This window comes from Caballeronia sp. INML1 (assembly GCF_023631085.1).
Taxonomy (GTDB): domain Bacteria; phylum Pseudomonadota; class Gammaproteobacteria; order Burkholderiales; family Burkholderiaceae; genus Caballeronia; species Caballeronia turbans.
In genome coordinates, this window is record NZ_JALQDT010000051.1 from 1 (window position 1) to 224,575 (window position 224,575).

Below are 224,575 nucleotides of genomic sequence, written 5' to 3' on the forward strand. Positions count from 1 at the left end.
GAGGTGGTCGGCAAGCATCGCACCGGAAAGTTAACAGCCCGGCGCTCCGTTTACAACCACTTCTCACCCCATAAACAAAAATGCCGTTCAGCGCTAACTGAACGGCATTAGAGCCGTAGGGCGGTCTTTGCAGGGTAGCGGGATTCATGCGGGCATTCGGTTGCATTCTGGGGATGCGGCGCGTCCGCTGACGATGCGGCCTCGACGCTCTGCATATGCGCGGCGCCACGCGCTAGTGTGCCATTGGTCGCGCCCCGGATCGCGATCGTAATGCGCAAACCAGGAGTGAAACAATCGCCACCGGCACCTCGGTTCGTGCAAATATGGCTGTCATTTTGTCGGCGTATCATCGCGCCACGCAAGAGGGGCGCTCGCGCGGCGCCTCGCATCGAGTCGGCCGCGCGCGCGGGCTCGCGTGCCCACCTGAGGAGAAGGCAGTGGAAGACCGTGACGATCTGGACGGAGCAACGCAAACCACGGCGGGCGGGCTCGTCCGGCTCGCGTCGTTGATTGCGGGGCTCGCGCGCGAGGGCGTGATCGATACCCGCTTCGGCGCCAAGCTTCTGAAGCGCCTCGACAAGGAAGCGCAGCGAGTAGCCGGACCGGGCGCAGCGCCGCTCGACGAAGCGGAGCAGGCGGCGCTTTTCGGCGCGCTCGGCGAAGTCGATCTCGCGTTGCGTCAGTGCGACGCCGCATCGCTCGTCGAGGCGAATGCCCGGCTGCGCGAGTCAGAAGCGACGACGTCGGGAAAGCGTCGCAAAAGCAAAAAGGAGAGCGACGCGTGAGCTTTGCGGCGGGCGGGCGCGAAACCTGCGTCAGAGCCAGCATGTCGCTTTCGTGCCATGCCCATGCCCGTCTCCCTGCATTCCCCTCATTGCTCTCTGTGGACGGACCGTAGTGTCGACGTAGACCGCGATCCGTGGCGCATTCTCGTCGTCGACGACAACGCCTACAGCGCCGAAGCCCTTTCCGCCGCGCTGGAATCGGACGGCTTCGACACCCGCTTCGCACTCTCTGGCGTCGACGCGCTGCACGCGGTCAACGGCTGGGTGCCGCACGTCGTCATTCTCGATATCACGATGCCCGAGCACGACGGCTACGCGACCGCGCGCGTGCTGCGCCGGATCGCCGGTACGCGCGACGCGGTGATCATCGCGTTTACGGCACTGGGCGAGGAATTGGTGCGGCCCGAGGGCGTCCACTCGGGCTTCGACGGGTACTGCCAGAAGGGCAATCCGCCGGCCGAACTGGTTCGTCTGATCGGGCGGCTCGTCCACTGAAATCAAGCCGTTTATCGAACGCTAGTTCGATAATTAAATTGTTTCGTCCCTTGCAAACGACGCGCGATACCAACCTACGGCGCAAGGTCTTCGCTCCCATGTCCCACGGGCATCTGCGCGAGATTCGCACGCTCGTGCGGCCACGCATTGTTGGCCAAGAGCGAAAACTGTATTGAAATTTATGGGGATAAAAAAGCGATAGTAGGGGTATACACTGCATTCCATCGACGTAGCAGACAGTTTCTCGCAAGACCGCTGCGGCGCTTTCTGATTGAACGTCAACCGTCTTTGGAGCACACCATGAAACGCAACCTCATCGCTACCCTCCTGATCGCCGCTTCCGCCACGCTCGCCGCACCCGCTTTCGCAAGCGGCTATGGCCCGGCTCCGTTCTACCGTCCGGCCGTCGGCGCGCCGACGTCGCAACAAGGCCCGAGCGCACAAGCGATCGCCGCTGAAGAAAACGCCAACGGCGTGAACACTACCGCTTTCGGCGGCTCGCGTGACACGCTGGCGCAATCGGGCAACCGTGCGGCGCAATCGAGCAACAACCCGCAATCGGTCTTCTTCGGTCACTAATCGAATCGGCCGGCCCGGCTTATCCGCCGGGCGTATCGGCTGAAGGACTGCTTCGGCGCCCGCCGACGCGGACTCAAAAGGTCCGTGTTGCGCGGGCGCCGATCGTTTTTCAGGCGGCGTGCGCGAGCGCGCCGCGCATCACGTTGGCGAGTTCCGACGCCTCGAACTTCGACACATACGCGTTTGCGCCGACCTTGCGCACATGCTGCTCGTTCGCCGATCCCGACAGCGACGAGTGAATCACCACCGGAATGTGCATCAGCCCCGTTTCCGCCTTGATGCGGCGCGTGAGCGTGAAGCCGTCCATCTCGGGCATCTCCAGATCCGTGAGCACGAGCGCGATGTGATCCGCGACCTCGGTGCCTTCCTTCTGCGCTTTTCTGAGCGCGGCTTCCAGCACGTTCCACGCTTCCTGTCCCGTCTTGGTCATCACGAAGGGCACGCCCATCGCGGTGAGGCTTTGCTCGATGAGCGCCCGCGCGACGCCCGAATCGTCCGCCGCTAGCACGCGCGCGCCCGGTCTGAGCGTGAGCCGCCCGGTATTTTCCTCGGTGATATCGGTTTCCTTCGACGGCAGCACGTCGCGCACGATGCGCTCGACGTCGAGCACCTGCGCGAGCCGCGAGCCGTCGACGTTGCCATCCAGCCGGGCGAAGCTCGTCACGGTCTTGCCGCCCGAGTGCGATTCGGCAGACAGCACCTGATTCCATTCGAGCCGCACGATATCGTCGACTTCCTCGACTGCGAAGCCTTGCGTCGTGCGTGCGAACTCGGTGACGAGCAGGATCTTCAGCCCGTTCTTCGGCCGGCAGCCGGTGATGCGCGCGAGATCGATCACAGGAATGATCTGTCCGCGAATATCCGCGACGCCGAGAATGTCCCCGCTCGATCCGGCCACGGCCGTGATCGTCGGCATCGCGAGAATCTCGCGCACCTTGAACACGTTGATGCCGTAAAGCTCGCGCTGTTCCGAGCCCGGCGCCTCACCGAGCCTGAACAGAAGCAATTCGAACATGTTGCTGCCCGCGAGCCGCACGCGCTGCTCGATATCCTGCTGTGAACTGCTCACCTCGTTCTCCCTCTAAGCGGTGCATCGCGCCGCGTTGCCGTCGTGTATGTGATTAGCGGCATTTGGCGACGAAACTGAAGCGGAAACAGAAGTCGAATCAGGCGGCACGCAGACTGATTCGCGCGGCACGCCGCACCTTCCACGTCGCGTCGTTGATCTATACTTTTTCGAATGGTCGGGTTAATGCCTATGAAGGCATGGCGCGCGAGGCTTTACGCTCACAAAGGCGCAAGACAACCCGTCGCCCAGGCGCAACAACGTTCCCCGCTCATAACGGAGGCGCTCGATGGCAACAGTCGCACAGGTTCTGAATTCGAAACCCGACCAGACGGTCTATACGATTGCCGCAACGGCATCGGTCTTCGATGCGATCAAGATGATGGCCGACAAGCATATCGGCGCGGTGATCGTCACAGAGGGCGATGAAATCGTCGGCATCATGACCGAGCGCGACTATGCGCGCAAAGTCGTCCTGATGGACCGCGCGTCGAAGCAGACGCCCGTGCGCGACATCATGACCTCGCAGGTGCGCTACGTGCGCCCCGATCAGACCACCGACGACTGCATGGCGCTCATGACCGACAAGCGCATGCGCCACTTGCCGGTGATCGATAACGGCAAGCTCGTCGGCATGATCTCCATCGGGGATCTGGTGAAGAACATCATTTCGGAGCAGCAGTTCACCATTCAGCAGCTCGAGTTCTACATTCGCGGCGAGCACACGTAAGCGCGGGCGGTCCGGCTGTAAGCCTTTCGTTATAATCGGCAGGCTCTGCGCGCACGCACGGAGCTTGTTTTGCCGTGCACGTCTCGCGCGGATAACGAAGGAGCGCCGCCCATGACTCCCACCGCCGCATCCGCCGAAAGAGAAAAGACGCTCGCCGCCGACGCGCCGTTCTTCATCGTGATGAACGCGGGCTCGGGCCGCCACCAGGCCGACGCCACACGCACCGTGCTCGAGCGCGAACTCGGCGCGGCGGGGCGGCGCTTCGAATTGCGCGTCGTCGACGATCCGCGCCGCCTCGCGAGCATCGCGCGCGAAGCCGCCGCGGCGGCGTGCGAGCAGGACGGCGTGCTCGTCGGCGCGGGCGGCGACGGCACGCTCTGCACGGTCGCGCACGCGGCGCACGACGCCGGTTGTCCGTTCGCCGTGCTGCCGCGCGGCACGTTCAACTACTTCAGCCGCGACCACGGCATTCCCGCCGACCTCGAACAATCGACGCAACTTCTGCTCGATGCGCGCGCTTATCCGGTGCAGGTCGGCTTTGTCAACGGACGCATGTTTCTCGTCAACGCGAGTCTCGGGCTCTATCCGCGGCTGCTCGAGGATCGCGAAATCTACAAGCGGCAATTCGGCCGAAGCCGACTGGTCGCGCTGTGGTCGGCGCTCCTGACGATGCTGAAGCCGCATCGGCATTTGCGTTTGAATATCGATCACGAAGGCAAGACCACCGAAATTCGCTCGTCGACGCTCTTCGTCGGCAACAACCGGCTGCAGATGGAGCAGATCGGCATGCCGGACGCAGCGCGCGCGCTGGAACAGGGCTTGCTCGTCGCGATTGCGCCGCGCCCAGTGGGACGGCTCATGCATCTGTGGCTGTCGCTGCATGGCGCGGCGGGGCGTCTGTCCGATTCGGATCATGTCGTGAGCTTGACGTTCGAGCGCATCACGGTGACGCATCCGTCGAAGCGGCGCCGGCCGATCAAGATCGCGATGGACGGCGAGATTGCGAAGCTGCAGATGCCGCTGGAGTTCCGCGTCTCCGACAAGCCTCTTTTTCTGCTCAAGCCCGAACCGACGGTGGCCGAAGCGAATCGCTCATGACCTTGCTGTTGCAGATTTCCGATACGCATTTCGGCACCGAGCGGCCTCAGGTCGTCACGGCGCTGCTGCGTCTCGCCGATGCGCTGTCGCCCGATCTGGTCGTGCTGTCGGGCGACATCACGCAGCGCGCCCGCAGGCACCAGTTCGATGCGGCGCGCGCGTTCGTCGATACGCTCGGCGCGACGCCGACGCTCGTCGTCCCCGGCAATCACGACATTCCGCTCTTCGATCCGCTCGCGCGGCTCTGTTATCCGTATGCGAATCATCAGCGCGTGTTCGGCGCCGATCTCGAGCCGAGCTTTCAATCGCCCGAACTGCTCGTGCTCGGCGTGAACACGACGCGCGCCTACCGTCACAAGGACGGCGAGGTGTCGATGCAGCAGATCAGGCGCGTCGCCGCACGTCTCGAGACGGCGAGCGCGGCGCAGTTGCGCATCGTGGTCACGCATCAGCCGGTGGCCGTCACGCGCGCGCAGGACGAAAAAAACCTGCTGCACGGACGCGAGCGCGCGGTGCAGCGCTGGGCGCGCGCGGGCGCGGACCTGATTCTCGGCGGGCATATCCATCTGCCTTACGTGCTGCCGCTGCACGATACCTTCGCGGGTCTTTCGCGCCGCATGTGGGCGGTGCAGGCGGGCACGGCGCTGTCGTGGCGCACGCGCGGCACGATCGACAATTCCGTGAACGTGATTCGCCACGACGCGCGAGCGGGCGACGGCGGCGCGCGCCAAACCACGGTCGAGCGCTGGGATTATTCGGAGACGAGCGAAGCATTCGAGATGATTGCGCGCCACGATCTCGCGCTCGACGGCGCGAAACCCGCGGTCGCTGTCACGCTGCCCGGATGACGAGCTCCGCGAAGCCCGTCGCGGCGTCGTGCTCGCGCGTGTAACGTTCGCCCGGCAGGTTCGCGACGACGATCTCCGCCGTCGTGCGCACGATGCAGCCCGGCGTGACGTGGCCGCCGCACACGCGGCCGTCGGCGTCGGACACGCTCATGTGCAGGTGCGGACCTTGCGCCGATAAAGTCCCGGCGAGCGACAGGATTTCGAAATCGCCATGCAGTTCTGCGGCTTCGTCGCGGCCCGCATAGCGTAAGCGGGCGACGCTCAGGCTGCCGATTCCCTGAAGCACGAAAGCCGCCGAGAGCGCGCGGGTGCGGAATGCGTGGTCGAGCGCGGCGCGCAGGTCGTCGCCGGGGGACAGACGAAGGGTCATCGCGTGCATGAATGAAAGACTCCGGCCGGATCGCACTCAAGACTACACGCTTGCGGATCGTGATGGCATCATGGGCGCGACCCGTCCCGGCTATTTCTCATTCGTGGAGACGCCATGAGTTTCGAACTGAAGATGCTGGCCTGGACGCTCGTGCTCGCGCTGGTGCAGGTATTGCTCCCGGCCGTGGTGCGCAATCGCGAAGTCGGCATCAAATATCAGACTGGCCCGCGCGATGCCGCCACGCCGCCGCCCGGCCGGCTTTCCGGCCGGCTGATGCGCGCACAGTCGAACTTGTTCGAAACGCTGCCGATTTTTGCGGTCGCGGTGCTGATCGTGCACGTGACGGGGCGCGAGAACGCGCTCACGCATTACGGCGCGCTCGCGTACTTCGTCGCGCGCCTCGTCTACGTTCCGCTTTACGCGGCGGGCGTGCCGTTCGTGCGTTCGCTGGTGTGGCTGGTGTCGGTCGTCGGCATCGTGCAGATTCTCGTTCCCATCATCTGACGAGAGGAGTGAAGGGCAATGACCGATCAACCTTCGACCATCGAGATCGAAACCGCGCCGAATCCCGCATTCGCCGTCATCCTGATGCACGGCCTCGGCGCCGACGCCAATGATTTCGTGCCGCTCGTGCCCGAACTGCGTCTGGCCGATGCGCCCGCTGTCCGCTTCGTGTTTCCGAACGCGCCGGAGATCGCCGTCACCGCCAACAACGGCTACGTGATGCGCGCGTGGTATGACATCCTCTCGTTCGAGGGCATCAACCGGCGCGTGGACGAGGCGGGCATCGTGCAATCGGTGGCGCGCGTGCGGGCGCTCATCGAAGAGCAGAACGCGCGGGGCATTCCGAGCGAGCGCATTTTCATCGCGGGCTTCTCGCAGGGCGGCGCGATGACTTATCACGCGGGCCTGACACACCCGGAGAAGCTCGCGGGGCTGATCGTGCTGTCGGGCTACATTGCGTCGGAAGGGCTGATCGATGAATCGCTCTCCGAGGCGAATCGCTCGATTTCCATTTTCGCCGCGCACGGCAGTTTCGACGATGTGCTCAATGTGAGCCTCGGCGAGCAGGCGTGCGAATTTGCGCGCGCGCAGGGTTGCGATGTTGAATGGCATGCTTATCCGATGCCGCATTCTGTTTGCATGGAGGAGGTTGAGGCGCTGCGGGGGTGGTTTGGGGCGCGGTTGGCGGTTTAGGCTTTCGCCGGATCCCGTTTTCGTATTGGTTTATTAGCACTGCCCCTGTGCGGGGCGGCAGTCACTTTCTTTGCTGCTGCAAAGAAAGTAACCAAAGAAAGCAGCTTGCTAGGCCCGCGGTCACACGCAGTTTGGCCATGCTTGCCAGCCCATCGTGGGCTCAGTAGCGAGTGCCCTCATAGGCCCCATCGGGCGTGGATCGCGCACGGTCTGTCGCCTCGCACCGCTTCACTCACTGGCTCAGCACCAAATGGCTCCGGCCCGCTTCGCGGCCGTTGGGTCGATCGGGTCCGCCCGTACGTCCTTGCTTTCATCTCACCGCATGGGTCATTCGCTGGTTTCCCTTGCGGACCCGACGGCAACGCGTAGCGCTGTGCCGGAGCTGTTTCGTGCTGAACCTGTGTCCTTGTAGCACGGAGCGACTGCCGCCCCCGCACGGGGCAATGCTAATCAACCGGCACGAGCATTCTGTACCTCGTCATGCCGTCTCGTTGCAAACGCCACCGATCAACGCGAGCATCCCGCGCCGCAATTCCGCCGGACTGACCGGCTTCGAAAGCACATCCTGCTCACAGGCAAGCGGCACGATACTCGCCGCCGGTTCACCGGTCACGACAAGACACGGACACGGCCGCCCGAGCCGCGCCGCCCCGAGCATCGCCACTTCGCGGGCGGTCTTGGCATCGCGCAGCCGGAAGTCGGTGATGATGAGATCGGGGAACCGCTCGACGTCGCCGAGTATCGACTCGAACTCCTCGAAGCTCCCGGCGGAGTCGTAAAGCACGCCCCATTGCGACAGAAGCGCTTCGGTGGAGGCGCGCACGAGACCATCGTCTTCGACCAGCAACACGTAGCGGCCGTTGAGCTGCGCCGTTTCGTCCGCTTCGGAGCGCGCCGGCGCGCGCGCCGATGGCTTGTCGGGCGACGGCCCGCACAGCGGCATTTCGAGGGAAAAGCGCGAGCCGCGCCCTTCGGTGGACTTCAGTTCGATACGATGCTGGTCGAGCATCGACATCACCGCATTGACGATCGACAGCCCGAGGCCCAGCCCCTTGTCGCGGTCCTGTTCGGGATTATCGACCTGGAAGAACGGCTGGAAGATCGCGTCGAAATAATCCGCCGGAATGCCGATGCCGTTATCCAGCACGTCGATGCGCGCGCGCGTCGCGGAGCGCACCACGCCGACGATCACCGTCGGCTTCGACGATTTGTTCTGGTCCGCATACTTGATGCCGTTCGACACGAGATTCGCGACCGCGCGCCCGAGCCAGTGCGCGTCGCTGCGCACGCAGACCACGTCTTCCTTCGGCAGCCGCAACCTCAGTTCGACGCCCCGGCTCATCGCGAACGGGCGCAACTGCTCGGCGGCCTCCTCGACCGTCTGCCGCACGTCGAACACGTGATAGCGCGGCACGACGCGGCCCGATTCCAGCCGCGACAGATCGAGCACCGCGTTCAGGAGCCGCGCGAGGATCACGGACGAGCGCCCGCATTCGTTGATGAGCCGCTCGGCCTGATCGAATTCCCCATTGCGGATGGCTTCGGCGGCCGCTTGCAGAAACAGATTGAGCGCGTGCATCGGCTGACGCAGGTCGTGCGTCGCGGCGGCGAGGAAGTTGGACTTTTCGCGGCTCGCCGTCTGCGCGGCGATCATCTGCTGCTCGCGCAGCGCGAGCAGCGCGTTGGTCTTGTTCTCCTGATCCTTCTTCGAGACTTCGAGCTCGCGGTTCTTGCGCCCGAGCGACACGTTGGCCGTGCGCAATTCGTCATTGAGCGACGCGAGCGCGCGCTCCGAGCTGTAACGCTCGCGCGACACGCGTTCGGCGTGCGTGCAGACGCCATGCCCCACGACCACGACGTTGAACATATAGAACAGCCCGGCGAAGAAATCCTCGGGGTTGAGCAGATGAATGGTGATCTGCAGGACGACGATCGACGCGAGCGTGATGATGCCGGCCGTCAGCGCGACGCGTGAGCGCAGATAGAAAAAGCTGAACTGGAAGAACAGCGCGAGACACAGCCCGATGAAGTGCTGCGTGTAGTTGTAGGGCGCGGGCGTGATCGCCACCATCGCGAGGATCAGGCACAGCAGGCCGTAGATGCCCGTGAGAATGATGCGCTGCGAGCTCGCGTGCGAGCGGAACGACGGCCGCAGCACCAGCACGCCGACGAAGAACAGCAGCGCGATGCCCGCGAAGCGCAGCGCGAGGATATCGGCGAGGCGCGAATCGAGCGCCTGGTTGCCGCGGGCGAAGCTGAAGTCCCACCAGAGAAAGCATGTCCAGATGGCGAGCGCGAGCAGGGTCGACGCACGCCGGAACGCGCAGAAGCGCTGGCTGTGGTCTTCCAGAAACTGCGCCTCCAGCACGGGGTCGGTAAACGGCGCCGGAATCGAAAGATTGCGTACCAGGCTCGCGCCGGCCTCACGGGCTGCCGCGAGAAGAATTCCTGGATTGCGCACGCCGGCGGCGCGTTGGGGGACGGCCATCTTCATGCTCGCTCACGGAATCGGGATATCTACTTTAGGCCAATGCGGTCATACAAATACGCCTTTTTTTAGCAATCAGCCGATAAAGCCGGAAAATATTGCGTCTTTTTGAGGCGTGTTCTGGCGAAGGGGGAGGAGGAGGAGAGATGGGCAGCGTCGGTCTCGAGAGCCGATCGGCGAGCGTCCGATTCTCGCCCGCCGATTCGAAGGACAGCCACATCAAATGCCCCCCGCACGATGACGAGGGCGGGACTTCGGATAGCCGCTCAGCTTTTTGGCTTGGCCTTGGTCGTGCGCTTCGTGACCTGCATTTCCTTCGTGCCTGCGGCCTTCGCGGGCGATGCCTTGCTGCCGGCCGTTTTCTTGCGGCTCGACATTTCAGTTTCAGCGGGTTGGCTCGCTTGAGCCTTGCGTGGGGATGGCATGCTGACCTCCTTCAGTGTGTGTCCATATCGACACATTGATAACCATAGGATGCGGTCAGCCGGTATTCAAGACCCGGCGGGGCTTGCGCGTGACGTACCGGCCAAAAAAAGCTTCTGAGGACGAAGCATTTCGATGCGATGCGCGGCGCGTCCCGTGCTCAACGGATGAGCTTCAACCCCGCGGGCAACGTTTCGCCGAAGACGCGCCCTTCGTCCGCGCGATCGAGTTCGACGGTCTCGCGGACCATCGAGACCCACGCCTGCGCCGCGCCCATCGCTTCGAGGCGTTGCACGACGGCCGCGCGCGCTTCGTCTGGCAGGTCGCGCGAGCGGTCGCCGGTCATGCGGGCGATCTGCACGGCGGCGAACGCGGCGGGGTCGATCTTCTTCCAGTCGAGCGCGAGGATGGCGTCGAGCCAGGCGACGGCGACATCCGGCGGCACGACGCCGTGCGCGCTGCCATAGAAGGGCGCGCGCGCACCGATGCGGCCGACCGCCCACCAGCTCTGCACGTTCTCCGAAGGCTTTTTCAGGCGCGTGAGCAGCCACTCGCCGACCTCGATCTTGCGCTCGACGGGCACGCGTTCGAGCGATGCCGCGAGCCGCACCATGTCTTCGTAGCCCGCGCGCGCCGCACCCGCAGCCTTGCGATAACGGCTCGTGCCGGGCGGCTGAAGCACGAAGGCCATGTCGTCCAGAAGCCTCAACTGCGCCGCTTCGGGAAGTCCGCCGGCGGTGCGGCGCCAGAGCGTCCACCATTCGGACCAGATCTGGCTTTCGTTGCTGTACTGGATGCCCTGATCGAAGAGCGTCCACAGTTGCTCGACGCGCCACTCGTCGAGCGGGTGCCCGAAGCCCGGACGCATGCAGTAGCCCGTGAGATTGAGCCACAGGCGCTCGTGATCGGCGCTGCGGCGGCGCTTCTTCGCGCGCTCGAACAAAGCGCCGAAGAGCTCGCGCAGGAGCGCGATGTCCCAGGTGTCGCGCGCGCCGAGCGTCTGTTCGAGTTGCGCGCGCAGGCGCTTGACTTCCTTCGGGCCGACGTCGTGCGACTTCGCGCCGAACGTGCGGTCGATCAGCTCGATGGCCTTCGGCAGCGCCGGATGGGGTTCGCTCGCGGCGTCATCGGTCTGCGGCGCTTCGCGGCGCAGCTGAAATTCGAGCAGCCAGCGTTTCGCGGGATCGTCGACGGCGGTGCAGTGCATCTCCAGCGTGCCGACTTCCGTGAGCGATGTCGTCAGCTGGACCGGCGTTTCGCGCGCCCGGCCGTCGTTCGCGGCGCGCGGGTCGACGACCGTCGCGATCGGCGGCAGGCGCACGAAATCGCCCGATGCGGCCGCGAGGTCCGCGAGTTCACCCGCCGTGTACGCCGTCTCCGCCACCGACGACGCCAGGTGAAAGCGCACCGGCGCGCCGAGCGTGAGCGCGAAGGTCCGGCCGGCGAGATGGATCGGCTGGCCTTCTTCCGTGCCGCGCGGCAGGACGCAGACGCCGCGCATCGCGTTGGCGTCGTCTTCGAGCAGCAGGAAGAAACTGCGCGCCGAGCCGCCGCCGATCTTCGGCGCATGACCCCCGCGCGCGAGCGCATAAGCGACCGCGCCACGCGCGACCGCGACATCGGGATCGTGGTTCGCGAGCACGTTGACCGGTTCGCCGCGCCAGCCGGAAAGCGTATCGGCGATGCGGCGCGCGAGCGGACCGGCCCGAAACACGCCTCCGTTCAGCAGCAAGGTATCGGGAACGGCGAGCGTTTCGGCGGGGACGCCGAGCGCCTTGCGCGCCTCGCCCGCGTGCTGGCCGAGAAAGGCCGCGATATGCCGCGTGATGGCCGGATCGCTCGCATACGGCAACCCGAACTCGACGATGCCGCCGCGTGAGCGGCCGGGACGATCGTCCACGGACACCTTCGGAAAAAAGCCTTCGACGATGATCTGCTCGATCTCGTCGCGCGTGATATCCGTCGAACGCGCGCCGCCGATGAGTTTCGCGCCCGCGCCGAGCAGCGTGATCGACGCGGAATCAGGCGCTTCGTCGCCGAGCAACTGCTCCTTCGCGGCGCGGCAGCGTTCGACGAGTTGCGAGAGACGCGCGGCGGACAGGCGCGCGTCGCTGCCCGCGAGACGCCGCTCGGCGAGATGCGCGAGGGCGAGATCCATGTTGTCGCCGCCGAGCATCAGATGGTTGCCCACGCCGATGCGCGTGAGCACCGGCTCGCCGTTTTCCATCGCGACCTGAATGAGCGTGAGGTCGGTCGTGCCGCCGCCGACATCCACGATCATCACGAGCCGCGTGGCGGCGAGTTCGCCGGCGAGCGTCTCGCGATGATGAAACAGCCAGTCGTAGAACGCCGCCTGCGGCTCTTCCAGCAGCCGCAGCGTCTCCAATCCCGCCATGCGCGCCGCTTCGAGCGTGAGGGCGCGCGCGCCTTCATCGAACGAGGCGGGCACCGTCAGCACGACGTCTTGCGCGTCGAGCGGCGCATCCGGAAAGCGCTCGTTCCACGCCGCATGCACGTGCGCCAGATAGCTCGCGCTTGCAATGACGGGCGAGATTTTTTCGACGTCGTCGCCCGCGCCCCACGGGAGAATCGGCGCGAGGCGGTCGACCGCTGCGTGGGACAACCAGCTCTTCGCGCTCGACACGAGCCGTCCGGGCACCTGCGCGCCGAGCGTCCTCGCGAATCTGCCGATCACGGCGGGCGCTTCCATCTCGCCCCACGGCAGTTGCAGATCCTCGGACTTGAGCTCGCCCGGCGCATAGTGATAGCGCAATGACGGCAGAAGCGGTTGCGCGGCCACTTCGCCGGGACCGACGAGCTGCTCGATCTCGAACACGCGGATATCGTTCGATCCGGCCGGCGCATAGGCGACGACGGTATTGCTCGTGCCCAGATCGATGCCGACGCTGTACCGCGCGCCCGAGGCCTTTTTCTTGCGCGGGGACACTTACAGGCCCATGCCCTGATCCGCGCGCATGTCGCCACTCAGGCCGCCGCGCACATCGAACTCGACCTTCCAGCGCTCGGACGAACCGCGCGGAATCGCTTCGAGTTCGAGCGTGCCCGCTTCGGTCACGCGCGCATGCAGCTTGACCGGCACGACTTCGCCGGGCGTGCGGCCTTCGGGCGGCAACGACGCCTCGATCTCCTCGAGCTCCTGCAACTCGTCCGGTTGCCAGTATTCGAGCAGCGTGCCGACCTGATCCTGCCGGCGGACCGACGAGCCGAAAAAGCGGAAATGCACCGGCTCTCCGACGACGAGCCCGAACTCCTGCGCGGGCAACTCGGCGTCGGTGCCTTCCTCCATGCCGAACGGCGCGACACACAGCGCCTGCACGGGCGGCTCCAGCCCGGGCACGGCCGGCATCGCCGATTCGACCGCGACGTAGTACGCGCGCGCCGTGCCGCCACGGATGCGCACGCCCTTGCCGCGCCGCACGTAGCCGTAATAGGCCGCGCCGCGCGCGACCGCGAGATCGAGGTCCGCGCCTTCGAGCAGACGCGCGGGCGGCGCGCTTTCGGCGGCGAGCCAGGCATTGAGCGTCGTCATCACGCGCTCGACGAGCAGCGGCGACTTGAACACGCCGCCGTTGAAGAGCACGACGCTCGGATGCAGCAGCGTCGCGCCTTGCGGTGCCTGATGCCGGAGGCCTTCGACTTCGGCCAGCGCGTTGACCTGACGGCCGAGGAACGCGGCGAGATGGCGCGTGACGGCGGCGTCCTGCGCGTAAGGCAGACCGAGTTGCGTGAGACCGACGCGCGCGCGCGACACGGGCCGCGCGGATGCGTCGACTTGCGGGAAAAAGCCTTCGAGCAGGATCTGCGTGAGTTCCGCGCGCGTGAGTTCGGTGCGCAGCGATCCGCCGATCAGCTTCGAGCCGCGGCTCGGCACGACGAGCGGCACAGCTTCGACCGTCGGATCGGAAAGCAGCGTTTCCTTCGCCGAGCGGCATGCGTAGGTGAGGGCGCGCAACTGCCACGGATCGGGCTGCGTGCCGAGCGCTGCGAGCTTGCGCGCGACCGTGTGCGCGAGCGCGAGGTCCATGTTGTCGCCGCCGAGCAGGATATGTTCGCCGACCGCGACGCGATGCAGTTCGAGATTCCCTTCGCGCTCGACGACTGCGATCAGCGAGAGGTCGGTCGTGCCGCCGCCGACATCGACGACGAGAATCACATCGCCCACCTTGACCTGCTTGCGCCAGCCGCCGGCCGACTTCTGGATCCAGCTATAGAGCGCGGCTTGCGGCTCTTCGAGCAGCGTCATGCGCGAATAGCCGGCGGCCGCGGCGGCTTCGGCGGTGAGTTCGCGGGCGGCGGGATCGAAGGACGCGGGAATTGTCACGGTGACGTCCTGCCGGTCGAACGGCGCGTCCGGATGCGCGTGATTCCACGCCTCGCGCAAGTGCGTCAGATAGCGCACCGAGCTTTCCATCGGCGATACGCGCTCGACTTCCTCGGGTGCATCGGACGGCAGGATAGCCGCGCGGCGATCGACGCCCGGATGGCACAGCCAGCTTTTCGCGCTGGAGACGAGGCGGATCGGCGTGCCCGCGCCGCGGCTCCTCGCCAGTTCGCCGACGATGAACGTGCGCTCCTGCGTCCACGGCAGCGTGAGATCGCCGGGCGCGAGCTCGTTTTCGTGCGGCAGATAGAGGAAAGAGGGCAGCAGATCGCGCTCTTCGGCGGCGCCGGGCGCGGTCAGTTGCGAGATCGGCAGCACGCCCTGCGCGGTTTTCTCGCCGTCGCTCGCGCTCATGTCTACATAGGAGAGCGCGCAATGCGTCGTGCCGAGATCGACGCCGATCGAATAGCGCGCCTGATTCTCGTTGCTGTCGATATCGCTCACAGTTCCACCTCCGCCGGCGCGACGATGCTTGCATCATGGGAGGGCGCGAGCTTCGGCAGGCGCGTGTCTTCGACCTTCCAGCCGCGATGGCTCACCTGGCCGTTGAATGGCGCCTTGCCGACGACATTGCCGGTCAGACGCACCGCGGCCGCATCGAACCCTTCCTGCAGCGTGACGCGGCTGCCTTCGGCTTCGGTGCGCACGGGCTTGATCGTGAAGTGCTCGCGCAGCACCGCGCGGCAGCCGTCGTGCACGAGGCGGGCGGCCGCGCCGATATCGGCGTCGCTGTAATTGACGATGTCCTCTTCGACGAAATCGATGAAACGCGCATCGCGTTGCAAAAGGCCGAGCAACTGAAGCGCGGCGACCGGGCTTGCTTCCTTCAGCACGGACGGCGCGGGCTGCGCGGGTGCGGGCGCCGGCGCGGCGGCCACGGGCGCGGCGGCGGGCCTGGGCGCTTCGGCTGCGAAATCGGGCGCTTCGGGCGCTTCGGGCGCTTCGCGCAGGCGCTGCACGCGGCCCGCGAACGCTGCATTGCCCAGAATGCCGAAGAAGGCGCCGAAGGCAATGCCTATCCTGCCGAAAAAGCCTGGATTCATGTCGGTCATGTGATGCTCCTGTAGGCCGCGCGAGGACGACCCTATCCTCGGGCGGCGCGGGTGGCCGGTGTTCGGTGCCGTATCGGCGGGGGTGATGCCGGGATGCTGCCGGTGCGCGCGGCCCTCGGGCCGCGTCGTCCGCGAAAGCGCGGCAAAGCATGAAAAGCGCTTCGGCGTTTATACCGTATCCCGGTATTTTCCATGATGTCGCGCGTCGGCCGGAAAAAAGCGCGGGCGAGGCGCGCGGCGGCGGGCCTCATTCTCGCGATTTGCGCGGTCAAGTCAAGGCGCGGCGCGGGTTTCCGGCGTTTCGGGCGTTTCGGGCGCGATTCAGGCCTTGTAGCCGATCTTGCGCAGCAGGTCCTTGCGCCACTGGACGTCTTCGGCCGTCTCGACGCCGAGGGGCGGCAGCCCATCCACGACGCCGACGATTCCGCGTCCCTGATCCGTCTGAGCGACGAGCACCTGCGTCGGATTGGCGGTCGCGCAGAAGATGCGGCAGACCTCCGGCACGGTCTTCACCGTATTGAGCACGTTGACGGGAAAGAAGCCGTCGCCGAGCACGATGATGAAGCTGTGTCCCGCGCCGATGGTCTGTGCATTGCGCGCGGCCAGCTCGACGAGCTTTTCGTCCGTACCCGACGTGCGCACGAGCCGCTTGCCCGACGCCTCGCAGAACGCGAGCCCGAAGCGAATGCCCGGCACCGCGCCGACGAGCGCCTCGTGCAGATCCTCGACCGTCTTGATGAAATGAGACTGGCCGAGGATGAAGTTGGTGTCCTCGGGCTTGTCGATGGCAATGGCGAGCAGTTCCATGGCGGATCTCCGTTGCGCGCTGGAAATTCCATGGTAGGCGCTTTTCACGCGCGCATTTCGAACCCCGCGAGATACCCCGCCGCGTCGCCGCCGTCCCAAACCCGGCGATCGCAGAGGGTGGCCGCGCGCCGCTCCTCGGGCAGCGCAATCCCCGACGCCCGCGCCGCGTCGCGATAAAGCGCGGTCTGATTGACGCTCGCCGCGACGGCTGCGTCGTCGATATCGGCATCGAGCATGCCCCAGCGCCGATACTGCGTGATGAACCACAGCCCGTCCGATACGCGCGGATAGTTGACCGCGCCGCCATCGAAGAATCGCACCGGCAGCGCGCGCGCATCGCCGCCGTCCGTGGCGACGAGGCGCGGCTCGATCAGCGCGCGCGGCACGCCGAGCAGTTCAGCCGACGCCAGCGCCTGCGCGATCTCCTTACGATGGTCGCTCGAATCGAGCCATGCGCAGGCGTCGAGCATCGTGCGCACGAGCGCGCGCGCCGTCGCCGGGTAGAGCGCCGCGAAATCGCGCCGGCAGGCGAGCACCTTCTCCGGATGATCCGGCCAGATCTCGCTCGTGTACGCGACCGTTTTGCCCGCATTGCGCGCCTCGGCCACCGCGTGCCACGGCTCACCCGCACAGAAGCCGTCGAGCGCGCCTTCGACGAGCGCATCGGCCATGCGCGGCGGCGGAATCACGACGCTCTGGACATCGCGCAAGGGATGCACGCCGTGCGCCGCGAGCCAGTAGTAAAGCCACATCGCGTGCGTGCCGGTCGGAAACGTCTGCGCGATGACGGGCCGCCGCCCGAGCGAGGCCAGCGCGTCCTTCACGCTCGCGCCGTGCTCGATCGCATCGGCGAGCGGACGCGACAGCGTGATCGCCTGGCCGTTGCGGTTGAGGACCATCAGCACCGCCATGTCCGCCCGCGGCCCGCCGATGCCCAGTTGCACGCCGTACACGAGTCCATAGAGCGCATGTGCGGCGTCGATTTCGCCGGATAGCAGCTTGTCGCGCACGGCGGCCCACGAAGGCTGACGGCACAACTCGATCTTGATGCCGTGCCGCGCGCCGAGTTCGCGCAATGCCGCGACGGCGAGCGGCGCGGCATCGGAAAGGGCGACGAAGCCGAGCCGCAGATGCGTGCGTTCGGGCGCGGGAGAAGTCGTGTCGGGGGAGTTCATAGGTGTCGGTGGCGCTAGAACAGGTCGGACAGCGCGAGCAGTTGACGCGCGATCTCCGCGACCTTCACGCCCTGATCCATCGCGCGCTTGCGAAGTGCCGCATAGGCATCGTGTTCGGACATGCCGCGCTTGTCCATCAACAGACGTTTCGCGCGGTCGATGACCTTGCGCTGCTCCAGTTCATCCTCGACTTTGGCGAGACGCTGGCGCAATTGCGCTTCATGCGCGAAGCGCGCGAGTGCGACGTCGATGATCGGTGCGAGCCGCGCGGGCGCGAGCCCTTCGACGGAATACGCGGTGACGCCCGCGCCGACCGCCGCACGAATGAATTGCTGGTCCGCGTCGTTGCTGAACATCAGCACGGGGCGCGGCGCGGCCTTGTTCATCACGGCGAGCTGTTCGAGCGTATCGCGCGAGGGCGATTCGGTGTCGATGATGACGACATCGGGCTTCTGACTCTCGACGGCCTTGTGCAAGGCCGACGGCGCGGCGACTTCGGCGAGCATGTCATAGCCCATGCGGGCGAGTTGCTCGCGCAAATCGCCGATGGGCTTGTCGGTGTCGGTGACGAGAAGAACGCGAAGCATGCGGGACGCGGAGGAGGTCATGCGAAGAACGGCAAAAGCGGCTCATATGACTTTAGCGCGCCGCCTGCCGTTTGAGAACCCGCTTCAGGCTGCATGGGCCAGGCCGTTCGCGCTCGCGGCGTGCGTCGTGAATTCAGCCGCTTCTCCAATCGCACCGCCGATGAGGATCACCGCGGGACTGCCGAGACCGGCCGCCGAGGCTTCTTCTGCGAGACGGCCGAGCGTCGTGACGAGACGCCTTTCCTTCGACGATCCCGCGTTCTGCACGACGGCCGCGGGCGTATTCGAAGGAAGCGCTTCCATCAACGATGCCGTGATGCTCGCGATGCGGCTCATGCCCATATAGATCGCGAGTGTGGTGCCGGTGGCGGCGAGGGCGGCCCAATCCGGCTGACTGTGATCCTGCATGTGCGCGGTGACGAAGGTCACGCCCTGGCAATGATCGCGATGCGTGAGCGAGATGCCGAGTCCCGCCGCCGCCGCGAAGCCCGACGACACACCGTTGACGATATCGACCGGAATATGCGCTTCACGCAGCGCCGCGATCTCCTCGCCGGCGCGGCCGAAGAGCAAAGCGTCGCCGCCCTTCACGCGCACCACATGCAATCCCTTCCTCGCATAGCGCTGCATGAGGCGCTGAATGAACGCTTGCGGCGTCGACTTGCAGCCGCCGCGCTTGCCGACGCGAATCACGCGCGCATGCGGCGCGAGCGTGACGATGTCCGCGTTGGCCAGATCGTCGACGAGCAGGATGTCGGCGGCGGCGAGCGCCTTCGCGGCGCGCAGGGTCAGCAGGTCGAGATCGCCGGGACCTGCGCTTAACAGAGTGACTTTGCCTTGGATGGTGCTCATCGTTGCTTACCTGTCTGCGTACGTGCGTATGTGCGTATGTGGGGCGCATCGGCGCGGCAAACGCCAATAGCGTCCGCTCGTGTCGCTGCACGATGGGGACGCCTTTGTCCTTGCTCTTTTGCTTCGAGATGCCGCGAGCGCCGTTGCCCGCAGTGGTTTTCTCGATGCAATAAGCGGGCCATTGCGCGAAACAAGGACTGGGTCGCGCTCGCCGCACTGTGCTTGTGCGCGCTCGACACACGCGGCACCGCTTCGGCGCGAATGTGCTTCGTTCCAGTGACTGAACGGACGAACCGGTTGGTACAAAATCCGGCGCGAAGAACGAGGTCGATGTTCGCGCGTTCGCACGTCATCAGTGCTGCGTCGCACCATCGCTGTGCCCGCCTGCATCGAAACGCGCCGTGAAGCGCGTGCGCCCCGGCAGTGCATGCGTTGCGCAAAGCCGTATGCAGCAAGCCTCTTCGGCCGATGCGTCGCGCATGGCATAGCCCTTGCCTTATGTCTTGCCATCGGATCAACGGCGATCCGTCCTGAATACAGCGCCCGACAGGTGAAGAACGTGCGGGCATCGGACAACGGCGTCCCCCGCATCGGCTTCCCGGTCGATGCGCGGGACGCCTTTCTTTTTTTGCGGAAAGACGATGGACAAAGCCACCCGGATCGATCTCTTCAGCATGCGCAGCGCGCCGATGCGCGCCTTCCATCTCACGTGGATGGCCTTCTTCGTGTGCTTTTTCGCGTGGTTCGCCTGCGCGCCGCTGATGCCGCTCATCAAGCGCGAGTACGGCCTCACGGCGGATCAGGTCGCGAACATCAACATCGCGGCCGTGGCCGTGACGATTCTGGTGCGCCTCGTCGTCGGGCCGATGTGCGATCGCTTCGGGCCGCGCAAGGTGTATAGCGCGCTGCTGCTCGCGGGTGCGGTGCCGGTGCTCGGCGCGGCGCTGTCCACGGGCTACGACAGCTTCCTGTGGTGCCGTCTTGCGATCGGCGCAATCGGCGCGAGCTTCGTCATCACGCAGTACCACACGTCGGTGATGTTCGCGCCGAACGTCGTCGGCACCGCGAACGCGACCACGGCAGGCTGGGGCAATGCGGGTGCGGGCGCGGCACAGGCGGTCATTCCGCTCTTCGTCGCGGCCGCTATCGCGCTCGGTACGGGTGAAGCATCGGCATGGCGCGTCGCGCTGATCGTGCCGGGCATCGCGATGCCGGTGATGGCCTTCTTCTACTGGCGCTACACGCAGGACTGTCCGCAAGGCGATTTCGCGACGCTGCGCCGTGCGGGCATCGCCATCGACGGCGGCAAGAAGGGCGGCTGGCAGAGCTTCCTCGCCGCCTGCTCGAACTATCGCGTGTGGATGTTGTTCGTGACCTATGGTGCGTGCTTCGGCGTGGAAGTGTTCATCCACAACATGGCGGCGGTGTATTACGTCGATCGCTTCAATCTCACGCTCGGTCAGGCGGGCATGGCGGCGGGCAGCTTCGGCCTGCTCGCGCTCTTCGCCCGCGCGCTCGGCGGCTGGCTCTCCGATAAAGCCGCAGCAAAGAAAGGCCTCGATATCCGCGCGACGCTGCTCTTCGCATTGATCGCGGGCGAAGGCCTCGGTCTCTATGCATTCGCGCATGCGCCGAGCGTCGTGCTCGCGGTCGTTTCGATGCTCGCGTTCGGTCTCTTCACGCACATGGCGTGCGGTGCGACTTACGCGCTCGTGCCCTTCATCGACCGAAAGGCACTCGGCGGCGTGGCCGGCGTCATCGGCGCGGGCGGTAACGTCGGCGCCGTCGCGGCGGGCTTCCTGATGAAGGGGCTCGGCAACGCGCAGGCGACGCTCTCGATGCTCGGCGTGGTCGTCGCGGGCACGGCGTTGTGCGCGCTCGCGGTGCGTTTCTCTCCCGAACACAAGGCACGCGAAGCGGCACTGCGCGAAAGCGCCCTCGCAGCCAACAACGTCATTGCCAACTGAGAGGGCCCGTCATGAAAATCGTCGTCATCGGCCACGGCATGGTCGGCCACAAGTTCCTCGAATGTCTCGCCGATAGCGGCAATGACGCGCTGCACGTGACGGTGCTGTGCGAAGAGCCGCGCGCCGCGTATGACCGCGTGCATCTGACCGAATTTTTCTCGGGCAGGAGCGCGGCTGATCTGTCGCTCGTCGAAGCGGGCTTTTTCGAGCGTTCGGGCTATGCGCTGAAATTGAACGCGCGCGCGGTCGCCATCGATCGCGCGGCGCGCACGGTCACGGCTTCGACCGGCGAAGTGCTGCCGTACGACAAGCTCGTGCTCGCGACCGGCTCATACCCGTTCGTGCCGCCGGTCGAGGGCAAGGACCGCGACGGCTGCTTCGTGTATCGCACGATCGAGGACCTCGAAGCGATGCAGTCGTTCGGCGCGCGCTCGAAGACGGGCACGGTGGTCGGCGGCGGCCTGCTCGGTCTCGAAGCAGCGAAGGCGCTGCGCGACATGGGGCTCGAAACGCACGTGATCGAGTTCGCGCCGCGTTTGATGGCGGTGCAAGTCGACGATGGCGGCGGTCGCGTATTGCGCGCGAAGATCGAGGAGCTCGGCGTCACGGTGCATACGGGCAAGAACACGCTCGCGATCGTCGATGGCGCAGGCGCGGTGAACCGCATGAATTTCGCCGATGACACGCATCTCGACACCGACATGATCGTGTTCTCCGCGGGCATTCGTCCGCGTGACGACATCGCCCGCGCCGCGGGTCTCACGATCGGCCCGCGTGGCGGCATCGTGATCGACGACACCTGCCGCACGAGCGATGCCGATATCTTCGCCATCGGCGAATGCGCGTTGTGGAAAGGCCAGTTGTTCGGCCTCGTCGCGCCCGGGTACGACATGGCGCGCATCGTCGCGAAGCAGATCATCGGCGAGGACGCGGCGTTCGCGGGCGCGGACATGAGCACGAAGCTCAAGCTGATGGGCGTGGATGTGGCGAGCATCGGCGATGCGCACGGCAAGACGGCCGGCTGCCGCACGTATCAGTACAGCGACGAGCGCAAGCAGGTCTACAAGAAGATCGTCGTGTCCGAATGCGGCAAGTTTCTTCTGGGCGGCGTGATGGTCGGCGATGCGGCCGAATACGGCACGCTCCTGCAGATGATGCTGAACAAGATCGAGCTGCCCGAAGCGCCCGAGTTCCTGATCCTCCCGCAAAGCGATGGTAAGGCGAAGCCCGCGCTCGGCGTCGAAGCATTGCCCGATGGCGCGCAGATCTGTTCATGCAACAACGTGAGCAAGGCGGAAATCTGCGCGGCGGTCTGCGCCGGCGCGACGAGCATCGGCGCGATCAAGTCGTCGTGCAAGGCGGGCGCGTCGTGCGGCGGCTGCGTGCCGCTCGTCACGCAGGTAATGAAGTCGGAGATGAAGCGGCAAGGTCTCGCGGTGAACAATCATCTCTGCGAGCACTTTCCGTATTCGCGTCAGGAGCTGTATCACATCGCGCGCGTGGAAGGGCATCGCACGTTCGGCGCGCTGCTCGCGAAACATGGCAAGGGGCGCGGCTGCGATATCTGCAAGCCGGCGGTCGCGAGCATTCTCGCATCGTGCTGGAACGAGTTCGTGCTGAAGAAGGAGCACGCGAGCCTGCAGGACTCGAACGATTACTACCTCGCGAATATTCAACGCGACGGCACGTATAGCGTCGTGCCCCGCATGCCGGGCGGCGAAGTGACGCCCGATGGCCTGATCGCGGTCGGGCAGGTCGCGAAGAAGTACGGCCTTTATACGAAGATCACCGGCGGCCAGCGTGTGGACATGTTCGGCGCGCGTGTCGAGCAGTTGCCGTTCATCTGGGAAGAGCTGATCGCGGCGGGCTTCGAATCGGGTCATGCCTATGGCAAGGCGCTGCGCACGGTGAAGTCGTGCGTCGGCTCGACGTGGTGCCGCTATGGCGTCGGCGATTCGGTCGGTCTCGCGATCGAACTGGAGAACCGGTACAAGGGCCTGCGCACGCCGCACAAGATCAAGTTCGGCGTATCGGGCTGCACGCGCGAATGCGCCGAGGCGCAAGGCAAGGACGTCGGCGTCATCGCGACGGAAAAGGGCTGGAACCTCTACGTCTGTGGCAACGGCGGCATGAAGCCGCGCCACGCCGAACTCATTGCGTCCGATCTCGATCACGACACGCTCGTACGCTATATCGACCGCTTCCTGATGTTCTACGTGCGCACGGCCGATCGCCTGCAGCGCACGAGCGTGTGGCGCGACAACCTCGAAGGCGGCCTCGATTATCTGATCGACGTGGTCATCAACGACAAGCTGTCCATCGCCGCCGAACTCGAAGCGGAGATGCAACTCGTCGTCGATACGTACGAGGACGAGTGGAAGAAGGCCGTCACGGACCCGCATACACGTAAGCGCTTCCGTCACTTCGTCAACAGCGAACAGGGCGATGCGAACGTGACCTTCGTGGAAGAGCGCGGCCAGATTCGCCCCGCGACGCTCGAAGAGCGCAAGTCGAAGCTCGCTGACATTGCTGTCGTAGTCGAAACCGCCTGAACCCTGGAGAAATGATCATGAACGACCGTATCGAACAGGACTGGACCGCCGTGTGTGAACTCGACGACATCGTGCCGGATACCGGCGTCTGCGCGCTCGTGAAGGGCACGCAGGTCGCGGTGTTCCATCTCGCGGGCGAGGACGCGGCCGTCTACGCGATCGACAACTACGATCCGCATTCGCAAGCCGCGGTGCTGTCGCGGGGCATCGTGGGGAGTCTGGGCGAGCGCATCGTCGTCGCATCGCCGATCTACAAGCAGCACTTCGATCTGCGCACCGGCGAATGCCTCGAAGCGCCGGAGCTATCGGTCAGCGCGTATCGCGTGAAGGTCGCGGGCGGCAAGGTGTGGGTCGCGGCATGAAGACCGAATATGCGGTTGCGGGCATGGCGTCGTTGCGCGATACCGCGTCGCGCCAGCGGCTCGTCGTCATCGGCAACGGCATGGCGGGCATGCGCACGGTCGAGGAACTGCTGAAGATCGCGCCCGGGCTGTACGACATCACCGTGTTCGGCGCCGAGCCGTACGGCAATTACAACCGCATTCTGTTGTCGCCGATGCTCGCGGGCGAAAAGACTGTCGATGACATCATCCTCAACACGCGCGAGTGGTACGACGCGAACGGCATCACGCTGCATGCGGGCGATGCGGTCATCGGCATCGATCGGGCGCGGCGCATCGTGCGTTCGCAGAAGGGCGTCGAGGCGCGTTACGACCGCTTGCTGATTGCGACCGGATCGAAGCCTTTCATCATTCCGGTGCCCGGATGCGATCTTCCCGGCGTGATCGCGTTTCGTGACATACACGATGTCGAAACGATGCTGGATGCGGCGCGCGATCATCGTCATGCGGTGGTCATCGGCGGCGGCTTGCTCGGGCTCGAAGCGGCGAACGGTTTGCAACGGCGAGGCATGACCGTGACGGTCGTGCATGCGGGCGAAAGCCTGATGGATCGTCAGCTCGATGCAAGCGCGTCCGCGTTGCTCAGGCGTTCTCTCGAAGCAAAAGGCCTGCGCTTCGTGATGGCCGCTCAGACCACCGAAATCATCGGTGAAAGCCGCGTGCGCGCCGTGCGTTTCGCGGACGGCACGCAGATCGACGCGGACCTCGTCGTGATGACGGCAGGCGTGCGGCCCAACATCGCGCTCGCGCAAGAGGCCGGACTGCATTGCGAGCGTGCGATCGTCGTGGACGACACGCTGCAGACTTTCGACCCGCGCGTGTACGCAGTGGGCGAATGCGTGCAGCATCGCTCGGCGACCTTCGGTCTCGTCGCGCCGATCTGGGATCAGGCGCGCGTGGCGGGCGCGCATCTCGCGGGCGCGGGGCATCGCCGCTATGTGCAGCGCGCGACCGCGACCAAGCTGAAGGTGACGGGCGTCGATCTGTACTCGGCCGGCGATTTCATCGGCGGCGACGACAGCGAGGATCTCGTGCTGCGCGATCCCCGGCGCGGCGTCTACAAGCGTCTCGTGTTGAACGCGGGACGTCTGATCGGCGCGGTGCTGTATGGCGACGTGAAGGACGGCGGCTGGTACTTCGATCTGATTCAGAACCGCACGGACGTATCGCATCTGCGCGGCAGGCTTCTCTTCGGCAAGACCCTTTGCGAAGCGGGCGCATCAGCATAAGCAGGAGAGACCTTGAGCGTGACCAAGCCCATCATCCCGATTCAATCGGCCTCCGTCAAAACCACGTGCCCGTATTGCGGCGTCGGCTGCGGTGTGGAGGCGTCGCCGAAGAGCGCGACCGAAGTAACGATCGCGGGCGACGAAGCGCATCCGTCGAACTTCGGCCGTCTGTGCGTGAAGGGCTCGGCGCTCGGCGACACGATCGGACTCGAAGGGCGCCTGCTCAGCCCGAAGCTGCGCGGCCGGCATACCGGATCGCTCTCCGAGGTGTCGTGGGACGACGCGCTCGGCACGGTTGCGAGCGGCTTTGCGCGCATCATCGAACAGCATGGTCCGGATGCGGTCGCGTTCTATGTATCGGGCCAGTTGCTCACCGAGGATTACTACGTCGCCAACAAGCTGATGAAGGGCTATATCGGCAGCGCGAACATCGACACGAATTCGCGGCTGTGCATGTCGTCGTCGGTAGCGGGGCACAAGCGTGCATTCGGCGAAGACCTCGTGCCCCTGAACTACGAGGACCTCGAACTCGCGGACCTCGTCGTGCTGGTCGGCTCGAACACGGCATGGTGCCATCCGATTCTCTTTCAGCGCATCGTGAAGATGAAGGAGAAACGGCCGGAGATGAAGATCGTCGTGATCGATCCGCGCCATACCGCAACGTGCGAAATGGCCGATCTGCACCTGCCGCTCAAGCCCGGCAGCGACGTTCCGCTCTTCAACGGCCTGCTCGCATTCCTCGCGGAACATGGCGCGACGGATGCGACCTTCGTCGATGCGCATACCCGCGGCTTCGATGCCGCGCTCGCCGCGGCTGGACCTTCCGATCTCGCGCAAACGGCGAAGGACTGCAAGCTCGACCAACACGACCTGATGACGTTTTATCGGCTGTTCGCATGCACGGAACGTGTGGTGACGGTCTATTCGCAGGGCGTGAATCAGTCGAGCGCGGGGACGGATAAAGTCAATGGCATCATCAACTGTCATCTGGCGACGGGACGTATCGGCAAGCCGGGCATGGGGCCGTTTTCTTTCACCGGCCAGCCCAACGCGATGGGCGGCCGCGAAGTCGGCGGCCTCGCGAATACGCTTGCCGCGCACCTCGAGTTCGGCGATCCGCTGCATGGCGAGATCGTGCAGACGTTCTGGAATTCGCCTGTGATCGCGGAGCGCGCCGGATTGAAGGCCGTCGAATTGTTCGATGCAATCGAAGCCGGCCGCGTGAAAGCGGTATGGGTGATGGGCACCAATCCTGTCGTGAGCCTGCCCGACGGCGATCGCGTGAAGCGGGCACTCGAACAGTGCGAGCTCGTGGTGAGCTCGGACATCGTCGAGAAGACGGATACCAACGCGTTCGCCGATGTGCTGCTGCCCGCGCTCGGCTGGGGCGAGAAAGACGGCACCGTGACGAACTCGGAGCGGCGCATCTCGCGTCAACGCGCGTTCATTCCGGCGCCGGGCGAGGCGCGCGCGGACTGGCGAATCATGTGCGACGTCGCGCGTCGCATGGGCTTCGACGGCTTCGACTTCGCGGGGCCGCATGAGATTTTCGACGAGCACGCGCGGCTCTCGGCATATCGCAACGATGCGGCGACGGGCGTGCATCGCGCGTTCGACATCGGCGGTTTGACGGGCCTCGATCGCGCGCAATACGACGCCTTGCAGCCGACGCAATGGCCGCTGCGCTCCGTGGAAGAAGGCAGCGTTACGAGGCTCTTCGAAGATCAGCGCTTCAGTCACGCGGACGGTTGCGCGCGCTTCGTCCCGACGCCGCCGCGCCATCCCGTCAACGCGCCCGACGAAGACTATCCGCTCGTGCTCAACACCGGCCGCGTGCGCGATCAATGGCACACGATGACGCGCACCGGCCGATCCGCGAAGCTCGCGGGACACATCAGCGAATCGTTCATCGACATGCATCCGCAAGACGCGCTCGCATGCGGCGTGCGCGAAGGCGAGCTTGCGCGCGTGTCGAGCCGTTGGGGTTCGATGATCGCGCGCGTGCAACACGGCGGCGGCATGCCGCGCGGCAGCGTGTTCGTGCCGATTCACTGGAACGATCAGGTCGCCTCGGACGCGCGCGTCGGCGCGGTGGTCAATCCCGTCGTCGATCCTGTTTCGGGCGAGCCTGAATTCAAGCACACGCCTGTCGCGATCGAGAAATTTCACGTCACGTGGCACGGCTTTTCGCTCTCGCGCACCGCGCCCGATCTCGACATGGTCACGCACTGGACGCGCGTGCACGGCGCGCGACACGTGCGCTACGAGATGGCGGGCCGCAATCGCTTCGATGCATCGCATGGCGATCATCACGACTGGGCGCGTGCGCTCTTTCATATCGACGATCGACACGCGGACTGGATCGAATACGAGGACAAGAGCGCGGGCGTGTATCGCGCGGCGCATGTGGTGGATGAGCGCATCGAGAGCTGCGTGTTCATCTCCGAACGGCCCGATCTGCCCGCGCGGGAATGGCTCGCGACGCTCTTCGAGAAGGACCGGCTCGACGACGACGACCGCGCGAGCCTCCTGCTCGGCCAGCCTTCGGTCAAGGGCGAGGACACGGGGCCGACCGTGTGCTCGTGCTTCGGCGTCGGACGCAATACCATCTGCAACGCGATCCGCGACAAGGGACTGAAAACCGCCGCGCAGATCACGTCCTGCGTGAAGGCCGGCGGCAACTGCGGGTCGTGTGTGCCGGAGTTGAAGAAACTCATCGTCGAGACAGAGATGGCGCGTCTGAGCGCGGTCTGAGTTGCGCGTGTCCACCTTTCAAAATCGGACGCAGGTCGCCCGCCTTCTGCGTCGGTAACACTCCCACTATGCGGGTGAACCTTTGGAGACCCCCGTAAACAGGGCGTTTCAGGGGTGTGGCCCCGCCGAATGAGCGGTGGCCAACCAAGATTTCTCACGAATTGTTACGACGTGAAATGTAATGTTGGCTCGCCCACGCTTCGTCCGATTCATCTTCCGTACAGTCACATCAAAACGCAGGCAATTGAAAGACCAAAGCCTGCAGACAAACACAAGAAGTGATACGGGGATTGCGATGAAGAAGAACGCAAAACAAATAGACCATGCGGAAGGCCTACGCGCCACGATCCGCTCGACGGCAGCCAAGAGCCCGTCACAACTACACGTTGACCTGTTGCACGAACGGCGGCTTCAGTTGAACGAAGTCCGCAACGTTCGCACCTTGCACCGCTCCTGACCGGTTAGCCCGCGCCCAAAACGCGCCCTGCTTCCCAACGCTCGCTGATTTTCACGCTGGTTCATCGACGTGGAGTTGAAGCGGGCCTTGGAGATAGGAATGCTAAATAAATGATTTCGCTGTGCCAGCTACATACCGGCGTCGATGTAGCTGGAATTGACTGTGCGCCTACACCTGGAGACTTCACCATGCAACGCAAACTGATCGCAGCAGCAGCCGTTCTCTCCCTCGTTTCCGCCGCTGCTTTCGCCACGGGCACCTCGTCCAGCTCGAGCTCGACTTCGGGCGGCAACACCGCGGCAGCCGTGTTCGGCTACGGCTCGTTCACCGCAACCAACGCCGGCATCGCCAACGGTCACGCATCGTCGACGGCCGGCCAGGGCTTCGGCGTGACGGGCAACACGACCAACGCGACGACCGGCCACATCAACACGTCGTCGGTGGGCGGCAAGGGCTTCGGCGGTTCGACGGCAACGGGCACCTCGGGCGCCGACGCTGCTGCGAACGCCTGGAGCAAGCTGGGCGGCGGCTGGCGCTAAGCACGCGGCGACGGAGGGCGGACTTCGCCGCAACGGGGTTCGCTTATCCGCAACCGACGTGACCGTAGTTCGAAGAACAAAAAACAAAATCCAATCTTACTTGTTCGATAAGGAATGCAAATCATGAAACGCACTCTGATCGCTGCCGCACTGCTCTCGTTCGTCTCCGTCGCCGCAATGGCCACGACCACGAACTCCAGCTCCTCCTCGACCTCGGGCGGCTCGACGGCCGCGTCGGTCTCGGGTTTCGGCCATTTCACCGCCAGCAACTACGGCACGGCCAACGGCAACGCGCAATCGATCGCCGGCAACGCGTTCGGCGTGACGGGCAACGCGACCAACGCCACGACGAGCCACACCAACACGTCGAACGTGGGCGGTTTCGGTCACGGCAACGCGCAAGCGGGCGGCACCTCGGGCGCGGACGCAGCGGCCAACGCATGGAGCAAGCTGGGCGGCGGCTGGCGCTAAGCCGGCCTGAGCGCCCCAAGGCAGAGGCGGCGTCATGACGAGCGAGCGCTTGCGGGACTCCGCCTTTGCCGAACCTATAAAAAAACTCTAAGTCGTCCGGGACCGTCATGCGCCGTGGCGTCCCCTTTCTTCCGGAGCACCAAATGAACAAGACCACTTTGCAGTTGGCATGCGCGGTTCTGTTTTGCGCCGCGCAACTGGCCCACGCCGACACCACGGCCAATTCCTCGTCCGGCTCGGTTTCGGGTTCGACGTCCACGGGTATCGGCCAGGGCGGCGGTTCGAGCCTGAACAACATCGGCACGTCGGCGAACTCGACGGCCAACACCAGTTCCAATTCCTCGTCGGTGGGCGGCCTCGGCGTCGCGACGGCCAGCGGTGGCCGTTCGTCGGCACAGGGCGGCTCGTCGAACGTGAACATCTCGCTGTCGATGCCGCAGCTCACGAATTCGGGCACGGATGCGAGCGGCACCGACGCGACCGGCAAGGCGGCGAGCGGCCCCGGTTCGAGCGCGTTCGACACGCGCACGACGGTCGATTACAACCAGAGCTCGTACTCGGTGCGCACGACGCCGTCGATCGCGGCGCCCGCGCTCACGACGACGCTCTCCGACACCTGCATGGGCTCCGCCAGCTTCGGCCTGTCGATCACGGGCTTCGGCGCGACCGGCGGCACGACCCTCGTCGATCAGGCATGCGTACGTCGTCTCGATGCACGCGAATTCCGCGCGATGGGCCTGACCGATGTCGCGCTGGCGCTCCTGTGCCAGAGCGACGCGAACCGCCGCGCAGTCGAAGCGACGGGCCATCTGTGCCCGGGCACAACCACGCCGCTCGCGAAGTCGGGTGCTGACGCCGTGCTGTCGGACGATGAAAAGTATCGCGACCCGCTGGTCCGCGCGCGCCTCGGCTTGCCGGTGACCGCCGCGAACAATCCGGAAGTCAACATGAAGACGCAGGACGACGCGAAGCAGGCTCAGCCGGCGCCCGCGAAGCGGGTCGCGCAGCCCACGCCCGTCGCGGCCCGCGTGTACGATCAGACTGACGGCGCGAACGGCGTCGAAGTCGCGAGCGCGCCGATCGGCGAGAAGATCGAAGTCTCGCTGGTGAAGTGACGAAGCACCAGGTCCAATGGCGGAGTGGCGCCGTTAAACAGAAGAGACGCGCCTGTGACAACAGGCCGTCTCTCCCTTTGAAGGGTTGGCTCTGAAAGACTGGTCCCGGAGAGTCAACCCTCGTTTTCCCGCTGAGGCATGCGATGAAGAGTCACACGAAAATGGCGGCCATCGCGCTCGCGGCGAGTGCGGCAGTCTGGATGATGCCGATGAGCGCGCACGCCGATGCGAACGCCGGCGTGATCTGGGCCGCGAATCCGGTCGGTGTGCAGCCGATGCCCGATGCGCACGCGCTCGCGCTCTTGCCTTCGAGCGGCTATGTGCCCTTGCAGAGCTCGGGCGGAAAGTGCCTGCTCGTCGCGCGGCGCGGCACGCAGATCGTCGCGGTGGAATTGTCGCCGCTCTCGGTCGGCGCGAAAATCGTCGGCTGGAAGCCGCAGGAGATCGACATGAGCACGCTCACGTCGAAGTGGGGCTACCAGCCTCCGAAATCGTCGATCGATACGAAGAGTTTCGGCAATCCCGTCACGAACACGATCGCGGAACAGGGCAAGACCGATACGTCGAAGGGCGGATCGTATGCGCGCGCGAGCAGCTGGAGCAACAACAACGTCGAGGCGCATAGCAGCGCGATCGCGTCGAGTTCGGGCGAGACCGAAGCTGCCGAGTCCGTGACGGTGAACGGCAAGACGTACCGCAAGTACAGTCATTTCAAGCCGGCGACGGCTGAAGCGCCGGTGGCCGCATCGGACGAATACTTCTGTCAGTGACGCGCGCGCGTCATGTCGTGGCCGACTTGGCTTCGACGACCGGCGGCACGGGCAAGCCCGGATCCTGCGCGGCACGCGCTTCATTGCCGAAGCGCGCGACCGAGAACGAGAACGTGTTGATGCCGTGCTCGCTCGTCGCCGACACCGTGCCGCGATGCATTTCCGCCACCGCCTTCACGATGGCGAGGCCGAGGCCGTGATTTTCACGGCTGTTCGTGCGTGAGCTTTCCGCGCGGTAGAAGCGGTCGAAGAGATGCTCCTTGACATGCGGCTGGATCAGCTCGCCCGGATTGGCCACCGCGATGCGGATGCGTCCATGTTCGCGCGTGATCGAGACGGAAATGGTCGCACCCGGCGCGCAATGCTGGATCGCGTTCATCACGAGATTGGACAGCGCGCGTCCGAACAGAGACGTGTTGACGAAAGCGCGTGCATCGCCGGTTGCGACCGCGCGGACCTGCGCTTCTTCCAGCGGAATTTCCAGAAACTCGAGCGTGCGGTTGACCTCGGCCGCAAGCGACACTTCGACGAGGCCCGTCGCGCGCTCGCCCTGATCGGCGCGCGCCAGGAACAGCATGTCGTTGATGATCGCGCGCACGCGCTCGAACTCTTCAAGATTCGATTGCAGCGTGTGACGCAACTCGTCGATCGAGCGGTCGCGCGTCAGCGCCACTTCGGTCTGACCGATGAGAATGGTGACCGGCGTGCGCAGCTCGTGCGCGACATCCGCGTTGAAGGATTCGAGCCGGCCGTATGCGTGATCGAGCCGTTCCAGCGCGCCGTTGAAGGACTTCGCGAGATCCTCCAGTTCCATCGGCAGCGCGTGCGTGTTGAGGCGTTGCGAGCGATTGTTCGGGCTCAGCTTCGATGCGTCGCGTGTGAGGCGGGCAAGCGGTGCGAGCCCGAGGCGCGCGACCGAATAGCTCAACAGCAGCACCGCGACGGTCGACAACGCCATGAACGCCGCGAGCGCGAGACCGAAGGCGCGCATCGTGTGGACGTTGGGGGAACAGTCGATCGCGACGAAGAGTTGCAAGGGCGGCCTGTCCGCGTTGGGCGGAATCGTCAGCGTGGTCATCAGCATGTCGTAGGCGCGGCCTTCGGGACGGAAGCGCGCATAGCCGCCCATCACACGTTTGATGACGTGGCCCGCGGGCGGCGAGCCGTATTCGAAGCGCGGATCGTTGCTGGAGACGGCGAAGAGCGTGGAGCCATCGCGCGGCGTGATGTCGGCGAGTTTCTCCTTCGCGATCTTCCATTTATCCGGGTTCGATACGTGCGTGACGATGAGCCGCGCAACTTCCGCGCGATTGTCGAGCGAGTCGCGCAGATGCTGCTCCAGTTGCACGCGCAGCACCAGGAAAAGCCCTGAGCCGACGAGCGAAAAAACGAACAACGCGACGAGCGCGAACATCACGGCGAGGCGCCGCGCTATGGAGCGCTGCGTGCGTGGTTCGTCCGGTGCCGATGCCCGCTGCGTATTCATGATGGTCTCGCGTCTTCCCTTGTTTCGCGCGTGTCGCGGGCTTCGCGCACTTCGAGCACGTAGCCCATGCCTCGCACGGTATGCAGCAGTTTCGTGCGGAACGGTCCGTCGAGTTTCGCGCGCAGCCGCTTGATCGCCGTCTCGACGACGTTCGTGTGGCTTTCGAAATCGACTTCCCAGACGAGCTCGGTGATCGCGGTCTTCGAGAGAATGTCGCCGTGGCGGCGTGCGAGCACGGAGAGCAACTGGAACTCCTTTGCGGTGAGATCGAGCCGCACGCCATCGCGTGTCGCACGGCGGCCGATCAGATCGACATACAGATCGCCGACGGAAATGAGCGTCGATTCCTGCGCGCGCGTGCGGCGTGCGAGCGCATGCAAACGTTCGACGAGCTCGAGGAACGAGAACGGCTTCGTCAGATAGTCGTCCGCGCCTTCACGCAACCCGCGCACGCGATCGTTGATGTGATCGCGCGCGGTGAGCATGATGACCGGCGTCGATTTCTGCAGTCGCAGCGCTTTCAATACCGCGAAGCCGTCGCGTCTTGGCAGCATCACGTCGAGCACGATCACGTCGTAGTCGTATTCGATGGCGAGATGCGTGCCTTCCTCGCCATCCATTGCGATATCGACGACCCAGCCTTGCTCGGTCAACCCCGAGCGCAGGTAATCCACCACTTTGTGTTCGTCTTCGACTATCAGGACTTTCATGCCTGGCACCTGTGCGCGTTCAGTGTGTGCTTACCGTGTTGTTCAACTGCTTACTATACGAGTCTCGCGGGCATCCTGCTTACGTTTTCTTCGCATCAGCGCGCGGGCGTCTTGTCCGTGGCGCTTGCCACGTCCTCGTCTTCGTGCGCCGCGTCATTCGCGTTCCACCCGCCGCCCAGTGCCTTCACGAGCGCCACCGACACGGTGCGCTGCTGCCCGTGAATCTGCACATCCTGACGCTCGCTCGTGAGCAATTGCTGCTGCGCGGTGATCACGTCGAGATAAGCGACGAGGCCGCCCGAATAGCGATCGTTCGCGAGGGACAGCAATCGTTGCGCATCGACGACGGCCGCGTGCGATTGCTTCTGCGCGCCGTCCAGCACCGACAATCCGACGATGCCATCCTGCACTTGCTGAAACGCGCCGAGCACGGTCTGCCGATAGTTCGCGACGGCCGCGACATAGCCCTGGTTCGCGAAGTCGACCGCGGCCGAGCGCCGTCCGCCATCGAAGACGACCTGGCTCGCCATCGTGCCGATGGTCCACAGAAGACTCGGCGCGGAAATCAGGCTGGAGAGCGCCGTGCTTTCCCAGCCGATGGTCCCGTTCAACGTGAGGCTCGGGAAGAACGCCGCCTTCGCGACGCCGATCTGCGCATTGGCGGCAGCCATCGCGCGTTCGGCGGAGGCGACGTCGGGCCTGCGCTGCAACACGTCGCTCGGCACGCCGAGCGGAAGGGGCGGAAGCGGCCGCTCGGTCAGCGCGGGCGCGATCGAAAACTGCGGCGCGGGCGTGCCGACGAGCGCGGCGATGGCATGCTCGAATTGCGCGCGCTGATTCAGAAGCAGTTGCGCCTGCACGCGCGTCTGGTCGAGCTGCGCCTGTTGCTGCAAGACGTCAAGGCCGGATACTGCGCCCAGATCGTGTTGCGCTTGCACGTAGTCGAGCGCTTTCTTCTGAAGATCGACGGAGCGGTTCAGCACATCGATTTCGGCGTCGAGCTCAAGCATCGAGAAGTAGTCGCTGGCGAGGTCGGTGGTCAGCACGAGGCGCGCGTTCGCGAGATCGTCGCCCGACTGGTCCGCCGACGCGCGGGCGCCTTCCACCTCGCGCCGAATGCGGCCGAAGAGGTCGATGTCGTAATCGACCGAGGGCGCGAGCTTCAGATCGTTTTGCACGGTGGAGCTGTTCGGCGTCGCGTAGTTGTTGACGGGCCGGTTCCTCGAGATGCGCGAGCGCGACGCGTTCGCGCCGAGATCGATCTCGGGCAGCGCGAGCGCCGACGTCTGCGCAAGCGTCGCGCGTGCCTGGGCGTAGTGCGCGCTCGCGGCGGCGAGTGTCTGGTTTTGGGCGAGCGCCTGCGTTTCGAGGCCGTTCAACGTGACGTCGTCGAATGCCTGCCACCAGTCGAGCGCGAGCGGCGCATGCGAGGGCTCGCCCACGCGCCAGTATGAATCCGTCTTCCATCTCGGCGGCGTGTCGGCGACCGGCCGGCGATAGTCAGGCCCGACGGTGCACGCGGCGAGCATCGAAACGAGCGTGATGCACAGCGCGGCTTTCATGATGCGGCCTTGTTGCCCGAAGCGGGCTGCTGTTGCTTCTGCTGCGGCGCGATCACGACATGATCGCCGTCCGCGACCGAATCGCTCGGGTTGATGATGACCTTGTCCGTCGCCTCGATGCCGCTCTCGATTTCGAGCGATTGCCCGAGATCCTGTGCGATCACGATCTTGTGCAGACGCACGTGCCCATTTGCATCGACGACCGCGAGGCGCGGGCCTTCCGAGCGAAACAGCAGCGCATTGCCCGGCACCAGCAGGCGCGCGTGCGCGGTCGCGGGCAGCGCGACCTGCACATACGCGCCGGGACGCAGACGGCCATCGGGATTCGGCAGCGTCACTTCGATCTGCAGCGAGCGCGTGGGCACGTCGATCGCGCCGGAGATGTGCGTGATCCTGCCGTGAAACTGCTGGCCGGGCAGTTCCGCCTGCGTGACCGTCACGTCCTGTCCGACCGAGACATTCTGCGCATACGCCTGCGGCAACTGCACGAAGACGCGCAACGGATCGGACTGCGCGAGCGCGAAGAGCGCGCGGCTCGTGCCGCTGCCCGCATCGATGAGATCACCGACATCGACGTTGCGTTGCGTGACGACGCCCGCGAACGGCGCGACGATGCGCTTGAACGATTCGAGCTGACGCAGGCGCTTCACGTTTGCATCCGCTGCGGCGAGGTTGGCGACGTCCTGGTTGTAGGTGCTTTGCCGTTCGTCGAGTTCCTGTTGAGACACTGCATCGCGCTGACGCAACTGCTGCCAGCGTTCGAGCGAGCTCTTCGCGAGGCCGAGGCTCGATGCCGTCTGATCGCGTTGCGCGACCGCTTGCGCCAGCTCCTGATCGATCTCGGGCGTGTCGAGATCGGCGAGCAACTGGCCTTGTTTCACGCGCGTGCCGATATCGACATACCAGTGCAGCAGATAACCTGTTGCGCGGGCGTAGATCGGCGATTCCACGAAGCCGCGCAGCGTGCCGGGCAAGGTCGTTTCACCGCCGCCGTCGGTTTGCGTCGGCAACACGACATTCACATACTGCTGTGCGTTCTGTTGCGTGCGCGAGGCAATCGAGCGGCTGTGCAGCACATCGGTGACGACGGTGCGCGCCGCGCCGATCGCGAGCAACGCGAGCACGATGACGAGCGCGATCTTCGCGCGCTTCCATTCGACATGGCGCGGCGGCAGCGCGGGCCCTTCGTTCGGGTCGCGAGCGGGAATCGCAAGCGATGCGTGGTTCTTTTCGGTCATGTTCGTCGGGATGCTGTGATGTCAGTGTTGGCCGCTGCCGTCTTCATGCTGCCCGGGGCCCTTGCGCGCGGCGCGGCGCGCGAGGCGCGCATGGATGCCCGCGAAGACGAGCGGCACGAAAAAGAGTGTGGAAACCGTTGCGAAGAGCAGCCCGCCGATCACGGCGCGGCCGAGCGGCGCGTTCTGCTCCGCGCCTTCGCCGAGACCGAGCGCCATCGGAATCATGCCGATGATCATCGCGAAGGCGGTCATCAGCACGGGGCGTATGCGGCTCGCGCCCGCTTCCAGCGCGGCGGTGAGCGCCGGCATGCCGGCGTTCAGACGCTGACGCGCGAACGAGACCATCAGAATGCTGTTCGCGGTCGCGACGCCCATCGTCATGATCGCGCCGGTGAGCGCCGGCACGCTCAGATGCGTGCCGGTGAGGAAGAGCATCCAGACGATGCCCGCGAGCGCGGCGGGCAACGCACTCACGATGATGAGCGGATCGATCCACGACTGGAAGTTCACGACGATCAGCAGATACACGAGCACGATCGCCATCGCGACGCCCAGCCCGAGACCGAAGAACGACGTGCGCATCGTCTCGACCTGGCCGCGCACGACGATCTGGCTGCCGCGCGGAAGCGTCTTGCGCGCTTCATCGACGAGAGAATTTACCTGGCGCGCGACGCCGCCGAGATCGCGCCCTTCGACGCTCACGAAGAGATCGATCACGGGCCGGATGTTGTAGTGCGTGACCACCGCGAACTGATTCTCCGGCGAGATGCGCACGAGATTGCCGAGCAGTTGCGTCGGGCCGTTGATCGATGCGGACACGGGCGTGCGCAGCAGCTCGTCGATCGACGAGACCTGATACTGGGGCGTCTGCACCGCGAGGTTGTACTCGACGCCATTGCGTGGATTGAACCAGAAGCCGGGCGCCGTCTGCGAGCTTCCCGACAGCGAGACGAGCACGTTCTGCGCGACGTTGCTTGCGGAGAGATTCAGTTGTTGCAGGCGCGTGCGATCCATCTGCAGGTTGATCGCGGGTTCGTCGAGCTTCTGCTGGATGTGCGTGTCGACATTGCCGGGAATCATGCGGACCTGCTTCATCAGCTTGCTTGCGACTTCGAAGTTCGCTTGAGCGTTCTGCCCTTGAATCTGCACGTCGATGGCGGCGGGCAGACCGAAGTTCAGGATCTGCGTCACGATGTCCGCCGGCTGAAAGAAGAACTCGACGCCGGGAAAGCGGCGCGGCAGGAGCGCGCGCAGTTGGTCGATGTATTTCTGCGTCGGCGCGTGATCGGGATTGAGCGCGACCTGGATTTCGCCGTCGAGCGTGCCGATGGTTCCCGCATTGCTGTACGAGAGATTGATGCCGCTATAAGGCAGGCCGAGGTTATCGAGTATCGTGGCGAGTTCGTCCTGGGGCACGATCTGGCGCACGACCTTTTCGACTTCGTCCGCGAGGCGCGCGGTTTCCTCGATGCGCGTGCCGGTCGGCGCGCGCATGTGCATGCGGATATCGCCCGCATCGACGCTCGGGAAGAAGTCCTCGCCGAGCACGAACACGAGCGCCGGCGAGAGCAGGCAAAAGCCGAGAAAGAGCGTGGCGAACAGGCGCCTTTTCACGAGCAGCGTCGACAGAATGACGATGTACGCGCCGCGCATGCGCTCGAAGCCGCGGTCGAAACGACGATGCATGCGCATGAAAAGATTCGGCTTCGCTTTCGCATCGGGCGCGTGGGCGTGTCCCATCAAAAGCATTGCCAGCGTCGGAACCAGCGTGCGCGACAGGATGTACGACGCGATCATCGCGAACACGACGGCTTCCGCGAGCGGCACGAACAGGAACTTGGCGACGCCGGTGAGAAAGAACATCGGCACGAACACGATGCAGATGCACAGCGTCGAAACGAGCGCGGGCACCGCGATTTCACCCGCGCCTTCGAGAATCGCGTCGTGCAGATTCGTGCCCAGATGCAGATGGCGTTCGATGTTCTCGATGGTCACCGTCGCGTCGTCGACGAGAATGCCGACGGCGAGCGCGAGGCCGCCGAGCGTCATGATGTTGATGGTCTGCCCGAGCGCATGCAGCACGATCAGCGACGAAAGAATCGAGAGCGGGATCGAGATCGCGATGATGCAGGTGCTGCGCCAGTTGCCGAGAAAGAGCAGGATCATCGCGGCGGTAAGCGCGGCGGCGATCAGCGCCTCGCGCACCACGCCCTGCACGGCGGCCTTCACGAATACGGACTGATCGAAGAGCGCGCTGATCTTCAGATCCGGCGGCAACGATGCGCGCGCTTGCGGCAAGAGGTCTTGCAGCGTGTTGACGATGGACAGCGTCGACGCGTTGCCGTTTTTCAGCACCGAGATCAGCACGCCGCGATGCCCGTCCTGCCGCACGATATTGGTTTGCGGCGAGAAGCCGTCGCGCACGTGCGCGACTTCGCGCAGATAAGTCGTCGCGCCGTTGAGGGTGCGCACGGGAATGTCGTTCAGGCCCGCGACGGTCGCGGGGGAACCGTTCATGTTGATCGTGTATTCCCTCGGGCCGATCTTCGCGGTGCCGGTCGGCAGGATCAGATTCTGCGCGTTGACGGCCTGCACGACATCGGTCGGCGTCAGGCCCTTGGCGAGCAGTGCGCGCGTGTCGAGATCGACGGAGATGAGACGCGTCTTGCCGCCATACGGATAAGGCACGGCCGCGCCGGGAATCGTCACGAGTTGCGGGCGCAGGAAATTGAGCGCGGTGTCGTTCAGATCCTGCTCGGACTGCTTCGGGCTGGAAAGGCCGAGCTGGATCACCGGAATGCTCGACGCCGAATAGCTGATGACGAGCGGCGGCGTCGCGCCCGGCGGCATCTGCTTCAATTGCGCCTGCTCGACGGCGACGGTCTGGGCGATCGCGGTCTGGATGTTCGCCGTCGGTTGCAGAAAGAGCTTGATGATCGCGATGCCGGGCAGCGATTGCGACTCGATATGCTCGATGTTGTTCACGGTGGTCGTGAGACTGCGCTCGTTGACCGACGCGATGCGATTGGCCATGTCCTGGGAGGACAGACCCGTGTAGTTCCAGATGATGCTGACGACGGGAATATCGATTTCGGGGAGCACGTCCACCGGCGTCGTCACGAGGACGAAGGGCGTCGCCAGCAGAATCATGATGGCCATCACGATGAACGTGTAGGGCCGTTTAAGCGCAACGTTGACTATCCACATTGAGTCGTTCGGAAGATGCTGGGGAAGGGCGCTGCGAAAGAGGCAAGTGCGGCGAGCGAGGCGTGCGGTTCGCCATGCGTGTCGCTATGGTAGTGGCCGGGTGCCAACGACAATATGACTTGAATATGGCGCGTCTGTCAGATTAGGCGAATTGAAAGCAAGCTTGCGAAAGCGCGCGGAAGGGTCGGGCGCCTGCTTGAAAATGATGGGAATAGCGGGGGCTGAGCGCAGGTAACGCTCTATGTCGCGTAGCGAGACGGCGCGGGATCATTCGCGGTCGATGGAAGCCGCGCGTGTCTCTTCTTGATGGGAATGACCGTCCGCTTACTGCGGCGTCTGTCCGAGCGGTGTCGTCGACATCGTGCGTCCTGAAGACGAGCTACCCTCCGTGGATGCGCCATAAGCGCCAAGCGAGCCGACCTTCGCTTCCGCTGCCTGGATGTCGGCCGGATAGAAGGCGTCGCGTTCGGACGGGTTATAGCCGGCTTGCTCGACGCGTTGCAGATCCTCTTTGACCTGTGCGCGTGTCAGGCCGTCGGACTGTGCGAGCGCGGCAAGCGGTGCGGCAGCGAGCGCGACGATGGCGATGCGTGTGACCAGTTTCATGGCGTACTCCTCATGCGAGTGAAGGATGAACGCGGCGTGCGGTTGCGCGATGTGCAGCGTCGGCACGCTTACCACAGCCACCACTGGATTCTATGTGCGTCACGGTGACGACATGCTGGCGAACGAATGGCGTTTTCGTCAGATTGGAGCGCACGCTGCACACGTCTGTGATTGCGTGCAGCCGATGATAGACTCGCCCGCGTGAGGCGGTTTGTAAGCCACTTAGAAGCACATCGTTCGCAGCTTGTCCGCGTACGTGATGTTGTCCCCAATATCGCATCAGGAACCGATAAATTGCCTTTCAATCTGCCGACCACCGCCACCGCGCCGTTTTGTCCATCGGAAGTCAAAGGCTCGGTGGCCGTTTCGCCGGGCGCGCCGCTCTGGAAGAAGCTCTTGCAATTCGCGGGGCCGGGCTTGCTCATCTCCATCGGCTATATGGACCCGGGCAACTGGGCGACGGATATCGAAGCCGGATCGCGTTACGGCTATAGCCTGCTCTTCGTGGTCATGCTGTCGAGCATCGCGGCGATGGTGCTGCAATGTCTCTCGATGCGGCTCGGCATCGTCACGGGAAAAGATCTTGCACAGTTGTCACGCGAGCGCTATGCGAAACCAGTCGCGAATGCGCAATGGATGCTGGCGGAGTTGTCGATCATCGCGTGCGATCTCGCGGAGGTGCTGGGCGGCGCGCTCGCGTTTCATCTGCTGTTCGGGGTTTCGCTGATATGGGGCGTGGTGCTCACCGCGTTCGATACGCTCATCGTGCTCGGCCTGAAGGGCAAGAACTTTCGCGATCTCGAAGCGATCATGCTCGGGCTCATTGCAACGATCGGCGTGGGTTATGTCGTCGAGCTCGTGCTCGTCAAGCCGCACTGGCCATCGGTCGCTGCGGGGCTCGTGCCTTCGATTCACGCGTTGAGCGAGCGCGAGCCGCTCTATCTCGCGATTGGGATTCTCGGTGCGACCGTGATGCCGCATAACCTGTATCTGCATTCGTCGATCGTGCAGACGCGCGTCGTGAATCGCGATGCGAAGAGCCTTGCTTCGGCGATCACGCTGTCGCGGCTCGACACCATCGTGTCGCTCATGCTTGCGCTGCTCATCAATGCGGCGATCCTGATACTCGCGGCATCGGCGTTTCATGCGACCGGGCATACACAAGTCACGGAAATCGAGGATGCGTACAAGTTGCTCGCACCGATCGTCGGAACGGGGCTTGCCGCGATTCTCTTCGCGGTGACGCTGTTTGCTTCGGGACAAAGCTCCACGTTCACCGGGACCATCGCGGGGCAGGTGATCATGGAAGGGTTCCTGCGCCTGAAGATTCCTTGCTATCAGCGAAGGTTCATCACGCGTGCGCTCGCACTTGTGCCGGCGTTGATCGGCGTCTATGTGATGGGCAACGGGGCAGTCGGGAAGCTGCTCGTCGCGAGTCAGGTCGTGCTCAGCCTGCAGTTGCCGTTCGCGCTCTATCCGCTCATCAGGATGACGAGCGATCGAAGCCTGATGGGGACGTTCGCGAACAAGCCGCATATGAAGCTCGTCGCGTGGCTGCTGTTTGCCGTGATCAGTGCGGCGAATCTCTGGCTGGTCGTGCAGACGGCTGCGGAGTGGATCGGCTGAACGAAAAAGCGCCATGCACTCGTCGAGTACATGGCGCTTTGACCGAAGCCTTATTTCACGATCACCGCCGGCGCATTCGACCTCGCTGCCACTGCCGCCGGAATCGCCGCATCGACAGGGCGCGTTTCATCCACCGTAGTGCGTCCGCCATCGCGGAAGAACGCCTGCTCGGCCGCCTTGTTCAGAACGAGAATACTGATGCGCCGATTCGTAGGCTCATCGACGACATCCTTGTTGAGCGGCAGCACGTCGGCCAGCCCGCGCACCTGCAATACCTTGCTTTCCTTCATGCCCCCCGCAACGAGCGCGCGCCTTGCGGCATTGGCGCGCTCGCTCGACAGCTCCCAGTTCGAATAACCGGCCTGACCGCCCGAATAGGCGACCGCATCCGTATGCCCCGCGATCGACACGCGGTTATCGACATCATTCAGCGACGCGCCGATGTTGGTCAGAATCGTCGTCACATAGCCTTCGAGCTTCGAGCTGCCGGAAGCGAACATCGGCCGCTTGAGCGAATCGACGATCTCGATGCGCAATCCCTCGCTCGTGATGGCGATGCGAATCTGATCCTTGAACGCGCGCAACGCGGGCATCTGCTCGATGAGCGCCATCAGCTTCTGCTTGAGCTGCTGCAGCTTCTGCAGGTCGTCCTTCGCGACGGCCGCGCGTGCGATCGATTGCGGCACGGGCTGCGGCTGACTCTTGTTGCCTTCGCCCGGACGCGAGCTCGACAGATCCTTGCCGCCGCCCGTGATGACGCTCGTATGCGCCGAGGCGCCGCCATCGTTGCCGAACAACGCGGAGAGCGGCGTATTGAAGTACTGCTCGATGCCTTCCTTGTCGTACTTCGAGGTCGAGCCGAGCAGCCACATCAGCAGAAAGAACGCCATCATCGCGGTGACGAAGTCGGCGTAGGCGATTTTCCACGCGCCGCCATGATGCCCGTGGCCGTGCGCCTTCTTCTTGCGCTTCACGACGACGGTAGGCGCGAGCACCGATTGCAGCGGATCGCGTGATGGTTTCTCAGCCATGATGTCTATGCCGTGACGTTACGAAGCCGACTTCGGCATCTTGGTTGCGCGCACCGCGTCGTCGAGTTCCTTGAAGCTCGGACGGTCGGCGGTGAAGAGCACCTTGCGGCCGAACTCGACAGCTATCGTCGGCGCATAGCCGTTCATCGATGCGAGCAGCACGGACTTCACGCACTGGAACGGCTTCGCTTCAGCCGCGCCCTTGGCGTTGAGCAGATCCGCGAGCGGGCCGATGAAGCCATAGGCCAGCAGAATGCCGAGGAACGTGCCGACGAGCGCGCCCGCGATCATCTCGCCGAGCACCGCGGGCGCGGCGCCGACCGAGCCCATCGTGTGCACGACGCCCATCACCGCCGCGACGATGCCGAACGCAGGCAGGCCGTCCGCCATCTTCTGGATAGCATTGGCCGCGACCGAGCTTTCCGTGTGATGCGTTTCCAGCTCCTCGTCCATCAGATCCTGCATTTCGAGCGCGTTGACGTTGCCCGCCGACATCATGCGCAGATAGTCGACGATGAAGTCGAGAAGATGATGATCGGCCATCACGTGCTCATACTTCTGAAAGAGCGGGCTGGACTCGGGCGCGTCGACATCGGCTTCGAGCGCCATCATTCCTTCCTTGCGCGCCTTTTGGAGCAGCTCGTAAAGCAGCGCGATCAGGGCGAGGTATTTCTCCTTGGTGTATCCGCCGCCCTTGAAGGCCTTCGGGATGGCTTGCAGGGTCTTCTTGAGCGTGGCCGTCGGATTCGATACGACGAACGCGCCGATGGCCGCGCCGAAAATACACAGCAGCTCGAACGGTTGCACGAGGGCGGCGAGGTGACCGCCCACGCCGATAAAACTCCCGATCACCGAGCCGATGACCAGGACCCATCCGATGATGACAAACATGATTTCTCCGCAGATGTCCGGCGCCGCGGGCCGTGCGTGCCCGGATCGAGGCGCGCACGGCTCGCGACGCATTGTTCGCTTGTTGAGGAGCTTATCGGCTTTTATTAGCAAGACATTAAGGGGAGGCGCGCAATTTCTTCTGCGCAAATGTTTGCGCAGTAAAACTTGCGCTCGTTCGTCTGCGGACAGAAACCGAACATCGCGATTACGCCGCAGGTAATGGATTCGATGCACGCGCTTCGTCTAACATCGGCGACATGAACTCGACCCTCGCACGCGCCGACGTCCAATCGAGCGTCGGCACACTGTTGCGCGAATGGCGGCAGCGCCGACGCATGAGCCAGCTCGATCTCGCGGGCGTCGCCGATGTGTCCACGCGCCATCTGAGCTTCGTCGAATCGGGCCGCTCGCTGCCGAGCCGCGAAATGCTCATGCGCCTCGCCGAGCGACTGGACGTGCCGCTGCGCGCGCGCAACACGCTGCTCGTCGCGGCCGGTTATGCGCCGTTGTATCGCGAGCGCGCGCTGGCCGATCCGCAACTCGCCGCCGCGCGGCGCGCGGTCGATCTCGTGTTGAAGGGGCACGAGCCGTATCCGGCGCTCGCCGTCGATCGTCACTGGACGATGGTCGCGGCCAACGCGGCTTTCGCACCGCTCGTCGCATCGGCGCATGCGCAACGGCTCGCGCCGCCGGTGAACGTGCTTCGCCTGTCGATGCATCCGCAAGGCCTTGCCGATGTCATCGACAACTGGCACGAGTGGCGTGCGCATCTGCTCGCCCGGTTGCGCCGGCAGATCGACGTCTCGGGCGATGCGACGCTTGCCGCGCTCTTCGCGGAACTCGAGGCGTATCCCGCGCCTGCCCATGCCGGGCACGCGGCGCGGGCGGAAACCGACCCGGTCGTCGTGCCGTTGCGCATGCGTACGCAATACGGCGTGCTGTCGTTCTTCAGCACGACGACGGTCTTCGGCACGCCGGTCGATATCACGCTGTCCGAGTTGGCGATCGAGGCATTCTTTCCCGCCGACGACGCCACCGCCGCCGTCCTTCGAAAACTCGATGATGCAAGACGCTGAACTTGCGCCGCCGTCCGCATGCTTACAGAATTGAACCTAGTGAACGTGCGCGGATCAATGAAAAGGCAGGCTGCGCGCCGCACGGTGCGCAGCCTGTGTCAGCTTTTGTCCAACCAACGCGGAAGGCAGCGATGATTCAAACATTCGAGCAGGTAATCGGCGGGCAAAAGATGCAGTTCTGCGCGAGCATCGCGGAAGGCGGCGGACCGGCGCGCGTCATCATCAGCCGCGCGGATTCGGCGGAGTCGCTCGTGATCGTCGAAGCTGAAGGCATCATCGGCGCGATCAAGGCGGAAGTCGAAGCGCCCGATACGCTCGTCGCCGATGCCGTGCGCAAGGCGCAGCAGGAAGCGCTGATCGAGCGCGCGCTGGAAACCGGCACCGTGCAGACGACGAGCCTGTAGCGTTTCAGCCCAGTCCACAGAAGAATGCCCGCGCGGCTTTTGCGGCCGCGCGGGCATTGCTTCGTGTGCGCGCCCATTGGCTGTTGAGCGGCTCACATGCGCGGCTCGCCGTTCTTCGGATCGGCGGGCACCATCGGCGTGGCGGAATCGGGTCCATCGGGCATGTCCGGGTCGTCGGGGTTCGGCGGGGCGTCCGGGTCGAGCAGCTTGTCCGGGTCCGGTTCGAGCGGCTCTTCGGGGGAGCGAGGCATCGTCGACATGGTGATCTCCTGAATCTTCCTTCGAGTGATGGATCGGCGCGCGCTCTCGGTTTTTCAGCGTGCTTCGGCCGAAGTTCGCAACGGACGTACCTGCCGCCGCCCGTCCTCATTCCGCCTCTTCGGGAAGCGCACCGCACGCGGGTGTCGCGGCTTCCCGTTTCGCGCTCGCCGGATTGTTCACATGACGCGCGATCAGCGCCGCGCCCAGCAGGAGCGCCACGGAAATCCACGCCGACGAGCGCACCGCATCGACGATATGTTGCGCGTTCGCCGCGCCGTCGCCGTGCGCCGCGAGCGCGCCGAACGCCGCGACGCCGATCGAGCCCGCCGCCTGCCGCGCCGTGTTGAGGACCGCCGACGCCGTGCCGGCGCGCTCGTGGCCGACGGTGCCGAGCAACGCGGTCGTCATCGCCGGGACCGCGAGGCCCATGCCGGACGGAATCAGCAGGAACGGCACGAAGAGCGCGGCCGTGGGCGTCGTCGCATCGACGAAGGCGAGCGCGGCGAAGCCCGCGGCGTCCAGAAGCGCGCCGCCGATCATCGGACCGCGCGAGCCGAAGCGCGCGACCACGGGGCCGCTCGCCAGGTTCGAGATCAGGAAGCCGCCCGTCAGCGGTAGGAACGCGAGACCGGTTTGCAAGGGCGTGTGCCCGAGCACGCGCTGCAAGTACAGGCTCAAAACGAACACCATTCCATAATAGGTAAGATTCACGCCGATACCGAAGACGACGGCCGCGCTGAACGTGCGCTCGGCGAAGAGCGAGAGCGGCAGCATCGGCGCGCGGCTTCTGCGTTCGACCGCGATGAACCCGCCGCCCGCCGCCAGGGCGAGCACGAGTCCGCCGGTCACGAGCGGATGCGCCGCGCCGAGCGGACGCAGTTCGATCACCGCGCCGACGAGCGCCGCAAGCGCGACGATCGCGAGCGCCTGGCCGGGCAGATCGACGCCGCGCGCATGCCAGGCATCTTTCGCGCGCGTCTTCCCGACCCACGCGAGCGTCGCCGCAATGCCCGCCGCGCAGATCGGCAGATTGACCCAGAAGATGCTGCGCCAGCCGAACGCCGCGATCAGCACGCCGCCGACGATCGGGCCCGCCGCGATCGACACCGCGCCCGCCGCCGTCCACAAGCCGACCGCACGCGCGCGCAAGCGCCGGTCATGGCCGCATGCCGCGTTCAGGAGCGCGAGCGAGTTCGGCAGCATGCCCGCCGCGCCGATGCCTTGCAGGGCGCGCGCGGCGATCAGCTCCGTCGCATCGCGCGAAAAGGCGCACGCGAGCGACGCAAGCGCAAAGAGCGCGAGGCCGCCGAGGAACATGCGCCGCGCGCCGAAGCGGTCGCCGAGCGAGCCCGCGGAGAGCATGAGCGCGGCAAAGGCGAGCGCGTAGCTGTCGACGGTCCATTGCAGGCTCGCGACACTCGCGCGCAGATCGTGTCCGATGCTCGCGAGCGCGACATTGACGATCGAGACATCGAGCTGAGAGACGACGAAGGCGACGCTGGTCGCCGTGACGACGAGGATCTGTCGCGCGGACAGATGCGTGCCGGATGAGGAAGGGTTCGCGTTCATGCCGTCTATCGTAGGCGCGTCGCGCGTTCGATGTTTCGGCCTCGCCTGAAACGTGAAAGTCGAATGAAAATGGCGCGCCGGGAGAGCGGCGCGCCATTTTTTGCAGCGATGTCAACGCTGAATCAGCGGGCTTCCTTGAAGAAGAGCGTCGTCAGCGCGCCGAGCGCGCACAGTGCGCCGACGTAGAGCGCGGGCGCCATCGGGCTCGATTTCATCATCAGCGAGACGACGATCGGCGTGAGTCCGCCGAACACCGCGTACGCGACGTTGTACGAGAACGAGATGCCCGAGAAGCGCACGGCGGGCGGGAAGGCCTTCACCATCACGAACGGAATCGCGCCGATCACGCCGACGAAAAAGCCCGTGAGCGCGTACCACGGCAGCAGCACGGAGGCATCGACGGCGACCTGCCGGAACATCAGCCAGTACGACACCGCGAGCGCCACGCCGCCGATGAAGATCGTCTTGCCCGCGCCGATGCGGCCCGCGATCGCGCCCGCGATCACGCAGCCGATCGTGAGGCAGAGCGTCGCCGCGCAGTTCGCGACGAGCACCGTCGCCGGCGCGATGTGGAATTGCTTCTGCAGCAAGGTGGGCGTCATCAAAATAACGACGACGATCGCCGCCGAGAGCATCCACGTGAGCAGCATCGAAACGATCACCGCGCGGCCGTGGTCGCGCAGCACCGCCTTGAGCGGAATCTCCGCCGCGAGCGACTTGCGCTTCTGCAACTCGGCGAACACCGGCGTTTCATGCAGCCAGCGGCGCAGATAGACGGAGCACAGGCCGAACAGGCCGCCGAGCAGGAACGGCAGACGCCATGCGAAATCGGCGACTTCGGCAGGCGCGAACGACTTGTTGATCGCCGTGGCGATCAGCGAGCCGAGCAGGATCCCGGCCGTCAGACCGGCCGTAAGCGTGCCGCACGCATAGCCGATATGGCGGCCCGGCACGTGCTCGGAGACGAACACCCACGCGCCCGGCACTTCGCCGCCGACCGCCGCGCCCTGCATCACGCGAAACAGGAGCAGCAGCACGGGCGCCATCAGGCCGATCGACGCGTACGTCGGCAACAGGCCCATCAGGAGCGTCGGCACGGACATCAGCAGCACGGAAAGCGTGAACATGCGCTTGCGGCCGAGCAGATCGCCGAAGTGCGCCATGACGATCCCGCCGAGCGGACGCGCGAGATAACCGGCCGCAAAGATGCCGAAAGTCTGCAACTGACGCAGCCAGTCGGGAATCGACGGCGGAAAGAACAGTTGGCCGATGACCGGCGCGAAGAACACAAAAATGATGAAGTCGTAGAACTCGAGCGCGCCGCCGAGCGCGGCCAGCGTGAGCGTCTTGTAGTCGCCGCGCGTGAGCGCACGGCCGGCCGCGCGAGGGGCGTCGGACAGAGGTGTTGCCTGCATCGGAAAAAGGGACCCGTGAGTGAAAAAGCCACGCATGACGCGCGGTAGGACGAGGCTTCGCCCTGCGGGAGTGACAAACGCGCCGGGTGGACGCGAAGCGAAGGCCGGGGCACGGAACGGCAACGATCCGGGCCGGGCGTCAGCGGGCGCGGAGTCGAAAGCCGCCGCCCGTCATCCGCGCTGCGCGACGCGACGGACAGCCGCGGCGCAGCTTGCTACGCGACGTCTCGGTAAAACGGCGGAAGCGGGAACTTTTGAGCCAGACGCGGCATGTTACAGGATGAAAGCCGGCGAAAAAGGGAAAAGCCGTTCTATTTTCGAGACGGTTGCGCGCACGAGACGAACGGCGACCGAAACGCTGCACAGTCACATGCGTTGACAATTCGGATGAGTCCGATGGGAAAGGGTCGTCCCGCTGCCCAGAATGCGCAGCTTGATTATCCCCGTCTCATCCCGCGACGAGACGCCCGGCGGTCGCCTGCAGTACGGCATCCGCCCCATGTCCCTTGGACTCATCAGGTAAGACACCATGCGCGTCGCCGTTTTGCAAACCGACCCAAGTTATCGAAATCTCATCAGCGATGTCGTCAAACGACTCGGCCATACGTGCGTGACGTTTGGCGACGGCCTCGTGCTGTCGAAAGCGCTGTCCCGCTCGACGGTCGATCTGCTGATTCTCGACTGGAATTCCACGGGCCTCTGCGGGCTCGACCTGCTGAAATCCGTGCGCTCGAGCTTCGGCGAGCGCGTGCCGGTCATGTTCGCGACGCCCGACGGCGCCGAGCACAACGTGGTCTGCGCACTGACCGCAGGCGCGGACGATTACATCGTTTATCCCATCCGGCCGGGCGAGTTCGGTGCGCGCGTCGAAGCGCTGTTGCGCCGTGCGTATCCCGCGACATCGACCGCGTGCCTCGAAGTCGGCCCGTACCGCTTCGACGCCCGCCAGCAAATCGTGACCGTGCGCGGCAAGCCGGTGCAACTGAGCGGCACGCAATTCCGCCTGGCGCAGCTTTTCTTCTCGAATATCGGCCGCGTGCTGTCGCGCGATCATATTTTCGCGATGGTCTGGGGCCGCGAATTCCGCGAAACCACGCGTACCATCGACAGCCACGTTTCGCGCCTGCGCCTCGCGCTCGAAATCGAGCCGGTCAACAACTTCCGTTTGCAGCCGGTGTACAAGAGCGGCTATCGCCTGCTGCATCTCTACGATGAAGGCGAAGATTCGCGCGGCGGCCTGGTCGGTCCCGCCGCTGCGCAGATCGCGGCCTGAAGTCGCCGTCCAAAAAATAATGCCGTCGCGAGGACGGCATTTTCGTTTTTGCTTCGCCTCAAACTGCCGGCAGCGCGGGGCGCGTCTCGACGCCGCGCCGAATCAATGCCTCGATTTCCTTGCGCTCCTCGCCCGCGAGCGGCAGACGCGGGGGGCGCACCGGCTCCGTGCCCAATCCGACGATCGCCTCGGCCAGCTTGATGTTCTGCACGAGCTTGTGCGATACATCGAGCGCGAGCAGCGGCGCGAACCAGCGATAGATCGCGCGCGCTTCCTCGAACCGTCCGGCGCGAATCAGCTTGTAGATCGCCACCGTCTCGCGCGGGAACGCGCACACGAGGCCTGCGACCCAGCCGTGCGCGCCCATCAGCATCGCTTCCATCGCGAGATTATCGACGCCGCAGAAAAGCGCATAACGATCACCCGTTTCGTTGATGAGATCCGTGATTCGGCGCACGTCGCCGCTCGATTCCTTGATCGCCGCAAACTTTTTGTCTTCGGCGAGCTCGGCGAACATCTTCGGGGTGACATCGACACCGTACGCGAGCGGATTGTTGTAGACCATGAGCGGCAACGGGCTCGCGTCGGCGACCATGCGGAAATGATTGAGCGTCTCGCGCCGGTCTGACAGATAGCGCAAGCCCGGCAGCACCATGTAGCCGGCCGCGCCGTGGCGCGCAGCGCGCTCGGCCTGGCGGCAGCCGTCGAGCGTGCTGTTTTCCGCGATCGTCAGCAGCACCGGCACGCGGCCGCGCGCGGCGTCCACGGCGATGTCGAGCACGTCGAGCTTTTCGTCGAGCGATAAGGTCGATGCTTCGCCGAGCGATCCGCACACGATGATGCCGTCCACGCCGGCTTCGATCTGCGCGTCGACATTTTTCGCGGTCAACGCGCGGTCTATGCTGAAATCGGCGTTGAACTTGGTGGTCACGGCGGGCATCACGCCTTCCCAGATATGCGTCACGGCAGCGCTCCGAAAGTGATTGAACGGTACGCAGTGTAAGCACCGAAAAAGCGGGCGTCTTGCGTGTTTCGCGCGCGCCGCGTGCCGATTTCGGCATAGCCGTTTCGCTGCGAAAGTGCGGCGCGGCGGGCGTGCCGACGCGGTATCCGCCTGTGCCGATATCGTCATGAAAACGATCCAGCCGCTTCAAGACGCCGGTCGCGCGCGTTTTTAGGATAGGCGGCATGAAAACCATCGACATCATCGACTCGCATACGGGCGGCGAGCCGACGCGCCTCGTGATCGCGGGCGGCCCGGATCTGGGCGGCGGCTCCCTCGCGCAACGGCTCGACGCGTTCCGCACGCGCTTCGACGACTGGCGGCGCGCCATCGTCACCGAACCACGCGGCTCGGACGTGATGGTGGGTGCGCTCCTGTGCGAGCCCGACGATCCTTCCGCCGCGGCGGGCGTCATCTTCTTCAACAACGTCGGCTATCTCGGCATGTGCGGGCACGGCACGATCGGGCTCGTCGCGTCGCTCGCGCATGCGGGAAAGATAGCGGCGGGGCGGCACCGGATCGATACGCCCGTCGGTCCCGTCGATGCCACGCTCAACGCGAACGGCAGCGTCAGCGTGCGCAACGTGCCGGCGTATCGGCATCGGCGCGCGGTGACGGTCGATGTGCCCGGCCACGGCACGCTCACCGGCGATGTCGCGTGGGGCGGCAACTGGTTCTTTCTCGCCGCGGATCACGGGCGCGAACTCGAGCCCGCGCGCATCGCCGGGCTGACCGCGTTCACCGATGCGATCCGCGATGCCCTGCACGCGCAGGGCATCACGGGTGCGGATGGCGCGTACATCGACCATATCGAGCTTTTCGCGGATTCGCCCGTCGCGGGCGTGGACAGTCGCAATTTCGTGCTGTGTCCGGGCAGCGCTTACGATCGCTCGCCGTGCGGCACCGGCACCAGCGCCAAGCTCGCGTGCCTCGCGGCGGAAGACGCGCTCGCGCCGGGCGAAGTCTGGCGTCAGGAGAGCATTATCGGCAGCGTGTTCGAGGGCAGCTATGCAATCGACGGCGACGCGCTCGTCCCGACGATCACCGGCTACGCGCACATCATGGGCGAAGGGCGTCTCGTCTTCGACGAGCGCGATCCGTTCAAGCTCGGCATCGCATGAAGGCGGACGTCATCGTCGTCGGCGGCGGAATCGTCGGGGCGGCGTGCGCGGCGGAGCTCGCGCTGCGCGGCATGACGGTCGAGGTGCTGGAAGCGCGCGGCATCGGTGGCGGCGCGACGGCGGCGGGCATGGGCCACGTCGTCGTGATGAACGATTCGCACGCCGAGCTCGCATTGGCACGTGCTTCGCGAGAACTGTGGCTCGCACTGGGCGCCGAACTGCGCGGGCGCGAGGCGTTTTCGCGTTGCGGCACGCTCTGGATCGCCGAAGACGACGAAGAGCTCGACGCCGCCCGTTCGATGCGCGATGCCTTCGCGGCGGCGGGCGTGCGTGCGCACATGCTCGATCGCGCCGCGCTGCGCGAGGCGGAGCCGGCGGTGAGCCACGCGATGCAAGGCGGATTGCTGATCGACGACGACGCGATCGTGTACGCGCCCGCCGCGGCGCAATGGCTTCTGACGCGCTCGACGCGCATCCGTGTATCGACCGGCTGCGCGGTTCGTGCCGTCGACGCCGGCGACGCGCATGCCGTCGTCACGCTTGCGAACGGCGACCGGCGCACGGCCTCCCACGTCGTCATCGCAAACGGGCTGGCGGTGCCGGATCTGATCGGGGACGTGCCGCTCGAAGTGAAGAAAGGGCATTTGCTCGTTACCGATCGCTATCCCGGCACGATCCATCATCAGGTGCTGGAACTCGGCTACATCAAGAGCGCGCATCACGCGCGCGGCACGTCGGTCGCGTTCAATGCGCAGCCGCGTCCGACGGGGCAGGTGCTGATCGGCTCGTCGCGCCAGTTCGGCACGCGCGATCCGGCTGTCGAGATCGACGTGCTCGGCGCCATGCTCGCGCGCGCGACGCGTTATCTGCCAGGCATCGGCGCGCTCAACGCGATCCGCGCATGGACCGGTTTTCGTGCCGCGACGCCCGACGGCCTGCCGCTGATCGGCCCCGCGCGTTTCCCGGGCGACCGGCTGTGGCTCGCGGCGGGTCACGAAGGGCTCGGCGTGACGACGTCGCTCGGTACGGCAAAGCTCATCGCCGCGCAGATGCTCGGCGAGCCGGCTCCGTTCGATATGCCCGACATGCACGCTTTCTCACCGCAACGATTCGCACGGGAGCACGCCGATGGATGAGCGCGTGCGCGTGGTCATCGACGGCGAGCCGCTCACCGTGCCCGCGTTCACGACCGTCGCGGCCGCCGTCGCCATGCGCGGCGTCGGCGGCACGCGGCGCTCCGTCACCGGCGAGCCGCGCGCCGCGCTATGCGGCATGGGCGTGTGTCACGAATGCCGCGTGACGGTCGATGGCCGCGCGCATGTGCTCGGCTGTCAGACGCTGTGTCGTGACGGTCTTTCCATCGAGACGATGCGATGAAGGTCGAACAGGTCGATATCGCGGTCGTCGGCGCGGGGCCGGCGGGTCTGAAGGCGGCGCGCATAGCGGCGCGAGCGGGCGCACGCGTCGCGCTCATCGACGACAATCCGCGCCCCGGCGGTCAGATCTGGCGGCAAGGGCCGACGCTCGCGCCCGCCGCGCAACTTCGCCAGTGGCTCGATGAAACGCGCTCGCTTGAAAACTTCGTCGGCATGAACGGGACGAAGGTCGCCGCCGCGCCCGGCAGCAAACGGCTCTTGCTCGAACGCGACGGCGCGCCGCTCGTGCTCGCGTATTCGAAGCTCATCCTCGCAACGGGCGCGCGCGAGCGGCTGCTGCCCTTCGACGGCTGGACCCTGCCCGGCGTGACGGGCGCGGGCGGCCTGCAGGCGCTCGTGAAGGGTGGAATGCCGGTGCGCGGCGAGCGCATCGTCGTCGCGGGCAGCGGGCCGCTTCTGCTCGCCGCCGCCGATACCGCGCGCCGTCACGGGGCGCAGGTCGTCGCGGTGGTCGAACAGGCGTCACCGGCGCGTGTCGCGCGCTTTGTCGCGTCTCTTGCGCTGACACCGGCAAAGCTGGCTCAGGCCGTCGGGCTCGGGGTCGCGTGCTATCGACCAGGCGGTGTCGTCGTGAGGGCGCATGGAAGCGCGCGCGTGGACGCGGTCACGATTCGCGTGCGCGGGCGCGAAGAAACGCTCGTAGCGGATCGCGTCGCGTGCGGATACGGCCTCGTGCCGAACGTGACGCTGGCGCTCGCGCTCGGCTGCTCGACAGACGAACGCGACGGCGCGATTCACGTCGACGATTTGCAGCGCACGTCGCTGGAAGACGTCTTCGCGGCGGGCGAATGCACGGGCATCGGCGGGATGGAACTGGCGAGCGTCGAAGGCGCGCTCGCGGCGCACGCGGCGCTCGGTATCGCCGCCGATGCGCGTCTCGTGCGCGAGCGCGATCGCTGGCGTGCCTTCGCCCGGCGCGTGGCGCACGCGTTCGAACTCGGCGCCGACGCCCGCGCGATGCCGTCGCCGGACACCGTGTTGTGCCGCTGCGAGGACGTGTCGATCGGCGAAGTCGCCGCGCACGCGAACTGGCGCGAGGCGAAGCTGCAGACACGTTGCGGCATGGGGCCGTGTCAGGGGCGCATTTGCGGCGAGGCGGCTGCTGTCTATTTCGGATGGCCGTGTACGGCGGCGCGCCCGCCATTCGCGCCGGTTCGCATCGATACGCTGATCGCCGCGCGCGAGAGCGCCGAAACGCCCGTTTCATAGTGGGGCCAGCGCGAATTTCGTCCGCGCATGCGCGCTTCTATAATCGGTTGCCTGACCGATCAGGACGCAACCGACCTCCTTACGCATGACGAGCACGACAGGCCTCATGACGAACACCGCGCCGATCGCGCAACCTCCGGCGTCGACGCTCTCGGACATGCTCGCGCATTTCGCGCTGCTCGCGCCGGTGTTCGACGCGATGCCCGACATCGTGTTCTTCGTGAAAGATCGCGAGGCGCGCTACGCGATGGTCAATCGCACGCTCGCGCGCCGCTGCGGCCACAAGGACGACAAATCGGCGCTCCTCGGCAAGACGGCGGAGGACGTGTTCCCGCGGCGCTTCGGACGCATCTACACGGCGCAGGATCAGGCGATCATCGCGCAGGGACATCAGTTGATCGACCAGCTCGAATTGCATCTGTATCCGGGGCGGGAGCCTGGCTGGTGCATGACGTGCAAGCAGCCGCTCCATGACACGCAGGGCAATATCGTCGGGCTCGCGGGAATATCGCGCGACTTGCAGGCCGCCGAAGGCACGCATCCCGCCTACAGCCGGCTTGCGGCGGTCGTGCAGCACATCCAGGAGAACTACGTGCAGCCGCTCAATATGCGGCAGCTCGCGCAGATGGCGAACATGTCGATCGCGCAACTGGAGCGGTATTTTCACAAGGTCTTTCATCTGACGCCGCGTCAGGTGTTGCTGAAGACGCGCCTCGACGCAGCCACTGCGCTGCTCGTCTCGAACGGAAAAGTCACCGATGTCGCCGCGCTATGCGGCTACACCGATCACAGCGCCTTTACGCGCCAGTTCAAGGCGACGGTCGGCATCACGCCGAGCGAATATCGGGCGCTGTTGCAAGCGGGCATGTCAGGGGCGTCGCGCCCCGATTCCGCGCGAGAAGCAAACGTCTGACGGGAAAACAGGGGCACGGCTCGCGCAAAAAATACACGGTCGTGCGTTCCGGTTGCGGTTTCGTGCGGCGCGCCTCGGCCGGAATGCCCGTCCCATGCGGGTTTCCCGGCAGCGAATGCAAGTCGGTCCGCTTTTTGCTCGCTCTGGCTCGCGGCGACCGGGCAAAATCTTCGCGTTGGCGCCGCTCAAAAACCGCGAGGCGTTCCGCACCGGCGCACACGCGACATAAATTACGGTGCGTGCGGAATTCCCGCCGCGTTTTCGTGTCGATCAATGCGCGCAACAGCGTGCGCGGCGGCGAGAGGATGGAGACCCGTCGCGAGAATTCCGTTTTTTGGCAGCAGAAAAGAACATCATGAACGAAGTGGCAAGACTGGGGCATATGCGGATCGTGCTCATCGAGGACGATCCCGAGAGCAGGGCATCACTGCAGATGTTGCTGGAAGAAGAAGGTGCGGACGTAGTCGCGGTGGCCGACGCCGAAGACGGCGCGCAAGCCGCGATCGAGCATCTTCCCGATGCGGTGATCTGCGATCTCGATCTACCCGAGATGGACGGTTTCTATCTCATCCAACGTTTGCGGGATCACGAAATACGCGGCAATCTGCCGCCGTCCGTGGCGATCGCGCTGACGGGACACGGCGGCGACGAATACCGATTACGAAGCATCGGCGAAGGTTTCCAGCATTTCATGACGAAACCCGTGCATCCCGACGAACTCGTCGCGCTGATACAGGACGCAGTTGGCGCGCGCGTGGTGATGTGAGGCGTTCGGGGCCGCCGCTGACGGGCGGCCCGTGTTTCTTACGACCGGTCGCGGTTGCGCGCCCGCGTCGCGCCCGTGATGACGGCGATGCCCAGCATGATGACGGCGACGATCATGATCGTATGCTGCGCGACGTGCATCGCGACGAGCGCCCACGATACCCCTCCGATCAGAATCAGCCAGCCTACCAGGTAGATGATCAACGTCATCGACTTCTCCTTTTTCGTTGTGTGCTAGAAATCGTTGCGTGTCCTTCAAGAAAGGGCCTTATCCTTTCGACGCCGAAGCACGCATAAGTTCACTCATGCAAGGGGCGTACCGCGGGTGGCATCTCGGACATGAGCAAGAGCCAAAGCATGCTGACCGTGCATCGAAGACCAGATGCTTTTGTGTCCCTTGGTGGGCTTCGCTTCTGCGAAATTGATACCTAAGAAAAGATCGACGACGACTGTCTACCTTATCGGCGCGGCGTCCTTCTCAGTCGGTACCATGGCCGCCGCAAGATTCGTCCGCGCGCGCCGTATCAGATCAGAAGCTGCTTGATGCGTCGTTTGATTGAATTCTTCAAACGGCGCATCGACGTCCTATTCGCGTCGGTGCCGTAGGACGCATCAGATATGAACGCGCCGCTCTGATTCAATTCGTAACCGGATCGAACGGTCGACGGTGATGGTGGTTGAAAAGGTACGAAAACCCCCGGCTTGCGCAGAACGAAGTCGAAAGACATTTTCATCGCGTATGTGTCGATGTGCTCGAGCTTCGCGAGTCTTTTCCAGTGCTTTTCGTACATACCCTCGATCAGACTGGGTGTCGGATTCCACTTGTGGCTCAATGGCGCGTGATCGTTGCGCGAGTCCCAGGTATAGCGCCAGTCCGGAACAACGACCCCGACCCCGCCGCCTGGCTTAACCAAGCTCAGCCAGTAGCTGATGATTTCCTCCGGATTCGCCACATGTTCGAGCATGTGGAGGGAGACGATGAAATCGACGGAATCCGGTTTGAACGGGAGATTATCGGGCATTGCCAACACAGCGGAGGCGGTCGATGCCTGGTGAGCACCGCTTGCCTGATCCGATGGGGGCATACGAGCAATATCGATCGGAAGCAAATATGGCGAAATCGTCCTGGCGCCGCAACCTACGTTCAGGCCGTTCAGTTGCTCGATCGTGTAACCGTTTGGCATCGCACGCAGCGCGGCTTCTTCTTCTCTGGCCAGCAATAAGCTGACTTCATCGCCCATATACAGAACGACCGTCTTCGACTTCATAGCGAAGTATTCGCGCTGAACGGTGCTCAGTGGTGAGAGCAGACTGATGTTGTGGGCTCCGTCTATCGGCCCCTCCATCTGCTCGCGGATGGATTCGACGGTTTGATCATCAAGCGGGTGTTGTTTTCTGATGCCTTTCATTGGGGCCCCAGGCTTTCAACTTGGCTATCCGATTCTAACTGAAGGTTTAGCTGCACTCCGCGTAAAGGCCGTCACCTAGCCGGGGATTGTCGCTCCGGGAGATGTTTGCGCCGAGGCGCGCCGTTCTGATATCAGTGCCCGCACGGCGTTCCTAGATGGAACCTCGATATATCGATAGGCGCAATCCGCGATCGCGAGCATCAGCACCGATAGCAGCACCTGCCCCCATATGTGGCTGATGTCCTTGGCGATCATTATCGTGGGTCCGATGAAGTGATCAGCGTAGTACATGATCGGTTGATGCACCATGTAGAGCGCGAAACTGATCTCGCCCAGATGCATCATCGGCCGGTTCGAAAGCATCTTCGACAGCAGCCCGCGCTGGAATGCGAACACGAAAATGATCGCGACCATTGCCGGCTGATAGTAGGCGCTGTTCGCGAGCGTCGGCCACTTGTGCCACGTAGACCGGTACAGCACGACGAGAAACCAGAGCGACGCGATTTCCAGCGCGGTGAACAGCGCGGCATCGAACCACCGATCGCCCATGCCTTGCAGGCGATTGAACAACAGCCCGAGGCTCAGACCGATGATGAAATCAAATATCCGGACGTAGGGCGATACCATCATGAGCCACCAGTCGAACGAAAACGCTTGCATCTTCGTTCGCAGCAACAGCGCGATCAGGAACAGGCAGGCGAATGCCGCGATCCCCGCCAATGCCGCGCGCGTCGCGCTGCGACTCACGCCGAAACGGTTGAAGGCGAACAGCAGGAACGGAAGCGAGATATAGAAGAACAACTCGTCCGAGATCGACCACGACACGCCGTTGTAGGAGAAGATGTTCGCGCCGTCTGGATACCACGCGTGTAGCAGGAACACGTTTGCCAGCGTTTGCCAGTCTGTGTATTGCGTGCCACGAATCCAGATCAGCGGCACGACCGCGGCGAACATAAACAGGTGCAGCGGCCAGATACGGGCGACGCGCAGCGCCCACAATTTCGCGACCGATCCGACCGTCAGGCTTTCGAACTTGTCGGCGTAGTTGTGCGCGAGGATAAAGCCGGAGAGCAGGAAGAAGAACCCTACGGCCAAACCGCCGGTCTCGTACGGGTAGCCGAAGTGAGCAAAAACTACCGCTGCGGCTGCGATGAATCTGAGCGACGTAAGGGGCTTCAGCATGTTTCCTCGGGCAAATTCTTGTAATTTTTCGTCGGACGGATTTTATATGAACCGACTTAAAACCGTGAAAAAACAGCGCCGTAGCAATTGGTCTCGGTGTCGAAGAATGTTGTTTTGTGGCGCAGATGAGACACGCACTCGGCAGTTTTTACGCGTCTGCTTGACCGCGAGTAAGGCCGATTTCGGCGCGCCGTCGATATGCGGCTATGCGCACCGGCATCGCGAAATATAAGGAATGGCCCTGTTGGGAAATCAGGATCGCGGAATTCCGACGCGCTACACTCCCGCCAGACAAGGCCTCCGGTCGAAAGCCAACAAATACCTCATGCTGACCGTCCATCAGAAAGACAGAAGTTGTTGTCTAGCTTAATGGCTGCGCGACTGCGCAAGTTGTCTCCTAAATAAATGCTAGAAAATTGAGCACGATGGAATGGGGCCGACAGAGAAGCCGCCAACGAAATATTAGGAGTAGGTCACGCGGATTTCGGGATTGAAAGCCGAACGCGGCTGACTGGAATATCGAGTTTTTTGAAGTAAATGTGAGTCGTGGCCTCTCGCGTATGTCCTGCCGCTACCATCAATTCCTTCGTCTCGTATCCGGCGCGTTTCGCGTCCGTTAGCGCCTTTGCCCGGATGTCCTTAATCGTGTATCGCTTTGCCGCCAGTCCGGCCTTTGATGCCGCGCGCGTCCAGGCGGCGAGAAGCGCTTCGGGTTTGTAGGGCTCGAATTTGCGGTTGTGAATCACGTACGCGTCGCCGATGCGGGGCTGCTGATCGATCTCGCGGATGCGGGTAAGCACGGCTTCGATTTCGGGCGTGATGGCGAAGTCGACGGTGACCCCGCTGCTGTCGGCGGTCTTACTCGGCAGGAAGTGGATCACGCCGGCAGACCGGTCAATCTGTGACCACTTCAGCGTGCGGATTTCGGTCGAGCGCTGTGCGGTCAGGTAGCAGAGATCGACAAAGCACTGCATCATCCGGCCGTTGCGGGCGAAGATTCCTTCCTTGGTTCTGGTGTTGGCCTTTTGCTCGAAGTGCGCCAGTTGCTTTCGGATCGCCGCGAAGTGGTCGTCCGTGATGTACACGCCGCGCCTCGGAGGGGTCTTGATCTTGATGTCGCGCACCGGGTTCGACTTCGTGTGGCGTTTTTTCACGCACCAGAAGAAGAAACCGGACAGGAAAGATCTGACGTGGTTCTGCATCGTCAGCTTCCCATCCCAGAAGGCAAGGACGTCGCTGATGTCGCCTGGCTCGATGTCGGCGACGTTCGCGTCACGCAGCGCATTGCGCGCGTAGCGGCCCGTCCGCGCCCACGACTTTTGCGACTTCAGCGTTGGGCCTTTTTCCTCGATGTACCGATCGATCAATGGACCCGCGTCTCCGGTGCCCGGCGGCGCTTCGTATTTACGGCGCTCCACGACGAGCCGCGCCAGCATGGTGGTCTCGCCCTCGGCGATCTTGCAAAGCCTGACCCATTTGTTCGTGCGTGGAACGACCCAATACCAACTTGCCCCATTGGCGTAGACGCGTGCGGGCAAGTTGGAGGGTCTTTGACGGCGACGTGCGTTCATACGAAAGGTGAGCAGATTTTGGTTTTCCGGGTGGGCGAGCGGTCATTCCCGGTGTCAAGACCAGCGCGGCGGGCGAGCAGTGATTCGTAAAGGGCCCAAGTCATGATCGGAGCACCATCGAACGAGCGGGTGATTTCAACGCCGAACGCCTGCTTGAACCACTCGGCTTGTTTGCTATAGCGTACGCGACCGGTGATTTGCTTCAGATCCTCCGGCGTCATCAGTCTTTCAGTCATATCGCGGCTCCAGATACGCGCGACTCACGCGCATGAACTCTTCGATGTAGTGTTGTGCTTGCTGGTCCGGTCGTTGCTGAAAGGCCGTCAAGGTAGAAGGAGGCAGCCATGAGCTACGGAAACCCTCACGAACTGCTCGAATTCGTTTCAAGCGCGCTCCCGCCGCGTAACGAACTGGGCCACACAGGACAAGAGGATTTCGAATACTTCTGCGCGTACACCGGGCTCCGCGAAGCGAATGTTGGGGCGGAAGCGTTCGTATGGGCGAAGCTCGCCTTCTTGTCAGCGTGGAGGCGCCGAACCGATGCCCTTGCCGAGCATTCAATCCAATGAACTGATGCTCGCGACGCTCGGAAAACGTCCCTTTAAAGACGCTGGCTGGATCTTGGAGCTCAAACACAGCGACTACAGCAGGCGCGATGCGCTTGGCTGCGGTCAGGGGTAAATCGTGATGAACAAAAGCCTGCCGCCGCTTCAGCCGTCGCAGTTCGTCCGTGAAATCAATAAATTCCTCCCTGACAAGCAAGGTTTCACTCCCGGACTCCGCGTTTTCTTGACACCCCGAGGTTGCAGCGACGATGAGGCAACCGGTTGGGACTGGACTACTGATACGCCTGAAGCAGCCGTCGCCGTGGTGCAGGCCTTCGAAGATGTTCGACATCTGCATGGTTTCTAGTCGTCCTCTTTGCTCGCCACGCTCGACGCGCTGTCACTCTCGATCAAATCGCGGATTCCCTTGGCAATGCCCCTCGCCGTCGTTGTGTCGTAGACGACGCAAGCGTCCGCGATAGCCGCAGCCCGCTCCATCGCTTGGCGCTCGATCTGACGAGCATCCTTCTCCATCCCCGCGATCCGCTCGCGCAGCGCGGCGATCTCGGCGGAGGGGTGGGTGTAGAGCGGGCGAAGCTCGGTATGGCTCTTGATCTCCGACGCGACCTTGACAGCGGTTTCTTTCTCGAAATGCACGCTGTGCGGGCGCATATTGCCGATACCCCAATAGACCGCCCACGCCACCGGCTCCGCCTGCCCCTCACTCGCGCCCGCTGCGAGAAGGGCGCGCAATTCGCCGACTCGGACCGTGTATGCCTCGTCGTCCAAGTAGCCGTTCAAATCATTCAGTGTCGTCATCTTTCACTCCTTCACGCCTGATGCGCCGCAGTCGCATGTGCCAAGCGACTCCCCATCAGCGCGATGAACGTCGCCAGTGCCATCGCAGTACTCGCAGCATTTCGCCCCCGCCGCATCGGCTACCGAACTCGCGGGAGTGGCGGCGAGATACAACAGTATTCCGTTCTCAAGGGCGTTAGTTAGCCATTCCGCGCGAGCATATGCATCGTCGTCAACATCGACGCCATATACAACACGCGCTACCGGCTTCGCCACCGCTGTGTCGGCGATGTTCGCGGAGGGGGCGATCGCGCCGCGCGCCTTCCACGTCTCCCACTGGTCCTCAACCGCGTACGAGCAGTACTGGCCGAAGCGCAGCGAGCCCTTCGCGTCTCGACTATAAAGCGGCGCGCTCGGGAATCGTTCTTGCATCCACGCCTCAAACGCCTGACGTTCGGGCGACGTGTCGTATGTAGTCATGTGGTCTCTAAAGTTTGTGAGGTCTCTGCCGAAAACTCGCTCATGAAAAAAGAACATCTCATCAGCAACGATCCGCTCCGCGCGGAAGCTCGCGCTCTTGGGGCGAGCATTGAAGCGATCCGGCGGGCTCGTGGCAAAAAGAACCCGCGAGACTTTGCGCTTGACACTCCGGAATGGGAAAGCACTTGTATCGACTTCGCTCGTGACCTGCGTTGGGCCTTGGGCATGAGCGGCGATGCGACCGATGTGCCTTCGATCGAAAGCCAAGTTAGGCGTCTGTCTCGTTGAATTGCTGCGGCTAGAGCGAGGCGTCGAACAGCTTGTCGAAGCAGCGCGCGGGAGGTAATGACGGTGTGTGTCATGCGTGCTCCAGCATCAGACCAGCCTGCCGCAGGCGATCTCGCTGAAGCTGCTCGTACTCGGGATTCAGTTCGCAGCCGATGAAGCGGCGGCCGAGGCGCTGCGCAACCTGACCCGTCGTGCCGCTGCCGAAGAACGGATCGAAGACGACATCGCCGGCGCGGGATCCAGCCAGCACGCACGGCTCGACGAGCGCTTCCGGAAACGTCGCGAAGTGCGCTCCATCGAAAGACTGCGTCGGGATCGTCCAGACTGAGCGCTTGTTTCGCAGGTCGATTCCGCCGGCCTTGCGCACCTTGCTCGCATAATCGACGAGGCCCGCCTTCGTCCGATGGTGCTCATCGCCGCTCTCGTATGCTTCGGTGCCGCGGTGCGTCTTGTTGCCCGGCCCCTTGTATCTACCGGCCATCGTTCGATGTCCGCCTTCGCTGGTATCCCATCCGGAAGGAACGCGCTTCACGCGATCGCGGCCGCGCTCTTCCGCGTCGGTACCGAATCCGAACCCAACACCGCGAGGTTCGAGGCCGGAGACCGCTTGCTCTTTCACCGCTTCGGCGTCGTAGAAGTACTTCTCGCTCTTCGAGAGCAGGAACATGTACTCATGCGCTTTCGTGCAGCGATCGCGGACGCTCTCTGGCATCGGGTTCGGCTTGCTCCAGATGATGTCCTGCCGGAGATACCAGCCCGCATCCTGCATCGCGAAGGCAAGGCGCCAGGGCTGGCCCATTAGGTCTTTCGGCTTCAGTTCCGTCCGCCACCGCGACCCAGTTCCGGTCTGCCGCTTCTGCGCTTCAGTGATCTGGCGCGCGCTGATGATCGAGCGATCGGACATCTGGCCGTTGCGACCCTGCGCGCCCCACGACCCAGCATAGGCGTCGCCCATGTTCACCCACGCGGTACCGTCGTCGACGAGCAGCTCGCGGCAGAGTTCGAACACCTCGACGAGCGTCTCGATGAACTCTCGCAGCGTCGGCTCATGACCGATCTGGCCGTCGACGCCATAGTCGCGCAGGCCCCAGTAGGGTGGGCTCGTGACGATCGTCTGCACCTTCACGCCATCGGCGATCATCGCGCGCATCGTTTCACGGCAGTCGCCGAAGTGGCATTTGTTGAGCCAGTCGTTCATGTTCTCTCGCAATAACAGTCTGTCCAATCACCAGCGTCACGCGCTGCTGCTCGATCTCCGCGACCATCTCCACGAATCTCTCGCAAGCGCGCTGCACCTGTTGTGTCGTCGGCTTCCGAGCGAGCCCGAGAGACTCTAGGGATTCGAGCAGGGCGCGGAAGGTTGGGAGAAGGCGCGTCATGCGGGAAAGCCGTCGTGCGTCACGCCGTCGAGATGGCGGCCCGAAGCCTTCTTGCCGAAGCGCCAAAGGTCCGGTCCATCGTCGCTGTGCATCTCCATGCTTTCGGTCGGCGTCACCGGGCGCATGTCCAAAGAATTGGCCCACCACCATGCAGCCTGCTCGGTGCGCCTCATCGGACCGGGGGCGTTTTCGCCCGGTGCCCTCTCGCCCCATTGTTTGAATAGAAAGTGGACACCCGCCTCTTCGCACTGGTCGCGAATGTCGCGGGCCCAGGCCGGGTGCATCGGGCGCGCGTCGTGTCCGCTTTCACCGCCGACAATGACCCAGCGAACGATCCGTCGACGAGTGTTGGCGACGTGCTCGTCACGATCGTCGCTGTCCTAGTACTGCATAAATTTGAGATCGACCGGCCCGAGCAGCGGCTCCATGGAGAGGAAGTGCAGGCGGGCGGGCACTCGCATCAGTTTTGGAATGTCGCGATCAGCCTCTTCCTGATTGACGATCGTTGCGCCGAGCCAGACGTTTTCGCGTGCGGTGAGCTTCTGCAAGCGCTCAAGATCTAATTGCCGCGCGGCCACATCCTCAAGCATGGGCATCACGTTGCCGATCCGCTTCGTCAGCAACAGCCAGTCGAGATTCGGCGTCTTGTCGATCAGGTCGAACAGATCCGCGCGCCACCGCGGATCGACCGCGTTATCGAACACGTCGGCGAGCGACGCGCAGAAGACGCGCTGGCGGCGGCCGTGCTGCGCAAAGAACTCGCCGTGCGCAGCGTTCCACGCCAACGGCTTGCGCCAACTCGCGGGCGACGTGCGTCGGCGCGGTGCTCCCGGTCCCCAGTTGATCGCGGTGCCGCCTGCGAAGCGCGCGTTGCGCGTCTCGGCGTAGCAGTGATCGCAGCCCGGTCCGACCTTCTGGCAGCCTTCCCAAGGATTGAACGTGTGGTCGGTCCACTCGATTTTGCTGTTCTCGCTCATACTACGGTCCTTGATCTATGAGGCGATGCGAACTATGAAACGAACGCTCGCGTTACTGTTTGCTGGGGCGTGCGCTACGGCTTGCACGACCGTCCAAGAAGTGAAGCGTCCCGGCGGCGACTCTGAATTCATCATTGCTTGCGGCGCGAGCACCGGATGGAACATGTGCTACAGCAAGGCAAACGAGACTTGTCCTCAGGGCTACAAGACACTCAGCGAGAACGCCGGCTTCAATCGAAAGGAGCTCCGCATCTCGTGCCCAAAGCCTTCCTGATTGCTATCTGAGTTGATGACGCTGCAAGCCTGTCGCCCTTTTAGGGTGGCCCATCACGGTCAGGCGGCGCGCAACGTCATCAAGTCAGACGGCCGGATTACGCACCGGCACGCGGGGTTGGTTAAGGGAAGGGGTTACTCGGGCGTGCCGAGCAAAATCTTGGTGGCGGTCTGTTCTTCGATCTGCGCCCAGATGGCGCGGAACGCGACTTCGAGCACCTTGTGCGGGCGGATCAACTCGTACCAGATCTTCAGCACGCCGTCCTTGATGCGGTACTTGATGCGCGCGTCGATCGCGTAGGGCGCGCCATTCTCGAACACGGGAATGCTCAGCGTGATCTGCGACGGCATCGCGATCTTGTTGCCGGTGGCGTTCACGTCTTCCTTCCAGACGAAGTTCGTGCTGCCGTCCTGCAGGCGCGCGGCGGACACGAAGTTGCCTTCCTTGCTGGCCTCGAAGTTCAGCGCGACGCTGAGCATCGTCGAGCCGTCCGGGCTCACGATGTCCGGCAGGTTGTCTTCGATCAGCTCGGCGAGTTCAAGCTGCGTCAGCGGCTGACGATCCTTGCCGGTCCACGTCTTCCACTCACGCGACGCAGGCACCGGGAACTCAACGCGGTACGCGCGCCAGTTCGCGCCGTCGTGCTCGTCGACCGCAGTGCCGTATGCGCGGTGGTCATCGATCACGCCGAGGATGCGCGCCGGGTCCAGCGACGCATAGATCAGGCTCTCCGGTCGTTTCTGGCGGTTGAAGTACTGGATGAAGCTAGCTGCGTCGCGCAGCTTGACCGTGCCGGATGCGCGATTCGGGTTCGCGAAGACATCCTCGACGATCTGAGTCTTGAAGCCTTCCGGGACGAGCACGAACGGCTTGCCGTCTGCGACCGGGCTCTTTTGCGGACCTGCAAGCGAGGCGCCAGCGGCGAGCAGAGCAGCGACATCTTTTTCGCCAGTGAAGTTTTCGAGCATGAGTGTTCCTTGTTGGTTTTAGAAGAGAAGAGGAGCGGCCGGCGATTAGCCGAACGAGACGGAGCGGCCGCTAGAGGTGCTCTCTGCCAACGAGATTCCGGGCAGTTCGGTTTGTCGCTCGCTATGGCGCGACAGGTTGTTCTCGACCGTCGGGAAGAAGACTTCGGCGCTTTCCTTCTCGCGCGGCAGCGTGGCGACGACCTTGCCGGTCACCTCCAGTGCGTCCTGCACCTTGGCGAAGGGCTTCACCTCGACGGTGATCGTTATCTTTCCGGCCTTGCCGGTGTCGCGCACCATCGCCACGAGGGTGTTCAATTCGTTCGTCGCTTCTTCGACGACCGCACCGCCGCGCAACTCCATCAGCGTCTGCGTGAAAGCCTTTTTCATTCGATCCTCCGATCGTGTTATCGATTCGGTTAGCCGCCTAACGGGCGGCATCCCCATTTCACTGTTGGCCCGAAGGCCCGCGGAATGCCCCTTTAACCGTCGGGCGAGGTATTCAGTGCGCAGCCGGCCAGCGGATGCGCTTCTTGCGTTGCTGGATTTCGTCGAAGTGCCGCTTCGCGCGGGCATCTGCGCCGCGCACGAGGGCGATTGCTGCAACCATCGTGACGATAAAGAGAAGGACTACTACCTGATAGACGTTCATGAGTGAGCCTTTTCGGGATCGTGTTCAGGCGCAGCGGATCACAGCGCAGCGTTCGATTCGAGCAGCGCGGTAATCGAGCTCCGCGCAAATCGCGAGGTAAGCGCCCGCGACCAGAAACGTGATGCACCAGATTTGCCAGAGCTTCACACCAGCACCCCGGCCTTGAAGGCGACGCACAGGAACCACACTGCGCCGATTGCGATTCCATACAGACCGGCGACGCCGATCGCCTTGTACAGCTTCTCGACGTCCTCCAGTCGCGTGATATCGCGAAGTAGGGCGTTGTCGTTAAGTGTTCGATTCATTCCCGTCCGTCCTTACCCGCCAAGCCGCGCGTCAGCGACGCCCGGAGCGATGATGTTGAGCGCAACTTCGCGTAGGAGGTGCTCTGTGAGCGCGCCAGCGCCGCCTTGGGCAAAACGAACCAGTTCGATCAGATCTTTTGCAAGCGTGCTCACACGAGTCCCCTGTCCAATTGCCGGACAGGAAGCCCTGAGTACAAGACACTGTTAAGTCCAGTGCCCTGAGATCAGGGCTCCCGGTTTCCCGGTGCGCGGTGTTCAGCGCATGGGATGCATATTAGGCAAAGCCTAGAGACGTGTCAAGGCAAAGCCTAAATTATTTTCGGATGTTTCTTGAGGGGCTAGCTACACTTCAGAATGGGCACAGGAGGTGCAGCCATGACACCCGAGGACGTCGTAGGCATTTTTGAGAAGCTGAACTTGGAGGGAAGGGCGGACATTCCGCTGGACGACGCCTGCGCCGGCCTGGCCGGTTGGCTCGCGGGCGCGTGGCCGAGACTAGAGGACGAGGATCTCCAGTTGCTGACCGCTATCGGGGCGGTGTTATGGCGGGAAGGGTTCGCTCAGCGCCGGCTGCGGCGGTAATTGGCGCGCCAGGCGACGCGTCGCGGTCCGGATAGCGTAGAGTGGTCGGTCCACAAGGGGATCCACATGGCGACAGAAGAAGACGTGATTGCGACTTTCGAGCAGTTCAACGCAGAGGGGCGTGATTACATAACGCTCGACGACGCCTGCACGGGGCTGGCGCGCTGGCTTGCTCTGGCATGGGATCGCTAGAGCCTGGTGACGCACAGCTGCTGATGACGGTGGGCGCGACGCTTTGGCGAGAAGGTTTCTCTCAGCGGTAGCACGGGCACAACAAAAAACCCGCCGGAGCGGGTTCGTGTACGTAGCGGTGGGCCGCTTAATCGAGGGACGGCGAGATTGTGTCGAGAACGTAGAGCTTTACGATGTCGCCATCAGCGTCCACCTCCGCTTTCCCTAGAATGCTGATGCGCGAAATAGCCGTCATCGCCTCTGCATACGGATTGCCGGGCTGGGTTACAGTCGGGTCAACGATCTGGCCGTTGACGCGCTCCTGCTGCCCTTCAATTGAGAGTTTGCAGGCGCCTGTGGTCATGTCCAGCTCGGTGATCACTACGTCGTATTGCCTGCTGTGATCGGAGAACACCCTTGTTTCGCCCATCATAGCGCCCTTATCGTTTGCGTTCACCTCGTGGAATTTGCGTTCGCCGCTGTAGAGTCCCATCGACTCCACAGACCGGCCGACAGGGGACAGCGCTTTTTTGACCGACGGATGAAGTGCATCCGCCAGTCTATTGATGACGCCGACCAACGAATCGACGTTCTTCTGGTTTCCTTCCGAGACAAGCTCCATTTGCCTCTTCAGCGCATCCGCCAAGTGTTTCATCTCTTCCTTGTCGCGCCTGCTGAGAAAGAACTGGATGACAAATGGTATCAAACCTGAGACTGCGCCGCCCCAGAACTCTTTACTAGCGACGATCCCTTCTACGACTGCCATCACCTCGTGGCAACGATGACTTTGCACGGGTGCAGCAAGCACCCGGACATCAAGCGCGTCGAAATGGCGCGTCGTCTTCCCTGTCACCACAAAGTTTGCGGCAACTGCAATGAGTCGCGCCATACCTTGGAGCGATTCGCCGAGCTGGTTGAGATCGATCTCGTGGTGCACGGCGTCGCCGCCCTCGTACCGGATACCGAGCGTTAGCAGTTCCATTCGTCTTGTTTTAATGTAACGCCGCCGATGCTGTCGGTGGCGCGGTGGTTCTTATTCTGGGCGCCAGCTCGACGGCCGGCAGATCGCGCGCACGAAGTGCATCTTTTCGATTTCGCCGTCGGGCAAGATGATCGGCTTGTGTGCGTCGTTTGCTGAAATCAGGTGCGTGCGTCCCGTGCGCTTGTACATGAACTCCTTCACCATCACCCGTCCATCTTTGGACTTGACCAACACCTCGTCGCCTGGCTGGATCTCCTGGTTCGGCTCAATTACTACAAATTCTCCGTCCTTTATCCGCGGTCGCATCGAGTCTCCCTCGCACTTCAGCGCATAAGCGTCCGGGTCTTTGGTCGGGAAGTCAATATAACCGTCGCCGTGGCCGACTGGATACTCCATGTCCGCCCAGTTCCCGTTGTCTCCAAGTTGCGCCCTGCCTACCACTGGGATTGCTCTCCACTTTGTTATTGGGATTGGCTCATACGGATGGTTGTAGCGGACCGATGTCGTGCGCGACCCCTTCCCAAGCATCAGCCATACTGAATTGACCCCAAAGGTCTCTTGTAACGCGACCGCATGGTCAACGCCGATCTGCTTGGTTTTCCCAGAAAGCCATCCCGCTACGACCTCATCAGTAGTGTTGGCGGCTGCCGCAACCTTCGAGATGTTGCCACCGGCTTCATCGATGACGGTCTTGATCCTATCAGCGAGGCCCTCGGCTCCCATCGAGGGGAAAGAGGGCGAAACCGCCGCCTCTTCGCCGGTTATCCACCAGTCCGCCGTGTGCCCGAACTCCTCGATCAGCTTCGGAATGTGCTTCTTGGCTATCCGGCCGAAGTTGACCCAATCGTAGACGGACGGCGCTTTGACGCCGAAGAGATCTGCCACTTGGGCGTGGGAAAGGTTCCGGCGTGTCATTTCGTCGCGAAGACGGTCGCCGATGTGCTTGGGTTGTTTAGGCATTGCCTGTGTATACCCAGTGCTACTATTTTCGGCAATGCCTTGACCGTCGTTTAGGCTTTGCCTAGAATGTCCGTTATGAATGAATCCGTCCAAAACTCCGTCCTTCTCGCTTGCGCCATCGTCGGGAGCAAGTCTGCGCTCGCTCGTGCGGTCGGCGTTAAGCCTCCCACTGTTCAGCAGTGGTGTACAGGCGAGCGGCCAGTTCCTCCGAACAAGTGCGTCGAGATTGAGCGGGTAACTGGCCGCAAGGTTCTCGCAGAGCAGCTGTGTGCCGAGGTCGATTGGGGATTCATCCGCAAGGCCGGCGAAATCACTGTCTGACTTTTCGTTTTGAAGTGGACTTCTTTCCGTATTCCCATTTCCGTTCATCGTTGTTCTTTTTCATAAGGGAGGTTCCATGTCACGCCGTGCCGAGTTTCGCAACGAAGTAAAAACCCGCCTCGAAGACCCCGTCTACGAGGGAATGCAAGCATTCAAGGCTCTCTACGGCATCGACAGCGATTCCGCTGCACTTGCCCGCATCGCCAAGCTGTTTTTGTTTGGCACGGTTGGCACTTTGCCAGCGAACCTTCTGGGCGTCAGTGTCGCGCCGTCCCAAGTTGGGAGCGCTGTAACGGCATGAACGAAGGAAAAACCGGCCTTCTCGTTGAACTTCCGATTCCTGAAGCTGGGGAGTTGGCTGCTTTGGCGGCGAGTCGGGGCGTTTCAACTCAGAAATACCTCGGGTATCACGTCCTGCGCTCTGCATATGGACCGCTGCACCCGGAAGTAGCCGCGTTTGAAGTGGCCCATGTTGGGAAGCGCGGGGAATAAAACGTCAGACAACTGACGGAGTTCGTCGGCTACGAGGCCGACACCTGCATGGATGAGTCGATACACAAGCAGCTTGGACGCCAGGCTTCTTTTGTTCCGATTTAGTAGTGCGAACGGCAAGTTCGCACCTCCATGAGAGGCATGCATGATTCACGACCGCATCAATTCACGCGATGACATCCGGCCCATTCCGTCGCTCGATGGGTATTTCGCTGCCGCGGATGAAGGCATGAGCGCGCGCGATCTTCAGCCGTCGCTCGGCGGCGCGGATCTTCTTCATACCGGCCGCTTCTTCATCGGCCCGATGACGACCGATCAATCGACCACGACGAAGCTCGCGCCGAAGATGTGCATCGGCTGCGGCGCCCGCCAATCGTCCGACGGCTCGCTGCCCTGCGGCCACGACAACGACCTGTGAGTTCATCCATGAACGATCTGACGATGCCCGGCGCACCGACGATGTCGAGCCGCGAAATTGCCGAGTTGGTCGAGTCACGCCACGACAAGGTAAAGCAGTCGATCGAGCGCCTAGCCGCGCGCGGCGTGATCGTCCAACCCCCAATGGGGGTTGAGAAGATCGCCGACTCGCTGGGTCGTCCGCGATCCGAAACTGTGTACCGAATCGGCAAGCGCGACAGCTATGTGATCGTCGCGCAGCTCTCGCCGGAATTCACCGCACGCCTCGTCGATCGTTGGCAAGAACTCGAATCACGCGCGACGCAACCGGCCGTCAATCTCGACGATCCGGCATTTCTGCGCGGCGCCTTGCTCCAGTACACGGAACGCGTCATCGCTCTCGAGCAGAAAGTTGCCGAGCAGGCGCCGGCCGTTGAGTTCGCGCACGCGATCCGCGACACGAGCGACGCAATCTCCATCGGGCAGATGTCAGCTGTTCTCGGAATCGGCCGGAATCGATTCTTCGCCCGCCTTCGCGCCGACCACATCCTGATGGCGGACAACCTGCCATATCAAATCTACAAGGACCGCGGCTATTTTCGCGTGATCGAGAGCGTCTGGATCGATGAGGCGAAGGAGCCGCACCCGACGTTTAAGACGCTTGTAACGGGGCGCGGGCAGGTATTCCTGCAGCGCAAATATAGCGCCGAGGCGGCGTGAAATGGCACTCGCAGACGTCATCCACATGCCCGAGCAGCGACCCGAGCGCGAACGTGGGGGAGCAAACCTCGTCAGCCGTTCCGACGGCTGGCGATGCCCCGGCTGCTCAGGACCCGGCTGTGTCTGCGACCGGCTCGGGTACGGCAGGTGAACAGGGAAACGCGGAACAGACCGCTGCCAGCGCTGCGGCGGTCGAGCAAGACGCTGGTTCCGATACGACATCTGTCGCGCCTGTGGAATCGGCATCGCAACCCGCTGATGATGCGGTCCCTTTGGACGCTGGTGGCGTCGCTGATGCGAAGGCTGGCAGGGCCGGAGCGGGGGAGTCGGAGGCGGAGCTTTCTGCTGGCCCGAATGGGTCTGGCTCGGATGAGCATCCGCTGACCATCATCGACGAGATCGAGTCGCTGGTGCGAATGATCGGGAACACCGCCGTGCACGAGTATCAGCGCCTGATTCAATGTCTGGCTGATCTGAAGAACCATCCGACCATCAAGGACGGCGAGTAATGCAGAGCCCCATCCGCATCAGCGTTCAGTCGGATCTCGACGCGCTGACGCGGAGGCTCAACGATTTCGAGCGCAGGCAACTGCCGTTCGCGTCTGCCCAGGCGTTGACGGCAGTCGCCAAACGCGTTCAAGCCGCCGAGAAGGCGGCCCTCCCTCAAGTGTTCGACCGACCGACGCCTTTCACGGTCAACTCGATCGCGGTGAAGGCCGCGCGGAAGAACACGCAAGAGGCCACGGTGTTCGTGAAGGACATCGCAGCCGCGTATCTCGCGCCATATGAGTTCGGCGGCACGCACAAGCTCATCGGCTCGGGCAAGACGTGGCTGAATCCGAAGGACATGGCGCTGCTCAACCAGTACGGCAACTTCAGCCCATCCGCGCTGAAGCGTCTGGAAGGGCGGCCGGACATTTTTGTCGGCTCGATCAAAACGGCGAGCGGCGAGTCGATAGGCGGAGTGTGGCAGCGACCGACCGAGGTCAAGACGATCAAGCGCAGCGGAAAGCGCGGTGTCGCTTTGCGCGGCGCCAACAAGACAAGCCATCTCAAGCTGCTTATACGATTCGGCGATGCGCAGCCAGTCAAGCAGCATCTTGACTTCGGCAAGCGTGGTCGCGAGGTGGTCGCAGGAACCTATCGTGCCGAGTTCGGTGCGGCATTCGCAAAGGCGCTCGCAACGGCACGGTGATCAACGATGAAGATCTACAAGTGCACGAACTTCACCGGCTTCTATCCGGTGGGTGTCGCCGCAGTCGTCGTTGCTGAATGCGCCTCTGCCGCTGAGCATCTGCTCAACGTGGCGTTGCAGGCCGTTGGGCTGCCCGGCGATGCGGAGATCGACGAGGACAGTGCGATCAACCCGACGGCGCCTGGCATCGGGATGCTGAGGAACGGCGAGTACTGAGGCGCGCGCGGCTCGCGGGATGGTTGTAAAAAGTGCTCGAAAGGAGGGCGGTATGAGGCGGTTGGGAGGGGTGATAGGTATGGTTTACAAGCGGGTCCCTCTCTGCCCTTCTGCTTCGCGGGCACTGCGCGCGCGCGATCTTTCTCTAGCCACAAACTTTTCAAATTTGGGTAACAGGTAACAGTTCAGCGCGATGAAACAGAGCGAGTTTGCGGTTCTCCACGGCGTCAGTCGAAAGACGGTCACAAAGTGGAAGGAGCGCGGCTGGCTTGTGTTTGCGGGCGATGAAGTCGACGTCGACGCGTCGAACGCGCTGCTGAAAAAGTACCGTCGCGACGGCGTGCCGGCTGTTACCCAAGCTGTTACCCAAGAGGCTCAGGGTAACAAACGCAAAATTGTTACCCAAGCAGCGAGCGAGGTAACTCTCGGCGCGCGCGAGGATGCGGCCGACGTCGCCGATCGGATTCTCGCGGGCAACGTCGAGCTGCTCGACTTCGACGCGGCGCGCTGTTTCAAAGAGAACTATCTCGGGCTGAAGGCGCAGCTCGAATACGACCGCGATTCCGGTCTGGTGATCGACGTCGCCGAAGTGGCGAAGGTCGTCGGCACCGAATACGCCAAGGTCCGAACCCGCCTGCTGTCAATTCCGGCGGAACAGGCTCCGCGTCTCCATCGATGCAAGACGCCTACCGAGCTGCAGGACATGTTGCAGGAGGTCGTCACAGAAGCACTCGAAGAACTCACTCGCGATGGAGCAGGCAACCCTAAATAGCACCAGGCGGTACGCGCGCGGCTATGCGGCGTTGCGCTCTGGCCTCGCGGCGGCGCTTCGGCAGAATCTGACGCCGCCGCCTAAGCTGACGCTGAGCGAATGGGCTGAACGCTATGCGGTGCTGTCGCGAGAGACGAGTGCTCAAACCGGCCGCTTCCGGGCGTTCGGCTATCAGAGGGGCATGCTGGATGCAGTAACCGACCCCAGTGTCGAGAAGATCAGCGTTATGAAGTCGGCTCGCGTCGGCTACACGAAGCTGATGGATCACGCTGTCGGCTTCTTCATCCACCAGGACCCTTCGCCGATTCTCGTCGTGCAGCCGCGTGTCGAGGATGCGGAGAGCTATTCGAAGACGGAAATCGCGCCGATGCTGCGCGACACGCCTGTACTGGCGGCGATCGCGGGCGATCAGAAGGCGAAGAACAGCGATCAGACGATCCTCGCGAAGACGTTTCGCAACGGCTCTAGCCTGACGCTCGTCGGCGCGAACAGCCCGGCGGGCTTTCGGCGAATTACGTCGCGCGTCGTCATGTTCGACGAGGTCGATGCCTATCCGGTCGACGGCGCGGGCAACGAAGGCGATCAGATCGCGCTCGGCACGAAGCGGTCCGAGACGTTCTGGAATCGCAAGATCGTCCTCGGCTCCACGCCGACCGTGAAAGGCTATAGCCGGATCGAGAAGAGTTTCAGCGAGAGCGATCAGCGCTACTTCTTCGTCGCATGTCCGCACTGCGGCGAGCGGCAAGTGCTCGAATGGGGCAGTCCCGAAACGCCGTACGGGATGAAGTGGGACAAGGACGAGCACGGCAACGGCATTCCGGACAGCGTCTACTACGTCTGCCGGCACAACGGCTGCATCATCCACGAGGTCGACAAGGCCGACATGGTGGCGGGCGGCGAGTGGCGCGCGACGAAGCCATTCAAGGGGCATGCCGGTTTCCATATCTGGGCTGGATACAGCCTCTTCCCGAACGCCTGCTGGTCGAACCTCGTTGCCGAATGGCTCCGAGTGAAGGACGACCCGCTCGCGCGGCAGACGTTCATCAATCTGGTGCTCGGCGAGCCGTACGAGGATCGCGGCGATCGCGCGCTGAGCGAGACGCGGTTGGCTGCCCGCACGGAAGTCTGGGGTGCGGAGGTGCCCGACGGCGTCGGGCTGATCACGGTTGGCGGTGACGTCCAGGACGATCGCGTCGAGTTGGAGACGATTGGCTGGGGGCACAACGAGGAAAGCTGGTCGATAGATCACGCGGTCATCGAGGGCGACCCCGAGGGCGCGGAACTATGGAAACGCGTCGACGAGTACCTGAAGCGGGTCTGGCGGCGCGCGGACGGTCGAGGCTTCGCAGTCTCCGCCGCGTGTATCGACTCCGGCGGTCACCATACGCAGAAGGTGTACGAGTTCGCGAAAGCGCGGCTCGGCCGCCGCATCTGGGCGATCAAGGGCGAGTCGGCGCGCGGCGGCGCGCGCTCACCTGTCTGGCCGACGAAGCGGCCGTCGTCGCGAACGAAATCGACGTTCCGGCCGGTCATCATCGGCGTGAACGCGGCGAAGGACGTGATTCGCGAGCGGTTGCGACGCGATACGATCCGGGTGTAAAGCGCTACCGACCGAAATTTATCGTCTCGGAGCAGCCATCATCTGATCGCACGTACCTGCAGCGGCGCGTCGACTGGCAGATTGCGCGCGCGTACGGTATGTCGCGGCAGGTGCGTGTGCTGGTCGACAGTTGGACCGATTCGAGTGGTTCGCCCTGGTATCTGAACTATCAGGTGCCGGTCACGATGCCGCTGCTCAAGATCCCGGAGAAGACGCTGCTGCTCATCACGGAGATCAGTTTCATCCTCGACGAGAACGGCACGCATACGGAGCTACTGCTCGCACCGCGTCAGGCATATCTGCCCGAGCCGCTCGTTCTTCAACGCATTGACCCGGACATCGCGCCGGCCTAAAGGACTCTGGATGCTCGACGCACTGAACGCGCTATCACGACGGATTCGTCTGTTCGTGAGCCGAGCGGTGATCTCATTCGTCGACGACACGCGCACGGTCCAGTATCTGCAGGCGAAGATCAATGCGCTTGAGACCGTCGGCGACATTCCACGATATGTGGAGTACGGGTTGTCGTCGAATCCGCCGCTCGGGTCCGAAGCACTGATCGTGTTTGGCAACGGAGAACGAACGAACGGCACCGTCATCGCGACATCGAACGCGAAATATCGCGTTACAGCGCTGGCAAGCGGCGAGGTCGTAGTGCACGACAACACGGGCCAGAAGGTTTATCTCTCGCAGGCGGGCATGGTGCTCGACGGAGGCGGAAAACCGGTGACCATCACGAATACACCGGACATTCTCGCGGACACCCCGCTGCTGAAGTGCACCGGCGACATCCTCGACAACTGCAACACGAACACGCGCACGGTCGCTGGCATGCGCGCGGTGGCCAACATGCACACGCACCCGATCGTCAACGTGCAGACGGGCGGCAGCACAATTAACACGCAGCCGCCGACACAGCCGGAGTAAGAGATGCCTGACATCAGCATCGTCTGGGATGCCGCGAACAGTCGCGGCGATTGGCAGCAACTTGGGCCTGACCTGCTCACCGGGAACGATCTGCAAACCGCTGTTCTTTTGAGCCTCTTCACCGATCGCGTTGCGAATGCCGACGACATTATTCCGGACGGCACCGGAGACCCGCGAGGCTGGTGGGGCGATTTCGACGAAGAGAGCCCAATCGGCTCGCGCCTTTGGCTGCTAGATCGGTCGAAGCAGACTCAGGAGGTGCTCAACAACGCGCGCGACTACATCGTCGAGGCGCTGCAGTGGCTCGTCGACGATGGAGTTGTCGCGAGTATGGACGTTCAGACGGAATGGACGCGCGACACTTTTCTCGGTGCGCAGATCACGCTCTATCAACCGGCCGGGCCCAGCGTCTCACTGACGTACGCATGGGCATGGCAACAGCTATCCTGATATGCCATTCCAACGAAAAACGCTCTCCACCTTGATCAGCGAGGTGGCAGCCGACATCAACTCGGCCTTGCAGGGTGCGGATGCGACGCTGAGACGCGCCGTTCTGAAGGTAGTCGGCAAAGTGCAGGCGGGGCTCGCCAATATGCACATGGGCTATCTCGACTGGATCGCGAAGCAGGCCGTTCCGTTCACAGCGGAAGACGAGTATCTCGAAGGTTGGGCCGCGCTCAAGAAGGTGTATCGGAAGGCCGCGACGCCCGCTCAGTTGACTGCGTCGTTTGCTGGCGTCAGTGGAAAGCCGCTGAACGCCGGCACGCAAGTCGTGCGTAGCGACGGCGCGACTTACACGACGGCTGCGACTGCGACCGTGGACGGAACAGGTTCGCTTTCAGTGACCATTGTCGCCACTACGCCTGGTGCGGCAGGAAACGCCGATCCGGGCACGACCGTTTCGCTCGGCGTCGCGGTGGACGGGCTGCAATCGACAGGATCCGTGACGGGAACTGTGTCATCGGGTGCCGACATCGAGGATAACGACGAACTCCGCAATAGGATGCTCGCGGCGTACCAGAACACGCCGCAGGGCGGTGATCTCGAAGATTATGTCGGCTGGGCCCTCGCCGTGCCCGGGGTTACGCGCGCGTGGTGCGCGCCGAATGGCTTCGGTGCCGGAACCGTCGTCATCTACACGATGCTCGACACGGCGCAGGCGTCGCATGGTGGCTTCCCGCAGGGCACGAACGGCGTGTCGCAGTATGACAAGGGGCCCGGCGGTGCGCCGCGCGGCACGGTTGCGACAGGGGACCAAATTGTAGTTGCCGACGCCATTATCAACGAGCAACCAGTGACGGCGCTCGTGTATTCGTGTGCACCCGTGGCGAACAATCTGACGTTCACCCTCTCAGGGATTCTGGGAGCTTCGACGTCTACGCGTGCCGCAATTAGCGCCGCAATCGCGGATGTGCTGTTCAGGAACGGAGACCCGCTCGCGGGCACGATCAATCGGTCCGACATCGAATCGGCGATCGCTTCAGTGTCTGGGACAAGTGGGTTCGTCATCACGCTGGTTCAGGGCGTGGTAGGGGTAACAACGACGACCTATCCGGGCAACATCACCAGCGGATTCGGGCAGTTGCCCGTGCTCGCCGGCGTGAATTACGTCTGAGGTCTCAATGCTTGCACTGAATTTCAAGGCGGCCGATTTTTTGGCAGCCATGCAGGCGCTCTTGCCTCGCGGTCGAGTGTGGCCGCGGGATCAAGACACCGTTCAGGCCAAGGTGCTTTCAGGTCTCGCGCCGTGCTACGAGCGGCAAACGGCGCGCGCCAACTATCTGTTGGTCGATGCGTTTCCATCGACAACGTACGAACTGCTGCCCGAATGGGAATCGACGCTGGGACTTCCGGATCCCTGCGCCGGCGCTGCGCCGACGATTCCTCAGCGACGGCAACAGGCGTTAGCGCGACTCACTGCCATAGGCGGGGCTTCTATTCCGCAATTGACGGCGTTCGCCACGTCGCTTAGATACAGCGTAACGATCACGCAATACACGCAGGCACGCGCCGGATTGTTGCGGGCGGGCCAACCAGTGAACGGATATGACTGGAACTTTGCCTGGAAGATCAATGCGCCGCTAAACACCGTGACGCGCGCGGTAGCAGGTGCGATGGCCGCTGGAGACCCGCTCGCTTCGTGGGGCAACAAGGTTCTCGAATGCGAGATGAGGGCGGTCATGCCCGCGCACACCATTCCGATTTTTGCTTACGCTTAAAGAGGCAAACACTTCATGCAACGTATTGACGACGCCACCGCAGCAGCTTCGCTGCCGACGCCTGAAGTAGCAGGGACGCCCGGGTACTTCACTGAAGGCAATCCGACGTCCGGAACGCCAGCTACGAACGTTCGCGGATCGTGGCTGAACATGGTTCAAGAAGAGCTCATGTCCGTCGTGACGGCTGCCGGACTAAGCCCAAGCAAAACGAACTATACGCAGTTGCGTGATGCGATCAAGCTGATGTACGGTCCGGGCCGCTTACTGCGAACACTCGTGTACTCGGTGATCGGCGGAACGGCGTATGTGTCGATAGACGGTGGCACGCCAACAACGACCGGTGCGGGAAGTTACGCCACACCAGGAAACATGAGCTTTGCTATCGTCAAGGTACAAGGCGCTGGAGCCGGGGGCAGCGGAACTTCGACTACGTCGTCGGGTCAGGCGGCGGTCGGCAGCGGCGGCGCTTCTGGTTCGCTCGGTATAAGCAAGCTCACTGCGGCCGCCATCGGCGCATCGCAGACGATCACCCTAGGTCTTCCCGGAGTCGCCGGTGCCGCAGGCAACGCGGGAGGGAACGGCGGCACCACGTCGTTTGGTTCTTTGATCACCGCTCCTGGTGGTAACGGAGGTCCCGTTGGCACCAATACAGCCCCACCATTCCTGCAGGTATCTGGAGCGCCGGGCGCGATTGCCACCGGCGGAAACATTCTCAATACTGCTGGCAATCCAGGCACGCTGGGCGTTGCGATCGGATCGCTAACGCAGTCAGGCGGAGGGGGTCATTCCCCGCTTACAGGAGGTGGCGGCGGTCGACCCGTTGCAGCAAATACCATTGGTCAGGCGGCAACTGCGCACGGTGCGGGAGGTGGTGGGCCCGCTATCAATGCAACTCAAGCCGGGACGAGTGGTGGATCGGGGGGCGGAGGCTGTGTGATTATCGAGGAGTACGCGTAATGAACTATGCCTATGTACAAGACGGACGTGTGATGGAAGTTATCGCGCCGATGTTGAATGACGACGGAAACGAGATTCCTATCGATCAGCGCTTCACGCCAGAGTTTGTAGCCTCTCTCGTCGAATGCGACGAAGCAGTCCACGAAGGCATGGTAAGCAACGGAACAACATTTTTGGAGTATGTTCCGCCAGCTCCGTCCCCTGCCGATATTCTTGCCGCCAATACTTCGACGCGTGATTTCTTGTTGGTGCAAGCCTCCATTGCGATCGCCCCTCTGCAGGATGCTGTTGACCTCGACGAGGCCACCGACGCAGAAACAGCGGTGCTTAAGCTGTGGAAGCAATATCGCGTCGCCGTGAGCCGAATCGACCTGACGCAGGTAGTGCCGAACTGGCCCACGACGCCGTCGGCTTGACAGGCGTCTGTTACTCCGCCGCTGCGCTGATATGATTCGACGTTTCGAGCAAACGAAAAGGTGAGCGGATGAAATTCTTTCAGGCGCTGCGCGGGAATCGTGCTCCCGTTGCGGAACCGGCCGTCGAACCGGTCGTAGGGCCGGTCGACGGTTCAAACACAGCCGAGCTCGACGCAACCCTTGCGCGCTGTCAGTTGCTTGAGATGGAGAACGCCAAGCTCATCGCCGATGCGCAACGTTTCAGCGCCTTGACGACGCCCGTCTCTCCTGCCCGTTCGGAGCCGCCCGAGCTTTCTCCTTTGCCGATCCCGAAGGACTTCAGGCCGTTCTTTAGGGACGTGTTACTTCGCACGTTCTATAAGGAAAATCCGATGATCGACATCACGAAGGAGGAGATTTTCGAACGGGATGTGGATGCTCATGTCGCTCACCGCTTCCGCGATTTCGAGTACTGGATCTGCACATGGCTCGCGCAGATCGCGCCCGATATGAGCGAGATGTCAGCGATCGAGGTCGGTTCTGGCACCGGCTGTTCGACTCTCGCGTTTGCAAGCCGCGTCAAGAATCTCATCAGTTTCGAGATCGATTCGAAGGCTAGTGCTGCCGCCGTTGAGCGACTTCGTTTCTTCGGCTACGACAACGTCGAATTCTTCAATGAGAAGTTCACTGAGGATAAGGCAGAGGAACTCGCCGGGAGGGTGCATCTCGTCGTGCTGTGCGCCGTGCTTGAGCACATGACGTATGAAGAGCGCATCCAAGCTCTGCGCGCGTCATGGAAGGCGCTCGCGCCCGGCGGCTTTCTGGTTGTGGCGGACACGCCGAATCGATTCAACGTGCTCGAAGACCACACGAGCCAGATGCATTTCTATTCGGCTCTGCCGCTCGAGATCCAGCGCGATTACGCTCAGTTTTCGCCGCGCGCGGACTTCCGGAATTCGATCTCGGCGACGGCGACCTCTCAAGTTGGCGAGATGCTCGCGCGCTGGGGATTCGGCGTGTCGTATCACGACTTCGAGCTTGCCATTGGCCGGGACTGCCACGAGCATATTGTCCTCGACGGATATGAGGAAGCGATTCTTTCGCGCTTCCATGATCGAACCGACGATGCGCTTCTGCGGCTCGCATTTGAACGCTACGCCATACCGGCACACCGCGCCTTTACACGTCACAACCTGCATTTTGTGATGCGGAAGCCGGCGTAATTCTTCTAATGGAGGATGCCGGGAGAGCACTTGGGGATTGGAACCCGGTAAAATGGCGCGTCCCCCTCTTGCTTACTAAAAGATGCTTAAAAGTGTTCAATCGCTGCGTTTCTTCGCGGCGGCCATTGTGCTTGGAGCGCATCTAAACGCGGGCGGCTGGGCTCTTCCTGTCGCGAACCCATTCGCCTGCTCGGCAAAGAATGGCCTATGTGGGGCGATCGGCGTAGACGTGTTTTTCTGCATAAGCGGGTTTTTAATGCTGATCACCACCGAATCGCGCGATCCGGGCGTTCGGTCAGCTGTGGGCTTTGCCATTCGTCGCTTTTTCCGTATTTGGCCGTTGTACGCGCTCATTACGATCATAGTAGCGACGGGTTTTCGATCGCAGAACGTCAGCGCATATCTGAATTCTCTGCTGTTCCTGCCGACGCTGACGCCAACAGGATTCTGGGATCCGGCGATTTATTCGGGCTGGACATTGAACTTCGAGATGTACTTTTATGTCCTGACGGCGATTTGTCTGCTCACGCCATGGAAGACGCGGCTCGCCGCATGCATTGCATTTGGACTCGGCCTCTTCTCGCTGACCATCAACGATACGATTTACTACTTTGCATCGATCGTTATGGAATTCGCATTGGGCGCTTTGCTTGGTGTCCTTTGGAACAGCCGCGCGGTTTGGAAGAAGCTGATCAGGATAAGGTGGCCGCTTCTGCTTATGAGCGTGTGCCTGTTCGTCGCGGTCGGACGCGCGGTCGGCTGGGACAACCCGCACGTAATAGCGGCACCCCACATGAGCGTCCGGCTCCTTTATTTCGATGCCGTTCTTCCTCGCAGCATAGGATGGGGTATCCCATCCTTTTTCCTGATGCTCTCGGTCATGCTGTTCGAAGACAGGATTCCAGCGGGGCTTTCGCGCCTCGGCGACTACACGTACTCCGTTTATTTGCTGCACGTCCCGATAATCCAGGGTGCCCTCTATCTGAAAGAGACCTTGCCAGGCGCGACGGTGAGTACGATCGTCGGCACCCATCTGGTACCGGTCGCGATAGTAACAGCGACCGCAGTGACGTCCGTGGTCACTTATCATCTTGTTGAAGTGCCTATGATCCGACTGGGCTCGGCCTTGGCGCGCCGCTTCGAGGGTCGAAGGGCACCGTCCTCCGCGGCGCAAGTACCGCCGAGCATATAGAGCAGCATATTCGTTTGAACACGGCCGCCTTTTGGGCGGCTTTTTTTATGCCCCCGCGGCTTATTCAAGGAAGCCCAGATGTCGGAATTCTGGAACGAGGGTGTCAAATCAATAGTCACGGCGCTCGGGAGCGTGGGGACCTTTTGGGTTGGCGGCCGAATGTGGCGGCAGATCGATCGTCGACGTCAGGCAGAGAGCGAGGGCGAGGCCAACATCGTCAAGGCAGATTCCGCCGCGCAGGTCGAAGCGATTGCACGGTTCGAGCGGCTCGCGACGCTTGCCGAGGAGCGCGCCGGCCGAGCAGAGGCTCGAGAACTGCTTGCTGTGCAACGCGCGGATCGCGCGGAAGAGTTGATGCGCTCAGCAGAACAGCGAGCCGATGCGGCCGACCGGCGCGCGCAACGCGCGGAGGCTGAGGTACTCGAACTGAAAACCAGAATCGAACGCCTCGAAAAGGCGATCGAGAACCGGAGGGAGTCAGATGTCTCGCGTTCGTGACTGGCGGTGGTGGGTGATGGGCGCATGTCTCCTTGGCGGTTTGGCGGGCGTCGCAGCCGTTGGCTTTTTCATCGGGCAGTGGGGAATGTCGGTGGAGCGTGCGAATTGGACGAAAGAGCGCGCGGCGTATATCAAACGCTTTCCCGAGGTGCGCGCGGAGACGCGAAACGCATGCGTCGCTGAATACGAGAGCAAGGTGCAGCAGCTGCAGCAGCAGAACCAGCAAAACATCCAGGCGATGTCGGACCTTCGGTCTCTGATCACCGATACGCATGATGTTGCGCAGTACACCCTGCGCTTTCTGGGCGACCGCGCGAAGCTCACAGACGCGCGGCAGGCGGCTCTCATCAAACAGACCCGACAGGCAGCCACGGCAGCGACCGTTGCCGCGCAGAAGACGGAGGCCGTTGAGCAGAAGGTTGCAGTCGCGGCGACGAAGGCTGATGAAGCCGCGAACACCGCGAAGGCAGTCGACAAGAAGCTGGAGACGGCCACGCATCCGTCTCTGCCCGCCCAGCCTTGGGCGGGAAGTCGACGATAAGCAGCACAAGTTTCCCTATTCGAACCCGGCCTCGCGCCGGGTTATTTTCTTTTCAGAGGCCCTATGAACCTCAAGCTCCGGCTCGTCGATGACGCGGCCAAGGTGCACACGTACTCGTCGACCATCATCGCGGCGTCGCTCGGCGCTGTCTCTGCCGCGTCGCCTTTCATCGAGGCGGCATGGACGGGCATGCCTGACGAAGTGAAGTCGCTTCTTCCGGATAGCTGGCGGCTCGCGATCGCGATCGCCGTCGGCTGTCTTGCAATCATCGCCGCGCGCTATACGACCACGGCTCCGAAAACGACCACGAGCGGGGCAGCGGATGGCGACGCAAGCGCAGCAGCCGAGTAAGCGGCCCGGCAAGAAGACACTTGCCGCGACGATCGGCGCTGCGGCCGCGGCCGCGCTCGTCGCGATGACGGCGTCGCAGGAGGGCGTTTCGCTCAAGCCATACAACGATCGGCTCGCGAACAACATCGAGACCGTCTGCTTCGGCGAGACGAATGTGGAGATGCGCGCGTACACGCTGCCCGAGTGCAAGTCGATGCTCGGCGACAGCCTCGCCGGCTATGCGTCGGCCGTGCGCGACATCACGCCGGGCTTCGACTCGCTGACCGATGGGCAGAAGGTTGCCGTCGTGGATCTCGCCTACAACATCGGCGTGCCGAATTATAAGGGATCGACGCTGCGCAAGCACTACATTGCTCGCGACTTCCCCGGCGCGTGCACCGAGTTCATTAAATGGCGCTTCATTGCTGGCAAGGATTGCGCGATCGCGGCGAATCGGTGTGGGGGGATCGTGACGCGTCGCCAGCTTGAGGCGCAAGCCTGCCGAGGAAACTGACATGTATCCATACCTCATCACAGGAATCATCGCGAGCGCTCTTGGCATCGCGCTCGGCGGTGCCGCTGTGCACACCGTCGACTCTACGAAGCTCTCCGCCGAGCAGACTTTGCACGCACGCGACAACGAGCTCAACGCCCAAAAGCTGCAGGCGGCGTCCGACGCGGCAGCGAGCGCGGCGCGCGCGGCGATCGCACAACAGAACGACGCAGCGACGCAGATCGCGGCGCTCGACACGCAACTCAATCAGGAGAAGGCCTCACATGATGCCGACAATGCGAAGAATCGCGCTGCTATCGCTGATGGCGCTCGCCGGCTGCGCGTCGCAGTCACCGCCTACGCCCCCGCAAGCAGTGGCAACGCCGCAGATTCAGGCGCAAGCGCCGGCAGCTTGGGCGATGGTGCCGGTGGCACAGCCGAGCTATCACCTGCGTTTGGATCAGATCTTTTCGGAATCGTCGACGACGCCGACGCCGACGCCCGCGCGAAAGCCGAATACCTCCAGCACTACGTCTGCATCCTCCAGCAGCAAGGAGTGATCGCGGGCGCTTGCAGCCCCACTACCACCGCGAACGAATGACCAGATGGCATCGGATATGAAGTTCGGCGCCGCACCGAAGAACGCGCAGCCAGGCAGGGACGAAGGGTTCCGCACCTGCTGCCAACTGCGCTTCTACGATTAATCCTGCATTACCACATTTTTTGCAGCCTCTCGACCTGTCGAGAGTACGGGTGCATTGCCGTTCCGGAAGCGCCTTGGCGCGTCGCGGCCATTGATTCTGAACGGCTGCTCTAAAAGCCGGTAATTCAACTCAGAAAGGATGAGCGTCATTGCGAGCCATACGAAGAAGAACCGCAGGAAGTAGTTTCCGGTAAAAACTGTTCCAGATGGCTCGATGAAGCGCCAAAGGGCCTTCGTCATTACTATTGTCGGTAGGTGAATAAGGTAGATCGAATAAGAACGCGAGCCCGCCCACAGAACGATGGGCTTCAACGCCTTGCTCCGGACGATGTAGTCGTTGTTGTACGAGCCGATAAACACAAGGAAAGCTGAAATCGCGGCTATAAGTCCGGTAGTGAATGGGACGATAACCGGCTTATCGGTAAAGCTCTGTGCCAGAGAGGCAAGTAGCACGACGGAAAATCCGACCAAGGGAATTGCAATCCAGCGTCGCTCCATGAAGACCGGCTTGACGTCCTTGTATAACGTCGTTCGCTCAAAGTAAGCGAGCAGGACGCCAAAACAGATCGAATCTGTTCTCACATACCACAACGGTCCGAGGAACGGCCTGTCCAGGAACATCTGAATTAAAACTACGGCGCCTAAGAAGTAGGGAAGCCGCTTGCGCATGACCCACATCAGGATCGGAATTGCCAGATAGAACTGCTCTTCGAGCGACAGCGACCACCAGACGCCAATATCCCCACAATATGCGCGGTTGACGGCATGGCAGTATGCCCAATGGAAGTTTGCGACCTGCAGAACCACGGCAGTCAGATCGGCGAAGTTTGATCGCACGGACATCATGAGACCGGTGTTTCTCAGTGCCGCACTGAGCAGAACGACAACAACCATCCATAGCAAGGAAGAGGGCCATATGCGATAGAAGCGTCGGATCCAAAAGGCGATCATGTTTCGCCAGTAGGTATCGGAGTCTTTGACAGCCTCAAGTTGCCCAAATAGTCCCCTAGCTATTACAAAACCAGAAATCGCGAAAAAAAGATCCACCCCTGACCAGAAGTTGAACCACTTCAATACATGGCTCACTCCTGATATGTGCCATGGAAAGAGATGTGGAAGATGGTCTAGAATAGTGATCGCGACGGCGATTGCACGTAATGCCTCGATGTCGTCGATGCGTTTATCGGCTACTGTTTTCAAGATCCGTTCCAGGGGTGATTTAGAGTTGCGCGCCATCGTTCGGGTAAGGCTGGATTATATGCGGTTGCCCTTCCCATCGTTGGAAAGCGAATTGTTATAGGCGAAGGGGTGTTGCGTGCGTGCGAAGAAAAAAGCCCGGCGCGCGGCTGGGCAATTGGCTTTGGATGAATCCGAGCGACATGCAATCGCTCGCTGTCATTGTGGACAACGCGCGTCCGAATTCAAGCTCGATAGTGAAACGCTGCATTTCGATCCGCAGCCGGTAGCGCTCATTGGTTGTCTTGCGGGGACGTCGATTCTTGCGTGGGGAAGAACACATCGCACCGCTCGTGATGAGCGCCAGCGTTACGCGGAGGACAATCTGCCAGCCTGGCGCCGAGGTCTGTCATCTGGAAATCCTGTCCGAGCTGTGCAACTAGCTTCGCGACTCGATACCGGCCTTTGCGGTCGCATCGAGAGCAGGCGATGTCGATGTGGCTTGAACGCGCCGCGAGTTCGCCGAGCAGCACGCTTCCGTTCTTACCCATCGCACTCAGGCCGCTCGTACTCGTCGTCGTATTCGTTGACGACGCAATCGCAATCTCCGCACATCCCGATTTGGCATGTCGCCGACCGCCGGCTGAAATTCGTCGCGCGCGAGCCGCCTCGCGCAAACCGGGCACCACATAGACGTCATCGCGATTTCCTCTTCTCTTGCGGCTCCGCGTCGTCGGCGCCGATCGCCCGCGTCCAGAACGAACATCCATTCGTCGGCATCGCTACGACGCGATCGCCCGGCCCGCGCACGCAAACCGCGTAATGCCCGCTCGCGACTTCGCCGCCGCAATGCTCGCATTTGCGGCAGTGGTGCGTGCCGAGTTCGGATTGGAAGAGGGCCATTGTTGCATTCGTGATACTGTATATGCGAACAGTATATGCAGATGTGCGCACAGGCGTCGGCAGAATATTAGGAATGGCCCTCTTGGAATATTAGGAGCGCGCGTTTCTCGACGCGCTACACTCCAGCCAGATAAGGCCTCCGGTCGAAAACTTCCACATTTACTATGCTGACCGTCCATCATCTCAACAATTCCCGCTCGCAGCGCGTGCTGTGGATGCTGGAAGAACTCGGCGTCGAATATGAACTGAAGCGCTATCAGCGCGACCCGCGGACGATGCTCGCGCCGCCCGAATTGCGCGCGGTGCATCCGCTCGGCAAATCGCCGGTCGTGACCGTCGACGGCATGACGCTCGCCGAATCGGGGGCGATCATCGAATATCTCGTCGACCGCTACGGCGAGGGCCGTTTCTCGCCGCCGCCCGGCACGTCGCCCGAACGCGTGCGCTACAACTACTGGATGCATTACGCGGAAGGCTCGGCAATGCCGCCGCTCTTGCTCAAACTCGTCGCGCGGCGGCTGGAGAGCGCGAAGATGCCGTTTTTCGCGAAGCCGATCGCGCGGCGCATCGCGCAGACGATGCAAAGCAGTTTCATCGATCCGCAACTGCGCTTGCACTTCGGCTATATCGACGCCCAGCTCGCGAAGTCGCCGTGGTTCGCGGGCGAGACATTCACCGCCGCCGACGTGCAGATGAGCTTCCCGCTCGAAGCCGGCAGTGCCCGTGCCGGCGCGAAGTCGATGCCGCATATCCGCGCGTTTCTCGAACGCATCCACGCGCGGCCGGCATACCAGCGCGCGCTCGCGCGAGGCGGCCGATACGATTACGCCAGTTAGCCGTTCGGCCGACTGCCGGCATGCGAGAGGCGTTGCGTACAATGAGTCGCACGCAACCACTCAGCCCAAAGGCGACGCATGGCCCGTATCGTTCCCGATGACTGGAAGAATCTCGAAGCGACCGGCGCGGCGGCGCGCGAGCTCGAAACGCTCGCGCTGCTCGAAAAATTGCCCGACGACTACACGGTGTATCACGGCGTTCACTGGACGCGCGTCAACGAAGGCTTCTCCGTGTTTGGCGAAGCGGATTTCGTCGTCGTTGCGCCGTCGGGGCGTGTATTGATGATCGAACAGAAGGCGGGCTTTCTGCGCGAAACCGGGCAGGGTCTCGTGAAGGTCTATCTGCAGAAGGAACGCAACGTCGCCATTCAGCTCGCGCGCACGCTGGAGAACCTGCACCGGCGCTTCACCGCGGCGTTCGGCGCGGGCACGTACCGGATCGAGGAATTGCTGTATTGCCCCGACTACACCGTGAAGAACGCGGCGATTGCGGGCGTCGCGCCCGCGCGCATCGTCGATGCGAGCCGCAAGTCGCAGCTTGCGCGCGTCGTGCTGGACATTCTGCCGCCCGATGAGCCCCGCTTCGAATCGGCGGCGCGCATCCATCATTTTCTCGCCGATGAACTCTCGCTCACGCCCGACACCAATGCGCTCGTCGGCGCGGCAAACACGCTCGTCACGCGGCTGTCGGGCGGGCTCGCGACCTGGGCGCGCCGGCTGGAATTCGAACCATTTCGCCTGCGCGTGATCGCGACCGCCGGCGCGGGCAAGACGCAGCTCGCCGTGCGCGTGATGCGCGACGCGCTCGCGCAAGGCAAGAGCGTGCTCTACGTATGCTTCAACCGGCCGCTCGCCGATCATATCCGCGCCATTGCGCCGAAAGAGGCGAAGATTGCGAACTACCATCAGTTGAGCGCGGCCGTCGCCCGTGACGCCGGCAGCCCGCCCGATTTCAGCCAGCCGAACGTTTTCGCGACGCTCGAAGAACGCTTCGCCGCCGTGCCGGTGCCTGAACAGTGGAAGACGGACGTCCTGATCGTCGATGAAGGCCAGGACTTTCAGGCGGCCTGGGTCGAAGCGCTCGAGCGCCTGCTCAATCCGGACGGCGCGTGGTGGTGGCTCGAAGATCCGATGCAGAACCTCTATCTGCGCGAGCCGGTGCCGCTGCCGGGCTGGACCATCCTGCGCGAGACCACCAACTACCGCAGTCCGCGCGACCTGCTCGGCTTCATCCGCAAGATCGTCGGGCCGGATGTGCGGCTCGACGCGGGCAGTCCCTTCGACGGCTCGGACGTGAGCGTATCGACCTACGAGGACGGGCATCCCGAGGAAATCATCGAGGCGACCAAGCGGGCGATCACGCATGCGCTCTCGCTCGGCTTTCGCAAGCAGGACATCGCGGTGCTGTCGTTTCGGGGCCGCGAGGGCTCGGCGCTCACCGCCGTCGATCAGCTCGGCCCGCACCGGCTGCGCGCGTTCACCGGCACGTATGACCTGTTCGGCAACCCGGAGTATCGCGAGGGCGATGTGCTGCTGGAATCGATCTATCGCTTCAAGGGGCAATCCGCGCCGTGCGTGATCCTCACGGAAGTCGATTTCGAGGCGCTCGACGAGCAGGCCGCGCGCAAGATCTTCGTCGGAGCGACACGCGCGACGATGAAGCTGATCGTGGTCGCATCCGAACGCGCGGCCCGGGCCATCGACGCGCTGCAGTAGCGCATGGCCGTTCCCGGCACAGAACCGTCCCTGGGCGCGCCCGCCGCGCGTCCGTGGTTCCGCCGTCTCTGGTATGCGGCGCTGATCGCGCTCGCGGTCGCGCCGCCGATCGGCGCGGTCGGCTACATGCTCTATTCGGGCCTGCTCGCGCGCGAGACGCACAGGCTCGTTGTGCCCTACGACGTGTACTGGGACGCCGCGCAGTTCCAGCTCGCCTATGAGCGCTTCGAGAATCATGTATTGCTGTACCGCAACGGCATCGACGAGGATGCGAACGCCGTGCGCGCGAGCTATCGGCTGCTGCGCGCGCGGCTCAAACAGGTGTCGGAATCGGCGGGACTGTCGGATGGACACGAAGCGCTGCTGAACCGGCAGCGCGAAATCCAGCGGCAATTGCAGACCGCGCTCGATTCGATCCAACTGGACGTCGAAGGGCTACAGGCCGAGCGTCAGCACACCTTGCGCGTGATCGGCGTGCTGCGTCAGAACGCGCCGGCCGTCGCGGAACTGGCGAGCGGACGGCGGCTCATGGACGTGGCCGAGCGCGAGGCGATCGTGCGCGACTTCGAGGCGAAGCGCCGCTATCTCATCTACGGCGGCATCCTCTTGGGTCTGCTGTCGGCGGCGGCGACGGCGTTGCTGCTGATGAACGGGTATCGGCGCACGCGTCTCATCGAGCAGCAGCGCGCGGCGCTCGCGGCCGAGCATCAGGCGACCCGCGCGGCGCGCGAGGCCGGCGTCGCCAAGGACACGTTCCTCGGCATGATCAGCCACGAGTTGCGCACGCCGCTGCACGCGATCGTATCTTCGGTCGAATTGCTCGGGCTCAATGCGCGCGGCGATGCCGACCGCAGAATCATGCAGCGCCTGGAAACAGGGGCGCGCCAACTCGAAGCGCAGATGCGCGATCTGACCGACTACGCGCGTCTCGGCGCAGGCAAGCTCGAATTGCGCATGACGGTCTTCGATCCGGTGGAACTGCTCGATTCGATCGTCGATGCGAACACGCCCGCCGCGACCGCGAAAGGGCTGGAATTGCGCGGCGACTACGCGGGCGAGCGCCGGCCAATCGAATCCGACCCGCATCGCGTGCGGCAGATCGTGACGAATCTCGTGACCAACGCGATCAAATACACCGAAGTCGGGTCCATCGACGTGCATTTTGCGCGCACGGAGGAGCGCCTCGACATTTCGGTGATCGACACGGGCCCCGGCATATCGCGCGAGCAGTTGCCGCTTATTTTTCAGGAGTTCACGCAGCTCGATTCATCGAGCACGCGGCGTTTCGACGGCGCCGGAATGGGTCTCGCGGTGGTGCGCGGACTCGTCGACCTGCTCGGCGGGAGGATCGAGGTGTCGAGCGAAGTGGGACAGGGCGCCGCGTTTCGCGTGAGCCTGCCGGCGGTGTCGGCGGACCGGCTGCCCGGAGGCGAGCCGGAAGCCGACGCGCCCGAGTTGCGCAAATCGCGTGTGCTCGTGATCGACGACCACGAGTCGATCCGCGACTCGCTGCTCGAGATGCTCACGCACCTGGGTTATTCCGCAGTCGCCTTGCCCGATGTGGATAGCGCGCTCGCGTGGCTGCGCGAGAACGACGCCGACGTGATCCTCGCGGACTTGCATATGCCCGGCAAGGACGGCTACTCGTTCGCCAACGAATACCGCGCGCGCAGTGCGCCGGGAGCGAGCGTGCCGATCATCGCGGTGAGCGCCTACGCGCCGGAACTGGTGGACCCGAGCGCGGCGGTGCTGTTCTTCGACTACTTGCTCAAGCCCGTGCGCTATGAGGTGCTGAAGGGCGCGGTGCACCGCGCGGTGACCGTGCGCAGGCGCGTCGCGTAGGGTTCGCCGCTAGCTGCGCATCAGGCGCTTGGAAAGGTCCGCGACGAGAATGCCAAGGCGCGCGGGCTTCTCGAAACACGTCACGTTGTAGTCGCGGATGACCTGGCTGATCTCCGATTCGCTCGCCTTGCCCGTTGTGAGCTCGCCCGTGAGCACGAAGACCGGCGCGTCCGGGTTGTCCGACGCGCGCACCGCGCGGATCGCGTCCGCCGACGTATGCATGCCGAACAGCCAGTCCATTACCACGGCATCGAACACCTGCGTCTGCAGTGCTTCGAGGAAGGCGTCGAGGCCGTAGAAGGCCATCGCCGTGAAGCCGGTGGCTTCGAGATAGTCGTGCAGGTTGTCGGCGGAAGCGTGGTCGTCGTCCACCACGGCGATGATGGGCTTGTCGGTGTCCGGCCGGCGCGGCTGGATCTCGATTTTGTGAACGTCGCAGGCTTCCTGAAGCAGCACGCCTTCATGCTTCGAGACGATCCAGCGATTGTTGAGCTTTTGCGCGATGAAATCCGGACGGCTGCCTGCTTCCAGCGCACTGCCGACCCACGCCATGCAAGGAATCTCCACCGAACCGAGCTTGAAGACGGCGTCGTGCGCGGTGCCCTCGGTTTCGTCGGGGCGCGTATTGATCGAATCGAAGAGCTTGAGCGCGGGCTCGTCGAACGCATCGGCGACGCGGCGAATCTGCGCGAGCGTCCACGGACTGTTGCCGCGCAGCTTGCGATGGCCCTGCGAAAAGCTCAGGTCGAGAATGCGGCACAGCTCGGCAGTCTGCTGCCGCTTTCCGATGCCATGACGGCCCATCAGCTCGCGCACGCGCTCCGCGACGGCGAGGGATTCCGAAGAAGACGTTTCAGTGACCATACAGCCAGTCGGATACGTGAGAGTGGGAATCTACGGGGCGTGTTCGGCGCGGAACGGACGGCCCATGCGCAGTGATTCGATATTGTAAATGGCATGGGTCCGTGCACTCAAAATGCGTCGGCAGAAGGCTCGCCGCGGGCCCGCTCGCACCGGGCCGCGAACGGTCCTTCCGTTACGCCAGCGCCGATGCGCGTTCGTGCGCCGGTTTGGGCGCGACGGGGATCTCGTCGAGCAGCGTCGAAAGCTGATTTCGGGCGTCCCGTCCGCTGAATTCACGCAGCGTCGCGAGCAAGGTGCGCCACGGCGCGGGCCACCGCGTTTCGCGCACGCAGTGGCCGTTGACATCGGTGATGCGCAGAAGGGTGCTGTCGGGAAAGTAGGTGAGTGTGACGGGCGTTCCGTCGAGTACGCAGGTTGCAGTGCAGGCTTTCGGTGTGAACATACTTTTTTTGAGTTGAATGAGCGTCACGATTGGACGGTCGAGGGCTTTAGCAACGATCGTTCCCGGTGTTGCCCGCGCTGCGTGCGAACGGTGTCCATCGGCGAAATCCTGCATGAAAGTTCGCGATTGTTGAACGGAGTATTGCCGATTTTCGCGACAATTAGCGGCTTTGCCGGCGATACACTGCGAAGAATCGTTGAATGGAGCTAATTGTGTTGATTGCTGCTTTTCTGATTTGTCCGGTTGGCGTCGCGGCGCTTTTTGCATTCGCTTTTTTTGCGGACAGACATTTCAAAGACTCGCTTCCTGTTTCGCGCGGCCATGTGCCCCCGGCGCAGACCGTCCGCTCGCAACGCGACACGACATCCGGCGTGCTGCGGCGGTAAGCGATCCGCTTTTGTTATCGAACGATCGCCCTTTCGAATTGTTGCGCTATTGGCGCGGGACTATAGTGCCTCGACGGCATGACAACCATAGCGACAACAACGAAAGGAGACGAACCATGAACCGTATCGACCTGGCCGACCGCGTCGTGATCATCACCGGCGGGGCGCGGGGCATTGGCCTCGCGGTGGCGGAGCGGGCGCTCGAATCGGGCGCCGATGTGTCGCTGTGGGACGTCGACGGCGAGCGCCTCGCGCGCACGAGCGCGGAACTCTCGGCGAAGTACAAGGAGCGCAAGGTCAGCGACGCCGTCGTCGAACTGACCGACGAATCGTCCGTCGACGCCGCCGCGAACAAGACGCTGGCCATGCACGGCAGGATCGACGTGCTCGTGAACAATGCGGGCATCACCGGCGGCAACGGCACGACCTGGGAACTCGCGCCCGACGTGTGGCGCCGCGTGATCGACGTCAATCTGATCGGCCCGTATCTGACCTGTCGCGCCGTCGTGCCGCACATGCTGAAAGCGGGCTACGGGCGCATCGTCAATATCGCGTCGATCGCCGGTAAGGAAGGCAATCCGAATGCGTCGCACTACAGCGCGTCGAAGGCCGGGCTGATCGGCCTTACGAAATCGCTCGGCAAGGAGCTGGCGGGGAAGAACATCCTCGTGAACGCCGTGACGCCCGCCGCGGCCAAAACCGAAATTTTCGATTCGATGTCGCAGCAGCACATCGACTACATGCTCTCCAAGATCCCGATGAACCGCTTCCTGTTGCCGCAGGAAGCCGCGTCGCTGATTCTTTGGCTCTCCTCCGAGGACTGCGCGTTCAGCACCGGCGCGGTGTTCGACCTGTCGGGCGGACGCGCGACGTACTGATTGCGTCTTCGGGAGAATCGCGATGAATCACTCCGCCCAAGCGGAAGGCGCCGTCACGTCCCGCGTGATGCGCAGGCTCTTGCCGTTTCTGCTCCTCATGTACGTGCTCGCGTTTCTGGACCGCGCGAACATCGGCTTCGCGCAAAAGGCGCTGCAGCAGGACACCGGTTTGACGAATGCCGCGTTCGCGTTCGGCGCGGGCGTGTTCTTCGTCGGCTACGCGATGTTCGAGGTGCCGAGCAATCTGCTGTTGCATCGCGTCGGCGCGAAGCTGTGGATGTGCCGCATCATGGTGACGTGGGGCCTCGTCTCGGCTGCGATGGCCTTCGCGCATGACGCCACCACGTTCTACGCCTTGCGCTTTCTGCTCGGCGTGGCGGAGGCGGGCTTCTTTCCGGGCATCGTCTATTACCTGACGCGCTGGTTTGCGCAATCGTCGCGGGCGCGTGCGCTCGGCGTGTTTTATTTCGGCGCGCCGCTCGCGTTCATCTTCGGCGCGCCGCTGTCGGGCCTGCTGCTCGATCTGCACGGTGCGTTCGGTTTCAAGGGCTGGCAATGGCTCTTTCTCGTCGAAGGGCTGCTTGCGTCGATCGTCGGCGTATGCGCGTTCTGGTATCTCGACGACGATCCCGCGCAAGCCCGATGGCTCACCCAGGACCAGCGCGCGCTGCTCGTCGGCCGCCTCGACGAAGATGCGCGCATCGCCTCGTCGCACGGTCCGCGCAGCGTGCTCGCGTCGCTCGTCGATCCGCGCGTGCTCGTGCTGTGCTGTGTGTATTTCCTGATTCAGGCTGCGGTATATGGCGTCGTCTTCTATTTGCCGCAACAGGTGTCGGCGCTGCTGGGCACCAAGGTGGGCTTTCGCGTCGGGCTCGTGACGGCGCTGCCGTGGATCGCCGCCGTGATCGTCACGTGGATCGTGCCGCGCTACGCCGATCGCACCGGAAGGCATCGTCCGTGCGCGGTGGCGCTGCTTGCGATGTCGGGCATTGCGATCGGCGTGTCGGGCGTTGCGTCCTCGCCCGTCGTCTCGATCATCGCGCTGTGCTGCGCGGCGAGCGGCTTCATCGCCGCACAGCCGCTCTTCTGGACCTTTCCGACGCGCTATCTCACGGGCGCGGCCGCCGCGGCCGGTATCGCACTCATCAATTCGCTCGGCGGACTCGGCGGCTTCTTCGCACCGATGGCCCGCACCGCCGCCGAAGCCGCGTTCCATTCGACGAGCGCCGGCCTCCTGGTGCTCGCGGGCGCGAGCGTGCTCGCGGCGCTCATCATCGTCGCGCTGGTGCGCGTGCCGGGGCGCATCGAACACGCGCACATCGCCGACGCCGCGAACGCGTCCTGAACCACGAAACCACACGTACGGAGCCTCATCATGTCCATGCCCACGATCGCCCAAGTGCGCGCCTTCACCGTTCGCGGCGGCGGTGCCGATTATCACGACCAGGGCGCCGATCACTGGATCGACGATCACATCGCCACGCCGATGGCCCGCTATCCCGAGTACCGCAAGAGCCGTCAGTCGTTCGGGCTGAACGTGCTGGGCTCGCTCGTCGTCGAGATCGAGGCGAGCGACGGCACCGTCGGCTTTGCGGTGACGACGGGCGGCGAAATCGGCGCGTTCATCGTCGAGAAGCATCTGGCGCGCTTTCTCGAAGGGCAGCGCGTAACCGACATCGAAAAGATGTGGGATCAGATGTACAACGCGACGCTCTACTACGGCCGCAAGGGCATCGTGCTCAACGCGATCTCGGGCGTCGATCTCGCGCTGTGGGATCTGCTCGCGAAAGTGCGCAAGGAGCCGGTGTTTCAATTGCTCGGCGGTCCGGTGCGCGACGAGCTGCAGTTCTACGCGACCGGCGCGCGCCCCGATCTCGCCAGGCAGATGGGCTTCATCGGCGGCAAGATGCCCTTGCAGCACGGCCCGGCGGAAGGCGAGGAAGGGCTCGCGAAAAATATCGCGAAGCTCGCGGACATGCGCGCGAAAGTCGGCGACGATTTCTGGCTCATGTTCGATTGCTGGATGAGCCTCGACCTCAACTACGCGAAGCGTCTCGCGAATGCGGCGCGCGAGCACGGCCTGAAGTGGATCGAGGAAGCGCTGCCGCCCGACGACTACTGGGGCTATGCCGAACTGCGCCGTTCGGTGCCGCGCGGCATGATGGTCACGACCGGCGAGCACGAAGCGACGCGCTGGGGCTTTCGCATGCTGTTCGAGATGGGCTGCGCGGATCTGGTTCAGCCGGATGTCGGCTGGTGCGGCGGCATCACCGAGCTCATCAAGATTTCGGCGCTTGCGGATGCGCACAACGTGCTCGTCGTGCCCCACGGTTCGTCGGTGTACAGCTATCACTTCGTCGTGACGCGGCATAACTCGCCGTTCGCCGAGTTCCTGATGATGGCGCCCAAAGCCGATCAGGTCGTGCCGATGTTCACACCCTTGCTGCTCGACGAACCCGTGCCGGTGAACGGCCGCATGAAGGTGCCGGAGACGCCGGGCTTCGGCGTGCGGCTGAATCCGGAATGCAAGCTCGAAAGACCCTATACGCACTGACCACACTGAAAGAGGCCTCTCATGCTGCTGGAAAACAAGGTCGTCGTGGTGACGGGCGGGTCTCGCGGCATCGGCCGGGCGATCGCGCTCGCGAGCGCGCGCGAAGGCGCCGATGTCGCGATCAACTACTGGGGCGACAACGACAGGTCTTACGGCAAGGCATCGGCGGTGGAGTCGATCGTCCGCGAGATCGAGGCGTTGGGGCGGCGCGCGATCGCCGTCGAAGGCAACGTCGCCGAGCGGGATACGGGCATCGAGTTGATCGCCCGCACGGTCGATGCCTTCGGCCATGTCGACGTGCTGTCGAGCAACGCCGGCATCTGTCCGTTCCACGCGTTTCTCGACATGCCCGCTTCTGTCTACGAATCCACCGTCGCGGTGAACCTGAACGGCGCGTTCTACGTGACCCAGGCCGCGGCGAACCAGATGAAGACGCAGGGCACGGGCGGCGCCATCGTTGCGACGAGTTCGATCAGCGCGCTCGTCGGCGGCGGCATGCAGACGCACTACACACCGACCAAGGCGGGTGTTCACTCGCTGATGCAATCCTGCGCGATCGCGCTCGGGCCGTATGGCATCCGCTGCAACTCGGTGATGCCGGGCACCATCGCGACGGACCTGAACGCCGATGACCTTTCGGATAGGGACAAACGCGCGTATATGGAAAAGCGCATTCCGTTAGGCCGCCTCGGCGAACCCGACGATGTCGCGCAATGCGTCGTCTTCCTCGCCTCAGACCGCGCGCGCTATGTGACTGGCGCGTCCCTCCTCGTGGATGGCGGTCTGTTCGTCAATCTTCAGTGAGGCGACACCGCCGAATACTTGCGCAACAGCGCGATGAAGTACTCGGCGGGCTCGCTCAAGGTCTCGAACTTGCGTCGCAGCAGCCCGAACCCAGACAGGCTCTTGCCGATCTCGATCGGCAACTCGATCAGCAATTGCGCCCGCAAATAATCCCGCACGACGGATTCCGGCAGCATCGCGACGGCTTCGCTGTTTTGCAGCAATTGCAGCGTGGCGAAGATGGACGCGCATTCGACGATGTCGGCCGGCGTCGACAGCCCGGCGCGCGCGAGTTCGTCTTCGAAGAGGCCGCGCGCGGGACTCGTGATCGGCTGCAAAATCCACGGCCAGCCGACGAGTGCGGCGAGTACGAGTCCGGTCTTCCCGGCAAGCGGATGCCCCGCGCGCACGACGAGGCGCATCGCCTCGCGCGCGAGCGGTTCGAAGTCGAAATCGTTGTGCTGCAAAGGCGTCGTCAGACGGCCGAGCGCGAGATCCACTTCGCGGCGATGCAGCAATTGCACGACCTGATCGCTCGTCTCACCGAGGATGCGCACGTTCAGAAGCGGCCGCTCCGACTTCAGTTCGGTGACGGCCATCGCGAGCACATCGGGCGCGGCGCCCATGATCGCGCCGACCGTGAGCTGACCGTGACCGCCACGGCGCTTGGCGTCGAGATCGTCGGCGAAGCGGGTCAGGTCCGCCAGCGAGCGGCGCGCATAGGCGAGCGCGGCGGTGCCGAGCGGCGTCGGCTGCATGCCGCGCGCATTGCGCTCGAAGAGCAGAAACCCGAATGCTTCCTCGATATCCGCAAGCATGCGGCTGGCGCTCGGCTGCGCGACGTTGATCGTCTCGGCGGCCTGATGCAGATTGCGCGCGTCGTCGAGCGCGACCAGCAGCGCGAGATGCTTGAACTTCAGCCGATTGACCAGCGCATTCGGCGACACACTTTGGGACACGTTCTGAATCATTCGACAGCCCGCTTTGAGCCGCGCGAAGATGCGGCGCAGCGATACGTTTTTGCGATCGGCCAATCCTGCAATCGGATTGTCGTGTTATCGGTCGGCGAATTATAGTCGCAGCACAACGAGTCTCGACCACAGGGATTCACCAATCAAAAGAAGGCGGGCCGCCATGGAGACAGTGGCATTTCGCATGACCTTGAAGCCGGGCATGCGCGAGGAATACGAGAAGCGCCATCGCGAGATCTGGCCGGAACTGGCCGATGCGCTGCGCGAGGCGGGCATCCGCGATTACCGGATCTTTCTCGACGAATCGACCGGGCATCTCTTCGCCATTCATCAGCGCACGGATACGCATACGACGAACGCATTGCCGACGCTGCCCATCATGCGCAAGTGGTGGGACACCATGGCCGAGTTGATGGAGACGCACGCGGACAACGCTCCCGTGACGGTGCCGCTCGTGCCCGTCTTTCATCTTCCCTGAAACCTTCGCCGCTTTCGCGAGGAGCGCAACCATGCAGGTCGTCGATCCGCATATTCACCTGTGGGATCTGTCCACGCATCATTACCCCTGGCTCGCGAATCCGCAGACGTCGTTCGTCGGCGATGCGCGCGATCTGCAGCACGACTATCTGCTGGCGGATCTGCTGCGCGACGCGGAAGACATCGAGGTGTTGAAGCTCGTGCACGTCGATGCGAATCACGATCCCGCCGATCCCGTCGAGGAAACGCGCTGGCTGCAATCGGTAGCGGACAAGGACGGCATGCCGAATGGCATCGTCGCAGGCGCGGATTTGTCGGCGGAGAACGCCGAGCAAGTGCTCGAAGCACATGCGGCATTCGCCAATACGCGCGGCATCCGCCAGATTCTCAACGTGCATCGCAACAAGCTGTACGACTACGTCGGGCGTCATTACATGCGCGAGCCGCAGTGGCGCAGGCACTTCGCGTTGCTGAGGCGCTTCGGCATGTCGTTCGACCTGCAGCTTTATCCATCGCAGATGGAAGAGGCCGCGCAACTCGCGCGCGAGCATGCGGACACGCAATTCATCGTCAATCATGCGGGCATGTTCGTGGACCGCGACTCGACGCCGGGGTATCGCGCGTGGCGCGAAGGGATGCGCATGCTGGCTGCGTGCCCGAACGTCGCGGTGAAGCTGAGCGGCTTCGCGATGTTCGATCATGACTGGACCATCGAGAGCCTGCGTCCTTACGTGCACGAAACCATCGACACGTTCGGCAGTGACCGCGCGATGTTCGCCTCGAACTTTCCGGTGGACCGGTTGTTCGGCACGTATACGGCGTTGTGGAACGCGTATGCGCGCATCGTCGGCGATGCGAGCGACAGCGAAAAGCAGGCGCTCTTCGTTGGCAACGCGCAACGCATTTATCGCATCTGAGAGGTGAACACATGACGATGCCACGTCTTGAACTGAGACATGCGAGCAAGTCGTTCGGCCGGGTGCGCGCGCTCGGCGACGGCAGCCTGCAACTCTTTCCCGGCGAAGTGCACGCGTTGCTCGGCGAGAACGGCGCGGGAAAATCGACGCTCGTGAAGCTGCTCGCGGGCGTCTATCAGCCCGATGCGGGCGAGTTGCTCGTCGAAGGCGTCGCGCGCCGCTTCGCCAGTCCGGCCGAGGCGCGCGATGCGGGCATCGCCGTGATCTATCAGGAGCCGACGCTTTTCGCGGACCTCTCGATCGCCGAGAACATTTACATGGGCAGGCAGCCGCGCGATCGCTTCGGGCGCATTCGCTACGACGAGATGCATCGCGAAGTCGATGCGCTGCTGTCGTCGCTCGGCGTGAATCTGCGCGCGCAACGCCTCGTGCGCGGGTTGTCGATCGCGGACCAGCAGGTCGTCGAGATCGCGAAGGCTTTGTCGCTCGACGCGAACGTGCTCATCATGGACGAGCCGACCGCCGCGCTCTCGCTGCCCGAAGTGGAACGGCTTTTCGCGATCGTGCGCGCATTGCGCGAGCGCGACGTGGCGATTCTTTTCATCACGCATCGTCTCGATGAAGTGTTCGCGCTGACGCAACGCATGACGATCATGCGCGACGGCATGAAGGTGCATGACGCGCTCACGCAGGACATGAGCATCGATGCGATCGTGAGCAGGATGGTCGGCCGCGATCTCGACACGTTCTATCCGAAAGCCGATGTCGCGCCCGGCGACGTGCGTCTCTCGGTGCGCAATCTCACGCGGGAAGGCGTGTTCAAGAACGTGTCCTTCGACGTGCGCGCGGGCGAGATCGTCGCGCTGGCGGGACTCGTCGGCGCGGGACGCAGCGAAGTCGCGCGTGCGATCTTCGGCATCGATCCGGTCGATGGCGGCGAAGTGAAGATCGCGGGCAAAAAGCTCGCGCTGGGACATCCGGCGACGGCCGTGCGCGCGGGACTCGCGCTCGTCCCGGAGGATCGTCGCGCACAAGGGCTCGCGCTGGAACTGAGCATCGCGCGCAACGCATCGCTTACCGTGCTCGGACGTCTGATGCGTCACGGACTCATCACGGCGAAGAGCGAATCGACGCTCGCGGCGGACTGGGGCAAGCGGCTTCGTCTCAAGGCGAGCGATCTCGAAGCGCCCGTCGGCACGCTGTCGGGCGGCAATCAGCAGAAAGTCGTGCTCGGCAAATGGCTCGCGACGATCCCGAAGGTGCTGATCATCGACGAGCCGACGCGCGGCATCGACGTGGGCGCGAAGGCGGAGGTGTATCGCACGCTCGCGGAACTCGTGAAGGAGGGCATGGCCGTGCTGATGATATCGAGCGAACTGCCTGAAGTGCTCGGCATGGCCGATCGCGTGCTCGTGATGCACGAAGGCCGCATCAGCGCGGATATTGCTCGCGCCGATGCGAACGAAGAACGCGTGATGAGCGCAGCGCTTGGCGCCACGCCGGACTCTCTGGGACGCGCAGCATGATGACACGACACTCTCCGACGCTACCCGCGATGCCGCCGTCCGACACGAAGCGCGAAAGCCTCGCGGTCTCGATCGCAAAGAGCCGCGAATTGACGCTCTTCATCGTGCTGCTCGTATTGATCGGCGCGACGGCCGCGGTCAAGCCCGACTTCCTCAATCTGCAGAATCTGCGCGACGTGCTGCTCAACGTGTCGATCATCGGCTTGCTTACGGCAGGCATGACGATCGTGATGCTGATGCGGCATATCGATCTGTCCGTTGCGTCGGTGGTCGGCGTGTCGGCCTATGCGGTCGGCAGCCTCTTCGTGGTGTTCCCGCACATGCCGGTGATCGTCGCGATGCTCGCGGGCATCGGCATCGGGCTTGCGATCGGCGCGGTCAACGGCGCGCTCGTCACGTTCGGACGCGTGCCATCGCTCGTCGCGACGCTTTCCACGCTCTATATCGTGCGCGGCGCGGATTACGCGTGGGTCCACGGCGGCCAGATCAACGCGACGAGCCTGCCCGATGCGTTCGCGTCCATCGCGACAGGCGCGCTCTTCGGCGTGCCGAATCTCGTGCTGATCGCGCTGGTCGTGCTGATCGCGTTGTCGGTGTATCTGAAGCAATATCGCGGCGGGCGCGAGCACTATGCGATCGGCTCGAACCCCGAAGCCGCGCGGCTCGCGGGCATACGCGTGGACCGGCGCGTGATGATCGGCTTCCTGCTCTCCGGCGCCATTGCCGGTCTCGCTGGCGTGCTGTGGCTCGCGCGCTTCGGCACCGTCGATGCCAGCACGGCGAAGGGCATCGAGCTGCAGGTGGTCGCGGCGGCCGTGGTGGGCAGCGTCGCGATCACGGGCGGCGTCGGGACGATCGCGGGCGCCACGCTCGGCGCGCTCGTGCTCGGCGTCATCAATATCGCACTGGTGGTGTTGCGCGTGTCGCCGTTCTGGCAGCAGGCGATTCAAGGCGCGCTGATCGTTGCGGCGATCGCGCTCGATACATTGCTCGCGCGCTCGGTCGCGCGCCGCATGATGAGGAAACGCGATCATGGCTAAACCCGATTCCGCGCTGTCCACGACGCGCCGCCGCCACCTGCAATGGGAAGCGATGCTCGCGATCGTGCTCGTCGTTTCGCTCGTCGCGGGGCGTGTGCTGTCGCCGCTCTTTTTGTCCGGGGCGAATATCTCGAACATGCTCGCGGACTTCACCGAGATCGCGCTGATCGCGCTGCCGATGACGCTCATCATCGTTGCGGCGGAAATCGATCTGTCGGTGGCGTCGGTGCTGGGCGCATCCAGCGCGCTCATGGGCGTGCTATGGCACATGGGTTTGCCGATGCCGCTCGTCATCGTCCTCGTGCTGATGTTCGGCACGCTCGCGGGCTTGTTCAACGGCCTCGTGATCGTGCGCTTCGGTCTGCCGTCGCTCGCTGTGACGATCGGCACGCTCGCATTGTTTCGCGGTCTCGCATACGTGCTGCTCGGCGATCAGGCCATCGCGGATTTTCCCGCGTCGTACACGGCGTTCGGTATCGACACGGTCGGCAATACCTTTCTGCCGATGCCGTTTGTCCTGGTTATCGCGGGCGCAGTCGTCTTCACGGTAGTGCTGCAGGCGACACCTTTCGGCCGGAGCCTATTTGCGATCGGCGCGAATCCGACGGCCGCGCAGTTCTCGGGTATCGATGTCGCGAAGACGAAGCTCAGGCTCTTCATGATGTCGGGCGCGATGGCGGCGCTCGCGGGCATCGTCTATACGTTGCGCTTCACGAGCGCCCGCGGCGACAACGGCGAGGGCTTCGAGCTTTCCGTGATCGCGGCGGTGCTGTTCGGCGGCGTGAGCATTTTCGGCGGACGCGGCTCGATGATCGGCGTGCTGCTGTCGCTCGTGATCATCGGCGTGTTGCGCAATGCGCTGACGCTCGCGGATGTATCGAGCGAAACGCTGACGATCGTGACGGGCGCGCTGTTGCTCTCGTCGGTGTTGATACCGAATCTCGTCGCGCGCTGGCGGGCCGCGCGCGAAAAGCGTCTGATGGCGCAGGCGCTTTGATCAGTGTGATGTCCGTTGCGGGTATCCGTTGCAAACCAGCGCAGTCATGCGCAATGACAGGAGACTTTACGACATGAAAAAGCCCATTCGATTCCCGCGCGGCCCGGCGCTGGCGGCGGCCTTGCTGGCCGCGACCGTCGCGCTGACGGCGAGCGCCGCCGATATCAAGAGCGGTTTGAAGATCGCCTTTTTGCCGAAGCAGATCAACAATCCGTACGAAGTGATCGCCGACGACGGCGGCATGGCCGCGATCAAGGAGATGAAGGGCGAGGGCAAGGTGGTCGGGCCGTCGGATGCGGGCGCTTCATCGCAGGTGAGCTATATCAACACGCTCATCACGCAGCGGCAAAATGCGATCGTGATCGCGGCAAACGATGCGAACGCGGTCGTGCCGTATCTGAAGAAAGCGATGTCGCAGGGCATCAAGGTCGTGACGTTCGATTCCGATACTGCGCCCGATGGCCGGCAGGTCTTCGTGAATCAGGCCGATTCGGAAGCGATCGGGCGCGGGCAGATTCAGTTGCTGTCGAAGCTGATCGGCGGCGAGGGCGAGTTCGCGATTCTCTCGGCGACGCCGAACGCCACGAATCAGAACACCTGGATCAAATGGATGCAGGAGGAGCTCAAGAAGCCCGAATATTCGAAGATGAAGCTCGTGAAGATCGCCTATGGTAACGACGACGATCAGAAGTCGTTCGTCGAAACGCAGGGCTTGTTGCAGGCGTATCCGAATCTGAAGGGCATCGTCGCGCCGACATCGGTGGGGATCGCGGCGGCGGCGCGCTATATCTCGAGTTCGCCGGCAAAGGGCAAGGTCGTCGTGACGGGGCTCGGCACGCCCAATCAGATGCGCGCGTTCGTGAAGAACGGCACGGTCAAGGCGTTCCAGTTGTGGGATCCGGGCCAGTTGGGTTATCTCGCGGCATTCGCGGCGGCGAATCTCGCATCGGGGACGATCACCGGCAAGGAAGGCGATTCGTTCGATGCCGGCAAGCTCGGCAAGCGGACGGTGGGCAAGAGCGGCGAAGTGATCCTCGGGCCGCCGACTACGTTCGATGCGGCGAATATCGATAACTTCAATTTTTGAGGACGCGGGGTCGCTGCGGACCTGAGAGAAACGAAACGCCCTTCGGGGCGTTTCGTTTTTCAGCGGGTGCCGTGTTGTCGATGCGTGCCGCAAATGCCTTTTCGATCAGCGAGTTGGGTCGATGCTCCCAGGGCTATCCACAGGGCTCTCCACAAAAACTGTGGATAGATTTGCGATGTGGTGCATCAACCCCGCGCCTCGAATTTGCCCCGCTTCGAAAACCGGGGACAACCGCACACAGTCATTTGATCGCCTGCCCGGCTCTCAGCACCTGCACCGCCGTCGCCGATTCGAACTGCGCGTGGACCGTATCGCCTGCCTTCAGCCCCGCAAGCGACACGTCCGGCGCGACTTCGAGCGTCACCGTCCGGCTCGGCCCGCGCAAGGTCACGCGCCGGTTCTTCGCATCGACCCGCTCGATCGTCCCGATCACCTCGACGATGCGCGCCTGCGCCATCACGCCGCCCGACGCCGGGATCGCCGCTTCAGTGTCGATGCGCTGACGTATCCCGTCGGACTTCATCTTCGTCGCGCGCACGAGCAGTGCGCTGCGATATTCGATGTTGACGATATCGCCCAACTGAAGCTTCTTGACATTGCCGATCTCGGGATTCACCGCCACTTCCACGACACGGCCGGCCGGACCCTGCAGCGACACGCTGTTAGTCACGGGATCGATGCCGACCACGCGTGCCTGCACTTGCGCGATTGCTGCCGCACCGCGCGCGGTCGGCGCCGACGCCGCATCCTGAGCCGATGCATTGCCGATCGCCGTGAAGGCGAGAGCCGCACAGGTCGCGAGAAGCGTGACGGAGCGATGCGGCCATTGAGTTGACGAACGAATCATGGGTTGCCTCCTTGTTTTCAGATAGCGCTTCATTCACTGTCACAAACGACGCCCTCATCGGCGCGACTTCGACAACAAGTGCCCCAGCCCGAGATTGGTGGCGATCTGCCAGATATAGACGCGCGAGTAGCGCACGCCATAGCGCCGCTCGATCACTTCGCGCAGACGGGCATTGGTCCAGGTATCGCTCCCGAAGCCATGCTCTCTGGCCGACCCTTGCAGCGCGGCGGCGATCCAGTCGAGCGCCTCGCGATCGAGCACCGACGCGCGCCCGCCGACGCCCATCTTCGCGAGCGCGTCGAGACCGCCCTCGGTGACGATGGCCTTGTAGCGCCGCACTGTCTGCACGGAAAGATGCAGTTGCTCGGCCACCGCCTCGACCGACGCGCCATCGAGCAGCATGCGTCCCGCCGTCATGCGTCGCACGACGCTCGGCAGTGTGTCGGGACGGGAGAGCATGGCGTGCGCCGCTCGATCGTTCGGATTACGTGCGATCGTTCGTGACGTCAGGCACGGCCGCGAGAAGCGGAGCCGGCCCTGATGCTCGTCCTTGTGCCCGTCGATGCGCGCGAGCGATGGATGCAACGTTGCGGCGTCCGTATGCGTTCATGCTTGCCCCCTTGTCGAATGGAGACGGCGGGACTTGATCGGGCGTGCTTGACGTCGGCCGATGTGCGGCTCGCATAGCCGGGCCGACTTACAGAGAAGTACCAATAAACGTTTTCAGGCTCGACGGGCAACCATCGGCGAAAATTTTTTCGGCTTGATAAATTTCGGCGAATTGCCTATGAACGCTGCCGATGAGCAGCGGATGCGCGATCGGCGACGCAAGGCGCGACGCGGCGTGCAATGCCGCGCGCGTCCGTTTCAACGCGTGTGTTCGGTGGCATTCAGACGAACGACATGCCATTCATACGCCGCACGTGCGTCATGCGCCGTGCGCCGTGGAACGGACGTATCCAGGTGATCGACGACGTGTCAAACGCGATAGAACTCGATGTCCTGGCCGGCGTGAACCGCGCGCTTGAGCCACTCGGGCATATCGCCGAGGCCGTCCCACGTATCGCCATTTGCGTTTCGGAATATCGGTGCGGCGCCATCCCCGGAGTGCGGAAACAAAGGCAATTGCGGCATCGGCCGTTTTGCCTTGGACGCGCCATGAGCCCCGTTGGTCTTGGTGAAGGAGGGCGGTGGTGTTACCACCGGCGCTTCGGCCAGTGCTTCAGCCAACGCGGTCTCGGTAATGCCGAACTCAGCCATTCGGCTGCGCAAATACGCAATGATGCTGTCTCGCTTTCTTTCGTCCACGGCTTTCCTGATTCAGCTTTTGATTTTCAGAAGACGAGCCGAAACCCCGCGCGGACCGGGGCGGCTCGATGACTCGAATATAAGTGTTTTATGAAGCGTGACGCAGTGCCTGGCTCGCGTCAATTAGTGTATTTACCGCACGTCTATTAATTCGCCCGGTGACCTGGCCTTTAATACGGGCATTGCCCGAATGCGAACGTTGGCCCGCCCCGCGCATCGCCGTGACGGACGCGCGAAACATATGCGCGCGGAAAGTCACGTCGGGGAGCCACGAACCGATGGCGAGGCCCGCACCGCCATGAAGCATGGCGTTCGAACCTCGCTTAACCCTATTGTATGCTGCTTGTGGCAACTATTAAAACGTTTTAACGACTGTGTTGTTCCCCCGGTAATTCGGCACCATGCGCGCGAATGGCGGCAATCAGTTCCGCGGGTGTTATTTCATAACGCACTTCGCGGTGAATGCCGGGTTTGCGCTCGTCGATTTCAATCAGCAGTACGGCTTTGCCGTCCGCGGCGGGTTCGAGGCGCAGCGAACGCACTTCCTGTCCGCTGGCATCGTCGTATTCCGTCAGGAGCGTCATGGCGCCGGTGGCGGCGCTTCTCGGCATTGACATTCTTCCTCCCGTCTTGCGACGTCATTGTTGTTGTTTCACCGCGCCATCCACCGGCGTGCACGAAATTCGGGCGCGCTGCATTGGGATTCAGATTGGCGAATGAGGCGGACGCGAAAGGCGGCGCGGCCAGCGCCACCCTCCGGTATCTCATTATTGCCTGTCAAAAGTGCGCGCGTCCAGCGTGAGGCGCGCGGGAAACTTGTGGCCCTTTTTTTTGTGCGGCGTCGTTTGGGCTCACGCGCCCTGGCCGATCGCGTCCCGCGCCTGGCTCGCGAGCTCGAAGGAACGCAGGCGTGCCTGTTGATCGAAAATCTGCGCGGTGATGATCAGCTCGTCCGCCTGCGTCTGGTCGATCACCGAGCGCAGGCCGGCTTCCACATCGGCCGGAGCGCCCACTACCGAGCACGCCAGCGAGTGTTCGACGCCCGCGCGCTCGGCGTCGCTCCATGCGATCGATTCGACCGGTGGCGGCAACTGGCCGGGCGTGCCGCGACGCAGATTGATGAATTGCTGTTGCAGCGACGTGAAGTGGAAGCGCGCTTCCTCGGCGGTATCGGCGGCGAAGACGTTGACGCCGACCATCACATAGGGCTTTTGCAGGGACGCGGACGGGCGGAACTGCTTGCGATAAACCTCCAGCGCGGTCAGCAGATAATCCGGTGCGAAATGTGACGCGAACGCAAACGGCAGCCCCAGCGCGGCCGCGAGCTGCGCCGAAAAGAGGGATGAGCCGAGCAGCCAGATCGGCACATGCAGCCCGGCGCCGGGCACGGCGCGCACGCGCTGGCCTTCGACCGGATCGGCGAAATAGCGTTGCAACTCGACGACATCATCCGGGAACGACTCGGCGCTGCCGTGCAGATCGCGGCGCAGCGCACGCGCGGTGGTCTGGTCGGTGCCGGGCGCGCGCCCGAGCCCGAGGTCGATGCGCCCCGGAAACAGCGACGCGAGCGTGCCGAACTGCTCGGCAATCACGAGCGGCGCGTGATTCGGCAGCATGATGCCGCCCGAGCCGACGCGAATCGTCGTCGTGCCCGCCGCGATATGGCCGATCACGACAGCAGTCGCCGCGCTGGCGATGCCCGTCATGTTGTGGTGCTCCGCGAGCCAGTAGCGCAGATAGCCCCAGCGCTCGGCGTGCCGGGCGAGATCCAGCGAATGGGCGAAGGCGTCGGCCGGCGTCGAGCCGAGCGGAACCGGAGAAAGGTCGAGTAGCGAGAAGGGGATCATTGCGGCGTTCCGAAAGCGCGGCGGATCGCGATGCGACCGCACCGCGGCGCATGCCACGCGCTGAAAGAATTGATTGTGCCGAAACTGGGAGAATCCTGCCGGATCGGGCGGGCGCGGCTCGGTCAGGCGAGTCGCGGATAGCCGCGGCCGATGGCGTCGCGTTCGTAGTCGAGAATCGGCGCGTAGTCGGCCTGTGTGCGCCGTACGACGCCTCTGAGCCTCAGCCGGGCGGCGAGCGCGGGATCGTGATCGAGCGCGCCGGCGAGTGCCTGCAAAATTGTGTCGATTGCGTCCTGCGGCACGCGCATCGACGCGATGAAAGGCAGCGCGGCCGCGCTCGCCGTCATGCCGAGCGCGCGCACGCCGTCCGTCAGTTCCGGCAGGTGCGCCTGCGCGAACGCGAACGTGACGCAGTCGATCGCGGCGACATCCGCGCGCCCCTCGGCGAGCGCACGCAGCGAGGCGAGATGCGCGCCGGTCTTCGTCACCGAGGCGAAGAACCGTCCGTCGTGCGCGAAAGGGGCGACTGCGTGGCGGAAGAGATTCATGCCGCTGTTGGAATCATCGTCGTTATAGGCGGCGCGCAGGCCGCGGCAACGTTCGATCGTCTGCGCGCCGACATGCCCGCCGGCGACGAGCACGCTGCGATAGGTGCCGCTTTCGCAGCCGGGCACATCGAAATCGGGCGCGCCGATGAGCCGCACGCGATCGGCTAACGCATGCACGAGCGGATAGCCGCAGGTCTGCGAGAACAGCACATCGCCGCGCAGCCAGAAGGCGGTGAGATCCCTATCGGGATCGACAATGTCGAGCGTATCGCCGCGCGCGCTCAGCCAGTCCGCGAGATGCTCACGCACATGCGCGAGCAGCGTGCGCCAGTCCGCGGCGAGCGCGGGCGTCACGTTGTACATCGGCAGGGCGGCGAGCCAGTGCATCGGGAACGGGTAACGAATGACGATGACGGATCGTACAGCGCGGCGCGTCAGCTCGCGAGGCTGGCCGTATCGCCGCTGCGCGCGCTCGGGCGTCGGCCGCTCGGCGACTCGGCAACGGCGAACGGATGCACCGGTTCGGCCGCCTGCGCGAACGCATGGCGAATCGCCCATTCGCCGTATCCCCGCACGACGAACCCGCCGTTGCTCGCGCGATAGCCGTCGCGCCGGCGGGCATACACCTGGCCGAGCGCGAACCACGGCACGCCGGGCAGGTCGTGATGGACGGCGTGATAGTTGTTGTTGAGAAAGAGCAGACGCCACGGCCACGCGGCTTCGTTCACGACCGTACGTTCGCTTTCCTTCTCCGCCGCACGATGCTCCTGAAACGAGCGCACCGAAGCGAGCGCGAGCGACGCATAGCCGACGCCGAACACGAATGCGCGCCACGGAATGCCGCATCGCGTTTCGAGCCAGCTCGCGAGCAGCACGAGCGACGCGAGATGCGCCGCCCAGCTCGCGACGATCCGCCAGCGCCGCTCGACGACGGCCTGCGCCGCCTCGCGCCACGATGCCGCGATCGAGAACCACGGTCCGATCAGCATGCGGCCCGCGAAGGTGTTGCGCGCGGCGAGGGCGGCGCGCAAGACGGGGCCGGCGCTCGCCCATTGCGCCGGCGTCACGTAAAAGCTTTCGGGGTCGCGGCCGGGTTCGGTCAGATGCGCGTCGTCGTGATGACGCAGATGCGATTCCCGGTAGACCTCGTAGGGAAACCACACCGCGAGCGGGGCGATGCCGAAGAGCATGTTGAGAAGCGGCCAGCGCGTTGGATGCCCGTGCATCAGCTCGTGCTGCAGCGACATATACCAGCACGACAGCGCCGCGAGCAGCGCGATGGACGGCACGAGGCCGATCGTGCGGGCGTTGAGCGCGACGCCGAACCAGCCGCCGTAGATCGCGACGATCACCGCCCACGTCGGCCATTCGCTGCGCCAGCGCCAGCTTTCGCGTTGGTTCTGGAGTTCCTGGCGCTGGGCGTCGTCGAGATAGCGGGGCATGGCGGACTTCGATAAAGACGAAGGGCCATGCTAGCGGCGCCGCTTGCCCGTCCCAACCAAGGAATTCGGCTAAGGATTGCGCGATCGGCGCAATAAGCATTCGTCGATGCGGCCGATTTTTGGCCACGCATTCGCCCACGGTATCCTTGATTACTTCAATACCGCATGCGCGCGCCTATGACCGAATCGTTCGAGCCCGCTTCCGCGTCGCATCCGAGGCATCGAAAATCGCCGCGCAAATCCGCGCGTCTCATCGCCGGCCTGATCGCCTTCAACGTGTTCGCGTGGCTCTGGGCGCTCGCCGCGTTCCGCCACTATCCGCTGTTGCTCGGCACATCGCTGCTCGCGTATTCGCTCGGGCTGCGTCATGCGGTCGACGCCGACCATATCGCCGCGATCGACAACGTCACCCGCAAGCTGATGCAGGAAGGCAAGCGGCCGCTCTTCGCCGGATTCTTTTTTTCGCTCGGACATTCGACGATCGTCGTCGCGGCCACCGCGCTGATCGCCGCGACCGCGATGGCCGTGCAGGGCCGCTTCACCGAGTTTCGCGAGATCGGCGGGATCATCGGCACGTCGGTGTCGTCGCTATTCCTGTTCGCCATCGCTGCGATGAACCTCTTCGTGCTGCGCGGCGTGTGGCGCGCATTCAGACGCGTGCGGCGCGGCGAGTCCTGCCGCGACGAAGACATCGACATGCTCGCGGTCGGCGGCGGACCGCTCGCGCGCATCGCGCGGCCGCTCTTCAGGCTGATCGGCAAGAGCTGGCACATGTATCCGCTCGGCTTTCTGTTCGGGCTCGGCTTCGACACGGCCACCGAAATTGGTCTAATGGGCATCGCGGCCGCCGAAGCCGCGCGCGGCATGCCGGTCTGGTCGATTCTCGTGTTTCCGGTGCTCTTCACGGCCGGCATGTCGCTCATCGATACCGCGGACAGCCTCCTGATGACGGGCGCCTACGGCTGGGCGTTCACGAAACCGATCCGCAAGCTCTACTACAACCTCACCGTCACGCTCGTGTCGGTGCTGATCGCGTTGCTCGTCGGCGGCATCGAGGCGCTCGGGCTGATCGCGGACCGGCTGCAACTGAAGGGCGGACTGTGGGACATGGGCGCGTCGCTGTCCGAGCACTTCGGGATGCTCGGCTATGGAATCGTTGCGATCTTCGCCGCGTGCTGGCTGGTTTCCGCGCTCATTTACAAGTGGCGCGGCTATGACTCGATCGACCGCACCATCGCCCGCTAGCGTCATGGGCATCGTTCGTGCTTCGTCAATGCCTCAGCCGCTCATCCACTCTCCGTATCGAGCGGCGTTCAGGGAGAACGAACATGAACGAGCCGCAAGCCGGCGACTCCGCCAAGGGGAATTCCGCTGGAGCGGACTCGCCGCACCTCGATAGCGCCGAACAGGAACAGGCCGCCGAACACTCGGCGCCGCATCCGCTCGTCATCCATGAGATCGTGCGCGAGGAAGGCGAAGTCGCGATGGAGCGCACGTTCGCCGCGCTGATGTGGTCGGCGCTCGCCGCCGGCCTCTCGATGGGCTTCTCCTTTCTCGTCCAGTCGATCCTCGAAGGCGCGCTGCCGGACACGGCATGGCGCGGCCTCATCTCGAGCTTCGGCTATACGATCGGCTTCGTCTTCGTCATCCTCGGACGTCAGCAGCTCTTTACCGAAAGCACGCTCACGGCGGTGCTGCCCGTGCTCACGCGGCGCGATCTCGTGACCTTGTTCAAGACGCTGCGTCTCTGGGCGATCGTGCTCTTCTTCAACCTCGTCGGCACGGCGATCTTCGCCGCCATCCTGCAGATTCGCGGCGTATTCGCGCCAGAAGTGATCGATGCGCTCGCCAAGGTCGCGATGACGCCGCTTTCCGCCGAGTTCGGCGTGACCGTCGTGCGCGGCGTGTTCTCCGGCTGGCTGATCGCGCTCATGGTTTGGCTCCTGCCGAGCGCGCGCTCGGGGCGTCTCCTGACCATCCTGCTCGTGACGTACACGGTCGCGGTGAGCAAGCTCACGCACGTCATCGCGGGATCGGTCGAAGCGGCGTACGCGGTGATGATCGGCGCGGCCAGCATCCCCGACTACTTTTTCGTGTTTCTCGTGCCGACGTTCATCGGCAACGTGATCGGCGGCGTGTCGCTCGTCGCGATCATCAATCATGCGGCGATCGCGCCGGAAATCTGAGTGCCGCGAGCACGCCGCGATCGAAGACGATCGCCCTTACTTGTTGCTGCCCGCGCCCGTGCCGTACAGGCCGTTATTGAAGCCGCCGCTGCCCTCGGACTTGCGATCCTTGCCCGCGGTCGCGGCGCGGCCCTTGGCGGCATCCTTCGACTGCGGTTTCTGCGATTCATGCATGGCGGTGCCCGACGGAGCGGCGCTCGATGTCGAATCGGACTGACGATTGTCCTGATTGCCGGCGCCGCCGCCGTTCGTGATCTGCGCGACCCCGTACGTGCTGAACGCTGCCATGAGACTGGCGAGGACGGCATTCGCGAGCAGCGGACCGGGCCGGCGCGAGGCGCGCGCGTGGTCGTGACGAACTGTGGACATGACAACTCCCGGCATGATCGAAGGACTTGCTATCGAGCATGAACGGTGCCCGGCGGCGGCCGGACGCGTCCGCAATGCATCGGAGTCGAAAGTTCGAGCACCGCTGCACGCCCGGCTCGTCACGAAACGCGGGCGTGAACGACGGAATCGCGCCGCGGCGCGAGCGGCGAAAGCGGTTGTCAGGCCGCTTTCGCCCAAAGCCTGTTGGTCGACTTCCTGCGGCTGCCGGAGCCGTCGCGGGGGCCGTTGTCTACCGTGTCGAGCGCGATGCGCAGCGCCTCGATGCGCTGTTTCTGCGCGGGCACGAGCGCGTAACCCTTCATCACCGCGGTAAGACGCTCGCGCCAGTACTCGACGTTGAGCGTGCCGGAAGATTGTTTGTGCATGGTGCGGAGTTGCGCGAGCGCGCGCTCGATGTGTTGAAGCTCGACGTCCGCCATCGCCGAGGGCAAAAGGCTGCCCTTGGTCTCGCTTTTCTTCTTCATTTTTCTGGTCTTCCTCTCGGCCATACGGCGCGTGGTCCCGACATCGGACACGCGCACCGTCCAGGCACCCCGTTCACCCGCGCATTTTTTTGTAGCGTTGCGGGCGGCCCTTGCTCTTTTCTTCGGTAGACCGATCGTTACCCGTCTCAGCGAGTTCGATCGTTAGCAAAAATGTACGCAACGCAAGCCTGCAGGCTCCGTCTGTCATCGCACATTCATGTGAGGAAGCGGGGATTTCGATGTTGCGCCGCGCCAGGGCGGCGCGGATCGATCGGGACGACGAGACAACGACCCTTATTCGGCGCCTTCGGCGGGCGCTTTCGCCGTGCGCTTTCCGCTGCGGCCGATCTGCTCTTCCATCGCGAGATCGAGCTTGCTCACCTTGCGCGGCTTGCCTGGCTCGCGCGCATTGACGAACGCGACGAACTCGTCCATCGGCATGGGATCGGAGAGCTTTTTCGAGCCTTCGGCCGAGCGCTCGGCGAGATAGAAGAGCCCGCCCGGCATCGAGATGGCCGCGTAGTTCGCGTTGCCGCTGCGTGTCTTGAGCCGTTCCACGGCCCCGATGGCTTTGGTCGAGCGCATGATGTGCCTGCTTATTTCTGGGGTTCGTCGTGGGCGGTCGCGTCGGCCGGCGCGCATTTCTTGCCCGCGCCCTCGATCCACAGATTCGACGGATGACGCTGCCCCGGATAGAAGCGATACGTGGTCTCGCCGTTGTCGTAACGGACCTTGATCACGTTCGAATCGCCGAATTCGAGCATCACGCCTTGCGGAATGGCCGTCTTCTGGAATTTGGCGTCGTGCTTCTTCGCCTCGTCGGCGATGCACTGGACGATGCCGTTCACCTTGTTGTCAGTCGATGACTTCTCGACTTCGGGTTGTCCCGCGTCTTCGTTATGAAACTGTGCGCAAGCGGCGAAAAGCACAGGCAACGCGAGCGCCGCGGCGAGTTTTTTCATGGTCTTTCCCGTTTGATCTCTTGGTGCCGGACACGACATTAGAGCATAAGCCCTTTACAGTCCGGGCAGGTTCGCGGGGGTGCGCCTGACCGGTGCAGCAAGGCCCGCGCCCGCCTGCGCGGCGGCTCAGGCGTCGGGCGGAACGCCGAGCAGCGGCAGCGTCCCGCCGACGATGCCGGAGAACACCGGCCCCGCCACCGTGCCGCCGTAGTAGGTGCCGCCCGTGGGCTCGTCGATCATCACCGCGACGATCACGCGCGGATCGCTCATCGGCGCAATGCCCACGAACGACGCCCGGTACTTGTTCGCCGCGTACGAACGCCCGACCTGCTTGCGCGCCGTGCCGGTCTTGCCGCCGACGCGATAGCCCTCGACCGCCGCGGCGCGCCCCGTGCCGTGGTCGCCGATCGCCATTTCGAGCATGTTGCGCACGGCCTTCGCGGTCGCGGGCTTCGTCACCTGCATGGCGTCGCCGCGTGATTCGCCCTGAATCAGCGTGGCCGGATGAAAGCGTCCGTCGCCGGCATAGGCGGTATAGATTTGCGCGATCTGCAGGAGCGAGAGCGAGAGGCCGTAGCCATAGGCCATCGTCGCCTGCTCGATCGGCTTCCAGCGCTCGGGCGAGCGCAGGCGGCCGGTCGCCGCGCCGGGAAATGTCAGCTCGGGCGCGCGGCCGATGCCGTATTCGCGGTACTTGTCCCAGATCGTCTGCGCGGGAAGTTGCAGCGCGAGCTTCGTAAGCGCGACGTTGCTGGACATCTGCACCGCCTCGGCCACGGTGATGACGCCGTGGTTCGATGTGTCGTGGATCACGTTCGGGCCGAGCTTGAACGTGCCTGGCGCCGTGTCGATGCGCGTGTCCGGGCGTACCTTCCCCAGATCGATCGACAATGCGGCGACGAGCGGCTTGATCGTCGAGCCGGGCTCGAAGGTGTCGGTGAGCGCGCGGTTGCGCAACTGCTCGCCGGTGAGACGCGAGCGATCATTCGGATCGAAGCTCGGGTAGTTGGCGAGCGCGAGCACCTCGCCGTTCTTCGCGTCGAGCACGACGACGCTGCCCGCGCGGGCCTTGTGCTTCACGATCGCCGACTTCAGTTGCGAATGCGCGAGCTGCTGGATGCGCCGGTCGATCGTCAGTTGAATGGTCTCGCCGTTCTGCGGCATGGCCGGCTCGCCGATTTGCGAGACCACGCGTCCGAGGCGGTCGCGAATCACCTCGCGCTGGCCCGCTTCGCCCGTCAGGCGAGTATCCGCGGCGAGCTCGACGCCTTCCTGGCCGTGATCCTCGTTATTGGTGAAGCCGACGACGTGCGCCGCCGATTCGCCTTCGGGATAGAAGCGCTTCGTGTCCGGCACGAGCGTGATGCCCGCGCGTCCGATCGTCGCGATCCGCTCGGCGGTCTCGGCTTCGACCTGACGCTTGAGCAGGACGAACGCGCGGTTCGCGTCGATGCGCCGCTGCAAGTCCTTCGGCGGCATGTCGAGCAGGCGCGCGATCTCGTTGCCGTGGTCGCCGTCGAACAACTTGGGCGTCGCCCAGACTTCGTAGGTGGCGAGGCTCACGGCGAGCATCGCCCCGTTCCGATCGACGATGCGCCCGCGCGTCGCCGAAAGCGCCAGCGTGCGCTGGTAGCGCTTCTGGCCTTCGCCGAGATAAAACTTGTGGTCGATGACCTGCACCCACAGCGCGCGCCCGGCGAGCGACAGGAAGGCCGCGGTCATGCCGATCACGACGAGGCGCGAGCGCCATTCGGGCAGCCGGTTCGCGAGCACCGTGCTGCGGTGATGCGTCTGGAAATCGCTGCCGCCGCGCGTCTTGTTCTTGAACATCGTTGTCTTGTGATTAAGCTTGGTTGTGCCGGCCGCAGTGTCCGCGTTTCAGGGCAGACGGGCGAGCGCGGCGTCGAGACCGGCGCTATCCGGCAGACGAATGCCGATCTCGTTTTCGAGCGTACGGCGCAGGTCGGCGACGTTGCCGAGCGCGCGATGATCGCTGCCTTCGCGTTCGTCGTGCACCGAGAGGCGCCGGTTGAGCAGACCGAAGCGCTTGCCCGGCGCGAGACGCGCGGCCAGCAGGTTGTGCAGGAAGATCGACTGCGGGTAAGTGGACACGAAATGGTTGGCCATCTCGTAGTCGACGTCATACTGCGGGTCGAGGTCGAAGCGATAGACGCGCGTCCATGAACCGTTGACGAGCGCCTGCAGAACGAACCCTGAAGGCTCGCCGCCGGCGTCGTCGAGGCGGAAAGCGCCGTGCGGCGTGATCTGCTCGAGGCCCGTCTGGAGTGCGAGCGGTGCGGACAGCGTCATGCCGCCGAAACCGACATCGGTGACGAAGGTGCCTTCGTCGAGATCGACGAGCAGGAGCATGTGCGTGCGCGCCGGCATTTCCGGCGTCTCCCGGCCCCATAGGACGCGGGCCGCGAAGCTGCGGACGCGAAAACCCAGCGTCTGCAGTACGCTGCGAAACAGCAGATTATGCTCGTAGCAGTAACCGCCGCGCCGACTTGCGACGAGTTTGCGCTGGATCGATTCGAGATCGAGCCTGACCGGGCGTCCGATCAGCACGTCGAGGTTTTCGAAAGGAATGGTCTGCGGATGAAGCAGATGCAGCGTGCGCAGCGTGTCGAGCGTCGGCGCCGGCCGTGCGGGTCCGGAAAAGCCGATGCGCTCGAAGTACGCGGCAAGGTCGATTGAATTGTCGTGTGCGTTCATGGGAGTCCAGGCCTCGAGTCGGCTTCGATGTCGCAAGGTCCGCCAGCGCGGGCGCCGAGCGCGCATATTTTACGACACGAAAGCTCATAAATTACAAAAAGCATACGGTTTCGGCGCGCGGGCTTGCGGCGCGACATCGAAATGAACTGTGCCGCATCGATGAAGGTCTTTCCAGGTTCACGCGCAACTGACAAGGGGCGATACGCCATGCCGAAGGAATCGAACGAAGCGAATCAATCGAACGAAGCGAATCCCGCGAACCCGGCGAGCGCGACATGCGCCGGCAAGCAACCTGCGCCGCCATGCACGCTCGTGATTTTCGGAGCCGGCGGCGATCTCACCAAGCGGCTCCTGATGCCGTCGCTCTACAACCTGTCTGCCGACAAGTTACTCGACGACGGCATGGAGATCATCGGGGTGAACCACGGCGAGCGCGAGACGTCCGAATGGCGCGACGAGCTCACGCAGTCGCTGCGCGCCTTCGCCGCCGACAAGGCCGCCACCTTCCACACGTCGCAGTTGAACGAAGCGGCGTGGAACTGGGTCGTCGGACGGCTCGAGTACTTTCCGGGCGAATTCGAGGAAGACGAAACCTTCGCGCGGCTCAAGGCGCGGCTCGCGAAAGCGAAGGCGGGCAACGTCGTGTTCTATCTCGCGGTGGGGGCGCGATTTTTTCAGCCGATCATCGAGCATCTCGGCGCGGCCGGCCTGCTCGAAGAGAAGGATGGCAACTTCAGGCGGCTCGTCATCGAGAAGCCGTTCGGGACCGATCTGGCGTCGGCACGGGCGCTCAACGCCTGCATCCTCAACTATGCGGGCGAGTCGCAGGTGTATCGCATCGACCATTTTCTCGGCAAGGACACGGTGCAGAGCATCCTCGCCGTGCGCTTCGCCAACGCGATGTTCGAACCTGTCTGGCGGCGCGAATACATCGATAACGTGCAGATCACGGCGGCGGAGACGATCGGCGTGGAAGGGCGCGGCAAGTTCTACGAGCAGACGGGCGCGTTTCGCGACATGCTGCCGAACCATCTTTTCCAGTTGCTCGGCATGGTGGCGATGGAGCCGCCCAATTCCTTCGATGCCGAATCCGTGCGTGACCGCAAAGCCGAAGTCTTCGATGCGCTCCGTCCACTCACGGCGAACGATGTCGTGCTCGGCCAGTATGAAGCCGGACCCGCCGGGCCGGGCTACAGGGAAGAGGCGGGCGTCGCGAAGGACAGCCGCACGGAGACCTATGCGGCGGCGCGCGTGTATGTCGAGAACTGGCGCTGGGCGGGCGTGCCGTTCTATCTGCGCACCGGCAAGCGGCTGACCGAGCGGCGCACGGAGATCTCGGTGCAACTGAAAGCCGTGCCGTTCCTGCTGTTTCGCGACACGCCCGTCGATGCGCTCACGCCGAACGTCTTCACGCTGCGCATCGACCCGGCGCACGGCACGACGTTCGACTTCAACGTGAAGGTGCCGGGGCCGGTGATGCAGATCGGCAAGGTGCGCTCGGCCTTCAACTACGCCGATTTCTTCGCGGAGCGGGCGAACGTCGGCTACGAGACGCTGCTCTACGACTGCATGCTCGGCGACGCAACGCTTTTTCAGCGCGCGGACAGCATCGAGACGGCGTGGGCGGCGGTGGATCGCGTGCTGCATCCGGAGAGCCCGCTTGCCGTACACGGTTATGCGGCGGGCAGCGCGGGGCCGGCGGAGTCGGATCAACTGCTGGCGCAGGACGGCCGCACCTGGCGCGCGCTGACCGATACGCGCAAGAAGGACTGAACTCATCCAACCGGAACGCAACCACAAGGACAACGAGCGTGAGCACAGAGTCGAAAACCAAACAGAAAACGCATGTCTCGGCGGACAAACTCGCGATCAAGGCCGAACGCATCCTCGCGATCGATATCGGCGGGACCGGGTTGAAGGCGGCTGTCATCTCCGAGGATGGCGAGATGAAGAGCGACCGCGTGCGCGTGGCGACGCCGCATCCGGCGAAGCCCGACGTGGTCGTCGAAATGCTCATCGAACTGGTCACGCCGATCGTCGCGGAGCCGCCGACGCATATTTCCATCGGCTTTCCGGGCGTCGTGCGCGAAAACGTCGTGCTGACCGCGCCCAATCTCGGCACGCCGGCCTGGCGTGGCGTGCCGCTCGCGCAACTGATTTCCGAGCGCTTGGGCGGCATGCCGGCGCGCATGATCAACGATGCCGAGATGCAGGGGCTCGCGGCGATCGAAGGGCGCGGCATCGAGATGGTGTTGACGCTCGGCACTGGCGCGGGCACCGCGCTCTTTCGCGATGGCGAGCTGATGCCGCATCTCGAGCTCGCGCATCATCCGGTCGCGAAGGACAAGACCTACGACGAGTACATCGGCAACGCGGCGCGCGAGAAGGCGGGCAAGAAACGCTGGAGCCGGCGCGTGGAGAAGATCATCGGCATTCTTGCGACGCTCGTGAACTACGACAAGCTCTGGATCGGCGGCGGCAATGCGGCGCACGTCAGGTTCAAGCTGCCGGAAAACGTGGCGATCGTGTCGAACGCGGCGGGCATCGAAGGCGGCGCGCGGCTGTGGCATCCGCGCTCGGTGCGCGAGACGCGGCAGTTGCCGCACTTCAATCAGCATGAAGGGGCGCACTAATGAACGCTCGAGGCAAATACGGCCTGCACAGCGCGACGGGCGACGGCACCGCGGCCTTCGATACGCTCGCTCGCGCGGAGCTCGTCGTCACCGATTGCGACGGCACGCTGCTCTACACCGACAAGGCGCTCGGCCAGCCCGCCAAGGACGCGGTGCGCCGCCTGCGCGACGCCGGCGTGCGCTTCACGGTGGCCAGCAGCCGGCCGGGCAAAGGCATGCGGCATATCGTGGAGGCGCTCACGGTCGACATGCCTTATGCGTCGTACAACGGCGGCAGTCTGGTCCGGCCGGGCACGTGGGAAGTGCTGTCGTCGCACAAACTGCCGCGAGATGTCGTGCAGACCGCGCTGGAGGCGCTCGCCGCCGCGAATGTCGACGCGTGGGTGTTCATCGACGATGCGTGGTATCTGACGAATCCCGAAGGCACGTATGTGCCGCTCGAAACGCGCACGGTCGGCTACGAGGGCGTGCTTGTCACGCGCTTCGACGATGTCGATCTCGATGCGGTCGACAAGATCGTCGGCTCGACGGCCGATACTGCGCTGCTCGCGCGTGTGGAAAGCGGTCTGCAGCAGCAGCTCGAAGGCCGTGGTCATGCCGCGCGCTCTCAGACCTACTATCTCGACATCACGAGCCTGGAGGCGAACAAGGGCACCGCGGTGCGCGAGCTCGCGCGGTTCGCCGGCGTGCCGCTCGAGCGCGTGGCCGTGCTCGGCGACATGGGCAACGACGTGGCGATGTTCGAGATTGCGGGGGTATCGATCGCGATGGGGCAGGCATCCGACGCCGTGCAGCGTCAGGCGAGCCTGGTCTCGAAGAGCAACGACGAGGACGGCTTCGCGATCGGCATCGGCGCGCTGCTGGCGGCGCGGGGTGCGGCTTGACGTATGGCGGGAAAGGGCATCGACGCGTCGCGCAGCCGGAACGGCCAGGCGCGGGGCATGCGGCCGCGTCGAAGTACAGGATGATCCGCGAGTCGATTCAGGAGCGTGCGCTGCGGATCAGGCCCACGCCGGTTGCGGATGAATCAGATAAGACAGTGAGGCATCAACGACGGCGCATCGGTGCACGCTGGCCGCCGCCGCTTGCGCGCTCGTCCTTGTGACGGAAGTTGATGCGGCCCTTCGTCAGGTCATACACCGACAGTTCCAGCGTCACGCGGTCGCCGGCCAGAATGCGGATGTGGTTCTTGCGCATGCGGCCCGAGGCGTACGCGCCCACGACGACGCCGTTGTCCAGCGTCACGCGATAGCGGCTGTCGGGAAGCACTTCGTCAACGATGCCGTCGAGTTCGATGAGTTCTTCTTTCGCCATATGGGGCTCCTGTGGTCAATAGTAGTGGGTGCTGCCGCGCATCCTGCGAGACGCGCAATCAACGCCGATGAAGTGTCGAGCGCCGCTGCCCTCAGGCGGCGTCGCTACGAAACGTGAGAGGCGATGCAAAGCGTGGCCTGGCACGCCCGGCACGATCAAACGTGCGATCGGAGCGCGCCGCGTCTCTATTCAGGCTCATTGTGAGCTTGACGGCATAGGCCGGAGGACAAGCGAACCGCAGATGCGGCGCGCCGTGGCCGGCATGACCGGGACGGCGACATCGGCAAAAAAGCAAGGCCGACGTGCGGTTTGAAACGAAAAGCGATGAAAATGCGACGTGCGTTCACGTCATGTGCGGTCGATGGGCCGGTTTGCAAGGCCACACCGCATTCTCCCGCAAATCGCTTGATTAGACAACGAAATTCGACCGAAGGTTCCTGAAAGACACTTCTTACAGCCAGCCGGCCTTCTTGAACCGCCAGTAGAGCACGACATCGACGATCAGCATAACGGCGAGACACGTCGGATAACCGTAGACCCAATCGAGTTCCGGAATCGACTTGAAGTTCATGCCGTAGATGCCGGCGATCATCGTCGGCACCGCAAAGAGCGCCGCGAACGAGCCGAGGCGCTTGGTCACTTCGCTTTCCGCGAGCGCGATCAGGCCGAGATTCACCTGAATCGCCGTGACGATCATTTCACGACGCCCCTCAATCGTCTTCACGATGCGCAGCAAGTGGTCGTACACATCGCGGAAGTATTCCTGCATGCCTGAACAGACGCCCGGCGAGCGCCCGCCATACAGTTTGCTGACGGCTTCGAGCAGCGGCGCGGTGTGGTGCTGGAGGATCGTCATGCGGCGCTTCAACGAGTAGAGATCTTCGATGATCTCGCGGGATTCCACCGAACCTTTCTGCTCGAAGATGCGCTCTTCAACTTCGTCGACTTCCGCGCCGAGCGTCTCCAGCACGGGAAAGTATCGGTCAACGACGGCATCGAGCAGCGCGTACATCACGAAGGCCGGACCATGCTTGAGCAGATGCGGCTCGCGCTCGCAGCGCTTCCGAACTTCCTGAAAACCTTGCGTCGTGCGATTGCGCACCGAGAGCACGTAGTTCTTGCCGACGAACACGTTCATCTCGCCGACGAGCACTTCGCCTTCTTCATCGAACTCGACTGTGTGGAATACCGCGAACAGCGAATCGCCGTATTCCTCGATCTTCGGCCGTTGATGCCCGTGCTGCGCATCTTCAACCGCCAGTTCATGCAGGCCGAACTGATGCGTCATGTGCGCGAGCTCGCCGGGACCGGGTTCCTTCAATGCAACCCAAATGAAAGAGTCGGGCAGATCGCGGTATGCATTGATATCGTCGATATGCACATCCGCGAGTTTTCGGCCGTTTTGATAAGCCGCGCAATTGACCAGCATGGGGCGCCCTTATAGTTATTCCGATATCACCGGCCACGCGTCGATGGGCGCTCGAAGTCGCGTGATTCGCGTGGGCGCGAGCGCGTGGCCTTCATCCACCGAATCTTAGCCGGATAGGTGCGCCGTTGCCAACGAGCGCCGGTCGGGCGGCGCCCTTGCCGGCAGTCAGTTCGTCGCGAGGTCGATGCTGTATCCGGGCGGCGCCGGCAGCGTCGGAACATGCGCGGACTGCGAATCGAACTTGGTGAGCTTGCCTTCGACAGTCGCGCCGATATCCATGCGCAACTGCTGATAGTAGATGTTGCCCAGCACCCGCGCATTCGACTGAAGTTCGACGAAATGCGCAACGGTGACATCGCCCGTCACGCAGCCGTTGATGATGACGTCGTAGGCGCTCACATTGCCGCGAATCGCACCCTGGTCGCTCACGACGAGCAGCGTTTCTTCGCCCGGACGGCCGCTCACATTGCCTGTCACCTGGCCGTCCATGCGCAGGCCCTCGCTGAACTCGAGATCGCCCGAGATATGAACGTTGTGCGCGACGAGCGTCGCGAGCTTGGCCATCTTGATTCCGTTGGAATCCTTCTTCGATGAAAACATGTCGAGTCCTTGCGATGCGGTAAGGGGTTGCACGAAGCGAGCGCGTGGAGCGTGGCGCTCAATCGGGTTTGTGCTGTTTCCTGAGGAAAGCGAGGTCGGTTTGCAGCCGCTGAATCTCGGCCGTGCCGTCCTTCACGCGCTGCTCCAGCGCCGTGCGGCTCGCCGCTTCCTGTTCGAGCGCGAGTTGCGCGTGCACGAGCTGATCGCGCAGCGTCTGCTCGGAAGCGGGCGGCGCGCAGAGCGCGTCCAGCTTGTGGGCGTCCTCGTTCGAGCGTTTGAGCGCGAAGCCCGCGGCAGCCAGCGCCGCGATCGCGCACACGGCCGCGATCAGGCCGAGCCAGATGCCCGCGCCACGCTTGGGCGTAAGCGAATAGGACTGGCGAGTCAGTTGCAGCGACAGCCGCTTCGAATCAACTTTGCGCATTCGGCTTGCGCTTGAAGAGCGCGAGGTAGGGAGAAGGATTGATCTGCGCGCCGTCGAGGATCACTTCGAAATGCAGATGCGGGCCCGTGGAGCGTCCGGTCGAGCCGATTTCCGCGATCTCCTGCCCGGGCATCACGTAGTCGCCGGATTTTCACGAGGAGGCGCGACGCATGTCCGTAACGCGTCACCATGCCGTCGCCGTGGCGGATATCGACCGCGTTGCCATAGCCATTGCGCTCTCCAGCCTGCACGACGCGTCCGCCCGCGCTCGCGAGGATGGGCGTGCCGCTCGGGGCCACGAGATCGAGCCCGGGATGAAAGCTCAGGTGCCCGGTGAACGGATCCAGACGATTGCCGTAAGGCGAGCCATTGCGCGTGCCAGGCGCCGGATCGCGGCCGGGAAACGCCATGTACGCGGCATAGCGCGCGAGCGTCTGCGTTTCGAGTTGCGAGACTTCGTCGTTCAAACAATCGATGATGCGCTGCGTGCTCTTCAGGCGCTGCCGCGGCGCGCCGGACCCCGCGCGGCCGGTATCGCACAGGCGCGGCGGCAGCGCCGGCCCACCAGCGCCGTCGAGCGACGAGGCCGGTTCCTCGCTGTCGGGCAGCGGCGGGACCTCGTGCACGCCGGAGGTATTGCTTGCGCCGTGCGCAGCCTTCAGACGCATGTCGAAATCGTGAAGCTCGTTTACTTGCGCGGACAGCCCTTCGACGCGCGGCGCGAGCTCGATCAGCGCGGCATTGAGGCGGCCGAGCGCTTCGATCTCATAGGAGCGGCGCGACATCAGCGCCTGCTCCTCGCCGAGATGGCTGCGGGCGAACATCGTGCCGATCGCGATGCCGAGCGCCAGCGCGGCGATCAGAAGCGTGATGGCGCCGATGATGGCGATGGCGCGCGCCGTGCGCGCCTCGACGAAGCGGATGCGCTGGCGGGACATGGTCCGCCGCGACCAGATGACGAAAGCCATCAGCGCGCGAGGCGGCCCGTACGGCCGGCGGGAGAAAGACTAAGAAAAATCACGGGGATGGAGTGCGCCGCGCTCTCCACGGCAAAACGAAAAGACCGGCGGCGATTATGCCCGACCCTGTGCCCCAGGTGACGTTTCAACAGGATATCGAATCAAAATTACACGAATTCCTTTTGCCAAATTTTGTGATGTTCGGAGGGCGTCGGCGCTTACCACGTTTGATCCGTATGGCCGTCAAAAAGCGTGTTTGATCAGGATGACTTGACGTCCACCCAAGCCATCTGCGTGCCGTCGCCCATCAGGAATGCGCGATTTGCCTCGGCCGCCGCGCGCAGGTAATCCCAGACGGCCGTGATGCGCTTGAGCTTGCGCAGGTCTTCGCGGCAGGACAGATAGAAGGCGCGCGTCACGACGATGTCGTCCGGCAGCACCGGGACGAAGCGCGGATCGGGCGAGGTCATGAAGCACGGCAGGATCGCGAGCGCGCGGCCCTGCAGCGCGGCGAAACATTGGGCGATCGCGCTCGTGCTGCGCCAGCGCGACACCGCGCCCGGCACCGCGCGCTCGAGATACAGCAGTTCGTAGCTGAACGCGAGATCGTCGATATAACTCGCGAAGCGATGATGACGCAGATCGTCGCTCGTGCGGATCGGCTCGTGCGCGTCCAGATACTCGGCGGTCGCGTATAGCTTGAGGCGGTATTCGCAGAGCTTCGTATAGACGTACTGGCCCTGCTCGGGCCGTTCGAGCGTCACGGCGATATCCGCTTCGCGCTTGGAGAGGCTCACGAAATGCGGCACCGGCAAGAGATCGATGGAAATGTTCGGATGCGCGTCCTGAAAGCGCGCGAGCTGCGGCGCGAGAAAAAAGCAGCCGAAACCTTCGGTCGAGCCGACGCGCACATGCCCCGACAGCGCGTGACCCGTATTGGCGATCTGCTCGGTGGCGGACTGCACCGTCGTCTCGATCGAGTCGACGAAGCCGAGCAGCCGCTGGCCCTCGGCCGTCAGAATGAATCCGCCGCTACGCGACTTGTCGAACAGGAGCGTGCCGAGCGCGTCTTCGAGCGCACGCACGCGCCGCGCGACCGTCGTGTAATCGACGCCCAGGCGCTTTGCCGCGCCGCTCGCGCGCTGCGTGCGGGCAACTTCGAGGAAGAAGCGCAGATCGTCCCAGTTGAGCCGGGAGAGGTCGAACTTGGCGGTTTGCATGGCGTCTTTTTGCATATCGATCGGGTGTTTTTATGGTGCCATGATGGACTTTTGCATAACTATACTCAAGGAAACGAGCGTGCAGCAGTGCAGGCCGATTTCTCATAAACGGAGACGACATGCCTATCCCCTCGGCGCCGCAACGGCGTCCCGTCCCCGCGTCTTCGTCCGTCATCCCAACCCGCGTTTGCAACTTTCCAGACAAGGAGTGACTCGTGAATATCGCTGCTGAACATCCGGCGCAGAAGGCGTCCGTCCGTACGGCCAAGCTGCTGATCGACGGCCAGTTCGTCGATTCGAAGACGACGGAATGGCGGGACATCGTCAATCCCGCGACGCAGGACGTGGTGGGCCGCGTGCCCTTCGCGACGATGGACGAAGTGAATGCCGCCGTAGCCGCCGCGCAGAAGGCGTTTCAGACCTGGCGTACGACGCCGCTCGGCGTGCGCATGCGTCTCATGCTGAAGTTTCAGGATCTCGTGCGTCAGAACCAGAAGCGCATTGCGCAGACGCTTACGGCCGAGCAGGGCAAGACGCTGGCCGATGCCGAGGGCGACATCTTCCGCGGCCTCGAAGTCGTCGAACATGCGTGCTCGATCAGCACTTTGCAGCAAGGCGAATTCTCCGAGAACGTCGCGGGCGGCGTCGATACATATACGCTGCGCCAGCCGATCGGCGTCTGCGCGGGCATTACGCCCTTCAACTTCCCCGCGATGATCCCCCTGTGGATGTTCCCGATGGCGATCGTCTGCGGCAACACCTTCGTGCTGAAGCCGTCGGAACAGGATCCGCTTTCGACGATGGAGCTCGTCGAGCTCGCGATCGAAGCCGGCGTGCCGCCGGGCGTGCTCAACGTCGTGCATGGCGGCAAGGAAGTCGTGGATGCGATCTGCACGCATCCCGACATCAAGGCGATCTCGTTCGTCGGTTCGACGGCCGTGGGCACGCATGTGTATAACCTCGCGAGTCAGCACGGCAAGCGCGTCCAGTCGATGATGGGCGCGAAGAATCACGCCGTCGTGCTGCCCGACGCGAACAAGGAGCAGACGCTCAACGCGCTCGCTGGCGCGGGTTTCGGCGCGGCGGGGCAGCGCTGCATGGCGACGTCGGTGGCGGTGTTCGTCGGAGCGTCGAAGGACTGGGTGCCGGAGCTCGTCGAACGCGCGAAGACGCTCAAGGTCAATGCGGGCATCGAACCGAACACGGACGTCGGCCCGGTCGTCTCGAAGGCGGCGAAGGAGCGCGTTCTCGGGCTGATCGGCAAGGGCGTCGAGGAGGGTGCGACGCTCGCGCTCGATGGCCGCGGCATCGACGTGAAGGGCTACGAGAACGGCAACTTCATCGGGCCGACGATTTTCACGAACGTCGATACCGGCATGTCGATCTACAAGACCGAGATCTTCGGCCCGGTGCTGTGCGTGGTCGAGGCCGACACGCTCGATGACGCGATCGCGCTCGTCAATCGCAATCCGATGGGCAACGGCGTCGGGCTCTTCACGCAGAGCGGCGCTGCGGCACGCAAGTTTCAGAGCGAGATCGACATCGGCCAGGTGGGCATCAATATTCCGATTCCGGTGCCGGTCCCGGCGTTCAGCTTCACCGGCTCGCGCGGCTCGAAGCTGGGCGATCTCGGTCCGTACGGCAAGCAGGTCGTGCAGTTCTACACGCAGACGAAGACCGTCACCGCGCGCTGGTTCGACGACGCCACGGTGAACGACGGCGTCAACACGACCATCTCGCTGCGATAAAAGGAGACGGCGATGAAGACAGGTTTTATCGGCCTGGGGCACATGGGTGGCCCGATGGCCGCCAATCTTCTGAAAGCCGGGCACGCGGTGACGGCGTTCGATCTCGTGCCCGCGGCGCTGGACGCGGCGAAGGCGGTGGGCGCAACGCTGGCCGCATCGCCGCGCGCGGCGGCCGAGGGCGCGGAAGTCGTCATCACGATGCTTCCCGCAGCGCAGCATGTGAAGGCGGTGTACTTGAGCGGCGACGGCGTGCTTGCCGGTGTCGCGAGGGGCGTGCCGCTCGTCGACAGCAGCACGATCGATCCGGCCACCGCCAGACTCATCGGTGAAGCGGCGGCGAAGCAGGGCAATCCGTTCGCGGATGCGCCCGTTTCCGGGGGCGTCGTCGGGGCACAGGCGGGGACGCTGACATTCATGGTCGGCGCCGACGAGGCCCTCTTCGAAACGCTTCGTCCCGTCCTTTCCGGCATGGGCAAAAACATGGTGCGTTGCGGCGAAACTGGCACCGGCCAGATCGCGAAGATCTGCAACAACCTGCTGCTCGGGATTTCCATGATCGGCGTCGCGGAGGCGATGAAGCTCGGCGAAACGCTCGGAATCGATCCGACGAAACTCGCGAGCATCGTCAACACATCGACCGGACGTTGCTGGAGTTCGGATACGTGTAATCCCTATCCGGGCATCGTCGAAACGGCGCCCGCGTCGCGCGGGTATTCGGGCGGCTTCGGCGCGGATCTGATGTTGAAGGACCTCGGGCTTGCCGTCGATGCGGCGCGCGCTGCAAGGCAGCCGGTATTCATGGGCGCCCTGGCACAACAGTTGTATCAGTCTATGAGCCAGCAGGGATTAGGCGGACTCGATTTTTCGGGCATCATCAAGCTATACGCCAAGCAACAAAGCGGCCAGTAAGGAATTCAACCAAGTACGAATTCGGCACGCACGCACGTGCCGAATTCGCAGGCTATATAACTGCGTTGTTCAGTTGCACTGCACAATGCGTCGCGTAGCGCCTTACTGGGTGCGATCATCGGGAATACGATGATTCGCTTTCCCGAAAATTGTCCTATTCTGAAAGCACGACGCCCGTCTGCCGTTCGGTTTGAACGCTCCGGTTGCGCCACGGTGCAGGTAGAACGCCCGTCGTTTTCGGGCAATCAGATGAGGAGTACGCGATGCAAGTAACACGTCACTTAAATATGGAATTGCGGCACGCCACGGTGCCGACTTATGTAGCCAGCTATTTCTTCCCGTTGCTGCTATTGGCATACGAAGCTTGGCGAGTGGGGTCTTGGGTGGCGGTGAACGGCTTCAACTTCATGAACTTCAGCTCGATGGGTTACGAGTTCGCGTTGATGATCGCCGTGTTCTGCATGCAGGTTATCGTGGAAATCGCGTTCCTCGCGGGCGCTGTTCTGACGAGGCACAAGGACGTCGGCCACCGGCTGGCGAATCTGTCGCTGGGTCTGTTCTGCTCGCTGGTGGTGCTGGGCTTCGACCTTGCGCTGCAATACGGTCTGAGCGGGAGCTGAACGGTAACGGTTCTCACGCCTGATTCGGAAGACGAAACGCCGGCTGCAAGCAGCCGGCGTTTTATTTTTTGTGCTGCTACTCGCGGATGATCAGCAACCCGCCGCGCCCGGTAGCGCGGGCGGCGTCTCCGAACGCTCTTCATGGCATTTTCGGTTGGCATCTTTCAGCGCGCTGCGCAGGCCTTCTTCTACCACCGGGTGATAGAACGGCAGCGTGAGTGCCTCATCCAGCGTCAGTTCCAGTTGCAGTGCCCAGGCGAGAAGATGCCCCAGATGCTCCATCGCCGGTCCACAGCCTTGCGCGCCGCGCAGCTTGCCGGTCTTCGCATCGGCGTAGACGTGAAGAAGGCCGCGATTCTGCCGCATCACGCGGCTTCTGCCCTGGCTCTCGAACGATGCCTCGCCCGTCACCGTCATCTGCCTGTCGAGCGCCTCATAAGATGCCCCGACGATCGCGACCTGCGGCTCGCTGAACACGATCGAGAAGGGCACCTTGCGCTTGATCGCCTGCACGTCGGGATAGCGCGCGGCGTTGTCTCCGGCGAGCTTGCCTTCGTCGGCGGCGTCGTGGAGCCAGGGGCGCACGCCGTCGCAATCTCCCGCGATGAAGATGGAGCTCGTGCCGCATCGCATCGTGGTTTCGTCGAATAGCGGCACGCCTTTGTCATTCAGTTCGATGCCCGCGTTTTCGAGCGCGAGCGGCTTGAGATTCGGCTTACGGCCCGTCGCGGCGAGCACCAGATCGACGCGCTCGACATGTTCCTCTCCGTCGGGCGACGTGAAGCGCAGCGTCGGCACGCCGTCTTCGAGCGACATCTTGTCGAGCTTCGCGTCGGGATCGAAATAGAACTCGTCGGCGAGCGCGGCGGCGAGCGCATCGCGCACGGGCTTGTCGGTGAGCGCCGCGACGCCGCCGCCCTTGCCGAACATGAAGATGTCGACATCGAGGCGGGCGAGCGCCTGTCCCAGTTCCAGCGCGATCGGTCCCGCGCCGAACACCGCGATGCGTTTCGGCAGCGTACGCAGCTCGAAGAGATCGTCGCTCGTGATGAGCCTGTCTCCGAACACCTTCAACTCGTCGGGCACGCTCGGCGCCGCGCCCGTCGCGATGACGATGCTTTTTGCTTCGACGCGTACGCGGTCGCCGACGACGAGCCGTGTCGGCGCTTCGAAGCGGGCCCCGCCGCGCAGCAGGATGCCGTCGGGCAGCGCGTCGACTTCCTCGAGCACGCTCTTGACGAAGTCATCGCGCTCGCGCCGCACGTAGTCGAGCACGTGCGCGTAGTCCGGTTCGAGCGCGTGCGTGCCTTCGATGCCGCGGGCGGCCAGCGAATGGGCATCGTGCAAACCATTGGCCGCCGCGAGCAGCAGCTTCGACGGCATGCAGCCGACGCGCGCGCAGGTCGTGCCCAGCTCGCCGCTTTCGATCAGCACCGCGTTCACGCCCGCGAGCCGCGCCGCGCGCAACGCGGCCATGCCCGCCGTGCCCGCGCCGATCACGGCGACGTCCACCTTGATGTCCTTCATTCCGCTCCCGTTTTTGCGTCGATGCGATATCAGCCGTTATCCGCGAATCCCGGATAAAGCGTCATGCCGCCGTCGACGAAAAGCGTCGTGCCGACGACATAATCGCTGTCGTCGGACGCGAGCCAGACCGCCGCGCGGCCGATATCCTCCACGTCGCCGACGCGTCCGTACGGAATCAGCGTCAGGAGCTTGTCGAGTTTCTCGGGTGTATCCCACGCGTCCTGGTTGATCGGCGTGCGTATTGCGCCCGGCGCGATGCCGTTCACGCGGATGCGTTGCGGCGCGACTTCCTGCGCGATCGTTTTCATCATCATCTGGATGCCGCCTTTGGACGCAGCGTAGTTCACATGTCCCGCCCACGGAATGACCTCGTGAACGGAACTCATGCAGATGATCTTGCCGAGCGCCTTCGATACGTCGCGCATGCCGCGCCGCTCGAACGTGCGCACGGCGCGCTGCGCGGTGAGGAACTGGCCGGTGAGATTCGTCTGAATCACCGTGTTCCAGTCGGCGAGCGTGAGCACGGAGAACTTCGCGTCCTTCTGCAGCCCGGAATTCGCCACGACGATATCGACGGTGCCGAAGCGCTTCACGACGGCCTCGAACATCGCGTCGATCTGGGATTCGTCGGACACGTCCGCGCCGACGGCGAACGCTTCGCCGCCTTTTGCCGTGATTGCGGCGGCGAGTTCTTCAGCGGGTTCCGCGTGGGAGTGATAGTTGATGGCGACGTGCGCGCCCGCATCGGCGAGCGCCGTGGCGACGCCCGCGCCGATGCCCGAGCTCGCGCCGGTCACGAGCGCAATCTGGCCTGCGAGGGGTTTGTGCATGTGCATTTTCAGTGATGGACGGTCCTTCGTGAGGAGCAAGACGTGCGCCCAAGGACTGCGACGCTTCAGCCGTTCACCAATCCCTGATACACCTCCGCATAGGCGAGGGCCGCCGCCTCCCAGCTGAAGTTCTGGCCCATCGCGCGCTTGACGACGGCCTTCCAGTCCGTGCGGCGCGCCTTCAATGCGAACGCGCGCCGGATCGCGCCGACGATGCCCGCGCGATCGAAGGTATCGAACACGAAGCCGGTCGCGAGGTCGTCGGCGAGATTTTCGAGCGAACTGTCGACGACCGTATCGGCGAGCCCGCCCACGCGGTGCACGAGCGGCAGTGAGCCGTACGCGAGCGCGTAGAGCTGCGTGAGGCCGCACGGCTCGAAGCGCGACGGCACCATCACCACGTCGCTGCCGGCGATGATCGAATGCGACAGCGTCTCGTCGAAACCGAGCTCGATCGCGACCGCGCCGGGATGCGCCGCCGCCGCGTTCTTCATGCCGGTTTCGAGCGCCGGATCGCCGGTGCCGAGCACGGCGAGCTGACCGCCGCGCTGCACGATGTCCGGCACGGCCGAAAGCAGCAGATCCAGCCCTTTCTGCTCGGTCAGCCGGCTGACGACGCCGAAGAGCAGGGCGTCGTCGTCGCGCGCGAGTCCCATGCGCTCCTGCAGCGCTGCCTTGCACTTCGATTTGGCCGAAGGCTTCGACGCGGTGTACTTCGACGCGATGGACTCATCGACCGACGGGCTCCAGATCGAATAATCGACGCCGTTCAGGATGCCGGCGATGTCGTGCGTGCGGGTCTGCAGCAAGCCGTGCAGCCCGGCGCCGTGCGCCTGCGTCTGAATTTCGCGCGCATAGGTCGGGCTGACCGTCGTGATGCGGTCGGCGTAATAAAGACCCGCCTTCAGGAACGAGACGTGGCCGTAGAACTCCACGCCGTCCACCGCATAAAAGTCGCCGGGCAATTGCAGCGCCCCGAACCCGGACGCCGGGAAGGTGCCCTGATACGCGAGGTTGTGCACGGTCATCACGCTCGCGACCCTGGCCGCGCCGCCGCGCTCGAATGCGCGCAGATACGCGGGGGCGAGCCCCGCGTGCCAGTCGTGCGCGTGGACGATATGCGGCTTCCACGCCGGATCGGCGCCCGTCGCGATGCGCGCCGCCGTCCAGCCGAGCAGCGCGAAGCGGCGGTCGTTGTCGGCATAGGAGCGATGCGCGGCATCGAGATACGGATTGCCCGGGCGGTCGTAGAACTGATCCGCGCGCACGACGTAGACCACCACGCCATGCGGCTGAAGCACGCCGCGCTCGAGCCGCACGTTGCCCGCGCCGAACGCGGCGCCCAGATCGGCGACGGGCTGAAGATCGTCGAGGCCTGCGAGCACGGCGGGAAAGCCCGGCAGCACGACCCGCGCATGCGTGCCCAGTTGCGACTGCGCGGGCGGCAGCCCGCCGACGACGTCGGCGAGGCCGCCGGTTTTCAACAGCGGAAACATTTCTGCTGCGGCATGCAGCACGCATACGGTCATCGGCGCTCCTGTCGGATGGATTCGTGTTGTCGTGTTGATCCGGCGCGCCGGCGTCTAACCTTGCGCGAGCCGCGCCAGCGCATCGCGCGTGATGAGCGTGACGCCCGATTCCGTCCGGAAAAAGCGCGCGGCGTCGTCGTCCGGGTCCTCGCCGACCACGAGACCCTCCGGCACCGTGCAGCCGCGATCGATCACGACGCGCTGCAACCTGCAACTCGGCCCGACGGTCACCTGAGGCAACAACACTGCCTCATTGATGTTACAGAACGAGTGCACCCGCACCGCCGACGAAAACACCGACTTCGACACTTGCGAGCCGGAGATCACACAGCCGCCGCACACGAGGAGATTGGTGATCGCGCCTTGCTGGCCGTTGAGGTCGCGCACGAACTTGCCGGGCGGCAGCTGTTCCTGATTCGTCCAGATCGGCCACTTGCGGTCATACAAATCGAGTTCCGGAATCGTCGACGCGAGGTCGAGGTTCGCGGACCAGTACGCGTCGACGGTGCCGACATCGCGCCAGTAGGCGGGCGCTTCCGGATCGCTGCTCGACGTCACGCACGACATGCCGAACGGATGCGCGATCGCCTTGCCCGTCGTCACGACCCGCGGAATGATGTCCTTGCCGAAGTCGTGATCCGTATTCGATGTCTCGATGTTCTCCTGCAGCATGTCGTAGAGATATTTCGCGCTGAACACGTAGATGCCCATGCTCGCAAGCGCGATATCCGGCTTGCCGGGCATCGCGGGCGGATCGGCGGGTTTTTCGAGGAAAGCCGTGACGCGGCGGTTCTCGTCGACGTGCATCACGCCGAACGCGACGGCGTCCATGCGCGGCACCTCGATGCAGCCGACCGTGCAGTCGGCGCCGCTCTCCACATGGTCGAGCACCATGCGCGTGTAGTCCATCTTGTAGATGTGGTCGCCCGCCAGCACGATCACGAATTCCGGCCCGATCGAACGGACGATGTCGAGATTCTGATAGACGGCGTCTGCGGTGCCGCGATACCAGCTCGAATCGACGCGTTGCTGCGCCGGCCAGATATCGATGAACTCGTTGAACTCGCCGCGCAGGAAACCCCAGCCGCGCTGGAGATGCCGGATGAGCGAATGGGCCTTGTATTGCGTGACCACGGCGATGCGGCGGATGCCGGAGTTGAGACAGTTGGACAGCGCGAAGTCGATGATGCGGTATTTGCCGCCGAAGTGGACGGCGGGTTTCACGCGTTTGTCGGTGAGCGGTCCGAGGCGGGTGCCACGCCCGCCGGCGAGAACGATTGCGAGGGTCGACTTCTGCAAATCGGTGCGATTCTTAGACAGCGTCTCCATGCCAGCCTCCTGATTTGACCTGCGACTATTGATGTTGCCGTGTGTTCGTCCTCGTATGCTTTCGCTGTTTGTATCGTGAAGCATTATCCGGCGCGCATTCGAGTCCGTGTGCTGAAGTCGCCGTTTTTTTCTCGAATATGAATCGCAGATGCGGCCGGTGGATCGAGCAAGCGGCGTGCCGAGTGGAGCGTTGCGTCCACGCGACCTGATGGGCATCCGAGTCGACCGGATGGCTTGATAAAACGTGTCGGGACAATTTATATCGAGACCGCCATGCCGCAGTGCGTCGAGGCACGGCACAATATGAAGGTTGCGATGCCCGCGCACGCCCGAGCCGGCGTCCCCGGGTGTTCCATCTCTAGCTACCGTTGCGCTGCGCTGCACGAGCGCCGGCGCGACAAACGTTTGACCTGACCGGACACGATCAATCGGGAAATCAGAAGATGAACAACGTCCTGAGCATTCAGTCGCACGTGGTGTTCGGCCACGCGGGCAACAGCGCGGCGGTTTTTCCAATGCGGCGTCTGGGCGTCAATGTCTGGCCGCTCAACACCGTGCAGTTCTCCAATCACACGCAGTACGGCCGCTGGACCGGTAGCGCATTCGACGCCGACGAGTTGCAGAACTTGATCGAGGGCATCGGCGCGATCGGCGTGCTCGCGCGCTGCAACGCGGTGCTGTCCGGCTATCTCGGTGCGCCGGAGCAGGCTCGCGCGGTCGTCGAAATCGTGAAGATGGTGAAGGCGGTGAATCCGCGCGCGCTCTATTTCTGCGATCCCGTCATGGGGCAGACGGGCGGCTGCACGGTGGCTCCCGGCATCGAGGATTTCCTCGTCACGACGATGCCCGAAATCGCCGACGCGATCATGCCCAATCACATCGAGCTGGAAAAGCTCGTCGGGCGCAGCATCGAGACGGTGGAAGAAGCCGTCGATGCGTGCCGCGAAGTGATCGGCCGCGGCCCGCGCATCGTGCTGGTGAAGCATCTGCTCGATCGCAACAGCCGCGCCGACACCTTCAACATGCTTGCCGTCGCGCCGGGCGAAGCGTGGTTCGCGCAGCGCCCGCTCTATCCGTTCGCGCGGCAGCCGGTGGGCGTCGGCGATCTCACGAGTGCGGTGTTCGTCGCGCGCACGCTTCTGGGCGATTCGCTGCGCACCGCGCTGGAGCACACGCTCGCGGCGGTGAATGCCGTCGTCAAGTCGACTTACGATGCGGGGCGTTACGAGCTGGAAATCGTCGCTTCGCAGGACGAGATCGCGAAGCCGACCGACCGTTTCCCCGCCATCCGCGTGGTGGGCACGGAGACCATCAGGGGCCGCTAGCTTGCCTCGCCGTTGGCCTCCATCAGGCCGAAACGCCAGGACAGGCGCCGCGTCGCAGCGAGAAGGGCGCGTGCCAGCGGGCCGTCAGCGGCGCTATCGAAGCCGCCCGACGAGCCGATCAACGCAATGACGAGACACACACTGCCGGTGTGATCGAACACCGGAGCAGCCAGCGTGTGGATGCCGGGCACCGGCGCGCCGAGCGCCGTGTCGAGGCCGCGCGCCCTGATGTCGTCGAGCCGTGCGCGATATGCGGTATCCAGAATCGCATCCGGCGCCGCACCCGCGAGGCGGATCTGGTCCTGCTCCATCAGGGACACGAGCATGTCCGCCGGCAGATGCGCGGCGCAGACGCGGCCGATCGCCGTGTTGACGAGCGACATCGCCGTGCCGACGCGCAAGCTCACATGCTGCGGACGCGCCGATTCCTCCAGCCGGATCACGGTCGGGCCGAGCGGTCCGAGCGCGGCGGCGGCGACCGTCATCGACGTGTTCGCGGCGAGCCTGACGATCTCGCTTTCCGCATCGCGAATCGGCGAAAGGCGTTGCAGCGCGATGAGCCCGAGCTCGCGGCTCAATTGGCCCGCGTGGAAGAGCCCCGCGTCGTCGCGTGCGAGCAGGCCAACCTTGACGAGACTCACCAGATGCGCGAACGCCTTCGCGGGCGGCATGCCGGCCGCCGCGGCCAGATCGCGCAGCGAGAGCGGCCGGCCCGCCGCGACCAGTGCGCGCAACAGATCGCCGGTGGCGTCGAGCGCGTTGATGCCGCGCTGCGGCCTGGTGTCTTCTTCGAGCATGGTCATGAAAGCAATCCGGTGATATCGCGTGCCGCGTCCTTCAGCGCTTGCGCGAGCGGGCCGTCCCAGCCGACGTCGCACAGGCCGGTCGGGCCGATCGCCGTCAGCGCGAGTTGCAACCGGTGCGCGCCGTCGAACACCGGCACACTCATGCTGCTGACGCCCGGACTCGGCGCATCGACGCTACGTTCGATGCCGCGTGCCCGAATCTCGCGGATGCGCTCGTTCATCTGCGGCGCATCGGTTTGCGCCTGATGCGCGAGCATCGCGTCGACGCGGGCGTCATCGTCGAACGCGCGGAATACGCGTCCCGTCGACGTCGCCGAAAGCGACATGACCGTGCCGACATGCAAGTTGACGTGCAGCGGATAGCCGCCGCGCTCGTAACGGACGATGGTCGGCCCTTGCGGCCCCGCGACGCTGACCGCGACGCTCATGCCGGTCGCGAGCGCGAGCGCCGGAACGCGTGACGCGGCCGCACGATACGCCGGCTGATGTTCTAGATTCAATAGACCGAGTCGCAGCGAAAGCGGGCCAGGCTCGTAATTGCCGGTCAGCGCGTCGCGCTTGACGAGGCCGAGCCGCGTGAGGCTCACGAGATACGTATGCGCCTGCGCGCTCGACAGTCCGGCGGCATCGGCCATTGCGCTCAATGCGAGCGGCTCGCGCCGGGCGGCGAGCGCTTCGAGCAGACGCGCGCCGACTTCGACGCTCTGGATGCCGCGCTGCTTTTTCTCTTCGCCGGATTCGGCGTCAGGCGTGGCATGGGTGGAACGAGCCAAGAGGACTCCGCGATCGATAGAAGTGAACGAATGGCAGATGTTAGCCGAGCAGGAATCCTCGGATGAAGCGATTCGGTATTTACCCGGAATTTGCAAATAGCAAGCATACTTGCTGTTGACAAAAATAATCGTCACGCCGATCATCCACCCATCCCCACGAGAATGGAATCGAGACACGACCATGGCAAAAGCATTCGCATCGCAAGCCGATCTGGAAGAGAAGAAGATCACCTTCACACAGCTTTCCGAGAACGCGTACGCCTACACGGCCGAGGGCGATCCGAACTCGGGCGTGATTATCGGTGACGACGGCGTCCTGATCGTCGATACGACCGCCACGCCCGCGATGGCGCAGGACCTCATCGCGAAGATCCGCGGCGTCACCGACAAGCCGATCAAATACGTCGTGCTGTCGCATTACCACGCGGTGCGCGTGCTCGGCGCGTCGGCGTATTTCGCGGAAGGCGCGCAACAGGTCATCGCGAGCCGCGGCACGTATGAAATGATCGTCGAGCGCGGCGAGCAGGACATGAAATCGGAAATTGAGCGCTTCCCGCGTCTGTTTGCCGGTGTCGAGACGGTGCCCGGCCTCACGTGGCCGACGCTCGTCTTCGACACCGAAATCACCTTGTTCCTCGGCAAGCTCGAAGTGAAGATCGCGCATCTCGGCTCGGGCCACACGAAGGGCGACACGGTCGTCTGGCTGCCGTCGCAGAAGGTGCTGTTTTCGGGCGACCTCGTCGAGTACGACGCCGCCTGCTATTGCGGCGACGCGCAACTCGAGGAATGGCCCGCGACGCTCGAAGCGCTGCGCGCGCTGAAGGCGGAGAAACTCGTGCCGGGCCGCGGTCCCGCGCTCTTGTCGCCGGCAGAGGTCGACAAGGGCCTCGACTACACGAAGGATTTCGTGACGACGCTGCTGCAGGCGGGCCGGGAAGCCGTTGTCGAAAAGCTCGATCTGAAGGGCTCGATGGCGCATACCCGCAAGGCGATGGACCCGAAGTTCGGCCACGTCTTCATCTACGAGCACTGCCTGCCGTTCGACGTGTCGCGCGCCTATGACGAGGCGAGCGGCATCAAGCATCCGCGCATCTGGACGGCCCAGCGCGACAAGGACATGTGGGCCGCTCTCCAGGACTGACGTTCATCTCTCGCGGCGCGCACTGACACGCGCCGCGCTTTCTTCTCTTCAGGCAAAAAGGCGCGCCAAAGACGCCGGCCTTCCCACGCCCATCTGGAGCGAGACATGTCGAAGTCGATCAGCACGGCGGCGCTCAGCCCGAGCGCCGCCGCGGAAACGCACGCCCTGTCGGACGATGCGCTCTTTCGCAAAATTGCGTGGCGCATCATTCCGTTCCTGTTCCTGTGCTACGTCGTGTCGTTTCTGGACCGCATCAATATCGGCTTCGCGCAGTTGCAGATGAAGCAAGATCTCGGATTCTCAGATGCGATGTACGGCCTCGGGGCCGCCGTGTTCTATGTCGGCTATGTGCTCTTCGAGGTGCCGAGCAATCTGCTGCTCGCGAGGTTCGGCGCGCGCCGCACGTTCACGCGGATCATGCTGCTGTGGGGCGCGGCGTCGGTCGGCATGATGTTCGTTTCGACGCCCGGGCATTTCTATCTGCTGCGCTTTCTCCTCGGCGTGTTCGAGGCGGGCTTCTTTCCGGGCATCGTGCTCTATCTGACGTACTGGTTTCCGGCGAAACGGCGCGCCGGCGTGATGTCGGTGTTCTTCGCGGGCGTCGCGGTGGCGGGCGTGTTCGGCGGACTGGTATCCGGCTGGATCATGCGCGACATGGCAGGCGTCATGGGCCTGCACGGCTGGCAATGGATGTTTGCGATCGAAGGCGCGCCGGCGGTGCTGCTCGGCCTCATCGCGTTGCGGCTGCTGGTGGACACTCCGCGCGATGCGCGCTGGCTCACGTCCGCCGAACGGGAGCGCCTGGCCGCGCTGTGCCCGGAAACGAACGCCCGCACCGATGCGCACGACCGCCGCGGTCTGCTCGACGCGCTGCGCAACCCGCGCCTCTATCTCTTTGCGTTCATCTACTTTTCGCTGACCTGCGCATCGCTGACGCTGAGTTTCTGGATGCCGCTGATGATCCGCGATTTCGGCATCACCGATGTCATGTCCGTGAGCCTCTACACCGTCGTGCCGAACGCGATCGGCGCAGTGGGGCTGATTTTGATTGCGCGCCATTCGGATCGCGTTGCGGAACGACGCAAGCACTTTGCGTGCTGCACGATCGGCGGCGGCATCGCACTCGCGGCGCTCACGCTGCATTTCCCGAGCTTTTTGCTGATGCTCGCGATTCTCTCGCTAGCCGCGACATTGATCTTCGCGGCGTTGCCGATCTTCTGGGCCGTGCCCGCGAGCCATCTGCCGGGCAGGAGCGCGGCGGCAGGCATCGCGGTCATCAGCAGTATCGGCATCACGAGCGGCATCGTGAGTCCGTGGGTGATCGGCCAGATCCGCACCGCGACAGGCAGCATGGATCTCGCCGTGCAGCTCCTTTCGCTATTGCTCTTCGCAAGCGGCGCCGCCCTGATGGTGGGGCTGCGCCGCGATCCTTCCGCGAAAGAAAGCGATCACTGAGGCACGGCGGCGGCCATCGCCTTGAAGTTTTCGGGCGTGGCGAAAGCGAGATATTCGGCCTGCATTTCGGGCGTGAGAAATTCGAGCATCGTCGAGTTTTCGATCCAGAACTCGATCACGTGGAAAAAGTTGTCGCCGCGCGTGCAGCGCACCGCGCGCCAGCCTTCACGGTCGCCGATCGCGATGACGTCCTCGGCGCTCAGCTTCGTCGCGATCGCCATGTGGAACGCGCTGTACTGCGGGCGCTTCAACGTATCGGCGCCGTAGCTGACGCTTTCCTCATGGCCGCCGCCCGGCGTGATCACCTTGTCGCTCGGATAGATCTCGATGATGCTGCCGCGATCGTCGCCCGCGACCGCCATCCAGGCATCGGGAAAAGGCGAGAAGGGCGCGGCGAAGCCGTCCCACAGTTCGGCAAGCACATGCGCGACGTGCTTCGGATCGTTGGCGGGAATGGATGCATGGAAGATCATCGCGATGGACTCCGATGGAGGTGACGAGGACTGCGCGGCGATACTTTCATGTCGCGCGCCGGGATGTCAATTCGCAGTGCTACGGTGAGCCGGGATTCTTCCAGAGTCTATTGATATGAGTGTTTTCAAACGCGTCAGGACTCAGCGCTTATCCGACAAACGCTGATAGAAAAGCAGGTCGAGTTCCGGCGCCTTGCCGGTCAACGCGGTCAAGAGCGCGTGCGCCTGTCCGCGATGGTGCGTCTGATGATTGAACCAGTGCGCGAGCGCGGGCATGAGCGGCTGCGTCATCAGCTCGGGCGTCGATACGCGTTTATAGCTGATAGTGCCGGCCAGCGTTTGCGGCGTGAGACCGGTCACGTATTCGACGATGCGCGCGTCTTCTTCGCGGCGCGCCGCTTCGAGCGCCGGGAAGGTATCGAAGAGAATCGCATCCAGCGTTCCGGCGCCGCGCCTTCGCCCGTGAAGCGATGCATCCACACGCGGTCCGTCACGAGCAGGTGATTGAGCGTGCCATGCACGGACTTGAAAAACGCGCCACGGTCTGCGCGATAGTCGGCGTCCGACAGGGCGCGCGCCGCGTCGTAGACGCGGGCATTGGCCCACGCGTTGTAGCGCGCGAACATGTCGAAATGTGCTTTGAGCGGGTCTTGCATGGCGAGGACCTCCGTCGTCGCAGTGACGTTCGTGTTTTCGCACGATATTAAGTCACTACCACAGACAGCGGTTCACTACGCCGACGCAAACGCTGCGATATCCGCCGTCAGCCGCGCCGCATCGCTCAGAAAAATGCCATGCGGCGCGCCTTCGTAGACGACGAGCCGCGCGTTCGGAATCAGGCGCGCCGTGCGTTGCGAAGTCAGTTCGAGCGGATTCGACACATCGCGGTCGCCCTGCACGATGAGCGTCGGCACGTCGATGTCGCGCAGCTCGTTGCGGAAATCGCCGCGACTCACCGTTTCGTTGCACGCGAAAAGCGCGTGATGCGACGTGCGCAACGCCATCTCGCGGATCCAGTCGATCATCGCCTGCGACGCGCCCGGCCCGGCGAACGGCCGCGCGTTGTCGGCGAGCCACCGCGGATAGTCGCTCGCCAGGTCCTGCCGAAAGGCGTCGACGCAGGCGCAATCGATGCCATCCGGGTTGTCCGGCGTCTTCATCAGCATCGGCAAGGTCGATGCGATCAACGCAAGCCGCGCGACGCGCGCGCTGCCGTGACGCGTCAGATAGCGCACCGCTTCCGCGCCGCCCATCGAATACCCGACGAGCGTGACGCGCGAAAGATCGAGCGCGTCGATGACGGCGGCGAGATCGTCCGCGAGCGTGTCGTAGTCGTAGCCGCCACCCGGATCGCTCGAACGACCGTGGCCGCGCCTGTCGTAGGCGATGCAGCGAAAGCCCTGGCGCACGAGCGGCAGCATCTGATACGCCCACATGTCGCCCGGCAGCGAATAGCTGGGGACGAACACGATGGTCCCGCCGTTGCCGGGCGCGCCTTCGGGCCGCCAGTCGCGATAGAAGAGCTCGACACCGCTCTCGGTCGCGATGTAGCCGGGGCGGGCGGTTTCGCCGTGGACTCGATGTTTTGCGGGCATCTTCATCTCCTTGTCGATGATCAGTGTGATTGCATCGTCGCAGGAGGCAATGAGCCGGGCAATTACGTCCAAGGTAATAGGCCGCGTGCAAAAAAACGCCGCCTCGAGAGGCGGCGAGAGCGCGTCCGCTTGTGGGCTCGATGATCGAGAGCGGACGCTTGAGGAGACAGGGCGACTGGACTCAGTATGGCAAAGCCGGGCGTCGGGCACAATCGCCGGCGCGAATTACTGCGTTTCACGATGGATAACGCCGAATCGTTCGATATGCGAATGAATCCATCGAACCATTGCATTTTTCGGATTTTGCTTGTGTATATGCGAGATCTCAAGCGGTGCGGTTCATATAAACTCGGCAGGCATCTTTCAAACATTTATTGCTGCACCCGTTCATGTACTTCGATTCATCCGCATGGCTGCATGATTCGCACGCAGATGCCGTCCCACCCGATGCGAAGCGCGCGTTATCCATCGCGCTCGATATTCGTCGCTCGGGCGATTGATCCGCACTGGAGCGCTTCTGTGTCGGAGCCTTGCAGCGGTTTGCGCAAGACTTCGAACTTCGCTGGCAACTGAGCCATTGCCTCTGGATACGTCATGACGCCGTGTCGGCGGAAGCCGTCATGCGCGAGGCGGCGCTGCATCATCCCGGCGATGGCCGCGTGACCGGCGCAAAATTGCGATGTATCTCAATGAACAGGCGCGTTACGAAGAGGCCGAAGCATGTATCGCCTGGCGCTTTCGCAGACGCCGCAAGCGAACTGGCTCGCTGTCGATCTCGCCGACCTCGAACGCAGGCACGGCGACTGGCGCGCTGGATGGGTGCGCTTCGAACGCCGCCTGTCCGAACACGGCGAGAACGGTGTCGTCGCGCGCATGGAGCGCATTGCGCCGCGCTGGCGCGGACAGCCGCTCGACGGCAAGCGTGTCGTGGTCTATAGCGAACTCGGCCTCGGCGATGACATCCAGTTCGTGCGCTATTTTCCGCGGTTCGCGGAAGGCGTGCGGAGAAACGGCGGTGAAGCGCTATTGGCGGTGCGCTCGGCGCTGCATCCGCTCATCCGGCGGTTCGCGCCGGATTGCGTCGCCCTCGAAGCGCACGATTTCGAGCGGATCGATTACACCGTGGGCTTGATGAGCATGCCGCTCGGCATCGGCTTGTTGCCGGATCAGGTCGATGGCCGCGCCTATCTCGACGCGGCACCGGAACGCATCGACATGTGGCGTCGGATGCTCGCGTCAGACGGCACGAATGCGCTGCGTGTCGGCCTCGTGTCGGCAGGCAGTCCGACGCATCGGCGCGATGTCCAGCGCAGCATTCCCGTGGATGCCCTCGCGCCACTGTGGCGCTTGCCGGATGTCGCGTTCTATCCGGTTGCTCCGGGCCGCGAAGGCGATATCGCGGCGATGCGCTCGGCCGGCGCGCACATCCTTGCGCTTCCCGACTATCAAGAGCATTTTCACGATTCGGCCGCGTTCGTCAGCGCACTGGGCGATGATCGACCGGGTATCGCATTGGTGTTGGGGCAATCAGGAGACGCAGCCATGGTACGGCCCGGTGCGGCTCATTCGCCAGCGCGTGCCGGGCGACTGGGCACCCGTGGTCGAGCGCGTCGCGGCGGCGCTGTCGGCGCGGCTCATCGGACGAGCCGCGCCGGAAGATCAGCAGGCGTCCGCGCTCGTCAGCCTCGGATAGCCGGGCTGGCTGGAATCGATCGTCGTCACGCACGCGCCGTTGCCGATATCGAGCGTGCTGTCGACATCGCGCTTCGATCCGTCCTTCATCTGCACGCTGTAGCGGTAGACCTTCGCGGTCTGTTCGGGAGTCTTCTGGAACAGGCTCGTCAGATCGAAGCTCAGTCCCGCGCCGCCGCCCACGCCATTCCAGCCATTCCCGCCGATGCCGCCGGCGCCCACGCCGAGCGTTGGCCCGGAAGACGCCCCCGCGTCCGTCGACACGGTCGTCAGATATTGCTTGCCGACGATGCGTCCCGTCGCGAGCGTGCTGTCCGCCGGCAGCGGCGCCGATGCGCCCGGTCCGGTCGCGCACGCCGCGAGCGTGGCGAATGCGACGGCCGCGAAGCACGTACGCGCCACGCGTTGAATTCCTTTTCGATCCAGTTTCATTCCAGCCTCTTGCGTGCGCCTGCACGCGTTTGATGGGCCCTCGAAGCGAGCGCGCGAGTCTCACGGGGAAACGCACACTCACGCCGGCGTGGTCGAAACGTCGCGCAAAAAAACGCCGCCCGGCAGAGGGCGGCGCTCATCGGCGGTTCGCTTCGGGGCCAGCAGGCCGGTGCGCGTCGCGAGGGACGCGAATGCGCGGCCGGAATGTTGAACGAATGCCCGCCGCGATTGAACCAGACTCCTCTGATTCATCGCGCGGCGAATTGCCTTGCGTGTTCAGTCCTTCAACAGATACGCGACGATCGCGTCGCATACGCGGCCGAACATTTGCGTGCCGGTGACGGTCGTGCAGCCGCGCGCGCGGGCGGCTTCGATGAAAGGCGTGAGCGGCGGCTTCGTCACCACGTCGCCGACGAAGGCCGTCGGAGGCAGGCGCGAGACGTCGATCGGCAGCGGATCGCCGGGACGCATGCCCGCCGGCGACGCGTTCACGATGAGGTCGTAGCTTTCGGCGGGCGCATCGTCGGCGACGCTCACTGCGCCCCGGCCCAGTGCGGCGAGACGCGAGGCGAGGGCGCCGGTGCGCCCGGCATCGAAATCGCGGATCGCGAGCGACGCCACGCCTGCATCCACGAGCGCATGGCCGATCGCCGAGCCCGCACCGCCCGCGCCGATCAGCAGCGCGCGCTTTTCCTTCGGCTCGCAACCCGCGTCTCTCAACGCGGCGACCATGCCGATGCCGTCCGATGCGCCGCCGTGCCAGGTGCCGTCGGCGTCGCGCTTGAGCATGTTGACCGCGCCGAGAAATGCGCCTTCGTCGGTCAGCGACTTGCAATATGCCGTCGCGCTGAACTTGTGCGGCACGGTGATGATGACGCCGTCGCAGTTCTGCAAGCGCGCGATGCCCGCGAAGAACGCGTCGAGATCGTCCGGCGCGACATGTGCCGGAATCACGATCGCGTCGCGCTCTGCCGCGCGCAGCGCCGCTGTCACGCCGGAAGGCGAGCGCACCTGCGCGATGGGATCGCCGACGATGAAATAGACGCGCGTCGCGCCGCTCAAGCCCGCATCGAGCGATGCGGAAAAAGAAGTGTCCTGCGCCATGCTTCGATTGCCTCCTGAATCGTTGATCAGTCTGTTCCTGAATCCTAATTGAAAATGGAATAGCATTCAACAAGTTCATCGAGTTCTCAAGGCAACTAACGGTCGAAGAACAGCGCCACCACCGGACTGGACAGGGCGGAGCATTGCGAAAAAGCGCTTCGCAGCAGCAGAAGCGGTACGTGAGCGCTAGCCAGATACGCGACGACGCCGCTCGTTCAGCCGCGTCTCATAGCACGTTCGGCTCATGCCCGCCCGAATTTACGCCAGCCGCCGCGAGCGCCTCGTGCAGCGTGTCGAACACGTTCGATGCGCCGAGCACCCGCGTCAGACCGTGCCGGTCCATGTCGTTGCGCAGGAAGCGGTTCACGCGCCCGAAGATCACCGCGACGCCGCGTGCGCGCAGCGTTTCGATCAGCTCGCCGATCGTGCGGGCCGCTGAATAGTCGAGATCGGTGATCGCGCCGGCGTCGACGACGAGATGACGCAATCCGTCGGATGCCGTATCGACGAGCTTCGTCACTTCCGACGCGAAGAAATGATCGTTCGCGTAAAACAGATCCGCGCCGAAGCGGTAGACGATCAGATGCGGCGCAGTCATCGCGCCGGGCTTCGTCGGCATGAACTGCCAGGGTTTTCCGGGCGCGACGGGCGTGAGCACCATCGTGTGCGGATGATAGCTGTGGCGCACGTGCCGCATGAGCGAGAGCGCGACCGCTAGCAGGATGCCGTGCTCGACGCCCGCCAGCACCACCGCGCCGGCCGTGACGAGCGCGAGCGCGAATTCACCGGGGCTTTCGGCGCGGATGTCCTTCAGGCTCTGCACGTTGATGAGGCCGATCGCAATCGTGAACACGATGCCCGCCAGCACGCTGTGCGGCAGATAGCGCAGATAGCCGCTCAGAAATAGCAGAACGACAGCGACGACCGCCGCGAAGACGAGTTGTCCGAGCTGACTCCGGGTGCCTGCGCGGTCGGCCATTGCCGTCTGCGTCGGACTGCCGTTCACGACGAACGTCCCGCTCAACGCCGCCGCCGCGTTCGCCGCGGCAAGGCCGAGGATGTCGCTGTTGGTGTCGACGTCCTCGTGATACTGCTGCGCGAACACGCGCGCCGCGGCCGCGCTCTGCGCGATGATCATCACGAAGCATGACGCCGCGACGGGCACGAGATCGAGAGATTGCTGCCAGGTGACATCGGGCATGCGGATCGCGGGCAAACCGCCTTCGATGGGACCGAGCACCGAAATCCCGCGCGCGGCGAAGTCGAAAGCCTTGCTCGCGGCGATGCTGCCGATCACCGCGACGAGCGGCATCGGCAGGCGCGGCGCGAAGCGTTTGCAGCCCAGAATCGCGACGATCACGACGAGCGCGAGCACGAGCGTCGGCCCATGCGCGTGCGTGACATGCCCGATCACGTAGACGAGTTGCGCCAGGCTGCGCGAGGACGGATACGGCACCGTCATGCCGAAGAGGTCGCCGAGCATGGCGATCGAAACCTGCACCCCCACGCCCGCGAGAAAGCCCGTCAGCACGGTGCGCGACAAAAAATCGGCGAGAAAGCCGAGCTTGAACAGGCGCGCGAGCAGCAAGAGCGCGGCGGTCTGCAGTGCGACCATGCCCGCGAGCGCGACGTATTCCGGGCTGCCCATCGCGGCCATCGACGAAAGCCGGCTCGCGAAGATCGTTGCCGTCGCGGAGTCGGCGGCGACCACGAGATGCCGCGACGCGCCGAAGAGCGCGAACGCGAGGAGCGGCAGGAACGCAGTGTAGAGGCCCGTCACCGCGGGCATGCCGGCGATGCGCGCATAGCCGAGCACCTGCGGGATGTCCATCGACGCGAGCGAGATGCCGGCGAGCGCGTCGCGTAACGCGGCGGCGCGGTTGATCGGCAGGATGCCTTTGAGCAGCTTCGCAGTCGTCGCGGGTGGTCGGGTCGTGTCTTGCATGCGTGGCACCTGTCGTGAAGAAGCGAATCGTGCCCCAAGGACGATGCGGTGCCAAGAGCCGCTTTGCCTACCGGTAGAACGCCACGGTTTGACGCAATCCGTCGATGAGCGGCGTTTTTGCAAGGCCTGGAAGCATTCGATCGAGCACGGGATCGTCGGGAAAGGATGTCGCGATCGGCAAGGGCGCGCCCGCCGCGTCGATGCGCGCGTCCGGCGCGATCTGCTTCAGCGTCGCGATCACGCTCTGCATCGGCGTGATGTCGCCCGCCAGCGTGAACGCGTGCGCCCCGTCGAACGGATGCGTGAGCGCGCGCTCGTAGGCGGCGGCGACGTCATCGGCGTAGACGAGGCCCGTCGCGCCGGTGAAGGGAATCGTGTACGGCTCGCCGCGCGCGGCCGCGCGGCAGGCGAGGCTCGGACCGGCGCTCGATCCCGTCTCGCGCCCCGCGCCGTACACGACGAGCGGCCGAAAGCCGATGCTCGCAATGCCATGATCGTGCCAGTACGCGCGCGCCGAGCCTTCGCATGCGAGCTTGAACGCGCCGTAATGTGTCATGGGAAAGGGCGTCGCGCCGTCGTCGGGGCCGAAGACACCCGCGCTGCTCGCATACAGCACCGAGCGCACGCCGCACGCGATAGCCGCGTCGAACACGTTGAGCGTACCGATCAGATTGATGCGCGCGCCGCGCACCGGATCGCCGGCGCAGGCAGGCGTGAGCACGCCTGCGAGATGGACGACGGCGTCGCAGCCCTCGAGCGCCGTCGCGACATCGCGCGCGTTCCCGATATCGCCGACCCGCCATTGCACTTCATCGGCGCGTTCGGGCGCGAGCGCGCGCAGGAGCCGCGCGTCCTCGCGCACGTCGAAGGCGCGCACGTCCACGCGCACGTCCATATCGCGGGCGAGCAGCCGCCGCGTCACCCACGCCGCCAGAAAGCCGCTTGCGCCTGTCACCAGCACTCGCATACCGTCCTCCGTTCGCCTCAAAAAAAGAGCTTGGCTTCAATGCATTTTCTGGAATAGTATTCCAATATCAAAGCGAGTTCTACTGAAAACATGCGTTTCGAATCGTCGGAAGGACGGCGATTCCTGGCGCGAGGGAGCGGACGAATGGTGGAGACACTGGACAATCTGGGACATGACGAAACATTCGATGTCGTCGTAATCGGCGCAGGCGGCGCGGGCATGTCGGCGGCCCTCGTCGCGGCCATCGACGGTGCGCGCGTGCTCCTTGTGGAGAGTACGGAATACGTCGGCGGTACGACGGCCTTCTCGGCCGGAACGACGTGGATTCCCGCGTCGATGCATGCCGCGAGCGTCAATCGTGACGATACATCCGTGAACGCCGAAGGCTTTCTGGATCGCGCGGTCGGCGGGCGCAGCAGCGTCGCGATGCGCCGTGCGTTTCTCGATGCCGGCCCGAAAGCGGTCGCGCATATCGAAGCGAACTCCGCTGTGAAATATCGCGCGCGCCCGTTCCATCCCGATTATTTGTCCGAGCTCGAAGGCTCGACGCTGCGCGGGCGGGCGCTCGAACCGCTGCCCTTCGACGGCCGCAAGCTCGGCCGCGCGTTTTCGCTGATCCGTCCGCCGATTCCCGAATTCACCGTGCTCGGCGGCATGATGGTCGACCGCGACGACGTCGGGCATCTGCTCAACATGACGAAGTCGTTCGCGTCGTTCCGACATGCGGCGAAGCTGCTCGCGCGTCACGCGCGCGATCGCCTGAGCGCGCCGCGCGGCACGCGGCTCGTGATGGGCAACGCGCTGATCGGAAGATTGTTGTATTCGTTGCTCGAGCGTGGCGTCACGGTGCTGACGAGCACGAAGGTCGATGCGTTGCACAGCGGGCCGAACGGCATCGAAGCCGTAACGCTGAGCCGCGTCAACGACCGGCGTCGCGTCAATGTGAAAGGCGGCGTGATTCTCGCGAGCGGCGGCTTCAACCGGCATCCGGCGCGTCGCGGCGAGATGCTGCCGGGCGCCGATCCGGCGTGGTGCCCCGGCGCGCCCGGCCACACCGGCAGCGCGCAGGATCTCGCGCTCGCCGCGGGCGCGCGCTTCGGCAAGGGCGCGCTGTCGCACGCCTTCTGGGCGCCGGTTTCCGTGCGCAAGCGCGCCGACGGCACGACCGCCGTGTTCCCGCACTTCATGATGGATCGCGGCAAGCCGGGCATGATCACCGTCGACAAAACGGGCAGGCGCTTCCTGAACGAGAACACGTCGTATCACCTGTTCGGCATGGCGATGCAAAAAGCGAACGAGACCACGCCTTCGGTGCCCGCGTATCTCGTGACGGACACGGAAGGACTGCGCAAGTACGGGCTCGGCATGGTGCGTCCGGGCGGCAAGGGGCTCGCGCCGTTTCTCGCCGATGGCTATCTCGTCGAAGGCAGGACGCTCGACGAACTGGCAATGAAGCTCGACATCGACCGCGCTGGCCTCGCCGATAGCGTCGCGCGCATCAATCGCTATGCGCAGAGCGGCGTGGATGCCGATTTTCAGCGCGGCACGACCGATTACCAGAACGCCAATGGCGACGCCAACTGGACCGGCCCGAACAAGTGCCTCGGCCCGATCAGCGAGGCGCCGTTCTATGCGGTGCGGCTCTATCCCGGCGATATCGGCGCGGCGACCGGCCTCGTCACCGACACGCACGCGCGCGTGCTCGATCGCGACGATCGACCGATCGGCGGCCTCTACGCGTGCGGCAACGACATGCAATCGGTGATGGGCGGCGTCTATCCCGGCCCCGGCATCACGCTCGGTCCGGGGCTCACGTTCGGCTTTCTGGCGGCACGGCATGCGACCGTGCGCGCGCAGCAGCCGGCCAGCGCCGCGTTGACGAACGCCCGCGACGAAGCGCTTACGCTGCCCGTCGAACTCCAATCGTCCGTCCACGCCAAATGAAGCTCGAACCGATTCTCGAATGCGACGTCCTCGTGCTGGGTTCCGGCGCGGGCGGCTTGTCGACGGCCGTCACCGCGGCGACGCAGGGTCTGTCCGTGCTCGTCTGCGAGAAGGAAGACGTGTTCGGCGGCACGACCGCGTGGTCGGGCGGCTGGATGTGGATTCCGCGCAATCCGCTCGCGACGCGCGCGGGCATCGTCGAAGATGACAGCGTGCCGCGCACGTATCTGAAGAGCGAGCTGGGCGCGCATTTCGACGCCGCGAAGGCCGACGCGCTCATCGAGCACGGGCCGCGCATGGTCGAATTCTTCGAACGCAATACGTCGATGCGCTTCATCGACGGCAACCGCATTCCCGACTTTCATACGACGCGAGGCGCGGCCACGGGCGGGCGCTCGGTCTGCGCGATGCCGTTCGACGGCCGCGAGCTCGGTCCGCTCATCGACAAGCTGCGTCCGCCGCTCGCGGAAATGACGATCAAGGGCATGGCGATCGCATCGGGCCAGGATCTCGCGCACTTCCTGAACGCGACGCGCAGCGCGAAGTCGGCATGGCACGTGACGAAGCGCTTCGCTGGATTCGCGTGGCACATGCTGCGTTACCGGCGTTCGATGCATCTCGTGAACGGCAATGCGCTCGTCGCGCGTTTGTTGAAGTCGGCGGCGGATCGCGGTGTCGATCTGCGCACCGGCGCGCGCGCGGTGTCGCTCATGCGTGAGGAGCATCGCGTGACGGGTGCGCGCGTCGAGATCGAAGGCGTGATGCACGAAGTGCGCGCGCGGCGCGGCGTCGTGCTTGCTTGCGGCGGTTATCCGCACGACGCGAAGCGTCAGGCAGAAACTTTTCCGTACACGCCGCACTGGTCTGCGGCGCCGAAGAGCAATACCGGCGATGGCATTCGTATCGGCGAAGCGGCCGGCGCCCATTTCGATGCGTCGCTCGAAGCGCCCGCCGCGTGGGCGCCCGTGTCGCTCGTGCGCAAGAGTAAGGGCGAGACGGCCGCGTTTGCGCATCTGATCGAGCGCGCGAAGCCGGGCGTGATCGCGGTGACGCGCGCGGGCAGGCGCTTCACCAACGAGGCGTCGTCGTACTACGACTTCGTCTGCGCGCTCTTCGGCACGACGCCGCCGGGCGAGGAAGCGTGCGCGTGGCTCGTCTGCGATCACCGGTTTCAGCGCAGATACGGCCTCGGATTCGCGAAGCCTTTTCCGTTTCCGCTCGGCCCGTACGAACGCTCGGGCTATCTGAGGTCCGCGCCGACGCTCGATGCGCTGGCGCGGCAATGCGGCATCGATGCGCGCGGTCTCGCCGATACCGTCGCCACGTACAACGGCTACGCGAAAGACGGCTTCGATCCGCAGTTCCACAAAGGCTCGACGCCATATAACCGCGTGCAGGGCGATGCATCGCACACGCCGAATCCGTGTCTCGCGCCGATCGTCGAGGGCCCGTTCCACGCGGTGAAGATCGTGCCGGGGAGCCTCGGCACTTTCGCGGGGCTGTCGACGGATGCGCGCTCGCGCGTCCTCGACGAAAAGCACGCGCCGATTCGCGGCCTCTACGCCGTCGGCAACGACGCCGCGAGCATGATGGGCGGGCACTATCCCGCCGGCGGCATCACGCTCGGGCCGGCGATGACCTTCGGCTATCTTGCGGGCCTCGAACTCGCCGAACCGGCACACGAAGACATCCCGAATCTCACCAACTTCAAACAGGCAAGGACGCTGCAATGACTCTGTACGACACAGTCACGTTGACGGTTAAGATCGGCGCGAACGCGCAGGTCTTCGAGAACATCAAAAACAGCGGCAACGCGCCCGGCTCGACGCTGCTCGGCTGCTGGTATTCGGACATCGGGGCGCTGGGCAAGGTCATGGTCCTGCGCGGCTTCGAGTCGGAAGCGGCGTTGATCGGGTCGCGACAGCGCCTGCTGCTCGAAGGCAATCCGTTCGGCTGCGGCGAATTCATCACCGATGTCGAGGTGAACAGCTACGCGCTCTTTCCGTTTCTGCCGCCGATCGAGCCGGCCGTGCACGGCGGCATCTACGAGATGCGCGTGTACGGCACGAAGCTCGCGAGCCTGCAACATACGATCGATGCCTGGAAGAGCGCCGTGCCGGAGCGCACCACGCGCTCGCCGCTCATCGGCGCGATGTACGCGCTCGACGGCGCCGTGCCGCGCTTTCTCAACATCTGGCCGTACAAGAGTGTCGACGAGCGTTCGCGCATTCGCGCCGAAGCCGTGAAGGACGGCATCTGGCCGCCGAAGGGCGGGCCGGCCCATCTGACGACGATGGAGTCGACCATCTACATGCCCGCGCCGTTCTCGCCGTTGCGCTAACCGGAGACATCGATGTCACGACGCAAGCTGTCCCTGTCCGCGCTGACGGTCCTCGAATTGACGCCGCCGCAGATGGTCGAGTGCGCGGCGCGTGCGGGCTACGATTTCGTCGGCCTGCGGCTCGTGCCCGCGACCGATACCGAGGTGCGCCACGAGATCGTCGGCGCGACGCCCTTGAGGCGCGAAACGCTCGCGGCTTTGAAGGACACCGGAATCGGCGTGCTCGATGCTGAAATCCTGCGCCTCAAGCCCGACACCAACGTCGCCGATTACGAGCCGATGCTCGAAACCGCGGCGACACTGGGAGCGCGCTACGTGCTCGTCGCGGGCAACGATCCCGACGAGGCGCGCACCGCCGAGCGGCTCGCGTCGCTCTGCGATCTCGCGAAGCCGTACGGCTTGTCGCCGTCGCTCGAACCGATGCCGTGGACCGACGCGAAGGACATCGTGCAAGGTGCGCGCATCGTGAAGGCGGCCGGGCGCGCGAACACGGGCCTGATCGTCGATCCGATTCATTTCGACCGCGCGGGATCGTCGACGCACGCGCTGCGCGAACTGCCGCGCGAATGGTTCGGCTACGTGCAGTTCTGCGATGCCCCCGCCGAGCGTCCGGCCGACCTCGACACGCTGCTATATCAGGCGCGTGCCGAGCGCATGATTCCGGGCGAGGGCGGAATCGATCTCGCGGGCATCCTGCGCGCATTGCCGGATGGCTTGCCGCTGTCGATCGAAGTGCCGATGAACGAATGGGCGAAGACCGCAAACGCGCTCACTCGCGCGAGGCGCCTGCGCGAGGCGACGCTCGCGGTGCTGGAGGCGGCCTACGCCGAACATTGACCCGCGCCGGTTGAATTCCGACGTGGAATCGTGTTCTACTCATGCCGCATCGGAACTTCGAGAGACTGAAAGATGGCAGGAAATCTGGAGCGGGCGTTGTCCATCATCGAGCTGCTGGCGAAAAACGGCGGGCGGATGCAGCTCGCCGCCATCGCCGATACGCTCAACATTCCGCGCAGCGGCACGCACCGGCTGCTCGCGATGCTGATCGACGAAGGCTATGTCCGGCAGGACGAGGATCACGGCGAGTACATGCTCGCGCTGAAGCTCGTATCGCTTGCGCTCATCTATCTCTCGACGGGCGGCGTGCTCGATGTGTCGCAACCGGTGCTCGACCGGCTCGCGGCGCAATCGGGCGAGCTGGCACGGCTGGGCGTGGTCGAAGACGATCACATCACGTTCGTCGGCAAGGCGCAGGGCGCGAAATCCGGCCTGCGCTACGACCCCGACATGGGCAGCCAGCCGCCCTTGCATTGCACGGCGAGCGGACAGGCGTGGCTGTCGTCGCTCACGGACGAGGAAGCGCTCGAGCTCGTGTCGAAGCAGGGCGGCCTGGGCAAGCCGGGCTCGGGCGGTCCGAAGGCGCCGAAGACGATCCAGCAATTTCTCGCTGAATTGCAGGCGGCGCGCAAACGCGGCTATGGGATCGCGAGCGAGACCTACGAGGCCGGCATGACGTCGATGGCCGCGCCGATCCATCATCCGGTGACGGGTGTTGTCGTGGGCGTCGTGAGTCTCGCCGGCCCGACCAGCCGGTTGCCCGACGCGCGTCTGAAGGAACTTGCGCCCGCGCTGCTCGAAGCGGCATCGGACATGGGCGCTGCGACGTTGAGCTCGCCATATTTCAAGCGGCCGGTGGTGAGGACGGAGGAAGCGGCGGGGGCGGTCGCGAAGGCGGCGGGAAAAGCGAAGAAAACGAAGGCTGTTTAAAGACGCGCCGGACGTCCCGATCCTGCACTATCCTGCACAGATCAAGCCCTCGCGAGGCCGATCATGAACGCAGCATCCGTCGGCACATCCCTGCGCGAAATCGATGATTTGCCGTCGCCGCGCGGCCTGCCGCTATTGGGCAACCTGCATCAATTGCCGCCCGCCACGCACCATCTGACGCTGGAGCGCTGGGCCGCCGAACTCGGCACGCCCTACGTGTTCCGCCTGGGCACGACGCCCGTCACCGTGTGGAACGACATCGAGCTTTCCCACGCCGTGATGCGCGAGCGGCCGCATCGTTACCGCCGCTATGCGCCCATCGAAAATATCCTGAAAGAGTTCGGCTGCAACGGGCTCTTCTCGATCGAGGGCGCGGCCTGGGAGCCGCAGCGCCGCCTCGTGATGCAGGCGCTGTCGATTCCCCACATCAAGGCGTTCTACCCCACGCTCGCCGCGATCACCGAGCGGCTGCGGCGGCGCTGGGAAGCCGCGGCGCGGGCGGGGCGCGTGGTCGACATGACCGATGATCTTAAGCGCTTCACCGTCGATGTGACGAGCGCGCTCGCGTTCGGCGAAGATCCGAATACGCTGGAAAACGAGCGAGTGCTGATCCAGGAGCAACTGGCGCTGCTATTGCCGATGCTGATGACGCGCGTGAACGCCCCCTTCGCCTACTGGCACTACGTGAAGTTTCCGCGCGACCGCAAGTTCGATGAAGCAATGATCGACGTGCATCGTCATATCCGCGAGTTGATGTCGAGGGCACGCGCCCGGATGCGCGAGGAGGCGGCGGTCGAAGCGTGCGAGACGCCGCTCGAAGAGACAGCCCGTGCGCCGCGCAATCTGCTCGAAGCGATGCTCACCCTGCGCGATGCGCCCGGCTCCGGCATCACCGACGACGAAGTCGCCGCCAACGTGCTGACGATGCTCGTCGCGGGCGAGGAAACGACCGCGACGTCGATCGCGTGGGCGCTCTTCTTTCTCGGCACCGACGACGCGTTGCAGGCGCGCGTCGCCGCACAGGCGCGGCAGGTGCTCGGCGGCTCGGCCGTGTGTCCGAGCTATGGCGCGATGCGCGAACTCGACCTGTGCGAAGCGGTGTGCACGGAAGCAAGCCGCCTGCATCCGGTTGCGCCGTATATGTCGCTCGAGCCCCTCGAGGAAGTGCGGCTTCAGGGCGTGCGCCTCGCCGCCGGAACGAAGATGTTCATGCTTCACCGGCCCGCGATGATGGACCCGGACAATTACGCCGATCCCGAACGCTACGACCCCGACCGATGGCTGCATGATCATCGGCATGAAGACGCGGCGTCGGAGCGCGGTGCGCACGAACCGCGCGCCTACCTGCAATTCGGCGCGGGGCCGCGCGTGTGCCCGGGGCGGCATCTGGCGGCGGTAGAGATGCGCCTCGTCGTGTCCATGCTCACGGCGAACTTCACCGCGCAACTCGCCACGAATCCCGCCGATATCCGGGAAGTCTGCACATTTACCGTGGTCCCGAGCGAAATGCCGATGCGTCTCACTTTGCGTTAGCGGCGCTAGCCGGCGCCCACTGCATCGGGGGCGGCGGAGGATGCCGGCACGCCGCCGCCCGTCGCCATCCACAGCACCTCGGCGTCTTCCTCGCTCGTCGAAATGGCCGCGTGGCCGGTGCGACTGTCGAAATAGATGCTGTCGCCGGCATTCAGATGTGTCGGCGCGTAGAGTTCGGAGTAGAGGCACACGCTGCCGCTTATGACGTAGAGAAACTCTTCGCCTTCGTGACGGCCCCAGTCGTCGAACGCATCGAGCGTGTGTGCGGAGATGCGGATGCGGAACGGCAGCATCGCCTTGTGCGCGAGCTCGGTTGCGAGCAATTCCATTTGATAGCCTCGATACGCGTGGCGCTGACCTTCGTTGCGGCGCGTGAGCGCTCGCCGGCCGCTTGCATTCAGCGCCGGCGCCGTGCCGAACAGTTCGGCGAGATCGATCTGCAGGCCGCGCACGATTTTCTGCAGCACGTCGAAAGTGGGCGACATCAACCCGTTTTCGATCTTCGACAGCGCCGAGCGCGACACGCCACACAGCCGGCTCGCGGTTTCGAGCGTCAGATCATGCGCGAGCCGCGCGCGCCTTACCCGGTGTCCCAGATCGGAAGCGGACTGTTCGGGCGAATTTTTTAGACTGAGACTGGGCATAAGGAGGAGCTGTTTTGTTTCCGATCATAACATCGGGCAAGCGCGGACCGCGTAACCTCGCGACGTTGCGAAACAAGCCGAATCTACCGTCGCAAAAGGGGCTGCGCATGAGGGACAACCCCAATATTGTCCGTTGTTGTGAGCGGCGACGGCAGCGCGTATAGTTGCCGGACTTACGAAAGTTTCTTATCAGAAACTTCCGCCAGAAGAACGGACCCGCGTCAAAAGGACATCACCGTGAACACACAATCGATTCTTTCCGACCTCGGCATCGCGAGCCTCGTGACCGATGGCGACATCGCCGTCACTTCACCGATCACGGGCGGAGTCATCGGCCGGGTGAAGCAGAACACCACCGCCGACGTGGACGCCGCCCTCGGCGCCGCGCGCACCGCGTTCGCCGCATGGCGCAATGTGCCCGCACCGCGACGCGGCGAACTCGTGCGTTTGCTCGGAAATCGCCTGCGCGAGAAAAAGGAGGCGCTCGGCCGCCTCGTGTCGCTCGAAGCGGGCAAGATTCTCCAGGAAGGCCTCGGCGAAGTGCAGGAGATGATCGACATCTGCGATTTCGCCGTCGGTCTCTCGCGCCAGTTGTACGGGCTGACGATCGCGTCGGAGCGCCCCGGCCATCGCATGGCGGAGACGTGGCACCCGTTCGGCGTGTGCACGATCATCTCGGCGTTCAACTTTCCGGTCGCGGTGTGGTCGTGGAACGCCGCGCTCGCGCTCGTGTGCGGCAATTCGGTCGTGTGGAAGCCGTCGGAGAAAACGCCGCTCACCGCGCTCGCCGTCGATCGCATTCTGCGCGACGCCATCGAAGAATTCGGCTCCGCGCCAGAGGGCCTTGCGTCGGTGATCATCGGCGGACGCGATGTCGGCGCGGCGCTCGTCGCGGACAAGCGCGCCGATATCGTCAGCGCCACGGGCAGCACCGAAATGGGCCGCAAGGTCGGCGTCGCGGTGGCGGAGCGCTTCGGCCGCTCGATTCTCGAACTGGGCGGCAACAACGCGGGCATCGTCTCGCAGACCGCCAATCGCGATCTCGCGCTGCGCGGCATCCTGTTCTCTGCGGTCGGCACGGCGGGGCAGCGCTGCACGTCGCTGCGGCGTCTCTTCGTGCATGAAAGCATCTACGACGACACCGTCGCGCGCCTGAAGGATCTCTACGCGAAGGTGCCCGTCGGCAATCCGCTCGAGCAGGGCGTGCTCATGGGACCGCTCATCGACGTACAGGCATTTGCGCGCATGCAGGACGCGCTCGAGCAGGCGAAGGGCGAGGGCGGCAAGGTGTTCGGGGGCGAGCGCGTCGCCGTGACGGGCCACGAAAACGGCTACTACGTGCGCCCGGCGCTCGTCGAAATGCCTTCGCAAACCGACGTCGTGCTGAAGGAAACCTTCGCGCCGATCCTCTACGTGATGCGCTATGCCGACTTCGATGAAGCCATCGCCGCGAACAACGCCGCCGCGCACGGCCTGTCGTCGTGTGCGTTCACGACGGACCTGCGCGAAGCCGAGCGCTTCCTGTGCGCATCGGGCAGCGACTGCGGCATCGCCAACGTGAACATCGGGCCGAGCGGCGCGGAGATCGGCGGCGCATTCGGCGGCGAGAAGGAAACCGGCGGCGGCCGCGAATCGGGCTCGGATGCGTGGAAGGCCTACATGCGCCGCGCGACCAACACGATCAACTACTCGTCGGAATTGCCGCTCGCGCAGGGCATCGACTTCAATCTGAGCTGAGGGCGATGTGAGTTCGAGCGTTGTCATCGTAGGCGGCGGTGTGATCGGCAGCTCGGTCGCGTATTTCCTGCGCGCATCGGACCCGACGGTGCAGGTCACGGTGATCGAACGTGATCCGACTTACGCGCGCTCGTCGTCGGCGCTCTCGGCGGCGTCGATCCGGCAGCAGTTCTCGACGCCGCTCTCCGTGCGCATGTCGCTCTTCGGCATCGAGTTCCTGCGCTCGATCGGCGAGCGGCTCGAAGTGAACGGCGAGCGTCCGTCCATCGATCTGCACGAAGGCGGCTATCTCTTCCTCGCGACGGCGCCGGGCGAAGCGACGCTGCGCGAGAATCACGCGCTGCAACGCGAACTGGGCGCGGACATCAGCCTCCTGGATTCCGCGCAGCTGCGCGCGCGCTTTGCCTGGCTCAATACGGACGACCTCGCCGCGGGCACGTTCGGCGAAAGCGGCGAAGGCTGGTTCGACGGCTACGGTCTCGTGCAGGCGCTGCGGCGCAAGGCGCAATCGCTCGGCGCGCGTTATGTGACGACGGAAGTCGTCGGCATCGGGCGTGAAGGACGGCGCGCGACGACCGTGCGTGCGGCCAACGGCGAAACCTATGCGTGCGATGTCGTCGTGAACGCGGCGGGCGCGTGGTCGCGCGGGATCGCGGCCATGCTCGGCATCGACATTCCGGTGTATGCACGCCGGCGCAGCATTTTCAACGTGTCGTCGCCGGCGAAGCTCGAACGCGCGCCTTTGCTGATCGATCCGACCGGCGTCTATTTCCGTCCGGAAGGGCGCACGTATATCTGCGGCACGTCGCCCTCGGCGGACAACGATCCTGACGACCTGCCGCTCGACGAAGTCGATCACGCGCTCTTCGACGACGTAATCTGGCCGACGCTCGCGCATCGCGTGCCGGCGTTCGAGGCGCTGCGTGTCGAACGCTGCTGGTCCGGCTATTACGAATACAACGTGCTCGACCAGAACGCGATCATCGGCAGTCATCCGGATCTGGAGAACTGCATTTTCGCGAACGGATTCAGCGGACACGGCCTGCAGCAAGGCCCGGCGACGGGACGCGGCGTGAGCGAGCTGATTTTGCGCGGACGCTACGAGACGATCGATTTATCGCCGCTCGACTGGACGCGCGTACTCGAAGGGCGGCCGATCATCGAAAAGAATGTCGTTTAACTGATAGAGGACTGGAAATAGCCGTTTTCCATAACCGATCAATTAAGTGCCCGGTCATTTGCACCGGGCATTTTTTTAGCTACGGAAATAGACAAGCGGATTGAAAACGGGCAGGTATGCGTTTCGAACGGGCATTCTTATCATCATCGTCATGCTGGCCTGCGAAGTCCATCAACGTAATCCACTAGGGCCAGCCGCTTTCGAGAAGCGCATTCTGGAAGCATCGAAACGTTTTTTCCGCGCTTTATATAAAGGAGATAAACCATGGAAGCGAATACGAGCGCGCATTTCTATGCCTGGATCGACGACGGCGAACTGCCGCCGGACACGAGCGTTCCGGTGTCGCATCGTTCCAGCCAGGTATCGGCAGAACCCGAATATGTCGCCGAAATTTGCGGACGCTTCGGGAAGACCGAAGAGGAGAAAAATTCCTGCGTGATTCGCGGGTACAACTGACGTCTTTAATGCAGAGTGTTGCGCGCGTGATACGGCGTGTCACGAAGGAGTTCAAAGCGCGTATGAACGCGCTTCCGCGCGATTCATGACGTGACTTCATGAAACGCAATATGCCGGTCGCAAAGACCGGCACTGCGGATTTTGTGTGCGTTGACAAACGGAATTGTTTTCAATCGACGTTGTGTAAATCGAGACCCGCCGCGCGCGGGTTTTTTCATGCACGGCGCGCTTTGCAGGATGCCTTGCGCTCGGCAGCGCGCGCCCGTCGGTGGCACAATCGCCCGCACCGCAGGCATATCAGGAGCAGAGGTGGCGAACCTCGATCTCGACAATCCGTTTCTCGAAGCGCTCGGCGCGACCTTCACCGAATGGCGCGCAGGCTACGCCGAATTCACGATGCTGATCCACGCGGGGCATCTGAACCGGCAGCGCATCCTGCAGGGCGGCGCGATCGCCACGCTGCTCGATGCGGCATGCGGCTACACGGGCCTCTTCACGACCGGCACCGCGCCCGTGCACGGCTTCACGCTCTCGCTCACCGTGAACTATCTCGATCGCGGCATCGGCGACAAGGTCGTGGCGAAAGGTTTCCTCGAGCGACAGGGACGCTCCGTGTATTTTGCGCGCGGCGAGGCGTGGGTCGACGATCGCGTGATGATCGCGAGCGCCCAAGGCACCTTCAAATACGCGCGCTGATCCCGGCGCGTCCGACGATGGCCACCCGGAATCTCCTCAGACGGCTCGACCTCACGACACTTCAACTCTTTCTCGCGGTGTTCGAGGAAGGCACGCTCACGCGCGCAGCCGAGCGCGAGGCGATCGCGGTGTCGGCGGCGAGCAAGCGGCTCCTCGAACTGGAGCAGGCGGTCGGCGCCGCGCTTTTCGAGCGCAAGGCGCGCGGCATGGAACTGACGCCCGCGGGCGAAACGCTTCTTCATCACGCGCGACGGGTGTTGCGCGATGTCGAAAACATCGGCATCGAACTCGCCGAGCATGCGAGCGGCGTGCGCGGCTATGTGCGGATGATGGCGAACCTGTCCGCGATCGTCGAATTCCTGCCGGAAGACTTGCGCGCGTTTTCATCCATGCACGACCAGATCAAGATCGATCTCGAAGAGCGGCCGAGCGGCGGCATCGTGGAAGGCGTCGCGGACAGTCTCGTCGATCTCGGTATCTGTTCCGGCGATGCCGACACGCGCGGACTCGAAAGCGCCCATTACCGTCATGATCGGCTGGCGATCGTCGTGCCCGGCGATCATCCGCTCGCGCCGCGTGCGAGCGCGGCGTTTGCGGAAACGCTCGATTTCGATCACATCGGCCTGCATTCGGCGAGCTCCATCAACATGCGCACGCATCTCGCGGCGCGGCAGGCGGGCCGCGCGCTGCGGTTGCGCATCCACGTGCCCGGCTTCGACGCCGTGTGCCGCATGGTGCAGGCCGGCATGGGCGTGGGCGTCCTGCCGTTGCAGGTGTTCGAAGCGATGGGCCGCCAGCTCGGGCTCGCGGCTGTCGCGCTCGAAGACGAATGGGCCGCGCGCAGTCTCGTGATCGTCGTGCGCGATTCGGCTGCGCTTTCGCCCGTGAGCCGCCTGCTCTTCGATCATCTGCGGACCGTCGAAGCGCGCGGCTAGCGCTCGGCTTCGCCCGAGCGTTCGCGTTTCGCGAACGGTCCTTGCCGAAATGCGGTTGGACGCACGCGAGCGTTCGCCAATAAGCTTGTCTCCACAGTACAACTCAGGAGACGAGCAGCATGAGCGGACCCCTTCAGGGCATTCGCGTCATCGAAATCGGCACGCTGATCGCGGCGCCCTTCGCGGCGCGCATGCTGGCCGAGTTCGGCGCGGAAGTCATCAAGATCGAAGCGCCGAAGAGCGGCGATCCCCTTCGCAAATGGCGAAAACTTCACGAGGGCACGTCGCTCTGGTGGTATCTGCAATCGCGCAACAAGAAATCGGTGTGCGTGAATCTGAAATCGCCCGAGGGCGCGGACGTCATCAAGCGGCTGGCTGCGGATGCGGACATCGTCATCGAAAACATGCGGCCCGGCGCGCTCGAAAAGCTCGGCCTCGGATGGGACGTGCTGCACGCGATCAATCCGAAGCTCACGATGGTCCGCATCTCCGGCTACGGCCAGACGGGCCCGTATCGCGACCGGCCGGGCTTCGGCGCGATCGGCGAGGCGATGGGCGGCATCCGCTACACGACGGGCGACGCCGAAGGCCTGCCTGCGCGCGTCGGTGTGAGCCTCGGCGATTCGCTGGCGTCGCTGCACGGCGTCATCGGCGCGCTGATGTCGTTGCTGCGCGTGAAGACCGGTCAGGGCGACGGACAAGTGGTCGATGTCTCGCTCGTCGAAAGCGTGTTCAACCTGATGGAAAGCCTCGTGCCCGAATACGATCTGCTCGGCCATGTGCGCGAGCGCAGCGGCGGGGCACTGCCGGGCATTGCGCCGTCGAACACGTATCGCACGGAGGATGGCGGCTTCGTCGTGATCGCGGGCAACAGCGATCCGATCTACCGGCGTCTGATGCACGTCATCGGCCGCGCCGATCTCGCCGACGATCCCGCGCTCGCTCACAACGACGGCCGTGTGAAGCAGAGCGCGATGCTCGACGAAGCGATCACCGCCTGGACCTCGCATCACTCGATGGACGACGTGCTCGCGACGCTCGAACGCGAGGAGGTGCCCTCGGGCCGCATCTATTCGGTCGCGGACATCGTCGGTGACGCGCATTACCAGGCGCGCGACATGATCCTGCAGGCGGATTTGCCGGGCGGCGCATCGGTGAAGATGCCGGGCATCGTACCGAAGCTCTCCGACACGCCGGGCGAAGTGCGCTGGCAAGGTCCGGCGCTAGGCGAGCATACGCAATCGGTAATGGAATCGCTCGGCTTCAACGACGCTGAAGTGCAGCGGCTGCGCGCCGAAGGAGCGGTGCAATGAATCATGCATACAAAGAACCGCTGATCGTCCAGGAAGTCGCGCCGCGCGACGGCTTGCAGATCGAGAAGCAATGGCTCGAGACGGAAGACAAGGTCGCATTGATCGATGGTCTCTCGGCGTGCGGCTTCACGCGTATCGAGGCGGGCTCGTTCGTGTCACCCAAGGCGATTCCCGCGCTGCGCGACGGCGACGCGGTATTCAACGGGATCCGGCGCGAAAAGGGCGTGATCTATGTCGCGCTCGTGCCGAACGTGAAGGGCGCGGAACGTGCGCTCGCCGCTCACGCCGATGAACTCAATCTCGTGATGTCCGCGAGTCAGACGCATAACCGCGCGAACATGCGCATGAGTTGCGAGGCGTCGCTGGCCGGCTTCGGCGATGTCGTGCGGCTCGTCCAGCGTGCGGGTTCCACGGTTTCGCTGAACGCCACGGTGGCTACTGCGTTCGGCTGCCCGTTCGAAGGGCGCATCGACGAGGACCGCGTCGTGTCGATCGCGCGGGCTTATCGGGAGATGGGCATCGACGGCATCACGCTCGCCGATACGACCGGCATGGCCAATCCGCGCCAGGTCGCGCGGCTCGTTGCGCGCGTGCTCGACGACATGCCCGCCACGCACCTGACGCTGCACTTTCACAACACGCGCGGGCTCGGCCTCGCCAATGTCCTCGCCGCCTATGAAGCAGGCGCGCGCCGCTTCGACGCCGCGCTCGGCGGCCTCGGCGGGTGTCCCTTCGCACCGGGCGCGTCGGGAAACATCTGCACCGAAGACCTCGTGAACATGTGCGAGGAGATGGGCATTCCGACGGGCGTCGATCTGCAGAAGCTGATCGCGCTGTCGCGCACGCTGCCCGCGCTCGTCGGACATGACGTGCCGGGACAAGTCGCGAAGGCGGGACGAAATTGCGATCTGCATCCGGTGCCCGATTACGTGCGGGCCATCTGAATCACAAGACCAGAACAATATTGGAGACAACCATGAGCGATCTGAGCGTAGGCGCGGCAAACAAGCCGCAGGCAATCGAAAATACCGCGGACATCATCCGCAAGGTGGCGTGGCGGCTGATGCCGCTCATCATGCTGTGTTATCTCTTCGCGTTCTTCGACCGCATCAACATCAGCTTCGCGAAGTTTCAGCTGCAAAGCTCGCTCGGCTTTTCCGATACGGCTTACGGCCTTGGCGCGAGTCTTTTCGTGATCGGTTATGTGCTGTTCGAAGTGCCGAGCAACATGTTGCTCTACAAGGTCGGCGCGCGGCGCTGGATCGCGCGCATCATGATTTCCTGGGGCATCGCAACCGCCCTCATGGTTTTCGTGCAGACGGAGTGGCAGTTCTACGGACTGCGCTTCATCATCGGCGCGATGGAGGCAGGCTTCGCGCCGGGCGTGCTGTATTACCTGACGTTGTGGTTTCCGGCGAGCTATCGCGGGCGCATCACGTCGCTGCTGTTTCTCGCGTCGGCGTTTTCGGGTCTGGTCGGCGCGCCGCTTTCGGGTCTCGTGCTCGGTCATATGAACGGCGTGTTCGGCATCGCGGGGTGGCACTGGCTGTTCCTGCTCGGCGGCCTGCCGTGCGTGCTGCTCGGCGTGCTGGTGCTGAAGGTGCTGAAGGACCGCATCGATGACGCCGCGTGGCTCACGAGCGCGGAAAAGACCTGTCTGAAGAGTCAGATTTCGACGCAGAGCCAGCATACCGACACCGGCCATTCGCTGTTCGGCGCGATCAAGACGCCTGGCTTCCTGATGCTCGGCCTGATCTACTTCCTGATCCAGATCGCGTCGTATGGCCTGAACTTCTGGGCGCCGCACCTGATTCGCGCGGCGGGCACGCAGAATCCGACGATCATCGGTCTCCTGACGGCGGTGCCGTACATCTGCGGCGCGATCTGCATGGTCGTGGTCGGCCGCATGTCGGATCGCTCGGGCGAGCGCCGCAAGTTCGTCGCGATACTGCTCGTGATGGCCGCGGCGGGCTTCTTCGCGGCGGGCATCTTCGACAAGCAGACGACGCTTCTCATCGCCGCGCTCGGCGTGATGGGCGCGGGCGTGATCGCGTCGATCCCGGCGTTCTGGGCGCTGCCGCCGAAGCTCCTGACCGGCGCGGGTGCGGCGGGCGGCATTGCGCTGATCAACACGCTGGGGCAACTGGGCGGCATCGTGAGCCCGGTGATGGTCGGCCGCATCCGCGACACGATGGGCAGCACGACGCCCGCGCTGTACGCGATCGGCGCGATGAGCGTGGTGTGCGCGCTGTTGCTGCTGTTCGGATTGCCGCAGTCGCTCAGGCAGCGCGATCATTCGGAGCACACGGGCTGACGCGGCACCTGTCGCGAAGGTCAGAACGCCCGGCGGAACCTCGTTCATCCGCCGGGCGTTTTCTCATCTGTCCCGCCTCAACCCTTCCACGTCCACTCACGAATCTCGTCGCGGTCGATGCCTTCTTCGTGCGCGTACCGCACGCTCTCGATGATCTGATTCTTGAGCCATTCCTTCGTGTGCGCGCTGCTGCCGGCGATGCGCGGCACGCGGTCGATCACGTCGATCGCAAGCGTGAAGCGATCCACGCCGTTGATGATCGCGAGCTCGAACGGCGTGTTGATGTTGCCCCGCTCGCGATAGCCATGCACGTGCATGTTCTCGTGATTCGTGCGGTTATACGTGAGCTTGTGCACGAGCGTGGGGTACGAGTGGAAATTGAAGATCACCGGTTTGTCGCGCGTGAAGATCGAATCGAAATCGCGGTGCGACAGGCCATGCGGATGGTCCGTATCCGGCAACAGCCTGAAGAGATCGACGACATTGACGAAGCGGATTTTCAGGTCCGCGCAGTTGGCCTTCAGGATCTCGACGGCCGCGAGCGCTTCCATCGTCGCGATATCGCCCGCGCACGCGATCACGACATCCGGCTCCGCGCCCTGATCCGTCGACGCCCAGTCCCAGATGCCGATGCCCTTCGCGCAATGCACGATGGCCTCGCGCATGCTCAGATACTGCAAGTGCGGCTGCTTGTCCGCGACGATCACGTTCACATAATCGTGCGAGCGCAGGCAGTGATCCGCGACGCTCAGCAGGCAGTTTGCATCGGGCGGCAGATAGATGCGCACGACGCCCGGGCTCTTGTTCGTGACGACATCGAGGAAGCCCGGGTCCTGATGCGTGAAGCCGTTGTGATCCTGGCGCCACACGAGCGACGTGATGAGCAGATTGATCGACGGCACCGGCGCGCGCCAGCGAAGCTCGTTCTTCGCCTTTTCGAGCCACTTGGCGTGCTGGTTGAACATCGAGTCGATCACGTGCACGAACGCTTCATAGGTTGCGAAGAGACCGTGGCGGCCGGTCAGCACGTAGCCTTCGAACCAGCCTTCGAGCGTGTGCTCGGAGAGCATTTCCATGACGCGGCCATCGATGGAGAGCGCGCCGCCATCTGCGTCCTCGGGCAGCGTCTGTGCGAGCCAGCGCTTGCCCGATGCTTCGTACACGCCATCGAGCTTGTTGCTTGCGGTTTCGTCCGGGCCGAAAAGACGGAAGCTCGTCATGTTGCGACGGATGACGTCGCGCAGGAAGGTGGCGAGCACGGCGGTCGGCGACTGATAGACACTCGCCGCGCGCTTGAACTCGAACGCGTAATCGCGGATATCGGGCAAGTCGAGCGATTGGCGCAGCACGCCGCCGTTCGCGTGCGGATTGGCGCTGATGCGCCGCGCGCCTTCGGGCGCGAGCGCGCGTAGCGTCTCGATCAGGCGGCCGTCTTCATCGAACAGTTCTTGCGGCCCGTAGCTGCGCAGCCAGTTCTCGAGCAGCGCGAGATTGCGGTGATTGCTGGCCGGATCGGCGATCGGCACCTGATGCGCGCGCCAGAAATTCTCGACCTTATGACCATCCACTTCCTTCGGCCCGGTCCAGCCTTTCGGTGTGCGCAGGACGATCATCGGCCAGCGCGGGCGCGTCACGTCTTGCGGATTGGCGCGCGCGTTGGCCTGTATCGCGCGGATATCGGCGATGCAGCGTTCGATCGTCGCGGCCATGCGCTGGTGCATCGTCCGAGGCTCGTCGCCTTCGACGAAATGCGGCGCGTAGCCATAGCCTTTGAAGAGATCTTCCAGTTCGTCGTGCGGAATGCGCGCGAGGATCGTCGGATTGGCGATCTTGTAGCCGTTCAGATGGAGGATCGGCAGCACGGCGCCGTCCGTCGCCGGATTGAGGAACTTGTTCGAATGCCAGGACGTGGCGAGCGGGCCGGTTTCCGCTTCGCCGTCACCGACGACCGTCGCGACGATCAGATCCGGATTGTCGAACGCCGCGCCGAACGCATGCGAGAGGCTGTAGCCGAGCTCGCCGCCTTCGTGTATCGATCCCGGCGTTTCCGGCGTGCAATGCGAGCCGATGCCGCCCGGCGACGAAAACGCGCGAAACAGCCTGAGCATGCCGCGCTCGTCGGCGCTGCGGTCGGGATAGATTTCCGAGTAATGGCCTTCGAGCCAGGAATTGGCGAGCGTCGCGGGCGCGCCGTGGCCGGGGCCGGAGACGAACAGCACATTCAGGTCGTCGCGCCTGATCAGCCTGTTCAGATGCACCCACACGAACGACTGGCCGGGGTCCGAGCCCCAATGACCGAGCAGCCGGCGCTTGATGTGCTCGGGCTTCAGGGGCTCGCGCAGCAGCGGATTCGCGCGCAGGTAGATCATGCCGACCGACAGATAATTGCAGGCTCTCCAGTAGGCGTCGATTCGTGCGAGGAGGTCGGGGTCGAGGGGCGTGGCGAGAGCGGTCGTGCGGGTGACGTCGTCGTTCAATTGCGTCTCCTTGAGAAGTGGGAGGATTGGTCGAGCGTCGTGCGTGCGCGTTCGCGTTCGCGCAAGATCGGATCCCGCGCGCTGTTCAATGATCGGAAACGTGTGTGGCGTTATGTTGGCAAGGACGGGCACGGCGCGCGAATCGGGCGCATCGGGCGCATCGGGCGCATCGGGCGAATCGGGCGCCGCCCTGAAACATCATAAGGCGGCTTGGGCGTTCTGACAGGCGGGTGCGTCACTCCATCGCCCGATGGCGGAGGTCGTGGTCCATCATAAGTGCCCGGTTGTCTTCCCACATGCCGAAATAGTGGACCATGAAGCTGTCCGGGCGCCGATAGATCCACGGCGTGTTGATGTCGATGAAAGACGACACGTGCACGTCCGGCAGCTCCTCGAATGCGCGAATGAACTGATGCTGATCGCCCTGGCTCGCGTAGACATGTGACTTGTCTTCCAGCCTTGCACACTCATCTATCACGCGTGCAAAGGCGTCGTAGTTTTGCTGATTGCGCTGAAAGCCCATGATGCCGGAATTGAAGCGCCACGTGCCCATATCTCTCGCAAGCACCGTTTGGCGCCCGTGCGTAAAGGGTTCGAGCCGCTGGTTCATGTCGTTGATGAGCACGTCGGCGTCGAGCCAGAACACCCATTGATGGTTCGGCAGGTACTCGCGCAGCAGCGCGGCCTTGAACCAGTTGCCGGAGGTCTTGCCGTCGTTCAGCTGCGCGGGAATATCGCGATGGACGTAGAGCGTGTATCCCTGACGCTCGCAGTAACGCCTGAAGTTCGCCTCCGCGATCCGCCCGTAGCCCGCGACGTTCGGCGTATAGAGCGTGACGATCGCAATCGGGCGGTTCGGCTGGAAAACGCTGTGCGCCGAAGTTTCGCGCACGCCGGTGTCGGTGAGCGTCAGATAGGGCAGGCCCCGCGCGCGGCATTCGTTGATGTGTTCGAGGAGCGCCGTGCGAAACCGCCGATGCTGTTTGTCGTCCTGGATGCTGACGGAGAACGCCGGCCAGTTGGCCCAGACGCTTTGGAGGTTCGACGCAGCCGGAACGACCACGAAGACATCGCCGATGCGGTGCTGAACCGGACACGCGGTGAAGTTGTGCAGCAACCCGGCCTCGCGCTCCGGCAGCACGACCCCGTAACGGCAACGTCCGACGAGATCCGCGACCTTCTCGCGGACCGTCGGCGTGTTGCGGAACATGAGGATGTCCGTCTGCGGCAGATCCGAATCGCTGCAAACGAGCAGCCAGTCACGGCCCGCCATGAGGTCGGTCAGGGGCGTCGAGCGCAGAAGGGCGGCGTTCTCGCTCAGCAGCAGCACGATTTCGTTGGGCTGGGCCTGTTGCAGATGGCGCAGGAGCGTTTCGTACTTGTAGAGCCAGCGCACGGCGTTGTTGCTGCCGGACAGTTCGGACAGGTCGAGCTCGACGTGGCGGTAGCCGTGCTCGCGCGCATAGTGGCGATGATTGACGAGCGCGGCGCGCGCGCGGTCGAACAGAAGGCTGATGACGATCATGGAAGCTGTGAACGAATGGAAATTACGCGAGGACGCACGCCGGGGCGACGCGCCGAAGCCGCTCGAATGAGCGAACCGTCTAGCATCGCCGGAAGAACGATCGGCTCGGATGGGAACGTTCCGAAAACCGCACGCAATACGCCATTTCTCAAGCACTCATAGAATGTCCCGATGACCCGAAAATCCGCTTCCGCGACCGACGCCTTGCAGGGCTTCCATCCCGCCGTCGCCGGCTGGTTCCGTTCGCGCTTTCCCGCCCCGACCGCGGCGCAGGCGCGCGCGTGGCCGCTCGTGCACGCCCGCCGCTCGACGCTCGTCGCCGCGCCGACGGGCTCGGGCAAGACGCTCACCGCCTTTCTCGCCGCCATCGACGAACTCGTGCGCGACGGCATCGCGCTCGGCGGGACACTGCCGGACGAGACGCGCGTCGTGTACGTGTCGCCGCTCAAGGCGCTGTCGAACGACATTCATGTGAATCTGGAGGAACCGCTCGCGGGGATCGCACAGACGCTGCGTGAATCCGGCGTGGCCGCGCCCGAGATTCGCGCGGCCGTGCGCACCGGCGACACGACGCAGCAGGAGCGCAACGCGGTGAAAAAGCGCCCGCCGCATTTCCTCGTGACGACGCCCGAATCGCTTTACGTGCTGCTTTCGTCCGATTCGGGCCGCGCGATGCTCTCGACCACGCGCACCGTGATCGTCGATGAAATCCACGCGGTCGCGGGCAGCAAGCGGGGTTCGCACCTGAGCCTTTCGCTCGCGCGGCTCGACGCGCTGTGCGAGGACGCGGGCGGCCAGCGCCCGGTGCGCGTCGGCCTGTCGGCCACGCAAAAGCCGATCGAGCTCGTCGCGAAGTTTCTCGCCGGCGAGGGTAGCGAGGGCGGCGCCTGCGAAATCGTCGACGTGGGCCACGTCCGCGCGCGCGATCTCGCGCTCGACATCCCGCCGATGCCGCTCCAGGCGATCATGTCCAACGACATGTGGGAGCGCGTCTACGACCGGCTCGCGGAGCTCGCCGGGCAGCATCGCACGACGCTCGTTTTCGTCAACACGCGCCGCATGGCGGAGCGCGCGGCGCGGCATCTGACCGAGCGTCTAGGCAAGGAAGCGGTCGCGGCGCATCACGGCAGCCTCGCGCGGGAACATCGGCTGGACGCGGAACAGCGGTTGAAGCGCGGCGAGCTGCGCGTGCTCATCGCTACGGCGTCGCTGGAACTGGGCATCGATATCGGCGAGGTCGATCTCGTCTGCCAGCTCGGTTCGCCGGGGTCGATCGGCGCGTTCCTGCAGCGCGTCGGGCGTTCGGGGCATCACGTCGGCGGCGTGCCTAAAGGACGGCTTTTTCCGACTTCGCGCGACGATCTGATCGAATGCGCAGCGCTGCTCGACTGCGTGCGTCGCGGCGAGCTCGACGCGCTGACGATTCCGCGCGCGCCGCTCGACGTGCTCGCCCAGCAGATCACCGCCGAAGTCGCGTGCCGGGAGTGGGGGGAAGACGAACTCTTCGAGCGCATCACGCGGGCGTATCCGTACGCGACGCTCGACCGCGCGCATTACGAGGCCGTGCTGCGCACGCTCGCCGAAGGCTATACCGGCCGGCAGGGCGTGCGCGGGGCCTACGTGCATCGCGATGCCGTCTCGCGCACGTTGCGCGGCAGGCGCGGCGGCAAGATGACTGCGGTGACCTCGGGCGGCGCCATTCCCGACAACGCCGATTTCGCCGTGATCCTCGAGCCGCAGGGCCTGCAGATCGGCACGGTGAACGAGGATTTCGCCGTCGAGAGTCTCGCGGGCGATATCTTTCAGCTCGGTAATACGTCGTACCGGATCGTGCGCGTGGAAGGCGGGCGCGTACGCGTGGAGAACGCCAATGGCCAGCCGCCGAACATTCCGTTCTGGCTCGGCGAAGCGCCGGGCCGCAGCGACGAGCTGTCTCACGCGATATCGAGGCTGCGCGGCGAGATCGACGTGCGGCTCGCGCAAGGCAGCGTCGACGAAACCGTCGCGTGGCTGGCGGACGCGACGGGCATCGGCATCGAACCGGCGCGGCAGATCGTCGATTATCTGGCGCGCTCGCGTGCCGCGCTCTCGGTGCTGCCGACGCAGGACACGCTCGTCATGGAGCGCTTCTTCGACGAATCCGGCGGCACGCAGCTCGTGATTCACGCGCCGTTCGGCAGCCGTGTGAATCGCGCGTGGGGTCTCGCGCTGCGCAAGCGCTTTTGCCGCACGTTCAACTTCGAATTGCAGGCGGCGGCCACCGAGGATGCGATCGTGCTGTCGCTGACGGGCAGCCACAGCTTCGCGCTCGACGACGTCTGGCGCTATCTGAAATCAGCGACGGCGGAACACGTCCTGATCCAGGCGCTGCTCGACGCGCCGCTTTTCGGCGTGCGCTGGCGCTGGAACGCGACCAACGCGCTCGCGCTGCCGCGCTACAGCGGCGGGCGCAAGGTCGCGCCGCAATTGCAGCGCATGAAAAGCGAGGACCTGCTGGCGGCGGTGTTTCCGGACCAGGTTGCGTGCGCGGAGAACATCGCGGGCGAGCGCGACGTGCCTGCGCATCCGCTCGTCGAGCAGACCATCGACGATTGCCTGCACGACGCGATGGACAGCGACGCGTGGCTCGCGCTTTTGCGACGCATCGAAACGGGCGATGTGCGGCTCGTCACCCGCGAGTTGCCCGCGCCGTCGCCGCTCGCGGCCGAAATTCTGTCGGCGCGTCCCTACGCGTTCCTCGACGATGCGCCGATCGAGGAACGCCGCACGCAGGCCGTGCTCGCGCGCCGCTGGACCGATCCGCGCTCGGCGGACGATCTCGGCGCGCTCGATCCCGAAGCGATCGCGAGCGTGCGCGACGAGGCGTGGCCAGAGGTCACGAGCGCCGATGAAATGCACGAGGCGCTGACGACGCTCGCCTGCATCGCCGAAACCGAAGCGCAGCGCAGTCCCCAATGGCCCGCATGGCTCGAATCGCTGGCGCGCTCCGGCCGCGCGACGCGCCTGAGAGTCGCGGAGCACGACGCGTTGTGGACGCCCGTCGAGCGTCTCGCGTGCGTGCGCGCCGTCTACGGGCACGCGCCGATGCACCCCGCGCTGCACCCGCCGCCCGGCTTCGACGACGCCTGGGCGTCCGACGATGCGCTCGTCGAGATCGTGCGCGCGCGCTTGTCGGGCTTCGGACCGCTGACGGTGCCCGAGATCGCGCGACCGCTCGCGCTGCCCGCTTCGGCGATCGCGCTGGCGTTGACGCGGCTCGAAGCGCAGGGCTACGTGATGCGCGGACGCTTCACGCCGGGCGCTCAGGCCGACGAATGGTGCGAGCGGCATCTGCTCGCGCGGATTCATCGCTATACGGTGCGGCGGCTGCGCCGCGAGATCGAGCCCGTCGAGCGGCAGGATTTCATGCGCTTTCTGCTCGAATGGCAGCGCGTCGCGCCCGAGGCGCAAGGCGAGGGCCGCGACGCGCTGGGTGCCGTGCTGGAACAGCTCGAAGGATTCGAGGCGCCCGCCGTCGCATGGGAGGACGAAATCCTGCCGGCGCGCATTGCCGATTATTCGGGAATCTGGCTCGACGATCTCTGCCGAGCCGGCAAGCTCGTGTGGACGCGCCCGGCGGGACGTTCGCGCGCGTCGGGCGGCCCGGTGCGCGGCACGCCGATCGTGCTGCTGCCGCGCCGTCACCTCGGCGCGTGGAATGCGCTCATGCGCCCGGACGAAGCGCCGCAGCTTTCGTCGCGGGCCGAACGCGTCTTCGATGCGCTGAAAGCCCACGGCGCGATGTTCTTCGACGAGCTTCTCGGCGACGTGCGGCTCCTGCGCACCGAACTCGAAGACGCGCTCGGCGAACTCGTCGCGCTCGGACTCGTCAATGCCGACAGCTTCGCGGGCCTGCGCGCGCTCCTCGCGCCAGCGGCGAAGCGCAACGCGTTCGCGCGTCGTCCGAGGCGCGGCGGGCTCTTTATCGGCGGAATGGACGATGCCGGGCGCTGGGCACTGCTGCGCCGCGCAAAGCAGGACGATACGCGCGAGGAAGGCGATCTCGAGCACGTCGCGCTGACGCTCTTGCGCCGATATGGCGTCGTGTTCTGGCGGCTGCTGGAGCGCGAGGCCGAATGGCTGCCGCCGTGGCGCGATTTGCTGCGCGTCTATCACCGGCTGGAGGCGCGCGGCGAGATCCGCGGCGGGCGTTTCGTCGCCGGGCTCGCGGGCGAGCAGTTCGCGCTGCCCGACGCGGTGCCCCTTTTGCGCGACATGCGCAAACGGCCGAAGGACGGCGCGTTCGTCGCGCTCTCGGCGGTCGATCCGCTCAATCTCGTCGGCACCTTGCTGCCGGGCGAGAAAGTGCCGGCGCTCGCGGGCAATCGCGTGCTGTATCTCGACGGCCTGCCGGTCGGCGCGGTCGTCGCCGGCAAGACACGTTATTTCGGCGATGTCGAAGGAGAAGGGCGCGAGCGCGTGCGGCTCGCGCTCGTCAAACGCTCGGCGCGCTCGCTCGGTACGTCGTTCGGTAGCGGGATGACGGGCACCGGCTTGCCGGTGCGCCATTGACGCAGCGAGGGAGGCGGTCCCTCGCTGAAGGCGACGTCACTTCTTCGCGACGATTCTGGTCGTGAACGGCCCGGTCTGCACGGCCGGCACGTCCTTCACCGGCACGCCCGGATAGTCGACGACACGATTCACGTTCGACGCCGGCCGGAAGCGAAACGACGCCCGCACGCCATCGCGCGCACCGCCGACGATCGTGTGCATCGCCTGCCTGTCGAGTTCGACGCTGTCGGCGAGATCCCTGATTTTGAGGACGGCCATGGATGTTTCCTCCAGAGTGGGGAGTCGTAGTCGAGTATAGACAATCCGGCTTGCCGCACCGGACCGACTCCACGATCCGGCGCGCCATACATCGGACGGCAAACGCCAATGGCGGCGAAAGGCGCGAGCCTTCTGCCGCAAAGACGTTCGCCTCTAGCGAATGCGAAAGCCGTGCCAAAGCGCGATGTAACGCCAAAAATCGCGTAAGACCATGATTTGCCGACGTTTTATTCGACGCCGCCGGCATTGGGGAGGCTGATTAAGCGCGGGATCTGCCTGCGCCGCGCCGACACTCGCCGCCGATATGTCGGTCTCCGAACGACATGTGCGCGACGCCGCGCATGATCGCAAACGCCATTTGCGAAAGCGTCAGGCGAAGGCTAGTATCGAACGAGCACCGGGGTTTTGTTACGACAAGTAAGTTCGATCGATTCGGAGCCGCATCGCGACGCACAGATGACAAGTTTTGCGCAAGCGATTCGTACTTATCGGGGCGACGGCGGGTCGCGCGACGAGTTCTTTGCGGGAGTGGACGGCGCATTGGCGACCGAGCAGACTCCGGCAAAGCGGCTCATGGAGATCCTCGACGAGGAGCACGCGGCGCGACCCTTGCCGCCCGACATTTATGCGGCTATCCGCCGCCGCATCGAGCACGCGGCGCGCATGCACCCGGAAGCCGATTCCCCCACGGGCCCCGCGAGCCGCGACGAGACGCGTCTGCAAACATCACCGGGCTTTGCGCCGCCGCCGTCGCGCGATCCGAGCAGCGGCACCGGCAGCCAGGCGACGCAGGTGATCGCCGATCACGATCAGCAGATGAAAGGCGTCGGCGACACGCTCAACAGCCGCTTCGTGCTCGAAGAATGTCTCGGCATCGGCGGGATGGGCACCGTCTACAAGGCGCTCGACCTGCGCAAGCTGGAAGCGTCGGACCGGCGGCCGTATGTCGCGATCAAGGTGCTCAATCTCCAGTTCCGCGGCAATCCGAAATCGCTGATCGCGCTGCAGCGTGAAGCGCGCAAGGCCCAACAGCTCGCGCACCGGAACATCGTCACCGTATACGACTTCGATCGCGACGGCCAGATCGTCTATCTGACGATGGAATATCTCTCCGGCCAGCCGCTGTCCCGATTGCTTCGGAACCCGAATTTCAAGGGCATGCCGTTCTCCGAGGTCTTCCCGATCTTCAAGGGCATGGCCAACGCGCTCGCCTACGCGCACGAGCGCGGATTCGTTCATTGCGATTTCAAGCCGCCCAACGTGTTTCTGACGGACACGTCGGAAGTGAAGGTGATCGACTTCGGCATTTCGCGCGTCATTCAACGGCCCGAGGAAGAGACCGAGGCGACCGTGTTCGATCCCGGCAGCCTCGGCGCGATGACGCCCGCGTACGCGAGCCCGGAAATGATGGAGCATCGCGAACCTGATCCGCGTGACGATATCTATGCGCTCGGCTGCATCACCTATGAACTGCTGACGGGCAAACACCCGTTCGACCGCGTGCCCGCGCTGCAGGCGAAGAGCGCGGGCATGAAGCCGCAGCGCCCCGAGCATCTCGGCAACAGGCAGTGGAAGGCGCTGAAGGCCGCGCTCGCGTTCGAGCGCGAGGCGCGCACGCCGAGCGTCGTGCAATTCCTCGAAGAGATCGCCGAGGAGCACGCCGGCCCGACCACGGGCCGCAAGGCGAAGAAGGGCGGCGCGCCGAAGCTCGCGATCGGCGCGGCGGCGGTCGTGGCGGCGTTGATCGCGGGGGCGGGCTACTACTTCTACGAGCAGTCGGGCGCAGGCGAGGAAGCCGCGCGCGAAGCGCCGTCACGGTCGTCCGAGGGCAGCGCCACGGGCGCGGTGACGCCGCACGCGCCCGAGACCGCGGCGCCGGCTTCCAGCGTGGCGGTCACGCCCGCCGTGCCGCCGACGCCCGTTCCCCAGCTCACGATGGCGGCCGTCACGCCTGTGCTCGCGAGCGTGCCGTGTTCGGCGCTCGTCGCGTCGGTGCACGATCAGACCGTCGACGTGCAGGGCTTCGTGTCGCAGAAGTTCGGTCTCGCGCGCCTGAAAGAGGCGCTCGGCCGCGTGCCAGGCGTGAAGACCACGAACTTCGGCGTGCAGCAGGTCGCCGACGACAAATGCGACCTGCTCAAGGTGTTCGGCCCGTTCTGGACGGCCAACCGGCAGTCGGGCAGGCCGGCGTCGGTGCATACGCGTTCGCGCGCGACGCGCCTCACCGAAGGCGATCCGCTGATCGTCGATCTGATGACGCCCGCGTTCGAGTCCTACGTCAGCGTCGACTACTACATGCTCGATGGCAGCGTCGTGCATCTGGTGCCCAATTCGCGCTCGCGCGACAACCAGGCGCCGGCGAACTACACGGCGACCATCGGCACGATGGGCGACTGGGTCGTCGGCAAGCCGTTCGGCTCGGAGATGATCGTGCTGACGGTCACGCCCGCGCCGCTCTTCGACTCGGCGCGCCCCGACAGCGAGGCGAAGCCCGAATATCTGCGCGCCGTAGAAAAGCGCCTCTCCGCGCTCGCGGGCAAGTACGGCCGCGACCGCGTGGCCGTCGATATTTTCCAGATCACGACGCAGGCCAGGAAATAACAGCGGCTCAGGGCTTGATCGCGGAGGCCAGCACGCAAGGCATCGGGATGAGCAGCTCGCCGTGCGCCGTGTAGGCCTTCACGCGCGTTTTCACTTCCTGCTCGATCGCGGCGAGCGCGCTCCTCGACTGCGCGCGCAGCAGCGCCGCCATGCGCACGCCGCCGTGCATCAATCCGTCGAGCGGCGTTTCGGGCAGCACGAGATGCCAGGTCTGCTCGACTTCGACGGCGCGCGCATCGACAAAGCCCGCTTCGGTCAGCACGCGCACGCATTCGCCGGGATCGCTGAAACGGAAGAAAGGCGGCGCGGGCGGCATGCCGACATCGGGCTTGCCGTGAAGCTGGATCGCGTCGAGCACCATGCCGAAGCCGACCGCACGCTCAGGCAGCGCCCACGCCGTGAACGCGACGCGGCCGCCCGCGCGCAGCACGCGCGCCGCTTCGCCGAGTGCGCGTTCGGGCTCGGGAAAATGCAGCATGCCGAAGCTGATCCCGACGGCATCGACGCTTTCGTCGTCGAACGGGAGATGGGCCGCGTCGGCGATCTGAAATTCGATCTCGGGATGAAGCTGGCGCGCATGCGCGATCATCGACGCGGAGAAATCGACGGCCGCCGCGGTCGCGCCGCGCTCGATCGCCGCCGCGGCGAGATAGCCGGGGCCCGCGGCGACATCGAGCATGCGCGTACCCGGACCGACTGCGAGCGCATCGAGCAGCGCGGGATGCGACTGAACGGTCAGCCTTCCAAAGTAATCCTCGTACGAGGGGACAACATGCTCCCAGCCGTTCTTCTCGAACGCCGCGAATTCATCGAATTGCATGACGCACCTCCGCTCGCCGCGCACGCGGCTTGCCATTGCCGGAGGCCGGGCCTCGTCAAGGACGCGCGAGGCTAGGTCTTGGGCTTCTCGATTGAAGCTTTCAGTTCCCTCAGGGCGTCTTCCATTCGCTTGCTCACGAGCGCATAGGCTTCCGCCTGGGTCTGCTGAGTGGTGCGCGCGATGTCCTGCATGTCGGCGAGTGCGTTGTGCAGCGCGCGTTGCACGACTTCATTGGCATTGAACGGAGGTTGAGTCGACGTGTTGGCGAGTTGTTTTGCGATGGTTTCCAGATCGCTCAAAGTCCGGCGCAGTATTTCGACCTGTTTGTCGCGCAGCGCTTCCATGCCGCCGAACGCGACGCGGTTGGTCGCCGCGAGCGCTTCGACGTCCTTGCGCCGCGATTCCATGATCGCGGTGACATCGAACCCTGGAAGCTGGTACTGCTGGAACATGGCGGCAAACTGGCTGAACGGGTCGCTGAAATTTTGATTCATCGTGCCTCCCCAGGATTCTGTCGGTCGAATGCGAGCCATTCTTGCGGGCAAAGGCGAGGATGGCCCGAGCAGCATGCGCCGTCCGCGAAATCATGCCAACCTGCAGCCGGCACCTGATACTACCAATATAAGCGTTGGAAACGGGCAAGGGAAAACACCAGAACGGGCGTTTTCTTGCGCAGCCCGGCGCGCGTGACGAGGCGGCGCAGCGGAGTACTGGCGAGGTTGATACAGGTCAAGCCATGCCGAGCCGCGCAAACGACCATGAATCATGGCGGCGCGACATCGACACGAGCGCGATGCGGTGAGTCGGGCCGGCGCCGCCCGACGGTCGGGAGAACATCATGATCAGGGGTGAAGGGCGCATTGTCGCGGCCTTGGGCGCCGTGTTCGTGACGCTGGGCGGCATCGATGCGGCGCTGCGCGGCCTGCTCTTCGACGAGACGGCCGTGATGTACTACGGCGTGCTCGCAATTCTCATCGGGGCTGCGTCGTTCGTCGTGATGCTTACGCCGTTGCCGGGCGACGAGCCCTGAGATTGCGCGTTCAGATCAGCCTCCCTCTTCGCCGGCGAAAACGCCGTGCTCCGCCTTGATCTGTTCGCGGTCGATGCACTGCACGTGCCAGCGTCCGGTGCTCTTCGTCGCCGCGCCGTCCGCATACCACAGCACGCGCCCCGCGAGACCTTCGCTCGGACCATCCGGTGCGTCGACGTCGAGGCGCTCCAGCACGCAGATCGGGTCGCCGACTTTCTGGCCGCAAATCATCGTGCCGTTCTTTCCCGAACGCAGGCCGCCCCAGTCCGGCACTTCCACCGCCTGGTGACCCTCGCGCGACCAGCGGCGGGTTTCCTTGTCGAGCCACAGGATGGCGAAAGCCGCCGATTGAGCGCCTTCGAAGCCATCCAGCTTGACCGTGATACGCATGTCATCCTCCATGAAACGATTCGATGGACGAGACGCTCAGCGCTTTCGCGCTGGCCATGAGCGCCGTCGGTTGAATGGCGGCTTGCACCGCGCGTATTGTTGAGGCGTTACAGCGCGGTCTGCGGAGACCGCGATCAAGGTTCGAACTGCGCGCGGCGGATAAGTTTTAAGCGCGGCGCATGTAATGGGTTCCATCGCCGAGGCGCTCTGAAACTTGCTGTGCCGCAACAGCAAAGACAGTCGAACCGATAAAGCAAGACCGATGCCGAAACATGTTCGCCGCGCACTTTCACATCGGCACTGCATGGGTTGAGTTTAGTACGACAATCTGACGCTTTGGAGACAAGCATCGGAGGCATATCGACGCATGTGGGCCTGAGTCCAACTCGATGAATGCGGCGCATCATCGGGCGATTGGGGGCTAGAACGACGCTCGTTGGTCGTGCACATGTGCACCACGTCGGCCTCGCGCGCCCCACGGCGACGCCGACACACGCGCTGCGCCGATGCGCGCTAAAACAAAAGCGCTGCGCTGCAATATCACGGCATGCATGCAGTAGCAACGAACTCAGGAGACGTATCCATGCGCGCAATGGTTTTCGACGGCAATGCCCCCGTTTTACAGATGCTCGACCTGCCGGATCCCACGCCGCATGCAGGCGAACTGCTCATCGACGTCCATGCGTGCGGCGTGTGTCGAACGGATCTGCATGTCATCGACGGCGAGCTCGCGCATCCGAAGCGGCCGGTGATTCCGGGGCACGAGATCGTCGGGACGGTCGCGCGACTCGGCGACGGCGTGACGGGCTTCGCGCCCGGCGATCGCGTGGGCGTGCCGTGGCTGGGTCACACGTGCGGACATTGCCGCTACTGCACAGCGGGCCGCGAGAATTTATGCGATACACCCGGCTTCACGGGCTATACGATCGACGGCGGTTATGCGGACCGCGTCGTCGCAGATGCACGTTACTGCCTGCATCTGCCGCAGCGATATTCGGATGTCGAAGCGGCGCCGCTCTTGTGCGCGGGACTCATCGGCTATCGCACGCTCGCGATGGCGGGCGATGCGCAGCGCATCGGCATCTATGGCTTCGGCGCGGCCGCGCATATCGTCGCGCAGGTGGCGAACCATGAGGGTCGCTCGGTCTATGCGTTCACGCGTCCCGGCGATACCGCCGCGCAACGGCTCGCGCTCACTCTGAAGGCGCATTGGGCGGGCGGCAGCGACGAAACGCCGCCCGACGAACTCGACGCCGCGCTCATCTTCGCGCCGGCCGGCGCGCTCGTGCCGGCGGCGCTCAAGGCGGTCGCGAAGGGTGGCGCCGTGGTGTGCGGCGGCATCCACATGAGCGACATTCCTGCATTTCCGTACGACCTGCTCTGGGGCGAGCGCCGCGTCATGTCGGTGGCGAATCTCACGCGCGAGGACGGGCGCGCGTTCATGGACATCGCCGGGCAGTTTCATCTGGATCTGCACACGACACCTTATCCGCTCGGCGAAGCCAACCGCGCGCTCGCCGATCTTCGCGAAGGCAGGCTCACGGGCGCGGCGGTGCTGACGGTCCGCGCGTAGTCCGGGAAAATCGACGAACGTTCGTCAGTGGTGTTCGAGCATCGTGCGATCGACGATGCGCACTTGCCGCCCGTTGAGACCGATCGCGCCCTCGCGTTGCAGCTTCGACAGCATGCGGCTCACGGTTTCCAGTTCGAGTCCGAGATAGCTGCCGATGTCCGAACGCGTCATCGGCAGGATCAGTTCGTTCGCATGTTCGCGGGCTGGAGCAGTGCACGCGTCGAGGCGCTCGGAGAAATCGAGCAGGAACGCGGCGACGCGCTCGCGCGCGGGCATCGTGCCGAGCATCAGCGCGAGACGCGACGCGCGCACGATTTCCGCGCTCATGATCGCGAGCAGCTCGTGCTGCATGGCCGCGTACTCGCGGCACAGGGGTTCGAGTATGCCGACCGGCATGATCCGCACGACGCTTGGCTCGAGCGCGATGGCGTCGCTTTCGTGCCGCCCCGTGCACACCCCGTCGAGGCCGAGCGTTTCATTCGCGAAGTGAAAACCCGTGACCTGCGTGTGCGGAGCGCTGTCGTCGCTGACGCTGGGATACGTCGCGACGGCCTTGAAGCAGCCGCCTTGCACCGTATAGAGGCTGCGCAGCGGCTCGCCCGTGCAATAAAGCGCGTCGCCGCGCTCGACGGTACGGGTCGGAAACGGAATGGCGTCGGTGTCCGAGAAGCGGACGTGCAGCGTCGGCGCGGCGCGCCTGACCGAGGCGTCTGGGTGGATCGACGGTTCCATGACGGGTTTCCTCCTACAGACTCAGTATGGTTCACGGATGAAGGAAAGGAAAACCCGGTGCGTCTGCGGCGCGACGTTCAGAATTCGACGTCCAGTTCGTCGATCTCTTCGGCTTCCTGCTGCGCATCGGCGATCCACTGGCGCATTTCCGGCATGGCGAGAATGCGCTCGCCGTACGCGACGATATCGGCGTCGAGCTTTACGTCGTAGGTGACGAAGCGCGTGACGACCGGCGCGAACATCGCATCCGCGCACGTGCGTTCGCCGAAAAGATACGGACCGCCGTATTGCGCGAGACACTCGTGCCAGATGGTCACGATGCGCTCGATGTCGGTCTGCGCGCGCGCCCACACCTTGAAGCCGGGAAAGTGCGCCTTGAGGTTCATCGGCAAGGCGGAGCGCAATGCGGCGAAGCCCGAATGCATCTCGCCGCAGATCGCCCGGCAATGCGCGCGCTCGGCACGTTCCTTCGGCAGCAGGCGGGCGCCGGGGCGCACTTCGTTCAGATACTCGCCGATCGCGAGGGTGTCCCAGACCTTGATGCCATCGTGAAAGAGACACGGAACGAGAATCGATGGCGAGAGCAGCAGCAGCTCGGCGCGCGCGCCGGGATCGTCCGCGGGCATCACGACTTCCTCGAACGGCAGTCCGCTGAACTTCGTGAGCAGCCAGCCGCGCAGCGACCAGGACGAATAGTTCTTGCTGCTGATGGTAAGCGTGGCGTTCGCCATGAGGTTCTCCTCGCGCGTCGTGCACCAAGACGGATCGAGCGCGGCGCGTGCGGGCACCGAAAGGCGGCAAAACGCGCTCGTGAACGGTAGCGGTGCAAAGGGTATGCCAGTCGCTCGGTCGGGTGAGCCGTCGCCACGGTCGACTGGCATACGTATTGCCTTGTTTCGTTGCTCCCATTCGACGCATGCGCGGCCCGCGTGCAAGAGAGATGAATCCCTTTGCTTACGCGGGCTATCAGGCCTGGTCCGATTCGATGCTGCCGATACGCCACGCCGCCTCGCTCGCGGGCGGCGCGCTGCGGGTCTGGAAGGAGATCGGCGCAACGCCGCAAGGCCGCGGCCTTAACGCGATCTGCGAACTGATCGAGCTTGCCGGACTCACGCACGCGCGGCCGGCGTTCGGTATTGCGGAAGTGGACGTCGAAGGCCAGCCGATGCGCGTCGTGGAAGAGGTGACGGCGCGCACGCCGTTCTGCGACCTGCTGCATTTCCGCAAGGCCGATGTGGCCGTTGCGCAGCCCCGCGTGCTGCTCATCGCGCCGATGTCGGGCCACTTCGCGACGTTGCTGCGCGGCACCGTGCGCACGATGCTCGCCGACCACGACGTCTATATCACCGACTGGCGCAATCCGCGCGACGTGTCTCTGATGCACGGCCGCTTCGGCTTCGACGAGTACGTGCAGCACATCATCGACTTCATCGAAACGATCGGGCCGGGCGCGCATCTGCTCGCGGTGTGTCAGCCGACCGTCGCGGCGCTCTCGGCGGTCGCACTGATGGCCGAGGACCGGCATCCCGCTGAGCCGGCGAGCATGACGCTGATGGCCGGTCCGATCGACACCCGCGTGAATCCCACGCGCGTAAACGAGCTCGCGAAGAGCAAGCCGATCGAATGGTTCGAGCGCAACCTGATCGGGATGGTGCCGTTCGGCTTCGCGGGCGCGATGCGGCGCGTCTATCCCGGCTTCATGCAACTGGGCGCGTTCATGTCGATGAATCTCGCGCGCCACCTCGAATCGTTCGAGGAGATGCATCGTCAGCGCGCGAAGGGCGATCCCGCTCAGGCCGACGTGATCCGTGTTTTCTACGAGGAATACTTCGCGACGATGGACCTCACCGCGGAGTTCTATCTGGAGACCGTCGATACGGTGTTTCAGCGGCACGCGTTGCCGTTGAAGCAACTCGAAGTGCGCGGCCGCAAGGTCGATCCGTCGGCGATCCGGCGCACTGCGCTCTTCACCGTCGAGGGCGAGCGCGACGACATCTGCGCAGTCGGCCAGACGCTCGCCGCGCAGGATCTGTGCGACAAGCTGCGGCCGTACCTGAAGGCGCATCACGTGCAGACGGGCGTCGGGCACTACGGCGTATTCAACGGCAAGCGCTGGGAGCGGCAGATTTATCCGCGCATCCGCGCGTTGATCCACGACAACGAGCCGAGTCCCGCCGGCGTCAACGCGCGCGCGCAGCCGATGGTCCCGTTGCAGGCGATCGCACCGCTCGCGCGCGAATCGACGGTCGTCGAGGAGCAGGCGCAAGCGGCGAAAGAGGGCGGCGCGAAGCAGGCAATCGCCGATCCCGACGACGCACACGCCACGAAATAGCGTCAGCTCGCCGCCGCGCCGGAAAGCGGCAGCACGATGCGCGATTCCGCTCCGCCGCCTTCGCGTGCGCGCAGCTCGAGCGTGCCGCCATGCAGCCGCGCGATGCGCTCGACGATCGCGAGACCGAGGCCCGTGCCTTTCGGCTGGCCTTCGCCGCCACCGCGTTTGAACGGTTGCTTGAGCGCTTCCGGATCCTGTTCGCCGAGTCCCTTGCCGCGATCCGCGATCACGATGCACGCGGCATTCGCCCGCGCGTCGGTCCACGTGCGCACTTCCAGCCCGGTCACGCCGTACAGCACCGCGTTCTGCATCAGGTTCATGAGCATGCGCAACATGCTGATCGGGCGAAACGGGAACGGTTCGATGTGGCCGAGATCGAGCGCGAACTCGTGTCCCAGTCCCGCGAAATCGGCAGCGAGACTGGCGATCAGCGCATTCAGATCACCGACGATGGGCGTCTCCTTCGCGCCGCTGCCCGCGTAATCCATGAACTGCTGAAGAATCGTGTCGATGGTGTCGAGATAGCCCTCCGCCGATGCCGCGAACGCCGCATCCTTCGCAGGCACGGAGGACATCGCCATGGCGAGGCGCAGCTTGGTCATCGGCGTGCGGATGTCGTGCGAGATGCCTGCGAGCATCAGCGCGCGCGTCGCTTCGGCTTCCTTCAGCGCGGCCGTCATGCGGTTGAACGCGCCGCTCACTTGCGCGATTTCGGTGGGGCCGTCCGTCGGCAGGACGCCCGGCTCGCCGCCCGCGGAAACGAGCCGCGCGGCATCGGCGAGATGCGCGAGCGGGCGGTTCAGGTGGCGCTGGATCACATAGGCCGTCGCGAACGCGAGCGCGCCGAGTCCAAGCGACAGAAGGAGGGCGGTCACGAGGCCGTCGTCGTGTGCCGCTTCGGGCACCGGCAACGCAAGCCAGCGCGGCTCGCCCGACAGATGCGCGCGGATCCACAAGCGTTGCTGGCCGTCGTCGGCCGTTTCGCCGCCTTGCCAGCGCACGAGCATGCCGGCGGGCAAGTGCTGCCGCAGGCTCTCGATGAACGTCTGACGCTGATACGTTTGATAGAAGCGCAAGCGCGATCCCGGCGCCGTCTCGTGCGCGCCGGCGGGCAAGTCGCGGCGCAGGTCGAGGTGCGCGGCGACTGTTTGCGCGGCGTCGGGTGGCGTTGTTTGCAAAAGCGTGTCGAGCGTGACGATGTAGCTTGCGAACGTCGCCGCCGCCCGCTCGATGCGCGGCGTCTGGATGAAGTGCAGCAGCACCGCGATCGCGCATACCTGGCTCACGGCGACGAGCGCGACCAGCAACAGGATGTTGCGCGCGAAGAGCGAGCGCGGCACGAAATGGACGCGACGCACGGCGCTCACGATTCGATTTCGGCGAGCAGCATGTAGCCGACGCCCCAGACGGTCTTGATGAAGCGCGGCTTGCCCGGGTCTTCCTCGACGATCTGACGCAGCCGCAGCACCTGCACGTCGATGCTGCGATCGAGCGCATCGTGATCGCGGCCGCGCGTGCGGGCGATGAGGTTGTCGCGGCTCACCGCGCGGTTCGGCGACGAGCCGAGCGCATGGAGCAACTGCATCTGCGCCGAATGGATATCGAACGGCTCGCCGTTGCGATAGAGCTTTTGCCTCGCGAGATCGAGGCGGAATTCGCCGAAGCGGACGACCTGCTGCGTGTGCGTCGGATCGCCGGCGGCGATTTTCTGGCGGCGCAGCAGCGCGCGCACGCGAGCGACGAGTTCTTGCGGCAGGAAGGGTTTGGCGAGGTAATCGTCGGCGCCGGTTTCGAGGCCGATCACCTTGTCGACCGGATCGCCCTTGGCCGTGAGCATCAGGATAGGCAGCGTCTGGCCTTCGGCGCGCAGGCGCTTGCAGACCGAGAGGCCGTCTTCGGGCTCCATCATCCAGTCGAGCACGAGCAGGTCGTAAGGCTCGCGCTGAAGGTAGCGGTCGAGCCGCTTGCCGTTCTCGACGACGCGGACCTCGAACCCCTGCGTACTCAGAAAACGCTGCAGCATGTTGCGCAACTCGGCTTCGTCGTCGAGCACGATGATCTTCGGCAGGGTTTCCATGGATGCTCCCGGATCAGCGTTGCGTGGCGTGCTCGCGCATGAAGGCTTCGATCTGCGGCAGCGTCACGTAGCCGTTCTTCTGTGTGTCGATCTCATCGAAGTGCCTGGCCACCATCGGCATGCCGGCCGACGCCTGCTCGCGCGTGAGCTTGCCGTCGTGCGTCGTGTTCGCGCTCGAGAAGCGGGTCTGCAACTGCCCGAGCGCGTGTTCCACGCGCGGACTCGCGCCCATCGGCTGGGTCGCGGTTTGCGCGAACGCGGCGCACGCCACGCATGCCGCAAGCATGACAAGAATTTTTCGCATGGCTTTCTCCCTGGCCGGATACGAATGAACGTCGACGGTGATGCCATTCTATTGAGCCGCACGGCGAACGCAATCTCACGGATGCTACGAATCATGTCGCCGGATTTCATGCGCGGATCCGCACGCTTTTGCCGACATGCGGCGACATAAGTTACGGCTCACGCTTGGCGCGACGCTTCGCTATCGTTCTCATCGCCGGCAGACGTGTTTCGTTCACGCTGCCGAATTCCATGTTCCACGATGCATGAGGACTTCACCATGAACATCCGTTTGCTTAGCGTCTCCGCCGTTGCCGCCATCAGCCTGACCTGCGCCAAAACCGCAGCGGCTGGAACGAGCGTGCAGGTTTCCTATGTCGCGCCGGCCGTCGTCTACGCGCCGCCGCCGCGTCCGGTGTACTACTACGCGCCGCCGCCGAGGCCGCCTTATTACTACGTGCCCGCGCGCACCGTAGTCGTCGCGCCCGTGGCGGTCGCCGTGCCTCCGCCTCCGCCGAGGCCGGTCGTCGTGGTGTCGCCGTATGTGGTCCCGCCGTCCGTCAGGATCACGTATGCGCAACCGGTGCTCGCGACGCCCGTCGTCGTGATGCATTGACCGATGCCACGCTCGCGTTTGCGTAATCCGGTGGCAGGAGCATAGTGCATCCCGGCCGCGCCCAATGCGTACTGCAATATGCAACCGATATGCAGCGATACGCGGCGATGCAATGCGCGCCTGCCTCCTATACTGAATGAACCGCGTCGACCCGATGGGCCGATGCGGCGGCGACCCGGCGCTTCGCGCCGTTTCATGGCGTTCCAACAGGAGGATCGAGCCATGCTATTCATCGTCAACTGGACTGCGCAGCCCGAGGTCGAACGCCAGGCGGCCGAGCGATTCATTCAAACCCGCGGCGCGCCGCCCGAGGGCATCAAGCTGCTTGGACGCTGGCATGCGATCGGCTCCATCTGGGGCGTCGCCGTATGCGAATGCGACGACATCGAGCCGCTCGCGTGCTGGGCGCACGAGTGGGCCGATCTGTTCATGTTCGACATCAAACCGGCGATCACCGACGAGCAGGTCGGCAAAATGCTGTTGGAATATGCGCAGCGACAGTAGACGAACACGCCGGCCGATTCGTCGTACGAACAGCGATGCACAGGCCGGTGAGTCAGGGTTTGTTTGGCTGGCAGCGGAACGGACAATGCGTCACTATCACAAACGTACTAGTTAGTTCAAATCTGAGCGCCGTTCGCGATCCTGCATTGTTGCCGCAAGAATGGCGCCTTCAAGGAGCGAAGCGTGACCCAATCCCCTACGAAAGAACCGTGCGTGATATCGGTTGCCATTACCGGCTCGGTCCCCCGCAAGAAGGACAATCCCGCCGTGCCGATCACGATCGCCGAACAGATCGAGAGTACGCATGAGGCGTATGAAGCGGGCGCGACGCTCGTGCATCTGCATGTGCGCGATGAAGATGAACGCTCCAGCTCGGACCGGCATCGGTTTGCGGACTTGCAGGAGGGCATCCGCAAGCATTGCCCGGACATCATCATCCAGTTTTCGACGGGCGGGCGCGGACGCTCGTTCGAGCAGCGCGGCGCGATGCTCGACTTGAAGCCTGACATGGCGTCGCTGGCGACGGGCTCGGTCAATTTTCCGACGATCGTCTACGAGAATCCGCCCGACTTCGTACGCTCGCTCGCGCAGATGATGCTCGATCACAATGTGAAGCCCGAGATCGAGATTTTCGATCTGGCGATGCTCTATAACACCGTCGATCTGGTGAATCAGGGCTTGTTGAAGTCACCCGTGCACGTTCAGTTCGTGCTTGGCGTGAAGAACGCCTTGCCCGCGCGGCTCGAGATTCTCGAATTCGAAGTCGAGCAGTTGAAGAAGAACTTGCCCGATGCGACGTGGACCGCTGCGGGCATCGGGCGTCATCAGCTCGAAGTGAATCACTGGACGCTGCAGTTGGGCGGGCACTGTCGCACGGGGCTGGAAGACAACGTGCGCTGGGACAAGGACACGCTCGCGAAAAGCAATGCGCAATTGGTGAGTCGGGTGGCGTCGCTGTGCGCGGAGTATGGAAGGCCGGTGGCGACGGCGCAGGAGGCGCGGAAGTTGTTGTCGATTTGAGTGTTGTCCATGCGGGTCGAGGCGCGCCGTCGGGAAACCACGGCGCGCTTTTTGTTTGTCTTTTCACCTGCGCGGATCGTGACGCCGCCGATGCGGGTACGCGTCTGCATGTCCATTGGCGACGACGCGACCAGCGTCCTGCCCGCGCTTTCATCGATGGCCGACGCAGCTTCCCCGCCAGCGATCCCGCGCCCGAGGGCTCCGACGCATCGACGTGCGGATCGAGCAAAGTCGGCTCCGCTTAGCCTTCTGCGCAGCACGAAACCCGAACGTACAACCGAAATAAAATTCGTTGATATCGCTTCCCAGGCTTATTCAAGACGGTTTCCCGACGATTCCATTTGGCACTCAATTAGCCTTGTTAGTTGCCTCGCGTCAGTTTTTTTGCAAGTAAGAAAGTTCGACTGAAGGCCTTCGGATTTTGAAACATTTTGGATTCCTTAATCGGAATAGAGGTTTTTTCAGAATTTATGAATTGAAACGCCCGCCGCGAAGGCCAAGAATTGCGGACCTCCATTGTGGCGGGAGCGTATAGATATACCAATGTTACGTCTTGTAACGTTAGTAAATCTAACTATTTGGTCATATCTACGCCACTGAAGATCCTGAATTCGAATGCTGGCCGACCGGCCGCAAACTAAATGCAAGAAATCACAAGCTGTTTCATTTATCTGTCCTGGCGAGCGGGCGCTTCATGCCGAGTCGTGAATGTTGAGCGATTGAATCTACGAGGTTTCGAGTGAACAAAACGTATAAGGTGGTGTGGAGTCAGGCGTCTGGAGAGTGGGTGGTTGCGCATGAATTTGCTCGGACCAAGGGGAAGAGCACGAAGCGATCGGCGGTTGTGGCTGCCTCCGCGATGGCTACGTTTGCGGGCGGAACGGCGCACGCGGTGGATGCGAATAGCTATGTAAATGGTGTCTTCGACGCGGACGCATATGTGAACTGCTTCTCATCGACGGCTAGCGGTCCGCAGGGCGGCGCAGCGTGTGACAGCGGTGGCAAGACTGGAGTGGGCTTTGTCGCGTTTGACCAGGCTGCGCTGGTGGGCGCTTATGCCGTCGCTACGGACTCCAACACGCTTGTGTTCGGTACCGCGGGTGCCGACCAGCTGACCATTGTCACAGATCCCGGCACCAGTATGACCACGATCAACGCATACGCGCAGATCAACATGAACCGGGACAAGATCACGGGACTGGCGCCCGGACTTGTGAATGCCGCTAGCTTGGACGCGATCAATGGCTCTCAGCTCTTCACGGTGTCCAGTTCGATGTCCTCAGGCCTGAGCACGGCGTCAAGCAGAGTGAATTCGCTCTCGACGGGTCTGAGCACGGTGAATTCAAGTGTCAATTCACTGTCGACTTCGGTTTCGATTGGCTTGAGCACTGTGACGTCGAACGTGAGTTCGTTGTCGACGGGATTGAGCACGGTGAGTTCAGGTCTCGACTCGCTGTCGGGTTCGGTTTCGACCGGCTTGAGCACGGTCACGTCGAATGTTGGTTCTCTTTCCACGGGTCTCAGCACGGTGAGTTCAGGTCTGGACTCGTTATCGAGTTCAACCTCGTCGGGATTGAGCACGGTTACCTCGAGCGTTGATTCACTTTCCACGGGTCTCAGCACGGTAAGTTCCGGTCTGGACTCGCTGTCGAGTTCGACCTCGACGGGCCTGAGCACGGTGACCTCGGGCCTCGATTCACTGTCCAGTTCGACGTCGACGGGTTTGAGCACGGCGACGTCTAGCGTCGCTTCGCTTTCCACCGGCCTGAGCTCGCTGTCGACAGGTTTGAGCACAGTTACCTCGAACGTTGATTCACTTTCCACGGGGCTCAGCACGGTAAGTTCCGGTCTCGACTCGTTGTCGACATCGACCTCGACGAGTTTGAGCACGGTGACCTCCAGTCTCGACTCGCTGTCGACATCGACCTCGACGGGTTTGAGCACGGTGACATCGAGCGTCGCTTCGCTCTCCACCGGGCTGAGCACGGTGACGTCCGGTGTGAACTCGCTGTCTACGGGTTTGAGCACGATCACGTCTAGCGTGAGTTCGCTATCCACAGGGCTCAGCACGGTGAACTCCGGTCTGGACTCACTGTCGACATCGACCTCGACGGGCTTGAGCACGGCTACTTCGAAAGTTGATTCTCTTTCCACAGGTCTCAGCACAGTGACCTCCGGTCTGGACTCATTGTCAACCTCGACCTCGACGGGCCTGAGCACGGTGACCTCAGGCCTCGACTCGTTGTCGACCTCGACCTCGACGAGTTTGAGCACGGTGACCTCCAGTCTCGACTCGCTGTCGACCTCAACCTCGACCGGCCTGAGCACGGTGACCTCGAGCGTCGCTTCGCTCTCCACCGGGCTGAGCACGGTGACGTCCGGTGTGACCTCGCTGTCTACGGGTTTGAGCACCATCACGTCTAGCGTGAGTTCGCTATCCACAGGGCTCAGCACGGTGAACTCCGGTCTGGACTCGCTGTCGACATCGACCTCGACGGGCTTGAGCACGGTGACCTCCGGTCTCGACTCGTTGTCGACATCGACCTCGACGGGCTTGAGCACGGTTACATCGAATGTTGGTTCTCTTTCCACCGGTCTCAGCACGGTGACATCTGGTCTGGACTCGTTGTCGACCTCAACCTCGACGGGCCTGAGCACGGTGACCTCGAGCGTCGCTTCGCTCTCCACCGGGCTGAGCACGGTGACGTCCGGTGTGACCTCGCTGTCTACGGGTTTGAGCACCATCACGTCTAGCGTGAGTTCGCTATCCACAGGGCTCAGCACGGTGAACTCCGGTCTGGACTCGCTGTCGACCTCAACCTCGACCGGCCTGAGCACGGTGACCTCAGGCCTCGACTCGTTATCGACCTCGACCTCGACCAGTTTGAGCACGGTGACCTCCGGTCTCGACTCGCTGTCCACCTCGACCTCGACAGGCTTGAGCACGGTTACATCTAATGTTGATTCTCTCTCCACAGGGCTCAGCACGGTGACATCTGGTCTGGACTCGCTGTCGACCTCAACCTCGACGGGCCTGAGCACGGTGACCTCGAGCGTCGCTTCGCTTTCCACCGGACTGAGCACGGTGACGTCTAACGTGGACTCGCTGTCCACGGGACTCAGCACGGTTACGTCCAATGTAAGTTCCCTGTCGACAGGATTGAGTACAGTCGCATCAAATGTTGATTCTCTTTCCACGGGTCTCAGCACGGTAAGTTCCGGTCTCGACTCGCTGTCGACCTCGACCTCAACGGGCTTGAGTACGGTGACCTCGGGCCTCGACTCGTTGTCGACCTCGACCTCGACAGGCCTGAGCACAGTGACATCGAACGTTGATTCTCTTTCCACAGGCCTCAGCACGGTGACCTCCGGCCTCGACTCGCTGTCGACCTCAACGTCGACAGGCTTGAGCACGGTGACATCGAGCGTCGCGTCGCTTTCCACCGGCCTCAGCACGGTAACCTCCGGCATCGCGTCTCTGTCGACGGGTATCGACACGCTGTCCGCATCCACCTCCACGGCTGTGACAACGCTGTCAACCGGCATCGTTACGCTTTCGACCTCGACTTCGACCGCAGTCGTCTCGTTGTCGACGGGAGTCCATTCGCTGTCGGTCGCCTTGGACAACACCGTCCAGTACGATGATCCGGGTCACACGAGCGTTACGTTCGGCACACCGGGCTCGCCGGTTACGCTCAAGAATGTCGCGCCTGGGACGGTAGATGCAACCAGCCTGGAGGCGATCAACGGCTCGCAACTCTTTGCGACCGCGCAAAGCGCCGCGGAGGCGCTGGGCGGCGGATCATCCGTTGACGCCGACGGCAAGATCACCAAGCCGACCTACACGTTCACCGACAATTCGACGTTCGACAACGTCGGCGACGCGCTCACCAACCTCGACGGCCGCGTCACGCAGAACACATCGGACATCAGCATCATCAACACGACGCTGAGCACGATCAACAACGGCGGCGGCATCAAGTACTTCCATACCAATTCGACCCTTCCGGATTCTTCCGCGCTCGGCGTCGATGCGGTGGCGATCGGCGGCAACGCGATCGCATCTGCGGATAACGCCGTTGCGCTCGGCTCCAACTCGTTGGCGGATCAGCCGAACACGGTATCGGTGGGCTCGGCGACCTCGCAGCGTCGCATCACGAACGTCGCGGCCGGCTCGGATGCGACCGATGCCGTCAACGTCTCGCAATTGACCTCGACGATCTCGTCGAGCCTTGCAAACGTAGTGACCTACGACGATCCGACGCGCAGCAGAGTCACGCTGCATGCGCAGGATCCACAAGCGCAGGTAACGATCGACAACGTGGCCAACGGGAAGGTCGACCAGACGAGCCACGAAGCGATCAACGGCTCGCAACTCTTTGCGACCGCGCAAAGCGCCGCGGACGCGCTGGGCGGCGGATCATCCGTTGACGCCGACGGCAAGATCACCAAGCCGACCTATACGTTCATCGACAATTCGACGTTCAACAACGTCGGCGACGCGCTCGCTAACCTCGACGGCCGCGTTACGCAGAACACGGCGGGCATCGCCACGATCAACGACACGCTGAACAACATCACGACGGGCGGCGGGATCAAGTACTTCCACGCCAATTCGACGCTGCCGGATTCGTCCGCGACGGGCGCGGACTCGGTGGCAATCGGAGGCAGCGCGTCGGCAACGGCGGCCAACTCGGTGGCATTGGGTTCGAACTCCGTGGCGGATCGTCCGAATACCGTTTCGGTCGGCTCGGCAAACGCGTCGCGTCAGATCACGAACGTGGCGGCCGGCACGGAGGACACGGACGCCGTCAATGTGTCGCAGTTGAAGCAAGCGGGCCTGATCGACGGCGACGGCTCGTCGAAAACAGCCGTGACGTATGACACGGGTACGGATGGCAAAGCCGACTATTCGAACCTGACGCTCGGCAATGGCACCGGCGCGACGACGATTCACAACGTCGCGGCGGGCGTTGCGGGCACCGATGCCGTGAACGTGAACCAGATGAACGCCGCGCTCGACCGCGTGACGAACATCGCCGAGAGCGGCGGCAATCCGTTGTTCGCGGCCGACGGGGATCGCAACACCGAGGTTGCCAGCGCTACCGGCGCCCACGCTACCGCGATGGGCGCGAACGCGAACGCGAGGGCGGACAATTCGGTCGCGCTCGGTGCGAGTTCGGTGGCCGACCGGGCGAACACGGTATCGGTCGGATCCGCAGGCAACGAACGTCAGATCACGAACGTCGCCAACGGCACGCAAGACACCGACGCGGTCAACGTCCGACAATTGAACCTGGCATCGGCGCAGGCGCAGAGCTACACCGATTCGCGCATCGCTGGCGTGCAGAGCCAGATCAACAACGTCGCCAGCACGGCTTACGGTGGTATCGCCGCGGCGATGGCCGCAGCCGGATTGCCGCAGCCTACCGCTCCGGGGAAGACCATGGTGGCCGTCGCGGGGGCGCGTTACGCGAGCGCATCCGGCGCGGCGATCGGTATCTCGTACGTGACGCAGGACGATCGGTGGGTGGTGAAGGCGTCGGGTAACACCAGCAGTTCCGGCAATATCGGGTTTACCATCGGCGCGGGTCATCAGTGGTAAGCGCCTGACGTAGCAGCCGAGTGATCGGGGCGGGCGACGCAGCTGCTGCGTCCACCGCTTTTGCGTTGCTCGGCTTGTCCCCGCGACGTATCACCGCGCAAATAATCTGCCTTACAATCGGTCTCCACCCTGACAAGCACGACAAGCGCGAACATGAACGAGCGTAAGTCCTCCGGACTCGCCGACCGGATCTACAGCGACATCCTCAATAGCATCGTGGAAGGCGAATTCAAGGAGGGCGATCGGCTCCTTACCGAACACGCGCTCGCCGAACGGTTCGCGACCTCTCGCCCGACCGTGCGCGAAGCCCTCGCACGGCTGCGCGCGGACGGCATCATCGTGACGCGGCGCGGCTCAGGCACCACCGTCGGACGCCGCCCTGATGCGGACATGCGCCGTTTCGCGCCGCTCGAAACGCTGTCGGACATCCGCCGCTGCTACGAATTTCGGATCGTGACAGAGTCCGGGGCAGCGGAATTCGCCGCCCTCAAGGCTGACGATGACGATATCCGCGCGATCCAGGATGCATGGGACCAGCTTGAGCGCGTCGTCGAAACGCGGCAGGGCATCGGCGCAAAAGACGATTTCGCGTTCCATCTCGCGGTTGCGCGAGCGTCGAAGAATCAGTTCTTCATCACTGCCTTGTCGTTCATCGAAGAACAGGTCGAAGTCAGCATGAATCTGTCGCGCAATCTTTCGTTCGTCAAGACGATCGAGCGGCAGCGCGTCGTCCAGCGCGAACATTTGGAAGTGCTCGAAGCAATTCGCGCGCGCGACGCCGCTCGAGCCGGGAAAGCGATGAAGGCGCATCTCGAGAACGCGATCGTCAGGATGTTCGGCGACTAGTCGTCGTCACAGTTGTCACACAACCTGCGTGTCGACGGCCGAAGTCATGCCCGCCGCAACAAAGTTGTTTGACAACTTAAACTGACGTCGATGTAGACCGCCAGCTATCTGTCCTTCGGCGAGCTTCATGAATCCGCATCGCAGCCGACGGGGCGGTGAGCGCGCTCCGTCCTGGCAAGAGCTGGGACCACGATCACGTGCCCGCAGCGAGCATGGCGAGTTGCTTGACTCGCCTCCATGGCCGAGACAGAAGGGGTGAGGCTCACTCAGGCACACATCCCTCGTGCGGACTGTCCATCGCACCGCGTGCATCGAGACCGTAGGGCGATGCGAGAAGGCCGTTCGGCTACGTTCAGAAGAGTCGATCAAGGTTCACCGGCACTTCTATTAAAGACACGCTTCAGGCGACAAAGAATTCAGCGTCCAAATCCGAGGAAGCGGCGATCAGCGCGCGCGCTTGGAAACATGCGGGCATCACGAGGCGCGTCGAGTACAGACCAACGCATGCGGACGATCTTGCGTCGACATGCGCGCGCCCATATTGCGTATCCGCGCGGCATCCTCCTGAACTCAAGTCGAACATCACGCCGACCAGGAAAACACCCGGTAACTCCTAAGGAAACACCGGTTAAATTCGAGTTAAACAGGCCGTTGGGGTATCTCCCGAGAGACCTTGCAAAGCGCTATCGCCAGAGGAAAAACCACGCTCACGCTGTTTCGGTAACAGCCTCAGCAGCCCCGATTTGCTTGACATCCTATGACCCTGTTAGCTATTTTTCAGCATCCGGTCGCCATGAGGACGCACGCGTACAGAGACCCGCTACATTCAAGGTGCCAAGCAAGCGGCGCACAAACGAATCAGAACGAAGCACAAACAGGCCGGCGATCGACCCGAACCAACAACATCGACGATACGACCGGACCTTTTCCCGACCCCTGGTTGCGAGAGAAGTGAGGAGACAACATGGCTTTCAAGGTAGGACTGTCAGTGAAGCTGGCGGCGGTTTGCGTCGCAGTTAGCGCGGTTTTCGGCATGAGCGCGGCACACGCGGCCGATCCCGTATCGATCAACATCGTCGACGTTGCGGGCAATCTGCAGCTCACGCAAAAGGGCTTCGAAGCGTTCAAGGCGAAATATCCGGACCTCGTTTCCAGCATCACCTTCACGAACGCGCCCGCGCCGCAGTTGCCAGGCAAGATCAAGGCGATGCAGGCGGCGGGCCGCTCGGACATCGACCTCGTCGTCACCGGCACCGACGCACTCGCGGCCGGCATCCAGCAAGGCCTGTGGGAGAAACTGCTCCCCGATAACGCGAAGGCGTTCCCCGGCGTGCTCGACAAGTACGCACCCGGCCCGCGCAAGATGCAGGACATCGCGCAGGGCTACGGCCTCGAAGTGACCTACATGCCCGCGGGGCCGCTGCTCGAATACAACCCGGCCAAGGTCACCGACGTTCCGAAGACGCCGGATCAACTGCTCGCGTGGTGCAAGGCGCATCCGAACAAGCTGATCTACGCGCGCCCGGCGAACTCCGGTCCGGGCCGCACCTTCCTGATGGGCCTGCCGTACGTGCTCGGCGACAAGGACCCGATGGACCCGATCAACGGCTGGGACAAGACCTGGGCGTTCCTCAAGCAGCTGAACGACTGCATCCCGTATTACCCGGGCGGCACATCGGCCGTCATGAAGGAACTGGGCGAAGGCACGCGCGACATGACGGTCACGGTGACCGGCTGGGACATCAACCCGCGCGCGCTCGGCATCGTGCCCGCGGAGTTCAAGGTGGCCGCGTTCGACAACATGACCTGGGTGAACGATGCCCACTACATGGTGATCCCGAAGGGCGTGCCGAAGGAAAAGCTCGACGTGCTCTACAAGCTGATGAACTTCATGCTCGAGCCGGCGCAGCAGGCGCTGACCTATGACGATGGCTACTTCTATCCGGGCCCGGCGGTGAAGGACGTGCCGCTCTCGATGGCGCCCGCGAAGAGCCAGGAAGTCATCCAGAAGTTCGGCCGGCCCGAGTACGCGAAGCTGCTGGCCGACCGTCCGCACGTGCTGCCGCTCAATGCGCAGTCGATGGTGGCGGCCTTCCAGAAGTGGGACCGGGAAATCGGCGCGGCGAAGACCAAGTAAGTTGGCGTAACGCTGTGATGAGACGGCGACGCTCCTGCCAGGGCGCGTCGCCGCTTGTACAAAAAAGCGCAGGAAATTGTCATGAAGCACACTTTTGAGCAGTTGCGCCTCGACTCGGTCTCGCGCAGTTTCACCAACGCCGAAGGGCAGCAGCTCGCGGCGTTGAAGGGGCTCGATCTGAATATCCAGCGCGGCGAGTTCATCGCGCTGCTCGGGCCATCGGGCTGCGGCAAGTCGACCGCGCTGAACTGCATCGCCGGATTGCAACCGCTGACGGGCGGCGGCATCTGGCTCGACGACAAGCGTATCGACGTGCTGCCGCCCGAAAAGCGCGGCTTCGGCATGGTCTTTCAGAATTACGCGCTGTTTCCGCACATGTCGGTGCTGGACAACGTCGGCTTCGGCCTCAAGATGCGCGGCATGCCGAAGGCCGAAGCGACCAAGCGCGCGAAGGCCGCCTTGCAGCTCGTGCAACTGATCGGCCACGATGCCAAGCTTCCCGGTCAACTGTCGGGCGGCCAGCAGCAGCGTGTGGCGATCGCGCGCGCGATCGTCATCGAGCCGCCGCTCGTTCTGATGGATGAGCCGCTTTCGAACCTCGACACCAAGCTGCGCATCGAGATGCGCGCCGAAATCCGCCGCATCCACGGCAAGCTGGAGCGCGCGACGATCTACGTGACGCACGATCAGGACGAAGCACTGTCGATGGCCGATCGCATCGTCGTGATGAAGGAAGGCGTCGTCCAGCAGGTGGCCTCGCCGAAGGAAGTCTATTCGCGGCCGAAAAATCTGCATGTCGCGCGCTTCATGGGTTTTCGCAACGTCGTGCAGGCCACCCTCGAAGGCACGCAGGGCGAGGCGGTCGCGGTGAACGCGAACGGCGTGCGGCTCGTCGGCACGCCGATGGAAGGCTTCGACAGCAAGCGCGTCAGCGTCGCGCTGCGCCCGGAAGACATGGAGCGTTCGACGCCCGGCGCCGAGAACGCCTTCGATGCGCACGTCGAAGTCGTCGAGTACGGCGGCCGCGATTCGCTCATCATCGTCAATTCCGCGTTCGGCAAGCTCTGGGCGCGCATCGCGGGCGAATGCAGCGAAGGCGAGCGCATCTCGCTGCGCGTGGCGCCTTCGAAAACGCTCGTGTACGGAGAAGACAAATGATCGCGCTTCCGGCGCAGCAACGCGATCCGAAGGGCTGGCTCGTCACGCCGGCGCTCTTCTTCATCCTCGCGCTGTTCATCTATCCGTTCGCCTACGGGCTGATGCTCTCGTTCAGTCCGATGAACGGCGGCAGCGTCTGGGCAAACTACATCACGTTCTTCACCGACTCGTCGATGTGGCCGACGATCATCGTCACGCTGAAGCTCGCCGTGCCCGCGACGATCATCAACGTCGGTGTGTCGGTGCCGGTCGCGTTCGCGTTGCGCCGCACCTCGCCGTGGCAGAAGTTCGTCACGACGCTGCTCGTCGTGCCGGTGACGCTCGGCACCGTGCTCATCGCCGACGGCATGCTGACGTACTTCAGCCCGAACGGCTGGTTTCCGCAGGCATTGCAGGCACTCCATCTCTATGGCGATGAAGTGCGCCTCACGCACAACTACTGGGGCGTGCTGATTTCGTTGATCGTGTCAGGGTTTCCGTTCGCGTTTCTGCTGACGCTGTCGTATGTGACCGGCATCGACCCGACGCTCGCGCGCGCCGCCGCGACGCTCGGCGCGAGCCCGTGGCAGCAGTTCCGTCAGATCTATCTGCCGCTGCTGTTGCCGGGTCTCACGATGACCGCCTGTCTCTCGTTCGTGCAGGCGTTCTCGGTGTTTCCGTCGGCGGTGCTGCTCGGTGCGCCGGCCGGTCCGACGCGCGTGATCTCGATCGCCGCCTCCGAAGCCGCGTTCGAAAACTACGACTACGCGCTCGCATCGACCATTGCGATCGTGATGGGCTTCGTGCAGTTGCTCGTCGTGGGCGGCATGCTCGGCGCGCGCCGCTTCTTCTATACCGGTCCGGTGACGGGAGGCAAGGGATAATGACGACCGATAACCGCGCGGCGTCCGGCTGGCAGGCCGGCGCCCCGACCGAAACCGCGAACGGCACCGGCAAGCACATGAAACAGCAAGTGAGCCTGCGCGACAGGCTATGGAAGTTCTTCGTCTGGGCGACGATGGGCTTTTTCCTCGTCAACGTGCTGCTGCTGATCGCGACCGTGGCCGTGAATTCGGTGGCGACGCGCTGGTTCGGCACGCTCTTGCCGCAGGGCTTCACGCTGCACTGGTACGCGCAGGCGTGGAGCGATTTTCAGCTCTCGAGCGTGCTGCTCGTGACGCTCGAAGTGGTGGGGGCGGTGGTGCTGCTCTCCATCGTACTCGGCGTGCCGGCGGCCTATGCGCTCGCCCGCGTGCAGTTTCCCGGCAAGCGTTTCGCGATGCTCGTATTCCTGCTGCCGCTGATGGTGCCGCCCGTGACCTACGGCATCCCGATGGCGACGGTCATGTACAAGTTCCATCTCGCAGGCACGCTGACCGGCGTGATCCTCGCGAACCTGGTGCCTGCGCTGCCGTTCGTCATTCTCGTGATGACGCCGTTCATCGAGCAGATCGATCCGAACCTCGAATCGGCCGCGCGCATCTTCGGCGCGAACACGTTCCGTTACTTCCGCTACGTGCTGCTGCCGCTGCTCGTGCCCGGCATGCTGGCCGCGGGGCTGCTCGTGCTGGTGCGGACCATCGGCATGTTCGAGCTGACGTTCTTCACCGCGGGGCCGACGACCCAGACGCTCGTCGTCGCGCTCTATTACGCCGTCTTCTCAACGGGCGTGCGCGCGCCGCAATCCATCGACGCGATGGCGATGATCTACATGGCCATCACGATGGTGTGGGTGCTGATCGCGCTGCAGTTCGTGAGCCCGACGCAACTCGTGTCGCGCGTGAAGGAACAGAAACAGTGACATCGTGCCCGCGCGGCTGCGCGGGTTCTTTTCCTATCGAAGTCGTGTCGTGACGAAATTTCGTGAAGTCGTACCGCTGAACGCCGGGCCGCGCCTGAGCATTTCGAGCGGGCCGCATGTCGTCGAAATCGCGCCGGCGGCGGGCGGGCGCATTACGCGCTTCGCCACGCAAGGCGCGCGCGGATGGCAGGACTGGCTCGTGCCGGTGACGGCCGTCACTTGGCCGTGCGACGCATGGCCCAAAGGCGGCAGCTATCCGCTCGTGCCGTTTTCGAATCGCGTGCGCGATGCGCGTTTTGCCGCGCCGGACGGTTCCCTCGTCGAACTCGCGACGTTTCCGGGCATGGTGCACGCGCTGCACGGCTTCGGCCAGTTCGCGGCATGGAGCGTCGAGCTTCAGGAGGCGGATTGCGTCGCGTTGCGCTACGTGCACGGCGAGGGCGAGCATGGCTGGCCTTGGGCGTTCGAGGCCGTGCAACTGATCGAAGCGAATGCGCACGGCGCGCGCTTGTCGATGCGCATCGCGAACCGGTCGTCCAGCCCGATGCCGGTCGGCCTCGGCTTTCACCCATACTTCGGCGCCCAGGAAGCCGAACTCCATGCGACGACGCACTGGCGTCACGAAGCGGAGATCGCCATCGAGCCGACGGTCGAGGCGCCCGCGCATCGACATGTGCGGGAAAGGGAAGGCTACACGCGCTATCTGGGTGGATGGGACGGCCGCGCCACGCTGCGTTACCCGGACGGCCGCTCGCTCCAACTGAAAGCCGACGACACGCTGAAGCACGTCGTCGTGCATTGTCCGGCCGGGGCGGGTTATCTGTGCGTCGAACCGGTCTCGCACGTGAGCGACGGCTTCAACCTCGCGGCGCAAGGGCTGCCCGAAACCGGCATCGCGCTCATCGGGCCAGGTAGTGAAATACGGGCGTCGCTCGCGATGGCAGTCGGCGAGACCCCGGCCCGGCGCGACGGCGGCGACGCCTGACGCGCGCTTCCACGCAGGCGCGCTCGCGAACCGCGGGAAGGCGCGACGCATGCGCCGGCAACCAGCCCCCGACGACGAGGCAAGCATCTCTGTTCATGGCGGCACCTCCGGATTCGGGACTCAGCGCGTGAGCGGCATGGAAAAGAACGACTCGACGAGATCGACGATGCGCCAGGTCGCGCAAGGCCGACGGCAGTGGGCATCGAAACCGGCTTCCTTGAGCGTCTGAACCGGGTCGGCGGGCCACACGTTGCTCATCGCGACGAGGAGCCGCCCGGTGACGTCCGCGTCCATGCGCAGCGTGCGCAGAAAGACATAGCCGGAATCGTTGTCAAGACGCGTATCGAGAAGCAGCGCCTGTGGCTGCCAGCTATGCACCAGCGCGCGCACGGATTTCATATCCTGCGAATGGATGACCTGCAAGCCTTTGAGCCGAAGTTGCACGGCGAGGGAATCGCCGATCGACTTGTCTTGATGGGCGATCAGCACACGGCGCGATGTGTCCGCCGTGCGGGCCCGCTTGATACGCCACAACGCGAATTCGCTTTCGTTGTCGGCCAGACGGCTTGACATCTCATCCTCCATTCTCGTATTGCGTTACGTGGTTGATTCGACTGCGACCAGTGTCGACCGAACGTACCGGCCGCTAAACCCGGCACGGGAGGGGGATGCGGTGGATTTTGTGAGACTGCCGAATGTATCCCTGCGAAAGGGGGGTGGTCGCCGCGCGCGGCGCGCGTAATATCGGAACCGTTCTCGGAGCCTCGCAATGGAAAATGGCTACTTCAAAACTGTGTTGCTAGTAGAGGACGAAGGGCTCACCAGGAGCGCCATGAAAAGCCTCATTCTGGCGAACGAGCCTTTGCTTGAAATCGACGAAGCCGATGGGTTCGAGCAGGCGAAGGCCAAGCTTTCCGCCAACACCTACGATCTCATGTTCCTCGACTACCACTTGCGCGGCCAGGCGACCGGCATGGACCTCCTCAACTGGATTCGCGAGGAAGAGCGCGAGATCCAGACGATCATGCTTTCCGCGCAGGACGACCGCGACACGGTGCTCGAATGCATCAAGAACGGCGCGTGCGGATTCATTTCGAAGGGCAGCGAGCAGGGCGCGGGCGTCTTCCGCGAAGCGCTGAAGACGATTCTCAACGGGCGCGTCTACCTGCCGAACACCGTGCTCGGCAAGGGCGGCCACAGCCCGAAGCCGGTTTCGCCGCACGCAGGCGTGACGGTCGAATCGCTCGATCTGCCGCCTCGCCTGACCGAGACGCTGCGCTATCTGCTGCAAGGCCTGTCGAACAAGGCTATCGCGCGCAAGATGAACATCAGCGAAAACACTGCCAAGGAATATTCAAGCGATCTGCTCGCGCGCTTTCACGTCACGCGGCGAACGTTTCTGATCGTCGAGATGGCGCGGCGCGGGATCGAAATGCCGATGAGCAACACGTCGTCGGCGTCCTGACCCTTCCATTCCTCTTCTTTTCGACGCGGTCAGCCTGAAAGGCGTCCGCGTCGTCGCATCTGCGCCGCCTTTTTCTCATCGTTCCGAGGAATGCGCCTGGGATGGTAAGGTAGAGCCCGGACTATATTTGAGATGGGGTCAGCGTAGGTGATTCGCAGGATGACGTTCATAAAAATGCAAGGCGCCGGCACGGCCATCGCGGTGACAGCGGCGCTGCTTCTCGGCGCATGCGCGCCGCTTCCGCAGCAGAACGGCACCGACACCGCGGCGGCGTCGGCGGCATCGGCCACGCAAGCGGCTCAGGCTCCGGCCAGGCCGCCCGCACCGCCGGCGCCGCCGGGCGAGCAGCGCATCATGGTCGGCAGCGCGAACGGCTACCATCTGATGCTCAAGACGACGCCCCCATCTCAAGTCTGCGACGACGGCGCCTTTGCCGACGGCGTGCGCTACGGCTACGCGCTCACCTGGAACCGCCTCGTCAGCGAGGAAGTGCGCAATGGCGGCAAGGCCCGGCGCAAGTTCGACCCGTCGACGGTCCATTCCCTGGACGATCAGTACAAGATCCAGTGGGACGGCAAGGAGCGCGTCAACGCGTGCGCATCGGACGGCTATCTGATCGGACGCGTCGTCGGCACGCATCTGGCCGGCGTCGACATGCGCAACGGCAAGCCTTCCTGATCACGAATACGGCGGCTCAGTCGCACGTGTGCGTCGCCGTGACGTAGCGGCCCGCGGCTGCGACATCGCCGTAGATCGTGTAGCCCGTGCCGTTCGCGGACGCCTGCGCGATCACCAGCACCACGGATTGGCTCGTCCTGCCGCCGCCGGGCACCGAAACGGCCAGCGTATCTGCGCTCGGCGAATATTCGCGCACGCGCGGCGCGATCGGCGTCCATTTTTCCTTCACGCAGCGAACGAAGTCGTATGGCTTGTACTGCGACGTGCCCGACCCGAAGGGCACGGTCTTGAGCAGGGCGTCGTCGGTCGAAACGCACGCGCTCAGCACGGATGCGCCGATGGCGGCAAACAAGATTTCGATGTGTTTTCTCATAATTCCGATGCCTTTTTTTGTAGTAACCGCTTAAGCTACCGTCCCGTGCTCAGGTCGATGCCCGCAAGCTGCGCGGCCGTCGATCCTAACCGCTTCCCTGACAAACCGTAAAGCGCGCGCGATCGGTCATTCGTGCCGGTCGAGCCGTCCGGGAACCGCGCCAGGTCTAATCGAAAGCTTTCGATCCGTAGTTTTCCCAATATTAGTCAAGTCGGGTCAACCACCGCCGTTATACAGGCGTTTCACACATTGAAGCCTTTTGTATGGCGCGAGCGCGAGCGGCAGGCGCCGAAGTGGCGCTCTCCGACCGCGTGTGTGCGCGGACCCCGATAACCGTGATGTAACGTTGCCATCGATCGCTCGCGGCCGATGCGCAGCGGGAGCCAGTTTGATAGAACGCATGTCTCGCACAAAGTTGCTTGCCCGGCTTCGCGCCATTTCTCCGATCGGACGTTCGTCCGGCGGCTTCGATCTTCAGCGGCTCGCCGCGCCCGTGCTGACGGTCGTCATCTGCGTGCTGCTGCTGGTCGTCTTCCAGCATCTTTCGCGCTCGGTCGATTACAAGTCGGTCATCCACTCGCTGCGCATGATGACGCCGCAAGCCTGGATGGCCGCGCTGTTCGCGACCGGGCTCAGCTTTGCCGCGCTCGTCGGGCGGGACGCGGTCGGGCTGCGTCACATCGGCGTAGCGGTGCCGCGTTCCTTGCTGTGGGTCGGCGCGACGGTCGGCTCGGCGCTCGGCAACGTAACGGGCTTTGGTGCCCTGACAGGCGGCGCCGTGCGCTGCCGCGTCTACGGCGCGGCCGAGGTCACGCCGGCGCAAGTCGGCCGCCTGACGATTTTCACGAGCGTCACGCTGGCGCTCTCCCTTGCCTTCATGGCGGCCGCCGGCATGCTGTTCGGCGCGGGCACGCTCTCGGGCATGATGCATGTGCCGCCGGCCGTGCTGCGCGTGACGGGCGCGGCGCTGCTCGCCGTGTTCACCGCGATGGCCGTCGTTTGCGGCGGCGAGCCGCGCACGCTGCGTTCGCGCTGGAAATGGCTGTCGTTCACCGTCCCGGCGCGCCGCGATTTCGTCGCGCAGGCCGCGCTCGCCGTCATCGATGTATTCGGCGCCGGGCTCGCGCTCTGGGCGCTCCTGCCGAACGCGCAAGTCGGCTTCGGCGAATTCATGACGGTTTTCTCGGCGGCGATGCTGCTCGGCATGATCGGTCATACGCCGGGCGGCGTCGGCGTGTTCGAGGCGGCAATGGTGTTCGCGCTCGGCAACAGTGCGCAGACGCCGGATGTGCTGGCCGCGCTGCTTGCGTATCGCGCGATCTATTTCGGCCTGCCGCTGATCCTTTCCGCGGGCGTGATGGCCGCGTTCGAAGGGCGTGCGCTCAAGGGCCGCTTCGGCCTCCTGAGCCGGCGTCACGTGTCGCAGCTTGCGCCGTTGTTCCTGTCGATCGTCACGTTCGCGGCGGGCTCGATGCTCGTCATCTCGGGCGCGACGCCGGCATTCAAGATGCGCATTGCGCTGTTGCAGACCATCGTCCCGCTGTGGGTGCTGGAAAGCTCGCAACTGCTCGGCTCGGTGCTCGGCGTGCTGCTCCTCTTCGTCGCGCGCGGCCTGATGCGCCGCCTCGATGCCGCCTGGTGGCTCGCGCTCGTGCTCGCTGTGACGAACCTCGCGCTGTCGCTCGCCAAAGGTCTCGCGTTCGTCGAAGTCGGCGTCCTCGCGTTTCTCGTCGTGCTCCTCGTCCTGACGCGCGAGCGCTTCAACCGCCGCTCGTCGCTCTTCGCCGAGCGCTTCACCGCGACATGGCTGATCTCGATAGGCGTCGTGATGGCCTTCGCCGTGTGGATCATGCTCTTCGCATTCCGCGACGTGCCGTACAGCGGCGATCTCTGGTGGCAGTTCGCCTTCGACGAGCGCGCCCCGCGTGCGCTGCGCGCGACGCTCGCGGCGGCGGTGTTCGCGTCGGCGTTCGGCGTGTGGCAACTGCTGCGTCCGGCGGCGGGCCGCTTCGTGAAGCCCGCCCCGCAGGATCTCGCCGATGCCGCGCGCATCTTCCGCGCACAGGAACGCAGCGACGCCGGCCTCGCGATGATGGGCGACAAGAGCTTCCTCTTCTCCGAGTCGCGCGAAGCTTTCCTGATGTACGCGAAGCACGGCCGCACGTGGGCCGCGCTGCACGATCCGGTCGGTCCGCGCCGCGAGTGGGCGGAGCTGATCCGCAAGTTCGTCGAGCTCGCGCACGCGCACAACGGCCGCGCGGCGTTTTATCAGGTGCGCGCCGATGCTCTGCCGCTCTATCTCGACGCCGGCCTCACGCTGATGAAGCTCGGCGAGGAGGCGCACGTCGCGCTCTCCGAGTTCGATCTGAAGGGCTCGCATCGCTCGCATTTGCGCTATGCGCTCAAGCGCGGCGAGCGCGATGGCTTCGATACGGAAGTCATCGGGCCGGAGCGGATCGCGGCAAGCATGCCGATGCTGCGCGCAATCTCCGACGACTGGCTCGACAGCCGCTCCGCGCGAGAGAAGAGCTTCTCGGTCGCGGCGTTCAACGAGGAATATCTCGCGGCGCAGTCGGTGCTGCTCGTGCGCCAGCAGGGCGCGCCGGTCGCGTTCGTCACCTTCATGACGACCGACATGAACACCGAAGCGACCGTCGGCGTGATGCGCCATGTTTCGGCCGCCTCGTCTTACGCGATGGAATACCTCTTCACCAAGCTCGCGCTGCATCTGAAGGAAGCGGGGTTCAAATCGCTGTCGCTGGGCATTGCGCCGCTGTCGGGCATGGAACCGACGCCGCTGGCCTCGCACTGGCATCGGTTCGCGGGGCTCGTCTGGCGCTTCGGCGGGCGTTTCTACAACTTCCGCGGACTGCGCGGATTCAAAAGCAAGTTCCAGCCGCGCTGGGAGCCGCGTTATCTGGCGGCGTCCGGTTCGGTCGGCGTATTTTTCACTTTGGCGGATCTTTCGCTCCTCGCGGGCGGTTGGCGTTCATGAAATTCTTTTGCAAGAAAGCGGCGGCGGTCGTGGTGGCCGCCGTCTGTGGTGTGTCCATGTTCAGTGCGGCGCATGCCGCTGAATCGATTTCCGGCGGACGTTACGGCCAGGTGACGCTCACGAAGCCCACTGGTGACATGACCGGCTTCGTCGTGCTGTTCTCGGAGCAAAGCGGCTGGACGCCGGCCGATCAGGAGGCCGCCGCCGCGCTCGCCGCCAGGGGCGCGATGGTGATCGGCGTCGATACGCCTCGCTATGCCGCGCGAGTCGCCGCCGACAAGACGGAGAAGTCGTGCCATAACCTCGTCGGCGATGCGGAGAACATGAGCCATCAGCTCGAACGCACCGTCCAGTCGAATCATTATTTTTCGCCGATCCTGGTCGGCACGGGGCAGGGCGCGATCCTCGCGGAAAGCTCGCTGAAGCAGGCGCCCGACAACACCGTCGCGGGCGCCGTGTCGCTCTCGGCGGACGCGCAACTCGACGCGCGCTTCAAGCCGTGCCCGCCGGACCCGACCATCATCCACGCGAAGGGTCTGCCGGGTTTCATGGAGCGCGCGGCATTGCAACCGGGTCAGACGAAGGCCACCGCGCTCGTCGCGATGACGGGGCCGCATCTCAGAAAGGCCGGGCCCACGACCGGCGGCGACGTCTCCGATCTCCCGCTGATCGAGCTGCGCGCCGCGCAACCCACCGATATGCTCGCGATCGTCATTTCCGGCGACGGCGGCTGGCGCGATCTCGACAAGACAATGGCGCTCGCGCTGCAACGCGATGGCGTGTCGGTGATCGGCATCGACTCGCTGCGCTACTTCTGGAGCGAGAAGACGCCGCAGCAAACGGCCGACGACCTCGCCCGCGTGATCCGCGCGTACGGCGCGCGCTGGCATACGAGCCATGTGGCGCTCGTCGGCTATTCGTTCGGCGCGGATGTGATGCCGTTCGCGTATAACCGTCTGCCGGACGCAGTGCGCGCGCAGGTGTCGTATATCTCGCTGATGGGATTTTCGCCTGCCGCGGATTTTCAGATCCGCGTCACCGGCTGGCTCGGCATGCGCGCAAGCGAAAAGGCGCTCAAGGTGCGGCCGGAATTGAACAAGCTGCCGCCGTCGATGGTGCAATGCATCTACGGCGAGAAGGAAGAGGACACGCTGTGTCCGCAACTGACGAAGACGGGTATCGAAGTGGTGAAGCTGCCGGGCGATCATCACTTCGGCGGCGACTACGATGCGCTCGCGCGGCGGATTCTCGCGGGCTGGCGCAAGCAGATCGCGGCGCAGCAGGGGTAGGGGTAGTACCCAAAAGCGCCTTGATTCGGCCGCTCGATCGTCCGATCGAGCGGCTCATCGAGCGCCGCGTTCAAATCACTTGAGCGGCCCGAGATAATCCCGCTTGCCGATCGGCGCGCCTAGATGGCGCAGGATGTCGTGCGTCGTGACGACGTGGAAATAGAAGTTGGGCAGCCCGAAGCCGAACAGATAATCGTCACCCGAGAACGACGGCGAGAAATCCGGAAACTTCAGTGTGACGGTGCGAGTCTCGCAGCCGGCAAGCGACGCCTTGTCGATGCTCTTCAGGAACGCGATCGTCTTCTCGATACGCGCCTGCAGCGCCGGAAAACTGTCTTCGTCGTCCTCGAAGCGCGGCGCGTCGACGCCGGAAAGACGTGCCGCCGACAGCTTCGCCGTGTCGCTCGCGCGCTGGATCTGGGCGGCGAGCGGCAGCATGTCGGGCGCGAGGCGCGCATTGATCACGTCGGCGTGAGCGAGGCCTTTTTCATCGGCGAAGACGGCGCCTTTCTTCAGCAGATCCGCGCATACCTCGAGTCCGCGAATGAATACGGGAATCGATGCGCGATACATCGTGAGAGACATGGAAGTGCGCTCCTTGTGTTCTGGTTTGGATACCGACAGGGGACACAAGCATAGCGCCGCGCCCATTTGCCTGCTCGAACCGGCAGGATCGATTCACCGTGCGGCGTGCCGCGCCTCCCACGCGCGCAGCTCCGCCTGATAGCGCGCCAGCGCCTCCTGATACAGATCGAAAACGCACGCGTTGCAGCCGCTCTGGCAGCAGTCTTCCGGCAGCGGACGCTCGGGTGGCACCGGGCGCGGATCGTCGGTGTGAGGAGAAGGATCGTTCATCGCTTCATTGTGCATCGGCTTCGCCACGGCGGACGCGAGCGGCTAGACTTTGGCGGCGTATCGCGCTGCCCGCGATGCGATACTGCGCGGCGGGGCGGTAAGCACCCGTCATCACGTCGATCGGACCGGGGGACCCACGCGATGAACCAGATCGTCAGCCTTGCGATCTCCGGCGCGCTTCTGAGCGCCTTTCTGGCCGGCTGCGTCGCGCCGCCGGAAACGCCGGTCGGACCCGGCCAGACGAATTCGGGGGCGCAGAACGCCTGGAGCGCCGAGATCCGCCGCACGCAGGACGGCATTGCGCATATCCGCGCAGCCGATTGGGGCGGCCTCGGCTTCGGTTTCGGCTATGCGCAGGCGCAGGACAACTTGTGCACGCTCGCGGACGGCTTCGTCACGTATCGCGGCGAGCGCTCGGCCTGGTTCGGTCCGGACGCGCGCCCGTCAGCGGCGGCGACCTTCGGCCAGCCGCGCAATATCGACGCGGATTTCTTCTTTCGTCTGATCGGCGATCAGGCGGCCGTCGAACGTTATCGTCTCGCGCAACCGGCTGAACTGCGCAATCTGATCGACGGCTTCGCGAACGGCTACAACCGCTATCTCGCCGATCTGAACGCGGGCAGCTTCCCGAACGCGCATGCAGCGTGCCGCGGCAAGCCGTGGCTCGGCAAGATCAACGCCGACGACATCTACCTTCGCCTGATCGCGGCCAATCTCGCGGGCGGCTCGGCGCGCTTCGTGACATCGATCGCCACCGCCCATCCGCCGAAGCCGGCTACCACCTCTGACGCAGCGCAAACCACGCTCGAATCCTTGCGCTTTCCCATCGGCGAGCATGCGGGCATCGGCAGCAATGCGCTTGCGTTCGGCGCGCCGATCACGCGCGACAAACGCAGCATCCTGTTCGGCAATCCCCACTGGTTCTGGCGCGGCCCCGACCGTTTCTATCAGGCGCAACTGACGATTCCCGGCCAGTTGAACGTCGCGGGCGTGTCGTTTCTCGGGGTGCCGCTGATCGTGCTCGGCTTCAACGAGAACATCGCGTGGACGCATACGGTGTCGAGCGCGCGGCGCTTCGGCATTTTCCAGTTGACGCTCGATCCCGCCGATCCGACGCGGTATCTCGTCGATGGCGAGAGCGAAGCGATGACGCCCGTGCCGCTCACGGTGCGCTCGCGGCGCGCCGACGGCACCTACGAATCCGTGTCGCGCACGCTGTACAAGACGCGCTACGGTCCGGTCGTCGATTTGTCCGCGATGGCACAGGGACTCGGCTGGAGCGGCGAGCGCACGTATGCGCTCGCCGACGTGAACATCGACAACACGCGCGCGTTCCAGAACTTTTTCGCGTGGAATCAGGCGCGCTCGCTCGGCGACTTCATGGCGATCCAGAAGCGCTACGCCGCGATGCCGTGGGCGAACACCTTCGCGATCGGGCGCGGCGACGAGCGCGTCTGGTTCGCCGACATCGGCCCGATCCCGAACGTGCCCGACGCGCTCGCGCAGTCGTGCACGACTCCGGCCGGCCGCGCGTTCGCGGCCCGTGTGCCGGGCGTGCCGTTCCTCGACGGCTCGAAGAGCGCGTGCGCGTGGCGCGTCGATTCGACGAGCGTGCAGCCGGGCGCGCTGCCCGTCGAGCAACTGCCGAACATCGTTCGCGGCGACTACGTCGGCAACTTCAACGACAGCTACTGGCTCACCAACGCGAACGCGCCGATGTCGGGCTATCCGCGCATCGCGGGCGCGACGCGCGTCGAGCAGTCGCTGCGCACGCGTTACGGCCATCTGCTCGCCGCGCGCCTGCAGCGCGAGCGCGGCGGCGTGACGCGCGACGCGCTCGAATCCGCCGTGCTGGAAACGAACTCGATGTCCGAGCGCCTCTACCGCCAGCCGCTGCTCGATGCGGTCTGCACGGTCAACGAAGCGCTCGGCCCGCTGCACGAGGCCTGCGAGGTGCTGCGCAAGTGGAATGGCACGGCGGAGATCGACGCGCGCGGCGCGAATCTCTGGGACGAGTTCTGGTCACGCGCGACGCGGATCGCGCCGGAACGCCTGTACGCGTCGGGCTTCGATCCGAACAAGCCGCTCGCGACGCCGGCAGGCTTCAGTGCCGACAACCCCGCGGTCCTTCAGGACTTGCGCCAGGCGCTCGGCGGCGCGGCACTCGCGCTGACGCTGAACGGCTTTGCACTCGATTCGCGGCGCGGCGACATGCTCTACACGACCCGCAACGGCGCGCGCGTGCCGCTTTTTGGCGGCTGCGACGAGGCGGGCTACTTCACGATCGTCTGCGCGCGGCGTCCGCTCGATGCGAAGGGTTATCCGATGGACATCAACGGCCAGGGCGACAGCTACGTGCAGGTCGTCACGTTCGGCGAGAACGGCGTGGAAGCCGACACGATGCTCTCGCACGCCGAATCCGATGATCCGGCCTCGCCGCACTCGGGCGATGCGACGCGCGCGTTCGCGGCGAAGCGCTGGTCGCGCTTTCGGTTTTCCGAACAGGCGATCGATTCCGACCCGGCGGCGACGCGCGTCGTCGTGTCGGGAACGCGCGATGGCGCGGCGAGCAAGCCAGCACGCTAGAAAATCACCCCAAAAGGGGCATGCACGGCCCGTCGCCGCTCCAGCCGGGGGCAAATCCCGTCTATGATTGAAGTTTGCCTCGAAGGGAAACAGGGTCATGACTAACGGCGACAGCACGCAACACGACGAAGCAGTACGGCTCGATTCCGCCGCGCTGCGCGAGTTCGTGGATCGCAAATGGAACGACGAGATCGTGCCCGCACTGACCGACTACATCGCCGTGCCCGCGAAGAGCCCGATGTTCGATAGCGACTGGGCGCGCCACGGCTTCATCGAGCGCGTGGTCACGGATGCGGTCGACTGGATCAACACGCAGCCGGTGAAGGGTCTCAAGGTCGAGATCGTGCGCCTGCCCGGGCGCACGCCGGTCATTTTCTTCGAAACGCCCGCCACACGCGCCGGCAGCAACGAGACGGTCGTGCTGTACGGCCATCTGGACAAGCAGCCGGAGTTCGAAGGCTGGCGCAGCGATCTCGGCCCGTGGACCCCGAAGCTCGAGGACGACAAGCTCTACGGCCGCGGCGGCGCTGACGACGGCTATGCCACCTACGCCAGCATCACCGCGCTCGCGGCGCTGGATGCGCAGAACGTCGAGCGGCCGCGCTGTGTCGGCATCATCGAGACGTGCGAGGAATCGGGCAGCTACGATCTTCTGCCTTACATCGACGCACTGCGTGACCGGCTCGGCGATGTCGGCCTCGTGATCTGTCTCGATTCCGGCGCGGGCAACTACGATCAGCTGTGGCTCACGACGTCGCTGCGGGGTCTCGTCGCGGGCGATCTCGAAGTGCAGGTGCTCGAAGAGGGAATCCACTCGGGCGGCTACGGCGGCATCGCGCCGTCCACTTTCCGCATCATGCGGCAACTGTTCGAACGCCTCGAAGATGCGAGCACGGGCAATCTCTTGCCGGAGAGCTTTCACTGCCCGATTCCGATGCTGCGCCGGCGCGAAGCTGAAATGACCGCGCGCATCCTCGGTGACGATGTCTGGAAGAAGCTGCCGTGGAGCTGCGGGGCGGACGGTAGCAGCGTGCTGCCGACGACGACCGATCCTCGCGAAGCGCTCCTCAATTCCACCTGGCGTCCGTCGCTCACCGTGACGGGCGCGGCGGGCCTGCCGCCGCTCGCGGACGCGGGCAATGTGCTCGCGCCGCGCACGGCGTTCAAGCTGTCGCTGCGCCTGCCGCCGCTCGTCGACGCGGCCAAGGCGGTCGTGAAGTTGCAGCGATTGCTCGAAATGGATCCGCCGTACAACGCCAAGGTGACGTTCAAGCCGGAAGCGGGCGCCGCGACGGGCTGGAATGCGCCGGACCTCGCGCCGTGGCTGCGTTCGTCGCTGAATGAAGCGTCGAAGCGCCACTTCGGAGCGGACGTCGCGTACATCGGGCAGGGCGGCACGATCCCGCTCATGAACACGCTCAAGGAAGGGTTTCCGCGTTCGCAGTTCATGGTGTGCGGCGTGCTCGGCCCGAAATCGAACGCGCATGGACCGAACGAATTCCTGCACGTTCCGTATGCGAAAAAGCTGACGGCCTCGGTTGCGGAAGTGATTGCGGCGGCGCCCTGAATCTCGATCGACCGGTCGACGGTATGGAAAGCCCGGTCTGTCCGGGCTTTTTTTGGCCGGTTTTCAGCGATTTCGTAAAAACAAACTGGTAAGGCCAGTTGATCGTCTGTAAAGTGATAGGCCCGCGCGTGCCTCGAAATTCGAAACGCGCGAGCCATCAACTACGGAGACGAGTGCCGCAATGAATGCATCCCCCACGTCCACCCCTTATGCCACCGAACAGCGCATCGCCGCCGACACGCTGCACGCCTATGTCCGCGCGATCTGGGAATCAGCCGGCAGCGCGCCGCGCGAGGCGGAACTGGTCGCGGACCACCTCGTGATGTCGAATCTGTCGGGTCACGATTCGCACGGCGTCGGGATGATCCCGCGCTACGTCGCGTCGCTCGGCGAGGGCCAGTTGAAGCTCAACACGCACGCCCAAATCGTGCGCGATGCGGGCGCCGTGCTGACCGTCGATGGCCGCAAGGGCTTCGGGCAAGTGGTCGCCTACGAAGCGATGGAACATGGAATCGAGCGCGCGAAGAAGCTCGGTGTGTGCGCGGTGGGCTTGCGCAATGCGCATCACATCGGGCGCATCGGTCATTGGGCGGAGCAGTGCGCGAAGGCGGGGCTCGTGTCTTTCCACTTCGTGAACGTCGCGGGCGATCCGCTCGTGGCACCCTTCGGCGGCATCGACCGGCGTTTCGGCACGAACCCGTTCTGCGCAGCCTATCCGCGCGAGGGCAAGAGCCCGCTCGTGCTCGACTTCGCGACCGCCGGCATCGCTTACGGCAAGACGCGGGTGGCGTACAACAAGGGCGTGAAGGTCGCGCCGGGCATGCTGCTGGATCACGAAGGCAAGCCGACCATCGAACCGAAGGTGATGCACGAAGAGCCGTTCGGTTCGCTCACGGCGTTCGGACTGCACAAGGGTTCGGGCCTCGCCGCGTTGTGCGAGATTTTCGGCGGGGCGCTCTCGGGCGGCTATACGACGCACGAGGAGACGCTGGAGAAGTCGAGCGCGATCATCAACTGCATGACCTCGGTGATCGTCGATCCGAACGCGTTCGATGCCCCCGCCGCGCAGGCCGAGGCCGAAGCGTTCCTCGAATGGATGAAGGCTTCGCCGCGGGCGGCGGGCGTGGACGCGATCTACGCGCCGGGCGAGCCGGAGGAGGCGCGTCGCGCGGACCGCACGGCGAACGGCATCGCAATCGATCCGACGACGTGGAAGCAGATCCGCGATTCCGCGACGAAGTCGGGCATGCCGGAAGCGGATATCGAGAAGTTTGCGGCTGCGCTGAAGTAACGCGTGATGTCGCACGCGCGGCAAATTGGTCAAGCCAATTTGCCGCGTCATCGGCGATCAGGCGGCCATGTCGTCATCGATCCATTTGATGACGGACGTGCGTTTCGGCTGCCAGCCGAGCGTCTCGCGCGTGCGCTTGCTGCGCACGCGGCTGTTCGAGCCGAGACCGTACGACGCCATTTCATAACCCCATTCCTTGATCGCTTCCTCGAGCGGCCAGTCTTCCGGCCCACGCAGTTCGAGGGCGCGGGCCATGGCGGCCGTCATGTCGCGGAACTGCGCCTCGCCGCTTTCGACGAAGTAGAAAGTGCCCGCCGGCGATTTTTCGAGCGCGAGGCGGTAGATATCGACGACATCGTCGATATGCACGTTCGACCAGATGTTCAGGCCGCGTCCCACGTGGCGCACGATGCCGCTCTTCTTCGCCTGACGCTCCAGTCGCGGCAACTGCACGCTTGCCGTATTCGGGACGGCGCCGTGGCCGTAAATCAATGTGTTGCAGAGCACGGTCGAGCGCACGCCGCGTTTTGCGGCATCGAGCACCAGTGTGTCGATCGCCACGCGCGGCGCCTTGTCGGGCGTCGGCTCGGGCAGGTCGTCCTCGGAGTAGATTTTGTCCGATGCCTCGCCGCCCGACGCATCGCCGACGATGCTCGATCCGCTCGTATGCAGGAACGGCTTGTTCGTGCCTTCGAGCGCGCCGATCAGCGCCTGGACGGCGCCGCGATGATCGCTGCTCGCGGCGTTGATGACAGCATCGGCGGCGCGCGCCTCGGCGGTCAGCAAGTCGGTGTCGTCCAGGCTGCCGATCACCGGTTCGATGTTCAGGCGCTTCAGGTCCTCGGCCTGTTCCGTGCGCCGGATAAGACCGCGCACCCGATGACCGTCACGCGCGAGGCCCGCCGCGATCGAACCGCCGATAAACCCGCCCGCGCCAGTGATGAAAATGTTCATGTTTGTGCTCCGTTGAATGTTCGAACTACGATGAGCACAGTATGAGCCGCTTGGACTCTCGCAAAAAGAGCGATAGTCTCAAATGAAACTTGACTCCGAATCAATAATCCGCCGTCGACGCCCATCTCACCGTTTGTCACTCCACCCGAACCGACGATGCCTCCGATCGAAACCATCAACGCTCCCGGCCTGCCGATTCCGGCGGGACACTACAGCCACGCGACCCGCGCCGGCAATCTCGTGTGCGTGTCCGGCCAGTTGCCTATCCGTCCAGACGGCACGCATACGGGCGATCTCCCGTTCGAAGAGCAGGCTGAACAGACTCTTTCGAATCTGCGCACCGTGCTCGAAGCGGCAGGCGCGAGTCTCGCAGACTGCATCGAAGTGACCGTGTATCTCGTCGGCGTCGATCATTGGAAAGCGTTCAACGAAATCTACGCGCGCCACTTCGGCGCGTGGAAACCGGCGCGCGCCGTCGTGCCGGTCGGCGCGCTGCACTACGGCTATTTGCTGGAGATCTCGGCGCGGGCCTGGATCGAGCGCGGCTAGCCGCTACGCAAGGTCCAGCGATTTCGTCAGGTCGCCGAGCGGCGCCTGGCCGTTCGCGGCGAAGGCACGATCCCGTGAGGCCACGCCGTCGAGCGGTGCCAGGTCATGCACGCGCGAGATGAAGCGCAAGATCGAGTTCGTGTCGTACACGGTGTGATCGACGTAGCCCTTCTTCGCGAACGGGGAGATCACGAGCGCCGGAATGCGCGAGCCCGGGCCCCAGCGATCGCCCTTCGGCGGCGAGACATGGTCCCACCAGCCGCCGTTCTCGTCGACGGTGACGATCACCACCGTGTTTTCCCACTGCGGCCCGCGCTGGATGTGCTCGATCACGTTCGAGATATGCCGGTCGCCGGAAGCGACATCCGCATAGCCCGCGTGCATGTTGAGATTGCCTTGCGGCTTGTAAAAGGTGACGGCGGGGAGGCGGCCCGCGTCGATGTCGGCGAGCAGCTTGTTCGTCGATGGATCGTCGCCCAGACCCGCGTCGCGCAGATGCTGAGTGCGCGCGGCGGTGCCCGGTGCGTAGTTCGCGAAGTAGTTGAACGGTTGATGGTGATACTGGAAGTCCGGCACCGCGCCGGTGTCCCGGTGCTCGAGCGCGTATTGCCAGGCGCCGCTGTACCACGCCCAGTCGATGTTCCTGTCCGACAGGCGATCGCCGATGGTCGCGTAAGTCTGCGGCGGCAACACGAGCGCGTTCGCCCGGTCCGCGTAACGCGGATCGCCACCTTGCGGGGGCGGCACATTGCTCGGCTGATAGGGCGGGAACATGGTGTTGACCGCATAGCCATCGGCGGTGAGCGCCCCGTCGCGCACGAACTTCGGCGGACCTTCGAGCGCCGATTTCGGCGAATCGGGCGCGAGTTTGAGGCGCGATCCGGTGGGGTCGTCGCCTTCGATCACTGCAAGCAACTTTGCCGCCGGACTGCCTTTCGCGTCCGGATAGAAGGGCGCCTGCGCCGAGATCAGGAAAATATGGTTCAGCCACGAGCCGCCGAATGCCGACATGAAAAAGTTGTCGCAGAGCGTGTATTGCTGCGCGAGCCCCCACAGCTTCAGCGTCTCAGGCGAGTTCTGGTAATGGCCCATCACGAGGCCGCCCGAGTCGCCCCACGCCGCGAACTGATTATTACGACCCGCGTTGATCTGCATCTGGTTCTGATAAAACCGGTGGACCAGATCCCGCGTGATGACCGAATTGGGAAGCGGCGCCCCGTTCGCGTCCATGATCTGGAAGGGCGCGTTGCGCAGACCGGTGATCTGCTGCTCGGAAATCGCAAAGCGCTTGCCGCCGACTTCCTGCGCTTGCGGCACGAGCCCGCCCCAGATTTTCGGGAGCGTGGGCATGGGCGTGAGGCCGTCGCGATCGAGTTGCGTGTACTGCGACGCGGGCACGGCTGAGAGCGGATATTGCACGCCCGGATAATTGCCGTAGAGATTGGTGAAGCTGCGGTTCTCCGCGTAAATCACGACGATGTGCTGAACCTTCGCCGTGAGCGTGCGGTCGAGTGCGACATCGGCTGCGGTTTTAGGCGTGGACGGCTTGTTTTCGAACAGGTTGCACCCGCCGAGCGACAGTCCTGCGAGACCCACGCCAGCCGCAAGCAGCCGCCGCCGCGCGGGGTCCGCCGGCGCGTCGCCGGCTGGCGTATCGATGCTGGAGGGAAGCTCGTTCTGCGGATGGTCCTTCTCATTCATCGCCTGACTCCTCGTGAACATGCCGCACACGTCCCATGACGCGCGCCCGCATTATCGACGCCGAAAGATGACGCGCCCATTACCCGGCGCCCCGGCCTGGCCGCTATGCTGCTCGCGGCTCAACTGAGTGGGCATGATGCCGCATCGCCCCGCAGCGCGAAACCCGGCCAAACGGCATAGGAGAAAAACAGGAACATTGTGCGAATCGGCCTATGTCGTTCGGCCGACTGGAAAGCGCGAAGCAGCGTGACTAACATCAACTGAACACGAGCTTTGCTCCGACGAGTACCAGCGTCGCGGCAAGCACGTGACGCAGCAGCGCTTCGGGCGCCCTCGAGGAGAGCATGCTGCCGATGGCAATGCCCGGAATCGAACCCACGAGGAGCGAGGCGAGCAGGGCCCAGTCGACCGAGCCGAGCATCCAGTGGCCGGCGCCGGCAATCAGCGTGAGCGGCACCGCGTGGGCCACATCGGAGCCGACGATGCGCACCGTCGCGAGACGCGGATACAGCAGAAGCAGCACGGTCACCCCGATCGCGCCCGCGCCCACGGACGTAATCGAAACCAGGACACCGAGAATCGCGCCGGTGAGAACCGTCCAGGCGGCGGTGCGCACGGGGTGCTCGGGCCGGCCACGTCCCTTCTTGTACGCGAAGCGGGCGAGTTGCGGCCGAAAGACCAACGAAATGGCGGTGATGAGTAGCGCCGTACCGAGTATCAGCTGGATGAGCCGCGCGGTGTCGCGCGATTCAATGCCGTGCGCGTGCAGGAAATACAGTGTGATGGCCGCCGCCGGCACGCTGCCCGCGGCGAGACGGCCGGTGATGCGCCAGTCGACCGAACCCTTGATGCCGTGCACGAGCGTACCGGCGGTCTTGGTCGCGGCCGCGTAGAGCAGGTCGGTGCCGACGGCGGTCGCCGGGTGGATGCCGAACAGCAGGACGAGCAGCGGTGTCATTAGCGAACCGCCGCCCACGCCCGTCAGGCCGACGAGAAAGCCCACCGCGAGCCCCGAAGCAGAATAAAGTAAGTCGATATGCGGAAATGACATTGCGCGCGGAGAACCCGTCAGGCGTGGGTGGGTCGAAAAGCCGTCGATGATAGCGGGTAAGCGGCTCACTTGCTGCATGAGAGCGATGCCCGACCGGGCGGTCGCGGCGTGCCGGGAGCTTCGAACGCGTTCCAGAGCGGCTCAGGAAAACCCTTCAGAACACTTTCAGGAAGGCGCAATGAATACACAGGAACAGTCGCAAGAGCAGCAACAGCAACAACAATCGCAGGAGTCGCAGCCACGGCTCACGGATGACGCGTTCATCCCGACCGAGCATGCCAACATGCCGAGCGAACGCCAGTTCGTCCTGAAATCCGGCAACACATTCGCTGTCTACGACGCGAACGGCGACATCCGTGGCGGCGATGACGGCCTTTTCGTCAACGACACGCGGGTGCTTTCGGAGCTCGTGCTGACGTTCGGCGGACGCGCGCCGTCGCTGCTTTCCGGCAGCGTGTCGAGCGACAACGCGGTTTTCACGGCGCATCTGACCAACCGCCCGCTTCCGCCGATAGGCGGGGCCCAAACGCCGGAAGGCGTGATTCACGTCGAGCGCAAGCGTGTGCTGTCCGGGCACGTGCTGCACGAGAGCATCGTGCTCACGAATTACGGCACCGAGCCGTCCACCGTGCCGCTTTCGATCTCCTTCGCGGCGGACTTTCTCGACATGTTCGAGGTGCGCGGCGCGAAACGCGGCAAGCGCGGCGCGTTGCGGCCGCCGATGGTCGAGAACGGTGAGGTCGTGTTGCGCTATATCGGCCTGGACGAAGTGGAGCGCACGGCGCGCATCCAGTTCACGCCCGCGCCGGACGTGCTGTCGCCCACGCGCGCTGACTACGCGTTGCATATTCAGTCGGAGACCGCGATCTCGGTGTATTTGTCAGTGACGGCGGTCACGCATGCGCTTTCGGATGCCAGCGAGGAAAGCAAGCGCAACGCTGCCGAAGCTGCCGAATGCGCGCCGGAGTCGGGCCGCCCGGCGATTCGCGAGGCGCTCGTCGAAGCGCATCGGCGCATGCGCGACAGACGCCGCGCGAGCGCGCGCGTGCGTTCCAGCAATCCGCTTTTCAGTGAATGGATCGACCGTTCGTTCGCCGATCTCGGCCTGCTCACGACCGACCTCGAAACCGGCCCCTATCCCTACGCGGGTATTCCGTGGTTCTCGACGGCGTTCGGCCGTGACGCGATCATCACCTCGCTGCAAATGCTCTGGCTGCAACCCACGCTCGGGCGCGGCGTGCTGCGCTTTCTCGCCGCTCATCAGGCCCGCGAGGACTCGGCGTTCCGCGATGCCGAAATCGGCAAGATCATGCACGAGACACGCAAGAGCGAGATGGCGGCGACCGGCGAGGTGCCCTTCGCGCTTTATTACGGCGGCGTGGACAGCACGCCGCTCTTCATCGTGCTGGCGGGCGCCTATGCCGAGCGCACCGGCGACGGCGCACTGATCGACGAAATATGGCCGGCGCTGCAACTCGCGGCGCAATGGGTCGCGCGCCATTGCGACAAGAATCCGTACGGTCTGCTTGATTATCAGCGCGCATCGGAGAACGGTCTCGCGAATCAAGGCTGGAAGGACAGCCAGGATTCCGTGTTCCACGCGGACGGGAAATTCCCGGTTGGACCGATCTCGCTCGTCGAAGTGCAAGCGTATGCGTCGACGGCCTTTTCAACGATGGCGCGCCTCGCCAGCGAGCGCGGCGAAGACGAAAGTGCGCGTGAGTTCGAGCGCCGCGCGCGCCACATTCGCGAGCGCGTCGAGGAGATGTACTGGATGCCGGAGATGGACTTCTACGGCATCGCGCTCGACGGCAAGGGGGAGTTGTGCCGCGTGCTGTCGTCGAATGCGGGGCATCTGCTCGCATTCGATCTCGTCGATCGCAAGCGCGGCGAGGCCGTTGCACGTCAGCTCGAATCGACGCTCTTTCACACCGGCTGGGGCGTGCGCACGCTGGCGGCGGGGCAACCGCGCTTCAATCCGATGTCGTATCACAACGGCTCCGTATGGCCGCACGACACTGCATTGTGCGCACGCGGTCTCGCGCGTTACGGCGACCGCGGTGCGGCGGTGGGCCTGCTGCAAGCGTTGTTCGAGGCCGCCGTCACCTTCGATATGCGTCTGCCTGAGCTGTTCTGCGGATTCACGCGGCAGCGCGGCGAACGGCCGATCGCTTATCCGGTCGCCTGTCTGCCTCAGGCGTGGGCGGCGGGCGCGCCTTTCATGGTGCTGGAGGCGTGCCTTGGCATGACCGTCGATGCCGTCAACGATGAAGTGCGCATCGACCGGCCGGCGTTGCCCGAAGGCATCGACTGGCTGGAAATCGGCGATCTGCGTCTCGGCGACAAGACGGCGACGATCACGTTCCGGCGCGTCGGCGGGCAGGTGATTCCGTCGGTGGAAGGGGACGTGCGCGTGGTTGCGGTGCTCTGATGCGGCAAGCGCACAGCGCCATGATGGCGCTGTGCGCGCGATGACCGGTTAAACCGCCACGCTGCCGACGTAATTCTCCGCGAGCGCGGTAGCGGCCGCGCGCGACGTCGTCACGTGCTCCAGTTCGGCTACCTGCAGACGCTGCTCGAAGGGGGACGTGTCGTCGAGCTTGTGCAGCATGCGAGTCATCCACCACGAGAAATGCTCGGCGCGCCAGACGCGCTTGAGCGCCGTCTCGGTGTAACGCGCAAGCTTCTCGGTACCGCCTTCCTTGTAGAAGTCTTCGAGTGCGGCGTTCAGCACGCGCACGTCCGACACCGCGAGGTTCAGGCCCTTCGCGCCGGTCGGCGGCACGATGTGGGCGGCGTCGCCCGCGAGGAAGAGCTTGCCCGACTGCATCGGCGTGGACACGAAGCTGCGCATCCCGACGATGTTCTTCTGGAAGATCTTGCCTTCGGTGATCTGCCAGCCATCGGCGCTATCGACGCGTGCGTGCAACTCGGCCCAGATGCGGTCGTCGGACCAGGCGTCGACCGTATCTTTCGGATCGCACTGGAAGTACATGCGTTGCACGCCCGGCGAGCGCGTGCTGATGAGCGCGAAGCCCCGGTCGTGCCGTGCATAGATGAGCTCGTCGGAAGAAGGCGGCGCTTCGACCAGAATGCCGAACCAGCCGAACGGATAGATGCGCTGATAGTCCTGCCGGACTGCCTCGGGAATCGACTGGCGCGCGACGCCCTGCGAGCCGTCGCAGCCAATGATGAAGTCGCATTCCAGCTCTTCGTCGCGGCCTTCGTGCTGATACTTGATGCGCGGCTTGCGATCGCTGCCGTCCTGGAAATCGTGCAGCGACACGTTCGACACGTTGAACTTCAGCTCCCCGTTCGCCGCGAGTCGCGCCGCAACCAGATCCTTGATGACTTCGTGCTGCGCATACACCGTGATCGAATGACCGGTCAGCTCCGTCAGCGCAATGCGGCGGCGCTGACCTTCGAACGCGAGTTCGAACCCGTGATGCAGCGCGCCTTCGGCCTGCATGCGCGCGCCGAGACCGGCTTGATTGAGCGTGTCCATCGTGCCTTGTTCGAGCACGCCGGCACGGATCGTCGATTCGATGGCGTCCTGGCTGCGCGCTTCGAGCACGACCGATTCGATGCCGCGCAGATGCAGCAGATGAGAAAGAAGAAGCCCGGCGGGGCCCGCGCCGACGATGCCGACTTGAGTACGCATGTTGTCTCCGTGAGGCAGTGGTGATGTTGTGCGTACAGTGTCGGCAGAGCGGCCTTATGCCGCAACGCGATACGGAGGATAGGGTCTATCTGGTTTCGAGATAAAGGGCCGAAAATGGGCGTAATCCGCCAGATTTACGGGTAAATCCCTACGACACGCGGACGGCCAGGAGGGCCGTCCGCATGTCGGTCAATCTCACTCGGCCGACTGCTCCTTCAACTGGTTGCGCCTATATTCGCCCTGCCGCGTGAGCATCCAGCCCGGGTATTCCGAGGGCAACTGGCTGACTTCGTCGAGCGCCGCGAGTTCGTCGTCGTTGAGCCGGACTTTCGTCGCCGCGATGTTGTCGTCGAGCTGTTCGATGCGTTTCGCGCCGATGATCACGCTCGAGACGACCTTCTGATGCAGCAGCCATGCGAGCGCGATTTGCGCGACCGACACGCCCTTGGCCTCGGCCATGCGCCGCATCACGTCGACGCAGTCATACGCGCGCTCGACGTTGACCGGCGGGAAATCGAACTTGGTGCGCCGGCTGCCTTCTTCCTTCGCGCCTTCCCGGGTGTACTTGCCCGAGAGCAGGCCGCCCGCGAGCGGACTCCAGACCATCAGGCCGACGCTCTCGCTTTGCAAGAGCGGCACGATCTCGCGCTCGAGATCACGGCCGGCGATCGTGTAATACGCTTGCAGCGACTCGAAGCGCGCAAGACCCAGCCGCTCCGAGATACCGAGCGCCTTCATGATTTGCCACGCCGCCCAGTTCGACACGCCGATATAGCGCACATGGCCATGCTGCACGAGATTGTCGAGCGCGCGCAGCGTTTCCTCGATCGGCGTCGCCGGATCGAAACCGTGAATCTGGTACAGATCGACGTGATCCAGTTGCAAGCGCTTCAGGCTCGCTTTCACCCCGTCGATGATGTGATAGCGCGACGCGCCGCGCGAGTTCGTCCCCTTCGTCCCGGTCTCGCCGAGGATCTTCGTCGCGACGACTACGTTCTCGCGCGGCACCTTCAGGTTTTTCAGCGCCTGACCGGTGATGATTTCCGACTGGCCGTCGGCATAGACGTCGGCGGTGTCGATGAAATTGATGCCCGCATCGAGTGAGCGGCCGATCAGCTTGTCCGCGTCCGCCTGCTGCAACTGGCCGATGTTGTCCCAGATTCCGCCCGTTCCGCCGCCGAACGTCATCGTGCCCAGGCACAGTTCAGAGACGAAAAGACCGGTATTGCCGAATTTCCTGTAGCGCATGGTTGCTCCCGAATGACTGGAAAGGCGCGGCATCGCCCGAACTGCGCAAGCGATCCGGCCGGCAATGCAGTATCGTCCTGGCGCGCGGCCGGTTCATAGCCTGATCCTGTTCAATCCTTGCCTGTTCCTGCAAACGCTGCGGTCGCTCGCAAGCAATCACGCGCCCGCGCGAGTAAGCTAGCCAGAGTTCTCCCTATCTCGAAATCGTCCTTTCATCATGGCCCTGAACGACACCCCCGGCCTCGCCGGAAAAGACAGTCACGACCAGCCGAAGGAGATGCGCCACGTCGGCGCGGCCGATCCCGGGCTGGATCAGGCGCGGCTCGATCTCGTCGCGTTGCTCGACCGCTTCACCGCCGGTTGCGAAGGCTCCGTCGAAACGCCGGTGCCGGGGCTAGCCCTGCATCGCATCATGAATCCGGGCGGACCGAAGCACGGCATCCAGACGCCCGCGCTCGCGCTGATTGCGCAGGGCAGCAAGCGTCTCATGGTCGGCGACGAAGTCTATATCTACGATCCGATGCACTATCTGGTGTCGTCGGTGGATCTGCCCGTGTGCGGACAGGTGTCGGTGGCGAGCGAGTCGGAGCCGTATCTCGGCATGCGGCTCGAACTCGACGTCGAGGAAATCACGTCGCTGATCCAGGACGAGAATCTGCCGCCCGCGACGCAGGCCGACGCCTCGCGCGGTCTCTATGTGAACCGCCTCGGCAACTCGATGCTCGACGCGGTGCTGCGCCTCCTGCGTCTCGTCGATACGCCTGAAGACGTGCCGATCCTCGCACCGCTCGTGAAGCGCGAGATTCTCTATCGCCTGCTGATGAACGGCTCGGGCGCGCGGCTGCGCCAGATTGCGCTGCAGGACAGTCAGACCCAGCGTATCGCGAAGGCCATCCAGTTGCTGCGCCAGCACTTCGATCAGCCGCTGCGTGTCGAGGACATTGCGCGGGACGTCCACATGAGCGTGTCGTCGCTGCATCACCATTTCAAGGCCGTCACGGCGATGAGCCCGTTGCAATATCAGAAGCAGTTGCGGCTTCAGGAGGCGCGCCGCCTGATGATGCTCGATATCGTCGATGCCGCCACGGCCGCGCATCGCGTGGGCTATGAAAGCGCCTCGCAGTTCAGCCGCGAGTACAGCCGGCTCTTCGGCGCGCCGCCGCTGCGCGACACGCGTCGCTGGCGCGATGCGACCGCCGCCGCGGTCGGCGCCTGAGCGCCGGTTTCGCGGCCCGCTGCGAAATTTCGATGAATCTCTGGCAAGGCGCGCGCGAATGGTCTTGAATGGATTGCCGACTGGCGATGCGACGGCGCTGCCGCATCGGTTTATTTCATCGTCCGCGGAATAGTGCAGCGCTTCCGAACGTTCTACGGATACTTCTACAAAAAGGGAAAGATGAAATGAAGAAGCGCATCCAGATGTTCGCCGCTGCCGCAACAGTCGTCACCGCGTTCGCTTCGCTTGCTTCATCCGCCTATGCTGCGGTGCCGAAGGAAGCGAACGGCATGTTCGTCGATGAAAACGGCATGACGCTCTACACCTTCGACAAGGACACGAAAGGCGGCGCGAGCGCCTGCACCGGCGGCTGCGCGCAGGCGTGGCCGGCGGCGATGGCGAGCGACGCCGACAAGCCGAGCGGCAAATGGACCATGGAAGCCGCCGACGGCGGAAAGCAGTGGGCCTACGATGGCAAGCGCGTCTATCGCTTCGCGAAAGACACGAAGCCCGGCGACAAGAACGGGGATAACTTCCGCGACGTCTGGCACGTCGTGAAGCCCTGAACGTCGCGTTTCGCGCAACGCACGCGCAACAAACTTGGGAAGCGGCCGGCTCGCGGAATAAATCGGCGAGCCTGCCGGTCTATGAATCAACAGGTAACGATCATGAAACGATCGATCGGAGTGACGGCGCTCCTGATCGTGCTCAGCCTTGCGCTGGGCGCGGCGGGTTGCGCGAGCGGTACGCAAAGTGCGCCGAATTCGTCGGGGGCGCCGAGCGGGCCGGCCGGCGGAGGCAGCTACTGATGGCGAACGCCTCTGACGCTTGCGTCACGCGCGCGGGCGCACGGCCTTGAGCTTCGAGAGCGACCTTCTCGCGCATCTGCCCCAGCTGCGCCGCTACGCGCGCGGGCTGACGGGCGATCGCGCGTGGGCGGACGATCTCGTTCAGGACGCGACCGAGCGCGCGCTCAATCGCGCCAAATCGTTTCATGCCGGCACGAATTTGCGCGCATGGTTATTCACGATCATGCGCAACCTGTATATCGATCAGCTGCGCGGCCGACGCGATATTGCAGTGGACGATGAAACCGCGCCCTGGCGGCAGATGGCCGCGCCGCGCGGTGAAGTCGACGGCCTCGTGCTGCGCGACGTGCAGCGCGCGCTCTACTGTCTGCCCGTCGAGCAGCGTGAAGTGATGCTGCTCGTGTGCGTCGAGGAAATGAGTTATCAGGAGGCATCCGTGGTGTTGAACGTGCCGACCGGAACCGTGATGTCGCGCTTGTCGAGAGCGCGGGAGCACATGCGTGTTCTGCTCGGCGAAGAACCCG

The 224,575-nt window shown here is 64.1% G+C and carries 218 protein-coding genes and 5 pseudogenes (1 of these 223 cut by a window edge); 124 read left to right on the forward strand and 99 right to left on the reverse strand.

Annotation, left to right across the window (positions count from 1 at the left end; all coding sequences use genetic code 11):
• Window positions 1–437 precede the first annotated feature (437 nt).
• From NCR38_RS16040 to NCR38_RS16050, 3 genes are all read left to right on the forward strand, one after another.
• Window positions 438–785, forward strand: a complete 348-nt coding sequence (locus NCR38_RS16040; RefSeq protein ID WP_061116116.1) for a hypothetical protein — start codon at window positions 438–440, stop codon at window positions 783–785.
• Window positions 786–848: 63 nt separating this feature from the next.
• Window positions 849–1,280, forward strand: coding sequence for a response regulator (locus tag NCR38_RS16045; RefSeq protein ID WP_061115979.1), 432 nt, complete (start codon window positions 849–851; stop codon window positions 1,278–1,280).
• A gap of 300 nt (window positions 1,281–1,580) precedes the next feature.
• Complete coding sequence (locus NCR38_RS16050) at window positions 1,581–1,859, forward strand: hypothetical protein (protein ID WP_061115978.1); 279 nt, start codon at window positions 1,581–1,583, stop codon at window positions 1,857–1,859.
• Window positions 1,860–1,968: 109 nt separating this feature from the next.
• On the opposite strand, the gene NCR38_RS16055 is transcribed toward NCR38_RS16050, so the two are convergent.
• Window positions 1,969–2,928: a chemotaxis protein gene (locus NCR38_RS16055; RefSeq protein ID WP_061115977.1), complete on the reverse strand. Its 960-nt coding sequence runs from the start codon at window positions 2,926–2,928 to the stop codon at window positions 1,969–1,971.
• Between the two features lie 286 nt (window positions 2,929–3,214).
• Here NCR38_RS16055 and NCR38_RS16060 point away from each other — a divergent pair, with 286 nt between their 5' ends.
• From NCR38_RS16060 to NCR38_RS16070, 3 genes are all read left to right on the forward strand, one after another.
• Window positions 3,215–3,655 (forward strand): CBS domain-containing protein, encoded by a 441-nt coding sequence (locus NCR38_RS16060; protein WP_061115976.1) that lies wholly within the window; start codon window positions 3,215–3,217, stop codon window positions 3,653–3,655.
• Window positions 3,656–3,766: 111 nt separating this feature from the next.
• Window positions 3,767–4,753, forward strand: coding sequence for a diacylglycerol kinase family protein (locus NCR38_RS16065; protein WP_061115975.1), 987 nt, complete (start codon window positions 3,767–3,769; stop codon window positions 4,751–4,753).
• Window positions 4,750–5,601 carry a metallophosphoesterase gene (locus tag NCR38_RS16070; protein WP_061115974.1) on the forward strand — a complete coding sequence of 284 codons (852 nt, stop codon included), beginning with the start codon at window positions 4,750–4,752 and terminating at the stop codon, window positions 5,599–5,601. The genes NCR38_RS16065 and NCR38_RS16070 overlap by 4 nt, the downstream gene beginning before the upstream one ends.
• Here the strand turns inward: NCR38_RS16070 and NCR38_RS16075 are convergent.
• Window positions 5,585–5,980 carry a PPC domain-containing DNA-binding protein gene (locus NCR38_RS16075; RefSeq protein WP_061115973.1) on the reverse strand — a complete coding sequence of 132 codons (396 nt, stop codon included), beginning with the start codon at window positions 5,978–5,980 and terminating at the stop codon, window positions 5,585–5,587. The two genes, NCR38_RS16070 and NCR38_RS16075, sit on opposite strands and share 17 nt — an antisense overlap.
• A 105-nt stretch (window positions 5,981–6,085) precedes the next feature.
• On the opposite strand from NCR38_RS16075, the gene NCR38_RS16080 reads away from it, so the two are divergent.
• Both NCR38_RS16080 and NCR38_RS16085 read left to right on the forward strand, forming a co-directional pair.
• Complete coding sequence (locus tag NCR38_RS16080; RefSeq protein WP_061115972.1) at window positions 6,086–6,475, forward strand: MAPEG family protein; 390 nt, start codon at window positions 6,086–6,088, stop codon at window positions 6,473–6,475.
• Window positions 6,476–6,493: 18 nt separating this feature from the next.
• Window positions 6,494–7,168 (forward strand): alpha/beta hydrolase, encoded by a 675-nt coding sequence (locus NCR38_RS16085; RefSeq protein WP_061115971.1) that lies wholly within the window; start codon window positions 6,494–6,496, stop codon window positions 7,166–7,168.
• A gap of 478 nt (window positions 7,169–7,646) precedes the next feature.
• On the opposite strand, the gene NCR38_RS16090 is transcribed toward NCR38_RS16085, so the two are convergent.
• The 9 genes from NCR38_RS16090 to cobA form a co-directional block, all read right to left on the reverse strand.
• Window positions 7,647–9,656, reverse strand: coding sequence for a hybrid sensor histidine kinase/response regulator (locus NCR38_RS16090; RefSeq protein ID WP_061116115.1), 2,010 nt, complete (start codon window positions 9,654–9,656; stop codon window positions 7,647–7,649).
• 266 nt (window positions 9,657–9,922) lie between these two features.
• Window positions 9,923–10,081 carry a hypothetical protein gene (locus NCR38_RS16095; RefSeq protein WP_157697443.1) on the reverse strand — a complete coding sequence of 53 codons (159 nt, stop codon included), beginning with the start codon at window positions 10,079–10,081 and terminating at the stop codon, window positions 9,923–9,925.
• A gap of 158 nt (window positions 10,082–10,239) precedes the next feature.
• On the reverse strand, window positions 10,240–13,026 hold the full coding sequence (locus tag NCR38_RS16100; protein ID WP_061115970.1) for an Hsp70 family protein: 2,787 nt from the start codon (window positions 13,024–13,026) through the stop codon (window positions 10,240–10,242).
• Window positions 13,027–14,925, reverse strand: coding sequence for an Hsp70 family protein (locus tag NCR38_RS16105; RefSeq protein WP_250477347.1), 1,899 nt, complete (start codon window positions 14,923–14,925; stop codon window positions 13,027–13,029).
• Window positions 14,922–15,533 (reverse strand): DUF2760 domain-containing protein, encoded by a 612-nt coding sequence (locus tag NCR38_RS16110; protein ID WP_061115969.1) that lies wholly within the window; start codon window positions 15,531–15,533, stop codon window positions 14,922–14,924. Before NCR38_RS16110 ends, NCR38_RS16105 begins: the two co-directional genes overlap by 4 nt.
• 321 nt (window positions 15,534–15,854) lie before the next feature.
• Window positions 15,855–16,340 carry an adenosine-specific kinase gene (locus tag NCR38_RS16115; protein ID WP_061115968.1) on the reverse strand — a complete coding sequence of 162 codons (486 nt, stop codon included), beginning with the start codon at window positions 16,338–16,340 and terminating at the stop codon, window positions 15,855–15,857.
• A gap of 44 nt (window positions 16,341–16,384) precedes the next feature.
• Window positions 16,385–17,515, reverse strand: a complete 1,131-nt coding sequence (locus NCR38_RS16120) for a CmpA/NrtA family ABC transporter substrate-binding protein (RefSeq protein WP_250477348.1) — start codon at window positions 17,513–17,515, stop codon at window positions 16,385–16,387.
• Between the two features lie 14 nt (window positions 17,516–17,529).
• The gene (locus tag NCR38_RS16125; protein ID WP_061115966.1) at window positions 17,530–18,102 is read right to left on the reverse strand and encodes an ANTAR domain-containing response regulator; all 573 of its coding nucleotides are present in this window, start codon (window positions 18,100–18,102) and stop codon (window positions 17,530–17,532) included.
• Between the two features lie 84 nt (window positions 18,103–18,186).
• The gene (gene cobA / locus NCR38_RS16130; RefSeq protein WP_250477349.1) at window positions 18,187–18,954 is read right to left on the reverse strand and encodes a uroporphyrinogen-III C-methyltransferase; all 768 of its coding nucleotides are present in this window, start codon (window positions 18,952–18,954) and stop codon (window positions 18,187–18,189) included.
• A gap of 641 nt (window positions 18,955–19,595) precedes the next feature.
• On the opposite strand from cobA, the gene NCR38_RS16135 reads away from it, so the two are divergent.
• The 9 genes from NCR38_RS16135 (at window position 19,596) to NCR38_RS16175 (ending at window position 31,209) form a co-directional block, all read left to right on the forward strand.
• Complete coding sequence (locus NCR38_RS16135; protein ID WP_061115964.1) at window positions 19,596–20,921, forward strand: MFS transporter; 1,326 nt, start codon at window positions 19,596–19,598, stop codon at window positions 20,919–20,921.
• Between the two features lie 11 nt (window positions 20,922–20,932).
• Window positions 20,933–23,473: a nitrite reductase large subunit NirB gene (nirB, locus tag NCR38_RS16140; protein ID WP_250477350.1), complete on the forward strand. Its 2,541-nt coding sequence runs from the start codon at window positions 20,933–20,935 to the stop codon at window positions 23,471–23,473.
• A 17-nt stretch (window positions 23,474–23,490) separates the two neighbouring features.
• The gene (gene nirD, locus NCR38_RS16145; RefSeq protein WP_061116113.1) at window positions 23,491–23,835 is read left to right on the forward strand and encodes a nitrite reductase small subunit NirD; all 345 of its coding nucleotides are present in this window, start codon (window positions 23,491–23,493) and stop codon (window positions 23,833–23,835) included.
• On the forward strand, window positions 23,832–25,103 hold the full coding sequence (locus NCR38_RS16150; protein ID WP_086960676.1) for an NAD(P)/FAD-dependent oxidoreductase: 1,272 nt from the start codon (window positions 23,832–23,834) through the stop codon (window positions 25,101–25,103). The genes nirD and NCR38_RS16150 overlap by 4 nt, the downstream gene beginning before the upstream one ends.
• An 18-nt stretch (window positions 25,104–25,121) precedes the next feature.
• Window positions 25,122–27,857, forward strand: a complete 2,736-nt coding sequence (locus NCR38_RS16155) for a nitrate reductase (protein WP_061116112.1) — start codon at window positions 25,122–25,124, stop codon at window positions 27,855–27,857.
• A gap of 645 nt (window positions 27,858–28,502) precedes the next feature.
• Complete coding sequence (locus tag NCR38_RS16160) at window positions 28,503–28,853, forward strand: hypothetical protein (protein WP_061115961.1); 351 nt, start codon at window positions 28,503–28,505, stop codon at window positions 28,851–28,853.
• A gap of 123 nt (window positions 28,854–28,976) precedes the next feature.
• A complete protein-coding gene (locus NCR38_RS16165; RefSeq protein ID WP_061116111.1) occupies window positions 28,977–29,324 on the forward strand; it encodes a hypothetical protein in 348 nt (115 codons plus the stop codon).
• 143 nt (window positions 29,325–29,467) lie between these two features.
• Entirely contained in the window at window positions 29,468–30,439 is a 972-nt protein-coding gene (locus tag NCR38_RS16170) for a hypothetical protein (RefSeq protein WP_061115960.1), read from the forward strand.
• A 143-nt stretch (window positions 30,440–30,582) separates the two neighbouring features.
• Window positions 30,583–31,209 carry a hypothetical protein gene (locus tag NCR38_RS16175; RefSeq protein ID WP_250477351.1) on the forward strand — a complete coding sequence of 209 codons (627 nt, stop codon included), beginning with the start codon at window positions 30,583–30,585 and terminating at the stop codon, window positions 31,207–31,209.
• A 10-nt stretch (window positions 31,210–31,219) separates the two neighbouring features.
• On the opposite strand, the gene NCR38_RS16180 is transcribed toward NCR38_RS16175, so the two are convergent.
• From NCR38_RS16180 to NCR38_RS16205, 6 genes are all read right to left on the reverse strand, one after another.
• The gene (locus NCR38_RS16180; RefSeq protein ID WP_061115958.1) at window positions 31,220–32,695 is read right to left on the reverse strand and encodes a heavy metal sensor histidine kinase; all 1,476 of its coding nucleotides are present in this window, start codon (window positions 32,693–32,695) and stop codon (window positions 31,220–31,222) included.
• Complete coding sequence (locus NCR38_RS16185) at window positions 32,692–33,405, reverse strand: heavy metal response regulator transcription factor (protein ID WP_061115957.1); 714 nt, start codon at window positions 33,403–33,405, stop codon at window positions 32,692–32,694. The genes NCR38_RS16180 and NCR38_RS16185 overlap by 4 nt, the downstream gene beginning before the upstream one ends.
• A 95-nt stretch (window positions 33,406–33,500) precedes the next feature.
• The gene (locus NCR38_RS16190; RefSeq protein ID WP_250477352.1) at window positions 33,501–34,967 is read right to left on the reverse strand and encodes an efflux transporter outer membrane subunit; all 1,467 of its coding nucleotides are present in this window, start codon (window positions 34,965–34,967) and stop codon (window positions 33,501–33,503) included.
• Window positions 34,964–36,205, reverse strand: coding sequence for an efflux RND transporter periplasmic adaptor subunit (locus tag NCR38_RS16195; RefSeq protein ID WP_061115955.1), 1,242 nt, complete (start codon window positions 36,203–36,205; stop codon window positions 34,964–34,966). The genes NCR38_RS16190 and NCR38_RS16195 overlap by 4 nt, the downstream gene beginning before the upstream one ends.
• 21 nt (window positions 36,206–36,226) lie before the next feature.
• A complete protein-coding gene (locus NCR38_RS16200) occupies window positions 36,227–39,412 on the reverse strand; it encodes an efflux RND transporter permease subunit (RefSeq protein ID WP_250477353.1) in 3,186 nt (1,061 codons plus the stop codon).
• Window positions 39,413–39,736: 324 nt separating this feature from the next.
• Window positions 39,737–40,018, reverse strand: a complete 282-nt coding sequence (locus tag NCR38_RS16205) for a DUF4148 domain-containing protein (RefSeq protein ID WP_061116110.1) — start codon at window positions 40,016–40,018, stop codon at window positions 39,737–39,739.
• Window positions 40,019–40,312: 294 nt separating this feature from the next.
• On the opposite strand from NCR38_RS16205, the gene NCR38_RS16210 reads away from it, so the two are divergent.
• Window positions 40,313–41,644: an Nramp family divalent metal transporter gene (locus NCR38_RS16210; RefSeq protein WP_061115953.1), complete on the forward strand. Its 1,332-nt coding sequence runs from the start codon at window positions 40,313–40,315 to the stop codon at window positions 41,642–41,644.
• Between the two features lie 50 nt (window positions 41,645–41,694).
• Here NCR38_RS16210 and motB read toward each other — a convergent pair whose 3' ends face one another.
• Entirely contained in the window at window positions 41,695–42,675 is a 981-nt protein-coding gene (gene motB, locus NCR38_RS16215; RefSeq protein WP_061115952.1) for a flagellar motor protein MotB, read from the reverse strand.
• Between the two features lie 18 nt (window positions 42,676–42,693).
• Complete coding sequence (gene motA / locus NCR38_RS16220; protein ID WP_061115951.1) at window positions 42,694–43,566, reverse strand: flagellar motor stator protein MotA; 873 nt, start codon at window positions 43,564–43,566, stop codon at window positions 42,694–42,696.
• A 257-nt stretch (window positions 43,567–43,823) separates the two neighbouring features.
• On the opposite strand from motA, the gene NCR38_RS16225 reads away from it, so the two are divergent.
• Both NCR38_RS16225 and NCR38_RS16230 read left to right on the forward strand, forming a co-directional pair.
• Window positions 43,824–44,642, forward strand: coding sequence for a helix-turn-helix domain-containing protein (locus NCR38_RS16225; protein WP_250477354.1), 819 nt, complete (start codon window positions 43,824–43,826; stop codon window positions 44,640–44,642).
• Window positions 44,643–44,773: 131 nt separating this feature from the next.
• Window positions 44,774–45,046 carry a hypothetical protein gene (locus NCR38_RS16230; protein ID WP_061115950.1) on the forward strand — a complete coding sequence of 91 codons (273 nt, stop codon included), beginning with the start codon at window positions 44,774–44,776 and terminating at the stop codon, window positions 45,044–45,046.
• 92 nt (window positions 45,047–45,138) lie between these two features.
• On the opposite strand, the gene NCR38_RS16235 is transcribed toward NCR38_RS16230, so the two are convergent.
• The 3 genes from NCR38_RS16235 to NCR38_RS16245 form a co-directional block, all read right to left on the reverse strand.
• Complete coding sequence (locus tag NCR38_RS16235; protein WP_156903131.1) at window positions 45,139–45,306, reverse strand: hypothetical protein; 168 nt, start codon at window positions 45,304–45,306, stop codon at window positions 45,139–45,141.
• A 106-nt stretch (window positions 45,307–45,412) separates the two neighbouring features.
• Entirely contained in the window at window positions 45,413–46,876 is a 1,464-nt protein-coding gene (locus NCR38_RS16240) for an MFS transporter (protein ID WP_061115949.1), read from the reverse strand.
• Window positions 46,877–46,998: 122 nt separating this feature from the next.
• The gene (locus tag NCR38_RS16245) at window positions 46,999–48,291 is read right to left on the reverse strand and encodes an MFS transporter (RefSeq protein ID WP_061115948.1); all 1,293 of its coding nucleotides are present in this window, start codon (window positions 48,289–48,291) and stop codon (window positions 46,999–47,001) included.
• Between the two features lie 529 nt (window positions 48,292–48,820).
• Between NCR38_RS16245 and NCR38_RS16250 the strand changes: the two genes are divergently transcribed.
• On the forward strand, window positions 48,821–49,564 hold the full coding sequence (locus NCR38_RS16250) for a response regulator transcription factor (RefSeq protein WP_061115947.1): 744 nt from the start codon (window positions 48,821–48,823) through the stop codon (window positions 49,562–49,564).
• A gap of 58 nt (window positions 49,565–49,622) precedes the next feature.
• On the opposite strand, the gene NCR38_RS16255 is transcribed toward NCR38_RS16250, so the two are convergent.
• Window positions 49,623–50,528 (reverse strand): dihydrodipicolinate synthase family protein, encoded by a 906-nt coding sequence (locus NCR38_RS16255; RefSeq protein WP_061115946.1) that lies wholly within the window; start codon window positions 50,526–50,528, stop codon window positions 49,623–49,625.
• 215 nt (window positions 50,529–50,743) lie between these two features.
• On the opposite strand from NCR38_RS16255, the gene NCR38_RS16260 reads away from it, so the two are divergent.
• The 6 genes from NCR38_RS16260 to NCR38_RS16285 all read left to right on the forward strand — a co-directional run bounded on the left by NCR38_RS16260 (window position 50,744) and on the right by NCR38_RS16285 (window position 56,012).
• The gene (locus NCR38_RS16260) at window positions 50,744–51,688 is read left to right on the forward strand and encodes a 4-hydroxyproline epimerase (protein ID WP_061115945.1); all 945 of its coding nucleotides are present in this window, start codon (window positions 50,744–50,746) and stop codon (window positions 51,686–51,688) included.
• Window positions 51,685–52,824, forward strand: a complete 1,140-nt coding sequence (locus NCR38_RS16265; RefSeq protein ID WP_061115944.1) for an FAD-binding oxidoreductase — start codon at window positions 51,685–51,687, stop codon at window positions 52,822–52,824. The genes NCR38_RS16260 and NCR38_RS16265 overlap by 4 nt, the downstream gene beginning before the upstream one ends.
• On the forward strand, window positions 52,817–53,065 hold the full coding sequence (locus NCR38_RS16270) for a 2Fe-2S iron-sulfur cluster-binding protein (RefSeq protein WP_061115943.1): 249 nt from the start codon (window positions 52,817–52,819) through the stop codon (window positions 53,063–53,065). The genes NCR38_RS16265 and NCR38_RS16270 overlap by 8 nt, the downstream gene beginning before the upstream one ends.
• Entirely contained in the window at window positions 53,062–54,333 is a 1,272-nt protein-coding gene (locus NCR38_RS16275) for an FAD/NAD(P)-binding oxidoreductase (RefSeq protein ID WP_061115942.1), read from the forward strand. The genes NCR38_RS16270 and NCR38_RS16275 overlap by 4 nt, the downstream gene beginning before the upstream one ends.
• Window positions 54,334–54,439: 106 nt before the next feature.
• The gene (locus NCR38_RS16280; RefSeq protein ID WP_061116109.1) at window positions 54,440–55,246 is read left to right on the forward strand and encodes an AraC family transcriptional regulator; all 807 of its coding nucleotides are present in this window, start codon (window positions 54,440–54,442) and stop codon (window positions 55,244–55,246) included.
• A gap of 355 nt (window positions 55,247–55,601) precedes the next feature.
• Window positions 55,602–56,012, forward strand: coding sequence for a response regulator (locus NCR38_RS16285; protein ID WP_409219290.1), 411 nt, complete (start codon window positions 55,602–55,604; stop codon window positions 56,010–56,012).
• 38 nt (window positions 56,013–56,050) lie between these two features.
• On the opposite strand, the gene NCR38_RS16290 is transcribed toward NCR38_RS16285, so the two are convergent.
• The 5 genes from NCR38_RS16290 to NCR38_RS16310 all read right to left on the reverse strand — a co-directional run bounded on the left by NCR38_RS16290 (window position 56,051) and on the right by NCR38_RS16310 (window position 60,409).
• The gene (locus NCR38_RS16290; RefSeq protein ID WP_250477356.1) at window positions 56,051–56,221 is read right to left on the reverse strand and encodes a hypothetical protein; all 171 of its coding nucleotides are present in this window, start codon (window positions 56,219–56,221) and stop codon (window positions 56,051–56,053) included.
• Between the two features lie 314 nt (window positions 56,222–56,535).
• Window positions 56,536–57,420, reverse strand: a complete 885-nt coding sequence (locus NCR38_RS16295; protein WP_061115940.1) for a methyltransferase domain-containing protein — start codon at window positions 57,418–57,420, stop codon at window positions 56,536–56,538.
• A gap of 75 nt (window positions 57,421–57,495) precedes the next feature.
• The gene (locus NCR38_RS16300) at window positions 57,496–58,602 is read right to left on the reverse strand and encodes an acyltransferase (protein WP_061115939.1); all 1,107 of its coding nucleotides are present in this window, start codon (window positions 58,600–58,602) and stop codon (window positions 57,496–57,498) included.
• Between the two features lie 473 nt (window positions 58,603–59,075).
• Complete coding sequence (locus NCR38_RS16305) at window positions 59,076–60,140, reverse strand: tyrosine-type recombinase/integrase (protein WP_250477357.1); 1,065 nt, start codon at window positions 60,138–60,140, stop codon at window positions 59,076–59,078.
• Between the two features lie 29 nt (window positions 60,141–60,169).
• On the reverse strand, window positions 60,170–60,409 hold the full coding sequence (locus tag NCR38_RS16310; protein WP_250477358.1) for a DUF4224 domain-containing protein: 240 nt from the start codon (window positions 60,407–60,409) through the stop codon (window positions 60,170–60,172).
• 108 nt (window positions 60,410–60,517) lie between these two features.
• Between NCR38_RS16310 and NCR38_RS16315 the strand changes: the two genes are divergently transcribed.
• Both NCR38_RS16315 and NCR38_RS16320 read left to right on the forward strand, forming a co-directional pair.
• Window positions 60,518–60,742 carry a hypothetical protein gene (locus tag NCR38_RS16315; protein WP_250477359.1) on the forward strand — a complete coding sequence of 75 codons (225 nt, stop codon included), beginning with the start codon at window positions 60,518–60,520 and terminating at the stop codon, window positions 60,740–60,742.
• Between the two features lie 118 nt (window positions 60,743–60,860).
• On the forward strand, window positions 60,861–61,085 hold the full coding sequence (locus tag NCR38_RS16320) for a hypothetical protein (protein WP_250477360.1): 225 nt from the start codon (window positions 60,861–60,863) through the stop codon (window positions 61,083–61,085).
• Here NCR38_RS16320 and NCR38_RS16325 read toward each other — a convergent pair.
• Together NCR38_RS16325 and NCR38_RS16330 are read right to left on the reverse strand one after the other, a co-directional pair.
• Window positions 61,082–61,537: a hypothetical protein gene (locus NCR38_RS16325; RefSeq protein ID WP_250477361.1), complete on the reverse strand. Its 456-nt coding sequence runs from the start codon at window positions 61,535–61,537 to the stop codon at window positions 61,082–61,084. The two genes, NCR38_RS16320 and NCR38_RS16325, sit on opposite strands and share 4 nt — an antisense overlap.
• Window positions 61,538–61,540: 3 nt before the next feature.
• Entirely contained in the window at window positions 61,541–61,996 is a 456-nt protein-coding gene (locus NCR38_RS16330; protein WP_250477362.1) for a hypothetical protein, read from the reverse strand.
• A gap of 42 nt (window positions 61,997–62,038) precedes the next feature.
• Between NCR38_RS16330 and NCR38_RS16335 the strand changes: the two genes are divergently transcribed.
• Entirely contained in the window at window positions 62,039–62,284 is a 246-nt protein-coding gene (locus NCR38_RS16335) for a hypothetical protein (protein ID WP_250477363.1), read from the forward strand.
• 70 nt (window positions 62,285–62,354) lie between these two features.
• Here NCR38_RS16335 and NCR38_RS16340 read toward each other — a convergent pair whose 3' ends face one another.
• From NCR38_RS16340 to NCR38_RS16370, 7 genes and pseudogenes are all read right to left on the reverse strand, one after another.
• Window positions 62,355–63,482: a site-specific DNA-methyltransferase gene (locus tag NCR38_RS16340; RefSeq protein ID WP_250477364.1), complete on the reverse strand. Its 1,128-nt coding sequence runs from the start codon at window positions 63,480–63,482 to the stop codon at window positions 62,355–62,357.
• 177 nt (window positions 63,483–63,659) lie between these two features.
• Window positions 63,660–64,640 (reverse strand): annotated as a pseudogene (locus NCR38_RS16345) (phage Gp37/Gp68 family protein).
• Between the two features lie 408 nt (window positions 64,641–65,048).
• Complete coding sequence (locus tag NCR38_RS16350) at window positions 65,049–65,882, reverse strand: YfdQ family protein (RefSeq protein ID WP_250477365.1); 834 nt, start codon at window positions 65,880–65,882, stop codon at window positions 65,049–65,051.
• Window positions 65,883–65,927: 45 nt separating this feature from the next.
• On the reverse strand, window positions 65,928–66,269 hold the full coding sequence (locus tag NCR38_RS16355; protein WP_250477366.1) for a hypothetical protein: 342 nt from the start codon (window positions 66,267–66,269) through the stop codon (window positions 65,928–65,930).
• Between the two features lie 112 nt (window positions 66,270–66,381).
• Window positions 66,382–66,531 (reverse strand): hypothetical protein, encoded by a 150-nt coding sequence (locus NCR38_RS16360; RefSeq protein WP_250477367.1) that lies wholly within the window; start codon window positions 66,529–66,531, stop codon window positions 66,382–66,384.
• A gap of 143 nt (window positions 66,532–66,674) precedes the next feature.
• The gene (locus NCR38_RS16365) at window positions 66,675–66,836 is read right to left on the reverse strand and encodes a hypothetical protein (protein ID WP_250477368.1); all 162 of its coding nucleotides are present in this window, start codon (window positions 66,834–66,836) and stop codon (window positions 66,675–66,677) included.
• 12 nt (window positions 66,837–66,848) lie between these two features.
• Window positions 66,849–66,989 carry a hypothetical protein gene (locus tag NCR38_RS16370; RefSeq protein WP_250477369.1) on the reverse strand — a complete coding sequence of 47 codons (141 nt, stop codon included), beginning with the start codon at window positions 66,987–66,989 and terminating at the stop codon, window positions 66,849–66,851.
• A gap of 222 nt (window positions 66,990–67,211) precedes the next feature.
• On the opposite strand from NCR38_RS16370, the gene NCR38_RS16375 reads away from it, so the two are divergent.
• Entirely contained in the window at window positions 67,212–67,418 is a 207-nt protein-coding gene (locus NCR38_RS16375; protein WP_250477370.1) for a hypothetical protein, read from the forward strand.
• A gap of 66 nt (window positions 67,419–67,484) precedes the next feature.
• Window positions 67,485–67,610, forward strand: a complete 126-nt coding sequence (locus tag NCR38_RS34165) for a hypothetical protein (RefSeq protein WP_284503705.1) — start codon at window positions 67,485–67,487, stop codon at window positions 67,608–67,610.
• Window positions 67,611–67,737: 127 nt separating this feature from the next.
• Here NCR38_RS34165 and NCR38_RS16380 read toward each other — a convergent pair whose 3' ends face one another.
• Together NCR38_RS16380 and NCR38_RS34350 are read right to left on the reverse strand one after the other, a co-directional pair.
• Complete coding sequence (locus NCR38_RS16380; protein WP_250477371.1) at window positions 67,738–68,571, reverse strand: hypothetical protein; 834 nt, start codon at window positions 68,569–68,571, stop codon at window positions 67,738–67,740.
• Between the two features lie 51 nt (window positions 68,572–68,622).
• Window positions 68,623–69,531, reverse strand: a complete 909-nt coding sequence (locus tag NCR38_RS34350; protein WP_311765930.1) for an XRE family transcriptional regulator — start codon at window positions 69,529–69,531, stop codon at window positions 68,623–68,625.
• 75 nt (window positions 69,532–69,606) lie between these two features.
• On the opposite strand from NCR38_RS34350, the gene NCR38_RS16390 reads away from it, so the two are divergent.
• The 23 genes from NCR38_RS16390 to NCR38_RS16500 all read left to right on the forward strand — a co-directional run bounded on the left by NCR38_RS16390 (window position 69,607) and on the right by NCR38_RS16500 (window position 84,619).
• A complete protein-coding gene (locus NCR38_RS16390; RefSeq protein ID WP_250477372.1) occupies window positions 69,607–69,852 on the forward strand; it encodes a Cro/CI family transcriptional regulator in 246 nt (81 codons plus the stop codon).
• Between the two features lie 76 nt (window positions 69,853–69,928).
• Window positions 69,929–70,153 (forward strand): hypothetical protein, encoded by a 225-nt coding sequence (locus NCR38_RS16395; protein WP_250477373.1) that lies wholly within the window; start codon window positions 69,929–69,931, stop codon window positions 70,151–70,153.
• Between the two features lie 336 nt (window positions 70,154–70,489).
• Complete coding sequence (locus NCR38_RS16400; protein WP_250477374.1) at window positions 70,490–70,762, forward strand: hypothetical protein; 273 nt, start codon at window positions 70,490–70,492, stop codon at window positions 70,760–70,762.
• An 8-nt stretch (window positions 70,763–70,770) separates the two neighbouring features.
• On the forward strand, window positions 70,771–71,460 hold the full coding sequence (locus NCR38_RS16405; protein ID WP_250477375.1) for a phage antirepressor KilAC domain-containing protein: 690 nt from the start codon (window positions 70,771–70,773) through the stop codon (window positions 71,458–71,460).
• Between the two features lie 119 nt (window positions 71,461–71,579).
• A complete protein-coding gene (locus tag NCR38_RS16410; protein ID WP_250477376.1) occupies window positions 71,580–71,969 on the forward strand; it encodes a hypothetical protein in 390 nt (129 codons plus the stop codon).
• A complete protein-coding gene (locus NCR38_RS16415) occupies window positions 71,969–72,655 on the forward strand; it encodes a hypothetical protein (protein WP_250477377.1) in 687 nt (228 codons plus the stop codon). The genes NCR38_RS16410 and NCR38_RS16415 overlap by 1 nt, the downstream gene beginning before the upstream one ends.
• A 6-nt stretch (window positions 72,656–72,661) precedes the next feature.
• Window positions 72,662–72,871, forward strand: a complete 210-nt coding sequence (locus tag NCR38_RS16420; protein WP_250477378.1) for a hypothetical protein — start codon at window positions 72,662–72,664, stop codon at window positions 72,869–72,871.
• Window positions 72,872–73,064: 193 nt separating this feature from the next.
• On the forward strand, window positions 73,065–73,643 hold the full coding sequence (locus NCR38_RS16425) for a hypothetical protein (protein WP_250477379.1): 579 nt from the start codon (window positions 73,065–73,067) through the stop codon (window positions 73,641–73,643).
• Complete coding sequence (locus NCR38_RS16430) at window positions 73,621–75,243, forward strand: phage terminase large subunit family protein (protein ID WP_250477380.1); 1,623 nt, start codon at window positions 73,621–73,623, stop codon at window positions 75,241–75,243. The genes NCR38_RS16425 and NCR38_RS16430 overlap by 23 nt, the downstream gene beginning before the upstream one ends.
• A 56-nt stretch (window positions 75,244–75,299) precedes the next feature.
• Entirely contained in the window at window positions 75,300–75,596 is a 297-nt protein-coding gene (locus tag NCR38_RS16435) for a phage baseplate assembly protein (protein ID WP_409241433.1), read from the forward strand.
• 10 nt (window positions 75,597–75,606) lie between these two features.
• The gene (locus tag NCR38_RS16440; RefSeq protein WP_250477382.1) at window positions 75,607–76,170 is read left to right on the forward strand and encodes a phage baseplate assembly protein V; all 564 of its coding nucleotides are present in this window, start codon (window positions 75,607–75,609) and stop codon (window positions 76,168–76,170) included.
• Window positions 76,171–76,173: 3 nt separating this feature from the next.
• On the forward strand, window positions 76,174–76,620 hold the full coding sequence (locus NCR38_RS16445) for a phage GP46 family protein (protein WP_250477383.1): 447 nt from the start codon (window positions 76,174–76,176) through the stop codon (window positions 76,618–76,620).
• A 43-nt stretch (window positions 76,621–76,663) separates the two neighbouring features.
• Complete coding sequence (locus NCR38_RS16450) at window positions 76,664–77,785, forward strand: baseplate J/gp47 family protein (RefSeq protein ID WP_250477384.1); 1,122 nt, start codon at window positions 76,664–76,666, stop codon at window positions 77,783–77,785.
• 7 nt (window positions 77,786–77,792) lie between these two features.
• The gene (locus tag NCR38_RS16455) at window positions 77,793–78,389 is read left to right on the forward strand and encodes a YmfQ family protein (RefSeq protein ID WP_250477385.1); all 597 of its coding nucleotides are present in this window, start codon (window positions 77,793–77,795) and stop codon (window positions 78,387–78,389) included.
• 15 nt (window positions 78,390–78,404) lie between these two features.
• The gene (locus tag NCR38_RS16460; protein ID WP_250477386.1) at window positions 78,405–79,346 is read left to right on the forward strand and encodes a hypothetical protein; all 942 of its coding nucleotides are present in this window, start codon (window positions 78,405–78,407) and stop codon (window positions 79,344–79,346) included.
• A complete protein-coding gene (locus NCR38_RS16465; protein ID WP_250477387.1) occupies window positions 79,346–79,762 on the forward strand; it encodes a tail fiber assembly protein in 417 nt (138 codons plus the stop codon). The genes NCR38_RS16460 and NCR38_RS16465 overlap by 1 nt, the downstream gene beginning before the upstream one ends.
• Before the next feature lie 68 nt (window positions 79,763–79,830).
• Window positions 79,831–80,964, forward strand: coding sequence for a class I SAM-dependent methyltransferase (locus NCR38_RS16470; protein WP_250477388.1), 1,134 nt, complete (start codon window positions 79,831–79,833; stop codon window positions 80,962–80,964).
• A gap of 82 nt (window positions 80,965–81,046) precedes the next feature.
• On the forward strand, window positions 81,047–82,156 hold the full coding sequence (locus NCR38_RS16475; protein WP_250477389.1) for an acyltransferase: 1,110 nt from the start codon (window positions 81,047–81,049) through the stop codon (window positions 82,154–82,156).
• A 78-nt stretch (window positions 82,157–82,234) separates the two neighbouring features.
• Window positions 82,235–82,654, forward strand: coding sequence for a hypothetical protein (locus tag NCR38_RS16480; protein ID WP_034473981.1), 420 nt, complete (start codon window positions 82,235–82,237; stop codon window positions 82,652–82,654).
• Window positions 82,638–83,195 carry a hypothetical protein gene (locus NCR38_RS16485; protein WP_250477390.1) on the forward strand — a complete coding sequence of 186 codons (558 nt, stop codon included), beginning with the start codon at window positions 82,638–82,640 and terminating at the stop codon, window positions 83,193–83,195. The genes NCR38_RS16480 and NCR38_RS16485 overlap by 17 nt, the downstream gene beginning before the upstream one ends.
• A gap of 63 nt (window positions 83,196–83,258) precedes the next feature.
• Window positions 83,259–83,546: a hypothetical protein gene (locus NCR38_RS16490; protein ID WP_250477391.1), complete on the forward strand. Its 288-nt coding sequence runs from the start codon at window positions 83,259–83,261 to the stop codon at window positions 83,544–83,546.
• A complete protein-coding gene (locus NCR38_RS16495) occupies window positions 83,518–84,039 on the forward strand; it encodes a glycoside hydrolase family protein (RefSeq protein WP_250477392.1) in 522 nt (173 codons plus the stop codon). The genes NCR38_RS16490 and NCR38_RS16495 overlap by 29 nt, the downstream gene beginning before the upstream one ends.
• A gap of 1 nt (window position 84,040) precedes the next feature.
• Window positions 84,041–84,619 (forward strand): lysis system i-spanin subunit Rz, encoded by a 579-nt coding sequence (locus NCR38_RS16500; protein WP_250477393.1) that lies wholly within the window; start codon window positions 84,041–84,043, stop codon window positions 84,617–84,619.
• A 99-nt stretch (window positions 84,620–84,718) separates the two neighbouring features.
• Here the strand turns inward: NCR38_RS16500 and NCR38_RS16505 are convergent, their stop codons facing one another.
• Together NCR38_RS16505 and NCR38_RS16510 are read right to left on the reverse strand one after the other, a co-directional pair.
• On the reverse strand, window positions 84,719–85,921 hold the full coding sequence (locus NCR38_RS16505; RefSeq protein ID WP_250477394.1) for an acyltransferase: 1,203 nt from the start codon (window positions 85,919–85,921) through the stop codon (window positions 84,719–84,721).
• Window positions 85,922–86,593: 672 nt separating this feature from the next.
• Complete coding sequence (locus NCR38_RS16510; RefSeq protein ID WP_250477395.1) at window positions 86,594–86,800, reverse strand: hypothetical protein; 207 nt, start codon at window positions 86,798–86,800, stop codon at window positions 86,594–86,596.
• 164 nt (window positions 86,801–86,964) lie between these two features.
• Here NCR38_RS16510 and NCR38_RS16515 point away from each other — a divergent pair, with 164 nt between their 5' ends.
• The 3 genes from NCR38_RS16515 to NCR38_RS16525 all read left to right on the forward strand — a co-directional run bounded on the left by NCR38_RS16515 (window position 86,965) and on the right by NCR38_RS16525 (window position 91,194).
• Window positions 86,965–87,636 (forward strand): glutathione S-transferase family protein, encoded by a 672-nt coding sequence (locus NCR38_RS16515; protein WP_061116108.1) that lies wholly within the window; start codon window positions 86,965–86,967, stop codon window positions 87,634–87,636.
• A 78-nt stretch (window positions 87,637–87,714) separates the two neighbouring features.
• Window positions 87,715–89,352 (forward strand): ATP-binding domain-containing protein, encoded by a 1,638-nt coding sequence (locus NCR38_RS16520; protein ID WP_061115938.1) that lies wholly within the window; start codon window positions 87,715–87,717, stop codon window positions 89,350–89,352.
• A 3-nt stretch (window positions 89,353–89,355) separates the two neighbouring features.
• Window positions 89,356–91,194: an ATP-binding protein gene (locus NCR38_RS16525; protein ID WP_061115937.1), complete on the forward strand. Its 1,839-nt coding sequence runs from the start codon at window positions 89,356–89,358 to the stop codon at window positions 91,192–91,194.
• A 9-nt stretch (window positions 91,195–91,203) separates the two neighbouring features.
• Here NCR38_RS16525 and NCR38_RS16530 read toward each other — a convergent pair whose 3' ends face one another.
• Entirely contained in the window at window positions 91,204–92,058 is an 855-nt protein-coding gene (locus NCR38_RS16530) for a helix-turn-helix domain-containing protein (RefSeq protein ID WP_061115936.1), read from the reverse strand.
• Between the two features lie 172 nt (window positions 92,059–92,230).
• Window positions 92,231–92,614 (reverse strand): hypothetical protein, encoded by a 384-nt coding sequence (locus NCR38_RS16535; RefSeq protein WP_311394671.1) that lies wholly within the window; start codon window positions 92,612–92,614, stop codon window positions 92,231–92,233.
• Between the two features lie 86 nt (window positions 92,615–92,700).
• On the opposite strand from NCR38_RS16535, the gene NCR38_RS16540 reads away from it, so the two are divergent.
• From NCR38_RS16540 to NCR38_RS16560, 5 genes are all read left to right on the forward strand, one after another.
• Entirely contained in the window at window positions 92,701–92,886 is a 186-nt protein-coding gene (locus NCR38_RS16540) for a hypothetical protein (RefSeq protein WP_250477396.1), read from the forward strand.
• Window positions 92,887–93,002: 116 nt separating this feature from the next.
• A complete protein-coding gene (locus tag NCR38_RS16545) occupies window positions 93,003–93,764 on the forward strand; it encodes an SDR family NAD(P)-dependent oxidoreductase (protein ID WP_061115933.1) in 762 nt (253 codons plus the stop codon).
• Between the two features lie 22 nt (window positions 93,765–93,786).
• A complete protein-coding gene (locus NCR38_RS16550; RefSeq protein ID WP_250477397.1) occupies window positions 93,787–95,109 on the forward strand; it encodes an MFS transporter in 1,323 nt (440 codons plus the stop codon).
• Between the two features lie 30 nt (window positions 95,110–95,139).
• Window positions 95,140–96,318 (forward strand): L-rhamnonate dehydratase, encoded by a 1,179-nt coding sequence (rhmD, locus tag NCR38_RS16555; protein ID WP_250477398.1) that lies wholly within the window; start codon window positions 95,140–95,142, stop codon window positions 96,316–96,318.
• Window positions 96,319–96,339: 21 nt separating this feature from the next.
• The gene (locus NCR38_RS16560) at window positions 96,340–97,122 is read left to right on the forward strand and encodes an SDR family NAD(P)-dependent oxidoreductase (RefSeq protein WP_061115930.1); all 783 of its coding nucleotides are present in this window, start codon (window positions 96,340–96,342) and stop codon (window positions 97,120–97,122) included.
• On the opposite strand, the gene NCR38_RS16565 is transcribed toward NCR38_RS16560, so the two are convergent.
• A complete protein-coding gene (locus tag NCR38_RS16565) occupies window positions 97,116–98,072 on the reverse strand; it encodes a LysR family transcriptional regulator (RefSeq protein WP_284502306.1) in 957 nt (318 codons plus the stop codon). The two genes, NCR38_RS16560 and NCR38_RS16565, sit on opposite strands and share 7 nt — an antisense overlap.
• A 163-nt stretch (window positions 98,073–98,235) precedes the next feature.
• Between NCR38_RS16565 and rhaM the strand changes: the two genes are divergently transcribed.
• From rhaM to rhaS, 6 genes are all read left to right on the forward strand, one after another.
• A complete protein-coding gene (gene rhaM, locus NCR38_RS16570) occupies window positions 98,236–98,550 on the forward strand; it encodes an L-rhamnose mutarotase (protein WP_061115929.1) in 315 nt (104 codons plus the stop codon).
• A gap of 31 nt (window positions 98,551–98,581) precedes the next feature.
• The gene (locus NCR38_RS16575; protein ID WP_061115928.1) at window positions 98,582–99,466 is read left to right on the forward strand and encodes an amidohydrolase; all 885 of its coding nucleotides are present in this window, start codon (window positions 98,582–98,584) and stop codon (window positions 99,464–99,466) included.
• A gap of 17 nt (window positions 99,467–99,483) precedes the next feature.
• Entirely contained in the window at window positions 99,484–100,992 is a 1,509-nt protein-coding gene (locus NCR38_RS16580; protein WP_061116106.1) for a sugar ABC transporter ATP-binding protein, read from the forward strand.
• Window positions 100,992–102,032 carry an ABC transporter permease gene (locus NCR38_RS16585; RefSeq protein WP_061116105.1) on the forward strand — a complete coding sequence of 347 codons (1,041 nt, stop codon included), beginning with the start codon at window positions 100,992–100,994 and terminating at the stop codon, window positions 102,030–102,032. Before NCR38_RS16580 ends, NCR38_RS16585 begins: the two co-directional genes overlap by 1 nt.
• Window positions 102,025–103,029: an ABC transporter permease gene (locus NCR38_RS16590; protein ID WP_061115927.1), complete on the forward strand. Its 1,005-nt coding sequence runs from the start codon at window positions 102,025–102,027 to the stop codon at window positions 103,027–103,029. Before NCR38_RS16585 ends, NCR38_RS16590 begins: the two co-directional genes overlap by 8 nt.
• Window positions 103,030–103,102: 73 nt before the next feature.
• A complete protein-coding gene (gene rhaS / locus NCR38_RS16595) occupies window positions 103,103–104,116 on the forward strand; it encodes a rhamnose ABC transporter substrate-binding protein (RefSeq protein ID WP_061115926.1) in 1,014 nt (337 codons plus the stop codon).
• Window positions 104,117–104,357: 241 nt separating this feature from the next.
• On the opposite strand, the gene NCR38_RS16600 is transcribed toward rhaS, so the two are convergent.
• From NCR38_RS16600 to NCR38_RS16635, 8 genes are all read right to left on the reverse strand, one after another.
• Window positions 104,358–104,963, reverse strand: a complete 606-nt coding sequence (locus NCR38_RS16600) for a copper-binding protein (RefSeq protein WP_061115925.1) — start codon at window positions 104,961–104,963, stop codon at window positions 104,358–104,360.
• A 54-nt stretch (window positions 104,964–105,017) separates the two neighbouring features.
• Window positions 105,018–105,422, reverse strand: coding sequence for a helix-turn-helix domain-containing protein (locus NCR38_RS16605; RefSeq protein WP_061116104.1), 405 nt, complete (start codon window positions 105,420–105,422; stop codon window positions 105,018–105,020).
• A 238-nt stretch (window positions 105,423–105,660) separates the two neighbouring features.
• Complete coding sequence (locus NCR38_RS16610; RefSeq protein WP_250477400.1) at window positions 105,661–105,834, reverse strand: hypothetical protein; 174 nt, start codon at window positions 105,832–105,834, stop codon at window positions 105,661–105,663.
• 107 nt (window positions 105,835–105,941) lie between these two features.
• Window positions 105,942–106,271, reverse strand: coding sequence for an H-NS family nucleoid-associated regulatory protein (locus tag NCR38_RS16615; protein ID WP_061115924.1), 330 nt, complete (start codon window positions 106,269–106,271; stop codon window positions 105,942–105,944).
• Between the two features lie 365 nt (window positions 106,272–106,636).
• A complete protein-coding gene (locus NCR38_RS16620; RefSeq protein WP_008353523.1) occupies window positions 106,637–106,882 on the reverse strand; it encodes a hypothetical protein in 246 nt (81 codons plus the stop codon).
• A 240-nt stretch (window positions 106,883–107,122) separates the two neighbouring features.
• Window positions 107,123–108,118, reverse strand: coding sequence for an LLM class flavin-dependent oxidoreductase (locus tag NCR38_RS16625; RefSeq protein WP_061116103.1), 996 nt, complete (start codon window positions 108,116–108,118; stop codon window positions 107,123–107,125).
• Between the two features lie 122 nt (window positions 108,119–108,240).
• Window positions 108,241–109,053: a phosphate/phosphite/phosphonate ABC transporter substrate-binding protein gene (locus tag NCR38_RS16630; RefSeq protein WP_061115923.1), complete on the reverse strand. Its 813-nt coding sequence runs from the start codon at window positions 109,051–109,053 to the stop codon at window positions 108,241–108,243.
• 47 nt (window positions 109,054–109,100) lie between these two features.
• On the reverse strand, window positions 109,101–110,108 hold the full coding sequence (locus tag NCR38_RS16635) for a fatty acid desaturase (protein WP_061115922.1): 1,008 nt from the start codon (window positions 110,106–110,108) through the stop codon (window positions 109,101–109,103).
• 177 nt (window positions 110,109–110,285) lie between these two features.
• On the opposite strand from NCR38_RS16635, the gene NCR38_RS16640 reads away from it, so the two are divergent.
• Window positions 110,286–111,353, forward strand: coding sequence for a HoxN/HupN/NixA family nickel/cobalt transporter (locus NCR38_RS16640; protein ID WP_250477401.1), 1,068 nt, complete (start codon window positions 110,286–110,288; stop codon window positions 111,351–111,353).
• A gap of 83 nt (window positions 111,354–111,436) precedes the next feature.
• Complete coding sequence (locus NCR38_RS16645; RefSeq protein ID WP_061115921.1) at window positions 111,437–112,294, forward strand: formate/nitrite transporter family protein; 858 nt, start codon at window positions 111,437–111,439, stop codon at window positions 112,292–112,294.
• A gap of 36 nt (window positions 112,295–112,330) precedes the next feature.
• Here the strand turns inward: NCR38_RS16645 and NCR38_RS16650 are convergent, their stop codons facing one another.
• The 6 genes from NCR38_RS16650 to NCR38_RS16675 form a co-directional block, all read right to left on the reverse strand.
• Complete coding sequence (locus NCR38_RS16650) at window positions 112,331–112,663, reverse strand: hypothetical protein (RefSeq protein WP_061115920.1); 333 nt, start codon at window positions 112,661–112,663, stop codon at window positions 112,331–112,333.
• Window positions 112,664–112,842: 179 nt separating this feature from the next.
• A complete protein-coding gene (locus NCR38_RS16655; protein WP_250477402.1) occupies window positions 112,843–113,199 on the reverse strand; it encodes a hypothetical protein in 357 nt (118 codons plus the stop codon).
• 243 nt (window positions 113,200–113,442) lie between these two features.
• On the reverse strand, window positions 113,443–113,733 hold the full coding sequence (locus NCR38_RS16660) for a hypothetical protein (protein WP_061115918.1): 291 nt from the start codon (window positions 113,731–113,733) through the stop codon (window positions 113,443–113,445).
• Between the two features lie 11 nt (window positions 113,734–113,744).
• The gene (locus NCR38_RS16665) at window positions 113,745–114,110 is read right to left on the reverse strand and encodes a hypothetical protein (protein WP_061115917.1); all 366 of its coding nucleotides are present in this window, start codon (window positions 114,108–114,110) and stop codon (window positions 113,745–113,747) included.
• A 126-nt stretch (window positions 114,111–114,236) separates the two neighbouring features.
• A complete protein-coding gene (locus NCR38_RS16670) occupies window positions 114,237–115,940 on the reverse strand; it encodes a penicillin-binding protein 2 (protein WP_061115916.1) in 1,704 nt (567 codons plus the stop codon).
• A 48-nt stretch (window positions 115,941–115,988) separates the two neighbouring features.
• Window positions 115,989–116,825, reverse strand: a complete 837-nt coding sequence (locus NCR38_RS16675) for an arylamine N-acetyltransferase (protein ID WP_061115915.1) — start codon at window positions 116,823–116,825, stop codon at window positions 115,989–115,991.
• Between the two features lie 207 nt (window positions 116,826–117,032).
• On the opposite strand from NCR38_RS16675, the gene zwf reads away from it, so the two are divergent.
• The 3 genes from zwf to NCR38_RS16690 are packed head-to-tail and all read left to right on the forward strand — an operon-like array spanning window position 117,033 to window position 120,342.
• Entirely contained in the window at window positions 117,033–118,598 is a 1,566-nt protein-coding gene (gene zwf, locus NCR38_RS16680; protein ID WP_061115914.1) for a glucose-6-phosphate dehydrogenase, read from the forward strand.
• Window positions 118,599–118,636: 38 nt separating this feature from the next.
• On the forward strand, window positions 118,637–119,458 hold the full coding sequence (locus tag NCR38_RS16685) for an ROK family protein (RefSeq protein WP_061115913.1): 822 nt from the start codon (window positions 118,637–118,639) through the stop codon (window positions 119,456–119,458).
• Window positions 119,458–120,342, forward strand: a complete 885-nt coding sequence (locus NCR38_RS16690) for a Cof-type HAD-IIB family hydrolase (RefSeq protein ID WP_061115912.1) — start codon at window positions 119,458–119,460, stop codon at window positions 120,340–120,342. Before NCR38_RS16685 ends, NCR38_RS16690 begins: the two co-directional genes overlap by 1 nt.
• A gap of 163 nt (window positions 120,343–120,505) precedes the next feature.
• Here the strand turns inward: NCR38_RS16690 and infA are convergent, their stop codons facing one another.
• The 6 genes and pseudogenes from infA to NCR38_RS16720 all read right to left on the reverse strand — a co-directional run bounded on the left by infA (window position 120,506) and on the right by NCR38_RS16720 (window position 125,404).
• Window positions 120,506–120,772 (reverse strand): translation initiation factor IF-1, encoded by a 267-nt coding sequence (infA, locus tag NCR38_RS16695; protein ID WP_061115911.1) that lies wholly within the window; start codon window positions 120,770–120,772, stop codon window positions 120,506–120,508.
• A gap of 451 nt (window positions 120,773–121,223) precedes the next feature.
• A complete protein-coding gene (corA, locus tag NCR38_RS16700; RefSeq protein ID WP_061115910.1) occupies window positions 121,224–122,201 on the reverse strand; it encodes a magnesium/cobalt transporter CorA in 978 nt (325 codons plus the stop codon).
• A 165-nt stretch (window positions 122,202–122,366) separates the two neighbouring features.
• Window positions 122,367–122,801: a polymer-forming cytoskeletal protein gene (locus NCR38_RS16705; RefSeq protein WP_061115909.1), complete on the reverse strand. Its 435-nt coding sequence runs from the start codon at window positions 122,799–122,801 to the stop codon at window positions 122,367–122,369.
• A gap of 58 nt (window positions 122,802–122,859) precedes the next feature.
• Window positions 122,860–123,225 carry a hypothetical protein gene (locus NCR38_RS16710; RefSeq protein ID WP_061115908.1) on the reverse strand — a complete coding sequence of 122 codons (366 nt, stop codon included), beginning with the start codon at window positions 123,223–123,225 and terminating at the stop codon, window positions 122,860–122,862.
• Window positions 123,212–124,193 (reverse strand): annotated as a pseudogene (locus NCR38_RS16715) (M23 family metallopeptidase). Before NCR38_RS16715 ends, NCR38_RS16710 begins: the two are co-directional and overlap by 14 nt.
• Before the next feature lie 251 nt (window positions 124,194–124,444).
• The gene (locus NCR38_RS16720; RefSeq protein WP_250477404.1) at window positions 124,445–125,404 is read right to left on the reverse strand and encodes a LysR family transcriptional regulator; all 960 of its coding nucleotides are present in this window, start codon (window positions 125,402–125,404) and stop codon (window positions 124,445–124,447) included.
• Between the two features lie 215 nt (window positions 125,405–125,619).
• Here NCR38_RS16720 and NCR38_RS16725 point away from each other — a divergent pair, with 215 nt between their 5' ends.
• The 3 genes from NCR38_RS16725 to NCR38_RS16735 all read left to right on the forward strand — a co-directional run bounded on the left by NCR38_RS16725 (window position 125,620) and on the right by NCR38_RS16735 (window position 128,681).
• A complete protein-coding gene (locus NCR38_RS16725) occupies window positions 125,620–127,152 on the forward strand; it encodes a CoA-acylating methylmalonate-semialdehyde dehydrogenase (RefSeq protein WP_061115906.1) in 1,533 nt (510 codons plus the stop codon).
• Window positions 127,153–127,164: 12 nt separating this feature from the next.
• Window positions 127,165–128,061: a 3-hydroxyisobutyrate dehydrogenase gene (gene mmsB / locus NCR38_RS16730; protein WP_061115905.1), complete on the forward strand. Its 897-nt coding sequence runs from the start codon at window positions 127,165–127,167 to the stop codon at window positions 128,059–128,061.
• A gap of 263 nt (window positions 128,062–128,324) precedes the next feature.
• Complete coding sequence (locus NCR38_RS16735) at window positions 128,325–128,681, forward strand: hypothetical protein (RefSeq protein ID WP_061115904.1); 357 nt, start codon at window positions 128,325–128,327, stop codon at window positions 128,679–128,681.
• A gap of 90 nt (window positions 128,682–128,771) precedes the next feature.
• Here the strand turns inward: NCR38_RS16735 and NCR38_RS16740 are convergent, their stop codons facing one another.
• The 4 genes from NCR38_RS16740 to glgC form a co-directional block, all read right to left on the reverse strand.
• Window positions 128,772–130,208: a dihydrolipoyl dehydrogenase gene (locus NCR38_RS16740; protein ID WP_061115903.1), complete on the reverse strand. Its 1,437-nt coding sequence runs from the start codon at window positions 130,206–130,208 to the stop codon at window positions 128,772–128,774.
• A gap of 29 nt (window positions 130,209–130,237) precedes the next feature.
• A complete protein-coding gene (locus NCR38_RS16745) occupies window positions 130,238–131,038 on the reverse strand; it encodes an SDR family oxidoreductase (RefSeq protein WP_061115902.1) in 801 nt (266 codons plus the stop codon).
• Between the two features lie 65 nt (window positions 131,039–131,103).
• Window positions 131,104–132,567 carry a glycogen synthase GlgA gene (gene glgA / locus NCR38_RS16750; protein WP_250477405.1) on the reverse strand — a complete coding sequence of 488 codons (1,464 nt, stop codon included), beginning with the start codon at window positions 132,565–132,567 and terminating at the stop codon, window positions 131,104–131,106.
• Between the two features lie 54 nt (window positions 132,568–132,621).
• The gene (gene glgC / locus NCR38_RS16755; RefSeq protein ID WP_061115900.1) at window positions 132,622–133,896 is read right to left on the reverse strand and encodes a glucose-1-phosphate adenylyltransferase; all 1,275 of its coding nucleotides are present in this window, start codon (window positions 133,894–133,896) and stop codon (window positions 132,622–132,624) included.
• A 443-nt stretch (window positions 133,897–134,339) separates the two neighbouring features.
• Here glgC and pdxY point away from each other — a divergent pair, with 443 nt between their 5' ends.
• Window positions 134,340–135,221 carry a pyridoxal kinase PdxY gene (gene pdxY / locus NCR38_RS16760; protein ID WP_061115899.1) on the forward strand — a complete coding sequence of 294 codons (882 nt, stop codon included), beginning with the start codon at window positions 134,340–134,342 and terminating at the stop codon, window positions 135,219–135,221.
• Here the strand turns inward: pdxY and NCR38_RS34465 are convergent.
• Window positions 135,218–136,800 (reverse strand): annotated as a pseudogene (locus NCR38_RS34465) (IclR family transcriptional regulator). The gene pdxY and the pseudogene NCR38_RS34465 overlap by 4 nt on opposite strands.
• Before the next feature lie 181 nt (window positions 136,801–136,981).
• On the opposite strand from NCR38_RS34465, the gene NCR38_RS16775 reads away from it, so the two are divergent.
• Both NCR38_RS16775 and NCR38_RS16780 read left to right on the forward strand, forming a co-directional pair.
• On the forward strand, window positions 136,982–137,941 hold the full coding sequence (locus NCR38_RS16775; RefSeq protein WP_061115896.1) for an MBL fold metallo-hydrolase: 960 nt from the start codon (window positions 136,982–136,984) through the stop codon (window positions 137,939–137,941).
• Between the two features lie 105 nt (window positions 137,942–138,046).
• Entirely contained in the window at window positions 138,047–139,396 is a 1,350-nt protein-coding gene (locus NCR38_RS16780) for an MFS transporter (protein WP_061115895.1), read from the forward strand.
• Here NCR38_RS16780 and NCR38_RS16785 read toward each other — a convergent pair.
• The 5 genes from NCR38_RS16785 to NCR38_RS16805 all read right to left on the reverse strand — a co-directional run bounded on the left by NCR38_RS16785 (window position 139,390) and on the right by NCR38_RS16805 (window position 142,925).
• Entirely contained in the window at window positions 139,390–139,869 is a 480-nt protein-coding gene (locus tag NCR38_RS16785) for a hypothetical protein (protein ID WP_250477406.1), read from the reverse strand. The genes NCR38_RS16780 and NCR38_RS16785 overlap by 7 nt on opposite strands.
• 141 nt (window positions 139,870–140,010) lie before the next feature.
• Window positions 140,011–140,229, reverse strand: coding sequence for a DinB family protein (locus tag NCR38_RS16790; RefSeq protein ID WP_250477407.1), 219 nt, complete (start codon window positions 140,227–140,229; stop codon window positions 140,011–140,013).
• Window positions 140,226–140,525 (reverse strand): DinB family protein, encoded by a 300-nt coding sequence (locus tag NCR38_RS16795; RefSeq protein WP_250477408.1) that lies wholly within the window; start codon window positions 140,523–140,525, stop codon window positions 140,226–140,228. Before NCR38_RS16795 ends, NCR38_RS16790 begins: the two co-directional genes overlap by 4 nt.
• Window positions 140,526–140,600: 75 nt before the next feature.
• A complete protein-coding gene (locus tag NCR38_RS16800) occupies window positions 140,601–141,464 on the reverse strand; it encodes an alpha/beta fold hydrolase (RefSeq protein WP_061116100.1) in 864 nt (287 codons plus the stop codon).
• 1,236 nt (window positions 141,465–142,700) lie between these two features.
• Window positions 142,701–142,925, reverse strand: a complete 225-nt coding sequence (locus tag NCR38_RS16805) for a hypothetical protein (protein WP_250477409.1) — start codon at window positions 142,923–142,925, stop codon at window positions 142,701–142,703.
• 31 nt (window positions 142,926–142,956) lie between these two features.
• Between NCR38_RS16805 and NCR38_RS16810 the strand changes: the two genes are divergently transcribed.
• Complete coding sequence (locus NCR38_RS16810) at window positions 142,957–143,157, forward strand: hypothetical protein (protein WP_250477410.1); 201 nt, start codon at window positions 142,957–142,959, stop codon at window positions 143,155–143,157.
• On the opposite strand, the gene NCR38_RS16815 is transcribed toward NCR38_RS16810, so the two are convergent.
• The 4 genes from NCR38_RS16815 to NCR38_RS16830 all read right to left on the reverse strand — a co-directional run bounded on the left by NCR38_RS16815 (window position 143,124) and on the right by NCR38_RS16830 (window position 147,604).
• Complete coding sequence (locus NCR38_RS16815) at window positions 143,124–143,588, reverse strand: hypothetical protein (RefSeq protein ID WP_061115892.1); 465 nt, start codon at window positions 143,586–143,588, stop codon at window positions 143,124–143,126. The genes NCR38_RS16810 and NCR38_RS16815 overlap by 34 nt on opposite strands.
• A gap of 276 nt (window positions 143,589–143,864) precedes the next feature.
• On the reverse strand, window positions 143,865–144,692 hold the full coding sequence (locus NCR38_RS16820) for a shikimate dehydrogenase (RefSeq protein ID WP_061115891.1): 828 nt from the start codon (window positions 144,690–144,692) through the stop codon (window positions 143,865–143,867).
• A gap of 226 nt (window positions 144,693–144,918) precedes the next feature.
• Window positions 144,919–146,637: a SulP family inorganic anion transporter gene (locus NCR38_RS16825; RefSeq protein WP_061115890.1), complete on the reverse strand. Its 1,719-nt coding sequence runs from the start codon at window positions 146,635–146,637 to the stop codon at window positions 144,919–144,921.
• 67 nt (window positions 146,638–146,704) lie between these two features.
• Window positions 146,705–147,604, reverse strand: coding sequence for an NAD(P)-dependent oxidoreductase (locus tag NCR38_RS16830; protein ID WP_061115889.1), 900 nt, complete (start codon window positions 147,602–147,604; stop codon window positions 146,705–146,707).
• A gap of 144 nt (window positions 147,605–147,748) precedes the next feature.
• Between NCR38_RS16830 and NCR38_RS16835 the strand changes: the two genes are divergently transcribed.
• The 6 genes from NCR38_RS16835 (at window position 147,749) to NCR38_RS16860 (ending at window position 155,189) form a co-directional block, all read left to right on the forward strand.
• Window positions 147,749–149,548 (forward strand): FAD-dependent oxidoreductase, encoded by a 1,800-nt coding sequence (locus NCR38_RS16835; protein WP_061115888.1) that lies wholly within the window; start codon window positions 147,749–147,751, stop codon window positions 149,546–149,548.
• Window positions 149,545–151,281, forward strand: a complete 1,737-nt coding sequence (locus tag NCR38_RS16840; protein WP_061115887.1) for an FAD-dependent oxidoreductase — start codon at window positions 149,545–149,547, stop codon at window positions 151,279–151,281. Before NCR38_RS16835 ends, NCR38_RS16840 begins: the two co-directional genes overlap by 4 nt.
• Entirely contained in the window at window positions 151,278–151,889 is a 612-nt protein-coding gene (locus tag NCR38_RS16845) for an NIPSNAP family protein (protein WP_061115886.1), read from the forward strand. Before NCR38_RS16840 ends, NCR38_RS16845 begins: the two co-directional genes overlap by 4 nt.
• Before the next feature lie 12 nt (window positions 151,890–151,901).
• Window positions 151,902–152,726: a sugar phosphate isomerase/epimerase gene (locus NCR38_RS16850; RefSeq protein ID WP_061115885.1), complete on the forward strand. Its 825-nt coding sequence runs from the start codon at window positions 151,902–151,904 to the stop codon at window positions 152,724–152,726.
• Between the two features lie 72 nt (window positions 152,727–152,798).
• On the forward strand, window positions 152,799–153,656 hold the full coding sequence (locus tag NCR38_RS16855) for an IclR family transcriptional regulator (RefSeq protein WP_061115884.1): 858 nt from the start codon (window positions 152,799–152,801) through the stop codon (window positions 153,654–153,656).
• Between the two features lie 63 nt (window positions 153,657–153,719).
• Complete coding sequence (locus NCR38_RS16860; protein ID WP_061115883.1) at window positions 153,720–155,189, forward strand: cytochrome P450; 1,470 nt, start codon at window positions 153,720–153,722, stop codon at window positions 155,187–155,189.
• A 5-nt stretch (window positions 155,190–155,194) separates the two neighbouring features.
• On the opposite strand, the gene NCR38_RS16865 is transcribed toward NCR38_RS16860, so the two are convergent.
• On the reverse strand, window positions 155,195–155,833 hold the full coding sequence (locus tag NCR38_RS16865) for a helix-turn-helix domain-containing protein (RefSeq protein ID WP_061115882.1): 639 nt from the start codon (window positions 155,831–155,833) through the stop codon (window positions 155,195–155,197).
• A 237-nt stretch (window positions 155,834–156,070) separates the two neighbouring features.
• Here NCR38_RS16865 and NCR38_RS16870 point away from each other — a divergent pair, with 237 nt between their 5' ends.
• From NCR38_RS16870 to NCR38_RS16905, 8 genes are all read left to right on the forward strand, one after another.
• Window positions 156,071–157,570, forward strand: a complete 1,500-nt coding sequence (locus NCR38_RS16870; protein ID WP_061115881.1) for an aldehyde dehydrogenase family protein — start codon at window positions 156,071–156,073, stop codon at window positions 157,568–157,570.
• 7 nt (window positions 157,571–157,577) lie between these two features.
• Entirely contained in the window at window positions 157,578–158,750 is a 1,173-nt protein-coding gene (locus tag NCR38_RS16875) for an FAD-binding oxidoreductase (RefSeq protein ID WP_061115880.1), read from the forward strand.
• 264 nt (window positions 158,751–159,014) lie between these two features.
• Window positions 159,015–159,206, forward strand: a complete 192-nt coding sequence (locus tag NCR38_RS16880) for a hypothetical protein (RefSeq protein ID WP_061115879.1) — start codon at window positions 159,015–159,017, stop codon at window positions 159,204–159,206.
• Between the two features lie 309 nt (window positions 159,207–159,515).
• Complete coding sequence (locus NCR38_RS16885) at window positions 159,516–159,902, forward strand: PaaI family thioesterase (protein WP_250477411.1); 387 nt, start codon at window positions 159,516–159,518, stop codon at window positions 159,900–159,902.
• A 17-nt stretch (window positions 159,903–159,919) separates the two neighbouring features.
• Entirely contained in the window at window positions 159,920–160,837 is a 918-nt protein-coding gene (locus NCR38_RS16890) for a LysR family transcriptional regulator (protein WP_061115877.1), read from the forward strand.
• A gap of 119 nt (window positions 160,838–160,956) precedes the next feature.
• Window positions 160,957–162,150, forward strand: coding sequence for a CaiB/BaiF CoA-transferase family protein (locus NCR38_RS16895; protein ID WP_061115876.1), 1,194 nt, complete (start codon window positions 160,957–160,959; stop codon window positions 162,148–162,150).
• Window positions 162,147–163,094 carry a hydroxymethylglutaryl-CoA lyase gene (locus NCR38_RS16900; protein ID WP_061115875.1) on the forward strand — a complete coding sequence of 316 codons (948 nt, stop codon included), beginning with the start codon at window positions 162,147–162,149 and terminating at the stop codon, window positions 163,092–163,094. The genes NCR38_RS16895 and NCR38_RS16900 overlap by 4 nt, the downstream gene beginning before the upstream one ends.
• Window positions 163,095–163,126: 32 nt before the next feature.
• Window positions 163,127–164,464: an MFS transporter gene (locus tag NCR38_RS16905; protein ID WP_061115874.1), complete on the forward strand. Its 1,338-nt coding sequence runs from the start codon at window positions 163,127–163,129 to the stop codon at window positions 164,462–164,464.
• Window positions 164,465–164,541: 77 nt separating this feature from the next.
• On the opposite strand, the gene NCR38_RS16910 is transcribed toward NCR38_RS16905, so the two are convergent.
• Both NCR38_RS16910 and NCR38_RS16915 read right to left on the reverse strand, forming a co-directional pair.
• On the reverse strand, window positions 164,542–166,941 hold the full coding sequence (locus tag NCR38_RS16910; RefSeq protein ID WP_061115873.1) for a phosphoketolase: 2,400 nt from the start codon (window positions 166,939–166,941) through the stop codon (window positions 164,542–164,544).
• A 235-nt stretch (window positions 166,942–167,176) separates the two neighbouring features.
• The gene (locus tag NCR38_RS16915; protein WP_061115872.1) at window positions 167,177–168,466 is read right to left on the reverse strand and encodes a hypothetical protein; all 1,290 of its coding nucleotides are present in this window, start codon (window positions 168,464–168,466) and stop codon (window positions 167,177–167,179) included.
• A gap of 171 nt (window positions 168,467–168,637) precedes the next feature.
• Between NCR38_RS16915 and NCR38_RS16920 the strand changes: the two genes are divergently transcribed.
• Window positions 168,638–173,017 carry a DEAD/DEAH box helicase gene (locus tag NCR38_RS16920; RefSeq protein WP_250477412.1) on the forward strand — a complete coding sequence of 1,460 codons (4,380 nt, stop codon included), beginning with the start codon at window positions 168,638–168,640 and terminating at the stop codon, window positions 173,015–173,017.
• A gap of 36 nt (window positions 173,018–173,053) precedes the next feature.
• On the opposite strand, the gene NCR38_RS16925 is transcribed toward NCR38_RS16920, so the two are convergent.
• Window positions 173,054–173,275, reverse strand: coding sequence for a hypothetical protein (locus NCR38_RS16925; protein ID WP_061115870.1), 222 nt, complete (start codon window positions 173,273–173,275; stop codon window positions 173,054–173,056).
• Window positions 173,276–173,731: 456 nt separating this feature from the next.
• On the opposite strand from NCR38_RS16925, the gene NCR38_RS16930 reads away from it, so the two are divergent.
• The gene (locus tag NCR38_RS16930; RefSeq protein ID WP_061115869.1) at window positions 173,732–175,876 is read left to right on the forward strand and encodes a serine/threonine protein kinase; all 2,145 of its coding nucleotides are present in this window, start codon (window positions 173,732–173,734) and stop codon (window positions 175,874–175,876) included.
• Between the two features lie 7 nt (window positions 175,877–175,883).
• Here NCR38_RS16930 and NCR38_RS16935 read toward each other — a convergent pair whose 3' ends face one another.
• Window positions 175,884–176,696 (reverse strand): class I SAM-dependent methyltransferase, encoded by an 813-nt coding sequence (locus NCR38_RS16935; protein WP_061116099.1) that lies wholly within the window; start codon window positions 176,694–176,696, stop codon window positions 175,884–175,886.
• A 71-nt stretch (window positions 176,697–176,767) separates the two neighbouring features.
• Entirely contained in the window at window positions 176,768–177,265 is a 498-nt protein-coding gene (locus NCR38_RS16940) for a phasin family protein (RefSeq protein ID WP_250477413.1), read from the reverse strand.
• Between the two features lie 269 nt (window positions 177,266–177,534).
• Here NCR38_RS16940 and NCR38_RS16945 point away from each other — a divergent pair, with 269 nt between their 5' ends.
• Window positions 177,535–177,726 carry a DUF2964 family protein gene (locus tag NCR38_RS16945; RefSeq protein ID WP_061115867.1) on the forward strand — a complete coding sequence of 64 codons (192 nt, stop codon included), beginning with the start codon at window positions 177,535–177,537 and terminating at the stop codon, window positions 177,724–177,726.
• A gap of 15 nt (window positions 177,727–177,741) precedes the next feature.
• On the opposite strand, the gene NCR38_RS16950 is transcribed toward NCR38_RS16945, so the two are convergent.
• On the reverse strand, window positions 177,742–178,116 hold the full coding sequence (locus NCR38_RS16950; protein ID WP_061116098.1) for a DUF3564 family protein: 375 nt from the start codon (window positions 178,114–178,116) through the stop codon (window positions 177,742–177,744).
• 583 nt (window positions 178,117–178,699) lie between these two features.
• On the opposite strand from NCR38_RS16950, the gene NCR38_RS16955 reads away from it, so the two are divergent.
• The gene (locus NCR38_RS16955) at window positions 178,700–179,689 is read left to right on the forward strand and encodes a zinc-dependent alcohol dehydrogenase family protein (protein WP_061115866.1); all 990 of its coding nucleotides are present in this window, start codon (window positions 178,700–178,702) and stop codon (window positions 179,687–179,689) included.
• A 24-nt stretch (window positions 179,690–179,713) separates the two neighbouring features.
• On the opposite strand, the gene NCR38_RS16960 is transcribed toward NCR38_RS16955, so the two are convergent.
• Window positions 179,714–180,421 (reverse strand): Crp/Fnr family transcriptional regulator, encoded by a 708-nt coding sequence (locus tag NCR38_RS16960; protein ID WP_061115865.1) that lies wholly within the window; start codon window positions 180,419–180,421, stop codon window positions 179,714–179,716.
• Window positions 180,422–180,498: 77 nt separating this feature from the next.
• Window positions 180,499–181,152 (reverse strand): glutathione S-transferase family protein, encoded by a 654-nt coding sequence (locus NCR38_RS16965; RefSeq protein WP_061116097.1) that lies wholly within the window; start codon window positions 181,150–181,152, stop codon window positions 180,499–180,501.
• A gap of 209 nt (window positions 181,153–181,361) precedes the next feature.
• On the opposite strand from NCR38_RS16965, the gene NCR38_RS16970 reads away from it, so the two are divergent.
• A complete protein-coding gene (locus NCR38_RS16970) occupies window positions 181,362–182,753 on the forward strand; it encodes a polyhydroxyalkanoate depolymerase (RefSeq protein WP_061115864.1) in 1,392 nt (463 codons plus the stop codon).
• Window positions 182,754–182,755: 2 nt separating this feature from the next.
• Here the strand turns inward: NCR38_RS16970 and NCR38_RS16975 are convergent, their stop codons facing one another.
• The 3 genes from NCR38_RS16975 to NCR38_RS16985 are packed head-to-tail and all read right to left on the reverse strand — an operon-like array spanning window position 182,756 to window position 185,134.
• A complete protein-coding gene (locus NCR38_RS16975; RefSeq protein ID WP_061115863.1) occupies window positions 182,756–184,120 on the reverse strand; it encodes an ATP-binding protein in 1,365 nt (454 codons plus the stop codon).
• Window positions 184,117–184,830 (reverse strand): response regulator, encoded by a 714-nt coding sequence (locus NCR38_RS16980; RefSeq protein ID WP_061115862.1) that lies wholly within the window; start codon window positions 184,828–184,830, stop codon window positions 184,117–184,119. Before NCR38_RS16980 ends, NCR38_RS16975 begins: the two co-directional genes overlap by 4 nt.
• Before the next feature lie 13 nt (window positions 184,831–184,843).
• Entirely contained in the window at window positions 184,844–185,134 is a 291-nt protein-coding gene (locus NCR38_RS16985; RefSeq protein ID WP_061115861.1) for an EF-hand domain-containing protein, read from the reverse strand.
• Between the two features lie 258 nt (window positions 185,135–185,392).
• Between NCR38_RS16985 and NCR38_RS16990 the strand changes: the two genes are divergently transcribed.
• The 11 genes and pseudogenes from NCR38_RS16990 to NCR38_RS17045 all read left to right on the forward strand — a co-directional run bounded on the left by NCR38_RS16990 (window position 185,393) and on the right by NCR38_RS17045 (window position 199,763).
• Window positions 185,393–185,728, forward strand: a complete 336-nt coding sequence (locus tag NCR38_RS16990) for a hypothetical protein (protein ID WP_250477414.1) — start codon at window positions 185,393–185,395, stop codon at window positions 185,726–185,728.
• A gap of 222 nt (window positions 185,729–185,950) precedes the next feature.
• Complete coding sequence (locus tag NCR38_RS16995) at window positions 185,951–186,232, forward strand: DUF3303 domain-containing protein (RefSeq protein WP_061115859.1); 282 nt, start codon at window positions 185,951–185,953, stop codon at window positions 186,230–186,232.
• Window positions 186,233–186,415: 183 nt separating this feature from the next.
• Entirely contained in the window at window positions 186,416–187,252 is an 837-nt protein-coding gene (locus tag NCR38_RS17000) for a 3-keto-5-aminohexanoate cleavage protein (protein WP_061115858.1), read from the forward strand.
• 739 nt (window positions 187,253–187,991) lie between these two features.
• A pseudogene (locus tag NCR38_RS34470) lies at window positions 187,992–188,117 on the forward strand (ESPR domain-containing protein); the annotation flags it as partial.
• A gap of 348 nt (window positions 188,118–188,465) precedes the next feature.
• Window positions 188,466–192,857, forward strand: a pseudogene (locus NCR38_RS34475) (YadA-like family protein); the annotation flags it as partial.
• A 153-nt stretch (window positions 192,858–193,010) separates the two neighbouring features.
• The gene (locus tag NCR38_RS17020) at window positions 193,011–193,703 is read left to right on the forward strand and encodes a FadR/GntR family transcriptional regulator (protein ID WP_061115850.1); all 693 of its coding nucleotides are present in this window, start codon (window positions 193,011–193,013) and stop codon (window positions 193,701–193,703) included.
• 1,033 nt (window positions 193,704–194,736) lie between these two features.
• Complete coding sequence (locus NCR38_RS17025; protein ID WP_409219294.1) at window positions 194,737–195,840, forward strand: ABC transporter substrate-binding protein; 1,104 nt, start codon at window positions 194,737–194,739, stop codon at window positions 195,838–195,840.
• Window positions 195,841–195,921: 81 nt separating this feature from the next.
• On the forward strand, window positions 195,922–196,998 hold the full coding sequence (locus NCR38_RS17030; protein WP_061115847.1) for an ABC transporter ATP-binding protein: 1,077 nt from the start codon (window positions 195,922–195,924) through the stop codon (window positions 196,996–196,998).
• The gene (locus NCR38_RS17035; RefSeq protein WP_061115846.1) at window positions 196,995–197,861 is read left to right on the forward strand and encodes an ABC transporter permease; all 867 of its coding nucleotides are present in this window, start codon (window positions 196,995–196,997) and stop codon (window positions 197,859–197,861) included. Before NCR38_RS17030 ends, NCR38_RS17035 begins: the two co-directional genes overlap by 4 nt.
• Before the next feature lie 77 nt (window positions 197,862–197,938).
• On the forward strand, window positions 197,939–198,778 hold the full coding sequence (locus NCR38_RS17040; protein WP_404989840.1) for an ABC transporter permease: 840 nt from the start codon (window positions 197,939–197,941) through the stop codon (window positions 198,776–198,778).
• Between the two features lie 49 nt (window positions 198,779–198,827).
• Window positions 198,828–199,763: an aldose epimerase gene (locus tag NCR38_RS17045; RefSeq protein ID WP_061115844.1), complete on the forward strand. Its 936-nt coding sequence runs from the start codon at window positions 198,828–198,830 to the stop codon at window positions 199,761–199,763.
• A 120-nt stretch (window positions 199,764–199,883) separates the two neighbouring features.
• On the opposite strand, the gene NCR38_RS17050 is transcribed toward NCR38_RS17045, so the two are convergent.
• The gene (locus NCR38_RS17050; protein ID WP_061116096.1) at window positions 199,884–200,336 is read right to left on the reverse strand and encodes a response regulator transcription factor; all 453 of its coding nucleotides are present in this window, start codon (window positions 200,334–200,336) and stop codon (window positions 199,884–199,886) included.
• Window positions 200,337–200,532: 196 nt separating this feature from the next.
• Between NCR38_RS17050 and NCR38_RS17055 the strand changes: the two genes are divergently transcribed.
• Together NCR38_RS17055 and NCR38_RS17060 are read left to right on the forward strand one after the other, a co-directional pair.
• The gene (locus tag NCR38_RS17055; protein WP_061115843.1) at window positions 200,533–201,228 is read left to right on the forward strand and encodes a response regulator transcription factor; all 696 of its coding nucleotides are present in this window, start codon (window positions 200,533–200,535) and stop codon (window positions 201,226–201,228) included.
• Window positions 201,229–201,387: 159 nt separating this feature from the next.
• Window positions 201,388–201,906, forward strand: a complete 519-nt coding sequence (locus NCR38_RS17060) for a hypothetical protein (protein WP_250477415.1) — start codon at window positions 201,388–201,390, stop codon at window positions 201,904–201,906.
• 16 nt (window positions 201,907–201,922) lie between these two features.
• Here NCR38_RS17060 and NCR38_RS17065 read toward each other — a convergent pair whose 3' ends face one another.
• A complete protein-coding gene (locus NCR38_RS17065; RefSeq protein WP_061115841.1) occupies window positions 201,923–202,279 on the reverse strand; it encodes a hypothetical protein in 357 nt (118 codons plus the stop codon).
• 400 nt (window positions 202,280–202,679) lie between these two features.
• Between NCR38_RS17065 and mprF the strand changes: the two genes are divergently transcribed.
• A complete protein-coding gene (mprF, locus tag NCR38_RS17070; RefSeq protein WP_061115840.1) occupies window positions 202,680–205,274 on the forward strand; it encodes a bifunctional lysylphosphatidylglycerol flippase/synthetase MprF in 2,595 nt (864 codons plus the stop codon).
• Entirely contained in the window at window positions 205,271–206,563 is a 1,293-nt protein-coding gene (locus NCR38_RS17075; RefSeq protein WP_061115839.1) for a virulence factor family protein, read from the forward strand. The genes mprF and NCR38_RS17075 overlap by 4 nt, the downstream gene beginning before the upstream one ends.
• Window positions 206,564–206,638: 75 nt before the next feature.
• Here NCR38_RS17075 and NCR38_RS17080 read toward each other — a convergent pair whose 3' ends face one another.
• Complete coding sequence (locus tag NCR38_RS17080) at window positions 206,639–207,148, reverse strand: DUF1993 family protein (protein ID WP_061115838.1); 510 nt, start codon at window positions 207,146–207,148, stop codon at window positions 206,639–206,641.
• 93 nt (window positions 207,149–207,241) lie between these two features.
• Window positions 207,242–207,418: an oxidoreductase-like domain-containing protein gene (locus NCR38_RS17085; protein ID WP_409219292.1), complete on the reverse strand. Its 177-nt coding sequence runs from the start codon at window positions 207,416–207,418 to the stop codon at window positions 207,242–207,244.
• Between the two features lie 141 nt (window positions 207,419–207,559).
• Here NCR38_RS17085 and NCR38_RS17090 point away from each other — a divergent pair, with 141 nt between their 5' ends.
• The 3 genes from NCR38_RS17090 to NCR38_RS17100 all read left to right on the forward strand — a co-directional run bounded on the left by NCR38_RS17090 (window position 207,560) and on the right by NCR38_RS17100 (window position 212,862).
• Complete coding sequence (locus tag NCR38_RS17090; RefSeq protein WP_061115837.1) at window positions 207,560–210,004, forward strand: penicillin acylase family protein; 2,445 nt, start codon at window positions 207,560–207,562, stop codon at window positions 210,002–210,004.
• Window positions 210,005–210,101: 97 nt separating this feature from the next.
• Entirely contained in the window at window positions 210,102–211,571 is a 1,470-nt protein-coding gene (locus NCR38_RS17095) for a M20 family metallopeptidase (protein WP_061115836.1), read from the forward strand.
• A 181-nt stretch (window positions 211,572–211,752) separates the two neighbouring features.
• The gene (locus NCR38_RS17100) at window positions 211,753–212,862 is read left to right on the forward strand and encodes a malate/lactate/ureidoglycolate dehydrogenase (RefSeq protein ID WP_061115835.1); all 1,110 of its coding nucleotides are present in this window, start codon (window positions 211,753–211,755) and stop codon (window positions 212,860–212,862) included.
• A 57-nt stretch (window positions 212,863–212,919) separates the two neighbouring features.
• Here NCR38_RS17100 and NCR38_RS17105 read toward each other — a convergent pair whose 3' ends face one another.
• Window positions 212,920–213,816, reverse strand: a complete 897-nt coding sequence (locus NCR38_RS17105) for an NAD-dependent epimerase/dehydratase family protein (protein WP_061115834.1) — start codon at window positions 213,814–213,816, stop codon at window positions 212,920–212,922.
• Between the two features lie 156 nt (window positions 213,817–213,972).
• Between NCR38_RS17105 and NCR38_RS17110 the strand changes: the two genes are divergently transcribed.
• Complete coding sequence (locus tag NCR38_RS17110; protein WP_061115833.1) at window positions 213,973–214,365, forward strand: RidA family protein; 393 nt, start codon at window positions 213,973–213,975, stop codon at window positions 214,363–214,365.
• A 3-nt stretch (window positions 214,366–214,368) separates the two neighbouring features.
• Here NCR38_RS17110 and NCR38_RS17115 read toward each other — a convergent pair whose 3' ends face one another.
• Complete coding sequence (locus NCR38_RS17115; RefSeq protein ID WP_061115832.1) at window positions 214,369–216,066, reverse strand: acid phosphatase; 1,698 nt, start codon at window positions 216,064–216,066, stop codon at window positions 214,369–214,371.
• Window positions 216,067–216,322: 256 nt separating this feature from the next.
• Window positions 216,323–217,117, reverse strand: a complete 795-nt coding sequence (locus NCR38_RS17120) for a sulfite exporter TauE/SafE family protein (protein WP_061115831.1) — start codon at window positions 217,115–217,117, stop codon at window positions 216,323–216,325.
• A gap of 178 nt (window positions 217,118–217,295) precedes the next feature.
• On the opposite strand from NCR38_RS17120, the gene NCR38_RS17125 reads away from it, so the two are divergent.
• On the forward strand, window positions 217,296–219,548 hold the full coding sequence (locus tag NCR38_RS17125) for an amylo-alpha-1,6-glucosidase (RefSeq protein WP_061115830.1): 2,253 nt from the start codon (window positions 217,296–217,298) through the stop codon (window positions 219,546–219,548).
• A 48-nt stretch (window positions 219,549–219,596) separates the two neighbouring features.
• Here NCR38_RS17125 and NCR38_RS17130 read toward each other — a convergent pair whose 3' ends face one another.
• Both NCR38_RS17130 and NCR38_RS17135 read right to left on the reverse strand, forming a co-directional pair.
• Window positions 219,597–220,778 (reverse strand): 4-hydroxybenzoate 3-monooxygenase, encoded by a 1,182-nt coding sequence (locus NCR38_RS17130; protein WP_061115829.1) that lies wholly within the window; start codon window positions 220,776–220,778, stop codon window positions 219,597–219,599.
• A gap of 195 nt (window positions 220,779–220,973) precedes the next feature.
• Window positions 220,974–222,026, reverse strand: coding sequence for an aldo/keto reductase (locus NCR38_RS17135; RefSeq protein ID WP_061115828.1), 1,053 nt, complete (start codon window positions 222,024–222,026; stop codon window positions 220,974–220,976).
• A 217-nt stretch (window positions 222,027–222,243) separates the two neighbouring features.
• On the opposite strand from NCR38_RS17135, the gene NCR38_RS17140 reads away from it, so the two are divergent.
• The 4 genes from NCR38_RS17140 to NCR38_RS17155 form a co-directional block, all read left to right on the forward strand.
• Window positions 222,244–223,242, forward strand: coding sequence for an AraC family transcriptional regulator (locus NCR38_RS17140; RefSeq protein WP_250477416.1), 999 nt, complete (start codon window positions 222,244–222,246; stop codon window positions 223,240–223,242).
• Between the two features lie 185 nt (window positions 223,243–223,427).
• Complete coding sequence (locus NCR38_RS17145) at window positions 223,428–223,808, forward strand: hypothetical protein (protein WP_061115827.1); 381 nt, start codon at window positions 223,428–223,430, stop codon at window positions 223,806–223,808.
• Between the two features lie 102 nt (window positions 223,809–223,910).
• Window positions 223,911–224,051: a hypothetical protein gene (locus NCR38_RS17150; protein WP_250477417.1), complete on the forward strand. Its 141-nt coding sequence runs from the start codon at window positions 223,911–223,913 to the stop codon at window positions 224,049–224,051.
• Window positions 224,052–224,097: 46 nt separating this feature from the next.
• Window positions 224,098–224,575, forward strand: partial view of an RNA polymerase sigma factor gene (locus tag NCR38_RS17155; protein WP_061116093.1) — the 5' portion only. 47 nt of this gene lie beyond the right edge of the window; the window shows 478 of its 525 coding nt (coding positions 1–478); it begins with the start codon at window positions 224,098–224,100; its stop codon lies off the right edge, out of view.

What these genes read in the sequence shown, in the direction of transcription:
- NCR38_RS16045 (WP_061115979.1), top strand. Translation starts at nt 849, where the DNA reads ATGCCCGTCTCCCTGCATTCCCCTCATTGCTCTCTGTGGACGGACCGT.
- NCR38_RS16460 (WP_250477386.1), top strand. Translation starts at nt 78,405, where the DNA reads ATGCAACGTATTGACGACGCCACCGCAGCAGCTTCGCTGCCGACGCCT.
- NCR38_RS17050 (WP_061116096.1), bottom strand. Translation starts at nt 200,336, where the DNA reads ATGTCAAGCCGTCTGGCCGACAACGAAAGCGAATTCGCGTTGTGGCGT.
- NCR38_RS16640 (WP_250477401.1), top strand. Translation starts at nt 110,286, where the DNA reads ATGACCGAATCGTTCGAGCCCGCTTCCGCGTCGCATCCGAGGCATCGA.
- NCR38_RS16825 (WP_061115890.1), bottom strand. Translation starts at nt 146,637, where the DNA reads ATGCAAGACACGACCCGACCACCCGCGACGACTGCGAAGCTGCTCAAA.
- NCR38_RS16835 (WP_061115888.1), top strand. Translation starts at nt 147,749, where the DNA reads ATGGTGGAGACACTGGACAATCTGGGACATGACGAAACATTCGATGTC.
- NCR38_RS16795 (WP_250477408.1), bottom strand. Translation starts at nt 140,525, where the DNA reads ATGCAAGACCCGCTCAAAGCACATTTCGACATGTTCGCGCGCTACAAC.
- NCR38_RS17145 (WP_061115827.1), top strand. Translation starts at nt 223,428, where the DNA reads ATGAAGAAGCGCATCCAGATGTTCGCCGCTGCCGCAACAGTCGTCACC.
- NCR38_RS16515 (WP_061116108.1), top strand. Translation starts at nt 86,965, where the DNA reads ATGCTGACCGTCCATCATCTCAACAATTCCCGCTCGCAGCGCGTGCTG.
- NCR38_RS16180 (WP_061115958.1), bottom strand. Translation starts at nt 32,695, where the DNA reads ATGAATACGCAGCGGGCATCGGCACCGGACGAACCACGCACGCAGCGC.
- NCR38_RS16375 (WP_250477370.1), top strand. Translation starts at nt 67,212, where the DNA reads ATGACACCCGAGGACGTCGTAGGCATTTTTGAGAAGCTGAACTTGGAG.
- NCR38_RS16860 (WP_061115883.1), top strand. Translation starts at nt 153,720, where the DNA reads ATGAACGCAGCATCCGTCGGCACATCCCTGCGCGAAATCGATGATTTG.
- NCR38_RS16390 (WP_250477372.1), top strand. Translation starts at nt 69,607, where the DNA reads ATGAATGAATCCGTCCAAAACTCCGTCCTTCTCGCTTGCGCCATCGTC.
- glgA (WP_250477405.1), bottom strand. Translation starts at nt 132,567, where the DNA reads ATGACCGTATGCGTGCTGCATGCCGCAGCAGAAATGTTTCCGCTGTTG.
- NCR38_RS16080 (WP_061115972.1), top strand. Translation starts at nt 6,086, where the DNA reads ATGAGTTTCGAACTGAAGATGCTGGCCTGGACGCTCGTGCTCGCGCTG.
- NCR38_RS16075 (WP_061115973.1), bottom strand. Translation starts at nt 5,980, where the DNA reads ATGCACGCGATGACCCTTCGTCTGTCCCCCGGCGACGACCTGCGCGCC.
- NCR38_RS16110 (WP_061115969.1), bottom strand. Translation starts at nt 15,533, where the DNA reads ATGACCGACATGAATCCAGGCTTTTTCGGCAGGATAGGCATTGCCTTC.
- NCR38_RS16775 (WP_061115896.1), top strand. Translation starts at nt 136,982, where the DNA reads ATGGCAAAAGCATTCGCATCGCAAGCCGATCTGGAAGAGAAGAAGATC.
- NCR38_RS17065 (WP_061115841.1), bottom strand. Translation starts at nt 202,279, where the DNA reads ATGAGAAAACACATCGAAATCTTGTTTGCCGCCATCGGCGCATCCGTG.
- NCR38_RS16745 (WP_061115902.1), bottom strand. Translation starts at nt 131,038, where the DNA reads ATGCACAAACCCCTCGCAGGCCAGATTGCGCTCGTGACCGGCGCGAGC.
- motB (WP_061115952.1), bottom strand. Translation starts at nt 42,675, where the DNA reads ATGGCTGAGAAACCATCACGCGATCCGCTGCAATCGGTGCTCGCGCCT.
- NCR38_RS16540 (WP_250477396.1), top strand. Translation starts at nt 92,701, where the DNA reads ATGGAGCTAATTGTGTTGATTGCTGCTTTTCTGATTTGTCCGGTTGGC.
- NCR38_RS16340 (WP_250477364.1), bottom strand. Translation starts at nt 63,482, where the DNA reads ATGAACGACTGGCTCAACAAATGCCACTTCGGCGACTGCCGTGAAACG.
- NCR38_RS16895 (WP_061115876.1), top strand. Translation starts at nt 160,957, where the DNA reads ATGAGCGGACCCCTTCAGGGCATTCGCGTCATCGAAATCGGCACGCTG.
- NCR38_RS16840 (WP_061115887.1), top strand. Translation starts at nt 149,545, where the DNA reads ATGAAGCTCGAACCGATTCTCGAATGCGACGTCCTCGTGCTGGGTTCC.
- NCR38_RS16420 (WP_250477378.1), top strand. Translation starts at nt 72,662, where the DNA reads ATGAAGATCTACAAGTGCACGAACTTCACCGGCTTCTATCCGGTGGGT.
- NCR38_RS16900 (WP_061115875.1), top strand. Translation starts at nt 162,147, where the DNA reads ATGAATCATGCATACAAAGAACCGCTGATCGTCCAGGAAGTCGCGCCG.
- NCR38_RS16625 (WP_061116103.1), bottom strand. Translation starts at nt 108,118, where the DNA reads ATGATCCCCTTCTCGCTACTCGACCTTTCTCCGGTTCCGCTCGGCTCG.
- NCR38_RS16530 (WP_061115936.1), bottom strand. Translation starts at nt 92,058, where the DNA reads ATGGTCACTGAAACGTCTTCTTCGGAATCCCTCGCCGTCGCGGAGCGC.
- NCR38_RS16355 (WP_250477366.1), bottom strand. Translation starts at nt 66,269, where the DNA reads ATGAAAAAGGCTTTCACGCAGACGCTGATGGAGTTGCGCGGCGGTGCG.
- mprF (WP_061115840.1), top strand. Translation starts at nt 202,680, where the DNA reads ATGTCTCGCACAAAGTTGCTTGCCCGGCTTCGCGCCATTTCTCCGATC.
- NCR38_RS16350 (WP_250477365.1), bottom strand. Translation starts at nt 65,882, where the DNA reads ATGCTCGAAAACTTCACTGGCGAAAAAGATGTCGCTGCTCTGCTCGCC.
- NCR38_RS16455 (WP_250477385.1), top strand. Translation starts at nt 77,793, where the DNA reads ATGCTTGCACTGAATTTCAAGGCGGCCGATTTTTTGGCAGCCATGCAG.
- NCR38_RS16395 (WP_250477373.1), top strand. Translation starts at nt 69,929, where the DNA reads ATGTCACGCCGTGCCGAGTTTCGCAACGAAGTAAAAACCCGCCTCGAA.
- motA (WP_061115951.1), bottom strand. Translation starts at nt 43,566, where the DNA reads ATGTTTGTCATCATCGGATGGGTCCTGGTCATCGGCTCGGTGATCGGG.
- NCR38_RS16705 (WP_061115909.1), bottom strand. Translation starts at nt 122,801, where the DNA reads ATGTTTTCATCGAAGAAGGATTCCAACGGAATCAAGATGGCCAAGCTC.
- NCR38_RS16490 (WP_250477391.1), top strand. Translation starts at nt 83,259, where the DNA reads ATGAACCTCAAGCTCCGGCTCGTCGATGACGCGGCCAAGGTGCACACG.
- NCR38_RS16065 (WP_061115975.1), top strand. Translation starts at nt 3,767, where the DNA reads ATGACTCCCACCGCCGCATCCGCCGAAAGAGAAAAGACGCTCGCCGCC.
- NCR38_RS17140 (WP_250477416.1), top strand. Translation starts at nt 222,244, where the DNA reads ATGGCCCTGAACGACACCCCCGGCCTCGCCGGAAAAGACAGTCACGAC.
- NCR38_RS16050 (WP_061115978.1), top strand. Translation starts at nt 1,581, where the DNA reads ATGAAACGCAACCTCATCGCTACCCTCCTGATCGCCGCTTCCGCCACG.
- NCR38_RS16415 (WP_250477377.1), top strand. Translation starts at nt 71,969, where the DNA reads ATGCAGAGCCCCATCCGCATCAGCGTTCAGTCGGATCTCGACGCGCTG.
- nirB (WP_250477350.1), top strand. Translation starts at nt 20,933, where the DNA reads ATGAAAATCGTCGTCATCGGCCACGGCATGGTCGGCCACAAGTTCCTC.
- NCR38_RS16465 (WP_250477387.1), top strand. Translation starts at nt 79,346, where the DNA reads ATGAACTATGCCTATGTACAAGACGGACGTGTGATGGAAGTTATCGCG.
- NCR38_RS16675 (WP_061115915.1), bottom strand. Translation starts at nt 116,825, where the DNA reads ATGAACGCACACGACAATTCAATCGACCTTGCCGCGTACTTCGAGCGC.
- NCR38_RS16525 (WP_061115937.1), top strand. Translation starts at nt 89,356, where the DNA reads ATGGCCGTTCCCGGCACAGAACCGTCCCTGGGCGCGCCCGCCGCGCGT.
- NCR38_RS16560 (WP_061115930.1), top strand. Translation starts at nt 96,340, where the DNA reads ATGCTGCTGGAAAACAAGGTCGTCGTGGTGACGGGCGGGTCTCGCGGC.
- NCR38_RS16545 (WP_061115933.1), top strand. Translation starts at nt 93,003, where the DNA reads ATGAACCGTATCGACCTGGCCGACCGCGTCGTGATCATCACCGGCGGG.
- NCR38_RS16335 (WP_250477363.1), top strand. Translation starts at nt 62,039, where the DNA reads ATGAAAAAAGAACATCTCATCAGCAACGATCCGCTCCGCGCGGAAGCT.
- NCR38_RS16590 (WP_061115927.1), top strand. Translation starts at nt 102,025, where the DNA reads ATGGCTAAACCCGATTCCGCGCTGTCCACGACGCGCCGCCGCCACCTG.
- NCR38_RS17090 (WP_061115837.1), top strand. Translation starts at nt 207,560, where the DNA reads ATGAACCAGATCGTCAGCCTTGCGATCTCCGGCGCGCTTCTGAGCGCC.
- NCR38_RS17085 (WP_409219292.1), bottom strand. Translation starts at nt 207,418, where the DNA reads ATGAACGATCCTTCTCCTCACACCGACGATCCGCGCCCGGTGCCACCC.
- NCR38_RS17080 (WP_061115838.1), bottom strand. Translation starts at nt 207,148, where the DNA reads ATGTCTCTCACGATGTATCGCGCATCGATTCCCGTATTCATTCGCGGA.
- NCR38_RS16950 (WP_061116098.1), bottom strand. Translation starts at nt 178,116, where the DNA reads ATGCGTATCACGGTCAAGCTGGATGGCTTCGAAGGCGCTCAATCGGCG.
- NCR38_RS34350 (WP_311765930.1), bottom strand. Translation starts at nt 69,531, where the DNA reads ATGCCTAAACAACCCAAGCACATCGGCGACCGTCTTCGCGACGAAATG.
- NCR38_RS16430 (WP_250477380.1), top strand. Translation starts at nt 73,621, where the DNA reads ATGGAGCAGGCAACCCTAAATAGCACCAGGCGGTACGCGCGCGGCTAT.
- NCR38_RS16810 (WP_250477410.1), top strand. Translation starts at nt 142,957, where the DNA reads ATGATCGACCGGGTATCGCATTGGTGTTGGGGCAATCAGGAGACGCAG.
- NCR38_RS16960 (WP_061115865.1), bottom strand. Translation starts at nt 180,421, where the DNA reads ATGGAACCGTCGATCCACCCAGACGCCTCGGTCAGGCGCGCCGCGCCG.
- NCR38_RS16550 (WP_250477397.1), top strand. Translation starts at nt 93,787, where the DNA reads ATGAATCACTCCGCCCAAGCGGAAGGCGCCGTCACGTCCCGCGTGATG.
- NCR38_RS16275 (WP_061115942.1), top strand. Translation starts at nt 53,062, where the DNA reads ATGAAGGTCGAACAGGTCGATATCGCGGTCGTCGGCGCGGGGCCGGCG.
- NCR38_RS17120 (WP_061115831.1), bottom strand. Translation starts at nt 217,117, where the DNA reads ATGTCATTTCCGCATATCGACTTACTTTATTCTGCTTCGGGGCTCGCG.
- NCR38_RS16965 (WP_061116097.1), bottom strand. Translation starts at nt 181,152, where the DNA reads ATGGCGAACGCCACGCTTACCATCAGCAGCAAGAACTATTCGTCCTGG.
- NCR38_RS16470 (WP_250477388.1), top strand. Translation starts at nt 79,831, where the DNA reads ATGAAATTCTTTCAGGCGCTGCGCGGGAATCGTGCTCCCGTTGCGGAA.
- NCR38_RS16205 (WP_061116110.1), bottom strand. Translation starts at nt 40,018, where the DNA reads ATGAAACTGGTCACACGCATCGCCATCGTCGCGCTCGCTGCCGCACCG.
- pdxY (WP_061115899.1), top strand. Translation starts at nt 134,340, where the DNA reads ATGAACAACGTCCTGAGCATTCAGTCGCACGTGGTGTTCGGCCACGCG.
- NCR38_RS16980 (WP_061115862.1), bottom strand. Translation starts at nt 184,830, where the DNA reads ATGGAAACCCTGCCGAAGATCATCGTGCTCGACGACGAAGCCGAGTTG.
- nirD (WP_061116113.1), top strand. Translation starts at nt 23,491, where the DNA reads ATGAACGACCGTATCGAACAGGACTGGACCGCCGTGTGTGAACTCGAC.
- NCR38_RS16650 (WP_061115920.1), bottom strand. Translation starts at nt 112,663, where the DNA reads ATGTCCACAGTTCGTCACGACCACGCGCGCGCCTCGCGCCGGCCCGGT.
- NCR38_RS16225 (WP_250477354.1), top strand. Translation starts at nt 43,824, where the DNA reads ATGAACTCGACCCTCGCACGCGCCGACGTCCAATCGAGCGTCGGCACA.
- NCR38_RS17115 (WP_061115832.1), bottom strand. Translation starts at nt 216,066, where the DNA reads ATGAATGAGAAGGACCATCCGCAGAACGAGCTTCCCTCCAGCATCGAT.
- NCR38_RS17035 (WP_061115846.1), top strand. Translation starts at nt 196,995, where the DNA reads ATGATCGCGCTTCCGGCGCAGCAACGCGATCCGAAGGGCTGGCTCGTC.
- NCR38_RS16905 (WP_061115874.1), top strand. Translation starts at nt 163,127, where the DNA reads ATGAGCGATCTGAGCGTAGGCGCGGCAAACAAGCCGCAGGCAATCGAA.
- NCR38_RS16990 (WP_250477414.1), top strand. Translation starts at nt 185,393, where the DNA reads ATGAACATCCGTTTGCTTAGCGTCTCCGCCGTTGCCGCCATCAGCCTG.
- NCR38_RS16665 (WP_061115917.1), bottom strand. Translation starts at nt 114,110, where the DNA reads ATGAAAAAACTCGCCGCGGCGCTCGCGTTGCCTGTGCTTTTCGCCGCT.
- NCR38_RS16635 (WP_061115922.1), bottom strand. Translation starts at nt 110,108, where the DNA reads ATGCCCCGCTATCTCGACGACGCCCAGCGCCAGGAACTCCAGAACCAA.
- NCR38_RS17095 (WP_061115836.1), top strand. Translation starts at nt 210,102, where the DNA reads ATGACTAACGGCGACAGCACGCAACACGACGAAGCAGTACGGCTCGAT.
- corA (WP_061115910.1), bottom strand. Translation starts at nt 122,201, where the DNA reads ATGCTGGTCAATTGCGCGGCTTATCAAAACGGCCGAAAACTCGCGGAT.
- NCR38_RS16070 (WP_061115974.1), top strand. Translation starts at nt 4,750, where the DNA reads ATGACCTTGCTGTTGCAGATTTCCGATACGCATTTCGGCACCGAGCGG.
- NCR38_RS17150 (WP_250477417.1), top strand. Translation starts at nt 223,911, where the DNA reads ATGAAACGATCGATCGGAGTGACGGCGCTCCTGATCGTGCTCAGCCTT.
- NCR38_RS17040 (WP_404989840.1), top strand. Translation starts at nt 197,939, where the DNA reads ATGAAACAGCAAGTGAGCCTGCGCGACAGGCTATGGAAGTTCTTCGTC.
- NCR38_RS17125 (WP_061115830.1), top strand. Translation starts at nt 217,296, where the DNA reads ATGAATACACAGGAACAGTCGCAAGAGCAGCAACAGCAACAACAATCG.
- NCR38_RS16690 (WP_061115912.1), top strand. Translation starts at nt 119,458, where the DNA reads ATGAACGCTCGAGGCAAATACGGCCTGCACAGCGCGACGGGCGACGGC.
- NCR38_RS34165 (WP_284503705.1), top strand. Translation starts at nt 67,485, where the DNA reads ATGGCGACAGAAGAAGACGTGATTGCGACTTTCGAGCAGTTCAACGCA.
- NCR38_RS16670 (WP_061115916.1), bottom strand. Translation starts at nt 115,940, where the DNA reads ATGTTCAAGAACAAGACGCGCGGCGGCAGCGATTTCCAGACGCATCAC.
- NCR38_RS16060 (WP_061115976.1), top strand. Translation starts at nt 3,215, where the DNA reads ATGGCAACAGTCGCACAGGTTCTGAATTCGAAACCCGACCAGACGGTC.
- NCR38_RS16235 (WP_156903131.1), bottom strand. Translation starts at nt 45,306, where the DNA reads ATGTCGACGATGCCTCGCTCCCCCGAAGAGCCGCTCGAACCGGACCCG.
- NCR38_RS16165 (WP_061116111.1), top strand. Translation starts at nt 28,977, where the DNA reads ATGAAACGCACTCTGATCGCTGCCGCACTGCTCTCGTTCGTCTCCGTC.
- NCR38_RS16380 (WP_250477371.1), bottom strand. Translation starts at nt 68,571, where the DNA reads ATGGAACTGCTAACGCTCGGTATCCGGTACGAGGGCGGCGACGCCGTG.
- infA (WP_061115911.1), bottom strand. Translation starts at nt 120,772, where the DNA reads ATGGCGAAAGAAGAACTCATCGAACTCGACGGCATCGTTGACGAAGTG.
- NCR38_RS16365 (WP_250477368.1), bottom strand. Translation starts at nt 66,836, where the DNA reads ATGAATCGAACACTTAACGACAACGCCCTACTTCGCGATATCACGCGA.
- glgC (WP_061115900.1), bottom strand. Translation starts at nt 133,896, where the DNA reads ATGGAGACGCTGTCTAAGAATCGCACCGATTTGCAGAAGTCGACCCTC.
- NCR38_RS16270 (WP_061115943.1), top strand. Translation starts at nt 52,817, where the DNA reads ATGGATGAGCGCGTGCGCGTGGTCATCGACGGCGAGCCGCTCACCGTG.
- NCR38_RS16200 (WP_250477353.1), bottom strand. Translation starts at nt 39,412, where the DNA reads ATGTGGATAGTCAACGTTGCGCTTAAACGGCCCTACACGTTCATCGTG.
- NCR38_RS17060 (WP_250477415.1), top strand. Translation starts at nt 201,388, where the DNA reads ATGACGTTCATAAAAATGCAAGGCGCCGGCACGGCCATCGCGGTGACA.
- NCR38_RS16480 (WP_034473981.1), top strand. Translation starts at nt 82,235, where the DNA reads ATGTCGGAATTCTGGAACGAGGGTGTCAAATCAATAGTCACGGCGCTC.
- NCR38_RS16185 (WP_061115957.1), bottom strand. Translation starts at nt 33,405, where the DNA reads ATGAAAGTCCTGATAGTCGAAGACGAACACAAAGTGGTGGATTACCTG.
- NCR38_RS16285 (WP_409219290.1), top strand. Translation starts at nt 55,602, where the DNA reads ATGAACGAAGTGGCAAGACTGGGGCATATGCGGATCGTGCTCATCGAG.
- NCR38_RS16865 (WP_061115882.1), bottom strand. Translation starts at nt 155,833, where the DNA reads ATGCCCAGTCTCAGTCTAAAAAATTCGCCCGAACAGTCCGCTTCCGAT.
- NCR38_RS16120 (WP_250477348.1), bottom strand. Translation starts at nt 17,515, where the DNA reads ATGAACTCCCCCGACACGACTTCTCCCGCGCCCGAACGCACGCATCTG.
- NCR38_RS16090 (WP_061116115.1), bottom strand. Translation starts at nt 9,656, where the DNA reads ATGGCCGTCCCCCAACGCGCCGCCGGCGTGCGCAATCCAGGAATTCTT.
- NCR38_RS16955 (WP_061115866.1), top strand. Translation starts at nt 178,700, where the DNA reads ATGCGCGCAATGGTTTTCGACGGCAATGCCCCCGTTTTACAGATGCTC.
- NCR38_RS16440 (WP_250477382.1), top strand. Translation starts at nt 75,607, where the DNA reads ATGCTCGACGCACTGAACGCGCTATCACGACGGATTCGTCTGTTCGTG.
- NCR38_RS16360 (WP_250477367.1), bottom strand. Translation starts at nt 66,531, where the DNA reads ATGAACGTCTATCAGGTAGTAGTCCTTCTCTTTATCGTCACGATGGTT.
- NCR38_RS16830 (WP_061115889.1), bottom strand. Translation starts at nt 147,604, where the DNA reads ATGCGAGTGCTGGTGACAGGCGCAAGCGGCTTTCTGGCGGCGTGGGTG.
- NCR38_RS16425 (WP_250477379.1), top strand. Translation starts at nt 73,065, where the DNA reads ATGAAACAGAGCGAGTTTGCGGTTCTCCACGGCGTCAGTCGAAAGACG.
- NCR38_RS17030 (WP_061115847.1), top strand. Translation starts at nt 195,922, where the DNA reads ATGAAGCACACTTTTGAGCAGTTGCGCCTCGACTCGGTCTCGCGCAGT.
- NCR38_RS17100 (WP_061115835.1), top strand. Translation starts at nt 211,753, where the DNA reads ATGAATGCATCCCCCACGTCCACCCCTTATGCCACCGAACAGCGCATC.
- NCR38_RS17110 (WP_061115833.1), top strand. Translation starts at nt 213,973, where the DNA reads ATGCCTCCGATCGAAACCATCAACGCTCCCGGCCTGCCGATTCCGGCG.
- rhaS (WP_061115926.1), top strand. Translation starts at nt 103,103, where the DNA reads ATGAAAAAGCCCATTCGATTCCCGCGCGGCCCGGCGCTGGCGGCGGCC.
- NCR38_RS16985 (WP_061115861.1), bottom strand. Translation starts at nt 185,134, where the DNA reads ATGCGAAAAATTCTTGTCATGCTTGCGGCATGCGTGGCGTGCGCCGCG.
- NCR38_RS16930 (WP_061115869.1), top strand. Translation starts at nt 173,732, where the DNA reads ATGACAAGTTTTGCGCAAGCGATTCGTACTTATCGGGGCGACGGCGGG.
- NCR38_RS16735 (WP_061115904.1), top strand. Translation starts at nt 128,325, where the DNA reads ATGCAAGTAACACGTCACTTAAATATGGAATTGCGGCACGCCACGGTG.
- NCR38_RS16915 (WP_061115872.1), bottom strand. Translation starts at nt 168,466, where the DNA reads ATGATCGTCATCAGCCTTCTGTTCGACCGCGCGCGCGCCGCGCTCGTC.
- NCR38_RS16535 (WP_311394671.1), bottom strand. Translation starts at nt 92,614, where the DNA reads ATGCAGGATTTCGCCGATGGACACCGTTCGCACGCAGCGCGGGCAACA.
- NCR38_RS16660 (WP_061115918.1), bottom strand. Translation starts at nt 113,733, where the DNA reads ATGCGCTCGACCAAAGCCATCGGGGCCGTGGAACGGCTCAAGACACGC.
- NCR38_RS16160 (WP_061115961.1), top strand. Translation starts at nt 28,503, where the DNA reads ATGCAACGCAAACTGATCGCAGCAGCAGCCGTTCTCTCCCTCGTTTCC.
- NCR38_RS17075 (WP_061115839.1), top strand. Translation starts at nt 205,271, where the DNA reads ATGAAATTCTTTTGCAAGAAAGCGGCGGCGGTCGTGGTGGCCGCCGTC.
- NCR38_RS17025 (WP_409219294.1), top strand. Translation starts at nt 194,737, where the DNA reads ATGAGCGCGGCACACGCGGCCGATCCCGTATCGATCAACATCGTCGAC.
- NCR38_RS16475 (WP_250477389.1), top strand. Translation starts at nt 81,047, where the DNA reads ATGCTTAAAAGTGTTCAATCGCTGCGTTTCTTCGCGGCGGCCATTGTG.
- NCR38_RS16605 (WP_061116104.1), bottom strand. Translation starts at nt 105,422, where the DNA reads ATGCTCTCCCGTCCCGACACACTGCCGAGCGTCGTGCGACGCATGACG.
- NCR38_RS16995 (WP_061115859.1), top strand. Translation starts at nt 185,951, where the DNA reads ATGCTATTCATCGTCAACTGGACTGCGCAGCCCGAGGTCGAACGCCAG.
- NCR38_RS16230 (WP_061115950.1), top strand. Translation starts at nt 44,774, where the DNA reads ATGATTCAAACATTCGAGCAGGTAATCGGCGGGCAAAAGATGCAGTTC.
- NCR38_RS16445 (WP_250477383.1), top strand. Translation starts at nt 76,174, where the DNA reads ATGCCTGACATCAGCATCGTCTGGGATGCCGCGAACAGTCGCGGCGAT.
- rhmD (WP_250477398.1), top strand. Translation starts at nt 95,140, where the DNA reads ATGTCCATGCCCACGATCGCCCAAGTGCGCGCCTTCACCGTTCGCGGC.
- NCR38_RS16945 (WP_061115867.1), top strand. Translation starts at nt 177,535, where the DNA reads ATGATCAGGGGTGAAGGGCGCATTGTCGCGGCCTTGGGCGCCGTGTTC.
- NCR38_RS16315 (WP_250477359.1), top strand. Translation starts at nt 60,518, where the DNA reads ATGAGCTACGGAAACCCTCACGAACTGCTCGAATTCGTTTCAAGCGCG.
- NCR38_RS17105 (WP_061115834.1), bottom strand. Translation starts at nt 213,816, where the DNA reads ATGAACATTTTCATCACTGGCGCGGGCGGGTTTATCGGCGGTTCGATC.
- NCR38_RS16935 (WP_061116099.1), bottom strand. Translation starts at nt 176,696, where the DNA reads ATGCAATTCGATGAATTCGCGGCGTTCGAGAAGAACGGCTGGGAGCAT.
- NCR38_RS16920 (WP_250477412.1), top strand. Translation starts at nt 168,638, where the DNA reads ATGACCCGAAAATCCGCTTCCGCGACCGACGCCTTGCAGGGCTTCCAT.
- NCR38_RS16820 (WP_061115891.1), bottom strand. Translation starts at nt 144,692, where the DNA reads ATGGCGCAGGACACTTCTTTTTCCGCATCGCTCGATGCGGGCTTGAGC.
- NCR38_RS16240 (WP_061115949.1), bottom strand. Translation starts at nt 46,876, where the DNA reads ATGAACGCGAACCCTTCCTCATCCGGCACGCATCTGTCCGCGCGACAG.
- NCR38_RS16925 (WP_061115870.1), bottom strand. Translation starts at nt 173,275, where the DNA reads ATGGCCGTCCTCAAAATCAGGGATCTCGCCGACAGCGTCGAACTCGAC.
- NCR38_RS16630 (WP_061115923.1), bottom strand. Translation starts at nt 109,053, where the DNA reads ATGCACTGGCTCGCCGCCCTGCCGATGTACAACGTGACGCCCGCGCTC.
- NCR38_RS16405 (WP_250477375.1), top strand. Translation starts at nt 70,771, where the DNA reads ATGAACGATCTGACGATGCCCGGCGCACCGACGATGTCGAGCCGCGAA.
- NCR38_RS16575 (WP_061115928.1), top strand. Translation starts at nt 98,582, where the DNA reads ATGCAGGTCGTCGATCCGCATATTCACCTGTGGGATCTGTCCACGCAT.
- NCR38_RS16115 (WP_061115968.1), bottom strand. Translation starts at nt 16,340, where the DNA reads ATGGAACTGCTCGCCATTGCCATCGACAAGCCCGAGGACACCAACTTC.
- NCR38_RS16195 (WP_061115955.1), bottom strand. Translation starts at nt 36,205, where the DNA reads ATGACCGAAAAGAACCACGCATCGCTTGCGATTCCCGCTCGCGACCCG.
- rhaM (WP_061115929.1), top strand. Translation starts at nt 98,236, where the DNA reads ATGGAGACAGTGGCATTTCGCATGACCTTGAAGCCGGGCATGCGCGAG.
- NCR38_RS16720 (WP_250477404.1), bottom strand. Translation starts at nt 125,404, where the DNA reads ATGCAAACCGCCAAGTTCGACCTCTCCCGGCTCAACTGGGACGATCTG.
- NCR38_RS16290 (WP_250477356.1), bottom strand. Translation starts at nt 56,221, where the DNA reads ATGACGTTGATCATCTACCTGGTAGGCTGGCTGATTCTGATCGGAGGG.
- NCR38_RS16600 (WP_061115925.1), bottom strand. Translation starts at nt 104,963, where the DNA reads ATGATTCGTTCGTCAACTCAATGGCCGCATCGCTCCGTCACGCTTCTC.
- NCR38_RS16135 (WP_061115964.1), top strand. Translation starts at nt 19,596, where the DNA reads ATGGACAAAGCCACCCGGATCGATCTCTTCAGCATGCGCAGCGCGCCG.
- NCR38_RS17055 (WP_061115843.1), top strand. Translation starts at nt 200,533, where the DNA reads ATGGAAAATGGCTACTTCAAAACTGTGTTGCTAGTAGAGGACGAAGGG.
- NCR38_RS16855 (WP_061115884.1), top strand. Translation starts at nt 152,799, where the DNA reads ATGGCAGGAAATCTGGAGCGGGCGTTGTCCATCATCGAGCTGCTGGCG.
- NCR38_RS16330 (WP_250477362.1), bottom strand. Translation starts at nt 61,996, where the DNA reads ATGACTACATACGACACGTCGCCCGAACGTCAGGCGTTTGAGGCGTGG.
- NCR38_RS16970 (WP_061115864.1), top strand. Translation starts at nt 181,362, where the DNA reads ATGAATCCCTTTGCTTACGCGGGCTATCAGGCCTGGTCCGATTCGATG.
- NCR38_RS16580 (WP_061116106.1), top strand. Translation starts at nt 99,484, where the DNA reads ATGCCACGTCTTGAACTGAGACATGCGAGCAAGTCGTTCGGCCGGGTG.
- NCR38_RS16310 (WP_250477358.1), bottom strand. Translation starts at nt 60,409, where the DNA reads ATGACTGAAAGACTGATGACGCCGGAGGATCTGAAGCAAATCACCGGT.
- NCR38_RS16300 (WP_061115939.1), bottom strand. Translation starts at nt 58,602, where the DNA reads ATGCTGAAGCCCCTTACGTCGCTCAGATTCATCGCAGCCGCAGCGGTA.
- NCR38_RS16125 (WP_061115966.1), bottom strand. Translation starts at nt 18,102, where the DNA reads ATGCTTCGCGTTCTTCTCGTCACCGACACCGACAAGCCCATCGGCGAT.
- NCR38_RS16880 (WP_061115879.1), top strand. Translation starts at nt 159,015, where the DNA reads ATGGAAGCGAATACGAGCGCGCATTTCTATGCCTGGATCGACGACGGC.
- NCR38_RS16400 (WP_250477374.1), top strand. Translation starts at nt 70,490, where the DNA reads ATGATTCACGACCGCATCAATTCACGCGATGACATCCGGCCCATTCCG.
- NCR38_RS16500 (WP_250477393.1), top strand. Translation starts at nt 84,041, where the DNA reads ATGTATCCATACCTCATCACAGGAATCATCGCGAGCGCTCTTGGCATC.
- NCR38_RS16710 (WP_061115908.1), bottom strand. Translation starts at nt 123,225, where the DNA reads ATGCGCAAAGTTGATTCGAAGCGGCTGTCGCTGCAACTGACTCGCCAG.
- NCR38_RS16085 (WP_061115971.1), top strand. Translation starts at nt 6,494, where the DNA reads ATGACCGATCAACCTTCGACCATCGAGATCGAAACCGCGCCGAATCCC.
- mmsB (WP_061115905.1), top strand. Translation starts at nt 127,165, where the DNA reads ATGAAGACAGGTTTTATCGGCCTGGGGCACATGGGTGGCCCGATGGCC.
- NCR38_RS16295 (WP_061115940.1), bottom strand. Translation starts at nt 57,420, where the DNA reads ATGAAAGGCATCAGAAAACAACACCCGCTTGATGATCAAACCGTCGAA.
- NCR38_RS16325 (WP_250477361.1), bottom strand. Translation starts at nt 61,537, where the DNA reads ATGACGACACTGAATGATTTGAACGGCTACTTGGACGACGAGGCATAC.
- NCR38_RS16520 (WP_061115938.1), top strand. Translation starts at nt 87,715, where the DNA reads ATGGCCCGTATCGTTCCCGATGACTGGAAGAATCTCGAAGCGACCGGC.
- NCR38_RS17020 (WP_061115850.1), top strand. Translation starts at nt 193,011, where the DNA reads ATGAACGAGCGTAAGTCCTCCGGACTCGCCGACCGGATCTACAGCGAC.
- NCR38_RS16585 (WP_061116105.1), top strand. Translation starts at nt 100,992, where the DNA reads ATGACACGACACTCTCCGACGCTACCCGCGATGCCGCCGTCCGACACG.
- NCR38_RS16780 (WP_061115895.1), top strand. Translation starts at nt 138,047, where the DNA reads ATGTCGAAGTCGATCAGCACGGCGGCGCTCAGCCCGAGCGCCGCCGCG.
- cobA (WP_250477349.1), bottom strand. Translation starts at nt 18,954, where the DNA reads ATGAGCACCATCCAAGGCAAAGTCACTCTGTTAAGCGCAGGTCCCGGC.
- NCR38_RS16265 (WP_061115944.1), top strand. Translation starts at nt 51,685, where the DNA reads ATGAAGGCGGACGTCATCGTCGTCGGCGGCGGAATCGTCGGGGCGGCG.
- NCR38_RS16320 (WP_250477360.1), top strand. Translation starts at nt 60,861, where the DNA reads ATGAACAAAAGCCTGCCGCCGCTTCAGCCGTCGCAGTTCGTCCGTGAA.
- NCR38_RS16740 (WP_061115903.1), bottom strand. Translation starts at nt 130,208, where the DNA reads ATGAAGGACATCAAGGTGGACGTCGCCGTGATCGGCGCGGGCACGGCG.
- NCR38_RS16280 (WP_061116109.1), top strand. Translation starts at nt 54,440, where the DNA reads ATGACGAACACCGCGCCGATCGCGCAACCTCCGGCGTCGACGCTCTCG.
- NCR38_RS16815 (WP_061115892.1), bottom strand. Translation starts at nt 143,588, where the DNA reads ATGAAACTGGATCGAAAAGGAATTCAACGCGTGGCGCGTACGTGCTTC.
- NCR38_RS17135 (WP_061115828.1), bottom strand. Translation starts at nt 222,026, where the DNA reads ATGCGCTACAGGAAATTCGGCAATACCGGTCTTTTCGTCTCTGAACTG.
- NCR38_RS16170 (WP_061115960.1), top strand. Translation starts at nt 29,468, where the DNA reads ATGAACAAGACCACTTTGCAGTTGGCATGCGCGGTTCTGTTTTGCGCC.
- NCR38_RS16850 (WP_061115885.1), top strand. Translation starts at nt 151,902, where the DNA reads ATGTCACGACGCAAGCTGTCCCTGTCCGCGCTGACGGTCCTCGAATTG.
- NCR38_RS16785 (WP_250477406.1), bottom strand. Translation starts at nt 139,869, where the DNA reads ATGATCTTCCATGCATCCATTCCCGCCAACGATCCGAAGCACGTCGCG.
- NCR38_RS16250 (WP_061115947.1), top strand. Translation starts at nt 48,821, where the DNA reads ATGCGCGTCGCCGTTTTGCAAACCGACCCAAGTTATCGAAATCTCATC.
- NCR38_RS16890 (WP_061115877.1), top strand. Translation starts at nt 159,920, where the DNA reads ATGGCCACCCGGAATCTCCTCAGACGGCTCGACCTCACGACACTTCAA.
- NCR38_RS16620 (WP_008353523.1), bottom strand. Translation starts at nt 106,882, where the DNA reads ATGCCGAGAAGCGCCGCCACCGGCGCCATGACGCTCCTGACGGAATAC.
- NCR38_RS16800 (WP_061116100.1), bottom strand. Translation starts at nt 141,464, where the DNA reads ATGCCCGCAAAACATCGAGTCCACGGCGAAACCGCCCGCCCCGGCTAC.
- NCR38_RS16150 (WP_086960676.1), top strand. Translation starts at nt 23,832, where the DNA reads ATGAAGACCGAATATGCGGTTGCGGGCATGGCGTCGTTGCGCGATACC.
- NCR38_RS16845 (WP_061115886.1), top strand. Translation starts at nt 151,278, where the DNA reads ATGACTCTGTACGACACAGTCACGTTGACGGTTAAGATCGGCGCGAAC.
- NCR38_RS16245 (WP_061115948.1), bottom strand. Translation starts at nt 48,291, where the DNA reads ATGCAGGCAACACCTCTGTCCGACGCCCCTCGCGCGGCCGGCCGTGCG.
- NCR38_RS16485 (WP_250477390.1), top strand. Translation starts at nt 82,638, where the DNA reads ATGTCTCGCGTTCGTGACTGGCGGTGGTGGGTGATGGGCGCATGTCTC.
- NCR38_RS16095 (WP_157697443.1), bottom strand. Translation starts at nt 10,081, where the DNA reads ATGCCATCCCCACGCAAGGCTCAAGCGAGCCAACCCGCTGAAACTGAA.
- NCR38_RS16510 (WP_250477395.1), bottom strand. Translation starts at nt 86,800, where the DNA reads ATGGCCCTCTTCCAATCCGAACTCGGCACGCACCACTGCCGCAAATGC.
- zwf (WP_061115914.1), top strand. Translation starts at nt 117,033, where the DNA reads ATGCCGAAGGAATCGAACGAAGCGAATCAATCGAACGAAGCGAATCCC.
- NCR38_RS16495 (WP_250477392.1), top strand. Translation starts at nt 83,518, where the DNA reads ATGGCGACGCAAGCGCAGCAGCCGAGTAAGCGGCCCGGCAAGAAGACA.
- NCR38_RS16190 (WP_250477352.1), bottom strand. Translation starts at nt 34,967, where the DNA reads ATGAAAGCCGCGCTGTGCATCACGCTCGTTTCGATGCTCGCCGCGTGC.
- NCR38_RS16565 (WP_284502306.1), bottom strand. Translation starts at nt 98,072, where the DNA reads ATGATTCAGAACGTGTCCCAAAGTGTGTCGCCGAATGCGCTGGTCAAT.
- NCR38_RS16645 (WP_061115921.1), top strand. Translation starts at nt 111,437, where the DNA reads ATGAACGAGCCGCAAGCCGGCGACTCCGCCAAGGGGAATTCCGCTGGA.
- NCR38_RS17130 (WP_061115829.1), bottom strand. Translation starts at nt 220,778, where the DNA reads ATGCGTACTCAAGTCGGCATCGTCGGCGCGGGCCCCGCCGGGCTTCTT.
- NCR38_RS16940 (WP_250477413.1), bottom strand. Translation starts at nt 177,265, where the DNA reads ATGCTGCTCGGGCCATCCTCGCCTTTGCCCGCAAGAATGGCTCGCATT.
- NCR38_RS16175 (WP_250477351.1), top strand. Translation starts at nt 30,583, where the DNA reads ATGAAGAGTCACACGAAAATGGCGGCCATCGCGCTCGCGGCGAGTGCG.